The sequence below is a fragment of the Brachybacterium sp. Z12 genome (genome assembly GCF_014400405.1).
In the GTDB taxonomy this organism is placed as follows: domain Bacteria; phylum Actinomycetota; class Actinomycetes; order Actinomycetales; family Dermabacteraceae; genus Brachybacterium.
Genome location: NZ_CP060496.1, coordinates 2,780,438 through 3,005,079, shown reverse-complemented (window position 1 = coordinate 3,005,079; position 224,642 = coordinate 2,780,438). Strand labels below are relative to the sequence as shown.

Sequence of the window (224,642 nt, the reverse complement as noted above, 5' to 3'; positions counted from 1 at the left end):
CCGGCGAGGATCATCAGGAAGGGCAGGAGGAGTACGGCGACGATTCGTCGTCGCGTCGAGATGCTGGTCATGGGGCCCCCGTCGGGTCATTCGCTGAAACGCTGAACATGTGCGGCACCGGCGGCGCTGTGGCAGTGTCGGTGGCTCCCAGCGTACCCGGGCAGGGTGATCAGCGCGGTGGGGAGAACTCCCCATCGCGCAGCCCCTCAGAGGGTGGCTACTTCCAGAACATCAGCATTCCGCCGCCCACCATCAGCACTCCGAACCCCACTGCGAGGTTCCAGTCGCCGATCGGCAGCGGCAGCTGGCCAGCGGAGATGTAGTACGTGACCAGGTAGAGCAGGCCCAGGATCAGGAGCACGACCGCCGTCGGGGCCAGCCAGGCAGGGTTCTGCGTGGCCACGGCGACGCGGCGACCGGTGGTGCGGGAGCTCTCCGCGGCGGCCGCCTTCTTCACCGAGGTGGACCGGGTGGAGTCCTTGGCCTTCTCGGTGACCTCGCCACCCTTGGGCCGCACGGGGTCCTTGCCCGTCGAAGAGCCCTTCGGCTTCTTCGAGACAGGGTCCTTCGCCGCAGCGGAGGTCGACTTCTCGGCCGCAGCCGCCGTCGCCTCGTCGTCGGCATCCGTCCCCAGGCGCTCCGAGCTCTCCGTCGCGGCCTCGGCCTTCGCGCTCGACGCCGCCCGAGCGGACGGCTTCTTCCTGCTCCTGGCCATGAAACGGTGCTCCCTCGACGCGGCGGGCGGCGCGGGCGTGCCGCGCGGGTCCGCAGACGCGGACCTTGGCCTAGGGTAATGCTCGTCGGGCGAGGACGTGAAGTGAGGAGCCACGATGGAAGCTGAGGCCGCGGGCCACGGTGCCGAACGCCCTCCTGCGCGCCTCCGGGGCCGTCTCGGCGTCGCGCTCGTGATGATGCTGTGCGGCGTCCTGTTCGCCACCACGGGACGGCTCTCCGGGGGTGGATCCATCCGGGACGAGAGCAGCGACGTGGTGGGCGTGCTCCAGGAGCGCGGCCGCGATATCGAGCAGCTCACCGAGGACAACGTCGACAAGCGCGCCGAGGTCGAACGGCTGCGCGGGCAAGGAGCCGGCGCCGAGACCTCCGCGCGCACCGCGCAGGTCGGAGAGGCCGTGGGGCTCAGCGAGGTCAGCGGGCCCGCGCTCCGGATCACCCTCACCGACGCCCCCAGCAGCGCGCTGGGCGCGATCCCCGGCACCGAGCCCAACGACCTCGTGGTCCACCAGCAGGATCTCGAGTCCTACATCAACGCCCTGTGGCAGGGCGGAGCCGAGGCGATGATGCTGCAGGACCAGCGGGTCATCAACGGCAGCGCCTTCCGCTGCGCCGGCAACACCCTCCTGCTCGAGGGCCGGGTCTACTCCCCGCCGTTCGAGATCACCGTGATCGGCCCGGTCGAGGAGATGACTGCCTCGCTCGAGCAGGATCCGGGCGTCCAGGTGTACCGCGAATGGGTCGACCACGTGGGGCTGGGCGAGAAGGTCGAGACCCTCGAGGACACCACGCTGCCCGCCTTCGAAGGCTCGCTGACCGTCGATGCGACGGTGATCCGATGAGGCCCACCCACCGCAGGCGCCGCGGCAGCGGCCTGATCGGCATCCTCGGTGAGCTGCTGCTGACCCTCGGCGTGCTGCTGCTGCTCTTCCTGGTCTGGCAGCTGTGGTGGACCGACGTGCTCGCCGACCGCGAGCAGGCCGGCATCATCGACGGCCTCGAACAGGAATGGGGAGAGGTCGACGCCGAGCGGATCGCCCCCGCCAGGACGGGCCTCCGCCGGTGCCCGACACCCCGAACGACACCATGGTCTGGGGCAAGATGCACGTGCCCGCCTTCGACCGTCCGCAGTTCCCCCTCGCCGAAGGCGTGAGCCTCGAAGAGGTGCTCAACGTCAAGGGCGCCGGGCACTACCCGGAGACCGCCCTGCCCGGCGAGGTCGGCAACTTCTCGGTGGCCGGTCACCGCAACACCTACGGACGCGTCTTCGAGGACATCGCCCGGCTCGAGAGCGGAGAGGCGATCGTGGTCGAGACGGGGGAGGCCTTCTACGTGTACGAGGTGACCGAGTCGCTGATCGTGCAGCCGCAGGAGATCGAGGTGATCGCACCGACACCGGGGCAGCCGGGTGTCGAGCCCACGGAGCAGATGCTCACCCTGACCGCCTGCCATCCGATGTTCTCGGCCCGGGAGCGCTATATCGTCCACGCAGAGTTCGCGTACTGGACCGACCGGGCCGACGGAATCCCCGAGGCTCTCGCCACGGGTGCCGGCGCGTCCGGCGACGGGAAAGGGAGCTGATGTACGGCTGGCTGTTCCGCCATCTGCCCGGGCCGCTGTGGGTGAGGATCCTCCTCGCCGTGCTGCTGCTCGCGGCGATCATCGTGGCGCTCTTCGGCTGGGTGTTCCCGGCGATCGCGCCGTACATGCCCTTCAACGACGGTCTGGTGGGCGCGCCGGAGCCCGGTGATGGGCCGGGGCCCTCCCGCTCCTGACCTGGCTCAGACGGTGGTCATGAGGGGCTCGAGGCCCTCGGCGCGCTCGGCGGCGTCGAGGCCGTCGCACAGCTCGAGGAAGCGGGCGAGCATCAGGTGCCCGTTCTCGGTGAGCACCGACTCCGGATGGAACTGCACCCCGTGCAGAGGCAGCTCGCGATGTGCCAGGCCCATCACCATGGCGTCGGCGGTGCGGGCGGTGACCTCGAGCTCTGCGGGGATCGTCTCCGGTACCACCGTGAGCGAGTGGTAGCGGGTCGCGGTCATCGGGGAGGGGACGCCGGCGAAGACGCTGGCCCCCTCGTGGGTGAGCTCGCTGGTGCGGCCGTGCATGAGCTGCGGTGCGTGGTCCACGGTGGCACCGAAGTACTGGCCGAGGGCCTGGTGGCCCAGGCATACCCCGAGCATCGGCACCGACTGCTCGGCGCAGGCCCCGATCACCTCGAGAGAGCGCCCCGCGGTGCTCGGATTCCCGGGACCGGGGAGACCAGCACCCCATCCATCCCCCTCAGGTCCACAGCTCCGGCGGCGTCCTGCGGCACCTCGTCATTGCGCACCACGACCGTCTCAGCACCCATCTGCTGCAGGTAGCCCACGATCGTGTAGACGAAGCTGTCGTAGTTGTCGACCACCAGGATGCGTGCGGGGCGGCTGTCGCGATCAGCCGTTGCCATTGCCGCCGCCCCGTCCGTTGCCCTTGCCACGGCCGTTGTTGCCCTGGGCGTTGTCCTCGCCGTCCTCCGGGTCGTCGCTGGGGTCGTCGGTGGGGGTCTCGCTCGGCGACTCCGAGGGGCTCTGCGAGTCCGAGGGCGACGGGGTCTGCGTCGGTGTCGGCGTCGGCTCGGGGCCTGAGGAGACGACGATGATGATCGTGGAGCCGCGATCGGCCGATTCGTTCGCCGCGGGCTCGGTGCGGATCACCTGGCCCTTGGGCACGGAATCGGAATGCTCCTCGGTCGGATCGAGGCCGAACCCGGCCTCCCGCAGGGTCTGCTGCGCGTCATCGAGCGTGTGCCCGGTGACGTTCGGGACCTTCACCGGCCCGGGTGCCGCAGCGATCACGAGGTCCACGCTCGAGCCGTAGGGCACGAGCCCGCCATCCGCAGCGGGGGTCTGCGAGAGCACGGTGCCGGGATCCTCTTCCGGGTCCTCCCGCTCCGAGGGGGCGGGCACCGTGAAGCCGCGGGCCTCGAGCGTCTCGGTCGCCCGGTCGATGTGCGTTCCTTCGACGTTGGGCATCTCGACCTTGCCGGAGGCGAGCCGCACCTCCACCTCGGATCCCTTCTCCACGGTGGCGCCGCCCAGCGGGCTGGTGCTGGAGACGGTGCCCTGCTCCTGGGGGACGTCCTCGGCGTCGCCCTCGGTCATCGTCAGGCCGGCCTCCTCGAGCGCCTCAAGGGCCTCCTCGCGGGTCTTCCCCTCGAGCCCGTCGGGCACGGTGACCGATTCCGGGCCTGCGGAGACCACCACGGCGACGACCGAGCCGGTCTCGGCCTCCTCACCTTCGCCCGGGGTGGTCTCGATGACCCGCCCGGCCTCGACCTCCTCGGACTCCTGCTGGGTGAACTCCGGCTCGAATCCCTCTTCGCGCAGTATCGTGCCCGCGTCCTCCTCGGTCTCTCCCACGACTGCCGGGACCTGCACCATCTCCGGTCCACGGTCGCCGAACGGATCGAAGACCGCGATCGCGGCGCCGACCAGGGCGAGCACGGCCACGATCACCAGGATGATCAGCCACCAGGGCTTCTTGCGCTCTTCCTGCTCTTCTTCGACCTCGTCGGCCGTGTGCAGGGCGATCGGCCCGGTGGAGGGGGTCGGAGCGGATGCCCCGTTCCAGCTCTGGGCACGCAGCCCGGCGGCGCCGACCGCACCGGCGCCGGCCATCGCGGGCAGCGCCTCGGTGGCGTCGTCGACCGAGCTGAGCACCGTGGTCGCCTCGGGATCGTCCCCTGCGGAACCCGCGCTGGCGACCAGGCTGGGCGCACGCCCGCCCACCACAGCGGCGATGTCGCGGGAGAAGGCGACCGCGCTGGGGTAGCGCAGCTCGCGATCCTTGGCGAGGCCCGTGAGGATCACCGCATCCATGGCGGGGGTGATCGCGGTGTTGTAGGCGGACGGCGCGTGGGGCTCCTCGCGCACGTGCTGATACGCGATCGAGACCGGGGTGTCGCCCGTGAAGGGCGGGCGCCCGGTGAGCATCTCGAACATGACGCATGCGGCGGAGTAGATGTCCGAGCGGGCATCGACCAGCTGGCCGCGAGCCTGCTCGGGGAGAGGTACTGGGCGGTGCCCATCACGGCCTGGGTCGCGGTCATCGCGCTGGTCGCATCGGCGATCGCGCGGGCGATCCCGAAGTCCATGACCTTCACCGCGCCGGCCTCGTTGATCATGATGTTGCCGGGCTTGATGTCCCGGTGCACGATCCCGGCACGGTGCGAGTACTCCAGCGCGCTGAGCAGCGCGGCCATGATCTCCCCGGCCTGATGGGCATCCATCGGCTTCGCGGGATCGATGTGCTCGCGCAGGGTGCTCCCCTTGACGTGCTCCATCACGATGTACGGGATGGTGACGTCCGCGCCGGTGACGGTGGTCTGATGCTCCTCGCCGGTGTCGTACACCGCGACGATCGAGGGGTGGTTCAGGGAGGCGGCGCTGTGCGCCTCGCGCCGGAACCGCTCCTGGAAGTTCGCATCACGGGCGAGATCCGAGCGCAGCACCTTGACGGCCACCGTGCGGTGCAGGCGGGTGTCCTCCGCGAGGAACACCTCGGCCATGCCCCCGGTCCCGAGGATCTTTCCCAGACGGTACCGCCCGCCCAGGACCACGTTCTTCTCGCTCACTCCACACCTGTCCTCGTGCCGTGGCCGACACCGACCGATCCGACCATCGTAGTCGTTGACGTCCCCTCATCTCCCCAGAGCTGAGCGATGTCCGCTCCCGTGCCGGGCCCCGCCGCGCCGAAGGGCAGCATGCCCAGCCCGCCCAGCACCGCGGCGGCGATCGCGACGATCACCAGGAGCACCAGCACCAGCCCGGGCACCGACATCCCGGCCACCTTGCGACCGGTGACGGAGGTGCCGTGGACGGTCCGCGAGGAGGCGGCGGTGTCCACGTCGTCGAAGGCGCTCGCGCTGAAGGCGCGCTCCGGGGCGTCCTTCGCCCCGCGGCTCGTCGCAGCGGCCGACGTCCCGGGGCCTGCCCGGAGGAGGGTCTGCGTGCCGAGCGGGGCGGGGGCGCCGGGGACGCCGCCGAGCGGGCGGAGCTCGTCGTCCGCCGCGGGGCGGAACCGGCCGACGCCGCGGACAGCGCCGAGGGGCCGGAGGTGGCGGAGCGGTGACGGATGCCGCGTCCGCGACCGGACAGCGGCAGCGGCATCGCAGCGGTGCGGGTCCCGGTGGGCGAGGACCCGGGGGCCTGCCCCTTCGGCGACGGAGAACCGCTGGACGGGCCGCGGGAGCCGCCGGGACGGATCCGGTTCTCACCGGTCCAGTCGTGGTCCTCGACCCGGCTCACCGGGATCGCCCCGGTGGTGAAGCGCGGCTCGACCCCGCGCTGGATGGCTTCGAGGATCCGCGCCACCGCCGACGCCGAGCGGGGACGATTCGCGGGGGCCTTGGCGAGCATCATCATCACCAGGCGCCGCAGATCCTCGGTGATCGCCTCGGACAGCTCCGGCGGCTGCTGCTTCACCTGGGCCATGGCGATCTCCACCTGGCTGGAGCCGGTGAAGGGGCGGCGGCCGTTCAGCATCTCGTAGCCCACGATGCCCAGCGCGTAGATGTCCGAGAGCGAAGTGGCCTGCTTGCCCATCGCCTGCTCCGGAGAGAGGTACTGGGCGGTGCCCATCACCAGACCGGTCTTGGTCAGCCGCGCCTGATCCTTGCTGCGTGCGATCCCGAAGTCGGTGATCTTGGTGGACCAGTCGTTCTTCTCGTCCACCAGGACGTTCTCGGGCTTCACATCACGATGGACCACGCCCTTGGAGTGGGCGGCGTCCAGTGCGCGCGCGAGCTCGATGAGCAGCGCGACGACCCGCTTCTCGGGCAGCCCGCCGGGGTTCTGCTCGATGATCTCCGAGAGCGGCCGGCCCGGGCAGAGCTCCATCACGATGTACGCCCGGCCGTCGAGCTCGCCGTAGTCGTAGAGCGCGGCGATGCCGTCATGGGAGAGCGCGGCGGTGTGGCGGGCCTCGGCGCGGAAGCGCTTGAGGAAGCCCTCGTCCCCCGCATACTCCTCGCGCAGCACCTTGATCGCGACCTCGCGGTCGAGCTCCTGGTCACGACCCTTCCAGACCTGACCCATCCCGCCGGTGGCGATCAGCGACGTCAGTTCATAGCGCCCTTCGAGCACGAGTCCTGGCTGCGTCCTCATGGCTGGATCACCGCTTCCATCACGTCCTTGGCGATCGGCGCCGCAGTGCGCGAGCCGTATCCGCCCTGCTCGACCAGGACCGCCACAGCGATCTTCTGGTCTTCCTGCTGTCCGTACCCCACGTACCAGGAGTGCGCGGCGCGATCCTCGCCCCACTCCGCGGTACCCGTCTTGCCTCCCACCTCGACGCCGTCGATCGCTGCGGCGGTGCCGGTGCCGTCCTCGACCACGCCCACCATCATCTGGCGCATCTGGGCGGCGTTCGCCGCGGTCAGCGGCTGGCCGAGCTCCTTCGGGCTGAGCTCGGCGACCGTGGACAGATCGTTGGTGCGCACCGCCTGGACCAGCTGCGGCTCCATCACCACACCGTCGTTCGCGAAGGCACCGGCGACCATCGCCATCTGCAGCGGTGTCACCCGGGTCTCGTACTGCCCGATCGAGGTGGTCGCGATCTGGGCCGCGTCCAGCTCATCGCCGATGCTCGAGGGCGTCACCGACAGCGGGATCTCGAGCCGCTGGCCGAAACCGAACTCCTCCGAGGTCTCTCGCAGCGCGTCCTCGCCGACCTCGGTCCCGAGCAGGGCGAACGAGGTGTTGCAGGACTGACGCAGCGCGTCGGCGAGGGTGGAGGCGTCGTCCGGGCCGCAGGGCTCCGTGCCGCCGCTGGCGCGGTTGTTCATCACGGCCGAGGAGTTCGGCAGGTCGTAGGTGCCCGGGCCGGGGATCTCCGTCTCCGCGGTGTACTCCCCGGTCTCGAGCGCCGCGGAGGCGACCACGAGCTTGAACGCGGAGCCCGGCGGATAGAGGTCCCCGCCGATGGCGCGGTTGGTCAGGGGCCGGTCCGGATCGTCGTTGAGCTCCGTCCAGGCGCGGTTGACCGCACCGGTGTCGTGCGAAGCCAGACGGTTCGGATCGTAGCTGGGGGCGGAGACCATCGCGAGCACCGCGCCGGTCTCCGGGTCCAGGGCGACCACGGAGCCGCGGCGCCCGTCGAGCGCCTCCCATGCAGCCTCCTGCGCGGCAGAGTCGAGGGTGAGCTCGACGCTGGCACCCTGCCCCTGCTGCCCCGAGAGGATCGCGGAGAGGCGGTGGTAGAACAGCGCGTCCGCGTCCCCGAGAGCGTGTCGTTGAGCGAGCGCTCGATGCCGGTGAAGCCGAACACCACCGAGTAGTAGCCGGTCACCGGGGCGTAGATCCCCGCCGGGTCGTAGCTGCGCAGGTAGCCGTAGGTGTCCCCGGATTCCCGTGAGCTCGCGATGGCTTGGCCGTCCACCACGATCGGTCCGCGATGGCGGCCGTACTCGTTGTAGGTGGTGCGGTCGTTCTGGCCGTGGGCGTTCAGCCGGTTCTGGGCGATCACCTGGAAGTAGGTGGTGGAGGTGAACAGCAGGATGAACAGCACGCCGGTCACCAGCCAGACGTGGCGGAGGGGCTTGTTCATGCGGGCACCTCCGAATCTCTGCGCGCAGCGGTGGGGGCAGCGCCCGGGACCTGTCGGGCCGCGGGCCGACGGGCCGCATCGGACAGCCGCACCAGGATCCCGGCGATGATCCAGTTGCACACCAGCGAGCTGCCTCCCGCGGCGAGGAAGGGAAGGGTCAGGCCGGTCAGCGGGATCACGCGGGTCACGCCGCCGACCACCACGAAGACCTGCAGGGCCATCACGAAGCCGAGGCCGCCGGCGAGCAGGGTGCCGAAGCCGTCCGAGATGCCGACGGCGGCGCGGATCGCGCGCTGCACCAGCAGCAGGTAGAGCAGCAGCAGGGCGAAGGCGCCGACCATGCCGAGCTCCTCCGCGAAGGAGGCGAAGATGAAGTCGGACTCCGCATGGGGGACCACGTCGGGCCGGCCCTCGCCGAGGCCGGCACCGGTGAGCCCACCGTTGGACAGGCCGAACAGGCCCTGGCTGATCTGCATGCAGGAGGAGTAGTTCTCGCTCGACAGCGGGTCCAGCCAGCAGGTGATGCGGGTGCGCACGTGACCCATCTGGGTGGCGGCGAACACCGCCGGAGGCAGGAACATCACCGCTCCGATGATGAGCCAGCTGAGCCTGTCGGTCGCCACGTACAGCATCACCACGAACAGGCCGAAGAACATCAGAGAGGTGCCCAGATCCGTCTGGAACACCAGCACCGCCATCGCGAAGCCCCAGGCCACCAGGATCGGACCGAAGTCGGACCAGCGCGGCAGCTGGATGCCCAGCACCTTCGGGCCCGCAAGGGCGAGGGTGTCGCGGCGGGAGACCAGGTAGCCGGCGAAGAAGATCGCGAAGGCGATCTTCGCCAGCTCCGCCGGCTGGAAGCTGTACCCCGCGATCGAGATCCAGATCTGCGAACCGTTGCGCGCCGAACCGAGGCCCGGCACCAGCGGCAGCAGCAGCAGCACGCCGCCGGCCACGGCGCTGATCCAGGTATAGCGGCGCAGCCGGCGGTGGTCGCGCAGCAGCACCACCACGGCGATGCACAGACCCACGCCGACGACCGCCCACAGCATCTGACGGTCCGCGCTGGCCGAGCTGCGGATCTCGTAGATCGTGTTCGCGCCGTGGATGCTCTCGATCATCGCGATGCCCAGCAGGTTCAGCAGCACCACGATCGGCAGGATCACGGGATCGGCGTACGGGGTGCGCCACATGACCGCGACCTGCAGCGCGATCACGAGCACGAGGGCGCCGATCCCCACCGTCATGAGGTTCTCCGGCAGCTCGTCATGCCGACCGAGTCCCACCAGGGCGTAGGCGCCCACCCCGATGATCACCGCCGCCAGCAGCAGCAGCCCCTGCGTGAGGCGGCGCGGGCGCGCGGTGTAGGACACGACCGTGGCCATCAGGTCTCCTCGCCCTGGCCGGGATGCGGGATCCCACGGTCGGTGCTGGTGGGGAGGGGCTCCATCTCCCCGGAGCCTGCTGCTTCCTCCTCCTCGCGGCCCCCGGCATCCGAGGCGCCGCCGGCGTCGGAGGGAGCAGGGGAGACCACCGGAGGCGGCTGGTTCGCGGACGCGGCCAGCTCGAGCCGCTCGATGATCAGCTCGGCGGACTCACGATCGGAGGCGGAGATGGAGCTCTCGACCTGCTGACGGGTCACCTCGGGCAGGTCCTCGAGCTCGACGTCGGTGACCTCGACGGGTTCGGACATCGAGATCGGCCCCAGATCCTGCGCCAACCCCTGGTAGAGGACCACGTGGGTGCCGTCGGTGCCGACGTAATACTGCCGCTGCGACCAGGCGTAGCCCGCCCACAGCAGCCCGCCCAGCAGAGCGAGCAGGAGCGTCAGGGCCACCAGTGCCGGCCAGAGGCTGCGACGCGGCGGCTCCTCCTCGGAGAAGTCATCGTCCTCGTAGGGGGCCTCGGGCTCCTCGCGGGTGAGGGCCGCGGCCTTCGCCGCAGGGCCGGAGGCCGTCGTCGGCGCATGTCGGTTGCGTGCCGCGGAGCCCACGATCTGCGGTGCCGAGGACGGCGCCTCCTCGCCGCGCGGCAGCGCGTCGAGATCGACCACATCGGCGATGATGCAGGTGATGTTGTCGGGGCCGCCGCCCTTGAGGGCGAGCTGGATCAGGGCCTCCGCGCACTCCCCGGGGTCCTCGATCTCCTTCAGGGTGGCGTCGATGGTGTCCAGCGAGACCAGCCCCGACAGGCCGTCGGAGCAGAGCATCCAGCGGTCCCCGGGATGAGCCGGTCGCAGCGAGAGATCCAGTTCGGGATCGGCATCGACATCGCCGAGGACCCTCATCAGCACCGACCGCTGAGGATGGCGCTCCGCCTCGTCCTCGGTGAGCCGGCCCTCGTCCAGCAGCCGCTGCACGAAGGTGTGGTCCTTGGTGATCTGGGTGGTCTCCTCCGCGCGCAGCAGATAGGCGCGGGAGTCGCCGATGTGCGCGAGGGCGAACTTGCCCTCCGCGCGCAGCAGCGCGGTGATGGTGGTGCCCAGGCCCCGCAGCTGGGGCTCGTCCCGGGCGCGGCGCAGGATCTCCTGGTTCGCCTCGAGCACGCTCTCCTCGAGGGTGGCCACGATGTCGGAGGCCGGGGTCTCGGAGTCCAGCTGCGCGAGGCGGCCGATCGCCACCGAGGAGGCGACATCGCCGCCGGCGTGACCGCCCATGCCGTCGGCCACCACCAGCAGGTGGGAGCCGGCATAGCCGGAGTCCTGGTTGTTGGACCGCACGAGGCCGACGTCGGAGCGGGCGGCGTACCGCAGTGCAATGCTCATCGGGGACCTCGTCTCAGTTCGATCTCGGTGCGGCCGATCCGCACCTGTGCCCCGGGACGGAACGGCACGGCGCCCTCGATCCGGCGCCCGGACACCAGGGTGCCGTTGGTGGAGCCCAGATCCTCCACCATCCACTCGCCCTCGCGCTGGAAGACGCGGGCGTGGCGGTTGGAGGCGTAGTCGTCATCCAGCACCAGCGTGCACTCGGGAGCGCGGCCGATCAGGATCGGGGTGGAGCCCAGCGTCAGCGAGGTGCCGCGCAGAGGGCCCGCGGTGACGACCATCGCGGCCTGGGTGACCTCGGGGTCCGTGCGCAGCTGCGCCGGATCCGCGCCTGCCTCGGCCGCAGCACCACCGATGGGCCCCGAGGCGGGACGCTGCTCGCGGCGCGGATCGCGGCTCGAGCGGGTCACCACGGTGGTGCCGAACAGGTCGTTGCGCAGCACCAGCACCACGACGATCACGAAGAGCCACAGCGCGAGCACGAAGCCCAGGCGCAGCGCGACCAGGGTCAGTTCGCTCATCGGGCGCTCACCAGCTGCCCGAGCCGGCAGCGGGGAGCAGCACGGTCAGACGGGTGCGGCCGATCTTCAGCAACGAACGGTCATGGAGCGCGACGGGCGTGCGGATCCGCTCGCCGTCGACGAAGGTGCCGTTGGTCGAGCCGAGATCGGTGGCGATCAGGGTCGAGTCCTCCTCGGCGCGGAGCTCGAGGTGGTGCCGGGAGACTCCCGTGTCGTCGAGGATGATGTCGGCGTCGCCGCCGCGACCGATCACGGTCACCGGCCCGGTGAGGAGGTACTGCTGCCCGTCGATCTCGATGATCGGGCTGCCGCCGGCCCCTGCCGCCGCGGCGCCGGTAGCGGGCGCGACGCTGCCGCGCTCGGTGCGGGACTCGGTCTCGAAGCGGCCCACGCGCACCTCGTCATCGTTCTCGAGCATCACGGTCACCGCGCCGACGAACATGTAGCGCTGCTTGTCCGCGTGCTCGGTGAGGACCCGCTGCAGCTCGTCCAGCAGGGTGTCCTGCCAGGAGCTGAAGCGGTCGAAGTCCTGGGAGTGCAGGTAGACGGTGTAGACGTTGGGGGCGAGGGTCCGGGTGCGGTCGAGCACCTGGATCTGGTCATCGCACTCCCGCTTGAGGCCCTGCGCCAGGTCCAGGGGCTTGAGCTGCCCGCGACCGGGCGAGAAGACGCTCGTCACGCCGCGATCGAGGCCGCGCTCGATCCGATCCAAGATCCCCACGGTGGTCCTTCGCTCTCGCTGTGGCTGGCAGGTGCGCGAGCGGCATCGGACCGGGCCGTCGCAGGACGAGGGTCGACGAGGCTGCTCGCCCCCAGATCGTATCGCGAGAGCAGGTCGATGCCGGGCCCGCCGGGCGGGGAGGCGGCGAGGGATTCGTGCAGGGGTCGTGAAGACGGGGAGTGCGTCTGCTGGCCCGTGTGCCATATTTGGGAGCGTGGAGACCGAGACCCAGCCCGAGATCCCCGTCGACATCGACTTCGCGCACGCCCTGGGGGTGTCCGACGCCGAGCGTCCCTTGCACGTCCAGGGCGACGACACCCGGGTGTGGGACCTCGCGAGCGTCTCCAAGCCCCTTGCCGCACTCGGCGCACTGATCGCCGTGGACCGTGGCCTGGTCGACCTCGACGAGCCCGCCGGGCCGGAGGGCGCGACCGTGCGCCACCTGCTCGCCCACACCGCCGGCTACGCCTTCGACGGCGACGAGGTGGTGGGGGCGTCGGCACCCGCCGCATCTATTCCAACACCGGCTTCGAGGTGCTCGCAGCCCACCTCGAGGACGCCACCGGCTACGACTACGACGACTGGATGGAGCAGACCGTCGTGCAGGGCCTCGATCTCGTCGACCTCGAGGTCGCCGGCTCGCCGGCCGCCGGCTACCGCGGCTCGATCCGCGACCTGCTGGCCGTGGGCCGGGAGCTGCTGGCCCCCACCCTGATCCCCGAGGAGCTCTGGCGCGAGGCGACCGGCGTCCAGTTCCCGGGACTGGCCGGGATCCTGCCCGGCTACGGACGCCAGAAGCCCAACGACTGGGGGCTGGGGTTCGAGATCCGAGGACAGAAGGACCCCCACTGGACCGGAGCGAACTCCTCCCCGCAGACCTTCGGGCACTTCGGGCAGGCCGGCTCCTTCCTCTGGGTGGACCCGGCAGCAGGCCTCACCGCCGCCTTCCTCGGCGAGAAGCCCTTCGGGCCGGACCACGTGAAGATCTGGCCCGGGCTCACCGACGCCATCCTCGAGCGCTTCGCCGACAGGGGCGGAACCGTGCGATGAGCGCCCTGGACGTGCTCGACGATTTCGGCTTCGAAGCCGCCGCGATCGTGCTCGGCGCCGAGGGGGAGCGGGAACGGAGCGGCGACGTCGAGCTGATCCGTCCCTGGCGCTCGGTCACCAAAACGCTCACCGGATACGGCGCGGCCCTCGCCCTGCAGGAGGGGCGCGTGGACCTCGAGGACGAGGCCGGCCCGCCCGGTGCGACGCTGCGCCACCTGCTCACCCACAGCTCGGGGTGCTTCTACGACTCCGAGCGCACCCTCCAGGCCCCCGGCCTGCGACGCCACTACTCCAACTACGGCATCGACGAGGCCGCCCGGCACATCGAGCGCGCGATCGGCCGCGACTACGGCGACTGGATCCAGGAGCGGATCGCCGGACCGCTCGGCATGGATTCGCTGGAGTGGAGCGGCTCAGCGTCCGTCGGCGCCCACGGCCCCCTCACCGACCTCGCGCTCTTCGCGGCCGAGCTGCTGCAGCCCACCCTGCTGGAGCCGCGCTGGCACGCCGAGATCACCCGTGCCCAGTTCCCCGAGCTGGTGGGCATCATGCCCGGCTTCGGGAAGCAGGATCCGAACCCCTTCGGGCTCGGCATCGAGGTGCGCGGCACCAAGTCCCCGCACTGGACCGGCGCCCGCAACAGCGAGGGGACCGTGGGCCACTTCGGGATGCGCGGCACCGCCTTCTGGGTGGACCCCGCCGCCGGGCTCGCGCTGGTGGTCGGCACCTCCCACGACTTCTGCGATGCGCACCGCGAGGTCATGCCGCGCCTCGCCGATGCCGTGCTCGAGGCGCACGGGGGCTGAAGGGGTGGCGGTGCCCCGTGCCCCTTCGGTCAGCTGCCCGTCCGCCTGCGCCCTTGGCCCCCATCGGCCGTTCCCCGTCGGCCGCCCCGCACCCCGCCACCGGCCGCCCCGCACCGGCCGCGTTGCGAAAAGTTCCATGATCTGGCACTTTTCCCTGCGTCGCGAAGGGGTGCTGGGAGCCGCGTGACGAAAGGCTCCATGTCAACGGTACTTTTCGCGACGTGGCGGGGTCAGGGGCCCGACCGAGGCCCAGCGGGGCGGGCCCCAGGCCCGCACCGGCCCGCCGCCTCAGGTGTTGTGGACCAGCGGGCCGGTGGGGTCGCGCCAGCCGGCGAGCACCTCGAGCATGCGCACCAGGCGCACCGTGGCCTCCACGTCGTGCACGCGCAGGATCCGGGCTCCGTGGCGGATGGTCCATGCCGCCGCCGCGAGCGAGCCCTCCAGGCGCTCCTGCTTCGGCAGGCCCAGGGACTCGCCCACGAAGTCCTTGCGCGACAGCGCCGCCAGCAGCGGCAGCCCGAGCGAGGCGTACTCCTCGAAGCCGCGCAGCATCTCCAGGGTCTGCAGGGTGTTCTTGTTCAGGTCCGGTCCGGGATCCAGCACGATCCGTTCCCGCGGGATCCCCGCCGCAAGAGCCCGCTGCAGACGATCCGCGAGGAAGGCCCGCACCTCGGCCACCACATCGTCGTAGTGCGGCCGGGGCAGGGCGCAACGGGGCCGCGCCGCCGAGTGGGTGATCACCAGCGAGGCCCCGGTCTCGGCGACCGTGGCCGCCATCTGCGGATCCGAGAGCCCGGTGGTGTCGTTGATGAGGTCCGCCCCGGCCGCGATCGCGGCGCGGGCCACCGCGGCGTGGAACGTGTCGACCGAGAGCAGCACATGCTCGGGCAGCTCCCGGCGCAGAGCTGCGAGGACCGGCACCACCCGGTCGATCTCCTCCGCCACCGGCACGGGGTCGCCGGGCGCGAACTTCACCCCGCCCACATCGATCAGCTCGGCGCCCGCCCGGCCGGCCGCGAGCCCCGCGCCGACCGCGGCCTCCAGGCCCCAGGTGCGGCCCTCGTCGAAGAAGGAGTCGCGGGTGCGGTTGACGATGCCCATCACCAGCACCCGGCGGGCGGTGTCAGGCAGCGGTCGGGGAGCGTGCGGGGAGGCGGGTGGGCTGTCCAGCGTGGTCACGGAAGGGAGAGCTAGAGAGTGGAATCCGATCCGGGAGCCCGGCTTGCCGAGGCCCCGTCGTACGCGTTGTCCATGGTCCGTTCCTCCGCAGTTCAGGCCGGGTTGGCCCGTCTTTGAAGGGTGCCCGGCCTGCACTACGTTAAGAGCGGACACGGACTTGCACAATCCGGCTGCGGTGTCCTTCGCATGCCGGGACCTCGACCTGATGGAGGACTCACGAGATGAAGATCGTCGTCGCCGGCGGAGATGGATTCTGCGGCTGGCCCACTGCCCTGTACCTCTCGCAGAAGGGCCACGACGTCACCATCGTGGACAACCTGGTGCGTCGCGACATCGACGACGAGCTCGGCTCGAACTCGGTGACCCCGATCCTGCCGCTCGAGGAGCGCGTGGCGGTCTGGAAGGAGGTCTCCGGCAAGGACATCGCCGTCGAGATCGCCGACCTCACCGACTATGACGCTGTCGCGAAGGTGTTCCAGGAGATCCAGCCCGAGGCGTTCGTGCACTTCGCCGAGCACCGCTCCGCCCCGTACTCGATGATCGACCGCGAGCATGCGATCGAGAACCATCGCAACAACATCGAGGGCACCCTCAACGTGCTGTGGGCGATCAAGGACTTCGCCCCCGACTGCCACCTCGTCAAGCTCGGCACCATGGGCGAGTACGGCCAGCCGAACATCGACATCGAGGAGGGCTGGCTCGAGGTCGAGCACAAGGGCCGCAAGGACCGCCTGCCGTTCCCCAAGCAGCCCGGCTCGTTCTACCACCTCACCAAGGTCCACGACAGCGACAACATCATGTTCGCCTGCAAGATCTGGGGCATCCGCGCCACCGATCTGAACCAGGGCGTGGTCTACGGCCTGGAGACCGACGAGACGCGCCTGGACCCGCGCCTGGTCAACCGCTTCGACTACGACGCCGTGTTCGGCACCGCGCTGAACCGCTTCATCGTCCAGGCGGCCATCGGCCACGACCTCACCGTCTACGGCAACGGCTCCCAGACCCGCGGCTACCTCGATATCCAGGACACGGTGCGCTGCATCGAGATCGCCTGCGAGAACCCCGCGGACGTCGGCGAGTTCCGCGTCTACAACCAGTTCACCGAGCAGTTCTCGGTCAAGGAGCTGGCAGAGAAGGTGCAGAAGGTCGCCGCGGATCTCGGCAACGAGGTGGAGGTCTCCTCCATGGAGAACCCGCGCGTGGAGAAGTACGACCACTACTACAACGCGGTCAACACCAACCTGCTCTCGCTGGGCCTGGAGCCGCACCTGCTGACCGACGAGCATCTCACCGAGGTCATCAAGGTTGCGATGAACAACACCGACCGGGTCAAGCGCGAGCTGGTCATGCCCACCGTCACCTGGAAGTGACCGCCACCCCGTGAAGATCGCGATCGTCACGGAGACATTCCTGCCCTCCGTCGACGGCGTGGTGACGCGCCTGCGCCACGCCGTCGAACGGTTCAGGGACCTCGGCCACGAGGTCATGGTCATCGCCCCGGATCTCGGCGTCACCGAGCACCACGGGGCGCGGGTGGTGGGGGTCAAGCCCGTGACCCTGCCGTTCTACAAGCATCGGCGCTTCACGCTGCCGAACCCCACTGTGGACGGCATCATCCGCGGCTTCCATCCGGACGTGGTCCACGCCGCGCAGCCGCTGCTGCTGGCTTCCTCCGGGGCATTCGCCGCGCACCGGCAGCGGATCCCGCTGGTCGCGAGCTATCACACGCACATCCCGCGCTACCTGGACCTCTATCGGGCTTATCGCTGGGGCAAGCGCCCCGTGTGGTGGCAGATCAGGCGCAACCACGCGCTCGCCGATATCAACATCGCCACCTCCGAGACGATGCGTGCCGAGCTCGAGTCCCAGGGCATCGAGAACCTGCACGTGGTGCGCCGAGGGGTGGACACGCAGACCTTCCACCCCCGCTTCGCCTCCGCGCAGATGCGTGAGCGCCTCACCGAGGGACACCCGGGCAAGAAGCTGCTGGTGTTCGTGGGCCGCCTCGCGGCGGAGAAGGAGATCCACCGCCTGCGCACGATCATGGGCCGACGCGACGATGTGGCTCTCGCGATCGTGGGCGACGGCCCCTACCGGCGCGAGCTCGAGCAGCTGTTCGCCGGCACCTCGACGCTTTTCCCCGGATTCATGGAGGGGGGAGCTCGCGAGCGCCTTCGCGAGCGCCGACGGGTTCATCTTCCCCTCGGTCACCGAGACCCTGGGCCTGGTGATCCTCGAGGGCATGGCCTCCGGGCTGCCCGTGGTCGCGGCCCGCTCAGGGCCGACGATGGAGCAGGTCACCGACGGGGTGAACGGGCTGCTCTGGGACTCCGGGGACGACTCGACCCTCGACGCGGCGCTCGAACGGCTCGCGGACCCGCAGCTGCGCACCGCGATCCGCACCGAGGCCCGGGCCGAGGCGGAGAAGTTCTCCTGGGAGAACGCCTCGGACGACCTGCTGCGCTACTACGAGATGGCGATCGAGAAGCACCGATGAGCACGACCCCCACCACCCCCGCGCCCGCCGGCCACGTCGCCGCGCTCACGGCGACATCGTCGGTCCCGACCGCTGCGATGGACCGACCGCAGCCTGTCGTCCTGGAGAACCAGCGCGTGCGCCTCGAGCCCCTCGGCCCGCAGCACGTCGAGGGGCTCAGTGCCGTGGTGGCCGACGGGGAGATCTGGCGGATCCCCTACGCGCCCCATGTGCCGCCGCCGGAGCAGGTCGCCGATCGCGTCGCCGCCCAGTGCGCCTCCGACGAGGCTGGCAGCACGGTCTCGTGGGCCGTGCTCGAACGTGACAGCGGACGGGTCATCGGCCACACGACCTTCCTGAACATCTCGCTTAGAGATCGTCGCCTCGAGTTGGGCACCACCTACATGGCCGGCTCGACCCACGGCACAGGACTGAACGCCGCGACGAAGCTCGCCCTGCTCACCCATGCCTTCGAGGAGCTCGGCTGCCTCGGTGTCGAGTTCCGGGTGCACCACCTGAACATCACCTCGCGCCGAGCCGTCGAGCGCCTCGGCGCGCAGCAGGACGGCATCCTGCGTGCGCACCGGATCATGCCCGACGGCACGATCCGCCACACCGTCGTCTACTCGATCCTCGCGGACGAGTGGACCGGTGTGAAGGCGTCCCTGGAGCACCGCCTGCGCCGCTGACCGCTGACCGCTGTTCGCTTCTCGCAGAGCTCTGTCAGACGGGCAGGGCATGACCGAGGCCCGGCCCCGCGTGCTGCGGGACCGGGCCTCGGCGAGCCGGTGTGGAGCCGGATATTCGGCTCAGCGGTAGGTGACGAACCCGGTGGGGCTGCCCCAGATGCCGCGCTCGACGACCTGCTGCTGGGAGCCGGAGGCGTCGATGATCTGACCGTCGCCTGCGTAGATCGCGACGTGGCCGGGCCACACCACGAGATCGCCGGGCTGCGCCTCGGACTGGGAGATGCTGCGGCCCTGGGATGCGAGCTCGCTGCTGGTGCGCGGCGCGTCGATGCCGGCGGCACCGTAGGCGTAGGCCACCAGGCCGGAGCAGTCCATGCCGCTGAGCGAGGAGCCGCCCCAGCTGTACGGGCTGCCGATCGCGGAGCGGGCGGCGTCGACGATCGAGCTGCCGCTCGCGGAGGAGGCGCTCGCGGGAACTGCGGAGGCTCCGGCGGAGGGGATGTCGACGGGAGCGGGCCCGGAGGAGTCGCCGCCGAGCGCGCCGTGGGTCTCGGGACCCACCACACCGTCGACCTGGAGGCCGTTCTCGGACTGGAACGCCTGGACCGCATCATCGGTCATGGAGCCGAAGTAGCCCGTCTCGGGCAGGTCGGCGCCGTGTGCGTTCAGCGAGGCCTGCAGCGTCTCGACGCTCTGGCCGGAGTCGCCCTGGCGGAGCTTCCCCTGGGACGCCGAGGAGGAGCCCTGCGAGGTGGTCTCTGCGGGAGCGGACTGGCTGGTGCTGGGCGCCTCGTCGGCACCGGCGAGAGCCGTGTCATCGGCCATCGCGGAGGAGCCGCCGCCGAAGGCGGCGCCGAGCAGGACGGTGCCCAGGACAGCGCTGCCGCCGAAGGCGCGTGCTGCGCGGTGGGAGGTGGTGAGTGGAGTGATGGCTCGGCCGGCCGAGCGGTGCGTGTTCTGATGCGCCATGGAGGCTGGTCCTTCTCGCGTGCTGCTGGTGGTCTGGTGCATCCCGCGACGGGGCTCTCGGGGAGCGGCGAGGCTTCTGAGGGACCGGTGCCCTCAGTCGGGGCGTCCGGGGATGCGTCATCAACGCTAGGAGCAGCTCCCGCTTTCCAGAACCGACTTGAACGGGCCGAAGAGAGGGATTTGTCGACCATTGACCTGCGGGCGGCCGAGATGCCCGGGACCTGGTGTGACTTGACCTCCGCGGATGGCGTGGGGCACATGTGCTGAGCAGGTCGGGAGGAGGGTCGGGGCTCTGATCGCATTTCGAGGAGGTGGGGGCCCTCGCATGAGGAGGGGTCTGTTGACCGGGTCGTGTGACCTGGTTCGCACGCCGTCATCCCCTCGTCATCTACGGACGGTGACTATGACGGCTTATGACGCAATTCTGGCGTCGGCTCGTGCCGCGCCGTCATGATCGGCGACATGACCAGCACTGCCACTGCACCCGACCTGAGCCCGGCTCCCGGGACCGATGCCGACGCGACGCCCGCGCGCGGGCGTCCGAACGGCGTGCGCCTGGACCAGGTCGCACGCTCCTTCGACATCGCCCAGGGTCGCCATGACGTGCTGCGCGGCCTCGACGTCGAGCTCGGCTCGGGCGAGATCGTGGCCGTCGTCGGCCCCTCCGGCTGCGGGAAGTCCACCCTGCTGCGCCTGATCGCGGGCCTGGACCGGCCCAGCTCCGGCGTGATCCGCATCGGCGGCACGGCGCTCACCGGCACCGATCCGCGCACCGCCGTGGCCTTCCAAGAGCCGCGCCTGCTGCCCTGGCGCACCCTCGAGAAGAACGTGGCGCTCGGCCTGCCTCGCGGGACCGGAAGGACGGAGGGCCGCGAGCGGGTGCGGCACCTGCTGCAGCTCGTCGGCCTCGAGCACGCTGCCGAGCTGCGACCCCGCGAGGTCTCCGGCGGCATGGCCCAGCGCGCCTCCCTCGCCCGGGCACTGGCCCGCAGCCCCGAGGTGCTCCTGCTGGACGAGCCCTTCGGCGCACTGGACGCCCTGACCCGCCTGCGCATGCAGGACCTGCTGCTGGAGATCCACGCCGCCGAGCCCACCACGATCCTGGTCGTCACCCATGACGTGGAGGAGGCGCTGTATCTCGCCGACCGGGTGCTGCTGCTGCGCTCCCTGCGCGAGGAGGGGCCCGAGGCCCGCTCGCTCGCCCGCGTCGTCGATGTGCCCGGCACCCGTCCCCGCGACCGCGCCGATCACACCCTCGCCGAGCTGCGCGTCCACCTGCTCGAGGGCCTCGGCGTGACCACCCACCAGACCACCACCGCATCCACCACATCCACCACATCCACCACCACGGAGTTCCCCTCATGACCCACCGCATCAGCCGCCACCGCCACCGCCCTCGGACTCACCGCCGTGGCCGGGATGGGCCTGGCCGCCTGCGTGCCGGGCGAGGGCTCCGAGAACACCGCCTCCTCGGGTGGCGAGGGGAGTGGAGCACCAGCACGCTCACCCTCGACTGGGCCACCTACAACCCGCTCAGCCTCGTGGTGCGCGAGCAGAAGCTGATCGAGACCGCGCTCGGCGACTCGGTGACCGTGGAGTGGGTGCAGTCGGCCGGCTCCAACAAGGCCAACGAGTTCCTGCGCTCCGGCTCCGCGGACATCGCCTCGACCGCCGGCTCCGCCGCGCTGCTGGCGCGCGCGAACGACTCCCGATCAAGGTCATCGGCATCTACTCCCAGCCCGAGTGGGCCGCGCTCGTTGTCGGCGAGGGCAGCGACATCTCCTCGCCCGCGGACCTCGCGGGCCGGGCCGTCGCCGCCACCCCCGGCACCGACCCGTACTTCTTCCTGGTCCAGGCCCTCGCCGAGGCCGATCTGGGCATCGAGGACATCGAGCTGCAGCCGCTGCAGCACGCCGACGGCCGCTCCGCTCTCGAGGGCGGCAGCGTCGAGGCCTGGTCCGGGCTGGACCCGATCATGGGCGCCGCGGAGGTCGAGTCCGGCGCGCAGCTCGTCTACCGCAACGTCGACTTCAACACCTACGGCTTCCTCAACGCCACCGAGGACTTCATCGACCACCACGCCGACGTTGCCCAGGTGGTCGTGGACGCCTACGAGGAGGCCCGCACCTGGGCGCTTGCGAACCTCGAGGAGACGGCGCAGCTGCTCGCCGACGCCGCCGGCATCGACCTCGAGGTCGCCACCACAGTGATCACCGAGCGCTCCAACCTCGACGTCTCCGGCGTGCCGGGCGAGGACCAGCTCGCGGTGCTCGAGGCGATCTCCCCGATGCTCGCCGACTCCGGTGACGTCGCCGGTGGGGCCGACGCGGTCGAGCAGGCTCGCGCCGAGATCATCCACGACGCCTTCGCGCTCGCCGCCGGTGGAGGCGCAGTGAGCGCCCCGACCGACATCCCGCTGCCCACCTCGACGGGACCGGCGACCGCTACCGCCACGCCGGACTCCGGGGCGCCGCCCCCGCCGTCGGCCGCCGCTCCGCGTTCTGGGACCGCACCGGCGTGCGCCTGGCTGCCGGGGCGGTGCTGCCGCTGATCATCCTGGCCGCCTGGCAGATCGTGACCGCGACCGAGCTGGTGCCCGCCTACCGCCTGCCCGGCCCGCTGACCGTGCTGCAGGCCGCCGCCGAGCTGATCGAGCGGGGCGAGCTGGGCCTGCACATCGCGATCTCCGTGCAGCGGGTGCTGCTCGGTTTCGTGATCGGCTCCGTCATCGGCCTGGCCGTCGCCGCGATCGTGGGTCTCTCCCGCGCCGGGGACGCCCTGCTGAACCCGACCCTCGCAGCCCTGCGCGCGGTCCCGTCGCTCGCCTGGGTGCCGCTGCTGATCCTGTGGCTGCAGATCGGCGAGGAATCCAAGATCACGCTGATCGCGATCGGTGCGTTCTTCCCGGTCTTCACCACCGTCGCCGCGGCCCTGCGCCACATCGACCCCCACCTGGTGGAGGCCGGGCGCTGCTTCGGCCTGCGCGGCTGGTCGCTGTTCCGCACCATCCAGCTGCCGGCGGTGGTGCCGTCGGTCGTGTCCGGGCTGCGCCTCGCGCTCGCCCAGGCCTGGCTGTTCCTGGTCGCCGCCGAGCTGATCGCCTCCTCGATGGGCCTGGGATTCATCCTCAACGACTCCCAGCAGAACGGCCGCGTAGACCGGATCCTGCTCGCCATCGTGCTGCTCGCGCTGCTGGGAAGCCTGACCAATGCCGTGCTCGGCCTCGCCGAGAAGAAGCTGTTGAGGAGGTGGGCATGAGCATCACCGAGACACTGCCCCACGAGGAGGCGCGGCTCGTCGAGTCGCGCACCTACCCCGCGCCCGCGGGCACCTGGAACGTGGACGCGAATATCTACGACGCCGCGGAGGCGGACCCGATCGTCTTCTGGGAGGAGGCCGCGCGGCGCTTGACTGGGCCGAGCCCTGGCACACCGCCCTCGAATGGGAGCCGCCGGTCCCCGATCCCGCCACCGGCGAGCTGAGCGTCCCCGCGGCCCGCTGGTTCGTGGGCGGGCGGCTGAACGTCGCCGAGAACTGCGTGGACCGACACGTCCGGGCCGGCCGCGGCGCGAAGGTCGCCCTGCACTTCGAGGGCGAGCCGGGGGACCGTGAATCCGTCACCTATGCGGACCTCCAGCGGCGCGTGAATCAGGCCGCGAACGCCCTCACCGACCTCGGCATCGTCCCCGGCGATCGCGTGGTCGTGTACCTGCCGGTGCTGGTGGAGACCATCGTCATCGCGCTGGCCTGCGCCCGCATCGGGGCCGTGCATTCGCTCGTCTTCGGCGGCTTCAGCGCCGAGGCGGTGCGCTTCCGCCTCGAGGACACGGCGGCGAAGCTGCTGGTCACCTCCGATGGGCAGTTCCGTCGGGGAAGGCCGTCGAGGTGAAGTCCGCCGCGGACGAGGCCGCCCGCGACCTGCCGCACCTCGAGCACGTGCTGGTGGTGCGCCGCACCGGGCTGGAGATCGCCTGGACCGAGGGCCGGGACGTGTGGTGGCACGAGAGCGTGGGCGCCGCGAGCGAGGTGCACGAGGCGCAGAGCTTCGACGCGGAGCATCCGCTGTTCATCATCTACACCTCCGGCACCACCGGGAAGCCCAAGGGGCTCGTGCACACCTCCGGCGGCTACCTCACCCACACCTCGTGGTCGCACTGGGCGCACTTCGATGCCAAGCCCGACGACGTCCACTGGTGCACCGCCGATCTCGCCTGGGTCACCGCCCACACCTATGAGATCTACGGCCCGCTCTCCAACGGCCTCACCCAGGTCATCTACGAGGGCACCCCGGGCGAGCCCACCCGCGAGCGCCATCTCGAGATCATCGAGCGCCACGGCGTGACCGTCTACTACACCGCCCCCACCCTGATCCGCACTTTCATGTCCTGGTTCGGGGCGGAGCTGCCGACCGGGCACGATCTGTCCTCCCTGCGCCTGCTGGGCACTGTCGGCGAGGCGATCAACCCCGAGGCCTGGGTGTGGTTCCACCGCACCTTCGGCCGGGGCGAGCTGCCGATCATCGACACCTGGTGGCAGTCCGAGACCGGCGCCTCGATGCTGGTGCCGCTGCCCGGGGTGACCACGCTGAAGCCCGGCTCCGCCACCGTGCCGCTGCCCGGCATCGACATGGCCGTGGTCGACGAGCACGGCGAGGAGGTCCCCGCCGGGGTGGCGGGCACGCTGGTGGCCCGTCGGCCCTGGCCCGGCATGGCCCGCACCGTCTGGGGCGATCCGGAGCGGTACCGCGACTCCTACTGGCGGGACTACGCCGGCTGCGGCGAGCACGGCGGCTACTACGTCGCCGGGGACTCCGCCACGGTCGACGCCGACGGATGCTTCTGGATCCTCGGCCGCCTTGACGACGTCGTCAACGTCTCCGGGCACCGCCTGTCCACCATCGAGATCGAATCCGCGCTGGTCGCGGACCCGAGCGTGCAGGAGGCGGGCGCCGCAGGCGTGGATGACGCTCTCACCGGGCAGGCCGTGGCGGTGTTCGTGATCCCCTCGGCTCTGCCCGCTCTGCCCGCCCCGCCCGCTCTGCCCGCCCCGTCGGCTGCTCCCGCGATCGATCCGGCCGCCCTGCGCGCTCGGGTGGCCACCGAGATCGGACCGATCGCCAAGCCCCGCTTCGTGATCCCCGTCCCGGACCTGCCCCGCACCCGCTCCGGCAAGATCATGCGCCGCCTGCTCGCCCAGCTCCTGCACGCCGAGCGGGACCGCCGCGCCGGTCGGCCGCCGGCCCCGCTGGGAGACATCACCTCCCTGCAGAACCCGGAGGCCGTCGCGGCGGTCGCCGAGGTGCTCGCCGCCCTGCCGGCGGAGGACCCGGCCGTCGCACCGCCCGCCTGAACCGTCCCGCCCATCCTTTTCCGCACACCCCACACCCCGGAGGACCCATGACCACCACCGTTCCCCGCTCGACCATCGAGACCCCGCTGAAGTTCGCGTACTGGGTGCCGAACGTCTCCGGCGGCCTCGTCGTCTCCACCATCGAGCAGCGCACCGACTGGCAGCTGCCCTACAACAAGCGCCTCGCCCAGGTCGCCGAGAACTCCGGCTTCGAGTACGCGCTGACCCAGACCCGCTACGCCGCCAGCTACGGCGCGGACAAGCAGCACGAGGCCTCCGCCTTCTCCCTCGCCCTGCTCGGCGCCACCGAGCGGCTCAAGGTCATCGCCGCCTTCCACCCCGGCATGTGGCATCCGGGCGTGCTCGCCAAGTGGCTGATCACCGCCGACCACCTCTCCGAGGGCCGCGCCGCTGTCAACATCGTCTCCGGCTGGCTGAAGGACGAGTTCGTGAAGTTCGGCCTGCCCTGGCTCGAGCACGACGAGCGCTACGTGCGCACCGAGGAGTTCATCTCCGCGCTGCGCGGGCTGCTCACCGAGAACGGGTACTCCCAGGACGGGAAGTACTACTCGATCGATGACTTCAACCTCTCCCCGAAGCCCGTCGACGTGCCCGGCCGCCCCCACCCCGAGATCTTCTTCGGCGGCAACTCCACCGCCGCCCAGGCCACCGCGGGCCGCGTCGCCGACTGGTACTTCTCCAACGGCCGCACCCTCGAGGGCTACGAGGAGAACGTCGCCGGGGTGCTCGCCTCGGCCGAGCAGGCGGGCCGCCAGCCGAAGTTCGGGCTGAACGGCTTCGTCATCGCCCGTGAGTCCCGGAAGGAGGCGGAGGAGACCCTGCGCGAGATCGTCGCCAAGGCCCACCGCCCCGCCGTCGAGGGCTTCCGGAAGTCCGTGCAGGAGGCCGGTGCCTCCACCAAGGACGGCAAGGGCATGTGGGCCGGCTCCTCCTTCGAGGACCTCGTGCAGTACAACGACGGCTTCAAGACCCAGCTGATCGGCACCCCCGAGGAGATCGCGGACCGTCATCGAGTACAAGAAGGTGGGCGTGAACCTCATGCTCACCTGCTACCTCCACTTCACCGAGGAGGTCGCGGCCTTCGGCCGGGACGTGCTGCCGATCGTGCGCGAGAAGGAGGCCGAGCTCGCCCGTGCCCGCGGCACCGAGCTGAACACCGACCTGCTGCCCGTGGTCCCCGGCGTCAGCGCCGAGGAGGCCGCGCGCGCCGGTTTCGACACCCTCCCGGCTGATCACCCGGCCAAGGCAGGGGTGCCGGCATGAGCGAGACCACGAGCCCCACCCCGGAGCGCAGCTTCGGCTTCCGCACCCGCGCCCTGCACGCGGGCGGCACCCCGGATGCCCAGCACGGCGCCCGCGCGGTCCCGATCTACCAGACCACCTCGTTCGTCTTCGACGATGCGGCCGACGCCGCGAACCTCTTCGCGCTGCAGAAGTACGGCAACATCTACTCCCGCATCGGCAACCCCACCGTCGCCGCCTTCGAGGAGCGCATCGCCTCTCTCGAGGGCGGGATCGGTGCGGTCGCCACCGCCTCGGGGATGAGCGCCGAGTTCATCACCTTCGCGGCGCTGGTGGGCGCGGGCGACCACGTCGTCGCCTCCGCCCAGCTGTACGGCGGCACCGTCACCCAGCTCGACGTCACCCTGCGCCGCTTCGGCGTGGAGACCACCTTCGTGCCCTCCTCCGAGCCGGAGGACTACCGCGTCGCGTTCCGGCCCGAGACGAAGGCGCTGTACGTCGAGATCATCGGCAATCCCTCCGGCGAGATCGCGGACCTCGAGGGCCTGGCCGCCGTGGCGCACGAGCACGGGGTGCCGCTGGTGGTCGACGCGACCCTTGCCACCCCTATCTGGTGCGGCCCCTCGAGCACGGCGCGGACATCGTCATCCACTCCGCGACCAAGTTCCTCGGCGGGCACGGCACCACCCTCGGCGGCGTGGTCGTCGAATCCGGTCGCTTCGACTGGGGCAACGGCAAGTTCCCCACGATGACCGAGCCGGTGGAGTCCTACGGCGGCATCAAGTGGTGGGACAACTTCGGCGAGTACGGCTTCCTCACGAAGCTGCGCTCCGAGCAGCTGCGCGACATCGGCCCGTCCCTGCCGGCGCAGTCCGCTTTCCAGCTGCTGCAGGGCGTCGAGACGCTCCCGCAGCGCATCGACGCGCATCTCGCCGGGGCCCGGGCCGTCGCGCAGTGGCTCGAGGAGGACCCGCGGGTCTCCTTCGTGACCTGGGCGGGGCTTCAGTCCCATCCGCACCATGAGCGCGCGACGAAGTACCTGCCGCTCGGTCCCGGCTCCGTCTTCGCCTTCGGGGTGCGGCCCGCGGGCGAGTTCGGCTCCGACGAGGAGGAGGCCGCCGCGGCGCGTGCCACCGGCGAGCAGGTCATCGCGAACCTGCGGCTCGCCTCCCACCTGGCGAACATCGGCGATGCTCGCACCCTGGTGATCCACCCGGCCTCGACCACCCACCAGCAGCTCTCGGCGGAGCAGCTGGCCGCGGGCGGGGTGCGCGCGGATCTCATCCGCATCTCGGTGGGGCTCGAGGACATCGAGGACATCCTGTGGGACCTCGACCAGGCGATCACGGCAGCGACGGGAGTGCAGCGATGAACGAGCAGACCACCCAGCGAACCTGGCAGAGCCCTACGGCACCGGAGCGCCTGGCGATCCTGCGGCGCGCGAAGAGCATCGCGATCGTCGGCGCCTCCGCGAACCCCTCGCGGGCGAGCTACTTCGTGGGTTCCTACCTGCTCTCCAGCTCCCCGTACGAGGTGTACTTCGTCAACCCCCGGGCCGAGACCATCCTCGGGCGCCCGGCCTACGCCTCGCTCGCGGACCTGCCCGTCGTGCCCGATGTGGTGGACGTGTTCCGCAAGGACTCCGACCTGCCGGGTGTCGCCCGGGAGGCGGCCGAGGTGGGTGCGAAGACCCTCTGGCTGCAGCTGGGCTCCTGGAACGAGGAGGCCGCGGCGATCGCGGAGGCCGGAGGCCTGGACGTGGTATGGACCGCTGCGTGAAGATCGAGCACGCCCGCTTCCACGGCGGACTGCACCTGGCCGGCTTCAACACCGGGGAGATCAGCGCGAAGAAGCAGCGGCTCGCCTGAACCGCATGGCGCAGAGCCCGCGCGGCGGGACCGCCTGAGCATACGATCGCTGGACAGGCGCGGGTCGGAGCATCTCCGGCCCGCGTTCTGCTGCCCGGGGCGGGCAGGGACGGTGCTCAGCCCTCGACGCGGATCCCCAGATGGCTCGCGAAGGCCGGGGCGAGCACCGTGACCTGCTGCGCATCGAGAGTCGCCCCCGCCATCCCCTCGAGGTTGCCGATCGCCCCGATCTCCAGCCCGCGCAGGTCCACATCCTGCAGCCGGGCATGGGCGAGGGCGAGATGGCCGACCCGGCAGTTGGTGAACGCGAGCCGGGTGGCGGTGACGCCCGAGAGATCCAGCTCCTCGATCGTGCAGTCCTCGAAGAGCACGTCCTCGAGGGTGCTCGAGCGCAGGTTGATCCAGTCGAACTTGCTGCCGGTGATCCGGGTGGAGCGGATATCGGCGTCGTAGATGTCCAGCGCCCCGAGGCGGGAGCCGCTCAGCTCGACGTCGCGCCAGGCGGAGCGGGTGGCGTCCAGGACAGGGGCGTTCAGCCGCTCGATCCGGGTCTCGGTCAGGCGGGCGTGCTGCAGGGCCGTGGTGTGCGCGGTGACCCCGATCAGCTCGCATTCGCTGAAGGTCGCGCCGGCGAGATCGTGGCCGGAGAGGTCGTCCCCCGAGTCGGAGCCCCTCGTGATGGTCGTGGGCGGTGAGCTGCTCGCCGTCCGCGGGCTCGAGCGAGGGCAGGACGAGCGCGTCCAGGACGGGCTTCTTGGTGGTGGTGGACCGGCGTGCGATGGGGCACCTCGAGGATCGGGAGCGGCACCTTCCGCGGGGGCGGGGGCTGGTCCGAGGGTACGGGGAGCCGCCGACGGGCGGCGCCCGGCGTCAGAGACGCTCCGGCAGGATTCGAACCTGCGACCGGCTCCATATGAGGGAGCTGCTCTACCGGGCTGAGCTACGAAGCGGTGTGCCGGCGGGGCCGACGGGACCAGCTTGGGGCAGCGCGCAGAGCGCTGTCGAGCTTTTCGTCATCGGCCGACGCAGAGCGTCGTGGAGGGCCGTCCGGGGCCATATCGCCGCGGGGCGAGCCCGCACGCCCAGGAGCGGGTGGGACTCACGGGAGCTCGAACTCCCGCCAGCTCTCCCCGTCCCAGGCCGCGGCGCCGTTCTCGCTGTCCAGCGTGTACAGGGTGGACTCGTCCGGTGACCAGCACATCCGGTCCGTGTCGATGTCGTCGAGGAACACCTGCTCATCGGTGGTGCGGTCCCAGGTCAGCAGCTCGCCCTCACCGCTGTGGACCGCGACCATGCTCCCGGAGCCCACGGCGAGCTCAGCGAACTGGGTGGAGGCGGTCACCGGGCCCTCGCTCAAGGTGCCCTCAGGATCGATCACGGTCAGGGAGTCGGGCCCACTGGTCAGGGCCAGCAGTGAGCCGTCACCGCTGTGCCCGATGCCGAAGACGACGCCGTGCACGTCCATCAGCACCTCGCGATCGCCTCCTGAGGCCGGATCCCACAGCTCGGGCGGATTGTCGGCATCGCCCTCACCCCAGGTGGCGGTGGCACCGACAGCGAGGACGCCGCCGTCCGGGGAGTAGGACACCCGAGCCTCGGAGCGGCGGCCGGGGGCGAGGATGTGGCCGGCGCCGCACTGCTGCCCGCTCACGTCCCACAGACGTACCGTCCCGTCGGTGCTCGTGGAGGCCAGCTGGGTGCCGTCGGGGCTGAACGCGACGTCGAGGATGTTCGCGATCCTGCTCCGGGGACGCTCATGGCCGATGAGGTTCCACAGCGCCTCGCCCTCGACGTCGACGAGCGCGATGTGCCGTCCACCGGCGACCGCCAGTCGGGTCCCATCGGGATGCCAGGCGATCGCGCCCTGAGTGCTGGGGAGATCCGCCGGACGACCTCACCACTGGCGGTGTCCCACAGGATCACGCCGTAGGAGTCGGCGAGGTCCAGGGCCCACCGGTCGTAGCTCTCGCAGGCAGCGAGCAGGGTGCCGTCCGGGGAGACCGCGAGACCAGAGGTGAGGAACCGCCTGCCGGCAGCGGGCTCCCTGGGGCGCCCGCGAGCCCCTTCGGGCAGGGTCCTGCGGTCGTCCTCCGGGAGCTCCTCGGACGGAGGAAGGCACGAACCCGGTTCATGGCGCCCCCGAGGAACGGGAGGCTGCCGCACCCCGCGAGCATCAGCGCCGCAGGCAGCGCCGAGGCGCCGAGCAGCCAGCGGCGGCGAGGGAAGGCGGTCATCGACACGGGGTCTCCTCGTCGCTCAGCTCAGGAGACCGGCTGCGTGCCGCGCCAGAGCAGACGGAACCACACCTGGGACCCGTCCTCGAGCGTGTGGACGTCGAAGACGCCGGAGCCCCGGGTGACCTGGGCCTGCGCCTGGGACCGCTGGCGGGCGGCCTCCAGAACGGTGTACTCGTCCTCGATGCGCAGCACCGGGTAGGGCGACTCCTCCGAGCCGTCGGCACCCTCGTGGATGCTGCTCATCGCGAGCAGCGCGAACTTGCGCTCCCGTGCGGCGGCCTTCTCGCTGCCGAGCGCGGCATGGGCCTGGGAGAGGTGCATGTGCGCTGCGGGGCTCAGGAAGATGCCGGGCATCTGGGCCCAGAGCGCATCGATGATGCCCTGGTGATCTCCGGACCGCGCGAGCGGGGCCACGGCCGTGCCGATGGTCACGAGGGGGTCGTAGGTCGGGGCGCTCATGATGGCCCGGTGCAGGTCATCCAGGTGCTCCGGGGTGGGGTCGAGGGCGTAGGCCTCCATGATGTCCGGGAAGGTCACTGGGTCACGTCCTGTTCGCGATGGAGGGGTTCTTTCCGGGGCCGGCGTCACTGAGCCTACGAGGTGACGGGCACTCCGGCATCCTGCTGATACTGCTGGAGCTCCTCCAGGGTGATCTCCTCGGCGAACTCGTCCCCGGTGTCGAAGGCATCCGTCTCCAGCGGCTGTTCGCGGTACTTCTCGTACTCCTCGTTCCAGGCATCGTGCTCGGACTGAGGCGCGTTCTCCCCGGTTGCGGCCCCGGGGCCGGTTGGTAGTCCTTGTCGTTCTCACGCCAGGCGTCGATCTCCTCCGGTGTGACGTCGTGCTCCCGCTCGATGCGCTCATGCTCCGCCGCGCTGCCGTCCTCGGCCCAGAACTGCCACCAGGACGGTCCCTCGGTCTCCTCGATCCACTGATCCTGAGCAGCGTGCCGTGCCTCATGCGCGGCGACGTTCACGGCCCAGGGATCCTTCGCCGTCTCGAGGTCGATCACGATGTGCTCACCTCGCCACGGCCGGAAGATGTCGAACTCGATCCAGTACCCGCCCAATCCGTCCTCGCTGAGATCCTCGAAGTGGACCACGAGGGGCGGGAGGCCCTGGCGCTCGAGCTCCTGGTTCACGATCTCCTGGAGAACCTGCTGCTGCTCCGCCTCCGACATCCCCGCCCAGGCGCGGGCGACCTCCGGGCTGACCTGCCCGTCGCCACCACCATGGCGAGCTCCCGGGGCAGCAGGAGCGCCCCTGCCGCGTCCCCCTGAGCATCGGGGCCGCCGGTCGGCTCGCCGGCGGAGGCGGACTCCTGCTCCTCGACGTCCCCGTCCAGGACCGAGGCGGACTCCTCGAGCTCACCGACGAGCTGGTGCAGCAGGCGTCCTGCGCCGTCGGCCCAGGTGCTGCGGAAGGCCTCCGCATCCGGGCCCCTCCAGAAGGCCTCGCTGGCCTGCACGGTGCTGCTGAGCACCGCATGCTCGGACCCCAGCCGCTGCGCGGCGGTCCGGAGCCGCTCGGCATGCTCGCGGCCCTGGCCGGTGTCCATGCCGACGAATTCCATGCCGCTCCCTCTCGTCATCGTCTTGTTCCCACAGCGGCCTCGGTCGGCGCGCGGGCTGAGATGACTCTAGGAGCGTTCGGTCCCCGCGGCCATGGGGAGAACTCCCCGTCGCACGAAGGCCCAGCGGGACATCCGCGTGAGGGGCCACGAGCCGGAAACCCCACCGGGCGGCCTCGTCCCCCGCCCGGCACGGGCGGCCTGAGAGGTCATGCCCCGCGGCTCATGCCGCGGCGGCCGCCTTCGCCGCGGCGGGCAGCACTGCCGCGATCCGGTCGAGCACCTCGGGGTGTGCGCCGTCGAGACGAACCACGCCTCGAAGGCCGAGGGCGGCAGGTAGATCCCGCCCTCGAGCATCGCATGGAAGAAGCGGGTGAAGGCGGCGGTGTCCTGCGCCTTCGCGTCGTCGTAGCTGTGCACCGGGTGCTCGCGGAAGAACACCGAGAACAGGGTGCCCGCGGTCTGGATCACGTGGGGGACCCCGGCGGTGGTGAGCGCATCGGCGACCAGCTGCTGCAGGGTGGAGGAGGCGCTGCCGAGGGTGCCGTAGGCGGCCTCGTCCAGACCGTTCAGGGTGGCCAAGCCGGCCGCCGTCGCCAGCGGGTTCCCGGACAGGGTGCCCGCCTGGTAGACGGGCCCGGCGGGGGCCAGCAGGCTCATCAGATCCTTCCGCCCGCCGAAGGCGCCCACCGGCAGGCCGCCGCCGATCACCTTGCCGAAGGTCATCAGATCCGGGGCCCAGCTGCCGTCCGCGCCGTCGATGCCGTAGTGGCCGGTGCGGCTGGCGCGGAACCCGGTGAGCACCTCGTCGCTGATCAGGAGAACGCCGGCGGCGTGCGCGGTCTCGGACAGGAAGCGGTTGAAGCCGATCCCGTCCTCCTCGAGCGGGGGCACCACGCCCATGTTCGCGGGGGCGGCCTCGGTGATGATCGCAGCGATCGAGTCGCCGCGCTCGGCGAACAGCGCCCGCACCGCCTCACGATCCCCGTAGGGCAGCACCACGGTGTCCCGAGCGGTCGCGGCGGTGACGCCGGCCGAGCCCGGCATCGCGAAGGTCGCCACCCCGCTGCCGGCCTCTGCGAGCAGCGCGTCGACGTGCCCGTGGTAGCAGCCGGCGAACTTCACGATCACGTCCCGGCCGGTCGCGGCGCGGGCCACCCGCAGCGCGCTCATGGTCGCCTCGGTGCCGGAGTTGACCAGGCGCACCTGCTCGACGGGCCCGATGCGCCGGGTGACCTCCTCAGCGAGGGAGACCTCGCCCGGCTGCGGGGCACCGAAGGACAGCCCGCGGCCCGCCGCCTCACGCACCGCCTCGACCACCTGCTGGTTCGCGTGCCCGAGGATCATCGGCCCCCAGGAGCCGACCAGGTCGACGTACTCATTGCCGTCGACGTCGCGCAGCAGGGCCCCCTTCGCCTCGGTGAAGAACGGGGGCGTGCCGCCCACCGAGCCGAAGGCCCGCACCGGCGAGTTCACCCCCGAGGGGATCACCTGCTGGGCGCGGGAGAAGAGATCGGTGGACCGGGTCTGGGACTTCGGGGAGGTCAAAGGGTGCTCCTGGGAACGTCGGGCGGTGGCGGTGGCGGTGGCGGTGGCGGTGGCGGTGGGCAGGGGCTGTGGGATCAGAGGAACTCGCGCAGGTGAGCGGGCAGGCCGTCGCGGTACCAGCCGGCGACCTCGCTCGCGTAGTAGGTCAGCACGGTCGAGGCGCCCGCGCGGCGGAAGGCCAGCAGTGACTCCAGCACGGTGCGTTCACGGTCGATCCAGCCGTTGGCCGAGGCCGCCTCGATCATCGCGTACTCGCCGGAGACCTGGTAGGCGCCCACGGGGACGGGGAGGCCTCGGCCACGTCCCGCAGCACGTCGAGGTAGGGCAGGCCGGGCTTGACCATCACCATGTCCGCACCTTCGGCGACATCGAGCGCCAGCTCCCGCAGCGCCTCGCGGCCGTTGGCCGGATCCTGCTGGTAGCTGCGGCGATCGCCCTGCAGGGACGAGTCCACGGCCTCGCGGAAGGGGCCGTAGAACGCGGACGCATACTTCGCGGTGTAGGCGTAGAGCGCGGTGTCCAGGTGCCCGGCCTCGTCCAGGCGTCCCGGACCGCGGCGATCTGGCCGTCCATCATCCCCGAGGGGCCCAGCAGATGCGCGCCCGCCTCGGCCTGGGCGAGGGCCATCTCCCGGTACCGCACGAGGGTCGCGTCGTTGTCGACCCGGCCGGCCGCATCGAGCACCCCGCAGTGGCCGTGATCGGTGAACTCGTCCAGGCACAGATCGGCCATGATCACGGTGGAGTCGCCGAGCTCGGAGCGCAGGCGGGCCAGGGCCCGGTTGAGGATCCCCTCGGGATCGGTCGCGCCGGAGCCCACGGCGTCCTTGTGCTCGGGCACGCCGAACAGCATCACCCCGCCCACCCCGCGCTGGACCGCCTCGGTCGCGGCGTGCACCAGGGAGTCCATCGTGTGCTGGAGGACGCCGGGCATCGAGTCGATGGGGCGGCTCTCGCTCGCCCCCTCACGCACGAACATCGGCAGCACGAGATCGGCGGGCCGCAGGGTGTGCTCGCGCACCAGGGAGCGCATCGCGCCGCTCGTGCGCAGCCGGCGGGGCCGGTCGATCGGGCCCGGGAGGCTGGTGCCGGTCAGGGAGGGAGAGTCATCGGGGCTCCTTCGGAGACGGGACAGGAGAGGGGTCTGGGAGGGGTCTGGGAGGCGGGACATCGGGCGGTCAGGGCGCGGCGTCCGCGGCCTCGAGCACCTGCTGGACCGCCAGGGCGAGCGCAGAGTCCGTGGGCTCCGGTGCCTGCAGTCCGACGGCCAGACCGGCCTCGCGCACCGCAGCGGAGGTGGGGCCGCCGATGGTGACGATCGGAGTCGACTCGTGGATGCCGAGCGCGGCGGCGCGGCGCGCGATCATCGGGCTGGTGAGTGCGAGGGCGCCGTAGGCCCCGGTCGCCAGGCCCACCGCGACCGCGGCCGGCGGCTCGACGGGGAGGGGGCGGTAGGCGGTCACCTCATGCACGCGGTAGCCCTTGGACCGCAGCCCTTCCGGGACGGTGCGGGACGCGGCTGCGGAGGCGGGGAAGAGCACGATCGCGCCGTCCTCCGCGGGCGGCATCTCCTCGACCAGCGCGGCACCGGAGCCCGCGGCGACATGCGCCACCGGATGCCCTGCCGCGCGGAGCTCCTCAGCAGTGCCCTCGCCGACGGCGATGATCGCCGTCCGGGACGGCACGACCGCCCCGACCAGCGCCTCTGCCGCAGTGCGGGAGGTGACCACGAGAAGGCTGTAGGTGCCGTCGGCGAGATGGCGCAGGGCGGCGTCGAGCTCCGCTCCGAGCGCCGGCACCAGGCGGATCAGAGGCTGGTGCACGACCTCGATCCCGCGCTGCTCGAGTTGCGTGCGCAGCGTGCCGCCGCGCCCGGCCGGTCGGGTGACCAGCACGGGGCGCGGAGCAGCGACGGAGCTCATCAGGCGCGGGCCTGCTCGAGGATCTCGCCGGCCCCTCGCGAGAGGAGATCGGCGGCGAGCTCGGCGCCGAGCGCCCACGGCACCGACTCGGTGCCCGAGAGCTCATCAGCGTGCAGATCGAGCGCCACCCGGGCCTCGCCCTCGACGGCGTGGCTGCCGTCGGGCCGGATCGCGAGGGCGCGCAGGCGCAGCACACCGCCCTGCTCGTCCCCGTCGGCCTCCTCGAGCTCGCCGTACGCGGCGACCGGCGCCGAGCATCCGGCCTCAAGGGTGCGCAGCAGCGCCCGCTCCGCGGTGACGGCGGCACGGGTGGCCGGGTCATCGACCTCGGTCAGCCGCTGCGCGAACCAGGGCTGCTCGGCGAGCACCGCGGTGGTGGCCTCGACAGCCAGTGCGCCCTGCGCGGGAGCGGGCAGCATCACCTCGACCGCCAGCAGCTCGCTGATGGCCGCTTCGCGGCCCACCCGGCGCAGGCCCGAGGCCGCGAGCACCACCGCGTCGAGATCCGCCTCGGCGCCGAGGGCACGGTTCAGCCGGGTCTCGACGTTGCCGCGGATGCCCTGGACGTCCAGGTCCGGGCGGGCCCGCAGCAGCTGCGCGGCGCGGCGCGGCGAGCCGGTGCCCACCTTCGCGCCCCGCGGCAGCTCGGCCAGGGTGAGGCCGTCGCGGGCGCACAGCGCGTCCCGCGGATCCTCCCTCGGCGGGTAGCAGGCCAGGGTGATCTCCTGCAGCGGCTCGGTGGGCAGGTCCTTGCAGGAATGGACCACCAGATCGACCTCCGCGTCCAGCAGCGCCTGGCGCACAGCGGTGACGAACACACCGGTGCCGCCGATCTGGGCGAGCGGGCTGATGCGGTCGCGGTCCCCGCTGGTGCTCACGTGGACCAGCTCCACGGTGTGCTCGGTGCCGGCCACCAGCGCCTCTCCCACCTGCCCCGACTGGGTCAGGGCGAGATCGGAGGCACGGGTGCCGATCCGCAGCGGGGAGCCCACGAAGGCGGAGGTGCCGACGGCGACCTCGGTCCGCGGCGTCACGAGGTCTCTCCCGCGCCGGCCGCCTCTTCTCGTGCCCGCTCGACGTCCTGCGCCGAGTCCACGGCGCTCGTGGTGGGACGGCACAGGCGGCCCACGCAGCAGTTCGCCCCGCATACATCCGGCGTACCGCCGAAGTCTGTGACGACGCGACGGGGAACTGCAGGTCCAAACGCTCCTGGATCAGATCGGCCAGGGCGGCGACGAAGCGGGGGTCCTCGCCCGAGGTCGCGACGCGGCGGAAGGCGAGCCCCTTCTCCTCAGCGCTCTCCTTCGCCTCGGTGTCCAGGTCCCAGATGACCTCGACATGGTCGGTGACGAACCCGATCGGCACCACGATCACGGCATCGGCTCCGTCCTCAGCGGCGAGCTGCTCGATCACTTCATTGATGTCGGGCTCCAGCCAAGGGGTGTGCGGAGCCCCGGAGCGGGACTGGTACACCAGCTGCCACTGCGGGAGCTCGGGGACGTCGTCGTGCAGCTGGGCCATCACCCAGCGGCAGGCCGCGAGGTGCTGCTCGACGTACCAGCCGCCGGACCCCTCGACCCGGGTCTCCTCGGGACCGGAGGCCTCCGCCATCGCGTCCGGCACCGAATGGGTGGAGAACAGCACCGCGACCCGCTCGGCGTCGTGCCCCTCCGCGGCCAGGCTTGCCAGGGCGCTCGCTACACCGTCGACCACCGGTTCAAGGAATCCGGGATGGTTGAAGTACACGCGGACCTTGTCGATGCTGACGTCTTCGGACAGGCCAGTCTCCTCGAGCGCCATCCCGAAATCCTCGCGGTACTGACGGCACGAGGAATAGGAGGAATAGGCGCTGGTCACCAAGCCCAGCGCATGACGGCGACCGTCGGCGTGCAACGCGCGGACCGCGTCGGCGTTGTAGGGCTCCCAGTTGCGGTTGCCGAAGTAGACCGGCAGGTCGATGCTGCGACGAGCGAGCTCCCGCTCGAGCGCGGCGATCATCGTCTCGTTCTGCTCTGTGATCGGGCTGCGGCCGCCGAGGGCCCGATAGTGGCCCGCGACCTCCTCGAGCCTCTCGTCGGGGATCCCTCGCCCTCGGGTGACGTTGCGCAGGAAGGGGATCACGTCCTCCTGTCCGTCGGGACCGCCGAAGGACGAGAACAGGATTGCGTCGAAGGGCTTGGGCTCCCCGCGCCGTGTGTGGGTGGCGCAGGAGGGGTCGACGAGTCGCGGGCTCGGCTGTGACAGGGTGGAGTCAGTCATGGTGGGTCCTCGATGGTTGGGTGATCTCAGGCGAGCAGAGCGGCGACGTCCTCGAGGGAGTCGATGCGGCGACCGGTGTGGAAGGGGAGCTCATCGCGCACGTGCAGGCGCGCATCGGAGTAGCGCAGGTGACGCATCATGTCGACCAGGTCGTGGAGGTCATCCGCCTCGAAGGAGAGCAGCCACTCGTAGTCGCCCAGGGCGAAGGCGGCGACGGTGTTGGCGTTGCACTGCGGGTATTCGCGGCCCAGCAGGCCGTGCTCGCGCAGCATGCGGTTGCGCTCGTCGTCCGGCAGCAGGTACCACTCGTAGCTGCGCACGAAGGGGTAGACGGTGATCCACTGCTTGCGCTCGAAGCTCGGCACCATGAACGAGGGCACGTGGCCCTTGGAGAACTCGGCCATGCGGTGCACGCCCATCGCGGCCCACTCGCGGTGCAGCCAGGTGCCCGGCAGGGAGCGCTCGAACTCGCGCAGCCCGCGCTGCAGGGCCTCGGGCTCATCCGCGGCCAGCCACAGCATCAGGTCGTCCTCGGCGCGGAAGCCGGAGACGTCGTAGAAGCCCAGGATCTCCACACCCCCGTCGGACGCAGACTCGATCAGACCGATGACGTCCTCGAGCGCGGCGGTGATCTGCGCGGTGGTGAGCTCGCCGTCCTCGGTCAGGCCCGAGAGCCGACGGAACACGGTGTAGCTGGTGTAGCGGGTGGTCTTCGCGATGTCCTCGGGGGACTGTGCGGACACGCCTGCGGGGGAGTCGGTCATGAAGGGGATCCTTCCGTGAGGGAGTGGTCGGCGCGGACGATTGCGTCGATGCCGGTGCCGGCCCGCCAGGAGCCGACCAGTTCGAGGGACGGCTGCTCGGCGAGCAGCGCGGTGAGGGTGTCGAGCGCGGCGCGGTGGCCGGGCAGGGGCTGTCGCATGGCACGGTCCCAGTCGATCACCTCGGAGGCCAGCAGCTGCGGGCGGCCCAGGGGGACACCCAGGATGCGGGTGGCGTCGGCCAGGGCGAGGTCGATGAGCTCCTCGCGGCCCGGCAGCGTCTCGCCCGGGCGGCCGTAGGACAGCCGCACCAGGTGCGGGCTGCCGGCCTCGGGCAGTGCCTCACGGAGCGCCCGCTGCACGTGCTCCCACTTGGCGCTCGCATGGGTCAGGGCCTTCGCCCGGATCCCGGCGGTGCCCGGGGCGACCAGCGCACCGGTGCCGGAGGGGTGGGCGTTCAGGGCGGGAGCATCGAGCACCAGCGCCGCGAGGCGCACAGCGGCCGACGGTGCCTGCGGGATCGCCTCGGCGATCGCGGGAGCCGCTTCGCCCAGCAGCTCCCGGACGGTGTCGGGAGGGCAGGCGAGGACGAGGTGGTCCGCGGGTGAGCTCCTCCCGGCGGGAGGTGAGCACCTGCCAGAGGGGTCCGTCGTCCGCTTCTGCCCGTGCGAGGTCGACCACCTCGACGCCGGTGCGCAGGATCCCACCGGCAGCGAGGAACCGTGCCTGCAGCGTCTGCGGCAGCACGGCCATGGTGGGGGACAGGGCGTGCACCCGGGTGCCGGCGCTGCCCGCAGAGCGCCCCCGGATCCGCCGCACCGCGGTGGTGAGGGAGCCGTGCTCGGCCAGGCCCCGGCTCAGCTGCGGAGAGGCGGCGACGAACTCGAGAGTCGCCGGATCGGAGGAGTGCACCCCGCCGATCACCGGTGCGACCAGGCGCTCGAGCACCTTCCTGCCCAGGCGCCGGCGCACCACATGGGCGACGGTCGCCCCGGGCCGGGCCCCGTAGGAGGCGGGCAGGAACCGCTCGAGGGCCGCACGCAGCGACCCCGCGGTGCCCAGCACCGCCCGCACATCCGCTGCCAGCGGGCGCGAGGGGGGGATCCCAGCAGGCTCGCTCCGGGTGCGCGGTGCGCCCCGGCCCCGGAGACCACCCGGCTGCCCAGACCCTCGCGCGGGGCGACGATCTGCTCGGCGAGGCCCAGCTCGGCGACCAGGGCGTCGACAGCCCCGGACCCCGTCGAGTAGGCCTCCGCACCGGTGTTCAGCGCGAGGTCCCCGGCGTCCGGGAGGGTGGCCTGCGCGATCGCGCCGCCGACGGCGCCCGTGGCCTCGAGCAGCACCACCCGGTGTCCGGCGCGCAGATGCCGACGCGCGGCGAGCAGCCCGGCCAGGCCGCCGCCGACGACGAGGACGCGGCTGGTCATGCCCGCTGCGCGCCCTGTTCGTGCAGGTAGCTCACGAGATCCGTGAGGACCTGGGGATCAGCGTCCGGCGGGACGCCGTGCCCGAGGTTCACCACATGCCCTGCGGCGCGGGAACCGGCCGTGAGCACGGAGCGGGCCTCGGCGAAGCGGACCTCCTCCGAGGTGAACAGCGTGGCGGGGTCGATGTTGCCCTGCACCGGGAGCCCTGCGGGAAGCACGTCGAGCGCCTGGTCCAGCCGCAGCCGGTGGTCCACGCCCATCGCGGTGGCGCCGGCCTCGAGCATCGGGGTCAGCAGGTGCGCGGCGCCGACGCCGAAGTGGATGCGCGGCACCGGAAGGTCCGAGACATGCGCGAGGGTCGCGGCGGAGTGGGACTGCACGGAGGTGCGGTACATGTCCTCGGAGAGCGCACCCACCCAGGAGTCGAACAGCTGCACGGCGGAGGCGCCGGCCAGCACCTGCGCGCGCAGGAAGCGGCCGGAGAGCTCGGCGACCCAGCCGGCCAGGCGCGCCCACACCTCCGGTTGGCTGCGCATCAGCGCACGCGTGCGCAGGTGATCCCGGCTGGGACCGCCCTCGACCATGTAGCTGGCCACGGTGAACGGGGCGCCGGCGAAACCGATCAGGGGAGTGGTGCCCAGCTCGGCGACGGTGAGGCGCACCGCCTCACGGATCGGCTCGAGCGCGGCGTCGTAGACATCATCGAGCGGGGGCAGGGCGTCGACATCGGCTTCGGTGCGGATCGGATGGTCGAAGACGGGGCCCACGCCGGGCTTGATCTCCACGCCGAGGCCCGCCAAGCGGGCGGGGACCACGATGTCCGAGAAGAAGATCCCCGCGTCCACCTTGTGTCGTCGCACCGGCTGGACGGTGATCTCGGAGACCATCTCCGGGCGCTCGCAGGAGTCGAGCATCGTGGTGCCCTCGCGCAGGGCGCGGTACTCCGGCAGGGAGCGACCGGCCTGTCGCATGAACCACACGCTCGGGGTGGCGGCCCTCACGCCGCGCAGCTCGCCCAGCAGTGAGGCGTCGGCCACGCCGCCCTCGGCGATCGGACGCTGTGCGGGGTGCTCCGGAGGCAGCGCCGAGGAGCCTTCAGGAGGGATGGTGGACGCGATCGCGGGGGCGGTGGCATGCCCGGGGCCTGCGGCGTTCCCGGGTTCTGACAGGTGTCGCGATCGATCTGACGCACTGTCGCCAAAAAGGGGCTCTGACATGGGGTTCTGTGACATGACACCCCTATTGTGCACAGGTTCCCGGACAGCGTTCCCAGGCTCGGCGGCGGCGCGGAGGACATGCCTACACTGGCACCCATGCTCGCCGCTCTCCGTGCCTCCCACGAGCACCTCGACCTCGAGGTGCTCGATGCGCTGACCCGCGGAGCGGACACCCTCCCGGCGGTGATCGAGGAGCTCCAGGGCGAGCGCGTGGCCGCCGGCGCCGCACCGGTGATCGCCGGCGAAGTCGTGATCAGCACCTGCAACCGGCTCGAGGTCTATCTCGACACCGACCGCTTCCACGAGGGCGTGGACCTGGTGCTCGACGCCGTCGCCCGCACCAGCGGCCTGGACCGCGAGGTGGTCTCCCTCTGCTTCGACGCGGCGATGGACTCGCCCGTCCCCCAGCACCTCTACGAGGTCACCTCCGGACTGCGCTCCCTCGTCCTCGGCGAGGCGGAGATCGCCGGACAGGTGCGCCAGTCCTTTGAGGCCGCCCGCCGCGACGGCCGCACCACCTCGATGCTCCACGACCTCTTCCAGCACGGCTTCCGCTGCGCCAAATCCGTCGCCACGCAGGCGCCGGTGGGTGCTGCCGGGCGCAGCGGCGCCGCGGTCGCGGTGGACCGGGCCGAGGTCGCCCTGGGCGGCTTCGCGGGCCGCCGGGTGCTGATCGTCGGCACCGGCGCCTACGCCCGGCTGGGCCTCGCCGAGCTGATGCGCCGCGGTGCTCCGGACGTGCGCGTGTTCTCGCCCTCGGGCCGCGCTGCGGGCTTCGCCGAGCGCCACGGCGTGGACACCGTCGAGGAGGACGGCCTCGAGGCCGCGATCCGCGAGGCAGATCTGGTGCTCGCCTGCTCCGGGCGCGGCACCTCCCTGTTCCCCGAGCTGTTCCTGGGCGCCGGCAGCACCCTCGTGCTCGACCTCGCCCTGCACTCCGACCTGCACCCGCTGGTGCGTCACCTCAAGGGCATCACCGTGCTGGGCCTCGCGGACCTCAAGCTCGGCACCGACGCGCAGGACGATCCCGCCCTGGTCACAGCCCGAGGGATCGTCGCCGAGAACGTCGAGGCCTTCCGCGTCCAGCAGGAGGTGCGCCGGATCGACCCCGCGATGGCCGCCCTGCGTCGCGAGGTCTTCGAAGCGGCCGACGGGGAGATCGACCGGCTGCGTCGCGACGTCTCCGGCGAGACCGCGGACCAGCTCGAACGCGCCGTGCGGCGGATCCTCGCCAAGGCCATGCACCAGCCCGCCGAACGGGCACGGCACCTCGCCGAGACCGGTTACGCCGACGCCTACGTCGAGGCGTTCCACACCATCTTCGGAATCGACATCTCCGCCGGTCAGGGGCGCACCGACCCTGCCGAGGCGGGAGTCGAGGGCGAGCCTGCCCCCGTCGGCTGGATGCGCGCGGATCGCACCGTGCCGCCGCGCTCGCCGGATCTCGGGGCTCCCGCCGCGCCGGTCGAGGAGGTCGCTATGGCGAGCCTCTCCGCCTCCGACATCGCCCGCATGGCGCTGCGCGGCGGGCAGTGCCCCGCCGGGTTCGGTCCCTCCGGGTCGCTCAGCGACGAGCTGATCACCGCCGGCGTCGGAACAGCCGGCGCCAGGGGCGCGGCTCCGGAGCCGCACCGGAGTCCTCCGGCACCTCGTCGATGACACTCGCGGGGCGCTCGCCGAGCTCCTCCGGGTCGATCCGCAGCCCGTCTTCGTCGATCCACACATCGGTCCAGCCGACGTCGGACTCATCGCGCGGGCTGTACTCACGGCGCGGCCCGAGCACCTCCCGCACCTCCGCGAGCTCGATCTCCTCCGGAGCGCGGACCTCCTCACCCCGGTGCGGCACCGGACAGGTCCAGAAGTACGGACAGCCCGGGCATCCGGCGGTCTCCTCGTCGGGAGCCGCCTCGCGCTGCATCTGGACCCCGTCGATCTGCTGCAGCATGCGCAGACGCGACTCGTAGGGATTGATCTCCATGGCCTGCTCAGAGTACTGCGCGGACCGCTCCCGCGTAGGATCTGAGGGCACCGACCCGACCCCAGGAGGACCCCCGATGAGCACCCCGCAGCAGCGCATCCACGACGCCACCCGCCGCCTGCTCGACCTGCTCGAGCACGGCGAGTCCCTCACCCCGAGGCGATCGAGCTGCGCTCCGAGCTCGCCGAGGCCACCGCCGAGGCCGGGCACCTCGATGACGCGTACTACCAGGTCGAGGAGCTGCTCAAGGACGCCCAGCGCCACCACGGCCCCGACCACGAGTCCGTCGCCCGGGCGCGGGCCGCCGTCGAGGCAGTGCGCGCGATCGGGATGCGCGCCGCGGAGGGCGCTGCGGAGGGATGAGCCCCTCCGTTCACCAATCGAAGCCCGCCTCCGCGAGCTGACGCTCGACCTCGGGACCCGTGCTCTCCGCATAGGTGGCGGTCAGATGGTCCTCGTCGAACATGACATGGATGTTCCCGATGAGCGGCGGGCAGGAGTCCTCCGGGCAGATCACCGGCAGCAGGTCCACCGGGAAGATCTCGGCGCCGCCACGCCCGGCAAGCTCCGCGAGCACCTCAGCATCCGTGCGCGGCTCGGGCATCAGCTCGCGAGAGAGCTCCTGGGTACAGGCCTCCCCGCTGCCATCACCGGCTTCGAGACAGGCGACGGGGTCCTCGACGATCCGTGGGGTGTCGCGCAGGGCGATGACGTCGATGCCCTTGTCCATGATCTCCGGCATCGTCTGCTCGGTGACCCGCCCGATCCGTTCGGGACCTTCGCTGGGGAGCTGGCTGGTGGCGAGTGCCACCGCCTCCGGCTGCAGCTCGAGCAGGTAGTCCATGACCGCCAGATTGTGCGCATCGCACTCGGGACCCCTATAGCTCTCGATCCCGGGGTGAAGACGCAGCTCGGTGACCACAGGATCACCAGGCGCCAGCCGTTCTCTCGAGCCGGCCCGGCAAGCGACAGCGCTGACTGCCCGAGGCGGGAGTTCCCGACCGCGACGATCACCGGAGCATCCTGCGGTGCCTCGGTCATCCGGCACCTCTCCTGCACCTCCGCCTCCTGTGGCGCCAGCTCGCCCTCGCAGGCCAGCTCCAGCTGGGACCAGTCCTGCTGGAGGGTGGCGGCCGAGGGCAGGGGCGGGGCATCCGAATCTGCGTCCGGATGCGGGGCATACGCGGGGTCCAGGGCCCGCGCTCGGGATTGTCCGCGTAGGCGCGGAGTTCGGCCTCATCAGCCGCCCGCTGCAGCAGCGTCTGCGCACCGATGCTGGGCGTGAGCCCCACCACCAGCACCGTCAGCACGACCGCTCCGGCCCGCCACGGCCGCGAGTTCGCCCAGCGCCAGCGCCGGACGGGGAGTCCACCAGGAGTGTCAGCAGCCAGGCGAGCACCAGGCTGACAGCGATGATCGAGCTGCCGAGCAGCAGGCCGGCGCGCTCGCGGCCGGTGGACAGCACCACGATCGTGAGGACCGGCCAATGGACCAGATAGAGGCCATAGCTCACGTCGCCGAGGAAGGCGAACGGTCGCGAGGAGAGCAGGCGGTCGGCACCGAATCGCGAGCCGGAGGTGCCGGCGAGGAACACACCGGTCGCGCCGAGCAGCGGGATCAGTGCGATCCAGCCCGGGAACATCGACCGGCCGTCGATCAGCGCTCCGGTGGAGATCAGCGCCGCCAGCCCCACCCAGCCGAGCGATGCCCGCACCCGGCGGGAGCGGCCGTTCGCGGCGGTGCCCGGGTTCGCGGCTGGCCACAGCGCCAGCAGCGAACCGGCAGCGAACTCCCACATCCGGGTGCTGGTGTCGAAGTAGGCGATCGGCTGCTGGGCGGCGGTGGAGGCCACCGACCAGGCGAAGGACGCGACGGCGATCGCCCCGAACACCACCAGCACCACTCGGCGCGGCGCGAGAGCGAACCGTCGCGAGAGCAGAGCGCACACGGCGAACAGCAGCGGCCACAGCAGGAAGACCTGGCCCTGGATGGACAGCGACCAGAAGTGCTGGAGCGGGGAGGTGGCGGCGGTCGCCGCCGCCTCGTAGTCGGTGTCGCGGTGGATCAGCAGCCAGTTCTCCACCTGCAGCAGAGAAGCGATCGCATCGTCGATGGCCGGCTTCCAGGTGCTGGCGGGCAGGAACAGCCGCACCCCGGCGAGGGTCGTCAGGATCACCAGCGCCGCAGGCGGGAGCAGGCGTTTGAAGGTCCGGGCCCAGTACGCGATCGGGGCCATCGGGCGCCCATCCTCCATCCGGCGCACGAAGCTGCCGGTGAGGAAGAAGGCCGAGATGAACAGGAACACGTCCACTCCGCCGGAGACCCGGTCGAAGAACACGTGGTAGAGCACCACCAAGCCGATCGCGAGGCCGCGCAGGCCGTTCAGCTCCGGACGGAAGCGGCCCGCGCGGCTGCCGGCCGCGGGTGCGGTGGAGGGCAAGGGGGTAGTGGGTGACGTCGGCATGGACAGGATGCTCAGCCGCGCAGGAAGGAGGTGCAGGCCTGCTGGAGCAGCAGCGGATCGGCGGTCGCGCACATCTCGCGGGCTGAATGCATGGACAGCAGCGTGATGCCCACATCGATCGTGGTCATCCCCAGCCGGGTCGCGGTGATCGGACCGATCGTCGAACCGCAGGGCATCGCATTGTTCGAGACGAAGTGCTGATGCGGCACCCCGGCGCGCTCGCAGGCAGCGACGAAGGCGGCGATGCCCACGGCATCGGTCGCATACCGCTGCTGGGCGTTGATCTTCAGCATCGGTCCCTCGCCCAGGCGCGGCCGGGTCACCGGATCATGACGCTCGGGGTAGTTCGGATGGGCGGCGTGGCCGGCATCGGCGGAGAGCACCATCGAGGAGGCCAGCACCTGCCTGCGGCTCGACTCATCACCGCCGAGGGCGGAGTGCACCCGCACCAGCACGTCCTCGAGGAAGGGGCCGGCAGCACCGGAACGGGTCGCGGAGCCCACCTCCTCGTGGTCGTTCGCGACCATCACCGCGATCGGCGCGGGACCATCCGGCGTCTCGGCGCGGGCACCGCGAGCGACCGTGATCAGGGCCTCCACCTCGGCGTGCACGGAGCTGAGGTTGTCCAGCCGGGCCGAGGCGAGGAACTCCTCGTCGGCGCCGAACAGCGCGGGTGCCTGGGCATCGACGGTGACCACGTCCAGGCCCACGATGTCGCGGCGGGCCACGCCGGCGTGATGGGCGAGGATCTCCAGCACGTCGGAGGGGGCGAAGCCGAGGATCGGCTGCATGTGACGCTGCGGATCCAGCTGCACGCCGTCCTTGTTCACCGCTCGGTCCAGGTGCACCGCGAGCTGCGGGACGCGCAGCAGGCCGGGGTGTCCACCAGCACGGTGCTGCCGTCGGTCAGTGCGAGCCGGCCGGCCATCCGCAGCTCGCGGTCCAGCCAGGAGTTCAGCAGCGGTCCGCCGTAGATCTCGATACCGACCTGGGCGAGGCCCTCGGCGCCGAGCTGTGGGTTGGGCTTGAGCTTCAGGGCGGGGGAGTCGGTGTGGGAGCCGACGATCCGGAAGGGGCTGGCTGCGTCCGCGCCCTCGGGCGCCGACCAGGCGATGATCGAGCCATCACGCAGCACGTAGCGGTTCCCGGCGGCGTCGGCCGAGCCCCAGGAGGTGGTCTCGTGGAGCTCGGTGAAGCCGGCCGCCTCGAGTCGCCGGGCTGCCTCGCGGGCGGCGTGGAAGCTCGACGGGGCGGCGGTGACGAAGGCGCCGAGATCGAGCGCGGCGGCGCGGGCGCGGGGCGAGGGGGCGGAGGCGGAGAAGGGAGTCACCCGATCATTGAACCATCGGTGCCGCGGCAGAGGTTTGTGCGACAGTGGCGCATTGTGCAGTTGTGGAATCATCTGAACCCCCTTCGCCCTCGGAGTTCACGCGAAAGTCGAGCGCGTTTCAGGAGGCATGCCCGGGAAGATTCGCGCGGGTGCGGGTGCGGGTGCGGGTGCGGGTGCGGGTGACGGCGGGCACGGCATGCTCCGGCGGCGAGGGCAAGTAGTGTGCGGATCTGTACGGCGATAGCCTGCCGGTGGCTCCCTGGGGGCAGTGCGCGACAGCGCGTCGGATCACGAAGTGGAGCCTGGAAGACATGTACTGGATTGAGATCGTGCCGGCGCTCCTGGTCGGCCTCTTGGTCGTCACGATCCCGGGTATCGCCATGGGCGCTGGGCTCGGGTTGCGGGGTGTTGCGCTTATCTCTCGCGCCCCCGTGTTCTCCGTGGCGATGATCGGTGTCGCAGCAGTCGTCGGGCCGATGCTCTCCGTGCCTTTCACACCGCTGTCGATCAGTGCCGGCTGTGTGGTGTTCGTCGTGGCGGCGTGGGGACTTCTCCGCCTCGTCGGAGGACGCCGTGAGAGATCTGACAGGGGCGCGCAGTCACGCACGGGCGAGTACCTGCTGGCCGCAGGGGCCGTTGGTGTCGCGTTCCTCGGGATTTTCCTCCGAGTGAAACAGGGGATCATCGTTCCCGATGCCCTGGCACAGCTCAGCGACGTCATCTTCCACCTCAACACCGTCGAGTACATCCTCGATACCGGGAACGGGTCCACGCTGACAGTCGGTGCGTCAGTCAGCCCGGGGGCGCCCCATCCTTGTACCCCGCCGCGTGGCACGACGTGCACGCGATGGTCCATACGCTGTCGGATCTGCCGATCGTCGCGAGCGCGAACGCCACGGTGATCGTCGTCGCCGCGCTGGGATGGCCGCTGTCGCTGCTCGCGCTGGCCTGGTCCCAGCGGTCGAGTGGCGGGTCCCAGCGGTTGACCAAGGGGTCCTTCTACGTCGTCGGGGCGGGCGTCGCCGCGGCCGCGTCAGCTGTCGCGTTCCCCAGCACCATGCTGACCTGGGGCGTCCTCTACCCGATGATGCTCGCGCTCGCCCTGGTCCCCGCTGTCGTCGCCATCATCATCGAGCTGATCCGTGCGGTCGAGAGGCGGCAGCGTCGGGAGATCACGAGCCTCGTCGTCCAGGCGGTGATCGGTGCATCCGCATTGGCCCTCGCGCAGCCCAGCGCGCTCGTCTCCGCCGCAGCCATCCTGCTCCCGTTCCTCATCGGCTCTCTCCGGCCCTATCTCAGGAGGCCGTTGGGCCGGCCCCGCGCGGTGGTGATTCTGCTCGGGCTCTCGATGCCCGCCGTGGCTGGGTTGTGGATCTTTGCGCGCCCGCCCCGCGAGAGGTGGTGGGAGCGCGGCGTGCTCGGCTATGGAGAGACCTGGGGCCCCACCCTCCAGGAAGCCCACGCAGTCGGCGACTTCCTCACCTCCGCGCTCGGGAGCGGCTCGGTGCTATGGGGGTTCGCCCTCCTGACCTGGATCGGGGCATGGTCGGCGTGGCGCAGGCCGGGGAGCCGCTGGCTGGTCGTCGCCTGGCTCTTCTCCGGCATGCTGTGGGTGGTCGCCGTCTCCTGGGACTTCTCGTTGGTCCGGACGGTGCTCGTCGGGCCTTGGTACAACGATGCGTTCAGACTGGCGGCGATGACGGCCACGCCCGCTGCGCTCCTCGCCGGGCACGGTGCCGCCGCGATCGCCGATCGGATGGAGCAGCTGATCGGCCGCATCGTGCCGCGGGTCCCTCCGGGATGGGCGCGGGGGCGGTCGCCGTCGGGATGCTCGGTGCGTTGCTGCTGACCAGCGGCAGCCGCCCCGCACGGGACGCATGGGGCCCGGTGTCCCGGGACTACGAGGTCCACGAGCACTCCATACTCCTGACCGAGGACGAATATTCCGTCCTCGAGCAGGTGGCGCAACACGTCCCCGAAGACGACGTGATCCTGGCGAACCCTTGGGGCGGAGGAGCGCTCGCCTACTCGATGGTCGATCGGGAGGTCAGCTCTCGGCACGTCTCGACGATGGTCGACAGCCCGTATGCGCCGATCGTCGCAGGGATCGACGACCCGGCGCAGCGTGACGAGGTGTGCCGTGCGGTTGCCGAGACCGGCGCCTACTGGTACCTCGACTTCGTGGATTCCGCCGGCATGGGCGGAGCCCAGGACGATGTCTTCGCGCCCCTCGAGGAGGCTGTGCGGTCGGGCCTGATGGACCCTGTCGTCGTAGAGGGCGATGTAGGCCTGTACCGCATCGACTTCTGCTGAGCGGGCCTCGCCTCAGATCGAGGTGCTGTTCAGCTCCTCGGACATCGGTGCGGTGAGACTCTCCTCGACGAACACTCGGGTCAGATGGTCGTTGTCCATATAGACGAAGGTGTCGCCGAGCACGGGGAACACCGGCCATCCGGACAGATCCGATCGCTCAGGTCGATCACCGTCACGCTGCCTTCTCCGCCACCGGCTGACGGATCGAGCGCGGCGAGCGGGGCGGCCGGATTCGCGACGGCGTGCTTGTCCTCGATGTCCGCTCCGCAGCTCGCGTCGGCGTCCGCTGGGCTGCCCCGGTGTCGATCACCGCTTCGGCGCACAGGTACTGGTCGGTTTCCCAGCGAGGCGTGTCCCGGGTGGCGAGGATGTGGATGCCCCGATCCAAGAGCGCCTGGACGGCCTCCTCGGTGCCGTCGGGGATGACCTCCTCCGGGGAGTCGGGGGCGGTGCGCGTGGCCGTCGTGAGCACGATGTCGGCCTGCACCTGGTTCAGATAGCTGAGCACGTAGGCGTCGTAGCCATCGCAGTACGCCGTCTGCTCCTCACGGATCTGGAACTCGCAGCCATCCATCGAGAGGTTCACGATCTGCGCCCCACGCTGTTCGGCCCAGGGGATGAGCGCGGGGATGTACTGGCGCGAGTGCGAGCTGCCCACCACCACGAGGGTCTTCGCAGCGTCGGCGTCGTCGGGCAGCAGCTGCTGGCAGTTGACGTGGCGGAAGCCGCTCTCGGGCACCCATTCGCCGCCGCAGCGCTCGGGCAGGTCAGGCCACTGCGCACCGAGCTGCCAGCCGTAGGGGCGCACGTCCGGTGGGGCGATGGTGGCGACCTCGTCGGTCGCGATGCTCGGCCCGTCGGCCACCGGCGGCTGGGGCTGCTCACGGTGCAGGAAGGCCCACCACCCGCCCGCTGCACCGGCGACCAGCGCGAAGCTCAGCGCGATCGCGGTCAGCGCCCGCCAGGGCCGTGCCTCGAGCCAGCGGGAGCGGCGCACCGGGGCGTCCACCGCGCGGGTCACCAGCCAGGCCAGCAGCACGGAACCGCTCAGCACCACCAGCCCGTCCAGCAGCCCGGCACGCTCCTGGCCGCTGTGGTGGAGCCAGATCACCAGGATCGGCCAGTGCACGAGGTAGAGGGCGTAGGAGATGTCGCCGACGAAGGCCGCGGGCCGCGTGGACAGCAGCGCATCCACGCCCCAGCGTCGACCGGAATGCCCGGCGACCACCACGGCGCCGGCGGCCGCGAGCGGCCACAGCGCGATCCAGCCCGGGAACATCGACGAGACGTCCAGGACCACTCCACATGCCAGCAGAGCGGCGATGCCCGCCCACCCGGTCAGCGCCCTCAGGGTGCGATGGGAGGGCGCCTGCCCGTCCTCCGGCCGGCGAGCGCCGGTGAGACGGTCCAGCAGCGGCAGGGCGAGCGCGAGCAGGGACCCGGCGGCGAACTCCCATAGGCGGGCCGCGGTGTCGAAGTAGGCGATCTCCTGCTGGCTCTGGGTGGAGATGATCGACCAGGTCAGGGACGCCGCACCGATCAGCGCGATGATCGCGATCAGAGGGCGGCGCACGGGCTTGCCGGCCCGCGCTCGCCGTACCACCAGCAGGAACAGCAACGGCCAGACCACGAAAGCCTGCCCCTGCACGCTGAGGGACCAGAAATGCTGCAGCGGGGAGGCGGCGCCGGCATCACGTGCGTGGTAGTCGACCTGCAGCACGACCAGCAGCAGGTTCTGGACGTAGGCCGCCGAGGCCACTGCCTCCTGCATGACGGTCTGCCACATCGAGGCGGGGAGGAGGGCGGCGGTCGCGGCCAGGCTCAGCAGGATCGTGATGGCCGCGGGGGCAGGAGCCGCTTGAAGGTGTGCAGCCAGTAGCGGGGCACCCCGAGCGGTCGGCCGCTCTCCAACCGGCGCACGAAGGTGCCGGTGAGGAAGAACGCGGACAGGAACAGGAACACATCCACGCCGCCGGAGACCCGGCCGAGCCAGATGTGATAGATCGCGACCAGGCCCAGCGCGACCGCGCGCAGCCCGTGCAGCTCGCCACGGAACGCCGGGCGGGAGGCGGCGGGCTCGACGACTGCGGGTCCCTGCCCGGCGGCGGTGCCGTCGGTGGGGGAGGGCACGGTGCTGCGGGATCGGGTCGCCTCGCCGCGAGGTCGCCAGGTCCCGGAGACCGCGCCGCTCGTGGACCAGGCGTCCTCCGCCTCCCGCTCGGCGTGGAGCTCGATCGGTCCCTGCAGCCAGTCGCCGAGGGACGAGGTCTGGGAGGGCAGGGGGCCCGCCGTCCAGGCCGCGAGGTCGGAGCGGGGGAGGGAGGGCGACGGGGCAGGCTCCGGCTCCTGGGTCCAGTCCGCGAGCTCGTCCGCGAGGGGCTCGCCGGGCTGCTCCCAGGCGCTGATGTCAGCGGCGGCCTCGGGTGCCTGCCGGTCAGGCTCCGGCTCGCCGAGCGGGCGGGTGCGCTGCTCTTCGTCGCGCGGGCGGGCAGGATCACTGGGCGAGCTGATCGTGATCCCCTTCCGCTGCGCCGACGTCGACGGCATGTGCGGGCGGTCTGGTTCCGATGCCCCCGCGCTGCGGTGGATCCTAGTGGATCCCGTGGCTGCGGCGGCTGCGGGACCGCCATGGGATCATGAGGCGGTGACCGCTCAGAGTGCCGACCCCACCGCCGCCCCGTCCCCGGCCGACGGGGGCTTCGAGATCACCGCCCGCCATGGGGACAGGGCCCGTGCCGGGACGCTCACCACCCCGCACGGCGAGATCGCCACACCGGCCTTCATCCCCGTCGGGACCAAAGCGACCGTCAAAGCTGTGCTTCCGGAGTCGATGAGCGACCTGGGGGCGCAGGCGCTGCTGGCCAACGCCTACCATCTCTACCTCCAGCCCGGCCACGACCTGATCGACGAGGCCGGAGGGCTGGGTGCCTTCATGAACTGGCCCGGCCCCACCTACACCGACTCCGGCGGCTTCCAGGTGATGAGCCTGGGCGCGGGCTTCAAGAAGGTGCTCTCGAGCGAGTTCTCCGGCGGGGAGAAGGCCCGCACCGCGACCGGTGAGGACGATGCGGTCGCCGAGGGCAAGGACCGCCTCGCCCACGTCGACGACGACGGCGTCACCTTCCGCTCGTTCATCAACGGGGACGTGCACCGCTTCACGCCCGAGATCTCGATGCAGATCCAGCACGGGCTCGGCGCGGACATCATGTTCGCCTTCGACGAGCTGACCACCCTGATGAACTCCCGCGGCTACCAGGAGCAGGCGCTCGAGCGCACCCGGCTGTGGGCGATCCGCTGCCTGGCCGAGCATGCACGCCTCACCGAAGAGCGCACCCATCGCCCCTACCAGCAGCTGTGGGGCGTCATCCAGGGCGCCCAGTACGAGGACCTCCGCCGCCAGGCGGCCCGCGACCTGGGCACGATGGATGTCGAGGGGTGGTCCTTCGACGGCTTCGGCATCGGCGGGGCGCTCGAGAAGGAGAACCTCGGCACGATCGTCGGCTGGGTCACCGAGGAGCTGCCCGAGGAGAAGCCCCGGCATCTGCTGGGCATCAGCGAGGTCGATGACCTGTTCGTCGCGATCGCGGCGGGGGCGGACACCTTCGACTGCGTCTCCCCGTCCCGGGTGGCCCGCAACAGCGCCGTCTACACCCGCACCGGCCGGGTGAACCTCACCGGTGCGAAGTACCGCCGCCAGTTCGCTCCGATCGACGAGGGCTGCGACTGCTACACCTGCACGCACTACACCGCCGCGTACGTCCACCACCTGTTCCGCGCCAAGGAGATGCTCTCCTCGACCCTGTGCACGATCCACAACGAGCGCTTCGTGGTGCGCCTGGTGGATCAGATCCGCGAGTCCCTGCTCACCGGTGACTTCGACGCCCTGCGGGAGGAGACCACCGGCGCCTACTACGGCTCCCCCGGTGAGCGACCACTCTCCCTGGGCGCCGCGGCCCGAGACCGCCGACGTGCCGGAGGGGAGCACCGCCGACGTGCCGGAGGGGAGCACGCAGGCGCCGGACCTGCCCGGCCCGGACACCACCACCGCGCTCGGTGCGGCCGTGGCGATGCTGGCCCTCGCCGGGATCTGCGCGCTGCTCGCGGAACACTTCCTGCTCGGTGCGCTGCGCCTGGCCACCGGCCTGCTCGCAGGTGCGGGCCTCGGCACGGCACTGCTCGCCCTCCTCGGCTCCCGGCTGCGCCCGCGCCCACGCACCGTGATCGCCCTCGTCACCGCCGCAGCGCTCGCACTCGCACTCACCCTCCCCGCCCTGCTCGCCACCCGCATCGCGCCGCTCGCGGAGCAGGCTATGACGACCATCGACGCGCTCGGCGACGGCGATACCGTGCACTCACTGCCCGAACCCGAAGCCCCGGTGCTGGTGCGCCGGGAGGGCGGTGGTGCGGAGCTGCTCGATGAGCTCGGGGCCCGCCACCTCGAGGCCGCCCCCGAGGACGTGATCGCCCTCGCCGCCGACGGCACCCGAGCAGTGCACGCGAGGGCCACCACCACCGAGGTGCTCACACTGGACCGCACCGCCTCGGGCGGAGCCGACGGCGGCCTGCCCTCCCTCACCCTCGACGGCACCCCGCTCGCCCTCGACGGGGACCTCATCGTGCTGCGCCACTGCGAGGACGGCACCTGCCGGCTCTCCGGCCACGACCTCACCGCCCCCGCGGACCCGCTCTGGACGCTGCTGGACGCCGAGGAGACCCGCGGCACCGATCCGGCCGGGGCCGAGGTGCCCGCACGGCTCGGCCAGGCGCCCGGCCTGCTGGACGCCGTCCGCACCACCGGGGTGCTGCCCTCGATCCCGCTGCGCTTCGACCCCGCACAGGGATGGGTCCAGCTCGACATCGCGACCGGGTTCCCCGTCGGCCGCATCCTCGCCGCCCCCGAGGAGGAATGCCGCATCACCACCACCGCGCCGACGGCCACCGCACTGGACCCGCTCCATGCGACGCCGCTCGTGCTCACCGCCTGCTCCGCGGAGGACGGCGCCCTCACCGCCACCGCCTTCCGGGAGGGTGAGGTGCTGTGGGAGTCCGCGCCCTCCCCGCCCGGGGAATGGTCCGTGCGCCTGGACGGGGACACCGTGCTCGCCACCGGCACCGAGGCGGGCACCGACGTGCCCGGGGAGATCGTCGCCAGCGGGCAGCGCGGGGACTGGGCGGCACCCGGCGGGGAGGGCGTGCGACAGGCCTCGGCCTTCACCTCCCGGATCGGGATCGACGGCGCCGCGATGGTCGTCACCAACGACAGCGGACAGCTCGTCGCCTATGACACCGCCGACGGCACCAACCTGTGGACCCTCCCCTCACCTCCCCGGACGCCGCGGTGCGAGGCGCCCTAGGCAGCGGTGCCGCGGTGGTGCTGGACACGGTGGTGCGGGAGGAGCCGCTGGAACCGCGAGGGGCGCAGCGGCTGCGGGTGATAGACGCGATGACCGGTGAGGTCACCGTCGAGATGCTCATCTCCGAGGAGGTCGGTGCGGTGCATGCCGTCGGCGGCGGCAGAGCCCTGGTCACCGTGGGCGGCGAGACCCTGCTGCTGGGGCGCTGACCCCGCGAGGCTCAGGGACGCGAGACGCCCCGGGCCTCATCGAGGTCCGGGGCGTCAGCCGGGTGTGGAAGCCGGCTCAGGCGTTCTGCGCGGCCCAGCGGCGCGACATCATGGCGCCGACGATCAGGGCGGCGAACACGATCAGGGAGCGGATGATCTCGGCGACCAGGTACACCAGGGAGATCACGCCGACGGTGCTGTAGTCGACCGCGTTGTAGATGATCACCTGGTAGATCCCGTAGATGATCCAGTAGGCGATGACAGCGAGGACCATGGTGGCGATCACGACGATCGCACCGGTCCGGCCACGCCCGGAGGCCTGGAGGATCACCATCACCGCGAGGATCAGGACCGCGAGGGACACCAGGCCGTTGACGAGCAGGACCAGGATGCCGAAGAGGCTGCCCATGCCGAGCACGGCCGTGGACCCGGCGGCACCACCGGCGAAACCGATGCCGAAGGTGATCACATTGCCGATCAGGCGGACCGCGACCACCGCGAGCACGGCGAAGAACATCCACTTGATGAGGTTCGCGAGCCGGGACGGCGCCCCGGCACCGGGCGCGCCGAAGCTGTTCGAGGCCCCTGCGGCGCCCGGGTAGGACGCTCCGGGGTAGCCGCCCGGTGCCGGCGCCGGTGAGACATGGCCCCACTGCGGCTGGGACGGGGAGCCGGGCTGCGGGGCGGGGGGAGGGCTGGCCCCACTGCGGCTGCGGGGTGGGGGACGGCTGCCCCGGTTGCCCCCACTGGGGTGCCGGCGGCGGCGGATTCTGCCCGCCCTGCCCCCACTGCCCCTGCTGTCCGTGGTCCGGTCCGTACCCCTGAGTCATGCTTCTCCCTCGGTCCTGCCTCGTCGTGACGTCACGACGACGCCCGAGTCAGCGTATAGGGCGCCGTCGCGTTCGAGGTGACGGCGAGATTGCGATCTCAGGACCGCGCGGCGGTCAGCCGGAACCGGAAGCTCTCCTCACGGGCGCCCAGCACGTACTGCGGCAGCGGCTCCGGCCCGCAGGCCGCCGAGCCCACACCATGCAGAGCGGAGGACAGGGTCACCCAGGTGCGGCCATCGCCGCGCAGAGCACCGTCATGCGCGCGGGCATCGAGCTCCGCCGTGGACCACGGCCGGGCGGCGAAGCCCATCCCGTCCGGAGCCCACAGCTCGAGCGTCGGCCCTTCCCCGCCGCTGAGCGCAGCCCGCACCACTCCGGCACGGTTGCCGTTCTCCTGCGGGAACACGTACGGCACCTGGAACTCCTCGAGCGTCGAGGACCAGCGGCCGAAGGTGGTGCCGCCACCGGTGTCCGGGTAGGACTCGTGCGGGCCGAAGCCCTCGTAGTCCAGCTGGTCGGGGGCCGACGGCAGTGCGAAGGTCCAGCCGATCCGCGGCAGCGGGAGATCTCCGGGCCAGAAGGCCGAAGGCGTCACCGTCACGTCCACGTCAACGCCCGCGGCGTCGCCGCTCCAGCGTTCGGTGACGTCGGCGCCCAGCGCCGATCCGTCCAGCCCGATCCGGCTGCGGACGACGAGCACGGCCCGGTCGACAGGGTCCGTGGAGATCTCGACGAGGCGGCGCCGGGCATGATCCAGTCCGATCCGCTTCCAGCGGGCCTCGAGCGGGGCCCGGGTGCGGGCGCGCTCGTTGTCCACCGGGGCGCGGTACAGATCCACCCCGGCGCTCTCGAGCTCGAGCGTCCCCAGACCGATCAGCCGGCCCAGGTCGTCGAAGCGGGCGGGGCCGAGGCTCCAGGAGCCGTCCTCGCCCTGCACCGGGGTCGCCGGTGCGCCCGCGGGCGGGGTGAGCGCGGCGCGCAGGCGCTCTGCATCCACGTGATCCGCGGAGACGATCAGGTGACCCGCCGGGACCGGGCCCTGCGCCTCGCGGGTGGTGAGGCGCACCGTGGTGGTCGCGCCCTCATGCACCGGCAGCGCCGCCTCGACGCTCTCGCCCGGGGCGATCTGCGGCAGCGCGAGCTCCTGCCAGGAGGCCTGGGCGTCCACGGACACCTCGGCCCGCAGGTGGCTCAGGTCGCTGAATGCGTAGCGGTTGGTGATCCGCACACTGCCGGGGGTGACCTCGAGGCCGACGGGAGAGTAGTGATGCTTGGCGTCCAGCAGTGCGGGGGAGGGGGTGCGGTCGGGCAGCAGCAGCCCGTCGGCCACGAAGTTCCCGTCGTGCAGGCGTTCGCCGAAGTCGCCGCCGTAGCCGTAGATCTGGTTGCCCTCGGCGTCGGTGGTCTCCAGGCCGTGATCGATCCACTCCCAGATGAAGCCGCCGTGCAGCGCCGGGTACTGCTCGGTCAGCTCCATGTACTCCTTCAGGGAGCCGGCGCCGTTGCCCATCGCGTGGGCGTACTCGATCCACAGGAACGGCTTCGTCAGCGCCGGCGGGCTGGCGAAATGCCCCTCGGGCACGTCGAGAGCGAAGCCGCGCAGCATGGAGGTGAGCTTGTCCTGGTACTCGGGGGACAGCTCGCGCCTGCCGATCTGCGCGGACTCCTCGACCGTGGAGTACATCAGGGAGAACACGTCCACGTACTCCGCGGCGTAGTCCTGCTCATAGATCACGGGGCGGGAGGGGTCCGTCTCGCGCACGGCGGCGACCATCGCCTCGGTGACAGGACCGGAGGCGGCCTCGTTGCCGATCGACCACATCACGATCGAGGCATGGTTGCGGTCGCGGCGCACGAAGCGCTCCGAACGCTCGACCAGCGACTCCTCGAACAGCGGGTTCTGCGCCGGGCCCTCGGCCGCGCCGGTGCCGTCCTCGCCCCAGGTGGAATCGGCGTGGAAGCCGTGGGTCTCGAAGTCGCCCTCGCAGATCACATACAGCCCGACCTCATCGCACACCTCGAGGAAGCGCTGGTGGGGCGGGTAGTGGGAGGTGCGCACGGCGTTGAGGTTGTGCTGCTTCATCAGCGCCACGTCGAGGTCCTGGTTCTCCAGCTGCTGGGCACGGCCCACCACCGGATCTGCCTCATGACGGTTCACGCCCCGGAACACGATCCGCTCGCCGTTGACGCGGAAGATCTGGCCGTCCACCTCGACACGGCGGAACCCCAGACGCAGCGAGACGGTCTCCGTCCCGGTGCGCACGGTCGCGTCGTACAGGTGCGGGTCCTCCGCGGACCACGGCCGCACCTCGCCGACGGCGAGGGGGTCCACCCCGGTCGCAGCGCGATGGCCGAGCGTGGGGATCTCGAGATGCGCCACGATCTCGGCGCCGTCCGCGTCGAAGGCGGTCGCGCTCAAGGTGCCCTGGCCGGTCTCCGGGTCGAAATCCGCGACGGTGACCAGGTCATGGAGCCCGCCGACAGGGCGCAGCAGCAGATCCACGCTGCGGAAGATGCCCGAGGCCCACCACATGTCCTGGTCCTCGACGTAGGTGTTCACCGACCACTGCACCACGCGCACTTCAAGGAGATGCTCGCGGTGCTCCCCGGGAGAGGCCAGCGCCTCGGTGACGTCGAACTCCTGGGTGAGGCGGGAGCCGGCGGTCACGCCGATCTCGGCCCCGTCGATCCACACCTTCGCCGCCGAGTCCACGCCCTGGAAGCGCAGCAGCACACGCGCACCTGCGGCGAGCTGCCCGGCCCAGTCGGCGGGGACCGCCACGGTGCGCGAGTAGTGCCCGGTGGGGTTCTCGTCCGGCACATGCGGCAGGTCTCGTGGGATCGGGTAGATCACGTTGGTGTATTGCGGGGTGCCGTGGCCCTGCAGCTGCCACAGCCCGGGCACTGCGATCTCGGTGGGCTCGCCCAGATCGCTGCCGTCGGCGCGGGTGCCGTAGCGGAAATCCCAGGTCCCATCGAGGTTCAGCGCGGGAGCGTCGGTGCGCAGATGAGCGCGGCCGCGCAGGCGGTTCCGCCCGGCAGGGAGCTCCTTCCACCAGCGGTCGGTGCGGTCGACGGGCGGCAGTGGGGTCGGTGTGCTCATCGGTGAGGCTCTCCTGGTCTCGAGGCCGGTCCGCGACCGGGTTCGTGAACGTTCACGGACCAGCCTACCCGGTCGCGCTAGACTCTCCCCTCGTGACCACGCCCGAGCCGAACCGGTGGACCGACCGCCACAGCGACGCCGTGTCCGCGCGCAAGGAGACGTACGAGCAGCTGCGCCGGGCCAGCACCTGGCGCCTGCTCGCCGCGACGAAAGCTCCGGCGGTCCTCGCCATCCTGCAGGCGACCTTCCCCTCCGGCGACCGTCGGCTGCCCCGCAGCGAGCTGATCGCCCGCGTCGGCGCGCACCTGGAGCTGCTTCACGACGACCACGACGATGAGGCGCCCGAGGACCTCGACCCCGCTGGGGAGGCTCGCAGCGGCCGCACCGCGGCGGAATATGTGGACGGCTGGGTGCGCGAGGGTTACCTCACCCGCCGGGATGACCCGCAGCGCACCGAGACCACTTTCGAGCCGTCCCCGGCGACGATCGACGCGATCCAGTTCATCGCCTCCCTCGAGGACCACCGGCCCACCACCACCGAGTCCCGCCTGCAGCTGGTGGTCCAGCAGTTCGAGCGCCTCGCCCAGGAGACCGAGACCGACCGGGACGTGCGCCTGGCGGACCTCCAGCGCCGGCGCGAACGGATCGAGGCCGAGATCCGCGACCTCGCCGAGGGCGAGCTGATGCTGCCCAGCCCCGAGGTGTCGGTGGACAGGCTGCGGGACATCCTGCAGATCGCCGCCGAGCTCTCCGGCGACTTCCTCCAGTATCGGGAGGATCTGCGGGCCGTGGACCTGCGCCTGCGCGAGCAGATCCTCTCCCCGGATGGCTCCCGCGGCGAGATCCTCGAGCAGCTGCTGGCCGGCGACGACCTGCTGGGCCAGTCGACGGTGGGCCGCACCTTCACCGCCTTCTTCCGGATGCTCAACGACCCGGCGCAGACCCGCACCACGCAGGAGCTCGTGGATCGGCTGCTCGAGCGGGACTTCTCCCGCACCCTGGACCGGGATGAGCGCGAGAAGCTCGCCAACGTCTTCAGCGACCTCTACGAACCGGCGCAGGAGGTGCTGGACGTCAAGACCGAGCTGTACCGCTCCCTGGCCCGCTTCGTTCGCTCCCAGGACTTCCGCCAGCATCGTGTGATGCTCGAGGTGCTGCAGGAAGCGCAGGGGCTCGCCCTTGCACAGAAGGACGAGATCCCCACCCGTGCCCCGTTCCCGCTCGAGCTGGACCTCTCCCGCGTGCTGATGGGCTCGGTCGCCCAGCACCGTCTGAAGGACCCCACCGATCCGGGCGCGCCCGCCGAGGCCGAGGTGCACGACGCCACCGCGCTCAGCGTCGAGGTGCTCGCGGACCTGGTGCGCACCAACGACATCGACATCGTGGGCCTGACCGGTGATGTCAATGAGGTGCGCGGCCGCAGCGGCCAGGCCTCGATCGGGGACGTCCTGCGCCAGAAGCCCGCCGAGCAGGGGCTGGCCAGCGTGATCGGTCTGATGTTCCTGGCCACCGGCCACGCGCAGGCCCGTGAGGGCTCCACAGAGATCGTTGGCTGGCGCGAGCTGGACGGCAACGACTACGCCGCGAAGGTGCCTGCGTTCTACTTCCTGGAGGACATCCCCGTCGAGTGACGGCGGCGGCGCCGACGCCGCCGCCTGAGCTGCTGTCAGGCCTCGTCGAGCTCCGTGAGGGCGGGCTGTGCGTGCTCTCTGAGCGCCTCGAGATCGGTGCCGAACTCCGCCATCCGGCAGCCTCGGCCGTGCGGTGCCACCACGATGCCCTCCGCCTGCCAGTGGGGAGCGCCCGCGCCAGCAGCGGGTGATCGCCCGAGGCACTGGTGACCCGCCACCACGGCACGCCGGACCCCCAGGTGCGCAGGATGCGACCCACGAGGCGGGGGCCGACGCCGACGATCGCTCCGATCTCGCCGTACGCCGCGACCTTCCCCGGCGGGATCGCCTCGACCACGCGCAGCACCCGCTCGACGGTGAGGTCGTCCATGCGGGTGCGGGAGGGGCCGGTGGGCATGGCCGCCAGTGTGGCACGGTCGGCACGAGAGGGGGCGGCGCGGGGGCCTCGTCCTGAGGTCCCCGCGCCGCCCTCACCGCGGAGCGTCCCCGCCAGGGGAGCTCTCGGTGTCGTGCCGCTCAGTCAGGCGCGGTGCGAACCGCCCTGCGGGTCGCGGAACTCCGGCGTCTCCGGCGGCAGCTCGCCCTCGTGCTCGCCGATCTGCTCGTCGCGGATCTGGTCGTCCCCGATCTGCTCATCGCCGATCTGGTCGTGCCCGGTCCGCCCGTGGCGGGGCTGCTCATGCCCGGTCTGTTCCGGCCGGCCGAACTGCTGCTCGGCCGGAGGGGTCTGGCGGCCTTCGTGCACCGGCGGGTTCCCGAACTGCTGCTCAGCGGGCGGTGTCTGCTGCTCGAGCGACGGGTCGGCCTGCTGCGGGGCGCCCTGCTGTCCGGCGGGCCCGCCCGTGGCCTCCGTCGAGGCGCCCGGGGTGCGGTCCGGGCCGTCACCGATCAGCGGCTCTCCGTCCACGGGCCGCGCGGCCCGACGGCCGCGACCCGTGCCGAGATCGTCGCCGCCCTCGGCGCCGGGGCCGTGGTGATCGGCACGGCCATCCAGGCCGGTGTGGCTCTCCTCGCCGGTGCGGCCCGTGCGGTCGCGACCGAGGTCGTCACCACCGGCGCCATCGCGACCGAGACCGTCATGACCGGTGCCGTCGCGATCGGTGCGGTCGTTGTCGGCGCGGTTCCCGTGGTCGCCCGCGCGGTCACGGGATCCCTCGGAGCCGTGGTCGCCGTGGTCGCTGTGACGTCCGTCGTGCCGAGCCTCGCGAGCGCCGGCATCATCGCGCCGGCGGCCACCCGCGTCGGGCGTGTGATCACCCGAACGGCCGGGGGCGCCGTGTGCGGAGGCATCCGGATCGAGGCGGTCCGCCTCGGCGAGCCGCTCGTCCACGCTGCTGCGCTCCTCGTCCACGACAGCGCGCTGCTCCTGGGCTTCGGCGCGGCGACGCTCGGCCACGATCTGATCCTGCTCGGCCTGCTTGACCTTCCGTTCGGCGTCCAGGCGGGCACGGTCGGCCTCGAGCTCGGTCTCGCGTGCCTTCAAGTCGCGCTCCTGCACGGCCTGCTCCTGCTGCTTCGCCTCGTCGCGGAGCTCGGCGGCCCGCTGACGGTCCGCTTCCTGCTGCCGGGCCTTCTTGCGCTTCGAGGCCATCACTCCCAGGACGATCAGGACGATGAGGACGATGAGCACCAGCAGGGCGATCCCGATGAGGACGGGTGTGGACAGTTCCATGGTCGGCTCCTAGCGGTCGATTCCTCCACACGGTACGCATGAAGGTCTTCCTCCGTATACGGCGATTGCATCAGACTCGTGGCCTCCGTGGGGTCATTTCGAGGCATCTGTTCACTCCGCAGCGGGCTCGTTCGCGCTTCTGACCGCCGGTAAGGTAAGGGCTCGTGAGCACTTCCGCGTCCCGCACCGACCCTGCCGGCACCGATCTCGTCGAGGGCGATGCCCCGTCCGTCCCCGGCACGGCCCTCGTCGACGAGTCCCGGCGGGTGCTCGTGCATCTGCTGCAGGGCCCCTTCCTCGACGGGCGCCGCGACGGCGCCCGGTACGCGCAGCTGCTGCGTGACCGCGCCGCGCTCGAAGCCCGACTCGCGGATCTCTTCCTCGAGCTGATCGTCGATGACGACGCCCAGGTCGCCTTCGTGCGCCAGAGCGAGGAGGACCCCGACGCCCCCAAGCTGCTGCGCCGCCTGACCGGCATGAACCGCCTGGACTCAGTGCTGATGCTGGTCCTGCGGCAGATGCTGCTGACCCAGTCCTCGCGGGGGCAGCGCACCGTGGTCTCCGAGGCGGAGCTGGCAGGCGCTGGCCGCCTATCGGCGCACCACCTCGACCGACGAGGCCGGCTTCGCCAAGGAGGTCCGCGCCTCGATCGCGAAGATCCAGCGCGCCGGACTGCTGGACGAGCAGGGCGACGACTTCGAGGTCTCCCCGGTGCTGCGACTGATGATCGGCCCCGACACCGCACGGGAATTCATCGCGCTCTACCGCGAGGCCGGGGTGAGCGGTCTCGAGGACCCGCAGGACGACCCTGCGCAGGACTCTGCGAATGGCGACGCCGACACCGAGGGCTGACCCGTCGGTCGGTCGGGCGTGTCGCAGCGGTCCTGCTGATCCGCTGCGCTGACCTGCTTCCCGGTGTCGATACGGCCGTCGAGCCTGCGATCGACGCCCGTTCCGTCGTGCCCGGAGCAGGGCCCCGGCGTTCCCGCGAGCCGGGTCGACGATGAACATCGGGTGTATATGAAAGGCCATTTCATAAAACCCTCTTGTCGTGCCGACCGTGCCGTGGAATAACTGTTGCAGCAGGTCAAAGAGACGCGCCTGCCCCGAACGCGGGGCAGTGCGTGCTCTCCACGCACGCCCCCGGGGTCATCACGTGAGAACACTTCGCGCCTCATGCCGTCGCACCGTGGGAGCGCTCACATCACCTGCTGTCAGCCACAGAAGCGTGCGCTCGCAGACCGAGCGCCGAGCAGGAGGTAGCACCGTGACAGGCCCCGCCCGATGACCGCGCCACCGGCGGTCTCCGCCCCCGGCGCCGCGCCCGAATCGCCGCCCATCGGAGATCGGACGCCCGTGCGCGCCGCGTCGCGACGCCGCCGGGCCAAGCGCGCGCTGCGCGGCAGCTGGCAGCTTTACGTGCTCGTCGCGCCCGCCGTGCTCTTCTTCCTGATCTTCAACTACGTCCCGATGTACGGCGCGCAGATCGCGTTCCGCGACTTCATCGCCTCCGACGGCATCTGGGGCAGCAGCTGGGTCGGCTTCGAGCACTTCGAGCGCTTCTTCGACTCCTACTACTTCTGGCGCCTGCTGCGGAACACGCTGGTCCTGAGCCTCTACCAGCTGCTCCTCTTCCCGCTGCCGATCATCCTGGCCCTCGCGCTGAACGAGGTGAAGAACCACGTCTTCAAGCGCTTCGCCCAGACCCTGACCTACGCGCCCCACTTCGTGTCGCTCGTGGTCGTCGTGGGCATGCTGTTCGCCTTCATGGACCCGCGCACCGGACTGATCAACCACGTCATCGAGCTGATCGGCCTCGAGCCCATCCAGTTCATGCAGGATCCGGGCTGGTTCCGACACCTGTACGTGTGGTCCGGCGTCTGGCAGTCGCTGGGCTGGAGCACGATCATCTACCTCGCGGCGCTGGCCGGGGTTAACCCCGAGCTCCACCAGGCCGCCCAGGTCGACGGTGCGAACCGCCTGCAGAGGATCCGGCACGTCAACATCCCGGCGATCATGCCCACCGTCGTGATCCTGCTGATCCTCGACTTCGGCAGCTTCATGGCGGTCGGCTTCGAGAAGGCGCTGCTGATGAACAACTCGCTCAACGCCGAAGCCTCGGACATCATCCAGACCTTCGTCTACGAGACCGGGCTGCTCGAGGGCCAGTACAGCTACGCAGCAGCGGTCGGTCTCTTCGACTCCGTCATCAACATCATCCTGCTGGTCGGCGTCAATCAGCTCGCCCGCCGGTACTCAGAGAACAGCCTGTGGTGAGCTCATGACCTCCTCCACCTCCGCCTCCTCCGCCTCCGACACCGTGCGCCGCAGCCGCCGTCACAGCCGTCTCACCTCGCACGATGACCGCTGGTTCGACCGGCTCAACACAGCCTTCCTGATCGTGGTCGTCCTCGTGATCGGATACCCGCTCTGGTTCGTCCTCATCGCCTCCGTCAGCGACCCGCACGCGGTCGAGACCGGCCGGGTGTGGCTCTGGCCCGTCGACCTGAACCTGGACGGCTACGCGAGGGTGTTCGCCCAGGGATCCATCTGGGTCGGGTACCGCAACACCGTCGTCTACACGCTGGTGGGAGTCGCCCTGCACCTGCTGCTCGTGCTGCCATGCGCCTACGCGCTCTCGCGGCGGAATATGGCCGGCCGCACCGCCGTGACCTGGTACATCCTGTTCACGATGCTGTTCTCCGGCGGCCTCATCCCCACCTACCTGGTGGTCAAGGATCTGGGGATGCTCGACACGATCTGGGCCGTGGTGGTCCCCGGCGCCGCCGGCGCCTGGTCGGTGCTCGTCGGCCGCGCGTTCTTCACCCAGAGCGTCCCCGAGGAGCTGGCCGAGGCGGCGACCGTCGACGGGGCCGGCGACATCCAGATCTTCCTGCGCATCGCGATCCCGCTGTCCGCACCGATCATCGCGACCCTCGCCCTGTTCCACGGCGTCGGCCTGTGGAACGAATACTTCAGAGCCCTCATCTACCTCTCGGACCGGGACAAGTACACCCTCCAGCTGGTGCTGCGTGAACTGCTGGTGGTCTCCCAGGAGACCTCGCAGAGCGGAGCCGGGGAGGCTGGCTCGCTCATCGAGCAGCAGCGCCTGGCCTCGCTGATCAAGTACGCCACGATGATCGTCGCCTCGCTCCCGCTGCTGATCGTCTACCCCTTCCTGCAGCGCTTCTTCACCCAGGGCGTGCTCATCGGATCGGTCAAGGGGTGAGCCCCCGATGATCACGCGTCTGGACGGCGTCCTGCAGTGGGTGGTGCGACTGGTGTGGTTGAACGCCTGCTGGCTCGCGCTCACCGCGGCCGGCGGCATCGTCCTCGGGATCGGCCCCGCCACCCTCGCCGCGCACGACGTGTCCCGGCGCTGGATGCAGGGCGAGACGGACCTGCCCGTCGGCCGCACCATGTGGCGACGTTGGAAGCGCGGATGGATGATCGCCAACGCCACCACGCTGCTGGCCCTCGCCCTGTGCGGGGCGCTGCTGTCCAGCTGGTGGCTCTCCCGCACGCTGCCGCCCATCCCGGCCGCCCTCACGCAGGGCCCGGCGCTGCTCGGACTGCTCCTGATGATCGTGCTGATGCCGCACCTGCTCTGGATCGCCGGGCAGGACGACGACGGCCCCGCACCGCGCCTGGCCACGGTCTTCACCGCCGCGCTCGCGGTCGGCGTCATGCGACCGCTGCTGACGCTCGCCCTGCTCGTCGCGGTGATCGCCTGGCCGCTCCTGCTGATCGCCGCCGGCGTGCCCGGGCTGCTGCCCGTGTGCGGTGTCAGCGTCCCCCTCGCCGCCTCGGCCTGGTGCCTGCACCGGACCGTCCCCCAGATCTGTCCCAGTCCCACCCCTGAAAGGAACCCCTCAGCATGACCCTCCGACCCTTCACCCGTCGCACCGCCCTGGCCACCGGGGCCGCCCTCGCCACAACCGCCGCTCTCACCTCGTGCGGTGCCGGCGGGGAGGACTCCGAAACCCTCGACAAGATCGAGAACCTCGACGACAACATCAACGCCGAGGGCATGCCGATCGCCGACGAGAAGATCACGATCGACTTCCTCAGCGCACGCCCCTCCACCACCGCCGAGGACTGGAACGAGGTCACCTCGATCAAGGCGACCGAGGAGCTCACGAACGTCCACATCGATTTCGGCCTGGTCCCGCAGGATGGGACGGCCGAGCGACGGAATCTCGCCCTGACCAGCGGTGACTATCCCAGCGCCTTCTACCGCAACGGCGTCGGCACCGGCGACATCGCGACCTACGGCGAGCGCGGCACCTTCATCGCGCTGAACGACCTGCTGGCGGACTACATGCCGAACCTCACCGCCCTCATGGAGGAGAGCCCCCAGATCAGGGAGGGCCTGACCTTCCCCGACGGCAACATCTACTCCACCCCCAGGTCTACGACCCGAACTCGCTGGGCCTGCGCTACATGTTCAAGCTCTGGGCCCGCCAGGACTGGCTGGACCGCTTCGGGATGGCGGTGCCGCAGACCACCGAGGAGTTCGAGGCCTACCTGGAGGAGGCCGTCAACACGGTGGACGGCGCCATCGGGCTCACCGATCCCGTGAACCTCGGGGAGACCTACCCGACTCTCTACGGAGCGTTCGGCGTGGCCAACCAGGGCACGGCGGCGGGGCAGATCGACCTCGACCCGGACACCGGGGCGATCCGCTACTTCCCGGTCTCCGACGGCTACCGCGACATGATGGAGTACCTGAGCCGCCTGTACAGCAAGGGCCTGATCCCGGCGGAGATCTTCTCCTCGGACCGTGCCACCTTCACCGCCCAGGGCAGCCAGGGCATCATCTCCGCCTGCTCCACCGCGGCACCTGCCGGCTACTTCGGGGAGGAGGGCGAGAACTACGTGGTCGTCCCGCCGCTGACCCGGGAAGCGGGGAGACGCCGGTCTGGCACGCGGTGCGCTCTGAGCTCGCCTCGATCGGCCACTTCGTGATGACCGACCGCTGCGAGCACCCGGTCGCCCTGGCCCGCTGGATGGACTACTGGTACAGCGAGGAGGGAGCACGCCAGTTCTTCCTGGGCAACGAGGGGGACAGCTGGGAGGAGGTCGACGGCGAGTACCGCCTGCTGCCGGAGATCACCGAGGGCCAGTCCGTCGACGACGGGCTCAAGCCCCACTCGATCTTCATGGGAGGCAGCTACCCGGGATGGGTGACCGAGCGGTGGTTCGGCGGGGTCGAGAGCTCGCCGCAGGCGGTCGAGAGCTCGAAGGCGATGGAGCCCTACGCGCTCAAGGAGGTCTGGTCCGCGTTCACCTTCACGCCCGAGGAATCCGACGTGCTCGGCACCGTCGGCGCGGAGATCGGCAAGTACCTCGACGAGTCCCGCAGCGGCTTCATCACCGGCCAGCTGCCGCTGTCGGAGTGGGACAGCTTCGTCGAGACGCTCGAGAACATCGGACTCACGGAATTCCTCGAGATCCAGCAGGCGGCCTACGACCGCCGGAAGTGAGCTGCTCCCGGACCGGCCGCGAGGGCCGGTCCGGGGCCTCTGGGGTGATTCCGGGTGATTCTGGGCGATCCGAGGGTGATCTGGGTCGCTTTCCTGCCCTTCTGTCGTGCCTGAGCGCGGTGCTGGGGAGGATCTCGTCCTGGACGACAATTGCGCACCACCGGCGTCGCGGAATAAGGTCAGGCTCGCCTAACCACCGATCCTCGGTGGCCTCGATCCTGGAGGACCCGCTGTGAACCTCTCCCGCCGCACGCTCGTCGCGCTGTCCGTGCTCGCCGCCCCGGCCCTGGCCTCCTGCTCCGGGAGCGCCGGCGACGGCGGTGCCGACGGGGGCGGCGCGGCCGGGGATCACTACGCCGCCGTCACCCACTTCTACGGCGAGACCGTGATCGAGGCGGAGCCCGTCCGCATCGCGACCGTCTCCTGGGTCAATGCCGACACGATGCTCGCCCTCGGCCTGGTGCCGATCGGGATGCCGACGGTGACCTGGGGCGGCAACGGCAACGGCTCGACCGACTGGATCGACACGAAGCTCGAGGAGCTCGGCGCCGGCTGGGACACCGACGGCGCGCCCACCCAGTACGACGAGTCCGACGGCATCAACTACGACGAGATCGCGGCGCTGACCCCGGATCTCATCATCGCCGCCTACTCCGGCGTCACCCAGGAGGAGTACGACCAGCTGACCCGGATCGCCCCGACGATCGGCCCGCTGGCCCCGAACTACACCGCCTCCTGGGAGGACACCCTGGCCGCCGTCGGTGCCGCCACCGGACGCTCCGAGGAGGCGGCGACCCTCGCCGAGCAGATCAGCGCGGACCTCGCCGCCGTCGGCGAGGAGAACCCCGCCGTCGCCGGCGCCACGTTCATCGCCGGCACCCTCGGCCTGGCGGACAGCTCCATCGCCCTGTACGTCGGCGAGGACACCCGCCCCCGGTTCTTCACCGCGCTCGGCATGACCCAGGCCGAGGTGGTCACGGAGAACACCGAGGACGCCGAGAACTTCTACCTCGAGTGGTCCTCGGAGCGGGCCGACGAGCTGGACTCCGACCTCTTCTACACCTGGGCCGCGCCCGGCAGCTCCATCGACGACTTCCAGGCGGACCCGCTGTTCGCCCAGATCCCCGCCGTCGACGCCGGTGGCGTCGTGCTCACCGACGACGATCACCTCACACTGTCGATCTCCGCCGCCAACGCGCTCAGCCTGCCCTGGGCCCTGGAGCACTTCGTGCCCACGGTCGTCGAGGTCGCGCAGAGCGTGCGCGGCTGACCGCCCACGGTGCGTCGCTCCACCGCGCTCGCGCTCGCCGGCGGCCTCCTCGCCTTGGCGATCGCGTGCCTGCTCTCCCTCATGGTCGGGGCCCGCACGGTCTCCCCGACCACTGTGGTGGAGGCGCTGCGCTCCCCTGACGGCACCCTCGCGGACCACGCGGTGATCCACGCACGCCTGCTGCGCACCGTCGCGGGGGTCGCCGTCGGTGCGGCACTGGCCGTGGCGGGCGCCGCGATGCAGGGCATGAGCCGCAACCCGCTCGCCGACCCCGGGATCCTCGGGATCAACGCCGGGGCGACCACCGCGGTGGTGATCGGGTGTATCTGGCCGATGCTTCCCGCGTGGCCGAGTTCATGGTCCTCGCCCTGCTCGGGGCGGCGCTGGGGACCGTCGCCGTCTACACGGTCGCCTCGCTGGGGCGCGAGGGGGCCACCCCGTCAAGCTCGCCCTGGCCGGCGCCGCGCTGACCGCCGGGCTCGGCTCCGTGGTCAACGCCCTGGTGATGGTCGACGACTCCTCTCTGGACCGGCTGCGCTTCTGGCAGGTGGGCACCCTCGGCGCCCGCAGCCTCACCGATATCGCGGGGGTCGGGGTGCTGATGGCGATCGGAGCGGTCGTGATCGTGCTCGCCACCGGCGTGCTCAACGCCCTCGCCCTCGGCGACGACGCCGCAGTGGGCCTCGGCGTGAAGGTCGGCCGGGCCCGGGTGCTGCTGGGGGTCGCGATCATCCTGCTGTGCGGCGCGGCCGTGGCGCTGGCCGGCCCCATCGGCTTCCTGGGCCTGGTGGTCCCACACGCGGCCCGGCTGCTCGTCGGCGGGGACTACCGCCGCATCGTGCCGCTGTGCCTGCTGGGCGGGCCGGTGCTGATCCTGCTGGCCGACACCGCCGGGCGGGTGATCGCCCCACCCGCCGAGGTGCAGGTGGGCGTGATGACCGCGCTGATCGGCGTGCCCGTCTTCGTGCTCCTCATCCGCAGCCGACGGCAGGTGGGACTGTGAACACCCTGGCACTGCGCCCACGCACCCGCCGCACCGCCCTCACCGCAGCGGGCACCGGACTGATCCTGCTCGGGCTGATCGCCGTGCGGGTGCTCGTGGGCACCCCGATGGTCCCGCTCGACCTCGCCCTGCGGGTGATCGGCGGCGAGCAGATCCCCGGCATCTCCTTCATCGTGATGGACCACCGGCTGCCCACCGCGGTGGTCGCACTGCTGGCGGGCGTCGCCTTCGGGCTCTCCGGCACCGTGTTCCAGACGATGCTCCGCAATCCGCTGGCCAGCCCCGACGTCATCGGCGTGACGCTCGGCGCCTCCGCCGGGGCGGTGATCGCGATGGCGTTCTTCCAGGCCGACGGCCGCGCCCTGTTCTGGTTCGCGCTGCTGGGAGGGCTGGGCACGGCAGTGCTCCTGCTGCTCGTGGCCGGCATGGGAAGCGTGGGAGGCGTGGGCAGGCCGGGAGGCGCTGGCGCCGTGGACAACCGCTTCGTGCTGGTGGGCATCGGATTCGCCGCCGCCCTCGGCGCGCTCATCTCCTACCTGCTGACCCGCCTCTCGCTGCAGTCCGCGGGCGATGCGATGCACTGGATGATCGGTTCGCTGTCCACCTCCACCTGGGATCGGGCGGCGGTGCTGGCGATCACCCTGGCGGTGCTGATCCCCGCCCTCGCCCTGCTGGTGGTGCGGCTGCGGATCCTGCAGCTGGGCGACGACACCGCCACCAGCCTCGGCCTGCCGGTGCCCCGCACCCGCGTGGCCCTGATCCTGGTCGCCGTGACCCTCAGCGCTCTCACCGTCGCGGTCACCGGCCCGCTCTCCTTCGTCGCCTTCCTCGCCGGACCGATCGCGCGGATGCTCGCGGGACGTCCCAGCTTCCCGCTGGCCGCCGTGGTCGGCGCCGTGATCGTGCTGCTCGCCGACATCGCCGGCCAGAACCTCTTCGGGAGCACCGAGCTTCCCGCCGGGGTGGTCACCGGCGCGCTCGGCGCCCCCGTCCTGCTGTGGATGCTCACCCGCACCCCGACCTCCGGAACCGGAAGGTGACCTAACCCCGATGGCACTGATCGAAGCCCAGCACCTGCACCTGGCGTACGACCGCCGGGAGGTCGTGCACGACCTCAGCCTCGCGCTGCCCGAAGAGCGGATCACGATCATCGTCGGCGCCAACGGCAGCGGGAAGTCGACCCTGCTGCGAGGCATGTCGCGGCTGCTCACCCCCGCAGCGGCAGCGTGCTGCTGGACGGCCGGGACCTGCACTCCCTGCGCGGGAAGGAGCTCGCTCGCCGCCTCGGCCTGCTCCCGCAGACCCCGGTCGCCCCGACGGCGTCACCGTGCGCGAGCTGGTGACCCGCGGCCGCTTCCCCATCAGGGGCTGTTCCCGCAGTGGAGCGAGCAGGATGAGCGGGCCGTGGCCGAGGCGCTCACCGCCACCCGCACCGATGAGCTCCAGGGGAGGCTGCTCGAGGAGCTCTCCGGCGGGCAGCGCCAGCGGGTGTGGATCGCCATGGCTCTCGCCCAGCAGACGGAGGTGCTGCTGCTGGACGAGCCCACCACCTATCTCGACGTCACCCATCAGCTCGAGGTCCTCGACGTGGTCCGCGACCTCAACCGCGAGCGCGGCACCACCGTCGGCATCGTGCTGCACGACCTCAACCTCGCCGCCCGCTACGCCGATCACCTGGTCGCCGTCCGCGCCGGCGAGATCCACTCCCAGGGCTCCCCGGCCGAGGTCATCACCGAGCAGATGGCCCACGAGGTCTTCGCCCTGGACGCCCATATCGCCCCCGACCCCGTCACCGGCACCCCGATGGTCCTGCCCCTGGGCAGGGACCGCACCGACGCCCCCACCGACATGAGGAGGACCCCGTGTCCACCACGACCCAGACCGCGCCCGCGACCGAGCTGGTGCCAGCCCTCGAGCACTCGAGCATGCTCGCCTTCGAGCTCACCGTCGCCGCGCGCCGCCCCTGGGCCCGTCCCTGGTGCGGTTCACCTTCACCAGCCCCGACCTCGAGCACTTCGGCACGTGCTCCCACCCGCTGGACCTGCGGGTGAAGCTGATCGTCCCCGGGCCCGAGGCCAGCGCCGACCATTTCGTGGCGGTGCGTCCGGACGGAATGCTCGACCCTGCCGCGCACGCCGAGTGGTACCGCAGCTGGTTGCAGATCGACCCGGCGGACCGCGGCTGGATGCGCACCTACACCGTGCGCGAGCAGCGTGCCGCCGGCCATCCGGGCAACCTCTCCGCACACCCCGAGATCGACATCGACGTCGTGCTGCATCTGGATCCCGTCGAGGTGCCCGGCCAGGGCGTCGCCGCGCGCTGGGCACGGGACGCGGAGCTGGGGGACACCATCTCGATGCTCGGACCGAACCGTCACCTGGTGGGCCCCGAGTACGGCGGCATCGAGTTCCGCCCCGGCACCGCCCGCACCGTGCTGCTGGTGGGGGACGAGACCGCAGTGCCCGCCGTCGGCTCGATCCTCGAGGCCCTGCCCGCCTCGATCAGCGGGCACGCCCTGCTCGAGGTGCCCGAGGCCGGTGACGCGCAGGAGCTGCTGACCCGTTCCGGGGTGCAGGTCACCTGGCTGCCCCGCGAGGGACGCCCCCATGGGGAGCTGCTCGACGCCGCTGTGCGGAGCCTGATGAGCGAGAACGCCCAGGCGTTCCGGGACGCCGCGGCCGACGGGCCCGAGGCGGCCGACGGTACTGACGCGGCGCTGCGCGAGGAGCTCGAGGACGTGGACGTCGACGAGACCATCCTGTGGGAGACCACCACCGGGCACGGTGCCTTCTACGCCTGGCTCGCGGGGGGAGGCCGGCCTGATCAAGACCCTGCGCCGGCACCTGGTCAGCGAGCTGGGGCTGGACCGCAAGCAGGTCTCCTTCATGGGGTACTGGCGGCAGGGGCGGCCGGAGAACTGAGGGGCAGGCTCTCAAACACCAGCGGGCCGCTACACTCCGTGACTCGTCATATCTCAGGAGCTGCGTGACTGCTGTCGCCGAATCGAAGAGCGGGCCCCGGGCCGGGCGGAAGGCGAGCTTCCGCCCGGATATCCAGGGCCTCCGCGCCATCGCCGTGCTGCTCGTGGTCCTCTACCACGCGGGGGTGGGGACGCTGTCCGGCGGGTTCGTCGGAGTGGACGTCTTCTTCGTGGTCTCGGGATTCCTGATCACCACCCATCTGCTGGAATCGCTCGAGGCGGAGGGCCGGATCTCCTTCGGCAGGTTCTATGCCAAGCGGGCACGCCGCATCCTCCCGGCCTCGCTGCTGGTCGCCGCGCTGACCGCCGTGGCGGCATGGCTGTGGATGCCGCCGCTACTCATGTCCGAGGTGGTCAAGGGGCTGTCGCCACCGCGCTCTACCTTCCCAATGTCCTGTTCGCGATCGACGGCACGGACTATCTCGCCGAGACCAGCCCGTCGGTGTTCCAGCACTACTGGTCGCTCGGGATCGAGGAGCAGTTCTACCTGTTCTGGCCCGCGCTGCTCGCGCTCGGATTCTGGCTGTGCCGCCGCAGCGAGCGGCGCCTGCTGTGGGTGACCGCAGCGCTGACGCTCGCCTCCTTCCTCGCCTGCGTGCTCTGGATGGGCGTCTCCCCGTCGTGGACGTTCTTCTCGCTGCCCACACGGGCGTGGGAGCTGGGTGCCGGCGCGCTGACGGCGTTCCTGCTGCGCACCGGGGCCGCATGGCTGCGCCGGCCGGCGACGGGGCTGCTGTCGTGGGTCGGTATGGCCGCCCTGGTCGTCACCGCGCTGCTGTACGACGCATCGACGCCGTTCCCTGGCTACACGGCGGCGCTGCCGGTGGCCGCGACCGTGCTGCTGCTCGTGGGCGGGACCGCGCCCGGAAACCTGCACCTCAACCGCCTGCTGAGCCTGCAGCCCTGCCAGTTCATCGGAGCGATCTCGTACTCGCTCTATCTCGTCCACTGGCCGCTGCAGGTGATCCCGCAGGTCGCGGTGGGGCAGGACGAGCCGCTCTCGCTCGGGGTGCGGCTCCTGCTCGGCGCGGTCGCCATCCCGCTCGCCTGGCTGCTGTACCGCGTCGTCGAACGCCCCGTGATCGGCTGGCACGTGCTCCGGGAACGGACCCCGCTGCTGACCGGTGCCGCCGCCGCGGCCGCCTCGCTGAGCCTGATCGCCACGGCGGGCGCCGTGCATCTGGGAACGGCCCAGCAGGACACCGCGACAGACCGCACCGCGGAGGAGACGGACGGGCTCACCGCAGAACCGGCGGGCACCGGCTTCGTCCCCGCGAACCTCCAGCCCTCCCTCGAGGAAGCGGACTCCGACAACCCCACGATCTACGACGACGGGTGCCATCGCTCGCAGGCCAGCACGGACTCCAGCGGATGCCAGATCGGCGACGACCCCGATGCGCCGCTGGTGTTCCTGTTCGGCGACTCCCACGCGGCCTCCTGGTATCCGGCGCTCGCGCAGCTGGCGCAGGAGGGGAAGATCCGGCTGGACACGAACACGAAGAGCTCCTGCCCGTCGGCGGATCTGCCGCTGCTGCTGGACGGGCTCGCGTATACGCAATGCGATCAGTGGCGCGAAGGTGTGCTGGAGCGGATCGGCGACGAGGACCCCGATCTCGTGCTGCTGGCCAACTACGGGGCCGCCGAACCCGAGCTGGAGGGCGGTGCCGATGACTTCGCCGCGCAGTGGCAGTCCGGCATGGAGTCGACCGTCGAGGCGGTCGACGGGCCCGAGGTGGCCGTGCTCGCCGACGTCCCCCATCGAGCCGAGACCCCGGCAGTGTGCCTCTCGGATGATCTCGAGGACGCTGGGAGATGCGCGGCACCGGTCTCCTCGGCGTTCAGCCCGGACATCATCCGGGCCGAGCGGGCGGCGGCCGACGCGACCGGGGCCCGCTATCTCGACCTGACGCCCTATCTCTGCAATGACGAGACCTGCCCGATGATCATCGGGAACACCCTCGTCTATCGCGATGGGCACCACCTCACCGCGACCTTCAGCGCGAAGCTCGCCCCGCCGCTGTGGGAGCAGATCAGCCCCGCTCTCGGCTGAGCTCCAGGCCTGCCGCACCGGATCGGTGCGATACCCCGTGGTTAGACTGCCGCGAACGGCCCCCGTCGACCTCAGCCGATGCGACCTCCAGGAAGAAGCATGCAGCAGACCACCTCCGGGACACCGCTCGTCTCCCTCGTGATCCCCGTGTACAACGCGATGCCCTATCTCCGGGAGACGCTCGACGCCCTCCCGGCGCAGGGGCTGGACGAGTCGCAGCTCGAGGTCGTCCTCGTCAACGACGGCTCCGATGACGGCTCCGAGAAGCTGCTCGCCGAGTACGCGGCCCGCCACCCCAACTACCGTCTCATCGACCAGCCCAACTCCGGCGGCCCCGCGGATCCGTGCAACAAGGGCATCGCCGCGGTGAGAGGGAAGTACTTCTTCGTCGTGGGTGCGGACGATGTCCTCACGGAGGGCGCGCTCGGCGATCTCGCCGCCTACGCCGAGAAGGAGGGATCGGACATCGTCCTGGCGAAGATGGCCGGGCTCAACGGCCGCCATGCGCCGAGCTCGATGTTCCATCGCACCGTCGCGGATGCCGACATCGTCGCCGACAAGCTGTACAACTCGCTCACCGCGATCAAGCTCTTCCGCACCGATCTGGTGGCGAAGACCGGTGCTCACAACCCCACGCACCTGCGCGTCGGCTCCGACCAGCCGTTCACGCTCGCCTGCTACCTGGCGGCGGACAAGATCAGCGTGCGAGCGGACCGCGATTTCGTGCTGATCCGCAAGCGGGACGACGGCAAGAACGTCACCTCCTCCGCGCGCAGCGCCTGGGACTACGCGCAGCTGCTCGCTGCGTGCATCGAGGTCATCGTCCAGTTCTCGGAACCCGGCACGCTCCGGGACGGGATCCTGCGGCGCCCGATCCGAGGGGCGCTGCGCAAATCGCTGCATCCGCGCTTCCTGGACCTCGAGGAGGAGAAGCAGGAGGCGGTGGTCGCAGAGATCGCACAAGCGCTCACTCCCGTCTATACGCCGGCCGCCGCCGCTCACCTCGGTCCGCTCGAGAAGGTCAAGGTCCGCCTCGCCCTCGACGGCCGCACCGCCGTGCTGCGCCGCCTCATCACGTGGGAGAAGGGCGGGGGAAGGAGAGGCTCACGCATGACGAGACCGGATTCCATCTCGACCTGCCCCCGAGCTGGCCCAGGAGATCGGCGCGGAGCTGCTCCGCGATGTCACCGTCACCGGGATGGTGCGGCTCGAGAGCCTGGCCGTGGAGGGCTCCCGGGCCCGCCTCGTCGCGAGCGCGAGGGTCAAGGGGTGCATGGCGCCGCCCGATGCCGTGGCGCTCCGCGTGCAGAGACGAGGGACGGAGGACTGGTCCGACCAGTGGGCGGGCGAGGCGCGCGAGATCCTGCGGGATGGCAGCCGTGCCCTCGAGCTCCGGGCCGAGATCGATGCGGACCGGCTCGAGAAGGGGGTCTGGGACATCTCCGTCGTCCACCGCTACGGCTCCGAGGAGCTCGTGAACCGGCTCGGAAGGCTCCGCTCCGAGGAGATCATCGAGCGACGCCACCGCCTGACCGACGGGACCGGCCAGCGGGAGATCGGCACCGTCTACTACACCCAGGGCTTCGGGAACGTGTCCCTCGACATCGGGTACACGCTGCTCGAGCGGTCAGGCCCCGATGCCCGAGTGCTCACCACCCTGAGCACCGGAACCGGTCACCGCGTGGTGCTGCTCGCTGCTGACAGCACGCACTCGCTGCGGGCCTCCGTGCACGCGGACGAGGCCGCCGGAGGCGACGGCGAACCGGTCCCCCTCATCCCGGCGGGGGAGGGGTTGTTCGCACTGTCCCTGCAGGACGGAAGCGGCCGCGAGACGCGCTGGCTGAAGGTGGAGGACGACATCGGGCACGTGGTGCTGACGATCCCCGAGGCCGTCTCCATTCCCCGCACGCAGGTCGGCGGCTCAGTGCTGTCCGCCGCGGCAGATGGAGGCAAGCGCACGGTGCGTGCCATCGCCCGGCGGCTGGGCGTGCGCCGCCCGAGGCGCTGATGCAGCTCGCGCGCCCGGACCGGATCATGTCAGGATCCTTCAACAGTCGGGCGCGGACCTGCACCGGTCGGAGTCCGCTGGTCCCGAAGATAAGAGGCGAGGTGTCATGACCGCGATCGGTATGCGGAAGATGGCTGAGGTGCTCTCCCTGTGGCCGCTGGTCGTGAACGTCCTCGCAGCGCTGTCACCTGTGGTGATGCTGGCGTCCGGCGGGGACCGTCGAGCACTGCTCCTGCCGCTGGTGACGCTGCTGCTCATCGGATGGCGCCAGCGTCACACACTGCTGACGATCCCTCGGGACATCGGTGGCGCCGGCCGGTACATCACCGCCCGCTATCTCTTGCTCGCCACGGCCGTTGCCCACCTGTACGTCCGCGCGGAGCTCGACGGCGCCGTGATGATCGTCCTCGTGCTCGCCGTCCTGGCGCTCGCGCAGGAGCCTCTCCTGCGGTCGCTCTCCTCTCTCGCCGTCCCCTACGCCGCGAACCTCCCTGATCGAAAGGTCCGCAACAGCGCCGCCTTCCCCTACGGGTGGGTCTTCCCCGTGAACGTGCTGGGAGTGGCCGTCCTGGTCGCCGCCGCCGTCGCGCCGAGCCTCCTGATCCCTGCCGCCGCGCTGCTCGTGATCATCTCGCTCGGCATCGGCCTGGCCGCCCTCATCGACGTCATGCGCAGGATCCAGGACCGTCGCAGATTCCAGGCGGGGCTCCCGCAGCTCCTGGAGCAGATGCAGCCCGTCTTCTACGTCTACTGGCACGCGCCGCCTCGCTCCGCCTTCCAGGTGACGATGTGGCTGCCCTACCTGGAGCGGCTCGGAGTCCCCTTCGCACTGGTGGTGCGCACGGTGCCGACCTTCCACCAGCTGGCCGCGGCGACCGAGCATCCGGTGCTGCTGCGGCGCTCGCTCACAGACCTCGACGACCTCATCGTGCCCACCCTGCGCGGCGTGTTCTACGTGAACAACGCGATGCGCAACAACCACATGGTGCGCTACTCGCAGCTCACCCACATCCAGCTGCTGCACGGGGAGTCCGACAAGGCCTCGAGCGCCACCCCGGTGATCCGCATGTACGACCTCGACTTCGTTGCGGGGCAGGCGGCGATCGATCGCTTCGAGAAGTTCGGGGTGTCGATGCCGGAGGACATGTTCCGCATCGTGGGCCGTCCTCAGGTCGAACACGTCGAGGCGGAGCGGGGGCCGATCGGGCAGCTCCGGGACCACGCGGTGCTGTATGCGCCCACGTGGGCCGGGTACCAGGCCGAGACCAACTACTCCTCGCTGCTGGCGGGGCCCGCGATCGTCCGCGGCCTGCTCGATCGTGGGTGTCGCGTGGTGTTCCGCCCGCACCCCTACAGCTCGCGCTCGCCGGAGCTGCAGGCAGCGTGCGAGGAGATCCGGGAGATGCTCGCGGCAGACGCGGCGTCAACCGGTCGCGAGCATCTCTTCGGGGCGCTCGCGGAGGAGGAGATGAGCGTGACCGACTGCTTCAATGCGGCGGATGCGATGATCTCCGACGTCTCAGCCGTGGTGGGAGATTTCCTCCACTCGGGCAAGCCGCTCGCCATGGTCTCGCCTCGTACCGGCGCCGCGGAGTTCGTCGAGCAGTTCCCGATGGCGCGCGCCGCCTATGTGCTCGTGGTCGAAGGGCAGGCATTGCCCCATCTCGAGGAGACGCTCGACAGCTTGCTCACTGCCGACCCCGGTCGCGATGAGCGGCTGCGATGGGCCACGTATTACCTCGGGGACATCCCGCGGGACTCCTACGCTGATCGGCGTGTGCACGTCGCACAGGCGGAACTCGGCCTGATCGCGCCGGGCGAGGTGAAGGATCTGGAGCCTACGGCGGAGCCCACCGGCACAGTCTGAGCCCCTCTTCACCCACCGGGGTTGTGCGGTGCGCCGGTGCTACCCTCCGAAAGGCGCGAGAAAGCTCCGATCGCTCAGCAACGGACGCTGAACCGCAGAAGCATCCCGCGCGCCGCCGCCCCAGATAGATGAGGTCCGTGTTCATGGCTCTGTACGTCTCGGTGATCATCCCCGTGTATAACTCCGAGCACTACGTGCGGGATGCAATACGGTCCGTGCAGGAGCAGTCGCTCGATCCTGACCTCCTGGAGATCCTCGTGGTCGATGACGGCTCCACGGACGGGAGCGGGGCACTTCTCCACGAGATCGCCGCCTCGGATCCACGGGTCACCGTCATCTCTCAGGAGAATTCCGGGACTCCGGGTGGTGGACGTAATCCCGCGATCGGGCGTGCGCGTGTGGTGAGTTCATCTTCTTCCTCGATTCCGATGACAAGCTCACCCCCGATGCGTTGCAGAAGATGGTGCAGGCTGCGCACGAGGGCGAAGCAGATGTCGTTCTCGGCAAGCTCGCGAGCATGGACGCGCGTCACGCACCCGCCAGCATGTTCAAGCACAGCGTGGAGGACGCCGACCTCATCGAGGACAACGTCTTCAACACCTTGGGCCCGACCAAGCTGATCCGTCGCTCCCTCATCGAGAGTCTCGGGCTGAGGTTCCCTGAGGACCAGATCACCGGCGAGGATCAGCCGTTCATGGCGGCCGTCTACCTCAATGCCCGGAAGATCTCGGTCCTCGCGGACCAGGACTACTACCTCATCCGTCATCGTGCCGATGGCACCAATATGACGCTCGGGGCTCGCGGCCCCGGCGAGCATCTGCGCACGGCAGTGCGGCTTTCGAAGACCATCGAGCAGTACACGGAGCCGGGAGAGCGTCGCGACGCGCTGCTCCGCCGGCCGTTCGCCTGGACGATGAAGCGAGTGCTCGACGGGCGCTGGCTCCGTCTGCCGCGCGAGGAGCAGGAGTCGCTGGGAGAGATCTTCCGGTCCGAGATCGGCCATCTCTACACAGAGGAGCTTCGCCGTCGCGTCCCCGAAGAGACTCGCTGGAAGCTCGATCTTCTCGCTGCGGACAACCTTGAAGGGCTCGCTGCGACCATCGAGTACTTCGTGGAGAACCCTGACCGTCAGCTGATGTGGAGAGAGGGCGCATTCCAGCGCAAGGTGCCCCCGAGCTGGAGATCCTCGTGCCGGCGGCGAGCCGCGAGACGGCGCCGCCCAAGATGTCCACGAAGCTCGAGGACGTCAGGGTGAAGGGTCGGACGGTCCAGGTTTCCGCCTCCGTGAGGATCGCGGATCTCGAGGGCGCTCCCGAGAGGCTCGGGATCCGCGGCCACCATCGCCATTCCGGCGCCGTCGAGGATTTCAGCGTCGCTGCGTCGGAGCTCTCGCCGGATGGTCCGTCCTTCCTGGTCAGTGCCGAGCACAGCAGTCTGGACCGCGGCGTATGGGACCTCTTCACCGTCGTCGCATTCGGCGAGTTCGAGAAGGAGCTGCGGCTCGGGGCCGAGCGTGCACGCTCTGTCGAACCCGAGGGGATCAGCAACCTTGCGGATGATCCGATGCCGCAGGATCGGTTGATCGCCTACTTCACGGAAGGCCCCGGGAATCTCTCGATCGACCGCGGAGGCCTGCTGCTGCGCAACACCGCGAGAGCTCGGAGCGTGGGACTCACGGTCGATGAGAATCGGCGAGCGATGATGCTGGTGCAGACGGCCGGCGTGCCCAAAGAGAGCGACGAGTACTTCTGCTACCTCGAAGGGATCCCGCAGCACGGAGGCAGGCAGCTGCTGCCGACAGTCCAGCTCGGCGACCGTCTGCTCGGGCTGCGTCTCCCGCTCACTGCGGAGATGATCGGAGCGACGGTGACGGTGTCGGCTGCTCTGAACAAGGTCCGCACCCCTCTGCAGTTCGTGGGCACAGAGTTCTGGCCGGCCCGGGCTGCAGGCTTCGGACTCGCCGAGGGCGAGGACGGCAGCGTGGTGGTCGTGAAGCCGGGGACGCGCACACGGGAGCGCTCCGCGGCGAAGCCGTTCACGCCCCGTCGCGTGAAGCAGAGGAGCACTCCGCGCGCACGCGCCGCTGCAGCAGCGAAGTCGTTGCCTGTGGTGGGTCCGGCGCTCACTCGAGCGGTGCGGACCGTCCGGGGTGGCGCGCGTGAACGCGCCGATCTCGACCTTCTGGTGGCGATGGAAGTTCCCCCACCGGTTGAATTTCGGCGATGAGCTCACGCCGCCGCTCGTGGAACGGCTGACGGGGCGGCGGGTCGTCTGGGGTGCGCCGAACCGCTGTGACCTCGTGGGAGCCGGGTCGGTGATCCAGATGATCCTCAGGAAGCAGGGGACCAATCAGCCCCGGGTCTGGGGGAGCGGATTCATCCGTGCGGAGGTGCCGGGGAGGAACCGGCGCCTCTGGATGCGCTCGCGGTGCGTGGGCGCTCCACGCTCGCACGGGTCGACAACCTCTCGCCACGCACGATCGCGCTCGGCGATCCCGGGATCCTGGCACCGGTGCTCCTGGACGGTCCGGTGAAGAAGAGGTACTCGCTGGGAGTGATCCCGCACTACCACGACGTCACGTCTCCGGTCGTCCAGAGGATGCGGGACCTGGGCCCCGAGGTGCGCGTGATCAACGTGGCGTGGACCCCTGAGGAGGTCGCGCGCGAGATCGCCTCTTGCGACGCGGTGATCTCCTCCAGCCTGCACGGACTGATCTTCTCCGACGCGCTCGGCGTCCCCAATGCGCATATCAGGCTGGGCAACAAGCTCAAGGGCGGGCTGTACAAGTTTCACGACTACTACTCGGCCTACCCCGGCGAGCACCGCTATCGCGAGTACGTGGAGCCGACGGGCGGCGCGGCGTCCGTCAGCTCGGTCCTGGAGGCCGTCACCGAGAGCTACGCAGAGCCGACCGGGCTGCACGATCTGCAGGAGGGGCTCGTCCAAGCGCTGCGTGACCTCTGAGACACAATCGGCCCGAGTCGATCACGGCTGCAGGGTGAGGCGATCAGGTCGCCGTACAGTGGTGGCTCGCGCGAACTCGATGAACTGTGAGTGAAATGCGGGTGTCGCTATCATGAACCTATCTCCGGGGCTCTTGAGTTCGCCTCGTCTCGGCGAGATTGGAGCAGTGTCTTGACCGCTGGTGAGGCAGGACGAGTCGCGGTGCCTTCGGCGCCGGAACCGCTCGAGCGCACTTTCGCCCAGGCCGACGTGGAGAGCGTCGCCAGGGAGAACGGGCTCGAGCCGATCGGAGTGCGGCCGCGCCTGCTCGGGTACGTGAAGGAGCTGTGGGCCCGGCGCTCCTTCGTCAAGGTGCTGGCGGTCTCCAAAGCCCACGCCGAGAACCAGAACACTTACCTCGGACAGCTGTGGACCGTGCTCTCACCGCTGATGAACGCCGCGGTCTAGTGGTCATCTTCGGGTTCATCCTGCAGGTGGGTCGAGAAGGCATCGAGAACACCATCGCCTTCATCGTGTGCGGCGTGTTCATGTTCCGCTTCTTCGAACGCTCCGTCATGGCCGGTGCCCATTCGATCAACAAGAACCTCAACCTCGTGCGGTCCGTGCAGTTCCCGCGCGCCGTGCTGCCGACCGCCGGTGTCCTCGCGGAGCTCGCCGTCCTCGGGCCGACGGTCGTGGTGATGTGCGTGGTCTCGTACGTCTCAGGGTTCCTGCCCTTCGCGGGGGAGGTGACCATCGACTGGTACTGGCTGCTGACGATCCCGGCCATCGGCCTGCTCTGGCTCTTCTCGACCGGTTGCGCCTTCCTCGTGGCCCGCTGGGTTGCGATGACGCCGGACCTGGACAACCTGCTCCCGCACGTCATGCGCGTGCTGATGTACGGCTCAGGAGTCATCTTCTCGATCGATCGGTTCCTGGGAGGCTTCAGCTGGGGATGGATCGTCGAGTATCAGCCCGTCGCCGTCTATCTCTATCTGGTGCGCTCCTGCCTGCTGAACGAGCCCGCCTACGAGCCGAGCCTCACGATGTGGCTGTTCGGCATCGGCTGGGCGGTGGCGTTCGCGATCATCGGATTCCTCGTGTTCTGGCGTGGAGAGGAGAGGTACGGACGTGACTGATGTCGAAGAAGAGGTCGACTTCGAGGTGGATCCCGAGGACCTCGACGGACCACCTGTCCTCCCCGTCCCCTCGGATCGTCTCTCGCTCCTCGTCAACGACCTGCACATCACTTACAGAGTCTTCGGCGCGAAGAAGGTCGGGCACGGGCCCGGGCGGGATTGGGGGATCCTCGGAAGGCTCGTGCGTCGTGGGGCGAAGCAGCCTGCGGTCCGTGAGGTCAAGGCGATCAAGGGGGTCACTTTTGCGGCGCGCCATGGTGAGGCCATCGGCATCATCGGCGAGAACGGCTCGGGCAAGTCGACCCTGCTGCGCGCCATCGCGGGCCTCATCCCCCGGCGGCGGGGACGGTCCATGTGGCGAGCAGCCCTTCGCTCCTCGGCGTGAACGCCGTGCTCATGAAGGACCTGACCGGCGAACGAAATATCATGATCGGCGCCCTGGCTCTGGGTCTCAGCACCAAGCAGGTCAAGGAGCGGTACCAGGAGATCGTCGACTTCGCGGAGATCGGTGAGTTCGTCAACCTGCCGATGAAGGCTTACTCCTCGGGGATGGGTGCGCGGCTGCGCTTCGCCATCTCCGCCTCGGCGGTCCCGGACATCCTGATGATCGATGAGGCACTGGCCACCGGCGATGCTCACTTCCGAGCCAAGAGCAAGGCGCGGATGGACGAGATCCGCCAGTCGGCCGGCACCGTGTTCCTCGTCAGCCATTCCCTGGCGACGATCAAGAGCATGTGCACGCGTGTGCTCTGGGTCCACGAGGGCAAGCTGGTGATGGACGGAGATCCGACCGAAGTGTGCCGGTCCTACAAGGCGTTCGTCGATGCCAAGAATCCGAAGAAGAGGGGCAGGCCCCAGCCCAAGAAGTGAGCGCTCGCGCAGACGGCGGCGGAGGGAGCTTGCTCCCGCGGAGGTCGGCCGTGGCCGGCCGCAGTGGGCCTGATGAAAGAGAGGGCGTGCCCCGATCCAGGATCGGGACACGCCCTTCTCGACGCGTCGGCCCCGGCGCGCGGGGCCGACGCACGGCCTCACGTCATTGCCGCACGACGATGTTCTCCGAGTCGATGAAGCGACCCACGGGGAGCACAGCGTGTAGATCACCTGAGCGACGTGCTCGGGCTGCATGATCGTGCTGGGATCCTCCTCCGGCGCGAGCGTGCGGCGCAGTGCGGTCGCGGTGCGGCCGGGGAGAGGCACACCACGCGGGTGCCGTAGATCGACAGCTCCTCGCGCATCACCTGGCTCATGTTGATCACCGCGGCCTTGGAGGCCGAGTAGGTGAGCCAGCCGGACCGGCCGTTGATGCCGGCGGTCGAGGCGATGTTCACGATGAGATCGAAGCGGTTGCCCCGGTTCAGGAGCGTCTTGACGATCGTGAAGGGACCGTAGAGGTTCACGTTCATCGTCTTCTCGAAGTCGGCCATCTTGACCTGCTGCAGCGGCACCGGGTTCGTGTACCCGGCGTTGTTGATCAGGATGTCGATGTTGCCAACCTCGTCGTAGGCCTGCTTGACGGCCTTCTTCAGAGCCGAGCGGTCGCCCACGTCCACCCGGTACGGCACGATCTTGCGGCCGATCGGCAGCTCGGATTCGAGCGCGGCGACGTTGTCGTCGAAGTCCTCCGAATCACGGGCGAACATCACCACGGTGGTGATGTCGTCGTGGTTCAGGATGAATCGGCGGGTGGTCTCGAGGCCGATGCCTCGCGACGCGCCGGTCACGAGTGCGGTCTTACTCATCGTCGTCCTCCTCGGGTCGCAGGAGGAACCCTGCCATCTTCAGATCGGTGCTGGTGGTGACCTTGAAGTTCTCGTCGGAACCGTCGATGAAGTGGACGGGATATCCGCTGTCGGCCACCAGGGTGGCGTCCTCAGTGAACTCGACGCCCTGCTCGACAGCGCGGTCGTGCGCCGCCTGCAGGTCGCTCTTCGAGAACTTCTGCGGGAGCTGGACGTTGCGCAGTCGTGCGCGGTCGAGCGAACCGGTCACCTCCGCGGTCTCCGGGTCCACCGGCGCCACCGTGAAGGAGATCTCCGACATCAGCGAGACGTTCTTGTGGTCCGATTCGATGAGGTTGCGGAAGTCGCGCTCGCGCACCAGGGGGCGAGCGGACTCGTGGATGATCACGTCGTCATTGGTGCAGTGGGGGAGCATCGCGGCCACAGAGGAATGCCGGGAGTGGCCGGCCTCCACCAGCGTGACCGGGGTGGAGATCGCGTAGGCCTCGAGCACCTCTTCGATCTGCTCGCGCCAGTCGGGCGGGTAGTTCACGACGATCTGGGAGATCTGCTCGACCCGATCTGCGGTCACGAGCGCGTAGACCAGGATCGGGATGCCGCGGAGCTTCAGCAGCTGCTTGGGCTGGTTCGCACCCGTGCGGCTGCCTATCCCGCCGTTGAGGAGGATGAGTGAGTACATAGAGAGGTTTCCTTCGTGCGGGTCGGCGGCTCTGCCGTGACGTGAGCAGTCACTGACGAGACCGCATCCGTCGAATTCATCTGACCGCCACCAGGGCGACATGTGCATTTCACTGTACAAGGCGGACGCGTCGAACTCGGGCGGCACGCGGGAGCCGCAGTCCCTGCGGGGCGGGGCGGGTCGCTCTCAGGTGAGGTTCCCGGGTGGCTGCGCATCATTCGACTGCAGGCGCTCCCATAGCTCGTCGCGCTTGGAGGACAGCCTGCGGCACGCCGCGAGGAAGCGTTCCAGGGAGCGCCCCGGCGCGATGTCGCCGAGGTAGTACTCGACGAGTTCGAGCCTCTGCTCGCGCAGCGCGTCGTGCTCGATCTCCTCGCGAGCGATGGCTCCGGTCCGCCCGCTGTCGGATTCGGCGAGGCGCGGCACCGTGTCGAGCAGCGCCGTGGCCGCGTCCCGGGTGTGAGGATCCGAAGGGTTCGTGATGATCAGCGGCTTCCCGGTGGGCAGCCACTCGTTCGCGATCGCCGAGATGTCGCAGAGGATCAGATCCGCCTCTGCGAAGTCCTGCGGGATGGAGCGATCCGCGCTGACGAGGCCGCCGGCGGCCTCCACGAGCTGACGCAGCTCCGCATCGGCCTCTCCGAACTCCGGGACCCTCACCCCGGTGAGCGGATGAGGGCGGTAGATGACGTCGAGACCGGCGTCGAGCAGGGAGCGCACCATGCGCGCGCCGTGGGTGCACAGCGAGCTGTAGGCGGCCGAAGCCTGCCCGCCCTCCCACGTCGGCGCGTAGAGCACCGTCAGCCGGAGATGGGCGCGGGGCGCGACCTCGGTCCGGTCGGTGTCCAGGGAGGGACGACCCACCGGGATGCAGCGCGCCGCCGCGTCGAACAGCGTGGTGTACCGATCGAGCCGGTCGATCGCCGCCTGGCCGGCGACGAAGGAGTAGTCGTAGGCCTTGATCTGGTTGGAGACCGAGACGAGCTTGTCGGAATCGCCGTGCAGCAGCGAGACGTGGATCGCGGAGCGGGAGCGCAGCGCTGCCGTGTTCAGGGGTTGTAGTTCACGTAGAGCACCAGCTTGGTGTCGCTGCGCAGGATGATCGCGTCGAGCGTGGCGTCCAGGGCGATCGTGACCACGGGGACGGGGAGTTCGTCGCGGATCGCCTGGGCGGTGCGGGAGTCCATGCACACGATCGTCACGCCCTGGGCACGGTGCAGTTCGAGCAGGGGCCCGTACCAGCTGCGCAGCTGGTAGAGGCTGTCCCCGGTGTCCGGGAAGTACACGACGATGTCGCCCTCGAGGGCTGCGTCCTGCAGAGCGGCGTCGTCCCCGATGCCGTCCGGCATGCCGCCGGGCAGCAGCCGCAGTCGGCGCAGCAGCTTGCCGCCCGTGCTGCGCACGCGCCGCTTGGAGCGCGTTCCCGCGTGCCGGCATGATCATGTCCTCTCGATCGTGTCGTCGGTGGCCGTCTCGAAGAGCTCGGCCCAGGACGCGGCGGTCGTGTGCCGGGGAGCGCGTCGCGGTAGCGTCCCTGCAGAGCGCTCCAGTGCCGGGCGAGACGCGCGTGGGAACGCACGGTGCGGGACAGCGCGCGCCTCATCGCCGAGCCGCGCACCACGAAGGCGCTCTCGGGGGTGCCCTCGTCGTCGGTGATGAGCAGCGTGTCTCCGCCGAGAGTGGTGCGCCAGTGCACTTCGTCGGCCTTCACCGCGAGCACGACGCGCGAGGGCCTGTCGGGCAGGACCATCCGTGCCGCCGCACGCGCCAATCCCCACAGCAGAGCCAGCGGTGCCTCATGGGTCGCGGCGACCAGGAGTGAGGCATCGTGCTCCCTGTGCCACTGGTCGAAGACCTGCGTGCTCTCCCGACGGGCGCGGGGCAGGTCGTGGCCCAGCCACGCCTCCGGCCCGGCGCTCACCGCGGCGATGCCCGACTCCCACAGCTCTGCGGTCAGCAGATGCCCGGAGAGGATGTGCTTGAGCTGGTGCACCAGCGAGGAGACGATCACCCCGCGGCCTGCACCGTAGGCGGCGGCGATCGCGAGGCGATTGCGGTGCAGCACCCGCGCGGTCCATGACATCTGCGTGCGGTACGCGGTCCACGGCGGATGATGCACGGCGGTCCCCGGGAGCACGGCATGGTCATATCCGTGCGACGTGGCGCGCAGGCCGTACTCGGCGTCGTCCCACTTGAGGAAGAGCGGGGCGGGCAGGCCGAGCTCGGAGGCGGTCCCCGGCGGGAACAGGGTGCCCCACCAGCCGGTGTAATTCGCCTGACCGTGCGGAGAGAGGAAGTCCCAGTCCGCCGGCGTGGTGCCGTCCAGATCGATCGTGCCGCGGATCCTGTCGACCGCGACCCATTGGAAGACCTCGGCCCGGACCGTCTCGGTGTGGGTGATCAGCTGGGAGGGGCGGCGCGAGGAGAACAACGGGGTGCCGATGATGGTGGCGCGGGCGGCGAGCGCCTGATAGGTCACCATCCGGCGCAGCGACTCCGCCGAGAGGACGGCGTCATCGTCGGAGAACAGGACCGCCGCCCCGGGATCGCCGGCTGCCTCGAGCATGCCGCGCGCGTAACCTCCCGAGCCGCCGAGGTTCGGCTGGGAGACGAGCCGGAGCTGCTCGTGCTGGGCGAGCATCGCGCTGAACTCCGCGAGTGAGTCGAGCGTGCCGCCCTGGTCCACGACCACGATCCTCGTGACGGTGTCCATCTCCAGGAAGCGGTGGATCTGGGCGATCGCATCCCCTTCGCGGCGGTAGGTCGGCATCACCACCGTGACCGGGGAAGCTCGGTCCCGCCTCGCACGCTCCACGTCACCGCTCCGGCGGCACCCTCGGCCCAGAGCCACTCTTGAGCGAGCTCGGAGGGGGCGAGGGGCCGGCCGCCAGCGGGGATCGGGTCGAACCGGGTCTCATGCCCGTCAAGGGCGCCTCGCAGCGCGGCGCCGCCGCCCTCGACGGCCACCATCGGCGTGCGATCTCCCAGCACCTTCCGCCAGACCAGCACCGGGAAGGCTTGGCCCCACAGCGCGGGGGAGGAGGTGGGATCGGAGGATTGGAGGACCGTCATCGGTGCAGTCATCGGTGCAGCTGCCGATGAGTCGCCCGCTGGCGCCACCTCGCCCGGCGTGCGGCCGCGTGACGCGTCCTGCATCCATCCTCCTGATGATGTCGGCGGGACCAGGCACGGTCTCCGGAGTCGTCGGACGGGAGGTGAGCGGGTGCGTGCCAGCCGTCGCAGTGCTCGGGAGGGGCCTGTGGTTTCGCGACTATACCAACGTGAACCGCAGATGAACCCAGGGCGACACGAGGGTGGCGCAGGGGCCGGGAAGCGTTGCGCACCGACCTGCGAGCCCATCGGCCCGCTCCTTAGTACTCTCTACGGGTGACTTCCATGACCGACATCGCCCAGGACGGACTCGACCTCCCCGGCATGGCCGAGGCCGATGCGCACGCCCCGCAGGGCGAGCGCGACCCCGACCATCCCCACCCCGGGCAGTGGCGCCTCGTCGCCGTGCAGGTCTCCAACTGGGGCACCTTCCACGGCACCCACGATCTGAAGATCTCCTCCAAGGGCTTCTTCCTCACCGGGGGCCCCGGCACCGGCAAGTCGACCCTGCTCGATGCGATCAGCGCGCTGCTGACCCCGCCGCGCACCCTGCAGTTCAATGCCGCCGCCTCCGATGCCGGTCCGAACCGCTCGAAGTACCGCCGCACCGTGGCGAGCTACGTGCGCGGCGCCTGGGCGATGCACTACGACCAGGCCACCGGCGAGTTCAGCCAGGAGGTGCTGCGCGAGAAGACCACCCTGTCGGTGCTCACGCTGCGCTACAGCGACGGGCAGGGAGGCACCGTCCAGCTCTCGCGGCTGCTCCTGCTGCACGCCGGCCACTCCGCGGACTCCGACGTCAAGAGCCTGTACGTCATCGCGCGGACCCCGCTGGACGTCACCGACCTGCGCAAGTTCGTCTCCACCCAGATCGAGGGCAAGGCCCTCGAGGCCGCGCACCCCGGCACGCAGACCTTCCGCCAGTTCCGGGAGTACCGGGCCGCGTTCTGCCAGCTGCTGGGGATCCCGGACGAGAAGGCGCTGGGCCTGCTGCACAAGATCCAGTCCGCCAAGGAGCTCGGCGACGTCAACGGGCTGCTGCGCGACTACATGCTCGATGCGCCGCGCACCTTCGAGCTCGCCGATCAGGCGCTCGCGAACTTCCACAACCTCTCAGAGGTGTACGAGGCGCTGGTGACGGCGCGCGAGCAGCGGGATCTGCTGCGCGGGCTGCGCGGGAACCACGAGGACTGGTCCGCGATGCGAGCGCGGGGCGGTGAGCTGGTGGACCGCCGCGCCGATATCGACGTCTTCGCCGCACAGCACCTGGTGCGCCTGCTGGGGAGGAGACCGGCAACCTCCAGCTCGAGCGCGACCGCCTCGCGGCGCAGCAGCGACGCCTCACCCAGGACGTCGCCGAGGCCCGCTCCGACCTCGCCCAGCTCAAGGAGCAGCGTCGCCGCGCGGGTGGTGGCGAGATCGATGACTGGAAGCAGCAGATCGCCGGCCTCGAGGTCGAGCGGGAGCGCCGCCGCGAGCGCGGCACCGAGTTCGCCGCCCAGCTGGCCACGGTCGAGCTGCGCACCCCGGCGGGGGAGGACATGTTCCTGGCCCTGCAGCGCGAGGTCACGGCGCTGAAGGAGGACCTCGAGGCGGAGGAGAAGGGCACCGACGCCGCCCGCTGGGAGGCTGAGGCGGCAGTCCGTGAACTGGGGCAGACCCTCGCCCGCACCCGCGAGGAGCTCACCTCCCTGACCTCGCGGGCCTCGAACCTCCATTCCGAGGACGTCGCCCTGCGCGACCACATCGCCGCCGAGGTGGGCATCGCCCCCACCGAGCTGCCCTTCGCGGCCGAGCTGCTGCAGGTGCGCACCGGCGAGGAGGAGTGGACAGCCGCCGCCGAGCAGGCGCTGCGCGGCCTGGCCCGTTCGATCCTGGTCCCGGACCGGGTGTACCGGGAGGTCGCCGCTGTCATCGACCGCACCAGGCTGCGCCGCCGGATCTCCTACAACCGGGTCAACACCGATCTGCGTCGGCCGGCGAAGAACATCGATGACCGTTCGCTGGCGGCGAAGCTCGATGTCAAGGACGGGGAGTTCCATGTGTGGCTCTCCCACGAGATCGCCTCCCGCATGGACTACACGTGCGCGGAGAACCTCGAGGAGTTCACGCGGCTGAACCGGGCGGTGCTGCGCTCGGGGCAGATCAAGCATTCCGCCACCCGCCACGAGAAGAACGCGGATCGCCAGATCAACGATCGTTCCCAGTGGGTGCTCGGCTTCGACAACCGTGCCAAGCGGGCGGTGTTCGAGACCGAGCGCACCCGTGCCGAGCAGGCGCTGTTCGAAGCGCAGGCGCGGCGCAAGGATGTCGAGAGCGAGCGGGAGCGGCGCCAGGAGCGGCTCTACGCCCTCCAGCTGATCAGCGCCGTCACCTGGGACGACATCGACGCCGCCTCGGTCGCGCGGCGTGTGGCGAACCTGCGGGACATGGTCCGCGCCGCGGAGGACGGCTCCGCCGCACTGGCCGAGCTGGCCCGCCAGATCGATGACATCGAGCAGTCCATCGCCGGCAGCGACGAGGAGCTGCTGGAGGTGGTGCGCACCGCCGGCAAGCTCGCCGAGCAGGCGGAGCGGGCCGAGGATCGCCTCGCCGAGGCCCGGGAGCGGATCGCGGAGTCCACCCTCGACCCCGAGGTCGAACAGGAGCTGGCCGAGCGCTTCGCCGCTATCGCACCCACCCTGGTGCTCTCCACGATCGATCAGGTCACCAAGGACGCCTCGGCCACGCTGGATGCGGAGCTGATGGACCTCACCCGCCGCACCTCCCGCGCCGAGGAGGACATGCGCACCGCGATGCGCGAGTTCTCGCGACGCTGGCCGGCCCGCGCCGGCGACACCGCGCCGACGCTCGAGGCCGTCGACGACTACCTCGCGATCCTGCAGCGGATCGAGGAGGAGAAGCTGCCCGAGGTCGAGGATCGCTTCTTCGAGTTCTTCACCGGCAACACGCTCGGCGACGTGCAGGCTCTGGCCACTGCGATCGCCCGTGAGCCGGCCGAGATCCGCAAGCGCCTGCAGCGGATCAACGCCCTGCTCGCGCAGGTGGAGTTCCATTCCGGTCGGTATCTGCAGCTGTCGATGCGCCCGGTGCACTTGGCGGCGCTCGACGAGTTCAAGCGGGCGCTCGAGGATGCTGTGGCCGGTTCCGCGCTGCACGACATCTCGCGCGACCGTGAGCTCGCGGAGGAACGCTTCCTCTCGCTGCGTCACCTGATGGACATGATCGGTGCGGCACGCACCCGCGATGATCAGGTCTCCCGGGTCATCCTCGATGTGCGCCGCCACGTCCACTTCCACGCCGAGGAGGTCGATGCGGCCGGCACGGTGGTCCACGCCCACGAATCCGGCGGCCCCCTCTCGGGCGGCCAGAACGAGCGCCTGGCGACCTTCTGCCTCGCCGCAGCTCTGCGGTACCAGCTGGCGGGCACCGGGCAGGACGTCCCGCGCTATGCGCCGATCATCATCGACGAGGCCTTCTCCAAGGGGGCGGGCAAGTTCATCACCGCCGCCATGGAGTCCTTCCGCCACTTCGGCTTCCAGGTGATCCTCGCCAACCCCGGCAAGAACCCGCAGGCCCTCGCGCCGTTCATCGGTGGTGTGGGCGTGGTGTCCATCCGGCAGGACCGCTACTCCTCGGTGGCCCCGGTGGAGTTCGTCCCCGTGCAGGAGTGAGCCGGGACCGTCGGGCCGAGAGCATCACCACCCGGTGATTCCGGGGGTGCATGGGGAGTTCTCCCCATCGGCAGGGGGCCGAGGATCGATAGCCTGGTCGTCACCGTTGTGATGGGACGGTGCAACGGGCGCGCATCGCTGTGACGACGCGGAGAAGGGGAGGTGGACGCGTGATGTCAGCGCCTGCCCCGCACCACTCCGACTCCATCCCTGGCCAGGACGAGACCCATTCTCGGATCCACGATCTGCTCAGCGCCGTCACCACCGCAGTGCTCGAGGCGCAGCCGGGGCTGGTCTCCTTCGAGGATCACCGCCCGCAGCGCGACCGCTCCTCCGGAGGCTCCTGGCGCGGCCTGCAGACCCTCTGTCACGTCAGCGCGCTGCTGACGAGCTCGGGCCTGCCCGCCCCGTCGGCGAGCGCGACCGCGGGGCTGCTCGAGACGGTGCACGGGATCGCCGGATCGCGGGGGATGCATCTTCGCTCGGAACAGGACGGTCACGGCATCCGGGGGACCACCTGGACCGACGCCGGCGGGGACCTGCTCGAGGTGCTCGTCGGCGTACGGGTCGCAGTGCGGGCGATCAGCGCGCCGTTCCTGCCCGGCTCCCTCGCCCTCGCTCGCCACCACCAGCCCCGCCTCGCCGCTCAGCCCGCTGACCCCGCCTCCGCGGCTGGTGCGCTGATCCGTTCGAGCGCCGCCAGGGGACCGGCAGCCAGTCCGGGCGGTTCCGCGCCTCGTACAGCGCCTCGTAGACGGCCTTGTCGGCCTCGAACGCGGCCAGCAGGATCGGCAGCGCGTCATCGCCCTCGGACCATCCTGCGCCCTGTGCATAGCCGTCGAGGAAGGCGGTGCGGGTCGCGGTCGCCCACTCTGTGGCGTCCCTCCCGTGCTCGAGCAGCACCGCACCCGCGGCGTAGTCGAGGCTGCGCAGCATCCCGGCCACGTCCCGCAGCGGGGAGTCCGGGAGGTTCCGCTGCGCCAGAGGACGCAGCGGCTCGCCCTCGAAATCCAGCAGCACCCAGCCCCGCTCGGGCACCAGCAGCGCCTGGCCCAGATGGAGGTCTCCGTGGATGCGCTGCATCGCAGGCCACCTCACCTCGGCGGCGGAGTCCAGCAAGGCACCGATCCGCTCCTGGTGGCGGGAGACCTGCGGCACCTCGGCGGAGATCTCGCTCAGGCGCCGACGCATCCGCGACACCATCTCCTGCACCAGCGAGGGATCGGCGATCGTGGTGCCGAGCGAATCGGCCAGGTCGCGGTGGACCTCCGCCACGGCGATCCCCAGCCGGTGCGCCGCCTCCCAGAAGTCCTCACCGGCGGCCGCCAGCCGCAGCGCCACCCGCCAGGCGTCCTCGACCCCCGGCAGGAACTCCTGGGCCAGCAGCGAATGGGTGCGGATCCCGCCGACCGCGATCGTGGCGGAGCCCACCAGCGCCGGCACCTGACGGCTGCCGACCGCGGTCAGCGCACCCTGCAGCACCACGTCCGGGTTCTCGCCGTCCTGGAGCACTCGGAACAGCTTCACGATCAGCGGCGAGGCGCCCTCGGTCTCGACGATCAGCGAGGTGTTGGACTGCTCCCCGGCGAGCAGCCGGCTGCGCATGGCCCGCCCCAGGGGCAGCGGTGCGCCGGGGGTCGGACGATGCGAGGCGAGGCTCAGCGAGTGCCCCAGCGCCCCCTCCCCGGAGACCAGGGCGGCGATGATCGCCGCCCGACCATCGGCGTCGCGCGCGGCATCGTCCGCGCGCAGCGGACCACCGGGCACAGCGACGACCCCCACCTCGGAACCCTCCTCGCGCGAACCCGCAGGCGCCTGCGGATGACGCAGCACCAACGGCACCTGGTAGAGAGCTTCACCACCGTGCTCGAGCACCACCGCCACCGCGACCAGCACCACCACGTGGTCGGGGGCCACGCGCAGCGGCGCCCACCCGTGGATCGACACCCGGGGCGTGCCCGCACCCTTGTGGGCGTACCAGCGCTGGTCCGGCATCCAGGCCGCCAGCTGCTCGGTGAGCTGGGCGAGCACCTCGCCCCAGGGCGGCAGCGCGGAGACGTCGAGGGCAGCCCCCGCCCCGGCCCGCGCGGTCGAACCCGGGCCCGGGACAGCAGCGGCATCCGGAACAGAGGAGGCGGAGGGGCGCGTCTCGTCCATGCGTTCACTGTACGGACGCCGTGCTGCCCCCGGGCCGGATCCGCAGGTTCCCGGCGGGCGTTGCTACCCTGGGCCGGTGCCCGAGCCGTCGTCGCGTCGCCCCTCGCGCGCACGTCCGGGATCCCTGGCCGTGCGTGTTGCAGCGCTGTGCGCCGCCGGCGGGCTCGCGCTGTCGACCGCCCTGCCCGCTTCTGCGCTCGGCGAGGACGGCCCGTTCAGCTTCCCCGCCGAGACCACCACGCTGGAGATGGTCCCCAGCTCGGTGACGCGGACCCCGCTGGTGGCGCTGATCGAGGACGACGTCGAGGCCGAGCTCGACATCAGCTCCGCACGCCTGGGCCTGCCGGAGGAAATCGATGCTCCCCTGCGGGCACAGATGGCCCTGGGGAGGACTCCCGCAGCATCGCTGTCGCAGGGGAGGGGAGCTGGTCCCTGCTCGGCGAGGATCTGGTGTTCACCCCGGAACCCGGAGCGGAGGGCCCGACCACACCGGTCGCGCTGACCATCGGAAGCATCCACGGCAGCCGCTCCCTGCCCGTCGTGCTCACCCCGGAGCTGCTCGAGCTCGAGGAGATCACCGTCCACGGCTCCGCCGGTGAGGCGGTCCGCATCGATGTCACGGGGATGTCCCGGCCGGTGGAGCCCTCCGACTGGACCTGGTCGGTCTGCCCGCCGGCTCCACGGCGCTGTCCGACGGGAGCCGGGTCACCGTGCCCGATCAGGGGACCTGGCAGCTCGCGGCCGACGGCAGTGCGCTCACCCTCACCCCGTCCAGCCTCGGCATGGGGCGTCAGATCGACCCGGTCCGCTTCGTGGTCGAGGACGAGGAGGGTGCGACAGAACGTGCCGGACGCGTGACGCTCACCGTCCCGATCATCTCGGACCTCGACTGGTCCGCCCCCTACGGGCAGGACATCGTGTTCGTGGTGGGCGAGGGGCAGCAGCACGTCGATCCGGAGACCCTGCGGCTCCAGCCGCTCGGCGATCCGGAGTCCTTCGAGGCCTCGGCAGATGACACCCAGGTCGTGGTGCCGGGAGAGGGGACCTGGGAGCTGGACCGCGCTGCGGCCACCGTCCGGTTCTCGCCGGAGAGCGCGGAGGTGCGCGAGACCGCCCCGATGGGCATCACCGGTGGCGACGGCGACGGCGCCCAGGCCGCGACCGCGCTGCTCAGCACCGCCTACCCGATCCTGCTGCCCCGGTCGCAGGCAGGCCCGCCGGGGAGGAGATCAGCTTCGACCTCGGCAGCGGGATCCGGGACATCCGCTCGGACTCGTTGAGCTTCGACCCCGGATCGCTGCCGGAGGGGGCCGAGCTCTCGGAGGACGGCACCACGCTGACGGTCCCCGGCGAGGGGACCTGGGAGATCGACTTCGCGACCGGCGTGGTGCGGATGACCCCGGAGGCCGGGTTCACGGAGTCGGTGGCATCAGTGGAGGTGACCGCCCGCGGCGTCTACGCCGACAACCCCATCGACGCCACCCTCGAGGCTGTCTTCTCGCCGGTGGTCGCCACGCTGCGAGACGACGAGGGCCGCACCGCGCCCGAGACAGCGCTCACCGTGGACGTGCTGGGCAACGACACCGCCGGCAGCGGATCGCAGCCTCTGGTGCCCGAATCGGTCGAGATCAGCTCGCTCTCCGCCACGAACCTCTCCCAGCTCGAGAACGGACGCGGCAAGCGCCTCCTGATCCCCGGCGAGGGCGTGTACACCGTGGCGGGCAACGGTGCGGTGACCTTCACCCCCGAGGAGGGGTTCACGGGGCGCACCGCCGTGATCACGTATCACGTGCTCGACAGCGGGGAATCCCGGTCAGCGCGAACTTCGTCGTCGACGTGGACCCGGACCTCGCCGCGGGCGCGGACGCCGGGCCGGAGGTCACCGGGATCAACAGCCTGCTGGTCGGCCTGCTGCCCTCCACCCCGAGCACCGCAGCGGTGTTCGGCACGATCGTCGCCCTGCTGCTCTTCGGCGGGAGCGTCAGCCTGTGGATCGGCACGCGCATGGAGGCCGACCGCCGCGCCTGGGAGGACTGACCCGCACGAAGGGGCCTCAGCAGTCCTCCGGCATCGTCACGGGCTGCTCGAGAGCCGCAGTGGCCGTGGCCTCGTCCTCCAGGCCCGTGAAGCCGTCCCCGAGCAGCAGGTCCACCCCCGTGCCCTCACGAGCCGTATCCAGACTCAGCTGGGCGCCCTGCACCTGCACCCGCACCGACTCCGCCGCCAGGTAGCCGTCGGGCCCGTGCACGATCGTGGCGGGCCCCGAGGCCTTCCCAGTGTTCCCGGGGGTCTCGAGCACGAAGCCGCGTCCGGCGAGATCCTCAGAGACGTCCCCGGCGAGACCGCCGCGGGAGGTCCCGTTCATCACCGTCACCGTGACGTCCCCGGGCGGCAGCGGCACAGCGTCCGGCTCGGGGCAGGTCAGCTCGACAGGGTCGCGCCCGAAGGACTTCGGCGAGATGACCCCGGGCTCGGCCGACGGCTCCCGCAGCTCCCCGACGGCGTACACCCCGATCGCGACCAGGACCACGGCCAGGAGCGAGAAGATCGTCAGCTGGATCGCCCGCATCCGCCGGGTGCGACGCAGGCGCTGATCACGACGCCGGACGTCGTCAGCCGAGCGCCCGTACGGGTGCGCATCGTGGTGGGAGGAGCTCATCTCAGTCCAGGGGCGGTAACGGATGCCGAATGCGTCCAGGCGGGGCAGGTGGGCGCGCAGACGCTCCTCGAACTCCTCCCAGCTCTGCTCCGGGGAGCCCCAGGCACGCTCGGCGAGGGCGCACAGGCGGGGAAGGCCATGTACTGGAAGCTCGCGGCATCGGGCAGGTACTCGGACCACAGCTGGGCCTGCACCCCGAGCAGCAGTCCGCGCTTGTCCTCGGACAGCTTCGCGGGCTCGAGCTGTGCGGTGTAGACGTCCTTGAGCGAGGTGGGCTTCCCGAGCGCGACGGGCTCGCCCTTCGGATCCGCCTGGTAGTAGTTCAGGTAGGTCTGATCGTGCGTGGAGATGATCGTCTGGAACCCGCGATCGACCGCGGTCCCCACACCGGCGGCGTCACGCCAGTTCATGATGATGGTGTCGTCGGGCAGATGGGTCTCGAGCACCTCATCCCAGGCGATGACCCGCTTGCCGTGCTCACGCAGGACATCGGAGGCGAACTGCGTGAAGCGGCCCTGGAGCTCGGAGATCCGGGTCAGCCCCCATTCGTTCAGCCGTGCACGTGCGGCGGGCGAGCGCTCCCACTCCCCGCGCGGGCACTCGTCGCCGCCGATGTGCACGTAGGGGGCGGGGAAGATGCCGGCGATCTGGGTCAGCACATCGCGTAGGAAGTCGAACACCTCGTCGGAGACTCCGAGGACGTGGTCGGAGATGCCCCATACCTCGCGCACCCCCACCTGCTGCTCGGGGAAGTTGCCGAGCTCGGGATAGGCGGCGATCGCGGCCTGCATGTGCCCGGGCAGGTCCACACCTCGGGCACGATCATGATGCCGCGGCGCCGTGCGTACTCGACCAGGCCCTTGAGGTCCTCCTGGGTGTAGAAACCGCCGTGGGGCGTGCCGTCGAAGGCCCAGGTCTCCTCAGGAGTGTTCATGGACCCGATCAGGGTCTGCTCACGCCAGGCACCGACCTCGGTCAGTCGCGGGTAGCCCTTGATCTCGACGCGCCAGCCCTGATCGTCGGTGAGGTGGAGGTGCAGCACGTTGAGCCGGTGCAGGGCCATCGCATCGATGAACGTCTCGATCTCCTCGACCGGGAGGAAATGACGGGCGACGTCGATGTGGAGACCGCGCCAGGCGTACTTCGGGCGGTCCGAGATCGTCACGCAGGGGATCGCTCCCTCCGCCCCGGTGACGATCTGGGCGAAGGTGTTGCGGCCGTCCGCGAGCGCGGCCTCGCTGCCGGCGCTGAGAGCCGCTCCCGCGGGGGAGATGGACAGCGCGTACTCCGTGGGCGGCAGGGAGTCGTTCAGGCCGACGGAGAGCCCCTCCCAGGGATCGCTCGTCGTCCAGACGCCCTCCGACCACACGACGGACTGGGGCAGCGGGACGAGGGCGATGGGATCGGACATGGAATCTCCTGGAACGACGACAGCGATCGTGATCCACACCAGTTTGCCACGGAGGCGTGGGTCACGTCGCCATCAGGCAGATGCACGGGAGCCCGGTCGGCGATGCCGACCGGGCTCCCTCACGCCGCCCTGCTCCTTCCCGGTGACGCTCTCGCGTCGAGCAGGCCGTCGTGGCCTTATATCCGTCTCCTGCGTGCTGGTCGGATGATCAGCGGTAGGTGACGAACACGTGCGGTGCGTTCCAGATGGAGCGCTCGACGACCTGCTGGCGCGAGCCGGAGGCGTCGATGATGCGACCGTTGCCGGTGTAGATCCCCATGTGTCCGTAGTTGTTGCCGGTGAAGGCGACGAGGTCGCCCGGCTTCGCCTCGGACTGGGAGATGATCCGACCGCCGAAGGTGTAGCCCTTCGCGGTCTTGCGCGGCAGGTTCACCCCGGCCTGGTTGTACGCGTAGTACACCAGCCCGGAGCAGTCCATGCCGGTGGACGGCGAGGAGCCGCCCCAGGTGTAGCGGAGGCCGGTCTGGGCACGGGCCGCGTTGACGATGGCCTGCCCGTTGACCGAGGTGCCGGTGCTGGGGCCGCGGTTGTCGTCGCGGCTCGCCCCGCCGCCGGAGATGCGGACGTTGCTGTTGGCCGCGTTCCAGGTCTGGGGGCCGACGACGCCGTCCACGCCGATCTTGGCGGCGGACTGGAGGGAGCGCACCGCGTTCGCCGTGCCACGGCCGAAGGAGCCGTCCACGGCGATCGAGGCACCGCGCTCGTTGAGCTTCGTCTGCAGGGTCTTCACGGCGTTGCCGCGATCGCCCTGACGGAGCTTGGGCTGCGACGTGGGCTTCGACGGAGCGGAGGTCGAGCCGCCGCCACCGCCGATCGAGGTGCCGTTGCCGAGCACCGCCCAGGTCTTGGGGCCGACCACGCCGTCCACGCCGATCCCGGCGGACGACTGCAGGCTGCGCACAGCCGAGGCGGTCGCGGGGCCGAACTTGCCGTCCTGCGCGATCGAGGCTCCGGCAGAGTTGAGCTGCTTCTGCAGGGTGGTCACGGCCGCTCCGCGGCTGCCCGTGCGGAGCTTGGGCTGCGAGCTGCCGGACGAGGGGTTCGCCGGTGCGGACGAGGAGCCGGTCAGGGCGCTCCAGGTCTTGGGACCGACCACGCCGTCGACGCCGATGCCGGCGCGGGACTGCTGACTCTTGACGGCACGCAGCGTGGCCGCGCCGAAGACGCCATCCGTGTTCAGGGATGCGCCATGGGCGTTGAGCTGCTGCTGGAGGTAGGTCACGGAAGCTCCGCGAGCGCCGAGACGGAGCTTGACGGAGGTGTGCTGGGACGGGGACGCGGGGGCGACGCTGGGGGCGGCGCCGCGCACGGTCCCGAAGGTCGAGGCGGCGGGCGCCTGGGCGGTGGCCGTGGCGCCGCCGGCGAGGGCGGCGGTGGCGGAGACTGCGCCGATGACGGCGGCACCTCCGACACCCCGACCCACCGGGGCGGCGAGCCCTCGGTAATCGATCACGGCACGGCCGGTGGCCCGGTGCGTGCCTCGTGGAGCTGTGCGGAACATCGGTAGCGATCACTTTCTCTGTCGCCACGCAGAGGGCTGTGCGGCGACGGGGATGTCGCGCGCGAGGCCTGCGCCCGTCACCAGGGAAGGGGAGGAAGCGACCGGGCCGGTGACGGGAAGGCGGCAACCCGGTGAGCGCCGTCCGAGCAGGGCGGCACCATCCGCCACTGTATGTGCAGGTCGTGGGCACCCCACAGGGGAGTTTGCCTGCCGCCATCTACGTCTTTACTAAGATTTTACAAAAAACAACGAAGCTGCCCCGTGTTCCCCTCGAAATCGCTCATACCGCTGTGGTAATTACGCGACTGTAATTCAACGGTGAATGAGTATCGGAAATTCGATATCGAGCATTCCGGGAGATATTCGAGGTGAGGACGCCGCTCCGGCACCTGCGATGCCCTCCGCGCCCGGGGGCATATCGGGGTGCGGGTCGGGGGTGATCCCGCGGGGCGGACGCCCGGAATGACGCGCCGGGAATGACGAGAAGGGCCGTGAGATCTCTCGATCCCACGGCCCTTCTCTCCGGTCGGGGTGACAGGATTTGAACCTGCGACCTCCTCGTCCCGAACGAGGCGCGCTACCAAGCTGCGCCACACCCCGGAGGTGCCTCGCCGAAGCGGTTCACCGAGGAGCAACATTAGCAGGCGTCGGCCGCGCTCACTCGCCCGAGGAGCGCTTCGGGGCGCGCAACGTGAGCAACGTCGCCTCCGGCGGAGTCAGGAAGCGGTAGTTCGAGTACGGGCTCGCACCCATCCCGGCGCTGACGTGCAGGGGCACCCGGCTCCAGTCGGACAGGCCTCGCGCCTGCTGGCGGGGAGGTCGCAGTTGGTCACCAGCGCGCCGATCCCCGGCAGTCGCAGCTGGCCGCCATGGGTGTGGCCGGCCAGGATCAGGTCCGCGCCGTCGGCGACGAAGGAGTCCAGGACCCGCTGGTAGGGCGCGTGCGCGACCCCAGGCGGAGCACGTTGCCGTGCTCCGGGAGGGGAGCGGCCGGGGAGGTCGCGGCAGGCATCTCATCACGCTCGAGGTGGGGATCGTCGACCCCGACCAGGCGCACCTCCAGGCCGCCCAGCTCGATGCTCGCGCGGGTGTTGGTGAGGTCCTTCCAGCCGTGCTCGGAGAGCCTCCCGACGAGCTCCTCGGTGGGCAGCGTCAGCTCCCTCGGCTCGGTCATGCCCTCCGGGCGCGGATCCGGCAGCAGGTACCGCGCGGGGTTCTTCGGGCCAGGCGCGAACATGTCGTTCGAACCCAGCACGAAGGCGCCGGGCCGCCGCAGCAGCGGCGCCAGCACCTCGGCCAGGACCGGCACGGAGGCGGCGGAGGAGATGTTGTCCCCGGTGTTGATCACCAGGTGGGGCTGCAGCATCCCCAGATGCTCGAGGAACGCCAGCTTGCGATCCTGATCCGGCATCAGGTGGATGTCGCTGATGTGGAGCACTCTGATCGTGCGAGCGCCCGGCGGGAGGATCCGCAGCTCCAGCTCACGCAGCGTGTACTGATGGATCTCGATATGGCGCGCCCAGATGTGCGCCGCTGCGCCGGCCCCCAGTCCCAGGGCGCCCAGGGCGCCCGCAGTCTTGGCGGCGGTCGAGGTCAGCGGCATCTCAGCCCTCTCCGGAGGACTGGCGGATGACCACGGTCTCGTGCTCGGGCAGCCGGGTCCCGGGCGCCGGATCGGTGCCGATCACGTACCACTGATCGACATCGGAGCTGGATTCGTTGCGCACGTCGACCCGGTACCCGGCGGCCTCGACGGTGGCCTGCGCCTTGCTGAGCACCATGCCGGAGACATCGGGCACGACACCCTGCTGGATGTTCTCGCCGGCGGGCTTGCTCGAGGGGTTGGGAGCCCCCGGGAACGGCTTGCTGGGCAGGCCCTCATGCGCACGGTTCATGTACTCCTGCCAGGTGGGCAGGGAGATCGTGTTGCCCCAGACGCTGCCGCTCCGGAGCATCTGGCCGTCGACGTCGAAACCGCCCGGGCGCACGTCCCCCTGCGGGTGTCCGAACCACACCGCCGTGGACATCTGGCGGGTGAAGCCGACGTACCAGGTGTGGAACTGGCGACCCGAGGTGCCGGTCTTGCCGCCCGCGGGGTGGCCGTCGATGATCTTGCCGCGACCGGTCGCCTTCGGATCCTCGAGGTCCTGCTGGAGCACCCAGGCCATGGTGTCCGCGATCTCCTTCTCCACCGCCTGGTGGCACTCGGCTCCCGAGATCTCCATCGCGTCGCCGTTGCGATCGATGACCTCGGTGATGGCCTGCGGCTTGCAGTAGGTGCCGCCTGCGGCCCAGGTCGCGTAGGCGCCAGCCATGTCGAGGGCCGAGATGTTCAGCTCGCCGAGGACCAGTGCCGCCGGTGCCAGGCCGGTGCCGTACATGTCCTCGATCGGCATCTCCCAGGTGGTCGGGTCGTATGGGTTGTACGTCGCGGGGACGACACCGATGTTGCGCGCGGAGTCCGCGATCTCGCACAGGTCCAGCTGGCTGGACATGTCCGTGAAGCTGGTGTTGATCGAGAACTTGGTCGAGTTCAGGACCGTCTCCATCGGGGCGATGCGCACGGAGACCGCGTTGTCCGGGTTCCAGCCCGGGGTCTCCCGCCAGGCCCCGCCGCCGAGGCACTTCGCCGGGGCGTAGGTGATCGGTTCGCGCGCCGTGCTGACCCGGTCGTAGATGGACCGGTCGCGCTCGAGCCATTGCTGGAGCACGAAGGGCTTGAACGTCGAGCCGACCGGGAAGCCGCTTCCGCCGCCGAGCGCCTGCGGAACGTTGTAGTTGATCGCGGTCTCGCCCGGCTGAACCTCCTGGTGGGGGTTGAACGACCGGTTCTCGGCCATCGTGAGGATATTTCCGGTGCCCGGCTCGACCGTCACGATCGAGTGGCCGAAGCCGTGCTGGGCATCGCCGGGGACCTTGCGCTGCAGGACCTCGGTGGCCGCGGCCTGCGTCTGCGGATCCAGCGTGGTGCGGATCGTGAGCCCGCCGCCGTAGAGCAGCTTGCGGCGCTCCTCGTAGGTGGGCGCGAAGGTCGGATCGTTCAGCAGGGAACGGGTGACGTAGTCGCAGAAGAAGCCGCTGGTGCCGGCATCCGCGCAGCCCGCGCGCACGTTCTGGATCTTGAGCATCTCCCCGACCGGCTGCGAGGAGTACTCCTCGTGCTCCTCGTCGGTGATGTACCCGTCGCGGCGCATGTCGGTCAGCACCTCGTTGCGGCGCTTCTCGCCAGCTTCGGGATGGGAGACCGGATCGTACTGGTTGGGCCCGTTGGTGACGCCTGCCAGCAGCGCGGCCTCGCCCGGATTGAGGTCCACGGCGCTCTTGGAGAAGTAATGGCGCGAGCCGTCTCCACTCCATACTGCGAGGGGCCGAACTGCGCCACGTTCAGGTACGCGTTGAGGATCTCGTCCTTCGACCACTGCTTCTCGAGCGACAGCGCGAGCTTCGCCTCGCGCAGCTTGCGGCCGTAGGACTGCTCGGTCGCAGAGTTGATGTCCTCCTGATCGCCTCGCTGGACGGCATCCATCAGGAGCGCGTTCTTCACGTACTGCTGGGTGAGCGTCGAACCGCCCTGGGTGGCGCCGCCAGCGGTGTTCGAGGCGAAGGCGCGGATCATGCCCTTGGGGTCGATGCCGCCGTGTTCGCGGAAGCGCCTGTCCTCGACCGCGATCACCGCGTGCTGCATGTGCGGAGAGATCTCCTCGAGCGGCACCATGATGCGGTTCTCGGTGTAGAAGGTCGCCAGCAACGAGCCGTCGGCCGCTTCGATGCGGCTGGCCTCATTCAGCGGTTCGACCTCGAGCTCGCTCGGGTACGAGTCGAACAGGTCCACCCCGTCCTTGGCTACCGCCGAGCTCGCGGAGACCAGCGGCAGGAAGAACGCCGCCAGCAGTACCCCGGCGAGGGCGGAGACGGCGAGCAGCCCCAGCAGCAGATAGACGGTCTGGAGCAGGGCGACGGGGAGGGAGCGACCGGAGGTGGGCGCGGACGTGGTGCGGGCCATGGTCACACAGTACGGGGAGCCAGATGGTGGCGACCATGAGGCATGCCACGAGCGCGGAATCTTCACGAACCTGATGCGCGAACGAGACCGACGAGCAGCGCGCTGCCGCGGCACGCCCTATTAGCATGCTTAGTGGCCCTGTGTCAGCAGCACGGCAGGTTTTGCACTGTGGCGGCCGTCTCCATACAGTGAGACACATGTACGGATCAACGTGGATCCGGGACCTGGGAAGGGGACGAGGATGACAATCGGGGCAATTCCGATCACCACAGACTCGAGCTGGGCCACACGAGGCGCCTGCGTGAGCATGGATCCGGACGGTTTTTTCGTGCAGGGCGCGAGCAGCATGCGGTCAAGACCGCCTGCGGCGCGTGCCCGGTGAGGACCGAGTGCCTGGCCGACGCGCTGGACAACCGCGTCGATTTCGGGGTGTGGGGTGGGATGACCGAGCGCGAGCGACGCCGGCTGCTGCGCCGCCACCCCGATGTGCGCGACTGGTCGGCCGCGCTGCGCCGCGCCGCGCAGCAGGCAGTCGGCAGCTGACGGCGGCGCGACGTCCCCAGGGTCGGGCGGTCTCGCGGGGCTGCTGCGTCTCGGCGTCCCGGCGCACCTGCGCCAGCACCGGTAGGCTCGCGATATGAGCACCTACACCCGCTGGGAATACCTGACCGTTCCGCTGCTGATCCACGCCACCAAGCAGATCCTCGACAACTACGGCGAGGAGGGGTGGGAGCTGGTCCAGGTCGTGCCGGGACCGAACCCGGAGAACCTGGTCGCGTACCTCAAGCGCCCCCTCGGCGAGGGCTGAGTCGATGACGGCCGCCCCGGGTCGCAGCGCCCGCATCCGCGCCCGGCTCGATGAGCTCGGGCTGACGCTGCCCAGCGTCGCCGCCCCCGTCGCCGCGTACGTGCCGGCCGTGGCGAGCGGGAACCACGTGCACACCTCCGGACAGCTGCCCTTCGTCGACGGCGCACTGCCGCTGACAGGCAAGGTCGGTGCGGCTGTCACCCAGGAGCAGGCCTCCGAGCTCGCCGCAGTGTGCTGCCTCAACGCGCTGGCGGCCATCGAGGCGCTCGTGGGGGACCTGGATCGGATCGTGCGCGTGGTGAAGCTGACCGGCTACGTCGCCTCCGACCCGTCCTTCACCGCCCAGCCGGCGGTGATCAACGGAGCGAGCACGCTCCTCGGAGAGATCTTCGGCGAGGCCGGTGCGCACGCCCGCGCCGCCGTCGGCGTCGCCGTGCTCCCGATGGATGCGCCGGTGGAGCTCGACCTGCTGGTGGAGCTCGACGGCGCGGCCGCCCCGTCGGCCTGAGCGGCACGCCATGAACGAGCACGCCCCGCAGCGCGACTCCGAGGCCGCCGCGGTCGAGCTGATCGCCGTCCGCGCGGAGAACCCTGGCCCGATGACCCTGGCCGGCACCAACTCCTACGTGCTGCGCGACGGGGACCAGGTCTGGGTGGTCGATCCCGGACCCAAGGACCCCGAGCATCTCGCCGAGCTGCTGATGACCTGCGGAACCGATGCGCGGCCGCAGGGCGTACTGGTCACCCACCGGCACCTGGACCACACCGCCGGTGCCGCGACCCTGGCTCGGCAGCTCTCCGCACGCAGCGGGCTCGAGGTCCCGCTGCGGGCTGCGGACCAGTCGGCGGTGCCCGGCTCCAGGCCCCTGCCCGCCACCCTCGAGGGAGACCACGGGACCGTCGGGCACGTGATCCATCTGCCCGGCCACACCTCCGACTCGGTGGGGGTGCTGGTCGCCGGCGGGCGCATGCTCAGCGGTGACACGCTGCTGGGAGGCTCCTCGACCGTGATCGTCCCCGACGACGGCGGCTCCCTCACCGAGTATCTCCAGTCGCTCGCGATCCTGCGTGCGATGGCGGTGGACGGCCGGATCGGCTCGGTGCATCCCGGCCACGGCCCCGTCTACGACTCGCCGCTGGACGTGCTCGAAGCCCTCGAGCAGGCCATCGCCCACCGCCGCGATCGCATCGAGCAGGTGCGCAGGGCGAGGACCGCCGGGGTGCTCACCATGGAGCGTCTGCTGCGGGTGGTCTACGGCGCCGAGCTTCCCGAACAGCTGCGGGACGCCGCCCGCTGGAACCTCCGCGCCACCCTCGACCACCTCGCCGAAGGGCACTGAGCCGGGCATTCCTGCCCGGTGTGCGGGCGCGTCCAGAACGCGTCCCGACACGCGCGTGGGGTGTCGAGCACGCCTGCCGACACGCGGTTTGCGGGCGTCGAGAACGCCGATATCTCCCGTTCCTGCAAGGGATCAGTGTTCTCGACGGACGCGAGACGGCATGTCGTGGCTGGGGTGGGTCGGGGTGCTGGGCCTGGTCAGACGGGGCGCCGGAGCCTGGTGACGGCATGTCGGGGCTTGGCGGGTCGAGGTGCCGGGCCTGGTGAGACGGCATCCCGGGCCCGGTCAGATGGGCCGGGCCTGGTGAAGCGGGGCGCGGTCAGTAGCGGGTGTGCACGGGGCGTCACCCCAACACGCGGGCCTCAAACGCCGAGACCACCGATTCCTTCCATAACCGGAAGGAATCGGTGGTCTCGGTGTGCGTGTCCCGGCGGCGCTACGGGTGCGCGTGTCCGGGGTGCCCCAAATCAGCGGGCGCGGCGGCGCAGTCGCTCGACGTCCGCGATCAGGACGGCGCGGGCCTCGAGCCGGATCCAGCCACGGGAGGCGAAGTCCGCCAGGGCCTTGTTGACGGTCTCGCGGGAGGCGCCGACCAGCTGGGCCAGCTCCTCCTGGGTGAGGCCGTGGGCGACCATCACGCCGTCGTCGGTCTGCCGACCGAAGCGCTGTGCGAGGTCGAGGACGTTCTTGGCGACACGGCCGGGCACGTCGGCGAAGACCAGGTCGGCGAGGGACTCGTTGGTCTTGCGCAGGCGGCGGGCGAGCGAGGCGAGCAGATGGCGGCCCACCTCGGGGCGCTGGGCGAGGACCCGGTAGAGGTCCTGCTGCGAGAGCGAGTAGAGGGTCGACTCGGCGACCACGGTCGCGGTCGCGTTGCGCGGCGCGGGATCGAACAGCGACAGCTCGCCGAGCGTCTCGCCCGGGCCGAGCACGGCCAGCAGGTTCTCGCGGCCGTCGCCCGAGGCGTGGCCCACCTTCACCTTGCCGGAGCTGATGATGAAGAGCCTGTCGCCCGGATCTCCCTCGCGGAAGATGGTGGCGCTGCGGTGGTAGTCCTCCTGCTTCATCGACGCCAGCACGGCCTGCTTGCCGTCCTCGTCGAGCGCAGCGAACAGCGGCGATGACCGTACGATGTTCTCGTCCACGGAACCTCCTGAGTGTGGGGTCCCGACTGACGGGACCGTGCTGTAAGTCGTCTGTGGCGGGCGCCACGACCTCCGGTGGCGACTGTCACATGATGGTCAAACACTATCGTGCCCGCGCCGTGCAAGTCCGCCACCCGTGAGATGAGGAGCCGTTCAGATGCCGAGGTCCATCTCCCGAGGCGGTGATGAGCGCCTGGTCGGCGCCCCTGCCCCGGCCGCGATCATCGCCGCCGAACTGCGGGAACTCTACCCCGATGCGCGCACGGAGCTGGACCACCGCGACGCCATGGAACTGCTGGTCGCGACGGTGCTGTCAGCCCAGACCACCGACGTGCGCGTCAACCAGATCACCCCTGAGCTGTTCACCCGCTGGCCTGATGCGGAAGCGCTCGCCGCGGCCGAGGAGGCTGCGGTCACCGATGTGGTGCGGCCACTGGGAATGGGGGCCACTCGGGCGCGTCGCATCATCGGCCTGGCCAGAGGTCTGATCGAGCGGCACGGGGAGAGGTTCCCGACGATCAAGCCCAGCTCGAGGCGCTGCCCGGAGTGGGTCGCAAGACGGCCCACGTCGTGCGGGGCACCTGGTTCGGACACCCGCTGCTCGCCGTGGACACCCACGTCGGCCGCCTCGCCCGCCGGCTGGGCTGGACCCTACGCTCCGAGCCGCGAGCCGTCGAGGAGGACGTGGTGGCGCAGCTGGAGGCCGACGGCGCGGGATCCGACGCCGAGAACCTCACCGTCCTCGGCCTGCGCCTGATCCTCCACGGCCGCCGCGTCTGCACCGCCCGAGCACCCCGCTGCGGGGACTGCGTGCTCCGGGAGCACTGCCCGCAGGTCGGTGTGGCATGAACAGCTCTCCCCACTCTCGTCTGCCCCGCGTGGCAGAGTTCCTCGCACCCCTCGCCGAGCGGGCGGAGCAGGGTGACGTGCTGGTCTCCCGGGATCCGGATCCGCGGGACCCGGACCCTGCAGGCCGTGCGGTGCGCCGCAGCGCCGTGCTGATCCACGTCGCCGGCACCGGGCTGGACGACGCCCGGGTGGTCCTCGAAGAGCGTGGGCACGCTCTGCGCTCCCAGCCCGGGCAGTTCTCCCTGCCCGGCGGGGGACGGGACCCCGGTGACCGCGACGACGTGCACACAGCCCTCCGCGAGGCGCAGGAGGAGACCGGCCTCGATCCCGCCGACGTGCAGGTGCTCGGAGCCTTCGCCCCGATCTCCATGCCCTGGCGCATCCAGCGGGTCACCCCGGTGCTGAGCTGGTCCCCGTCCGTGCCGCCGCTCGGGGTGCAGGATCCGATCGAGGTCGAGCGCCTGGTCTGGGCCCCGCTGACCGGTGCCGGCTCCCTCACGGATCCCGCCCACCGCCTGCGCGGCACGCTCGGCGGGATGGGGGTCGGTCCCGTCTTCGCCCTGCCTGATGACGCCTTCGTCTGGGGATTCACCGCGATGATCCTGGAGAAGGTGCTCACCGGGCTCGGCCTGGACCCGGTGCCGAGCACCGCCCCGGTCCGTGAGATCCCGCCCGAACGGCGCCGCTGATCCCAGCCGCGGTGGCCGTGGTCACCCCGCAGGGATCGGCTCGCCATCGAAGGCCCTGGGCACGATAGACTTGAGTGTTGCCGGACGGTCTCCGGCAGCCCCACGGGGTGCACACGGAGCGGCCGGCACGGACGCTCCGCACGCGCCCCGGACTCCAGTACCAGCAGACCGATGAGCAGCAGACAAGGAATGGGATCCAGGTGCCACGCGGCAAGGTGAAGTTCTACGACGCCGAGAAGGGCTTCGGCTTCATCCTCGATGACGAGGACGGTCAGAGTGTCTACGTGCACGCCACGAACCTGCCGGACGGGGTCGACACCCTCCGCCCCGGAGCCCGCGTCGAGTTCGACATGGTCGACGGACGCCGCGGCCCGCAGGTGCTCGCGCTGCAGCTCATGGAGCCCGCCCCGTCGGTCAGCCGCGCCCGCCGCCCCAAGGCCGACGAGATGGCCGGGATGGTCGAGGACCTGATCCGTCTGCTCGACGATGCGTCCAACGGGCTGCGCCAGGGGCGCTACCCCGACCGCGGCCACTCCCAGAAGATCGCCACCGTCCTCCGTGCCGTCGCCGACAACTTCGAGGCCTGAGACATGACGTCACCGACCACCGCCCCCGCCGCACCCGCACCGCCCGGCCGAGGCTGGACGCGATCGCGGCCGCCGCCGTCGAGCTCGCCCATGAGGCGCTGCTCGATGTCACCGAGCCCGGACAGGTCGGGGAGCACCTGCGCGTCGAGGCCAGCGGGGAACGGCTGGTCACGCACGTCTTCGAATGCACCATGCCCGGGTACCGGGGCTGGTCCTGGGTGGTCGTGCTGACCCGCGCCTCGCGCGCCAAAGCCGCCACGGTCGCCGAGACCGCGTTGCTCCCCGGGGAGGACGCGATCCTCGCCCCCGACTGGGAGCCGTGGTCCGAACGGCTCAAGCCCTCGGACATCGGCACCGACGATCTGCTTCCCTACCGTGACGAGGACGAGCGCCTCGAGCAGGGCTACGAGTCCACCGGGGACGAGGACGCCGATCGCGTCGCACTGTGGGAGCTCGGCCTGGGTCGCGCCCGAGTGCTCTCCACGGAGGGCCGCACCGACGCCGCGGAGCGCTGGCATGGTGGCGAGTTCGGTCCGCGCCAGACCTCCGCACGCGGCCGTCGCGGCACCGTCGCGGCCGGCTGCAACAGCTGCGGTTTCCTGACGAAGCTCTCCGGCTCGCTGCGCCACGAGTTCGGTGTCTGCACCAACGAGTGGTCCCCGGCAGACGGTCGCGTGGTGCACCTGAACTTCGGCTGCGGCGCGCACTCCGAGACCGGTCAGCAGGAAGAGGATCGGGAGATCCCCCGCAACAGCGGCGTGATCGTCGATGAGCTCGACGTGGAATTCCAGAAGGACGCCAACTCCGCCGGCGACCCCGCCGCGGACCCGGCCGCCGCGGAGACAGCCGAGGATCCGGCTCCCGCTGAGCCGTCGGAGCCCTCCGAGGCGACGACCGACGAGGCGGCCCCGGCCGAGGAGCCGAGCGGGGAGCCCGCCCCGATCCTGGTGGAGCCCGCGGGCTCCGCGACGACCGAGACGCTGCCCGTGCAGACCGTGCTGCTCGACGAGATCCCCGAAGCCGATTCCCCTGAGGATGACGCTCCGGCCACCGACGCCTGAGCACCACCGCAGACACCGAACGCCCTGCTTCCCATATGGGAAGCAGGGCGTTCGTCGCTCCGCGGCTCTGTGCGGAGCATGGTCAGCGCAGGGAGATCGCGATGCGGGCCAGCAGCGCCTCGATCGCGAGCAGCGGCGGCACGTTCCCGCTGATCCGCTCCCGCGCCTCCTGCACCGCCTCGAGCAGCCCCAGCGTGATCCGCCCCGAGCCCTCCGCGGCGGTCTGCTCGATCTCGGGGGCCACCTCGACGTTGACCAGCTCGGAGCCGGTGCCCAGCTGGCGGCTCAGCACATCGCGCAGCACCGAGTGCGCATCCAGCAGGTAGCGGTCCAGCACGTCGCGGACCAGTCGCGTCTGGCGACGCTTGGCATCCTCCTCGAGCTGACGCACCTGTGAGCGCAGCGAGGGCGGGACCTGCCATCCTCGATGCCGGCCGAGTGCAGGAATCGTTCCTTCTCCTCGGCGGCGACGAGATCCGCGTGCTCCTTCGCCTCCGCCGTGGCACGGTCCACCAGGGCCTGCGCCGCGAGCACCGCCTGCCCGGCACCGCGCAGGCTCAGCAGGGTGCGGGCCGACTCCTCCCGGGCGGCCAGCGCACCCTCCTGGGTGGCGTAGCGCAGGGCCAGACCGATGTGCCCCTGGGCAGCGCGGGCGGCGCGGACGGCGAGCGACTGGTCGATCCCGTCGCGGCGTCGCAGCAGCTCGGCGACCACCTCCGAGGACGGCACCGACAGCGTCACCAGGCGGCAGCGGGACCGGATGGTGGGTGCGAGATCCTCCGCGGAGGGGGCGCACAGCATCCACACCGTCGACGGCGGTGGCTCCTCGATCGACTTCAGCAGCACGTTGAAGGTTCCCGCGGTCATGCGGTCCGCGTCCTCCACGATCACCACCCGGTGACGGCCCGTGGCCGGTGAGCGCTGGGCGGTCATCACCAGCGCGCGCACCTCCTCCTTCGCGATCGAGAGCTTGTCCGTCGCGACGACGGTGACATCGGGGTGGGTCCCCGCGAGCGTGGTGCGGCAGGCGCGGCAGTGCCCGCAGCCGGTGCCCTCCTCGCACTGCAGGGTCGCGGCGAAGGCGCGGGCGGCGGTCGAGCGGCCGGAGCCGGGCGGGCCCGTGACCAGCCAGGCCTGGGCGAGGGACCCCTGCGGGGAGGCGGCTCGGCGGAACTGGGCGACCGCGGCATCCTGCCCCACCACATCGGCCCACACCCCGTGCGACGGCGCGGTGGTGCTGCCGAGCTCGGTGGCGGTCACTGCTCGTCCCGGTGCCGGGTGGGTGGGGCCGGCTCGAAGGTGGGGTCGAACAGGCTCAGCACCTCGGCGATGGCGGCGAGCACCTGGGCGTGGACCTCCTCGCGGGGAGCGTCCCGTCGATCACCGCGAACCGCTGCGGATCCGCGGCGGCGAGATCGAGGAACTCTCGGCGCACCGCTTCGTGGAATTCGAGCCCCGCACCCTCCAAGCGGTCTCGGCTGGCCGGATCACGGCGCTCGTCCAGGGCCTGCGTCGGGATGTCCAGCAGGATCGTGCGCTGGGGGAGCAGGCCGTCCACCGCCCAGAGGGAGAGGGAGGCGATCTCGTCGGCGTGCAGCTCCCGCCCAGCACCCTGGTAGGCGACCGAGGAGTCGAGGTAGCGGTCGCCGAGCACGAGGCCGCCGCGGGCCAGGTGCGGGCGCACCACCGTGGAGATGTGGTGCGCACGGTCCGCCGCGTACAGCAGGGCCTCCGCGCGCGGCTCGACGTCCTCGCCATGCAGCAGCAGATCGCGGATGCTCTCGCCGAGCGGGGTGCCTCCTGGCTCGCGGGTGGTGAGGATCAGGTCCTCGGCGACGGAGCGCTCCGTGACCAGATGGTCCCGCAGCATCTGCATCTGGGTGGACTTCCCCGCCCCGTCACCGCCCTCGAAGGAGATGAACACTCCGCGCCGTGGGGGATGCGGAGAGGGGATGCGCAGGCCGCGGGCCGATTCGAGGATGCTCATGCGGACTCCTCCCCGGGGTAGACCACACCGAGCTCTGCGCGCACCGCATCCATCGTGCCCATCACGCTGAGGGTGTCCTGCCAGCTCATCAGCGGGGACTCGAGCTCCCCGGCGGTGATCCGACGGGCGGATTCGGCGATCTCGTACGCCATCCCGTCGCCGGAGGCTCCGGGATGCGTGAAGACGGCGCTGCGGCCGTCGTGGACGGAGACGGTCAGGGTGCCGGGCGCGAAGAACGGGCCGGACAGGCGTGCGGAGCCGGCGGTGCCGCTGACCTCGGCCTGCGTGGGGGTTCGGGCGAGCAGGGTCGAGGATAGCCGGGCACGGCCGCCGCCGGCCCCGCGGGCGAGGAGCGCGATGTACGCGTCGACCCCCCGGTCTCGGCGAGGTCACCGCGCACCGCGAGGTCGGAGAGGTCCCCGAGCACCATCTGCGCGAAGGAGAGGGGGTACACACCCAGGTCGAGCAGCGCACCGCCGCCGAGCTCGGGGGCGTACATGCGATGGCTCGGATCGGCGGGGAAGGTCTGGCCGTGGTCCGCGGTCACCTCGATGATCTCGCCGAGCAGACCGGAGCTGATCACCTGCTGCAGCACGTCGTACTGCGGCAGGAAGCGCGCCCACATCGCCTCCATCGCGAACACGCCGCGCTCCCGCGCGAGGTCCAGCAGCTCACGGGCCTGGGGGACGTTGAGGGTGAAGGCCTTCTCCACCAGCACGGGGATGCCCGCCTCGAGCACGGGCAGGGTGAGGGCATGGTGCTGGGCGTGGGGGAGGCGATGTACACCGCGTCCAGGCCGCCAGCGGCGAGCATCTCCTCGACGGAGTCGAAGGCGCGCTCGATGCCGTGCTTCTGCGCGAACACCTCGGCACGGCCCAGCGAGCGGGAGACGACGGAGACCACGCGGGAGGCGGTCGCACGGTGCGCGGTGGCCGTGAACTGGTCAGCGATATGGCCCGGAGAGATCACGCCCCAGCGCAGCCCCGGCGCGGCGGCCGGATCGGGGACGGTGGTGGCCGGCAGTGTCAGCGACGGTGCTGCCGCAGGCTCTTCGGGGGCATCGGTCTCGGTCATGGGGTCCAATCTACCCAGCGACCCCGACACCGAGGCGGTGCCGGGGTCGCTGTGGACGCAGTTATGCCAAGGGTGAACCGCTTCCCGTGCCGCGGGGCGGCGGGCTGCCGCCGCTATCCCTTGACCGCTCCGGAGGTCATGCCGCGCACCAGGAACCGCTGCAGCGAGAAGAACACGATCATCGGGATGACCATCGACAGGAACGCGCCGGCGGTGAGCAGCTCCGCGCCGAGCCCCTGCGTGCCGAGCATCTGCTGCAGGTCCACGATGATCGTGGTGTTCGCGCCGCCGCCGAGGAACAGCTTCGCGATGAGCAGGTCGTTCCACACCCACAGGAACTGCAGGGTCGCGAACGCGGCGATCGCCGGCATGGACATCGGTGCCGCGAGCCTCCAGAAGGTCTGGAAGTGCGAGGCGCCATCGATCTTCGCGCTCTCGATCACCGAGTTCGGCAGCGTTGCCATGTAGTTGCGCAGCGTGAAGATCGCCAGCGGCATGCCGAATCCGGTGTGCAGCAGCCACACGGCGACGAACTGCCCGTTGATCCCCAGGCCGCGCGGGCCCAGCAGGTCCAGCATCGGCTGGAACGCCACCTGGATCGGGACCACCATCACCGCGACGATCGCGATGAACAGCAGCTCCTTGCCGGGGAACTTCATGAACGTGAACGCGTACGCGGCGAACGCCGCGAACATGATCGGCAGCACCGTCGCCGGGACCGCGACCACCACGGAGTTCAGCAGCGAGCTGCCCAGCGAGGTGTTGGCGATGGCGCCCTCGTAGTTGGCGAGGGTCCACGTGGTGTCGAACGGGTTCAGCAGAGCGTCCCACCAGCCGGAGGCGGCGACGTCCTCGCGGGAGCGGAACGAGGTGACCAGCAGCCCGATCGTCGGCACCGTCCACAGCAGGGCGAGCACCACCATCGTGATGATCGCGGTGAGCGAACGGGGACGGCCATCTTTCATCGTGCCCATCATCGGTTCGCCTCCTGTGCCTTGTAGGACCGCACCTGGAAGATCAGGATCGGCACCACCATCAGCAGCAGGACCACCACGATCGCCGAGGCCTGGCCGGCCTGCTGCTCCACGAACAGCTTGCGGAAGAACAGGTTCGCGATCACATCGGAGTTGTCGCGACCGTTGGTCATCACGTAGATGATGTCGAAGACCTTCAGCACGAGGATCAGCACCGTGATGAACACGGCCAGCAGGGTGGGGCGCACCTGGGGAAGACGACCTGCCAGAAGATGCGGATCTCGCTGGCCCCGTCCATCCGCCCGGCCTCGATGGTGTCCTCGGGGACGCCCTTGATGGCCGAGCTGATGAGCACCATCGCGAAACCGGTCTGCAGCCAGATCAGGATCACCATCAGCAGCAGGGAGTTCAGCCGGGCGGAGTCGATCTGCAGCCATGGCTGCGGGTCGCCGCCGAGGCCGACCAGGATCGCGTTGAGCAGCCCGGTCTGGTTGGTGTCGGGTGCTCGGAAGGTGTAGATCAGGCCCCAGATGGTCGAGGCGCCCACGAAGCTGATCGACATCGGCAGGAAGATCAGGGACTTCGAGATCTTCTCCCCCTGCGGGGAGAGCTTGTCCGCCAGCACCGCGACGGCCAGACCGAAGGCGACGGTGATGATCGGGACGATCAGGATCCACAGGACGTTGTTCAGCAGCGCCTGCCAGAACTCGCCCGTGGAGAAGATCGTCGTGTAGTTCTCGAGCCCCACCCAGCCGGTGGAGTCGGCGTTGGCGAAGGAGTACACCACCGTCTGCACCGTCGGGTACAGCAGCATCAGCCCCAGCAGCGACAGCGCCGGGAGCAGGAAGGCGTACGGGATCAGCCCTTCGCTCAGGCGGGAGGGCATCCCCTCGATCACCATGTTCAAGAAGCGGAAGAAGACGACCGCCCCGCCGATGCCGAACACCAGGCCGAGCAGGCCGATGAGGATCTTGCTGTTGAGGAACCATCCCGGGTGGTAGGCGAAGGCGAGGAAGGCGTTGCACACCAGCCACGCGGTCACGACCAGACCGATGGCTCCCACGATCAGCAGCGCGGGCCGCGCGGGGGAGCCCGCGCGCCGTCGGGGCTCAGTCTCCGGCGCGGGTTCCTGGCTCCGGACAGCCGTGGTGGTCATTGCGGCCACCCGGCCTCGATCTCGTCGCAGACCTCCTGAGCGGTCTTCGACCCGTTCAGCCAGTCGATCATCCCGGTCCAGAAGGTGCCGCCGCCGACGGCGTTGGGCATGACGTCGGAGCCGTCGTACCGGAACACCTCTGCGTTCGAGGCGATCTCGGCGACGCGCCGGGTGGTCTCGTCGGCGTAATGGGAGACGTCGAAGGTCTTGTGCGGACTGAGCCAGCCGCCTGCCTGCGCCCATTCGGCGCCGAACTCCGGGGCGGTCATGAACTTCATCAGCGCGACCGCGTCGTCGTTGAGGGTGAACAGCGCGGCCAGGTCGCCGCCGCCCAGGATGGGCTGGCCCTCGAAGCCGCCCTCCCAGGTGGGCATCGCGAACACGCCCAGCTCCTCGTCCATGTTCGCCAAGATGTCCTCGGGGAGGAATCCCGTGACGAAGTTGCCCTGCCGCACGAACATCGCGCGTGCCGGATCCTCGAACAGCGGCAGCGGAGCCTCGGAGAACGGGGTGTTGAGGATGGTGGAGGTGCCGCCGAGGACATTCCCCTCGGTCAGGAGCAGCTCGCCGAGGAGGTCGAAGACCTCGACCACCTCGGGGGCGTTGAAGGGGATCCGGTGGTAGATCCAGTCGTCGTAGATCTCGGGGCCGTGGACGCGGAGCATGAACTCCTCTCGAGCCAGTCGGTCCCCACCCAGCCGGTGGCCTGGTCGGCGTTCCAGCCGTCGGACCAGGGGGCGATGCCGCTGGCCTTGATCTCGTCGGTGATGCCGTAGAGCTCCTGCATGGTGGCGGGCTGGTCCGACCAACCGCCCTCCTCGTACGCCTTCTTCGGGTACCAGATCAGCGACTTGCAGGCCAGGCGCATCGGGGCGCCGTAGACCCGGCCCTGGTGGCGGGCGGAGTCCAGGAAGCCCGGGATCAGCGTCGAGTCCAGCGCGTCGTAGTCCAGGAAGGCGTCGATCGCGGTGACGTACCCCTTGGCGGCGAGGTCGAACAGGCCGCCGGGCTGGGGGAACAGTGCCACGTCCGGGGCGTCCCCGGAGTTGACGCGCTGCTGGATGGTGGTGGTGAAGTCCTGGTCCGGGGTGTAGTTGACCGTGATGCCGGTCTCCTCCTCGAACGGGGCGAGAGAGGCTCTGAAGGCTTCCTCCTCCTGCCCGCCGAAGGCACCGAGGACGGTCACCGAGCCCGGCCCGGGGACGTCCCCTTCGACATAGGCGTCGGATCCACCACCTCCCCCGCGGTTCGGATCGGGGTTCTGCAGGCACCCGGTCATGCCGACGGCCGCGGTGGCTGCGGCTCCCGACAGAACCCCCGCCTGCTCAGGCGTCGATTCATGAGTCACTCCTTCGTGAGTCTGCAACGTGCTGGTGGTCACACTGTAGACCGGTCGTGATGACGCTGGTGACCGAGCAGCGACGCGGCGCGTCAGGGAGGACGGCCCAGCGGTCCGGGGCGCGGCCCGGACCGGATGGTCGCCGCGCCTGTCGGAGCGGCGCAGGCACGACGAAGGAGGGGCACGGGCCGCTGTGCGGTCCGTGCCCCTCCTGCCGGGCGGTGCTGCGTCAGGCAGCCGTGCCCGTCACTTCTTCTTCGCGGCCGGGGCCTTCTTCGTGGTCGTGCTCTTCTTCGCCGGAGCGCGCTTGGCGGCAGGCTTCTTGGCCGGCCCCTTCGCACGCTTCTCGGCGAGCTTCTCGATGGCGACCTTCTCCGTGATCTCCTCGACCTTCTCGGTCGCGCGGAGGGAGACGTTGGTGGTGCCGTCGGTGATGTACGGACCGAAGCGCCCGTCCTGATCACGATCGGCTTCTCACTGGTCGGATCGGTGCCCAGCTCTTTCAGCGGGGGCTTGGCCGCGGCCCGGCCCCGAGTCTTGGGCTGGGCGTAGATCTTCTCGGCCTCCTCCATGGTGATCGAGAAGATCTGGTCCTCGGTCTCCAGGGAGCGGGAGTCGGTGCCCTTCTTCATGTACGGCCCGTAGCGGCCGTTCTGGGCGGTGATCTCGGTGCCGTCCTCGGTGGTGCCGACCACGCGGGGCAGGCTCAGCAGCTTCAGCGCATCCTCGAGGGAGACCGTGGACAGGTCCATCGACTTCAGCAGCGAGCCGGTGCGGGGCTTGGGCTGCTTCGACTTCGGGACCTTCTTGCCACCGGTCTCCTCGGGGTCGGGGAGGATCTCGGTGACGTAGGGGCCATAGCGGCCGTCCTTGGCGACGATCTCGTGACCCGTCTCCGGGTCGGTGCCCAGCACGCGGCCGTCGTCCTTGGCCCGCTCGAGCATCTCCTTCGCCTTCTCGACGGTGAGCTCGTCGGGGGCGACCTCGTCCGAGACGTTCGCGCGCCGCGGGTCAGCACCCTCGATCGGGGTACCCTCCTCGTCCCGGGCGATCTGCTCGACATATGCGCCATAGCGGCCCACCCGCAGGGTGATGCCCTCACCGATCTCGATGCTGTTGATCGCACGGGCGTCGATCTCGCCGAGGTTGTCGACCATCGGCTTGAGACCGATCGGGCCGTCGGTGCCGTCGGAGAGGTAGAAGTTCTTCAGGTACTCCGAGCGCGCGAGGTCGCCCTGGGCCATGCGGTCCAGCTGCTGCTCCATCTGCGCGGTGAAGTCGTAGTCGATGAACGGCCCGAAGTGCTCCTCCAGCAGCCGCACCACCGCGAAGGCGGTCCAGCTGGGCACCAGCGCGGTGCCGCGGCGCAGCACGTAGCCGCGGTCCTGGACCGTCGCGACGGTCGAGGCGTAGGTCGAGGGTCGGCCGATGCCGCGCTCCTCGAGGGCGCGGACCAGCGAGGCCTCGGTGTAGCGCGGGGGAGGGGTGGTGGAGTGGCCATCCGGGGTGAGCTCGCGGGTTTCGAGCTTCTGCCCCTCCTCCATCTGCGGCAGGCGCTTGTCGGAGCCCTTGTCGGACTCGTCGTCCTTGTAGCGGCTGGCGTCGCGACCCTCCTCATAGGCCGCGAGGAAGCCGCGGAAGGTGATCACGGTGCCGGCGGCGCGGAAGGTCGCGGTCCGGGAGTTCTGCTCGAGCAGCAGCTCCACGGTGGAGGTGGTGCCCTTGGCGTCGGCCATCTGAGAGGCGATGGTGCGCTTCCAGATCAGCTCGTACAGGCGGAACTCATCCCCGAGAGGGAGCCGGAGACGTCCGCGGGGGTGCGGAAGCGGTCCCCGGCGGGGCGGATCGCCTCGTGCGCCTCCTGGGCGCCCTGCGACTTCGACTGGTAGATGCGCGGCTTGTCCGGCACGTACTGCGAGCCGTACAGCTCCGCGGCCTGCGCACGGGAGGCCTTGATCGCCTCACCCGAGAGCGTCACCGAGTCGGTACGCATGTAGGTGATGTAGCCGTTCTCGTACAGCGACTGCGCGACCCGCATCGCCTGGCGGGCGCCCAGGCGCAGCTTGCGGGAGGCTTCCTGCTGGAGCGAGGACGTGGTGAACGGGGCCGCCGGGCGCCGGGTGTACGGCTTGGACTCGAGCGCGGCCACGGTGGCCGGTGCATCGGTGAGCGCCTCCACCAGGACCTGCGTGGACTCCTCGGTGAGGACCGTGGCGTTCTTGGCCTTCGGCTTCAGCGTGCCGTCGTCGGCGAAATCCGAGCCGCTGGCGACGCGTGCCCCGTCGACGGTCTGGATCTTGGCGCTGAACTTCTCCGCCTCAGCACCGAACGTGCCGGTGATGTCCCAGTAGTCGGCGGCGACGAACGCCATCCGCTCGCGCTCGCGCTCGACCACCAGGCGGGTGGCGACGGACTGCACACGGCCGGCCGAGAGGGACGGCTTGATCTTGCGCCACAGCACCGGCGAGAGCTCGAAGCCCACCAGACGGTCCAGGATGCGCCGGGTCTCCTGCGCATCGACCAGGTGGGAGTCGATCTCGCGGGTGTTCTCGAGCGCTGCGAGGATCGCGTCCTTGGTGATCTCGTGGAACACCATGCGCTTGACCGGCAGGGACTTCTTGGGCTTGAGAGTCTCCAGCAGGTGCCAGGCGATCGCCTCGCCCTCGCGGTCCTCATCCGTGGCGAGGTAGAGGGTGTCGGCGTCCTTGAGGGCCTTCTTGAGCTCAGCGACGGTCTTCTTCTTGTCGGGGCTGACGATGTAGTACGGATCGAAGTCACCCTCGACGTCGACCCCGAACTTCCCGTACGGGCCCTTCTTCATCTCGGCAGGCAGGTCACGCGGCACCGGGATGTCGCGGATGTGCCCCACCGAGGCCTGGACGATGTAGTCGTCTCCGAGATAGCGCGCGATGGTGCGTGCCTTCGCCGGGGACTCGACGATCACCAGATGTCGTCCGCCTGTCACGTTGATGTGTCCTTCCTCGCCGCGTCATGTCGCGGCCCGTCCGCCCTGGCCGAATGCCGTGGTCCGAGATGAACCGGACGCATCCACAGCGCTCGGCGAGTGTTCACGGTACACGCTCCTTCGTGCGGGTCCGGTGTGAGATCGGCGTGCGCAGCACCAGCACCAGCGCCATCCAGGCGCTGGTGCCCCCGGCGATCAGCTCCGCGGTGGCGCGGAAGGCGTCCAGCTGCTGGGAGGCGTCGTGGAGGTCCAACGGGAGCGGGACGGAGAGCAGGCCGATCACCCCGAGGGCGAGCCCGGCGACGCCGCCGAGGCCGAGTAGAGCCGCCACCGTCATGGTCGGCGCGCCGAGGCGCGGGGCGGCGGCGGGATCAGCGCCGTCGACTCCTCGGCGCCGGCGTCGGCGCCCGCGTCCCGGGTGGGCGGTGGCCCGAGCGCGTCGGCTCCGGGTGTGGAGCCCGTCGACGGCGAGGACCAGGAACGTCCAGGCCGCGACGACCGCGATCGCCCCGATCACGTCGCTGGGCCGGTGCCAGCCGACCACCAGCGTGCCGAGCCCGGCGGCGATGGTCCACAGGGCTCCGGCGGGCGCGAGCACCACCCGGGCCCGGCCGCCCGCCAGCACCAGCGCGATCATCGCGCTGGCAGCGAGCGTGGTGTGCCCGGAGGGGAAGGAGTTGGGGGTGATGTCGATGCCCGGGCCCAGCGCCTGCCGGGTCACCAGGACATGCTTGATCACCTGGGTGGTGAGGTTCGCGCCGAGCACCAGGGCGGTGAGCGGGATCAGCAGGGAAAAGCGCCGACGCAGCAGCACCAGCACCGCCGCCAGCGCGAGCAGGACACCGACCACCGGCAGGCTCACCGAGTGGACCGCCAGCTCGGCGTACTGCGACAGCGGGCCCTCGTGGGCCTTCGCGCCGGAGAGGATCAGCTGGTCCAGCCGCTGCCCGCTCGCAGTGCCGACCGCCGTGCGAGCCAGCGCCACGATCGCGGCCGCGCAGACCGCGGCGGCCAGCAGGGAGAGCAGAGGCCGGGCGAGGCCGCCGACGCGCGCTCCGGGCCCGACGCGCCCGCTCACAGGGTCACCATCCGAGTGATCAGCAGCTCGCGCACCGCCGGGAGCACGCGCTGCCGCGCCTCGTCCGGATCGACGTCGGTCAGGGCGCAGACGGCCGCGAGCACCTGCCCGAGGGTGAGCGTCCCGTCCAGGGCGCCGACGGTCGCGGCGAGCTGCTGGTCAGCGGGTACCGCACGGGCGAAGCCGGCGCCCTGGACCAGCTCGATGAGCATCGGGTCCCACTGCCCGGGCGTGAGGTGGCGGCGCTCGACCACATCCTCCGCACGCACCGGGCGGGAGGCGGCGAGCGCCTCGTCGTCGAGCCCCTCGAGCACGTCGAGGGTGCGCAGGGAAGCGGCGAGATGGTCGGCCAGAGTGCCGCTGCCGGTGCCGGGCACCTGCTCGGTGCGCAGCACCCCGGGTCGGTCGATGGCGCTGCCGGGGCGGCGCAGCAGCAGATAGCCGAAGCCGATCGCCTCCACCTCGCGGGCCGCGAGATCATCCAGCCACGCGCCCATCAGCACGGGCCAGCGGGCATCGCGGGCGGTGATGCCGCCATCGCGGATCCAGGTCTCCGCGTACTGCGCGGGGTCCTCCTGCTCACGCTGCAGCACCCAGGCGTCCACGCCGTCGACGGTCGCCGGCTCCATCCAGCGTCGCGGATGGGTGTCCCAGTCCTCACCTTCGCGGATCTCCCAGTTGCCGAGCATCACGGCGCTGCCACCGGGCGCGAGGTGCCCGGGCAGCTCCTGCAGCAGCTCCGCGAGCAGCGCGTCCCCGGCGCGGCCGCCGTCGCGGTAGGTCCAGGTGGCGTCCTCATCGGCGAGGGTGCGCGGGGTGATCACGAACGGCGGGTTGGAGACGATCAGGTCGAAGGTCTCCCCGGCGACCGGTTCCAGCAGAGAGCCCTGCCGCAGCTCGAGATCGATGCCGTTCAGCGCCGCGTTGAAGGCCGCGAAGGCGAGCGCCCGCTCGGACAGGTCCGTGCCCACCACGTGCTCGGCATGACGCGAGGCGTGCAGGGCCTGAATACCTCCGCCGCAGCCCAGGTCCAGCACCTTCCCGGTGCGTTCGCGCGGCGTGATCCGTGCCAGGGTCAGGGAGGCGCCGCCCACCCCGAGCACGTGCTCCGCTCCGAGCGGTGCGCCGGTGGCGAGCTCGGACAGGTCCGAGGCGATCCACCAGTCGATATCGCCGGCGTCGTCCTGCGCCGAGTACGGGGCGAGGTCCAGCAGCGCCCGCAGCGGGGCGCCGGGCTCCTCGCCGACCGGGGCCACCAGGCCCAGGCGCAGCGCGCCGTCGATGCCGAGGGTGGGCAGCGCTGCCTCCAGCTGTGTGCGGGCGATGACAGCGCCGAGGGTGAAGAGGCGCAGCAGGATCGCTGCTGGATCCTCGAGCGGCTCGAGCACGCGACGGGCCGGGACCGGGTTCTCGCGGCGCAGCGCCGCGGAGGCGACCGGCCCCAGCAGCTCCTCGATCCGGGTGCTCAGGTACCGGCCGGCGGTGAGATCTGCACGCAGGGCCTCGACCTCCGCGGTCAGCACGCGAGGGGTCGGGGTCGGGGAGTCGGTCGACATGGCTACGATTGTGCATCAGGCACCTGGGGCCGGACCGGAGATCAGGTGTGCGATATGCGCAGGCCCTGTGGGGATGCGCGGGGAGCGAGGAGCGGATGCGGGCTGGTGCAGCCGAGGACCTCCTCGCCGATCTCACCGCGCCGCTGACCCGCCGCACCTGCCTCACCCATGTCGAGCGCAGGCCCGCCCGCGCCGGCCGTCGCGGCAGCTTCCCCGAATGGACCGATCCGCGCCTGGTCCAGCACCTCGGGGAACGCGGCATCACCGCCCCGTGGATCCACCAGGAGCAGGCCGCGCAGCTCGCCCACGACGGCCAGGACGTGGTGCTCGCCACCGCCACCGCCTCCGGCAAGTCGCTGGCCTATCTGCTGCCGGTGCTCACCGCCGTCGGTGCCCGCGAGCACGACTACGAGGCTCCACGTGCCACCGCCCTGTATCTTTCGCCCACCAAGGCGCTCGCCGCGGATCAGCTCACCAACATCACCGCGATGGCCGACGGCGCCGGGATCCGCGACGCCCGGGTCGCGGTCTACGACGGGGACACCCCCACCGAGCAACGTCGCTGGGTGCGTCGCCACGGCACGGTGGTGCTGACCAACCCCGACATGCTGCATTTCGGGATCCTTCCCGGGCACGAGCAGTGGGCGCACTTCTTCCGGGCCCTGCGCTACGTGGTGATCGATGAGTGTCACAGCTACCGCGGGGTGTTCGGCAGCCACGTCTCGATGGTGATGCGGCGCCTGCGCCGGATCGCCGCGCACTACCGCGCCGACCCCACCTTCATCCTCGCCTCCGCCACCACCGCTAGCCCGGAGCTGTCCGCCTCGCGACTGATCGGCCGGGACGTCGAGGCGGTCACCGAGGACGGCTCCCCGCGGGCAGGGCTGACGATCGGGCTGTGGGAGCCGGGCACCCGCACCCGGGTCGACGGCCGCGGGGATCCGGCACGATGGGCCGACGGCGGCGAGCAGGTCGACGAGGCCGAGCAGGAGGAGAGCGGCCCCGCAGCGGGTGGCGGCGCGAAGCGTGCCGAGGATCCGCTGCGCCGCTCCGCGACGAGCGAGGCCGCCACGATCCTGGCCGATCTGGTCGAGCGGGAGGTGCAGACCCTCGTCTTCGCCCGCTCCCGGCGCGGGGCGGAGCTCGTCTCCAGCGGCGCCCGACGGCTGCTCACGCAGAAGGCCGAGCAGACGGGGGCTCCCGGCCTGCTGGACCGTGCCTCGCGGGTGGCCGCCTATCGCGGCGGCTACCTCGCCCGGGAACGACGCGCCCTGGAGGACGATCTGCGCTCGGGCGAGCTGAAGGCGCTGGCCTCCACCAACGCCCTCGAGCTGGGGATCGACATCGCGGGCCTGGATGCGGTGGTGGTCGCGGGCTGGCCCGGCACCCGGGCGTCCCTGTGGCAGCAGTTCGGGCGCGCGGGCAGGCGCCAGGACGCCGACGGCGGTGCGCTGGCGCTGTTCGTCGCACGGGAGGATCCGCTGGACACCTATGTGGTCCACCATCCCGAGACGATCTTCGGTGCGGAGGTCGAGGCGTCCGTCTTCGACCCCGGCAACCCCTACGTGATGACCCCGCATCTGTGCGCCGCCGCCTCGGAGCTCGCGATCCGCGACGGCGAGGAGGGGATCTTCGGACCCACCGCCCGTGACCTGCTGACCACCCTCGCCGCCCGCGGGTGCTGCGTTCCCGCTCCAGCGGCTGGTACTGGACGATGAGCGAGTCCGCGCGCACGCTCTCACCGACCTGCGAGGCAGCGGCGGGGAGCCGGTGCGGATCGTGGAGCAGTCCAGCGGGGTCCTGCTGGGCACGGTGGACGCCGCGAGCGCGCACACCCAGGTGCATGATGGCGCCGTCTACCTCCACCAGGGACGCAGCTATGTGGTGAACCATCTGGACGTCGAGCAGGCGGCGGCGTTCGTGCGCCGCGAGGATCCGCTGCACACCACCCATCCGCAGTCGGCGTCCACCCTGCGGATCCGCCAGATCGATCGTGAGGTGCAGTGGTCGGGCGGGGTGCAGCTGTGCTTCGGCACGGTGGACGTCACCGATCAGGTCACCGGTTATCAGATGCGTGATGTGTTCACCCAGGCCGTGCTCGCGCAGCATCCGCTGGACCTGCCGCCGCGCACCCTGACCACGAAGGCGGTGTGGTGGGTGATCCCGCGGGAGCGGACCGACGCCGCCGAGATCCCCGGCGAGGAGCTGCCCGGGGCGCTGCACGCGGCCGAGCATGCCGCGATCTCGATGCTGCCGCTGCTGGCGACCTGCGACCGCTGGGACATCGGCGGCCTCTCCGCGGCGCTCCACGAGGACACCGGCGAGCCCACGATCTTCGTCTACGACGGGGCTCCGGGCGGGGCCGGCTTCGCCGAGCGCGGGGCTGACGACGCAGATGCCTGGCTCCGAGCCACCGCCGACATGATCGGCGAGTGCGGCTGCGAGTCGGGCTGCCCCGCCTGCGTGGTGTCTCCGAAGTGCGGCAACGGCAACGAGCCGCTCTCGAAGCCGCAGGCCGTCCGGCTGCTGGAGCTGCTGAAGCCCTGAGCGGGGCATGTGCGACGAGGAGTCGTCGCTGAGGGCCGGCCCGGGGTGGTGATCGTGCAGGCGGTGATCTCATGGCAGGTCTGTCGGTCCAGGGCCAGCCCGGGAGCGGGCGCTCGCCGCCGGGAGCGGGCCGGCATCGACCTGGACCTCGATCAGCACATCCCAGTCCCGCAGCTCGCAGCGGAGCAGCTCGGCCCCATTGCGTGAGGCGGCCTCACCGGCCACCGCACAGGGCTGGGCGTGCGCGGCGGCGAGGGCATCGGCGCCGGCGAGGGAGGCGAGGTCCGCGGCGGTGGCGGCCCGGGACTGGGCGAGAGCCCCGGTCCCGAGCAGGGACAGGCCGCCGATGACTGCGGTGGCGGCACCGGACCAGGCCAGGACCGAGGCGGCGCCGGTGCTCATGGCGCACCTCCGGTGAGGAGGTGCGGTTCCAGACGGGCTTCGGCATCGGCCGAGAGCTCCCAGCTCGCCCCGGACAGCGCCCCCGCAGGGGCCTGCAGGGTGCGGGCGACCTCCACCCGCGCCCAGTCGCCTCCGGTGGAGATCTCGACCGTGGTGCCGTCACCCCCGATCTGCTGCGCGACGGCGATCGCGGCGGAGGGTTCCTCCCCGCGGGCCAGCTCCCGGGCTGCGCCGCGGGCCGCTGATTCGAGTCGGAGCTGTGTGCCGAGCCCGGCACCGGTCAGCAGCACGACCATCACCATGACCACCACCACGGGCAGCACGATCGCGGTCTCGGCGGTGGCGGACCCCGGTCGTCCCGCAGACGGGACGACCGGGCGGACCGCAGCATCACGAACCCATCGACAGCGCCGAGGTGATGATGCCCATCAGCAGCTCGCGCACCTCCCCGGACGCCAGCAGGGCGACCAGGACAGCGGCGAACCCGCAGGCGGCGAGCACCGTGATCGCGTACTCAGCGGTTGAGGCGCCATGCTCGTCCCGCATCGCGCGGTCGAGGGTGCGGCGCAGCCGCTCCTTGGTGAGGGACATGCCCATCTCCTTCTGTTCGGGGACGGCGCTCGCCGTCCCGGGCGGCCGGAGCCGCCAGGACCAGGACGAGGGATCTCGTCCCGGCAGGGCAGCCGCGGCCGCCCCTCACCGACCCGGGAAGGGGCCGGTGCACCGGGTGCACCCCGGTGGTCATGGAGTCACACCCCACCGGGGGTGAGGGTGAAGGTGCCACCGAGCAGCGACATCACCGTGGGGATGATGCCGAGGGCCACGAAAGCGGGCAGCAGGGTCAGGCCCGTGGGGAGCACCAGACGGACCGCGAGCCGGGCGGCCAGCACCTCGGCATCACGGGCACGCCCGCGACGGGCGTCCCGAGCGGCGGAGCGCAGCACTCGGGCCAGATCCGCGCCGGTGCTCTCCGCGAGGACGGCGGAGTGCCGGAGCGCCTCCCACGTCGACGGCAGGGAGCGGGCGGCCTTCGCGGCCGGGACGCCGGCGGTGAGGGCGGTGGCGAACCGGGCCAGGGCGGTCGCATCGGCGCCCGGGACGAGCGACTCGGCGACCGCGGCGATGGAACGGGCCAGGGGCAGGCCGGATTCGAGCGCCCCGGCGATCAGCTCCAGCACCACCGAGGGGTCCACCCGATGCTCCCGGGGTGGGTCCGCCTGCTGGATCAGCCGGTGCATCCACCACCAGCCGAGGAGTGTCAGCGTGGTCCCGCTCAGGGCCAGCAGCAGGTTCCCGGCCGGTGAGGCCAGCAGCAGCCGCAGCGGCTCCCCGCCCAGCAGCATCCCGAGGCCGAGGCCGGCGAGTGGGAGGACCAGCAGGATCCGGGCGGTGGAGCGCGGGCCGGCGAAGGCGCTGCGGCGGGCCTGGGCGGCGTCGTGCAGATCGCGCAGCGCCTCCGCCAGGCTCTGCAGCATCCCCGCCGTCGGGGCGCCGGTCCGGGTGCAGACCGTCAGCGCGGCGCCGAGGGAGCTGACCATCTCCGAATGTGCCAGGCGTGCACCGGCGGCGCGGCGCGGGTCCGCGCCCGAGGCTGCGGCGCGGGACAGGTCGCGGAGGTCCCCGGCGGGCAGTGACCGGGCCAGCGCGGACCAGGCCTGACGAATGCTGGAGCCGGAGCTGATGACCGTGGCCAGCTGCTCCACCAGCCGCGCCATCTCGAGCGGGCCCGCGGCGGTACGACGGGCAGTGCGAGGGGGTCGGGATGCGGCGCTGAGGAGCGCCGGGGGCGTGAGCACCCACAGCAGGGCCAGGGCGAGGGCCAGGGCCAGGGTGACGGCGAGGATCGTGGTTCTCATGCCGGCCTCCTGCGCAGTGCCCGGGGTCGTGGCGAGGCGGGCTCGGGGTTCGAGGCCTCGGCAGTGCCGGGCGGGATCGGTGCGCCGGCGACCCGGTCCGAGAGGGCCTGCGCCGCAGGCCCCTCCTCGAGCCGCCCGCCACGCACGCGCAGCGCCGTGGAGGTCCGCAGCATGCCGTTCTCGTCACGGCGCAGCAGCGCGATCTCCTCGAGCACCCGCACCCCGTCGCGGCGGGCGAGATGGATCACCACCTCCAGGGCGCTGGCGACCTGAGCGGCGAGAGCTCCGCGGCTGAGCCCGCCGAGCGCCCCGAGCGCCTCGAGCCGGGCAGGGACGTCGGCGGCGGTGTTCGCATGGACCGTGCCGCACCCGCCCTCATGCCCGGTGTTCAGCGCCTGGAGCAGCTCACGGATCTCGCCCCCGCGGCACTCCCCGAGGACGACTCGGTCCGGCCGCATCCGCAGGCTCTGCCGCACCAGCGCGGTGAGATCCACGGTTCCGGCACCCTCGCTGTTGGCGTGACGGGACTGCAGATGCACCACATGGGGATGGTCGACGGAGAGCTCGAGCACGTCTTCGACGATGACGATCCGCTCGTCATGCGGCGCCTCGCGCAGCATCGCGGCCAGCAGCGTCGACTTCCCCGTCCCGGTGCCACCGGTGACCAGGAACGGGGCACGCGCCGCGATGATGGCCTGCAGCAGGTGACGTGAGGAGGAGTCGATCGTGCCGAGACGCTCGAGATCGTCGAGGTGGAGCTGCTCGGTGGAGGGCAGCCGCAGCGACAGGATCGCTCCGCCCGGGGACAGCGGCGGGAGCACGGCATGGAACCGGATGCCGGAGGGGAGGTGGGCATCGGCCCAGGGCACGGCATCATCGAGGCGCCGCCCGCCGGAGGTCGCGAGCCGCACCGCGAGATCCCTGGCCTCGGCCGGTCCCAGCCTCACGTCCGTGCGGTGGAGTCCCGTCGCAGCATCGACCCAGACCGTCCCGTCATCGTTGACCAGCAGGTCCGTCACCCCGGGCTCGACCAGGGCCTGCAGCGGCCCGAGTCCGTCCACGTGATCGCGGATCCGGGAGGTGAGCTCGAGGGTCGCTGCGGCCCCGAGCACGCGGCCCTGGCGACGCAGCACCCGCACGATGCGGGGCACGTCCACCGCACCGGGAGAGCGCACCAGGTCCTCCCGCACGAGGTCCAGCAGCGGGGCGAGATCGGTCTCGACGACGACGGCCGAGGTGCTCATGAGCCGGCCTCGCCGGAGAGGGCGGCCATCAGTGATCGCGCGGCTCGGTCGGCGCCTCGCCTGCGCACGTCCAGCAGGGGCACGGTGCCCCGGGAGCTGTCACGGAAGGTGGCGGCCAGCGGGACCGAGAGATCCTCGCAGACCTCCCGGACGCTGAGCTCGCCGCTGCGGCGCACCACCAGCTGCACCAGATCCTCGGGCAGGTGCCAGGAGCGCAGCCGTCGTGCCGTGGAGCGCACCGCATGATCGGTGGTGGGCACCACCACCAGCAGATGGTCCAGGTGCTCGGCCGCCACGTGGACCATCTCCGTGCTGAGATCCACGATCACGGTTCCGCCCAGCGGTGACAGGGCGGCCAGCGCGCGGGAGAGCGTCGCCGGCTCGGGGCCAGGGTCCTCCTGGGCCACCAGCAGGCGCACCTCGTCCACCGGGGGCAGGCCCTCGCGCAGCGCCTTTCCGTCATCAGGTCCCAGTCCGGCGGCCTCGGACCAGCCGATCCCTTCCGCTGTCGGCGCCTCGACCAGCAGGTCGAGCCCTCCGCCGAGCGGGTCTGCGTCGATCAGCGTGACCGGGCCGTGCGGACGTGCTGCGGCCGCCAGTCGCGCGGCGAAGCTGGAGGATCCGGCGCCGCCGCTGCCGCCGGTCACCCCGATCAGGAGCGTGGCGGTGTGCGGGCGGGCGAGGTCCGCGAGCCGCGAGAGCAGCTCTTCGGATCTCTCGGGAAGGGGGAGCACGGCACGTGCGCCGGCCTCGAGGGCGAGAGGCCAGAGCGCGGCGGGCAGCTCACCGCTCGGGGTCACCACCAGGAGCGGCCTCCGGTCGCCGCCGAGTGCGCGGGCTCCCTGCTCGAGGGCTGCGGCGTCGGCCACCACGCAGTGGGCGGCCCCGTGGGCGGCTCCGTCGCAGAGCTCGGCGCCGACTGCCGTCGCATGGTCTCGCACCAGCTCCCGCAGTGGACCGGGAGCGCCGACCCAGGCCACCTGCGGGCGGCTCTCCGGAGGGTCCGACGCAGGGTGTGGCTCGGGCCCGGGGAAGCGTGAGCGGCGGCGGCGTGGACGCGGCTCGGAGAGCTTCTCCGGCTCGGTGGGGATCACCGCATCCGGGAGCCCTGGAACGGGGGCCTCGAGAGCAGTGGGGGCGGTGCTCGTGCTGATCATGCGGCCATGCTGGCCGGGTTCCGGGATGAGGGACAGCGAGCCCCTCAGGGCGGTGGACAACCCTTCGATGTGGAGGAGAGGTCAGCGCCGTCGGGGCCCTTGCGCGCCCACGATCGGACGCGTAGTGTGATCTGCACAACGACGAATACCGGCATCGGAACCCACGTACGACTGGTCCCCGCAACGGACCGGCTGTGAGGCGTCGAAAGCGCCACCGCAGCTATATCGCGTGTACGCCTGATCCCGATGCAGATGGCTCGTCTGGAGCGGCGCCGCGAGAGATCGCGTCGCCGCTCCTCCTTTCTGTCTGCCTGCGCTCCCCGAGCTCGGATGTCCCCGGGGAGCGGCCCCGGGCGCAGAGGCCCGGATCCCGGCTCAGAGCTCGATGTCGACGACCACGGGCGCGTGATCAGAGGCGCCCTTGCCCTTGCGCTCCTCGCGGTCGATGAACGAGCCGGTCACCGCGGACTGCACGGCGGGGGAACCGAGCACGAAGTCGATGCGCATCCCCTCCTTCTTCGGGAAGCGCAGAGCCTGGTAGTCCCAGTAGGTGTAGACGCCCGGGCCGGGATGGTCGGCACGCACCACATCGGCGTAGCCGGCATCGACCACCGACTGGAACGCCGCACGCTCCGGAGCGGTGACGTGGGTCTTGTCCTCGAAGAACTCCATGTCCCACACGTCCTCGTCGAAGGGCGCCACGTTGAAGTCGCCCACCAGCACGGCGCGGGCCGAAGGGTCCGCGGCGAGCTCCCTGGCACCCTCGTCCCGCAGCGCCTCGTACCAGCGGAGCTTGTACTCGTAGTGCGGGTCCGCGAGCTCGCGGCCGTTGGGCACGTACAGCGACCAGATCCGCAGGCCGTCGCCGACCACGGCGCCCAGCGCCCGCGCCTCGACCACCCCGGTCTCGTCCTGCGGCCAGAGGGGCGCTGCCGGCAGCTCGGTGCGCACATCGGCCAGGCCGACACGAGAGATCAGCGCCACGCCGTTCCACTGGTTCAGACCGTGTGCGGCGACCTCATAGCCCGCCTCTTCGAAAGCGGTGAGATCCAGCTGCTCCGGCCTGGCCTTGGTCTCCTGCAGGGCGAGCACGTCCACGTCGTGACGCTCGAGGAAGGCGAGCACCCGATCCATCCGGGCTCGCAGTGAATTGATGTTCCAGGTCGCGATGCGCATGCATCCGATCCTACGGGGAGCGAAGGTCCGCGCCGATCCAGCCGGAGAGTCGTAAGCTCAGTCCATGGCGCGCGCACTCGTCACCGGATCGACCTCTGGACTGGGCCTCGAATTCGCCTGGCAGCTGGCCGGGACCGGGCATGACCTCGTACTGGTCTCCCGCGACCAGGACCGGCTCGGCGCAGTGGCCGAGCAGATCCGCGACGTCCACTCCGTGACCGTCGACGTGCTTCCCGCAGATCTCTCCGACCGCGAGCAGCTCGAACGGGTCGCGCTGCGACTGACAGACCCGGTCGATCGTGTCGAGCTGCTGGTCAACAACGCCGGTTACGGACTGCGCGGCGGCTTCCTCGAGGTCGGCGTCGAGGACCACGAGAAGCAGATGGACACGCTGATGCGGGCCGTCCTGGTGCTCTCCCACGCTGCTGCCCGCACGATGGTCCAGCGCCGCAAGGGCGCCATCCTGAACGTCAGCTCGCTGGCCGGCTACACGACCGCAGGCCCCTACGCCGCCTCCAAGAGCTGGGTCACCGTGTTCACGGAGTCGCTCGCCATGGAGCTCAAGGGCACCGGCGTCTCCGCGACCGCACTCCTGCCCGGGTTCGTGCAGACCGAGTTCCATGAGCGAGCCTCGATGAGCATGGACGGGCTGCCGAGGATCACCTGGCTGAAGGCCCCGTTCGTGGTCGAGCAGGCGCTCAAGGACGCCGCCAAGGGGAACGTGCTGTCGATCCCCTCGGTGAAGTACCGCACCGCGGGCGAGGTCTCCCGCATCGCTCCGCGGCCCCTGGTGCGGGCGATCACCTCGCCTGACTGGTACCGACGCCTCCAGGCCCGCTCGGTGCAGCGCTCCCCCGCAAGGCGTCACGTCGGAACCTCCACGCCCCCTGGCAGCGGGAGGACGAGGCGTGAGCGCGGGATCGGGAGACAGGCAGGCGGCCGACATGGGCGCCCAGGCGCCGTCGCGGCCCGGTCCATTACCCTGAGCGCATGCCCGGCACCAGCACAGACTCCGTCCAGCCCCTCTCGATCCAGGACGCCCGCGAGCGCCTGAGAGTCCTGATCCGCGACCTCGCCGTGGTGCGCGGTCACGTGGTCCTCTCCTCGGGCGCCGAGGCCGATCACTATGTCGACCTGCGTCGCATCACCCTGCATCACGAGGCCTCGCCGCTGGTAGGACGCGTGATGCTGGACCTGCTGCGTCGTGAAGGGCTGCTGCCCGGCGTCGAGGCCGTCGGCGGCCTGACCCTGGGCGCGGATCCGGTGGCGACCTCGATCCTGCACGCCTCCGCGGCGGACACTGCGCTCGAGGCTCTGGACGCCTTCGTGGTGCGAAAGGCCAACAAGGCCCACGGCCTGCAGCGCCGCATCGAGGGACCGGACGTCACCGGCCGGCGCGTGGTCGCAGTCGAGGACACCTCCACCACCGGCGGCAGCGTGCTGACCGCGTGCGAGGCGCTCGCCGAGGCCGGCGCCCAGATCGATGCGGTCGCCGTGATCGTGCACCGCTCCGACGCCTCCCGCGAGGCCGTCGAGGCCGCCGGCTACCGCTACCTCGCGGCGTACGACATCTCCGAGCTCGAGATCTGAGCGGACTGGACGCTCCTCACACCTCAGTCGCGGAGAAGGTGTCGCACGCCCCGATGGTGCCCTCCTCGTAACCCGTGGTGAACCAGCTGCGGCGCTGCTCAGAGGAGCCATGGGTCCAGGTCTCCGGCTGGACCTGGCCGCCGGCCACGTCCGCCTGGATGTGGTCGTCGCCCACGGCACTGGCCGCGGAGAGCGCGGACTCGATGTCCTCGGCGGTCAACGGCAGCAGCATGGTGTTGCCGTCTTCGTCGGTGGTGTTCGCGGCGTGGTGCGCCCACACCCCCGCGTAGCAATCGGCCTGCAGCTCCAGGCGCACCCCGTCGGACTGCGGCCCGGTCTGGCTGCGGTCTGCGGACTCCATCGTCCCGTCCAGGTGCTGGATGTGATGGCCGTACTCGTGGGCGACGACGTACATCTTGGCCAGCTGCCCGTCGTCGGCCCCGTACTGCGAGGACAGCGAGTCGAAGAAGGACACGTCCACGTAGAGCGTCATATCCGCCGGGCAGTAGAAGGGGCCGACCTCCGCCGTGGCCGCGCCGCAGCCGGTCTGCACGGTGTCGCTGAACACCCGGCCCTGCGCCTCGACGAAATCGATGCCCGCCTCCGGGCCCAGCCGTTCCCAGAGCGAGTCGCCGGACTCGACGGTCGCCTGCACCAGGCAGTCGTCCTGCTCGTTCGCATCGGCGCCGGTCAGGCAGTGATCCAGCGAGCTCCCCTCGGCGACCGGCCCCTGCCCGGAGGAGCCGCCCAAGAGGTCCAATGGATTGTTCCCCATCAGCGTGTAGATGATCACGACCACCAGCAGCACGGCGCCGCCGGCCCCGCCCAGCTTCAGTCCGCCGCCGCCCCGTCGGCCACCGCCGCCGCCACCGCGGCGCGGCCGGAAGCCGCCTCCACCGCCGGCAGAGACGTTGTCGGAGCGGATCTCCGCATTCGGGTTGAACGTCATGCGCACAGAGTAGACCTGAACGCCCGGTGTGAGCAGGTGGAACAGCGTCGGTGAAGGTCCTGCGCAAGTGACCGGCCGGTCGCTCGTGGCGACCGGGAGAGCCCTAGCATGGGGCGCGGACCGGAGCCCGTTCCCGCGCGGGCCCCCGGGCCCGCCCGTCACTGAAGTCCTCATGAGGGGAAGCCGCATGAACATCGTCGACTGGGCGGTCGAGACCATGGACAGCCTCGGCGCACTCGGCGTCTTCCTGCTGATCTTCGGCGAGAACCTGTTCCCGCCGATCCCGTCCGAGGTGATCCTGCCGCTGGCCGGTGTGGCCGCCGCAGGCCCGAACAACTCCTACTGGGTGATGCTGCTGGCCTCCGTGGCAGGTTCCGTGGTCGGAGCCTGGGTGCTCTACGGCCTCGGCAGGCTGCTCGGGCCCGAACGGCTGCGACGGCTCGTGATCCGGTTGCCGCTGGTGCACGTCGAGGACTACGACAAGTCCGTCGCCTTCATGGACCAGCACGGCCACAAGGCGATCTTCTTCGGCCGGATGGTGCCCGGGGTCCGTTCCCTGATCTCGATCCCGGCGGGCCTGTATGCGATGCCGATCGGGATGTTCACCCTGCTCACGACGGCCGGCAGCGCGATCTGGAACACGATCTTCCTGACCATCGGCTACTTCATGGGCAACAACTGGACGGTCATCGAGCCGTACACCGACATCTTCTCCAACGTCGCCTACGCGATCGTGGCGCTGGTGATCCTGTGGTTCCTGGTCAAGCTGATCATGAGGGAGAAGAAGCGCCGCGAGCTCGGCCTGCCCGACCCTGATCAGGAGCACCTCGACGAGCTCGAGCACGGTGACGCGCAGGGCGATGCACAGGGGGACGAGCGCGCACGGACCGAAGACCGGTGACGCCGGCCGAGACGGAGAACGGCCCCGGAGCGGGCGAGCCCCGCGAGGTGGGGGTCGGCCCGCACCCGCAGCCGTGGCCCGCGGATCCCCGTCTGGATCCTGAGCTGCTCGCGCACGGCGACCGCCGCAACGTCGAGGATCGCTTCCGCTACTGGCACCGCGAAGCGATCGTCGCCGAACTCGACACCGCCCGGCACGGCCTGCACGTCGCGATCGAGAACCTCGAGCACGACGCGAACATCGGCTCCGTGGTGCGCACCGCGAACGCCTTCGCCGTCGGCGCCTTCCACATCGTCGGCAGGCGCCGCTGGAACCGCCGCGGCGCCATGGTCACCGACCGCTACCAGCACGAGTTCCACCACCCCGACGCGGAGCACATGATCGCGTGGGCCCGCGAGCATGAGCGCCCGATCGTCGCGATCGACCTGGTCGAGGGGTCCCTTCCGATCGAGCGCACCCCGTTGCCCGCCGATGCACTGCTGGTGGTGGGACAGGAAGGGCCGGGCGTGAGCGCCGAGATCCTCGCCGCCGCAGACCTCGTCGTCGGCATCACCCAGTTCGGCTCGACCCGCTCCATCAACGTCGCCGCAGCGGCCGCGATCGCGATGCACAGCTGGATCCTGCAGCACGCCGAGATCCCCGCGGGGCCCCTGCGCTGAGCACGGGCCCCCTCAGCCCTCAGCGCACTCCGAGTCCGCGAGCGGGACCTGCACCATCATCTCCAGCCCGAAGGTGGGGCCGTCCACCTCTTGCACCCGGTGCTCGTTCCACGTCCTCACCGTCAGCTGCGCCTGGTTGTGTGGATTCTGCCCGCGCAGCCCGGCGCCGGAGGAGCGGTGCTTGTCGTCGAGCGCGCCGGTGTCCATCTCCCAGGCCTCCATCTGCGGCTCCACGGCGCGGGCCAGGTCGCCCCATCCCTCGGAGTCGACCTTCCTGGTGCTGCGGTAGACGGTCGAGACATACAGGCACTGGCCGTCCATCTCCTGCGTCCCGGCAGCGTCGGCCGCCGAGAATTCCGCGTACTCGTCGGCGCGCTCGGAGACCGTCGCGGCGAGATCGGCGAGCGGCTCCTCGATCAGCAGCTCCGCCTGCTGGCGGGTGAGCGGCCCGGCAGTGTCCGCCGGGAGGCCGGGGTCGGTGGCTCCGGGGGCGCAGGCGGTCATCGCACCGATCATCGCGACCAGCGCCGTCCAGCATCGTGCGCGTCTCATGCCGAAAGGCTCCTTCGTCATTTCCTGAGTGTCAGTGCCATTGCCAGGTGTTGAGGAGCCGGCGGGACGGAAGGGGAGTTCTCCCCATCGTACGGATCGCCGTGCTGCCGTAACGTCGACGAGAGGTCGCGAGAACTATGCGGCGGTCAGCAGCGGGCACAGCACCGCCACGATGGACGGGAGGGTCGCTGGTGTTCCTGGGGGCTGATACGGAGAGCATGCGACGGCACGCCGCACGCCTGACGACAGGTGGGCAGGAGTTGGAGGGGATCCTCGCCGACCTGCGCGGACACCTCGCCACCATGGCGTGGACCGGCCCGGATGCCGAGCAGTTCCGCACCCGCGCCCATCACGAGGCCGTAGAACGACTCGCCCACGTCAGCGCGGAGGTGTCCACCCGGGCCCGCGACCTCGACGCGCAGGCCGAGGAGCAGGACCTGGTCTCCCGACCGGAGGGCTCCGGCGGCGTCGGCGGAGGACAGGCCGATGGGGACGAGAACAAGTTCTGGGTCTGGCAGGACGGCTTCGCGCCGCTGTGGGGAGCACCGCCGATCTGCAGAACGACATCCCTCTGGACGAAGGGCAGTTCACGATCGACTCGATCAGCCAGGAGGGCAAGGGCAACTGCGTGACTCTGTCGATCCTGGCGAGCGTCGCCCATGCCGACCCGGCGTTCCTCGCCGAGCACATCCGCCGCGTGGGCCGGGAGCGCTATGAGGTGGACCTCTTCATCGACGGCGAGTGGACCACGGTCGAGGTGAGCGGGAAGGTGGACAGGGACGGGGTGCGCGGCCCCGACGGCGATCAGAACTGGGCCACCATCTACGAGCAGGCGCTCATCGAGGCGGACGTGCTCAGTGACGAGGGCGGCTACGGCTCCAACGCTGCTGCTGCCCGCGCATTCGAGGCTGTGACCGGCACCGGATCGGAGTACAGGGACGACCTCTGGAACGTCCACAAGGAAATGCCCAGCTACGAGGGCGTGGTGAACTCTGTGGAGCGAGGAGAGCCGGTGGTGCTGTGCACGATCGACAACTCCGCGGGCGGCGACGGCACGCAGATCGCCGAGAAGCATGCCTACGCCGTAGAAAGCGTGAACCCGGATGGCACGATGACCCTGGTCAACCCGTGGGGTTCCGACGAAAACTACGACAACAGCGACGGCTCGCACCGGATCACCATCACCGAGGAGGACTACCGCAGGCTGTTCGACGGAGTGGTGACGGGAAGCTCCCCGGACGAATGGGACAGGTGAGGTGAGGATGGACAACGTGACGGCGACCCAGCCCGACGGTGCGGTGCGCGCCCGGATCACCCAGGGCACACAGCAGGTGGTCGGCCCTCTCCTGATCGGTGTGATGAGCGCGCACGTGGATCCCACCGCCCCCGACGGTTCGCGGCCGCCCCAGGTGCGGTTGGAGGTGCTCACCCACCGGGAGATCGGCATCCCCTCGCCGGGGATGGTCGGACTCGATACCGGGGAGAGCCTGCTCCTCGAAGGGCTCGGCGTGCTGGAGCTCGTGCATGTCGCAGACCCTCCCGGGCGGGCCGACGCCGCGCCGTCCGGATCGGGAGAGCGGGCGGTGGTGTTCCTCGAACTGCGGCCGTCCTGACAGGCCTCGGGGGTCGCGTCCGGCGGCACTGTCCACGGGGACCTCCGGCGAAGGACGATCAGGGCCGCTATGGAACAATGGGGGCGATCGGACGGCCCTGCGCGGTGTTACCCACCGCCGGCCGTCGCCCACAGCTTCAGCGAAGGAGAATGCCCCATGGCAGTCGTCACCCCGGATCAGTACGTCGAGATGATCGACCGGGCCAAGGCCGGAAAGTTCGCCTACCCCGCCGTCAACGTCTCCAGCTCGCAGACCGCCATCGCGGCGCTGCAGGGCTTCACCGAGGCGAACTCGGACGGCATCATCCAGGTGTCCTTCGGCGGCGCCGAGTACCTCTCGGGCTCCACCATCAAGGACCGCGTCGCCGGGTCGATCGCGCTGGCCGAGTTCGTCCACGCCGTGTCCAAGAACTACCCGATCAACGTCGCGCTGCACACCGACCACTGCGCCAAGGAGGTTCTGCCCACCTGGGTCGAGCCCCTGATCGAGTGGGACCTCGAGAACCGCGTGAAGAAGGGCCTGAACCCCCTCTTCCAGTCGCACATGTGGGACGGCTCCGCCGTGCCGGTCGACGAGAACCTCGAGATCGCCGAGCGCCTGCTCGAGAAGTCCGTCGAGGCCAAGAAGATCCTCGAGATCGAGGTCGGCGTCGTCGGCGGCGAAGAGGATGGCGTGGTCGCCAACGTCTCCAACGACAAGCTCTTCTCCACCCCCGAGGACGGCCTGAAGACCGCCGCCAAGCTCGGCCTGGGCGAGCGCGGCCGCTACCTGACCGCCCTCACCTTCGGCAACGTGCACGGCGTGTACAAGCCGGGCAACGTCAAGCTGCGCCCCAAGGTCCTGGACGATATCCAGAAGGTCGTCGGCGAGAAGTACGGCAAGGACCAGCCCTTCGACCTGGTCATGCACGGCGGCTCCGGCTCCACCGAGGCGGAGATCGCGGAGGCGCTGGACTACGGCACGATCAAGATGAACATCGACACCGACACCCAGTACGCCTTCAGCCGCCCCGTCGTCTCACACATGTTCGAGAACTACGACGGCGTGCTCAAGGTCGACGGCGACGTCGGCAACAAGAAGGCCTACGACCCCCGCCTGGGGCAAGAAGGCCGAGGCCGGCATGGCCGCCCGCATCGTCGAGGCCTGCGAGAACCTGCGTTCCGCCGGCACGCATGCCTGAGTGATCGTGAGCTGATCCGCCGTGAGGCAGATCCCGCACGACGACGGAACCCCGGAGCCTCGGCTCCGGGGTTCCTTCATGTCCGGGGCCGTGATGGGCCCCCACGCCAGAGGGCGGTGTCACGGCCGGGCCGATGGTGACGAGCCCTGGCAGTATCACCACCTGAACTCACCAGCGGCCCGCAGCCGCACTGCCGCACCACGAAACCGCCGCGCCGTGGCACCGCCGCGCTGTGGCGCCGAGGTGGCAGGCAGGGCCCGGGCGCCGAGGTGACGGGCAGGGGGCGGTGCTGCGGCGGGTGGTGCTGCGGGCATCAGGTGCGGCGGGGTGTCACCAGCGGTTGCCCTGGGCGCGCCCCATGACCCGCTTCAGCGAGGGCAGGACGTCGGCGAGGAAGATGCCCGCGATGATCACGCCGGCGAGCATGAACAGCATCGAGCTGCCCCCGCCGATCGGGTAGGGGAGTGAGAGGAAGCCCAGCAGCACAGCGACACCGGTCAGCACGCACCAGAACACCTTGGTGCGCTTGCCCGCGGCGACGTAGGCGTCGGGGCGGAAGCGCAGGGCGTTGACGAGGGCCCAGATCTCGATGGCCAGCAGGGCCACGGCGAGCACGAGGAAGATCCACATCTGGATGAGGGCGATCATCCTGTCAGGATACGGCGATCGCCTGGGCAGTTCCCGGACCCGAGCCGGTACACGCCCGCGAAGGCCATGCCGCGGCGTCCGGAGGGTCGGGAGCGTCGGGAGCGTCCGGAGCGGCCGCAGCCTCCGCAGCGTTCATTCCGACGGACCTGGCCCAGCCGTACCACCGGGACCGGTCAGCGCAGCCGGTCGGGGTCCGAGCGGTCGGTGATCAGCAGTTCGAGCGCCTCGGTGGTGGCTGGCGGCTCCAGGGCCCGCATCTCCATCGTGATCGGGCGCGGGCCGATCGCGTCGCCGTCCGCCGCGACGACCAGGCTCGGGAGGAACTGCTTGGCCTCGGCAGCGCTGAGCCCCGTGGCCTGCAGCAGGTCGATCGCGAGGGAGCGCAGCTGGATCGTGAGGGTCACGCCCTCGAAGTGGCCCGCCCGGCCGGGGCGCATCCCCTCGTCGTTGCGCAGCAGCATCTCCGGCGAGAGGTAGGAGCAGAACAGGCGGAGCTTGCGCCGGGCTTCGGTGAAGTCGACGTCCTCATGGGAGACGGCCGTGCCCAGCTCCTGCACGGCATCCCGCGCCGCGAGCAGGGCATCGGCCAGGCGGGAGTGCGCGTCCCCGCGGACGGCTTCGAGGAACTCCACCTCGCGGCGCGCGATCACCCGCATGTTCCGCATCGCCCGGTCAGAGCCCACCAGCAGGTGCTCGAGGCGGTTCACATCATCTGCGTGGCGCAGGCCGGTGGGGGAGAAGGTCGCCATCTCATTGGCGACGTCATTGGCCAGTCCCCACTCATCGGTGAACTTCTGGGAGACCTCGCGCAGGTTCTTCAGCGCCGCCTGTGCGACGCGGCGGTCCCCGCTGCGAGCGGACAGGGCGAGGCTCACCAGCGTGTCCTCCAGCTCCCGGTAGAAGGAGGTGGCCGCGCGGGACTGGAGGCGGCGCGGATCCCCGGACAGCAGCAGGTGGATGATGATGGCGACCACGACTCCGGTGACGGCGTCCAGCGCGCGACCGCCCGGGGTCATGCCGGGGTGATCGGCATGATCATCACCAGCAGCGACTGGATCGCGACCTGGAATCCGAAGAGGTTGCTGGAGTCGATGAAGCGGGCGAACATCCCGGCGCAGAACACCACCACCAGGATCTGCCAGGTCCCGGAGCCGATCGTGGCTCGTGCGAGCTCGCCCAGCAGCACCCCGAGCATCACCCCGCAGGACATCTCCACGATCTTGCGCATCTTCTTCTCGATGCCGAAGCCGATGATGATGAAGGCGACGATCGAGGAGAAGAACGGGTGCTCGTGGTCCCAGATGAAGCCGCTGACCAGGTAGGCGAGGGCCGCGGCGATCGAGGCGCGGCCCACGGTCAGCACGTCCCCGCGGCCGCGGGAGACGCCCTGGAGGAACCAGTTCTGCACGGTGAGGCGGGCCCGTTCGAGCATAGGGACGGCGGCGGAGCCTGTCCCTGAGGCTCGGGGGCGCTCATGCCCGCACCGGGTCGTGCAGCCGCATCTCGAGCAGCTCCTCAAGTCGGAAGGTGTCGCCGTCGCGGGCGCCGCGTCCCACGACCAAAGGGGCCCAGCCGGGTTCCGGTGCGGCACCGCGCAGCCGAGCGCGCAGACCGCCGTCGACCCGCATCACGTAGTAGTGGCCCTCCGCGTCGACCGCGAGGCTGCGGTCCTGTTTGAGGTACCAGCCTTCGAGCCCGGTGCGGAGGGTTCCGCCGCCCTGGAACGGGCGGGCACGCAGCGCCACCGGTGCGACGCCGGCGGCGCGGAAGCGCTCCACGGCCTCGCGGATCATCGCGGTGGCCTTCCCGTGCTCCTCCAGCCGGGCGGCGTGGAGCGCCTGCTCCTTGACCTCGACCGCCTCCCGACGATGTCGGCTCCATTCCTGCTGGTCGCCCTCAGCTCTCATGCCCACCATTGTTCCAGTTCAGCGGCCACGGCACAGGGGATGCACGTAGGAGGGCAGTGGCGGATCCGTGACGGGGTCGTGGAGAGGCGGCCCTCAGAGCTTGGCCGTGACCGGCCGTTCGCCGTGATCCCGCGGCAGCACGACCGGTTCCTGGGTGGCGTCGAGCCACACGGAGGCTGGCTCGCCGTCGGCATCGCCCACGGCGACCTGCACCGCGAGGTCCGCATCGAGCGGCACGGCCCGACGCACCACTGCCAGGGCGATGGGGCCCTGGTCTGCGTGCAGCGCGGCGGAGGAGACGGTCCCGACGACCTTCCCGTCGGACCCGCCGAGCCGGATCTCGCCACCGGGGGTTGCAGGCAGGTCCTGTGACCCGTCGAGGTGGAGCATCACCAGGCGGCGGGGCGGCTGGCCGAGGTTCAGGACCTTCGCGACCGTCTCCTGGCCGCGGTAGCAGCCCTTCGTGGTGTGCACGGTGGTGCGCAGGAGGTCCAGCTCGTGGGGGATCGAGCGGTCGTCGACCTCACGGGCCCAGCGGGCGCGGTGATCCGCGATCCGCAGCGCCTCCCAGGAGCTCATCCCGGCGAGGTGCTTCGGCTGCCAGGGCAGCTGCTCCAGCAGGGCGCCGTCGAGGATCGTGAGCACGGCGCCCACCGGGTCCTCGGGGTCGGGGCCGTAGGCCACGCCGCCGGGGGCGAGCTGCGGCCACGGCTCGGACCAGACGGCGACGGGCTCGGGCAGACCGAGCCCGGGGAGCACCTCGGCGGCGGGGGAGAGGGCGCCAAGGACCCGTAGGTCGTCACGGTCGGTCAGCTCCACCCGGGCCGCGAAGCGCATCATCTCGAGGTACTTGCGCAGCCCGGCGCGGGCACCCGGATCGAGCACCAGCAGCAGTGCGTCCTCCTCGAGCACCACGGCGGAGGCCATGTGCTCGACCCGCCCCTGCGGGGTGAGCACCGCGAGCGAGGAGGAGTGGCCGACGGGGGTGCCCGTCAGCTGCTGGGTGGTGACGGTGGTCATCCAGCTGCGAGCATCCGCGCCGCGGACCTCGAGCAGCTCGAGGTGACCGAGGTCGACCACCGCGGTGCCGTCGAGGAGGTGGCGCTGTTCGCGCAGCGGTGCGCCGTAGTGGGCGGGGACCGCCGCGTCAGGGCCGTCTCCGAGCACGGCGCCGGTGCCGAGGAGGAGGCGGATGGTGCGGGCGGGGTCAGACACGGTGCAGCTCCAGGGAGAGGTAGGGGGTCAGTGCGGTTTCACCGGGGCGCCATCGGGCACCGGGAGGCGGTGCTCCCACAGCCACATCAGCCGGCCGGTGACATAACCGAACATGCGGGTCTGCGAGATCTCGCCGGCCGGGGTGCCGAGGGCCAGCTGGACGCGGGGCCCGCGCACCTCCCCGGCCCAGTGCTCCGGACTCTCGCCGCGCCGTTCGAGACGGGCGTCGAGCTGGCGGGAGAGGAAGCTCCCGGGTGTGCCGGGGCGTGCTGACTCGGCGGCGGCTGGGTCCTGGCCGGGCAGGAGCTCACCGACGGTCCACGTCCCGTCCTCGCGGTGCAGGAGAGTGCGCTCCCCGGAGGTCACGACTGCCGGGGCGGCGGCCTCCTCGCGGGCGAAGGCGCTGGTGGGCGGCAGCGGGGCGGGGGCGTCGACGCGATGGATGGTCGAGCGCCAGCTCAGAGTGCCGTCCTCGTTCGCGGCGCAGACCAGCTGCTGCTCGATGCGCACATCGGTGCTGTCCTCAGCAGGCAGCTGGAGAGCACCGCTGCCCTCCCAGCTGCCGATCAACCAGGCCAGGGGGTACAGCGACGGAGGGAGAGAGGTGTCGAGCGTGATGGGCATCGGTGCCGCAGGCCGCTCAGCGGTTGAAGAGCCGCGAGAGCACCAGGGCGGCGAAGGCGAGCGTGCCGACGCCCACCAGGACGACGAGAGCGATGAAGAACACAGAGAGCGCGGACATGGGTCAGAGTCTATCGCTCCGCCCGGACGTCCGGAGGCAGGGAGAGCGGTGTCATCACCGCGCGCGGATCATTCAGGACAGCAGCAGCACCATCAGGTGCGCGACCACCCCGACCGTCGCCACCGGCACGGCAGCGACCGCGAGCGAGGGGACTGGTTCCTTCGCGACCAGCGGGGAGCCCGCCAGCAGGTGAGCGCAGCCCGCACCGATCGCGGTGACCAGCCCGGCCACGGCGGCGAACAGCGGCGCGACCCCCGCCAGCGAGACGGCGAGCACGGCGGTCACCGCGGCGCCCGCGAGGATCGACAGCACCAGCCGCGGGGCCACCGGGAGCGGTGCGGTGTTCAGCAGCAGAGTGGTGGCAAGCCCGACGGCCATCGCGGTGACCAGGACGCCCGAGCCGTCGGCGATCGCTCCGGACTGGGCGATCACCCAGCTGGCGGCGATGCCGGACACGAACGCCCCGGCGACGGTCCCGGTGAGCGATTCGGTCAGCTCCGCCGCTCGCGGCGGAGCATCTGGTGCACGAACGAGGCGAACACGCCGGTCGCGCAGACCATGACCACTCCGGAGAGCGGGGTGAACCGCTCGGGGCTGAGCACGGCGACCAGGGCGCCGAGGATGCCTGTCCCGGCCACCACCGCACGGGTTCCCGTGGGGGAGGGGAGCTCGAGCAGGGTCGGCCAGGCGATCCCGATCAGGAGCGAGAGCAGCCCGACCGAGACGGCCATGAGCACCGGGGAGACCGATCCGGTGAGCGAGACCACTGCCATCAGCAGCGCGAGTGCAGCGCCGAGAGGGGCGCGCTCGGGAGCGGTCACGGGTCCTCCCTCGCTGTCGATTCCGGTCTCGGGCCGCGCCGACGAGGCGTCGGCGCCGGGCGCTACAGTGGCAGTCTACGAGTGCCCGCAGGTGGCGGCATACTCGTGCACCTCAGGTGGCCATGCGTCACAGGAGGCCCGCACTGCCCAGAGCCCGGAAGGACCCCATGATCACGACGGCCGCTCTGTCGCCGACCCGCGGTGAGGACATCCGCGACCTGCTCGCGACGGCCACCGCGCACGACGGCGTCTCCCCGCTGGACGAGGCCGCACTCCTCGCGCTCGACGGGGAGGACGCCCAGCACCTGCTGCTCGAGCAACAGGACGCAGGCGATGCCCGGGGCCTGCTGATCGGGTACGCGAGCGTGCTGGCCGACGGCACCGTCCAGGGCATGGTCCACCCCGACCACCGCCGCCGCGGCCACGGCGCCGCCATGCTCCACGAGGCGCTCACGCTGCACGCCGATGCAGCGGTCTGGGCGCATGGCGCACTCGAGGGGTCGCTCGCCTTCCTTGCCGCCGCAGGTCTCGAGGAGACCCGGCGCCTGCTCACCCTGCGCCGGGACCTGGGGCCCGGGCAGACGCTGCCCGAGGTGCCGACCTCGACCCTCGAGGGCCTGCGCCTGGACACCTTCGACGCCGGGCGCGACGCCGAGAGCTGGGTGGCGGTGAATGGGCGAGCCTTCGCCGAGCACCCCGAGCAGGGTGCGCTCACCCGCGCCGATCTCGACCAGCGCCTCACGCAGCCATGGTTCGACGCCGAGGACATGCTGGTCGCACTGCGCGACGAGGAGCTGGTCGGGTTCGTGTGGGTCAAGCGTGAACGTCCCGGCGCAGTCGAGGACGATGCGGAGATCTACGTCGTCGCCACCGATCCCTCCGTGCAGGGGCACGGGGTCGCCGGCCTGCTGATGGCCACGTCGCTGGCACGGCTGCAGGAGAACGGGGTGCCGGGTGTGGAGCTCTACGTCGAGGCCGACAACGCTGCGGCGCTGAAGCTCTACGAGAACTGGGGATTCACCGTCTCGGGCCGTGATGTGCAGATGCGCATGGCCGGGAAGGGCTGATCGGTGCACGTCGCTCCCGGGAGGCCGCAGCCCGTCCTCGCCGCCGGTGCCCTCGCCTGGCGTGAGAAGGGTGATCGGGTCCAGGTTCTCCTGATCCACCGCCCGCGCTACGACGACTGGTCGATCCCCAAGGGCAAGCTGGACAAGGGCGAGACCTTCCCCGCGGCGGCGGTGCGCGAGGTCGCGGAGGAGACCGGGTACCGGGTGCGTCTGCATCGGCCGCTGCCGGCCTCCGTCTACCTGCTGCCGGACGGGCGCACCAAGATCGTGCAGTACTGGACGGCCACCGTCCGCGCGAAGATCGGGCCCGGCCCGCTGGACCGCGGTGAGGTCGATGAGGTCCGATGGGTGCCGCTCGACGAGGCCGAAGCCCTGGTCACCCGGCAGAGCGACCAGGTCCCGCTGGTGGCGCTGCGCCGCTTCCTGGAGGCCGACGAGCTCCGGACCGTCCCGATCGTGATCCAACGTCACGGCGCGGCGGTCTCGCGGTCCAAGTGGCGCAAGGACGAGGGCTCCCGACCCCTGAACAGCAAAGGGAAGAAGCAGGCACAGACACTCCCTCCGCTGCTGGACGCTTTCGACCCGGCCAGCGTGGTGAGCAGCCCCTGGCGGCGCTGCCTGGACACCGTCGCGCCGCTCGCGAAGATCGAGGGGCTGAAGGTCAGGACCAAGGACGAGCTCACGGAGGCGGCGCACACCGAGCACCCCTCCCGCACTGCTGCGGTGATCGACCGGGTGCTGCGTGAGGCGCGGCCGACCGTGGTGTGCACCCACCGCCCGGTGCTGCCGACGGTGATCGAGTCGGTGCGCGCAGTGGCCCAGCAAGGGGCGGCGCTCGAGCTGCCGCGGGAGGATCCTTTCCTCGCCGCGGGAGAGGCGCTGCTGCTGCACACCACGCCAGAGGGCACGGTGGTCGCGATCGAGCGGCACCTGCCCAACATCGGCTGAGAACATCGATCCACAGGTCCAGGGGAAGGACACCGGAACATATGAGCACAGGTCACGGAAGCGGTCTGCCGGACTACTCCGGGGGATACGGCGGCGACGCCGGCGACCCGTACGGTGCAGATCGGTCCTACGGCGGCGCGCACGATCCGTACGGGCAGACGCCGTCCGCGCCCGAGGATCCCTATGCGGTCGGCTCCGAGGGCACTGATCCCTACGCGCGTGACCCGCTGGACGCCGACGGGTTCGGGCCGGTCTTCGGGACCGAGGCCGAGGCCCCCGCGTCCGGCTACGCCGCCGCAGCGTCCGCGCCGGGGCAGCCCTACCCGACCCAGTACCCCGGACCCTACGGGTACGGGCCCTACGCGCCTCCGCCGCCGAGCTCCGGAGCGGCGATCACCTCCCTCGTGCTGGGCCTGCTGGCGCTGACGATGTGCGCCGGACTCACCGCCCCCGTCGGCGTCATCTTCGCCGCCAAGGGCATGAAGGAGACCGGCCCCCAGGCCCACACCGCGAAGAGCGGCCGCGGACTCGCCATCGCGGGCCTGGTGACCAGCCTGATCGGTCTGATCCCCCTCCTGTTCTTCCTGCTCTACATCGGCATGATGATCCTTGTGATCGTCGCCGAGACGTCCGCGGCCTGACCCGCCCGGGCTGCGGCCCGCTGCGGTTCCGAGGGTGGCGCAGGCCACCCGGGGCGCAGCCGCGAGTCACTGTGACCTGTTCGTATCCTGCTTCTGACCTGTGAGTTCATACTGCCCGGCGGGGTGTTCACCTGCTGTTCATGCAAGGGCGGGTGGCACGTCATCTGACCTCCTTAGCGTCCCCGCTGTCAGACCTCCTCGCAGTACAGGATTCCGGGCCGACGGCCCCGAAAGGACTCGTAGTGAACGTTCGTAAGAACAAGCTCGTCTCGCTGGCCGCGCTCGGACTGGTGGGCGGCCTCGCCCTGGCCGGCTGTGGTGGCGCCGACGCCGGCAACGGCGACAGCAACGGCTCCGACAACGGCGGTGCCTCGGCCGGCGGCTACGCCGAGCTGAGCGGCAACCTGGCCGGCTCCGGCGCGTCCTCCATGCAGAACGCCCAGAACGCGTGGACCGAGTCCTTCATGGGCCTCGTGCAGGCCGAGGGTGGCGACATCCAGGTCACCTACGACCCCACCGGCTCCGGCACCGGCCGCGAGCAGTTCCTCTCCGGCCAGGTCAAGTTCGCCGGCACCGATGCCGCCCTCGACGAGGAGGAGCTCGCAACCTCCGCCGAGGTGTGCAACGGCGAGCAGGCCTTCAACCTCCCCGTGTACATCTCCCCGATCGCGGTCGTCTTCAAACTCGAGGGCGTCGACTCGCTCGATCTCTCGGCCGAGGTCATCGGCGGCATCTTCGCCGGCGACATCACCAGCTGGAACGACCCGGCGATCGCCGAGCTGAACCCCGATGCCGATCTGCCCGACCTGGACATCGTCCCCGTCCACCGCTCGGACGACTCCGGTACCACCGAGAACTTCACCGAGTACCTCTCGGAGAACGCTCCCGATGCCTGGACCCACGGCCCCATCGAGACCTGGCCGATCGAAGGTGGCCAGTCCGGTGACGGCACCTCCGGCATGATCTCCACCGTCGAGGGCGGCAACGGCACCATCGGCTATGCCGACGCGTCGCAGGCCGGCAACCTCGGCACGGTCAACGTCCAGGTCGGCGAGGAGTTCGTCGAGTTCACCGGCGAGGCCGCAGCCAAGGCTGTCGACGTCTCGCCCCGTGAAGAGGGTCGCGCCGAGAACGACATCGTCGTGGAGCTCGATCGCACCACCACCGAGTCCGGTGTGTACCCGATCGTCCTGATCTCCTACCTCGCGCTGTGCGGCTCCTACGCCGACTCCGCCGAGGGCGAGGCGGTCAAGGCCTACGCGTCCTACATCATCTCCGAGGAGGGCCAGGCGGCCGGCGAGGAGAACGCCGGTTCCGCACCGATCTCCGATGAGCTGCGCACCGAGGCACAGGCTGCGATCGACGGCATCACCGTCGGCTGATCCTGCCACGTGCACGAAGCTGTGCCGCCGGGCCAGTCTTGGCCCGGCGGCACAGCCGCGACTCGGCACTCCGCACTACCCAGCATCACCCCACAGCCCCGTGAGCTCTGAGGAAGGCGCCAATGAGCACCACTGATCTCGAGTCGGAATCGCCGACCGCGCAACCCGCGTCCATGAGGACCAGCGGCCGGCGCGTCGGTGACTCGATCTTCTCCTACCTGAGCATCGGCTCGGGGGTCCTCATCTTCTTGACCCTCGCGGCGGTGGCGGTCTTCCTGACCACCGAGTCGATGCCGGCGATCATCGCGAGCCAGGAGTTCTCGGGAACGGCGGAGTTCTCGCTCATCGAGACCGCTCTTCCGCTGATCTACGGCACGGTGCTCGCCTCGGCGATCGCCCTGGTGATCGCGATTCCGATCTCCATCGGCATCGCGCTGTTCATCTCGCACTTCGCCCCGCGCCGCCTGGCTTCCGGTCTGGGCTACATGATCGACCTGCTGGCTGCGGTGCCGTCGGTGGTCTACGGGCTCTGGGGCGGTATCTGGCTGGTCCCCAAATTGGAGCCGCTGTACGTCTTCCTCAACACCTACCTCGGCTGGATCCCGCTGTTCGCAGGCGATCCCTCCGCTCCGATGCGGAACCTGGCCTCCGCCTCCGTGGTGCTCGCGGTGATGGTGCTGCCGATCATCACGGCAGTGTCCCGGGAGGTGTTCCTGCAGACGCCGCTCCTCCAGGAGGAGGCCGCGCTCGCTCTCGGTGCGACCCGCTGGGAGACCATCAAGACCGTCGTGCTCCCCTTCGGGCGCGGCGGCGTGGTCGCCGCGTCGATGCTCGGTCTCGGCCGCGCCCTCGGCGAGACCATGGCCGTGCTGATGATCCTCGCCCCCGGGGCGACCTTCTCCCTCCACATCCTCGAGGTGGGGCGGCACAACTCGATCGCCGCGAACATCGCCTCGAAGCAGGCGGAGGCCTCCGGCGTCGACATGTCCCTGCTCGTCTTCACCGGCCTGGTGCTGTTCGTGCTGACGTTCATCATCAACGCCATCGCCCGGTGGATCGTCGCCCGCAGCGGCCCCAAGAGCTGAGAGGTCACCATGAGCTCCTCGACTTCCGTCCAGGCCCCGATCTCGGTCCGCTCGACCGATGAGCGCCGGCTGCCCTGGTACCACCTGATCTTCACCGGTATCGCCGGTCTGCTGGTGGCGATCGCCGTGCTGTCCATCACGGACTCACTCTCGATCTTCAGCGCGATCTTGCTCGGCTTCGTGCTGCATCTGCTGTTCGGCTGGGTGTACTCGCTGGTCCGCGAGGGACCCCGCTGGGCCACGGATCGCCTGGTCACCCTGCTGGTGATCGGCGCCTTCGCGATCGCGATGTTCCCGCTGCTCTCCCTGCTCTGGGAGGTCGTCAGCCGCGGGATGACGCGCGTGCTCGCCGCCAAGCCCAACATCTTGTCCTTCTGGACCACCGATATGTCCGGGATCATCGGCGGCGCCGACGCGGGAGGCGTGTTCCACGCGACCGTCGGCACCCTGCTGATCACCCTGTGGGCCTCGATCATCTCGATCCCCGTCGGCCTGTTCACCGCGATCTTCCTGGTGGAGTACGCGGATCAGGGCTGGAAGCGGACCCTCGGCAAGGGCGTCACCTTCCTGGTGGACGTCATGACCGGCATCCCCTCGATCGTGGCGGGCCTGTTCGGGCTGGCCCTGTTCATCGCCTTCATGCCGGACCAGAGCGTGCGCATGGGCATCATGGGCGCGGTCGCACTGTCGCTGCTGATGATCCCCACCGTGGTGCGCAACAGCGAGGAGATGCTCCGCCTGGTCCCGATGGACCTGCGCGAGGCCTCCTACGCGCTGGGCGTGCCGAAGTGGCTCACCATCGTCAAGGTCGTGCTGCGCACCGCGATCGCAGGCCTGACCACCGGTATCACCCTGGCGATCGCCCGGGTCATCGGCGAGACCGCACCGCTGCTGCTCACCGTCGGCATGGTCACCTCGGTCAACTGGGACATGTTCGACGGGCGCATGGCGACCCTGCCGACGTTCATCAACCAGCAGTACCGCAACGGCAACGCGAACTGCATGAGTGAGACTGTCACCAACCCGGTCAACCAGGAGGTGTACGCCTGCTCGATCACCACCAACATCGATCGTGCCTGGGCCGCCGCCTTCACCCTGATCGTCATCGTGATGTTGCTGAACATCGTCGCCCGTCTCATCAGCCACTACTTCTCCCCGAAGCTCAGCCGCTGAGCTGTCGCCCCACGCGAAAGGACACCTGATGGCAGCGCCCCAGCCCATCAACGTCGAGGACCTGAACATCTACTACAGCGATTTCCTCGCTGTGGAGGGTGTCGACGTCCAGATCCGGCCACGTTCGGTGACCGCCCTGATCGGCCCCTCCGGCTGCGGGAAGTCGACCTTCCTGCGCACCTTGAACCGCATGCACGAGGTGATCCCCGGTGCGTACGCGACCGGCAAGGTCGAGATCAACGGCGAGAACATCTACGACCCGCGCGTGGACCCGGTCAACGTGCGCCGCCGCGTGGGCATGGTGTTCCAGAAGGCGAACCCCTTCCCGACCATGTCGATCCGGGACAACGTCCTGGCAGGGGTGAAGCTCAACAACCGCCGGATCTCCCGCTCCGCGGCGGATGATCTTGCCGAGCGTGCGCTCAAGGGCGCGAACCTCTGGAACGAGGTCAAGGATCGTCTGGACAAGCCCGGTATGGGCCTCTCCGGTGGTCAGCAGCAGCGCCTGTGCATCGCGCGCACGATCGCGGTCGAGCCCGAGGTCGTGCTGATGGACGAGCCCTGCTCGGCACTGGACCCGATCTCCACCCTCGCGATCGAGGACCTGATCCATGAGCTGAAGCAGGAGTACACGATCGTGATCGTGACTCACAACATGCAGCAGGCCTCCCGCGTCTCCGACCGCACCGGCTTCTTCAACATCGCCGGCACGGGCAAGCCCGGCCACCTCATCGAGATCGACGACACCGACACCATCTTCACCAACCCCACGAACAAGCAGACCGAGGACTACATCTCGGGTCGCTTCGGCTGATCGACGTACTGCGACGGAGGAGCGGTAGGAGATCAGCGGGTCGGGCGGAGCCTGATCCACCCCCGTCGGGACACGCCGACGGCAGCAGACCGAGAACACCGATATCGCCCGTTTGTGGCAGGTATCGGTGTTCTCGTTCGGTGTGCCGTGTGTCGGGGCGGGGAGCGCAGCAGCGTGGGGGCTGGAGTGCAGCGTGGCGCCGCCCGGGTCGGTGTGGCCGGGCGTGATCACCGGGGCATTGGAGACACTCCGACGGCAGCCCCTCGAGAACACCGATATCGCCCGTTTGCGGCAGGTATCGGTGTTCTCGGCGGGCGTGCCGTGTGTGGGGGCGGGGGTGCAGCAGCATGGGGCGGGGCGTGCCGCGTGGCTGGCTGGACAGTGACCGCGCCGTGACGCCGGTATCCCGTGCGGGTCAGACCAGGGTCTGACCCGCGAGGGGTGGAACGGACCCCGGGACGGACGCGCCCGAAGGGGTGCGCGCGGGAGTCTGAGGATATGAACACCAGCCCGCTCGCACACACGGCCCTTTCCTCACCGACTTCCGCCACGACATCCGACCAGGTCCCGCAGCCCGCGGCGACCCCACCGCCGATGCCCGGCTCACACCAGGTCGCGCAGCCCGGGATGGTGCACCCGTCCCCGGCGCTGTCGGCCCGGGGCCTGCTGATGACCTACGGGACCGGTGGCACCACCACTCGCGCCCTGGACGGCGTGGACCTCGACATCGCCCGCGCTGACTCGATCGCCGTGATGGGCCCGTCCGGATGCGGCAAGACGACCCTGCTGCACATCCTCGCCGGCATCCTCGAACCCACCTCAGGGACCGTGCACCATGACGGCACCGACATCGCGACCCTCGGAGACCGGCGCCGCACCCGGCTGCGTCGCAGCGACTTCGGGTTCGTCTTCCAGGACGGGCAACTGCTGCCGGAGCTGACCGCGATCGAGAACGTGATCCTGCCCAGGATGCTCGGCGGGACCTCCCGCCGCTCCGCGACAGCCGAGGCGGCCTCGTGGCTGGACCGGCTGGGCCTGGCAGGCATGCACGACCGCCGCCCCACCCAGCTCTCAGGCGGGCAGGCACAGAGGGTGGCGATCGCCCGCGCGCTGGCCGGTCGGCCCTCGGTGGTCTTCGCCGATGAACCCACGGGTGCGCTCGACCAGGTCACCGGCCGGTCGGTGCTGCAGGTGCTGGTGGACTCATGCCAGGACTCCGGCGCCAGCCTGGTCATGGTCACGCATGACGCGAAGGTGGCCGCGGTCTGCCGCCGCACCGTCGCGATGCGTGATGGCCGCATCGATCAGGAGTTCGTGCGCCCGGCGGCCGCCGACGAGACCACCGCGGCGGGCCGGCGCCCGGCAGCCGCCGACGAGACCAGCGTGGTGGGCCGATGAACGCCCTGCTCGCCTCCGCCCCGCTGCTGCTGCGCCGGCGCGGCGCCCTCGCCGACGTCCTGCCGGTGATCGCCTTCGCCGCGGCGACCGCGATCACCGCGACGGTGCTCGGCGGCGCCGCAGCCTTCGTCGGCCGGATCCCGGCGGGCGAGGCTCCGATGACCGGCGAGGCGTCGATCATGCCGTTCCTCGCGATCTGCGCGCTCATCGCCTCCGTGCTGCTGGTGCCCAGCGCCGTCGGCCTCGGCGGCTCCGCCGCACGGCTGTCCCTGGCGCGCCGCGAGCAGGACCTGGCTGCGATGCGCCTGGTCGGCGGCACCAGCGGTCAGGTCGGTTCGGTGGCGGTGCTCGACGTGGCCGCCCAGTCGCTGCTGGGGGCGATCCTCGGCCTCGGAGCGCACGTGGCGGTGACCCCGGCCCTGACCCGGCTCGACTTCGGGATCGCCCCGTTCACCGTCGCCGATCTGCTGCTGCCGGTGTGGGCGTATCCCGTGCTGGTGGTCGCCCTCGTGCTGACCGCGGTCGGCTCGGCGGCCGTGTCCCTCGCCGGGGTCGTGCTCAGCCCGCTGGGTGGCCCGAGATTCGCGGGTGGTGCGCATGTCCGTCATGCGTGTGGTGCTCTGGGGTGCGCTGATCCTCGGCTTCATCGTGTTCATGAACATCGGCGCCGCCCTCATGGGCGGGGCCGGGGGCGGGATGGCCGCGATCGTGATCATGGTGCTGTTCGTCGCCGCCATCGTGGCGGGGATCAACGTCGTGGGGCCCTTCATCGTGTGGATCACCGCGCTGGCGCTCGCGAAGATCGCGCCCATCCCCTCGTTGATGGTGGGGGCACGGCGCCTGGCCGGCGACCCGCGAGCGGGCTGGAGGGCTGTCTCCGGCATCACCTTCGCCCTGGTCATCGCCGGCTTCCTCACGATGATCGCCACTCTCGGCGAGGCCACCAACCCGGAGGAGGCGATGATGTTCACCGCCATGACCACCGGCGGGCTCCTCACCCTGGGGATCGCTGCGGTGCTCGCCGCGGTCAGCACCGGGGTCTCCCAGACCGCCCGCGTGATCGACCAGGCTCCGCGCCTGCGCGCCCAGCACATCGCGGGCGCCGAGGTGGGCCAGCTGCACCGTGCCCGCCTCGCCGAGATCGCGGTCCCCGTGGGACTCAGCTCGCTGATCGCGACCGGCACCGCGTTTCTGGTGCTGACGACCTTCCTCGGAGGCGCCCCGAGCGACCCCATGATGGCGGTGCAGTATCTGCTCTGCGTGCTCGGCGCCTACGCCCTGGTGATCGCCGCGGTGCTGGTGGGCTCACCGCTGGTGAGGCGCTACGCGGTGCGGGCCGCCTGAGCGGGTTCCGCGGCCGAGCTCCAGCGTCGCCGACGGACGACCGATCGCTTCCCGGATCGGTCGTCCGTCGTCCTGCGTCCACCGGTGCCGGGGCGGCCGCTAGGCTGGAATCATGAATCCCGAGAACGTCGCCCCGAACGCCATCCCCGAGGGCGCGCACCTCATCGACGTGCGCGAGCAGAACGAGTGGGATGCGGGCCATGCCGCCGCCGCCCAGCATCTTCCGGCCAGCTCGCTGATGGAGAACCTCGAGCAGCTGCCCGAGACCGATGATCCGCTGTACATCGTGTGCCGCGGCGGTGGCCGCAGCTTCCAGGTCGCCCAGTGGCTGAACGCCAACGGCTACGAGGCGATCAACGTCGCCGGCGGCATGGACATGTGGTTCGAGTCCGGCCTGCCGATCGAGTCCGACGGGGACGGCGAGGCGTACATCCTCTGAACGGCTGAGGGTGCTGCCGCTGCGGCCCCTGGCGGGGCTCAGGTGGAGATGACGTCCCGCAGCAGGGCGTAGCCCACGAAGGCGAACACATCCAGCACGGTGTGCGCGATGACCAGGGGCAGCGTGCGCCTGGTTCGGCGGTACCACTCACCGAACACCAGCCCCATCACCAGGTTCGCGAGCCCCGGGCCCACCCCTGGTACGTGTGATACGCCCCGCGCAGCACAGCGGAGACGATGATGATCCGTCGGGCGGACCAGCCCAGCCGCTCCAGCCGCTGGAACAGGTAGCCGACCACGATCACCTCCTCCAGCACGGCGTTCTTCACCGCGTGGAGCACCAGCACCGGCAGCGTCCACCAGTGGGTGTCCAGCGCCGCCGGGATCACCTCGACGGTGGCTCCCAGCAGCCTGCCCAGGTAGTAGATGGCGAGGCCCGGCACCCCGATCCCGGCCGTCAGCAGCACGCCGTGGGCGAGGTCTCGCAGCGGGCGGCCGAGGTCCATCCCCAGATCCTGCAGCGCCTGCCGGAGCGATCCGGCGGTGAGGGTCAGCAGCAGCACCACCAGCGCGACCGGCACCAGGGCGAAGGTGACCGTCAGCAGCTGGTGGAGCAGATCCAGCCAGGGGTCCTCGCGCAGAGAGCTGTTCAGCGCGGTCGACTGCTCCGACAGCGGGCCAGCCGCGAGCGCCTGCGCCAGGGCGAGCAGGGAGTACACGGCACTGCGCCCCAGCGACAGGCCGAGCACGATCAGCACCTCGGCATGCAGCCAGGCTCGGCTCGGGGTCATCGATTCCACCCGGTCATGCTCTCACCTGCAGGGCCCGGCAGGTCGGCCTCGTGTCAGACTCGGAGCATGACGACAGAGCACCCCTCTCCCCGTTCCTCCCGCCCTGCAGTCCTGATCACCGGTGCGAACCGGGGATCGGCCGCGCCGTCGCCCAGGAGCTCGCGGCGGACCATCACCTGATCCTCGGCGGGCGCGATGAAGAGGGCCTGGCGGCGCTCGCCGCCGAGCTGCCCTCGGCCGAGGTGTTCGTGGCCGAGCTGACGGACTATGCCGCGACGGCCTCCGCTGTGGCCGCGCTGGACCTGCCCGGCGGGCTCGCGGGTGTGGTGCACTCCGCCGGCATCCTGGTCAACGGCAGCGTCGAAGAGCTGAGCGCCGCGGACTGGGAGCAGAACTTCGCAGTCAACGTCACCGCCGTCTCGGAGCTGACCCGGCTGCTGCTGCCTGCGCTGCGGGAGGCACGGGGCACGGTCGTCGCCGTGAACTCGGGCTCCGGATACAACGCCAAGGGCGAGCGCGGCGCCTATTCCGCCTCGAAGTTCGCGCTGCGCGCCTGGACCGATGCGCTGCGGCAGGAGGAGCTCGGCCACGGGGTGCGGGTCAGCTCGGTGCATCCGGGCCGGGTCGACACCGATATGCAGCATGAGCTGCGTGCGGCGGAGGACGGGGCCTACGAGACGGAGCGGTACCTGCGCCCCGCCACGGTCGCCGCGGCGATCGGCTTCGCGCTGCGCGTCCCGCAGGACGCCGTCATCGCGACCATCGACCTGCGGCCCCGCGAGATCGGCTGAGGGGCGGTCCGAACCTCGTCGACCGTTGCGCAGTGGGCGTTCCGACAGCTCAGAGCGCCCACTGCGCAACGGTCGGCAGGTGACCGGACCGGTCTGCGCCCTGGTCAGGCCTGCTTGTCGTCCAGGCGGGAGACCAGGCCCGCGGCATAGCCGACGTAGGTGTGCGGGCTCAGCGCCAGCAGCCGCTCCTGCTGCTCCGCCTCCGGCAGGCCCAGCGAGCCGATGAACTCGCGCATGCCCTCGCCGTCGACGCGGTGGCCGCGGGTGAGGTCCTTGAGCCGCTCGTAGGGATTGTCCAGGCCGGGGACGCCCTGGACGCCGAGGGTGCGCATCACCGACTGCACGGCCTCGCCGAGCACCTCCCAGTTCCCGTCGAGATCGGCGGCCATCGCGTCGGCGTCGACGTCGAGCCCTGCGAGGCCCTTGCGGATGTTCGCGATCGCGAGCAGCGAGTGCCCGATCGCGGGGCCGATGTTGCGCTGGGTGGTGGAGTCGGTGAGGTCCCGCTGCAGGCGCGAGGTGACCAGCGTCGAGGACAGCGAGTCCAGCAGCGCCCCGGAGATCTCGAGGTTCGCCTCGGCGTTCTCGAAGCGGATCGGGTTGACCTTGTGCGGCATGGTCGAGGAGCCGGTGCCGCCCTGGGCGGAGAGGCGCTGACGGAAGTAGCCCATCGAGATGTAGGTCCACACGTCGGTGGCCAGGTTGTGCAGGATCCGGCCGGCGCGGGCGATGTCCGCGTACACCTCGGCCTGCCAGTCATGCGACTCGATCTGCGTGGTCAGCGGGTTCCAGGTCAGCCCCAGATGCTCGACGAAGCTGCGGGAGACCTGCTCCCAGTCCGCCGAGGGCACCGAGACCGCGTGGGCGGCGTAGGTGCCAGTCGCGCCGTTGATCTTGCCGAGGTACTCGTCGGCCGCGATCCGGCGCTCCTGCCGGCCCAGGCGGTACGCGAACACGGCGATCTCTTTGCCGAGCGTGGTCGGGGTGGCGGGCTGGCCGTGGGTGCGCGAGAGCATCGGCGCCTCTGCCGCGTCCTTCGCGAGGGCGGTGAGATCCGCGATCACCTCGCGCAGCGCCGGCAGCCACACCTGCTCCACCGCGCCCTTGACCATCAGGGCGTAGGAGAGGTTGTTGACGTCCTCGCTGGTGCAGTAGATGTGCACCACCTCGGCGAGCGGCTCGAGCGAGGAGCCTGCCAGGCGACGCTTGATGTAGTACTCGATCGCCTTGACGTCGTGGACGGTCTCGCGCTCGATCTCGGCGTGCTCGGCGATGCCCTCGGCGCCGAAGTCCTCGGGGATGGCGCGCAGCAGGGCACGCTCGTCGTCCGTGAGGGTGCGCAGCCCGGGGATGACCTGCTGATCGAGCAGGTGGATCATCCACTCGGTCTCCACCACCAGGCGGGAGCGGTTCAGTGCCGCCTCGGAGAGATGGTCGACCAGCGGCGCGATCTGCGCGCGGTAGCGGCCGTCGAGCGGGGTCAGGGCGATCTGCGGGGTGATGTCCGCGAAGGAATGAGCCATGGGCCCATCCTCCCAGAATTGGCACCCTCCGCGCCGTCGATGTCCCGCTCGCGGACCGGGCAGCTCACTCGCCGGTCGAACGGGCGAGGTCACCCCTGTCGTTGCGCAGACCGGTGACCCCTTCGACGATCGCCGAGAGGATCCCGATGATCACGCCGGCCCCGAGCGCCCACCAGAAGCTGTCGAACGCCAGCGTCAGATCGAACAGGCCCGACACCCAGCTCGCGAGCAGCAGCATCAGTGTGTTGATGACCAGCTGGAACAGTCCCAGCGTGAGGCAGGTGATGGGGAGGGTGAGGAAGGACAGTATCGGCCTCACGATCACGTTGATCAGCGCAAGGATCAGCGCGATCGCCGCGATGGTGAGGACCTGGGTGAGCGTGGTGGCGCTGTCGTCGCCCAGGTGCATACCGGGCAGGATCAGAGCGGTGACCCACAGCGCGAGGCCGGTGACGATGATGTGACCGAGGAATCTCATGGCCCCATTGTCCGCCCAGAGGCTGGACAGCGCATCAGGGTTATCCCCCTCATGCGGGGTGAGGGCGTTGCAGCCCGCACCAGGACTCCCGTCGGACCGCTCCGTCACCGGGCTGCGCAGCGGCATACCCTGGCATCATGTCCGATCAGCCCGCCGAGAACATCCGCCTGCGCCCTGCCCTGGAGAACCTGCCCGCCTACGTCGCCGGCAAGCCCGCCGCCGATGACGGCGTCGTGCGCTACAAGGCCTCCTCGAACGAATCGCCCTTCCCACCGGTCGAAGCGGTGCGGGACGCCGTGGTCGCCTCGCTCGAGGGAGCGAACCGTTACCCGGATGCGGCCGCGCAGGAGCTGCGCACCGCGCTCGGGACGGAACACGGCGTGAATCCCTCCCAGGTCTCGCTGTCCACGGGCTCCGTGGCGGTCTCCGGAGACCTGGTACGGGCACTGGTCGGTGACGGCGACGAGGTGGTCTTCGCCTGGCGGTCCTTCGAGGCGTACCCGATCCTGGTCGGCTCCCACGGCGGGGTGCCCGTGCCGGTGGCGCTCACGGCGAGCGGCGAGCACGACCTCGAGGCGATGGCGGCGGCGGTCACCGACCGCACCCGGCTGATCCTGCTGTGCACACCGAACAACCCCACCGGGCCGTCGCTGTCCACCGAGCAGGTCGAGGGCTTCCTGGCCCGCGTGCCCGACCACGTGGTGGTCGCGATCGACGAGGCCTACCGGGAGTTCCACGACCCCGCCACCGTGCTCGGCACCGCCGGGCTCTTCCGCCGCCACGGCAACGTGGTGCTGCTGCGCACCTTCTCCAAGCTGCAGGGCCTGGCAGGGCTGCGGATCGGCTACGCGGTGGCGCACCCGCGCCTTGCCCGTGCGCTCGGCCAGGTCACGGTGCCCTTCGGGGCGAGCCTCCCCGCCCAGGCGGGAGCGCTGGTGAGCCTGCGCCCTGAGGTGCAGGACGAGCTCGACCACCGCGCCGGGTGGATCCGCGACGAACGCTCCCGGGTGATGCGCGCGCTCGCCACCCAGGGCTGGGAGCTTCCCGCCAGCCAAGGCAACTTCGTCTACTTCCCGCTGGGGGAGCGCAGCGCCGAGTTCGCCGAGTTCTCCGACGCGCGCGGGCTGGTGCTGCGCGCCTACGGCACCGACGGGGTGCGCGCCACGATCGCCGAGCAGGAGGCGAACGACCGCCTGATCGAGATCGCCGGGGCCTGGCGCGAGCGCTGAGGCCCGGCAGGATCGTCAGACCGCCGCCGGCGCGGCGCGCCTCAGCGCACCACCTCGTCGGCCTCCCCGCTCATCCCGAGCTTCTCGGCCACGTAGTCGATGTCCTTGTCGCCGCGGCCGGAGAGGTTCACCAGCAGGTTCGTCTCCGCGGGCAGCGTGGGGGCGAGGCGGATCGCGCGGGCCAGGGCGTGGGCAGATTCCAGCGCCGGGATGATGCCCTCGGTGCGGCTGAGCCGCTGGAAGGCATCCAGCACCGCGTCGTCGCCCTCCTTGACGTACTCCACCCGGCCCGCGTCGCGCAGGTGCACGTGCTGCGGGCCCACGCCGGGGTAGTCCAGGCCCGAGGCGATCGAATGGACCTCGCCAGGATCGCCCGCCTCGTCCTGGAGGACGAGGGTCTCCATCCCGTGCAGCATCCCGGGGCGGCCGAAGGTCATCGTGGCCGCGTGCTGGCCGGGCTCATCGCCCTGACCACCCGGCTCCACACCGATCAGGCGGACGCCCGGGTCCTCGAGGTAGGCGGTGAAGGCGCCCATCGCGTTCGAGCCCCCGCCCACCGAGGCGATCACCGCATCGGGCAGGCGGCCATGCGCGGCCAGGAACTGGGCGCGGGTCTCGCGGCCCACGACGGACTGGAAGTCGCGCACCAGATCCGGGAACGGGGCCGGGCCCACCACGGAACCGATCGCGAAGAGGTACCGCTCCGGATCCGCGGCGTAGACGCCGAAGGCAGAGTCCACGGCCTCCTTGAGGGTCTGCTGACCAGCCTCGACGGAGACCACCTTCGCGCCCAGCAGGCGCATCCGCACCACATTTGGGTGCTGCTTGGCGACGTCCACCGCACCCATGTGGATCTCGCACTCGAGCCCCACCAGCGCAGCGGCCGTCGCGAGCGCCACCCCGTGCTGACCAGCGCCGGTCTCCGCGATCAGGGTGCGCTTGCCCATCCGCTTCGCCAGCAGCGCCTCGCCGACGGTGTGGTTGATCTTGTGCGCGCCGGTGTGGTTCAGATCCTCGCGCTTGAGATGGATGCGGGCCCCGCCGAGGCTGTCGGAGAGACGATCCGCGGGGAGATCGGGGAGGGACGGCCCACGTAGTCGCGCAGCAGGCGCGTGTACTCGGCATAGAACTCCGGGTCGTGACGGGCCTCCTCGTAGGCCGAGGCGACCTCTGCCATCGGGCCCACCAGCGGCGGCGGCAGGATCGCGCCGCCGTACTGCCCGAAGCGGCCGCCGGAGTTGCCGACGAACTGCGGGGAGCGGGTGAGGTCGGTGGCCTCGGCGAGGGTGCGGGGGCGGCCGACGAAGGGTCTGCCGAGGGTGCCGTGTGCGGGGCGATGGCGGTCATGAGGATCCTCAGGGGTACGGGCCCGTCCCGGGCTGCTCCGTTGCAGGAAGAAGCCGCCCGGCAGCGGGCGGCTTCTGTGTCAGCGCATGCGACAGGGGACCGCCCTCAGGCGGTCCACCAGCTGATCGTCGCGAGGCGCATGGCAGGAACGATAGCCCGCGGTGGAGCCGTCGTGAGGCACGGTCCGGCCTGTGGATCGTGAGGGCCTGCGCCGGGGAGGGGATCGTGAGCCAGGGGGGACGACGGTTCTCACCGGCGGCAAGGGGCGGACACCACTACCACTCCGGCCGCTGGCGTCGATAGCCTCGGGAGCGGTCGGGTCCCTGCCGCTGCGGGAAGGGCGCCCGAGGTGCCCGGTCCGACTGCCCCAGACCCCTCCCCACCTCCACGAAGGACCACCATGAGCACCCCCGCCGCGCCCGCCCCCGTCCTCGGCGGGGCCCGCGCCTACGTGGTGTGGGTCGCTGCGGTGACCGCCTACTCGATCGCGGTCCTGCAGCGCACCACGATGGGGGTCGCCGGGCTCGAGGCCACCGAACGCTTCGGCGCTTCCGCCACCATCGTCTCCACCTTCGTGGTGCTGCAGCTGGCCGTCTACGCGATCTGTCAGATCCCCGCCGGGCTGCTGCTGGACCGTTACGGTTCCCGCGTCACCCTCGTCGCTGGGGCGCTCCTGATGGGCGGCGGGCAGCTGCTGATGGCCCAGACGGAGACCATCGGCGTCGCGATGGGGGCCCGCATCATCCTCGGCGCGGGCGATGCGCTGACCTTCTCCAGCGCGATCCGACTGGTCCCGGCCTGGTTCCCCGCGGCGCGGGTCCCGGTCCTCACCCAGCTGACCGGCATCCTCGGGCAGGTCGGGCAGATCGCCTCGGCAGTGCCCTTCGTGGCCGTGCTGACCATTGCCGGCTGGAGCACAGCCTTCACCTCGGCCGCCTCCGTGAGCGCGGTCGCCGCGATGCTGGCCCTGCTGGTGGTGCGGGCGACCCCGCCCGGTATTCCTCGCCCGCGGGTGAAGCAGGACCTCACCAAGATCCCGCTGGTGCTTGCGCGGATCATCCGTCACCCCTCCACCCAGCTGGGCTTCTTCACCCACTTCACCGCCGGCTTCACGGGCATCTCCTTCTCCATGATGTGGGGATACCCGTATCTCACCGCAGGGGAGGGGCTCAGCCGGCCCGCGGCCTCGGCGGTGATGACCGTGCTGGTGGTGGTCGCCATCATCGGCGGCCCGCTGATCGGCGCCCTCACCCAGCGCCACCCGCTGCGCCGCTCCACCCTGGTGCTGCTGATCGTCGCCACCATCGTGGTGCCCCTGCTCGCGCTGGTGCTGTGGCCGGGACCGGCCCCGATCTGGCTGCTCATCGTGCTGGTCTCCGGCTTCTCGATCGGCGGGCCGGCCAGCAGCGTCGGCTTCGACTTCCCGCGCACAGACCTGGCCCGCCACCGGCTGGGAACCGCGACCGGCGTGGTGATCATGGGCGGCTTCATCGGCGGCCTGCTCGCGATCCTGCTCATCGGCGTGGTGCTGGACCTGCTGCGGCCCGACGGGAACTACGACCTCCAAGCGTTCCGGCTCGCGTTCGCGGTGCAGCTGCCGATGCTTGCGGTCGGGGTGATCGGGATGCTGCTCACCCGCCGCACGCTGCGGCGCAGAATGTCGGCGCAGGGTCGCGAGGTCCCGCTGTGGCGCGACGTCTGGCGCTCGGGGCGCTGGCGCCGGCTGTAAGGGACCAGGACACAGGGACCAGGACGCAGCCCAGGGTCGGGTTCACAGTCGGGACCACGAGTGAATTCGCGATCGAGGTCGGGGTCGATTTCACGGTCGGGACCATGCCGGGTCCCGGCCGCACAGGCCGACGAGTCGTTCCAGCGGCGCAGCCCCGGGGCCGACGGGGACCGGCGGGGCGAAGGCGTCCTCCTGGGCCATGAGCGCCGTGTGCGGCGCGAACGCCGCGTGGAGTGCTCGGTGCAGGTTCTCGTCCGTGGCGGGCTCGAGCCCCTGGGAGCGTGAGAGGTCCCAGGTGTGGACTGCGAGATCGAGTGTCAGCATCTGCAGCTGGACGAGGTGATCGACCATCTCCCCGTCGGCCGCGTCATGCCCCTCGCTCACGTGGGCGAGCACCTCGGCGGCGGTCCAGGTGCCGGAGGGGGTCGGCGCGTCGGCGTCCGTCACGCTCCGAGCGACCGCGTCGTAGTGTGCGCGGGCCGCAGCGTGGTGGCGACGCCAGGAAGGGATGTCGGAGATGCCTGGTTCCGGTTCAGCCATGCCGACAGTGTGCGACCGCCGTCACCGCAGGGCAAGGGGAACGGACGTCGTGCGGGTGCTGCCGGTGAGGGCTTGCCGCGCCGTCGCGATCTGGCGTAACGTTCCCCCATAGTTTAATTTCAAGGAGGAAGTATGTCGTTCACGCTGGGGATCGTCGGGATCGGACAGTTCGGCTCCCACTTTGCGGAGCTCTTCGCCGCCCACCCCGAGATCGATGCGCTCTACGCCGTCGACTCCGTCCCCGAGCGGATCGACGCGGTCGAAGCTCGGGGCGTGGCATTCGCCAAGCGCTTCGAGACCCTCGAGGACCTGCTCGCCTCGGACGTCGACGCCGTCGCGATCTTCACCCAGCGCTGGACCCACGGCGAGCACGCGCTCGCCGCACTGCGCGCCGGGAAGCACGTCTACTCCGCGGTGCCGATGGCGATCCACGAGGACGAGATCCGCCAGATCACCGAAGAGGTCCAGCGCACAGGCCTGGTCTACATGATGGGCGAGACCAGCCAGTACAACGCCGCCGTGGTGCTGGCCCGCCGCATCCACCGCTCCGGCCTTCGGCGAGGTGTTCTACGCCGAAGGCGACTACGTCCACGACATGGATCTTGGCTTCTACGACGCCTACAAGTACTCCGGCGGCGAGAACTGGAAGGCCACCGCCTCCTACCCGCCGCTGCTGTACCCCACCCACTCCATCGGCGGGATCCTCGGCGTGCTGGGGGAGCGGCACGCCGTGTCCGTCTCGGCGCTGGGGCGTCCCGACACCCGCGGCGACGGCGTGTTCGACAAGGACGTCTCGATGTTCGGCAACGACGTCTCCAACGCCTTCGCCCTGTTCGGGATGGACAACGGCGGCGCCTTCCGCACCAACGAGCTGCGCCGCGTGGGCTACCCCAGCCACAAGCGCGAGTCCCGCTTCCGCTTCTTCGGCGAGGAGTCGAGCTTCGAGGAGACCATCGACGTCACCTACTGGCACGACAAGCGGCGCGTGCTCGAGGTGACCGATCTGATCAGCACCCAGGCCACTATGAGCCTGGATGATCCGCGCCTGGCGGACGTCTCCCCGACGCTGCGTGACGCCTTCGTGGCCGGCGCCGCGGCCGCCCACAACCAGCCCCGCCTGCCCAAGGAGTTCCAGGGCATGCCGAACGGGCATGAGGGCGCCCACCACTTCCTGGTCGACGACTTCGCCCGCGCGGTGGTCGACGGCATGCAGCCCATGGTCAACGCCTGGCAGGCCGCCCGCTACACCCTGCCCGGCGTCATCGCGCACCAGTCGATGAACCAGGCCGGCGAGCGGCTCGAGATCCGCGACCTCGGCGACTGCCCGCTGCCGGTCCAGGACCTCGATGCGGACCAGGAGCCGATCGACCTCGAGGCGCTGTACGCCGCGCAGGAGGCGGCGAAGGGCACCGTCATCGAGTGACCCGATGTGATCCGATCTGACCCGACTGCGGGCCCGGCACCTCATGGTGTCGGGCCCGCAGTCTTCGGGGAGGACGTTCCTGGCCGTCCTCGCGGGCGGCAGCCCGTCCCGTGCGCAGCATGTGGTTGCCCGGACTGCGGCCCCGCCCATTAGGCAAGGGGGTTGTATAACAGTCGGAGCTCGGCAGCGCCCGGGGGATGGCAAGACGCCCCAGAAGTGGTAACTTCACTCCCGTCACGCATTGGAATGAAGTTTTCTCATCGGCCGGTCTCCTGGGTGGAGCCGAGTCGGAGAACCGACGAAGGAGTCATCCATGATCGCTCGACGACACGTCCTGGCCGCTGGTGCGGCAGGCTCGGCCGCCCTCGCCCTCGCCGCCTGCGGAGGCGACTCCGGCGGCTCCGGCGGAGAGGTGGACGGTGACGGCAAGACCATCACCATGTGGCTGATGGAGGGCACCAACGCCAGCGCCGACACCTACATCGAGGAGCTCAAGGCCGCGTTCGCCGAGGCCACCGGCGCCACGCTCGATGTGCAGGTGCAGCCCTGGGACGGCGCCCACGACAAGTTCGTCACCGCCATGGCCGGCGGCACCGGCCCCGATGTCGCCGAGGTCGGCACCACCTGGGTGCCCGAGTTCGCCGACGCCGGAGGCCTGGACGAGCTCACCGAGGACATCGAGGCGGCAGGCCTCGCCGACGGCCTGGTCGAGGGTCTGGTCGAGGCGGGCACGCTCGAGGGTGCGATGTACGGGATGCCCTGGTACGCCGGTGTGCGCTCGATCCTCGGCAACCGGGACATGCTCGAGGAGGCGGGAGTGAACTCGCAGCCGCAGAACTGGGACGAGCTGCTCACGATGATCACCACTCTCGAGGAGCACAACCCGGACTGGATCTCCTTCCCCGTCCCCGGGTCCAGCATCTTCTCCGCCACGCCGCCTTCATCTGGGCGCCGGCGGCGAGATCGCCGAAGAGGCCGATGGCACCTGGACCGCCACCGTGAACTCCCCGGAGGCCGTCGAGGGGCTGACCTGGTACACGGACCTCGCGCTGAAGCACAACTCCTCGACCGCGGCAGCCACCACCTGGGTGGAGACCGAGGCGCTCGCCGAGTTCCTCCAGGAGAAGGTGCCGATGTTCATCACCGGCTCCTGGGTCCCCGCCACGATCCGTGCGGACAACCCCGAGCTAGCGGAGAAGCTCGTCGCCTTCACCATCCCGGCCAAGGACAGTCCCGTCGCGCCGTCCTTCCTCGGCGGCTCCCTGATGTGCCGCTTCACCGAGACCCAGGAGCCCGAGCTCGCCTTCGAGCTCATCAAGCTGGTCACCACCGGCGACTTCGCCACCCGCTGGGCCGAGGAGACCAACTACTTCCCCGGCACCATCGAGGCGATGGACGAGGTCGTCGCGGGCGGCGACGAGCTCACCGCGGTCTTCGCGCAGCAGATGACCGAGGGCGGCAAGACCGTCCCGGTCACCCCGTCCTGGGGCAAGATCGAGGGCGCCAAGACCATGAGCACCCTGGTGGGCACCATCCTCGAGGGCACCCCGGTCCAGGACGCGGCTGACACCGCCGCCGCCGAGATGGACGGCTTCTTCTCCGAATGAGCCCGACCTCGACCGCCGGCGCGAAGACCCGGCAGGACGGTGCGGAGGGGTTCACCCGCCGCACCGTCCCGCTGGGGCGCCGCCTCCGCCGTGCCGCCGCCCCCTGGCTCCTGCTGGCCCCCGGCCTGATCGTGCTCGGGGTGCTGCTCCTGTGGCCGATGCTGCGGGTGCTGAATCTGTCGCTGCAGGACTACGAGCTGCGCAACCTCCTGCGTGGCGACACCGACTACGTGGGGCTGGACAACTACATCCAGGTCCTCACGGATCCTTTCCTGTGGAAGATCGTGCTGCCGAACACCGTCGGCTTCGCGGTCGTGTGCGTGGTGCTGACGATGATCGTCGGCACCGTCGTCGCACTGTTCCTGAACTCCCTGGGCACCGTGTGGCGCTCGATCTCCACCACTGCGGTCATGGTCGCCTGGGCAGTCCCGGCGCTGACCGGCACCTACATCTTCGTCTGGCTCTTCGACCCGCAGTCGGGGCTGGTGATCTCGACGCTCGACGGGCTCGGGATCATGGAGGCGGGCAGCTACAACTGGTTCACCAACCGGTGGACCTTCTACGCGATCGCCACGATCAACGTCGTCTATCACGGCTTCCCGTTCATCGCCGTGACGATGCTGGCGGGCCTGATGACCGTCCCGCAGGAGCACTACGAGGCCGCCGCGCTGGACGGCGCGAGCGCATGGGGACGCTTCTGGAACGTCACCGTCCCCACGCTGCGTCCCATCATCGCGGTCTGCGTGATCCTCTCCACGATCTGGGACTTCAAGGTGTTCGTGCAGATCTTCCTGATGCCCGGTGGTGACGGCACCACCCGCTCGGTGATGAACCTCGGCGTGTGGTCGTACACCCAGTCCTTCGCCCAGGGCGAGTACGGCATGGGCTCCACGATCGCGGTGCTGCTGACGGCGCTGCTCGTGGTGATCTCGGTGGTCTACATCCGCACGCTGATGAAGGAGGAGGAGCTGTGAACCGTCGGACCCCCGCCTCCACGGCCGGCAAGGCGATCGGCGTGGTCGTGCTCATGTCGCTGAGCCTGTTCCCCTTCTACTGGATGGTCTCCACCGCAGTGGACACCAGCCCCCTCTCGCGCGGAGCGAGCCTGCTGCCCAGCGGCTTCACCCTCGACCACTTCCGCTACGTGCTGGTCGACGCCGGCTTCCTGCGCTACGTGCGGGTCTCGGTGATCGTGGCCGTGGGCACCGTGGTGCTGTCCGCGATCGTGGCGCTGCTGGCCGCGGTGGCGGTGGCGCGGTTCCGCTTCCGCCTGCGCACCCAGGTTCTGATCATGGTGCTGATGGTGCAGATGGTCCCGCTCGAGGCGCTGGTCATCCCGTTGTTCCTCCAGGCGCGGACGCTGAACATGCTCAACTCCCTGCTGGGCCTGATCATCGTGTACCTGGGCTTCTCGCTCGCGTTCGCGATCTGGAACCTGCGCGGCTTCGTCGCGGCGGTCCCGCGCGAGCTGGAGGAGGCCGCGTACATCGACGGCGCCTCCTGGTTCCGCATGTTCCGCTCCGTGCTGCTGCCGCTGGTCGCCCCCGGGCTGGTCGCGACCTCGGTGTTCTCCTTCATCACCGCCTGGAACGAGTTCATCTTCGCGCTGACCTTCATGCAGGACAGCTCGAAGTACACCGTCGGCGTGGGTCTGCGCACCTTCTTCACCCAGAACACCGCGGACTGGGGCTCGGTGATGGCCGCCTCGACGATCATCACGCTCCCCGTGGTGATCTTCTTCGTGCTGGTCCAGCGCAACCTCGCCAAGGGCATGACCGCCGGCGCCGTGAAAGGCTGAGGCATGGAAACTGTCTCCTGGGACACCGACGCGCTCGGCGTGCTGATGGCCCCCTTCACCGGGACCGAGCTGCCCGACTGGGTGGGGGAGGTGCTCGATGAGGGGCTCGCCTCCGTGATCCTGTTCGGGCACAACACCCCCGACCCGCAGACCACCGGGCGTCTTGCACGGGCGGTGCATGCGCGCGCCGACGACTGCGTGGTCGCGATCGATGAGGAGGGCGGGGATGTCACCCGCATCCAGTCCACCACCGGCTCGTCCCTGCCCACCGCCTGGGCGCTGGGGAGGTCGATGACACCGAGCTGACCCGCAAGGTCGGCAACGTGCTGGGTGACCTGCTGGCCGCCTGCGACCTGGACCTCGACCTCGCCCCGGTGCTCGACGTCTCCACCGACCCGGCGAATCCGGTCATCGGCACCAGGGCGTTCGGCGACGATCCCGATCGGGTCGCCGCCCATGCCCGGGCCTTCGCCGCCGGGCTGGTCGAAGCGGGGCTGGCCACCTGCGCCAAGCATTTCCCCGGTCACGGCGCGACGGCGGCCGATTCCCACACCGCGCTGCCGCTGATCGATCTGGATGCCCAGCAGTTCGAGCGGGAGCACCTCGCTCCTTGGCGGATCGTGCCCTGGCTCGACAGCGTGATGACCGCCCATGTGCTGGTCCCCGCCTACGGCGAGGGCCCCGCCTCGATCTCCCCCTGTCGCGGCCGCTGCTGGACCGCGTCGCCGGGGGCATCTTCCACGGGCTGGTGATCACCGACGCCTTGGACATGGGCGCCGTCGCGGAGGATCCCGGCTACGGCGAGGCGGTGGTGCGGGCGATCGAGGCCGGCGCCGATCTGCTGTGCCTGGGCTCCTCCTTGCGCCGAGATGACCAGCAGATGCTGCGGGATGCGCATGACGCCCTGATCGAAGCGGTGGACTCCGGGCGGATCGCACGGGAAGCGCTGCAGGAGCGCGCGCAGCGCACCCGCGGCATCCTGCGCACCCTGCGCACGCGCCGCCGCTTCGTCCCCCGATGCCGCTCGCGGACGCCATCCGCCAGGCCGAGCAGCTCGGCGCCGAAGCGGCCTCCCTCGCGGTCCGCGGCCGCCATGCGGCGCTCGAGCTCGGCCCCGCCGCGGTGGTCGACGTGAGGTTCCGCGCCCAGCACGCCTCCGGAGCCCGCTCCCAGCAGCTGGTCCATGCTCTGCGCGAATGCGGGGTGCAGGCCCAGGAGCCTGACTACCCCGATCAGATCGGCGGGGCCGCGCAGCTGCTCATCCTGACCCGGCTGCCGCGCAGCGATGCGGAGGAGGGCCGGCACCTGGCCGAGCTGCTCGAGCGCAGGCCCGAGGCGATCGTGGTCCACACCGGCGTCCCCGACGCCGCGCCCGACCATCGCCGCCTGGTCCTCGCCCACGGCGGCGGCCGCACCATGATGCGCGCCGCCGCGCAGCTCATGCTCGAGGGGGCACGCTGATGCGGATGCGAGTGCTGGGAATGATGTCCGGGACCAGCCTCGACGGAATCGACGTAGCGCTGGTCGACTTCACCCGCGACAGCGAGCACCCCTCGACCCTGCGCGGGCATGTGGTCCACACGGGTGAGGAGCCCTGGCCCGCGGCGACCCAGGAGGCGCTGCGCGCAGTGCTCCCGCCCGCACCCGCTGATGTCGCCACCTGGAACCGCCTGCACGCCGAGGTCGGGGAGGCCTTCGCCGACGCCGCTGCTCGCGTGCTCGCGCGCCACGGCGGAGCCGATCTGGTCGCCACCCACGGCCAGACCCTGCACCACGATGTGCGCGCCGACGGCACCGTGCACGCCACGCTGCAGATCGGGGACGCCTCCCGGATCGCGGCCGCGACCTCGCTGCCCGTCCTGGCGGATCTGCGGACCGCCGATGTGGCCGCGGGAGGACAGGGCGCCCCGCTCGCCCCCCCGATCCTCGACCAGCTCCTGCTGGGCGCTGACGGCATCCCCACGGCGGTGCTGAACATCGGCGGCATCTCCAACCTCACCCTGGTCGGCACGGGCGAGGTGATCGCGGGGGACCTCGGCCCCGGCAACGCCCTGCTCGACGCCGCCGTGCATGCCGCGACCGGGCGCAGCGCCGACGTCGACGCCGCGCTCGCCCGCACCGGCACGGTGAGCGCCGCCGCGCTCCGCACCCTCCTCGAGGAACCGTTCTACGCCCGTCCGCTGCCGCGCTCGACGGGAAGGGAGCACTTCGACGGCGACTACGTGCGCCGACTGCTGGGGAGGAGACGTTCACAGCGCTGACGCTCCCCGATCTCCTGGCCACCCTGGTCGAGCTCACCGCGGTCACCATCGCGCGCGGGATCGAGCAGCTGGGGGCCCACCGGGTCGTCGCCTCCGGGGAGGGATCCGCAACCCGCTGCTGCGTGAACGGCTCGCCGCCCACCTGGCGCCGCTGCCGCTGCTGAGCGCCGACGAGCTCGACATCCCCGCCGACGGCAAGGAAGCGCTGCTGATCGCGCTGCTCGGCTACCTCGGCGCCCAGGGGCTGCCCGGCACGCTCGAGCGGCCTGACGGCACCGCCCACACCGGAGCCCGCCGGCCCGTGGTGCTCGGCGCCCTCACCCCGCCGCACGGCCTGCTCGCACTCGAGAGCACGGCCGCGGATCGCCTCCCCGTCGGCCGACTCCTGCTCACGCAGCCCGAGGCAGCGTCGTGAGGCTCCCGGTCCTGCCGCGGCTGCGCGGCCGGCGCGACGACCTCCAACCCGTGCTGCGCCGCATCGCCGACGTGGTCCTGGCCGATCCCGTCGCCGCAGCCGGCCTGACGATCGATCAGCTCGCCGCGGCGGCGACCTGCGCCCAGTCCTCGGTGGTCAACTTCGCGCGGGAGCTCGGCTTCTCCGGCTACCGCGACTTCCGCCGCGCGCTGGTCGAGGAGACCGCACGTGCCGTGGCCCAGGATGCGGAGCTGCTCTTCCCGATCGCGATCGACGCGGCCGACCCGCTGGCCGTCTCCGTCTCCCGCATCGCCGCCGCCGATGCCCGGGCGGTGCGGGACACGGTGCGGCTGCTGGACCTCGCCGTCCTCGAGGAGGTCGCCGCGATCCTCACCGGCTCCCGGCGGATCGTGCTGGTCGGCGCGGGCGCCTCGGGACTGGCGGCGATGGACCTGCAGTACAAGCTCACCCGGCTCGGCTTCTCCGCCCACGCCCTGACCAGCGCCCACGATGCGCTTCCGGCCGTCGCCGGGCTCGGGGCACAGGACTGCCTGGTCGGGATCTCGGATTCGGGTCGCACCACGGATGTGCTGGATGCGCTCGCGCTCGCGACCGAGGGCGGTGCCCGCACGCTCGCCATCACCGGCGCCCCGGCCAGCCCGCTGGCCCGGGGCGCCGATCACACCCTGCTCACCGCCTCGCGGGAGCCGTCCTTCCGGGCTGGTGCGACGTCTTCCCGGATCGCCCAGCTGGCGATCGCGGACTGCCTGCTGATCGCGGTCGCCGCGCAGCTCCCGGATGCCGGCCAGGAGGCGCTGCACCGCACCCGGGCGGCCCTCGAGGCCCGGCGGACCTGAGACGGCGGACCGCCTCCGCGCGGCGTGCTCGCGGCGGCGGTCCGCCTTGGAACTTACGGCACCGTAGGTTACGCTCGCGACCGTGAGTGTCTTCCGTTCCACGATCCCCGACGTCGCAGCCGACGAGCCGATGGTCCAGCTCCTCGCGGCCGACGGCACCCGCACCCCGCACGACGAGCTCGACGCGGTGCTCGAGCAGAGCGGCCTGGCCACGCCCGAGAGGCTGCGCGGCTACTACCGCGACATGGTCATGATCCGCGCCGCGGACCTCGAGGCCACCACCCTGCAGCGCCAGGGGCAGCTCGGCCTGTGGGCCAGCGCGCTCGGTCAGGAAGCCGCGCAGATCGGCGCCGGCCACGCCGCCCGCGAGCAGGACTATCTGGTGCCCACCTACCGCGAGCACGGGGTCGCCTGGGCCCGCGGCATCGAGCCATGGCGGCTGCTGGAGCTGTTCCGCGGCATCAGCCACGGCGGCTGGGATCCCAACCAGCTGCGCACCCACCCGTACATGATCGTGCTCGGCTCCCAGGCCCCGCACGCCGTGGGATACGCGATGGGCCTGCAGCGCGACGGGGTGGTCGGCACCGGCGACGTCTCCACCGACACCTCGGTGCTGGCACTGTTCGGCGACGGCGCCTCGAGCGAGGGCGAGGTCGCGGAGTCCTTCACCTTCGCCGCCTCCTTCCAGGCGCCGGTCGTGTTCTACACCCAGAACAACCAGTGGGCCATCTCGGTGCCCACCCAGGTGCAGTCCCGCGTCCCGCTCGCCCAGCGCTCCCGCGGCTGGGGCATCCCCTCGGTGCGGGTCGACGGCAACGACGTGCTCGCCGTCCTCGGAGCGGTCCGCTCGGCGCTGGACTCGGCACGCTCCGGCGACGGCCCCGTCTTCGTCGAGGCCCTCACCTATCGGATGGCCGCTCACACCACCAGCGACGACGCCTCCCGCTACCGCCCTGCGGCCGAGGAGGAGGAGTGGGCCGCCAAGGATCCGATCTGCGCCTGCGCGGCCACCTCGACCAGATCGATGAGATCGACGAGTCGTTCGTGACCCGCTGCGACGAGGAGGCCCACGACCTCGCGATGCAGCTGCACCACCACATCCACGGCATGGAGGATCCCGACCCGGTGCGCATGTTCGGCCACCCCTACGCCGAACCCCATCCGATCGTCGACGCCGAGCGTGCGGAGTACCTCGAGTACATCGCCCAGTTCGAGGACGATGACGCAGGCGAGGATCAGGAGAGGAACGCATGAGCACCGCGACCACGCTCCCGATCGCCAAGGCCATCACCGCCGGCCTGCGCGACGCCATGGCGGCGGACGACAGAGTGATGATGATGGGTGAGGACATCGGCGTGCTCGGCGGTGTCTTCCGCGTCACCGACGGGCTCCACGCCGAGTTCGGCGCCCAGCGCGTGGTGGACACGCCCCTGGCCGAGGCCGGCATCGTCGGCACCGCCGTCGGCCTCGCCGTGCGCGGATACCGCCCGGTGGTCGAGATCCAGTTCGACGGCTTCGTCTACCCGGCGTACAACCAGATCACCACCCAGGTCGCGAAGATGCACAACCGCACCTCCGGGGCGGTGAACATGCCGATCGTCATCCGCATCCCGCACGGCGGCGGGATCGGCGCGGTCGAGCACCACTCCGAGAGCCCCGAGGCGCTGTTCGCGCACACCGCGGGGCTGCGGATCCTCGCACCCTCCAACGCTCAGGACGCGTACTGGATGACCCGCCAGGCCATCGAGTGCGAGGACCCGGTGATCATGCTCGAGCCCAAGCGCCGCTACTGGGTCAAGGGCGATGTGGACCCCGATCACCGTCCCGAGCTCTCCCCGTGGCAGGCCGAGGTGGTGCGCCCCGGCACCGACGCGACCGTCCTGGCCTGGGGGCCGAGCATCCCGCTGGTGCTCGAGAGCGCCGAGGCGGCCGCCGAGCAGGGCATCGACCTCGAGGTCATCGACGCCCGTTCCCTGGCCCCGGTGGACTTCCGACGATCGCCGAGTCGGTGCGCCGCACCGGCCGGCTCATGATCGTCCACGAGGCCCCCGTGCTCGGCGGCCTCGGCGGTGAGATCGCGGCGCGCATCTCCGAGCAGTGCTTCTACCACCTGGAGGCGCCGGTGCTCCGCGTGGGCGGCTACCACCTGCCCTACCCGCCGGCGCGCATGGAGCACGCCTACCTCCCCGACCTCGACCGCGTGCTCGACGGCGTGGACCGCCTGCTCGAACACTGACGGACGCGCACCCCGCGTGAAAGGATCACGACCATGAATGCCGCCGACCCCGCAGGTTCCTCCCCCTCGATCGTGACGATCCCCCTCACCGATCCCGGTGAGGGTCTCACCGAGGCGGAGATCCTCGAGATCAAGGTCGCCGTCGGCGATCGCATCGAGATCAACGCCCCGGTGGTCGAGGTGGAGACTGCCAAGAGCGCCGTCGAGCTGTCCAGCCACGTCGCCGGCACCGTCGTCGCGATCCTGGTGAAGGTGGGTGACGAGGTGCCGGTGGGCGAGGGACTGCTGCAGGTCGACACCTCGGGCGGCCCCGCGCCGTCCGCCGCCCCGGCACCTGCGGGCACCGCCTCCACCGAGCCCGAGCCGGACCCGTCGGCCGAGGAGCTGGCCGAGCAGGTCACCGCTCGCGCAGAGGCATCGGTGACGGAGGAGCCGAAGAACCTGGTCGGCTACGGCACCAGCTCCGCTCCGCAGCGCCGCCGCCGGCGCCGCGCCGAACCCGCGCAGTCCGACGACGACCAGCAGGTGCCCATCGGCCGCATCCTGGCCAAGCCCCCGGTGCGCAAGCTTGCCCGGGACCTCGGCATCGCCCTGCACGACGTGCTGGCCACCGGCCCTGAGGGGACCGTCACCCGGCAGGACGTGATCGCCGCACAGCAGCGTGCCATCGGCGGCGACACCGACGGCGCCTACTTCCCCGAGGAGTCCCCGCAGGCCCCGGAGGGTCTCGGGGGCGCGATGAAGAGCCTGCGCGACCAGCCCTTCTCCGGAGTCACCAGCGATGAGCGCACCACCCGGGTGCCGATCCGCTCGGTGCGCAAGCGCACCGCCGAGGCGATGGTGGCCTCGGCCTTCACCGCCCCGCATGTGACGGTGTTCAACGAGATCGACATGACGCAGGCGATGCAGATCGTCGCGCAGCTGCGCGCCTCCCGCGAATGGACCGACGTCAAGGTGAGCCCGCTCGCCGTGATCGCGAAGGCGCTGCTGGTGGCGATCCGCCGCAACCCCGAGGTCAACGCCTCCTGGGACGAGCCCGCACAGGAGATCGTCTACAAGCACTACGTGAACCTCGGCATCGCCGCGGCCACGCCGCGCGGCCTGATCGTGCCGAACCTCAAGGACGCGCACCTGATGACGCTACGGGAGCTCGCCGAGGGGATCAGCGATCTGGCCCGCACCGCCCGCGCCGGCCGCACCTCCCTGCGCGACACCCGCGACGGCACCATCACCGTCACCAACTACGGGGTCTTCGACATCGATTCCGGCACCCCGATCCTCAACCCGGGCGAGTCCGCGATCCTCGGCGTCGGCGCGATCAAGGAGAAGGCCTGGGTGGTCGACGGGCAGATCGTGCCGCGTCAGGTCGCCACCCTCTCCCTGAGCTTCGACCACCGCCTGATCGACGGCGCGCTGGGTGCGGAACTGCTCCGCGACATCTCCGCCGTGCTGGAGGACCCCTCCCTGGGGCTCGTGTGGGGCTGATCCCCGCAGATGTGGGGTTGAGCGCCTCCGCGCACCGGCTGAGCATGGCCGGTGCGGTCGTCGGTACGCTGTGGCGGTGACCTCCAGCCCCTCTCCTGCGCCGTACAGCCCGCGCCGTGACGACCCGCGGATGCACACGGTCGAGATGGCGGCCCTGCGCTTCGAGGACGTCGCCGATTCCAAGACCCTGGGTTCCGGGCCCGTGCGCCCCCGATAGCGGTGTGGCACATCGCGCTGCTGGTCGCGGCCGGCGGCGCGCTCGGCGCGATCCTGCGCTTCTCCCTGACGGTGCTGGTGCCCACCGTCACCACCCCCACCTTGGTCGAGCTGCCCTGGGCGACCTTCTGGGTCAACCTCCTGGGCTGCCTGGCGCTCGGCGCGCTCAACGGCGTGCTCGAGGTGCGCCCCGGCCGGCCATGGATGCGCCCGCTGCTGGGCACCGGCCTGTGCGGCGGGTTCACGACCTTCTCCGCCGTGGTCCTGGAGGGCTCGGCGATGATCGGCGCGGGCTTCCCGATCCTGGCACTGATCTACGGGGCAGAGACCGTGCTGCTCTGCCTCGGCGCGTTGGTGGTGGGGCTGCTGGTGGGCCGGCGCCTCGCCGAGCGGCCTCGGGCACGCCGTGTCGCGGGCGAGGAGGGCGCGGCATGAGCGTGGGGACTTTTCTGCTGGCCGCACTGCTGGTAGGCCTCGGCGGCGGCCTCGGGTCCGTGGCGCGCTGGGGCCTGGGCGAGCTGGGCGTCCGCCTGATGGCGGCGCGCGAAGCGGAGACCCCGAACGGTTCCGCCCCTGGACCACATTCGTTGCCAACGTGATCGCCTGCTTCCTGCTGGGCCTGGTGGTCGCCCGATTCGGCGCTGCCACCGGGGCCAGGGAGCTCGTCAACCTGATGCTGGCGGTCGGGTTCTGCGGAGGCCTGTCCACGCTGTCCACCGCGGCGTTCGACATCGTCGAGCTGGTGCGTCGCACCACCTTCTCCCTCTCCTTGGCCTATCTGATGCTGAGCGCCGGCGGAGGGATGGCCGCGCTGTGGCTGGGACTGGTGATCGCCTCATGAGCACCCGAATTTCACGCATCCCGCGCCCGCGGATCATCCTGGCCCTGGTGGGCTCACTCGCCCTGCTGACGGCGCTGTCGGTGCTCGCCGCCGACGCCGCGGGTGGGGACAACCTCGTGCTCATGGACGCCGGGCCGATCGCCCGGCGCGGTGCACCGGTCGCGGCGACGATCGCCGATCTCGCCGCCGCCCTGACCCTCGGCGGCGCGCGGTGATCCCGGCTGGCTGCTGCGGGACGCCGCGGACCGCACCCGAGTGTTGCTCGTGGTGGGGATCGCCGCCGGTGTCACCACGCTCGCCCGCGGCGCCTCGCTCGCCTTCTCCTACGCGGTGGCGACCGGTCAGCCGGTGGGATCGCCGCGCTTCGGCTCCGACCTCAGCGTCTTCCTCGAGACCGATCTGGGCATCTGGCTGCTCACCGGACTGGTGATCGCCGCAGCCACCACCACCGTCGCGGTGCTCGGCACCTCGGTGGCCATCGCCCGTGCGGTCGCTGTGCTTGCCGGGCTGGTCACCTTCGCCGCCGGGATGACGGGCCATGCCGCCGGGGACGAGACCCACGAGGTGGGGACCTCGACCATGTTCATCCACCTGCTCGCCGTGGGGATCTGGCTGGGCGGCCTGGCCGTTCTGCAGCTCCTCCCGGATCGCGGGCGCGACGACGCCGCCGTGGTGCGCGGCTACTCGCATCTGGCGCTGATCTGCTGGGTGGCGCTCGGTCTGAGCGGGGTGTGGGCGCTCGCCGTGCGGATGAATCATCCCGGGAGATCCTCACCAGCGCCTATGTGCAGCTGGGCGTCGCCAAGGCAGTGCTGCTGTTCCTGCTGGCCGGCCTCGGCGCCCTCCAGCGGCGACAGATCGCGATCGGCTTCGGCACCGTGCCTGTCGCCGGGGAGCGTCATGCCCGGGCCACCTATCGGCGCCTGGCGATCCTCGAGCTCGCCCTGATGGGTCTCGCGGTCGCGCTCGCCGCCGCGATGAGCTCCTCACCCCCGCCGGCGGAGGCGGGGGTCCCGCCCGCCGGCACCGCAGGGGTGCTCACCGGTTATCCGCTGCCGGCGGCGCCGGAGCTGCTGAACGTGCTCACCGCCTGGCGTCCCGACCCCTTCGGCATGGCCCTGGCCTGCGTGATGGTGCTGGTCTGGTGGCGACCCACAGCGCCGCGCCGCCCCCGTGCCCAGAGCCGCAGCCTGCTGGTGGCCGCGGTAGCGCTGGTGCTGCTGACCAGCGGCCCGCTCAACGTGTACAGCAAGGTGCTGGTCTCCGCCCACGTGCTGCAGCATCTGCTGCTGATGATTGCGGTGGGGGCGCTGCTGGGCAGCATCGGCGCCGTGCCGCAGCGGCTGCGCAGCCTGATCGGGGGCCGCTGGTGGCTGGCCGTGCTGCTCACCCTGCTCGGCCCCGTGGTGCTGATCGCCGGGTACGTCAGCCCCTTCCTGCGGGTCGCGCTCGACGGCCACGCCGCGCACCTGGCGCTGCAGATGCTGGCCCTGGCCGGGGAGCGCTCACCGCGCTCGCCGCCCGCGCGCTGCCCCCGAAGGCCCCGTCCTGGCAGCAGCTGCTGGCGCTCGCCGCTCCGCTGCTGCTGGGGCTCGGCGCGGGCACCATGCTGCTGCTGACCGATCGGCTGCTCGCGGCGAGCTGGTTCGGCGCCACCGGCCGCACCTGGTGGGCCGATGCGCTCGCGGACCAGCACGGAGCCGGCATCGCGGTGGTCGTGGTCGTGGCCGTCACGGCGGTGGTCGCGCTGCTGCCGCGCACGGGCCGCGCGAACGAGCGCGACTGAGACGAGACTCGGCCCGCCGCCCCGAGGGGATCGACGGGCCGAGCGACGGTCAGGCGGTCGGGTGGATCAGGCGAACAGGCCGCGCACCGAGCGGAGCCGGGCCAGGAGGGTGTCGCGGTCCGCGGCGGGCACCAGCTGCTCCGCACCGGAGCGGTCCGAGGGAGCGGCGGAGCGCGGGGTGACCCGGTGCGCACCGAACACGCCGCCGAGGCGCCCCAGCACGCCCCCGCCGCGGGAGGTGGGCGTCACCGGCACTGCCGAGTCGGCCCCGGCGCGGAGGCGGCGGAACCTCTCGAGCGCGCCGGAGGAGCCGGCCCGGGTGGCGGCCAGCATGTAGGCGGCGATGTCCGCCTGCTCGACGAGGATCGGCAGGGCCCCGCCGGAGACGCGCTGCTGGCCGAGGATCACCAGGTCGTCGCGGCCCCGGGCGAAGGCGCCCAGGAACAGGTCGAGGTCACCGGAGGCGGTGCGGGGCACGACGTCCTGGGGCAGATGATCGGCCCCTGACTCATACCCGGTGGCGAGCACGATCAGATCGGCGGCGAAGCTCTGGTGCCCGGCGCGGGAGCCGGTGGCCAGATGGGTGACGATGCCGTCCGCACCGATCCCGGTGACCTCGCCGGCCGGGGTGATGCGGCCCTCGCGCACCCGGTCCAGCACATCGTCCGAGACGATCACGGCATCCTCGAGCAGACCGGCCTCCGGTGCCGGCAGACCCGCTGCTGAGGGATCGCCGACGGTGCGGCGGATGACGGTCTCGGCGATCTTCGCGTTGAGCCCGCCGAGCGTGGCGGGTTCGCGGGAGGCGGCGACGTCACCGGGGATCCCTGCGATGCGGCGAGGCACCACCCAGTGGCCGGTGCGCATCGACCAGCGCACCTCGAGCGCACGCCGGGCGGCATCGACCGCGATGTCGGCGGCGGACTGGCCCGAGCCGACCACGAGCACCCGCTTGCCCTCGAGCCCGTCGGCCCCGTTCCAGTCCTTGGAGTGGATCACCTGCACCGAGGCCGGGACGTCCTGCGCCCAGTCGGGGCGGTGGGGGCGCTCGGAGATGCCGTGCGCAGAGATGACCGCGCGGTAGATCCCGATCTCGCCGGTGGACAGCTCGACCTGCCACACCCCCTCCTCGAAGGGGCGTGCGGAGCGCACGGCGGTGTTCGGGCGGAAATGCTCGGTCAGGGCGTGGCGGGCCGCGTAGGCACGCAGGTACTTCGCCATCTGGGTGGGCGAGAGGAAGCCCGGGTAGGAGACCGGCTGCAGCATGTCCTCGAACTGGGTGTGCTCGCGGGAGGAGATCATCTCCATCGTGGGCCACACCGGGGAATCCTCCCGCTCGGGGTCCCAGATCCCGCCGACGTGCTTGGCGCGGTCGACCAGGTCGAAGGGGACCTCCAGAGCCTTGAGCGCCGCAGCGGCGGCGAGGCCGGCGGGCCCGGCGCCGATGATCAGCACCTTCTCGCGGGTGGGGATCTGGGCGTGGAGATCGGGCATCGAGGGAAGCCTTCTTCCGAGTCGGACGGCACGCGGTGCCCGGGGCGGAGCCGGGCACCCGGCTCAGCAGCGGGCGGACGCTGGCCATCCTATCGCCGCGCCGGTCGCAGGGCGCCGCTTCGGTGCGAGCGTGACCGACGGGACGTCGGCGAGCCGCCGCGGGATCAGGCCACGGCGGTGACCACCGCGGAGACCCCGAGGGTGACGATGATGGTGCTGGTGACATGGGCGAGGATGACGTGGTGGCGCACCAGGCGCCGCGCGGGAGCGGTCAGCGGGGTGAGATCGCCGGTCCCGGAGGAGGCCTGGATCAGCACGGCGCCGTAGACGTAGTCCCCGATCGTCCTCTCCGGACCGGTGGTCCCCGGCAGGGTGAACGCCGTGCCGCGGGAGTCCTCGGCGGCGTACTCGGCGGCGAAGGTGACGACCGTGCCGATCCACGCCGTCACCACCGCGACCGCGGTCAGCGCGAGGAGCGCGGCGATCGGCACCTCGGGCGGCGGGACGATGAGCAGCAGCGCGGCGATCACCGCCATCATCAGCATCTGCATCACCTCGCTGAAGGAGCTCGAGCGGCCCATGTACCAGCGGTAGAAGCGCACGTGCCGGCGGGCCCGGGGCAGTCTGGCGGCGGCGAGCATGCGGTGGCGGGGCTGATCGGTCAGCGCCCACAGGGTCAGTCCCGCGAAGGCCAGCGAGTACACGGACATCACCACGATGAGCAGGATCAGCAGCAGCGGCAGCTCCATCTCGGTGGAGCCGATCCCGGTGAGGTTCGCGGCGAGGGCCAGCACGATGCCGAGCCCGATCACGACGGAGAGCAGCAGCGCCGTGAGCAGGCGCAGGTTCTCCGAGAGCAGGCGGCGTCGCAGAGACCTGCGGTGGCGGGGGAGACGTCGCCGTCGGCGGGCCGGCGGCGCGACGGGGGCCGCCGCGGAGTCGCTCATAGCAGAAGGGTAGCGGCCCGCTCGCTGGCCAGGAGCAACGCCCCGGGCATCCCGGTGGGGGCGGCGCGGAAGCAGCGCCCCTCGGAGCGCAGCGCCGCGGCGACCGCCTCGTGGAGCGGCCCCGGCCCGGTCAGCACGGAGCCGGCGAGCACCACCGGGAGAGCGGAGCCGGGATCCAGGGCCTGCACGGTCTCGAGCACATGGCGGATCGCGAGGTCGAGGATCTCTCGGGCCACCGGGTCCTCGGCGACGTTCCCGGGCAGTCGGGCGAAACGGCCCAGCGCCGCCGGAGCGCCGGCCGGAAGCTGCTCGTCCAGGGCCCGGATCAGGTCCTGACGCGGGTCACCGGTGGGGGAGGGCGGATCGTCCCCGGCCCGCAGATCCAGTCCCAGCATCTGCCCCACCTCCTCGGTGAGCCGGGTGCGCGGGCCGCGGCCGTCGATGTCCGCGGCGACCGCCTCGAGCGTGCGGCGCCCGAGCCAGACGGCCGAACCGATGTCGCCCAGCAACCAGCCCATCCCGTCCCGGCGATCCACGGCCTCCCGCCCTCGGAAGCGGACCGAGACCGCGCCGGTCCCCGCGAGCACCAGCAGCCCGTCGTCCCCGACGCCGCCGGAGAGGAAGGCCGTGTGCAGGTCATCGGTGATCAGGATCCGCTCCGGGCCGATGCCGAGCCCGGCGAGGCGCTCGCCGACAGCGCGGCGCACCTCCGCCGCCCGCGCCGGTCCCGCACCGGAGATCCCGAGCGCCACCGCGGCGACCTCCCCGTCGTGCCCCTCCCGGCGGCCGCGGGCCAGGACCTCCTCGGCCGTCCGGGCGATGTTGTCGAGCGCATCGGTCCCCGAGGAGCGCAGGTTCGCTCCCGGCCCCTCCGCCTCGGCGACGATCGCGCCGTCCAGCTGTGCGAGAGCGAGGCGGGAGCTGGTCCCGCCGATGTCCCCCGCGATCAGCAGCGGAGCCGGCGCGGACGCTCCCGGCTCCGCGATGGTGCGGTCGGTGCGGTCGGTGCGGTCGGCGCGGACGGTGCTGTCAGGCTGCCGGCCTGGCGGTGGTGCATCGGATGCGCTCATCTGTTCCCCTCGTCTGGACCCCACATGCTAGGCGTGCCCACGCGGCGTGTCGCCCGGTTCCCGGCCGCAGCGATGCGGCGCAGCGATGAGATCTCGCTACGCTGGGTCCGAGCACGGCATGTCCCGCCCGGAGGACCGACGACGGTCCGGAGGCGGGGCGCTGACTCCCCACCCCGACCCCCAGGAGCCCGACGTGACCAACCCCCAGCGGGACGCGACGCCCCTCGACGTGAGCCTCGTCGACCTCGCCTCTCCGACCGAAGAGCGCAACCCCGCCAGCGCGGAGCTCGACGCGCTCGACGCCCGCGGGATGGTCGAGGTGATCCTCGGCGAAGAGGCGACCGTCGCCGCGGCCGTCCAGGCTCAGGCGGAGCAGATCGCCGCCCTGGTCGAGGTGTGCGTGCAGGCGATCTCCGCAGGCGGCACGGTCCACTACCTGGGCGCCGGCACCTCCGGGCGCCTCGCGGTGCTGGACGCCGTCGAGCTCGCCCCCACCTTCAACGCCGACTCCTCGATGGTCACCGCGCACCTGGCCGGCGGTGACGGCGCCTTCCTCACCGCGGTCGAGGGCGCCGAGGACTCGACCGAGGCCGGGGCCGAGCTGGTGCGCGCCCGCTGCCGCGCCGGGGACGTGGTGATCGGCCTGGCCGCGAGCGGGCGCACCCCCTTCGTCGGCGGCGCACTGGAGGCGGCACGAGCGGCCGGGATGCCCACCGCGCTGATCTCCGCGAACCCGCAGGCCCCGCTCGCCGGCCTCGCCGATCACCCGATCCTGCTGGACGTCGGCCCGGAGGTCGTCACCGGATCCACCCGGATGAAGGCGGGCACCGCGCAGAAGCTCACCCTGAACGCCCTGTCCACCGCGACGATGGTGCGGCTCGGCACAACGTTCGGGAACCTGATGATCGACGTGCGGCCCACCAACGCGAAGCTCGTGGCCCGCACCGTGCGGATGCTGGTGCAGGCCAGCGGCGCGAGCCCGCAGCACGCGGCACAGGTGCTCGAGGCCGCGGAGGGCAGCGTGCGCGCGGCCCTGGTCGCCCTGCTGGCCGGTGCCGAGGTGGCCGCCGCACGAGAAACGCTCGAGCGCTTCCCGCGTGATGCCCGGAGGGTCGGCGACCCGGCCGGGATCCGCTCCGCCGTGGCCGCTCTCGCCTCAGCTGGCTGAGCCCCGGACACTCCTGGACTGTAGCGGCGCAGCCGCTGGCAGGGTGAGATGCTCGAGCTGCCGGCCTGAGCGCCTGCGCCGACGGCGCGTGTTCATCCGCGTTCATGTTCCTCGGCGTGCCGCCCTCGGGCGGGCCAGGCTGGGCACATCACCCGTCCCAGGAGGAGCACGCCATGACCGAGCAGACCCACAAGTTCGAGACCCTCACCATCCATGCCGGCCAGACCCCCGACTCCGATGCCGGGTCGCGGGCACTGCCGATCCACCAGACCACCAGCTTCGTGTTCCCGACGGCCGAGTCCGCTGCGGACCGCTTCGCGCTGACCGAGCCCGGCCATATCTACTCCCGCATCAACAACCCCACCCAGGGAGCGGTCGAGGACCGGGTCGCCGCGCTCGAGGGCGGCGCGGCCGGTCTGCTGCTCGCCTCCGGGCAGAGCGCGATCACCCTGTCGATCCTCAACCTCGCCGGCGCGGGCGACTCCATCGCCGTCTCGCCGAGCCTCTACGGCGGCTCCTTCAACCTCTTCAAGTACACCCTCAGCCGCCTGGGGATCACCGCGCAGTGGGTCGCCGACCCCACCGATCCCGAGTCCTGGCGCGCCGCGGCGGATGAGACCACCCGCGCGTTCTTCGTCGAGTCGATCCCCAACCCCAAGCAGGACATCCCCGACCTGCGCGCGATCGCTGATGTCGCCCATGAGGTCGGGGTGCCGCTGATCGTCGACAACACCGTCGCGACCCCCTTCCTGCTGCGTCCGCTCGAGCACGGCGCCGATGTGGTCGTCCACTCCGCCACCAAGTTCCTCGGCGGCCACGGCACCTCGATCGCCGGCGTGATCGTGGACGGCGACAGCTTCGACTTCGCCGCCCACGCCGAGAAGTTCCCGCAGTTCAACGAGCCGGACGAGTCCTACAACGGCCTCGTCTTCGCGGGTCTGCCCGCCGCGTTCGCGACCCGCGCCCGCACCAACCTGCTGCGCGACCTGGGCCCGGCGGTGTCCCCGTTCAACGCCTTCCTCATCGGGCAGGGCCTGGAGACGCTGCCGCTGCGCATGGAGCGCCACCTGGAGAACACCCGCAAGGTGGCCGACTTCCTCGAGGCCGACGAGCGCGTGGCCTCGGTGACCTGGGCGTCGCTGGACTCCTCCCCGTACAAGGCGACCGCGGACAAGTACCTCCCGCGCGGCGCGGGCAGCGTGCTCGGCTTCGTCCTGCCCGGCGGTCTCGAGGCCGGCCGGCGCTTCGTCGACGCCCTCACCCTCCACTCGCACGTGGCGAACATCGGCGATGTGCGCAGCCTCGTGATCCACCCCGCCTCGACCACCCACTCCCAGCTGAGCGAGGAGGAGCAGCGCGCCGCGGGCATCGAGCCGGGCTTCGTGCGCCTCAGCGTCGGTATCGAGCACATCGACGACATCCTCGCCGACATCGAGCAGGGCCTGGCCGCAGCCGGCGCCTGATAGCCGCGGGACAGCAGGGGAGTGCGGCGGCGGACCGTGGAGCGCTCGTGCAGGCGAGAGTGGATACCCTGGTCAGCATGACCTCCGAGCCTGCCGCACTTCCCTCCTCCCCGCTGGACCAGTGGCCGCCGCACTGGACGCCCAGCGCCGTGATCTTCGACTGCGACGGGCTGTTGGTGGACACCGAGGGGCAGTGGGTCGCACTGCAGGACTCGTACCTATCCCAGCACGGGGTGTCCCTGGACCCCCAGACCCGACGGGCGATCACCGGGCGCGCCGTCGAGGTGGTCGTCATGACGATCGCCGAGGCTGTGGGCAAGGACCCGCACCGGGTGGGCGAGGAGCTGGTGGCCGCGCATCGCGAGCACATCGATGAGCGGCTCACCCCGCTGCCGGGCGCGATCGAGGTGCTCCGCGCCATGGCCGCGCTGCGCCCGGTCGCGGTCGCCTCGAACTCCCCGCGCGACATGCTGGACCTCAAGCTCGCCGAGCTCGGGATCGCCGAGGTGATCGACGCCTCGATCGCGATCGAGGACGTCCCGGCACCCAAGCCCGCCCCCGACATGTATCTCGCCGCGGCCCGTGCGCTCGGCGCAGAGCCCGCCGACTGCCTCGGCTTCGAGGACTCCGAGACCGGGGCCGAGGCCGCGCTGGCGGCCGGTCTGCAGCTGATCGCCGTCCCCTCGATCCCCGGCCAGGAGCCGCGCTCGCCGCGCCGCCTGGTCTCCCTCTCCGACCCGGTGCTGAACCAGTGGATCGCCGGCTGGGAGCCGCGTCGATGACGGGGGCCGCGATCCCGGCCCGCTTCGCTGAAGCCTTCGGCGACTGGACCCCGCGCGCCATCGTCTTCGACTGCGACGGGCTGCTGCTGGACACCGAGTCCGTGTGGCAGCGCACCGAGGACCGTGTCGTCGCCGCGCACGGCGCCCAGCTGCGTGAGGGCGACGGGGACGTGCTGCACGGCGCGACCATCGAGGTCGCCGCGGAGCTGATCGCCCGCCGCTCCGGGCACGACGAGCAGGAGATCCTCGCGGACCTGCACCGCGTGTTCGATGCCGAGCTCGGCTCCGGCATCCGCACGATGCCCGGCGCCGCACAGATCCTCCGCCTGACGGGAGCGAAGGTGCCGCTGGGCTGCGCCTCGAACTCCTGGCTGGAATCCCTCGAGGACAAGCTGACCCTCGGAGGCATGCGCGAGCACTTCACGGTGCTCGAGGCCTCGGACACGGTCGAGCGCCCCAAACCCGCCCCGGACATGTACGCCGCCGCGGCCCGTGCGCTCGGCGCCGAGCCCTCCGAGGTGCTCGCCTTCGAGGACTCCGGCACCGGGGCGCAGTCCGCCCGCGACGCGGGCCTGCGCCTGATCGCCGTCCCGACCGCCGGATTCACCGCCCCGTCGGCCGATCTCGCCCTGTCCTCCCTGACCGACCCGGACCTCGAAGCCTGGATCGCCAGCTGGTGATCCACCGGCCCGGATGTCCACGCATGTCACGCGAGTTGGCCCCGCGGCGCCGATTCGGTGTTCACTGGACCCCATGAGCACATCGTCCGATCCTTCCGCGCCCCTGACCGCCCGCGCCCACGGCTCCGCCCTGCGCGGGCGCGGCTGGCTGAACACCGGAGGCGCAGAGCTCGACCTCGAGTCGCTGCGAGGGAAGATCGTCCTGCTCGACTTCTGGACCTTCTGCTGCGTGAACTGCCTCCATGTCCTCGACGAGCTGCGGCCGCTCGAGGAGAAGTGGGAGCAGGAGCTGGTGGTCATCGGTGTCCACTCGCCGAAGTTCGAGTTCGAGAAGGACCCGGAGGCGCTGGCCGCCAATATCGAGCGCTATGAGGTCAGCCATCCGGTGATCGACGACCCGGAGCTCGAGACATGGACCGCGTACGGCGCCCGCGCCTGGCCCACCCTGATGGTGCTGGACACCCACGGCCGCATCGCCGGCAACCTCTCCGGGGAAGGGCACGCCGCCAATATCGACCGGCTCGTCGAACAGCTCGTGGCCGAGGGCGAGGCCGATGGCTCCCTGCGCCGCGGCCCCGCACCCACCGTGCTCACCGAGCGCACCCCGCAGACCCTCCGCTTCCCCTCGAAGCTCACGGTCCTCCCCGACGGCCGCCTGGTGATCTCCGACGCCGGCCAGCACCGCCTGGTGGTCTTCCAGAACGACGGCGTGACGGTCGACGCGATCATCGGCACCGGTGCGCGCGGCCACGCCGACGGCGATGAGGAGACCGCACAGTTCGCCGAGCCCAACGGCGTCCTCGCGCTGCCTGACCAGGTCGCGGCCGAGGTCGGTTACGACCTGCTGGTCGCCGACACCGCCAACCATCGCCTGCGCGGTGTGAAGATCGGCCAGGACCGTCTGCTGCGCTCCCGCACCGCGACCGAGGCGATCACGGTCGCGGGCACCGGTGCGCAGTGGATGCAGGGCGAGCCGCTGCCCCGCGGCGAGGGCGATGCGCGCGACTATTCGCTGTCCACCCCTGGGACCTGACCTGGTCCCAGGTGCTGAACCGTGCCGTGATCGCGATGGCGGGCGTCCACCAGCTGTGGACCTTCGACCCGGTGAGCGGGGCGCTGATGGTGCTCGCGGGCACCACCCAGGAGGGCCTGGTAGACGGCCCTGCGGTCACCTCCTGGTGGGCCCAGCCCTCCGGCCTCGACGAGCTGCCCGACGGCCGCATCGTCATCGCCGACTCCGAGACCTCCGCGATCCGCGTGCTCGACCCGCACACCATGCGCGTGAGCACCCTGGTGGGGCAGGGCCTGTTCGACTTCGGGCACGTGGACGGCCCCGCCGACACCGCCCGCCTCCAGCACCCGCTCGGCGTGACAGCGCTGCCCGACGGCCGCATCGCCGTGTCGGACACCTACAACGGCGCGATCCGGATCGTCGAGGCGCCCGCGACCGACGGGGAACGCGTCACCACCGGCGGCATCACCGCCCTCAGCGGGGTGATCGGTCTCGCGGACCAGCCGAGCACCTCGGGCACCGAGGGAGCCGACGGGGCCGCTCCCGGCCAGGCACACGTGGTCACCGTCGCGACCGACCTCAAGGAGCCCTCGGACGCGATCGTCGGCCCACCCATCGACGGCATCGGGCAGCTGATCGTCGTCGAGTCCGGCACCCACCGCATCACCTGGGTGCCGGTCGCCAAGGCCGCCGAACGCATGATCGACCACGGCGCCCAGCGCTCCGAGCGGCCCGTCACCGAGGTGGGCCCCGGCCCGCTGACCGTGCGCGTGCTGTTCACCCCGCCGCCCGGGCACAAGCTCGACGACTCCCTCGGCCCCTCGACCCAGGTCACCATCTCGACCACGCCGACCTCGATGCTGACCTCCGGGAGCGGTGTGGACACCGCCCTGGAGCGCACGCTCGAGCTGGACCCGGCCTACACCGAGGGCGTCCTGCACGTCAGCGCCCGCGCCGCCTCCTGCGACGCTGATCCCTCGATCGAATTCCCCGCCTGCCACATGCACCAGCAGGACTGGGGGTCCCGATCCAGGTCGTCGAGGGCGGCCCGGATCACCTCGACCTCTCGCTGCTGGCCTGAGCCGGTGACCGCCGCGGTCATCCGCCTCCGTTATCCTCGGCCGCCGGAGCCCTGCTCCGGTGCGTCTCCCTGCTCGGTCCGCCGAGCCCCGTCGTCGGAAGCTCTCTCGTGGATCTGATCACGCAATTCCCCCTCGGCGACGACCTCGCCGTCACCCTGCTGGTGCTCGGCGCGCTCGCGATCACGGCGCTCGTCGTCGGGGCCGTCGTCCCCAGCCGCCTGCAGCGCGACGAGGACAGCGCGGAGGTCGAGGAGGGCCTCGGCCGCCGACTCGGCGCGCAGCTGCTCTCCTCCGGATCGCTCATGCTGTGGGTGGGCCTGCCGGTCGCGGTGCTGCTGTACCTCGCACCCGGCACCACCGATGACAGGATCCTGCGCTCGGCGCTGCTGCTGGTCGGCATCGCGCTGGGCCCGCTCGCGGCCTGGCGCGGCCTCGCCGTGCAGCTGGCGGTCCTCGGACTGGACCCGGAGCGGCGTGCGAACCTGATCCCGCGGGTCGGCGCACTCGCCGTCACTGGCTCGCTCGCGCTGGCGATCCTCCCCGTCGTCATCATCGTGTGGTTCCTGCAGGCCTCCGCCGGTCCGGCGCTGATGGCCCTGGCCGCGGGCGCCGCGATCTCCGCGCTGGCGATCCGGGTCTCCGCCGCGCCGTTCGAGGCCTCGGCCTCGGCCTCCGCGTTCCTGGTCGGCTCCGACGAGCACGATCTCGACGCCGACGATCCCGCGAACCTCGGCGGGCCGCATCTGCGCAGCGCACGCATGTTCCGGCGCGGCGGCGCGCTCAGCGCCGATCTGGTGGCCCTGGCCACCGCCGCGACCGGCGTCGGGGTGCTGCTGGGTGTGCCCGTGTTCGCTGCAGAGGGCTTCATCGTGGTGCTCCTGGGGCTGGGCACGGCGATGCTGGCCGCTGCCGTGACCGCAGTGGTGCCGCATCGGGGCCGGGCCGGCCACGAGCGCGGCGCGCTGCGGCTGGGGGACTGATCCCCTCGGTGCTGGGAGGCGCCGGGGCGGTCGCCGCCTCCGCGCTGTGGATCCCCTCGCTCTACAAGAACCTCCGCTTCGAGGACGTGGGGCAGGAGAACTTCACCGACCCCGCGATCACGGGCGGCACACCCACCCCGCGCGAGCAGCTCGAGCCGCAGATCGAGCAGGCGCTGACCGATATGGGGCAGTGGGTCTCGCAGTCCGACGAGTCCCAGTACGCCAGCGCCTTCCTGGACATGCTGACCCTCTACTCGCTCACCCCGAACGTGGTGGTCGCGGGCACCCTCGGCCTCGGTGTCCTCGCCGCGCTCGGCGCGGTGCTGCTGCTCGGAGGCACCGGCCACCGCTTCGGCGGCACGGTCCTGCGGGCCGCCCGCACCAGCCGCACCGGCGGCGCTCTCGGCCTCACCGCAGGTCTGGGCTCGACCGCGCTGACTGCCGCGGGCGTCGTGTCCCTGCTGGTGCTGATCTCCACGGTCATCGCGGTGCTCTCCGCCGGGGTGCCGTCCCTCGCGCTCGCGCTGCTGACCTATGCCGGGCTCGGGGCGCTGATCGTGGTGGCGGCGCATGCCGGCTCGCTGATGGCCTCGACGCTCGCCGACGGCCCCGAGGCCGAGACCGGGATGCGCAATGCCGCGGCGGGCGCGGCGCACGGCCCCCGCGCCGCGCTCCTGCTGGCCGGCGCCCTCACCGCCCTCGGCACGCTCGGACCGATCGGCACCGCCCTCCAGCTGGCCCCCGTGCGGGGACCGTCTGGGAGGACCGTGCCCTGCACGCGGTGACCCCCACCTCCCTCACGCTGCTGGGCGGCGTCGGCCTGGGAGTGATCACGGTGCTGCTGGTGACCTCCTCGCTGCTGGACGGTGCCCGCCAGCTCGGTGCGAGCGCCGTGGTGGAGACCCGCGCCTCGCTGCTCGAGGGACGGCCGCACACCGACCTGGTCGAGCTCCCCGAGATGGTGCGGCGCGCCTCCGTGCCCTCCGTGGTGCTCGCCGTGCTGATGCCGGTGGTGGCCGGTTTCGGCCTCGGTCCCGGTGCGCTGCCGGGCCTGGTGGTGGGCGTGGTGCTCACCGCAGCGGGCCTGGGCCTGTGGATGCTCGGCTCAGCCTCGACCCTCGAGAACGCCGCCGCCGTGATCGGCTCGGGCCGTTACGGCGGCCGCAGCTCCTGGGGTCACTCCGGTGCCCTCGGCGGCGCCGTGCTGACCGCCATCCTGCGAGCCGCGATCGGTTCCGTCGCGCTCCCCCTGCTTGCTGACGAGCTCGCTGCTCAGCGCCTTGGCCGTCAGCGCCGTGGTGGGGATGAACACCGACGGCACCAGCGCCTTCCTGCGCTGGGGCATCGCCGTGCTCGCCCTGATCATCGCGCTGACCTGCTGGGTGGTCGCCGCGACCGCGCCCGAGGTGGACCTGGAGGACGGTGAGGGCGAGATCGCTCGGCCCCTGTTCGCCCGGGCCGAGGAGAGCACTGACGAGGGCCTGGATGCGATGGACTGGGAGGTCGACGACGAGAACGTCGAGCAGGTCTCCGTCCCCGTCCAGGCGCCGAAGGGCGATCGGCGCAGGAAGCGCCGCGCTGAGAAGTCAGAGAAGAAAACCTCGGAGCAGGACGACTGATCACCGCCTCCCCGCCGGGAGGTGCATGACGACGCCCCGGTCGCTCCGCTGCGGCGGAACGACCGGGGCGCTCGTCGTCGTGGCTCGTCGTCCTGGGGAGCGGGGCCGGGGGTCAGGCGCGGGCGCCCAGTCCTCTGAGCACGAAGCCTTCCAGGGCCTCGCGGGAGTAGCGCTTCGCGGAGGATCCCACCAGCAGGCCGTTGATGATGCGCACGGTGGCATCCACGTCGAGGTCGGCGGCGAAGTCGCCGCTGGTGACTCCGTCGGCGACGATCGTGCGCAGCACGTCCTCGATGAGCACTACGTGGTCGCGCATGCGTGCAGCCGTCTCGGGGAGAGCGTCGCGCCGCCGGAGGTCTGCGGGACGTGGAAGGAGACGTTGAGGTCCAGCTGCGTGTGGATGTAGGCGATCACGGCGTCGCGCGGGGTGGCGGAATCGCTGACCCCGGCGCGCAGCTGGGAGATGTAGTCCGTCGTCTCGTGGATCGCATACTCGACCAGGAGGGTCTCGCGGTCGGGGAAGTGGTTGTACATCGCGGTGCGGCCCACGCCGGCCGCCGAGGCGATCCGTGAGAACGTGACCGACTCGAACGGCTGGGTCTCGAGCAGTTCGGCGAGGGCGGCGAAGATTTTCTCGCGCGTGCGCTCGCGATGCTCCTCGAGGGAACCTCCGATGATCTTGGGCATGCCGCATTCTTACACTTCCGCGAAGATCGACATAACCCGTCGGTGTCGCGCCTCTGACGTGCACGTCTCGACGCGGCTGGGAAGCAGGCGAGGAACCTCGCGGCGGCCGACGGGCCAGGAGCGGGCCCGGAGCGGGGGAGGAGCGTCCAGGGGCGGCTGTGCTGGGCGGGAGACGAAAGACGCCGACCCGGAAGGGGTCGGCGTCTGTGAGAGCGGGTGACGGGAATCGAACCCGCGCTATCAGCTTGGGAAGCTGAAGTTCTACCATTGAACTACACCCGCGAAGTGCCGCCCGACCTGGCCCTCAGTCCCTCAGGACCGTGCCGCTCGAGCGAACGCAGATCAGCATACCCCTTCTGCCGGGTGCTCCGCGAACCGGGTCCATGACGGGCCGGGGAGGGCCTCCCGTGCCGCGTCGCCGCTCGACTGTTCGCCACGCGGGTCGTGGGACGGACTGCCGATGGCCAGGTGGTGAGGCTAGTCTTGGCGCCGTGCTGCTGAGCGATCGTGACATCCGGGCCGAGATCGATGCCGGGCGAGTGCGCCTGGACCCCTTCGACGAGGAGATGATCCAGCCCGCCTCCGTGGACGTGCGCATCGACCGGTTCTTCCGGCTCTTCGACAACCACAAGCACGCGATGATCGACCCCTCCCGCGAACAGGCCGACCTCACCCGCGAGATCGCCGTCGACCCGGACGAGGCGTACATGCTGCATCCGGGGAGTTCGTGCTCGCCTCGACCTATGAGCAGATCACCCTGCCGGATGACGTCGCCGCCCGCCTCGAGGGCAAGAGTTCGCTCGGTCGCCTGGGCCTGCTGACCCACTCGACGGCCGGCTTCATCGACCCCGGCTTCCAGGGACACATCACCCTCGAGCTCTCCAACATGGCCACCTTGCCGGTGGCGCTGTGGCCCGGCATGAAGATCGGGCAGCTGTGCTTCTTCCGGCTCTCGAGCGCCTCCGAACGCCCGTACGGCAGCGCCGGGAACCTCAACCGCTACCTCGGGCAGCGCGGACCGACCCCGTCCCGCTCCTCGCAGAACTTCCATCGCACCCGCATCCCCGTGGAGGAGAAGCAGTGACCGTCACGGTCCCGTCGTCGGCCGGCGAAGAGCCCCGCACCCGTCACCGCCTGCAGCTGCCCCGCGACACCGACCCGCAGGACGTACTGTCGATGGTGCGCAACGTGCGCCCCGAGGCGACCGTCGGCGAGGACGGCACGATCGAGCTCAGCGATCAGGTGCGCCTGGAGCCGGATCATTCGCCGCGCGGCGCAGGACGCTGGACCATGGACACCCCGCGGGAGCGGGAGGTGCCCCTGCCCGAGGGGATGGGCGACTCCCACGGCTACGGTCGGGCATTCCCCGAGGGGATCCCCTTCGGCGTCGAACGCGAGGCCCTGGATCTTGCGTGGTCGCTGGGCCGACGGCTCTACGGGGCGGTCGTCACCGATGCGGGCGTCCGTCTGGAGCCGCACCCCTTCCAGGTGCGCGACCTGACGGTCGTCAGCCCGCATGCGCTGGCCCCCGAGTCGCTCGCCCAGCTGCTCGCCCCGCTCGAGCCCGACGCTGAGCTCGACCAGGTGCCGGAGGAGGCCACCCGCACCGGATACAGCGCCACCATCCCGCTGCCGGAGGGGAGGAGATCTCCCTGCGGGTGGGGCTCAGCTCCCGCCCCGCTGCGCTGTCCGCGCTGGACTGGGTCGAGGGCGCCGTCGACTATCAGTTGGTGCACCTGACGGCCGACCCGGAGGAAGACGCGATCGAAGTCCCCTCGACGGAGACCGCCGAGCGCTGGCAGCTCGCCTACCAGCGGATCGGTCTGATCGCCGGCTTGCTCACCGAGAGCGTCGGCGGCTACATCGTGGACCTCGAGGGCTTCCTCGTCGATCCCGCCGACCTCACCTGAGCGCGGCCTCGGAGCCCCGCCCCGCCCGCGGGATCAGGAGGCGACCGGGGCGCGGCCGGCGGCGCCGAGACGGATCGGCACGAAGGCGATCAGGCCCACGGCCATCACCAGCACGATGCCGAGGATCCCGGTGCGGGTCTCTCCCGAGATGGCGACCGTCGCGGCGAAGGCGGCGGTGCCCAGGAAGCCCAGTGCCCGCCCGGTGGTCGCGTAGAGGCCGAAGTTCTCCGTCTCGCGGCCGGGCTGCGAGAGACGGGTGAGCAGGTTCCGCGAGGCGGACTGCACCGGACCCACGAAGAGGCAGATCGCCAGACCAGCGATCCAGAACACCAGGGTCGAGCCGAAGAACAGCACCACCAGGCCCAGCACGATCACTCCGAGGCTGCCGACGATGATCACGGGGCGGGGGCCCACGAGGTCATCGAACTTGCCGCCGACGTAGACCCCGATCCCGGCGACCAGGTTCGCGGCGATGCCGAAGATGATGATCTCCTCGAACGAGAAGCCGTAGGCGTTCGCCGCCAGCACGCCGGCGATCGAGAACACGGCTCCCAGGCCGTCGCGGTAGATCGCGGAGGCGACCAGGTACTGCAGCATGATCGGCTCCTCGCGGAAGGCGCGGATCACGCGGCGCACGATGTGCGCGTAGCCCTGCCAGGGGTTCCACTTCTCGCCCGGGGCGGAGGCGGGGTGCTTCGGGGCCCGCAGCATCAGCGGCATCGTGCCCACCAGGATCCACAGGGCGACGAACAGCGGGATCGCCCGGTAGTTCCAGCCGTTCTCCCCGGTGATCCCGAGCAGCCCCGTCCCGGGCATGACGAACAGCACCAGCACCAGACCCAGGCACACGATCGAGCCCCAGTAGCCCACCGCCCAGGCCGTGCCGGAGATACGCCCGCGGTTGGCGGGGGTGGAGATCTCCGGCAGCACGGAGTTCACGAACACCCCGGCGAGCTCGCTGAACACCACGGCCAGCGCGATCAGCGCCGCGCCGAGCACCAGGTAGTCGGAGTCCAGCGCCACCAGAGGCATCAGAGCGATCACCACGACGGTGGCGAGCGTGGTGACCCGCAGCAGGGTGTTGCGAGCACCGCCGCGGTCGGCGAGGTTGCCCAGCAGCGGGGCGAGCAGCGCGACCGCGACCGCGCCGATCGACTGCCACGTGGTCAGCACCTGCGAGCCATGGGCCTGGGCGGCCGTGATCGCCTCATCGCCGACAGCGCCTTCGGCGGCCACCGCGCTGGCGACATAGGTCGCGAACACGAACGTGAGGATCACCGAGCTGAAGGCCGACATCCCTCCGTCCCACAGGGTGAAGGGGACAACGGGTGGGCGCGTGGGACGGGGCGCGGACACGCTCGCCCCCGGGTCCGAGATGGTGGCCATGCGCTCACTCTACGGAGCAGCCGGGAACGAGGGGCGGAGGTCCGGGGTGCGTGCGAGGCCTTGAGGGGCGAGAGTGACAAATGATTCAGGGAACGGGGAGAGGGCCTCCCGTAAGATGAGTCCGGCCCTCCCCTCATCCCCATGCCCGGACGGAGATCTGCGTGTTCACGATGCTGCTCGCCCATTTGGTGGCGGCGCTCGTGGGACCCCTGCTGGTGCGCTGGGTCGGCCGTAACGGCTTCTATCCCCTCGCATTGGTGCCGGGGGCGTCAGCCATCTGGCTCGCCACGATCGATCCCCGCACCCTTGCGGACGCTCCGCGGGAAGAGTCCATCCCCTGGATCCCGGCCTTCGGGATCGACATCGCCTTCCGGCTGGATGCACTGAGCTGGGTGCTCGCACTGATCGCCACCGGCATCGGAGCGATCGTGCTGCTGTACTGCGCGCGCTACTTCCAGGACACCGAGCCCGGGCTGGGCCGCTTCGCCGGAGTGCTGACCGCCTTCGCCGGCGCGATGGTGGGCCTGGTGCTGGCCGACGACGTGATGGTGATCTACACCTTCTGGGAGCTCACCACCGTCTTCTCCTACCTGCTGATCGGGCACTACCAGGACAAACAGGCGTCGCGCCGTGCCGCCCTGAACGCGCTGATCTCCACCACTGCGGGGGCCTGGCGATGCTGGTGGGCCTGCTGATGGTCGCCTCGCAGGCCGGGACGATGCGGCTCTCGGCGATCGTGGTCGACCCGATGTGGGAGCAGGCCGGCCCGTACCTGATCACCGCCATGCTGCTGCTCCTGGCCGGCGCCACCAGCAAGTCCGCGCTGCTGCCCACCCACTTCTGGCTCCCCGGCGCGATGGCCGCCCCCACCCCGGTCTCGGCCTACCTCCACGCCGCCGCGATGGTGAAGGCCGGCGTCTACCTGATCCTCCGCGTGGCCCCCGCGCTCACCCACCTCGAGGTGGTCACCATGGTGCTCGCGGCCTTCGGCGCCGCCACCATGCTGGTGGGCGGATGGCGCGCCCTGCGCCAGACGGACATCAAGCTGCTGCTCGCCTACGGCACGGTCTCCCAGCTGGGCTTCCTGGCCGCGGTCACGGGCCTGGCCACGCACGACGCCGTGCTCGCTGGCCTCGCGATGCTGATCGCCCACGCGGTGTTCAAGGCCCCGCTGTTCATGGTCGTGGGCATCATCGACAAGAAGTTCGGCACCCGTGACCTGCGCGTCCTGTCCGGTGTGGGCCGGGTGGCGCCGGTGGTCGCGGTGATCGGCACCGTCTCGGCTGCCTCGATGGCCGCAGTACCCCCGCTCTACGGCTTCGTGGCCAAGGAGTCGATTTACTCCGCGCTCTGGTACGCCGGCGGGTGGCAGCGCCTGCTGCTGTTCGCGCTGGTCGCCGGGTCCATCCTCACCGTCGCCTACTCCTGGCGGTTCGTGGTCGGCGCCTTCGGTTCCGCACCGGGCGCCCCGCGGGTCGAGAAGCCGCAGATCTCGGTGCTGTACTGGCTGCCGCCCGCCGTCGTGGCCGCGCTCTCGGTGGCGCTCGCCTTCCTCGCCGCGCCGCTCGAGGACGTGCTGCGCACCTACTCCTCGATGCTCCCGGAAGCCGGCGAGGCCGTGCACCTGGTGATCGTCCCCCATCTCGGGATCCCGCTGCTCGCCTCCGTGGTCACGCTCGGACTGGGCATCGGGCTGTCCCTGCTCGCCCGGCCCTTCGCCAAGCTCCAGAAGAAGGTCTCGCCGCAGCGCTGGGCGGACGGCGGCCTGCTCGACGCCTTCGATGCCGAGCGCGGATTCCGCCGCATCCTCCGTGGCACCGATGCCATCTCCATCGCGGCCACCGCACTGTTCCAGCGAGGCTCGCTGCCTTACACGCTGGGCACGATGCTGGTGGTGCTGATCGCTCTGGTGGCGCCGGTGGCGCTGAGCCAGGCCCCGCTGCCGGACAACCTGGTGCTGTTCCAGCACCCGCTCGAGCTGATCCTGCTGCCGGTGGTGGCGCTCGCCGCGATCGGCGCCGCTCGCTCCCGCCGTCGCCTGCGTGCGGTGTTCCTGATCACCGTCACCGGATACGGCGTGGCCATGCTGTTCCTGGTCGCCGGAGCCCCGGACGTCGCCACCACCCAGGTGCTGGTCGAGACCGCGATGACCGTGGTGCTGGTCCTGGTGCTCCGTCGCCTGCCGATCCACTTCTCCCGTCGGCCCCTGCGGATCGGCGCCTGGGGGCGCTGGGTGATCGCGATCTCGACCGCTGTGGTGCTGTGCGGCGGGACCCTCTACGCAGCCGACGCCCGCTACCGCGAGGCCCTCGGCCGCGGGCTCATCGAGCCGGCCTACACCGTCGGCGGCGGCCACAACGTGGTCAACGTGACCCTGGTCGATGCGCGTGTGTGGGACACGATGGGCGAGATCTCGGTGCTGCTGGTGGTGGCCACGGGCGTGGCCTCGCTGATCTTCGTCACCCGCCGTGAACGCCCCATAGCGAGGGTGCGCGATCTGGACTCCAAGGCCTCCATCTGGCCCCGTCGGATGGATTCCGAGCTGCCGCAGAACGTTCTGGACTTCGATGCCCGGCCCGATGAGGTCGCCGGCGGCAACCGCTGGCGGACCTGGCTCTCCGCCGGGCTGACCCTCGCCCCGGAGCGTCGTGGTGATGCTCGAGGTGATCACCCGCATCGCGTTCCCGATGATCATGATGTTCTCGGTGTACCTGCTGATGGCGGGGCACAACCTGCCCGGCGGCGGTTTCGCCGGCGGGCTGGTGGCCGGGCTCGCCCTCGCGCTGCGCTACCTCGCGGGTGGCCGCTACGAGCTGAGCGAGGCCGCACCGGTGCAGGCGGGCCTCGTGCTCGGCGCCGGGATGGCGATCGCGGTCCTGGCCGGTGTGCTCCCGCTGCTGTTCGGCGGGACGGTCTTCGCCAGCGCCACCCCGGTGGTGCAGGTGCCGCTGCTGGGCGAGCTGCACTTCCCCAGCGCCCTGATCTTCGACATCGGCGTCTACCTCGTGGTCGTCGGCGTGATCCTCGACTTCCTGCGCTCGCTGGGCGCCCAGATCGATCAGCAGCAGGAGGCGGAGATCGATGCCCGTTAGTCTCTCGCTGCTCCTGATCTCCGGGGTGCTCATCGCCTGCGGCGTCTACCTCATGCTCGAACGCACTCTGTCCCGGATCATCCTGGGCTTCGTGATGCTGGGCAACGGCGTGAACGTGCTGTTCATCATCGCGGCAGGCGCCCCCGGGCTGCCGCCCTTCGAGGGCAGCGCAGACCCCGAGGACATGACCGACCCGCTGCCCTTCGCGATGGTGCTCACCGCGATCGTGATCTCCCTGGGCATCACCGCCTTCGGTGTCGCACTGGCCTACCGCGCCTGGCAGCTGTTCGGCCACGACGAGGTCCCTGATGACGTCGAGGACCGGCGCGTGCTGCGCCGTCGTCGCCGCCGCACCGAGGACTCCGAGCACCTTCCTTGGTCACAGGCCCTCACCGAGGAGTCCCGGCGAGGAGCACTGGCACAGTCCCAGGGGCTGTTCGCGCCGGAGGACGACGACCCGCTGGGCTCGGACCTCACCAGCGCCGAGGACGTCCCGCAGGACGCGACGGAGGCCGATGCCGGTGGGGAGCCGCTGCCCCCGAAGCCTGGCCGCCGACGCGCGGAGAAGCACGGGAAGAGCACGGACCGTCCCGCTGGAGAACGCCCCGCGGGGGAGTCGGCGCGGGACACCCGCCATATGGGTGGGGTGCCCGGCGCAGGACCCTCCACCGAGACCGACCGTGAGCACACCGATGGACAGGGGGAGCGATGAGCATCGAACTGCTCCTGGCCCTGCCGGTGATGCTGCCCCTCGCCGGAGCCGCCTTCACCCTGCTGCTGCGCCACTACACCAAGCTCCAGCTCTGGGTCGCGATCCTCACCCTCTCGGCGATCTTCCTGGTCGCCATGGTGCTCGGCTACTACGTCACGCTCGAGGGCGTGCTGGTGCTGCAGATCGGCAACTGGACCCCGCAGCTGGGCATCGTGCTGGTCGCGGACCGCCTGACCGCGCTGATGCTGCTCGTCTCCAGCTTCGTCACCCTCGCGGTGCTGGTCTACTCGAGCGCGCAGACGGTCAGCGAGAACATCGAACGCACCCCGGTGGCGATCTACCACCCCACCTACCTCGCCCTCATGGCGGGGGTGTCCATGGCATTCCTCGCCGGCGACCTGTTCAACCTCTACGTCGGCTTCGAGGTGCTGCTCGCCGCGAGCTACGTGCTGCTCACCCTCGGCGGCTCCGCCAGCCGTGTGCGCGCGGCGACCACCTATGTGATCGTCTCCCTGCTGAGCTCGATCATCTTCCTGGCCGCCGTCGCCGCGGTGTACGCCGCGACCGGCACGGTCAACCTGGCCGAGATGGCGGTCAGGCTGGACGGCCTCGAGCCCGGCGTGCGCATGATCCTCGAGCTGATGCTGCTGGTGGCCTTCGGGATCAAGGCGGCGATCTTCCCGCTGAGCGCCTGGCTGCCGGACTCCTACCCGACCGCGCCCGCTCCCGTGACCGCCGTGTTCGCGGGCCTGCTGACGAAGGTGGGCATCTACGCGATCCTCCGCCTGGAGACTCTGCTCTTCCCGGCCTCCCAGATCCAGAACCTGCTGCTCGCGGCCGCCGCGCTGAGCCTGATCATCGGGATCTTCGGCGCGGTGGCACAGACCGACCTCAAGCGCGTGCTGTCCTTCACCCTCGTCTCCCACATGGGCTACATGCTGTTCGGCATCGGGATGAGCACCCAGCTGGGCATGGGCGCGACGATCTACTACGTCGCGCACCACATCACCGTGCAGTCCACGCTGTTCCTCGCCGCCGGGCTGATCGAGCACCGCGGCGGGACCACCAACCTGATCAAGCTCGGCGGCCTGCAGAAGCTCGCCCCGGTGATCGCGGTGCTGTTCTTCATCCCCGCCATGAACCTCGCCGGGATCCCGCCGTTCTCCGGTTTCATCGGCAAGGTCGGCCTGATCGAGGCCGGCATCCAGTACGACCGGACCTCGGGCTGGATCCTGATCGCCATCAGCGTCATCACCAGCCTGCTCACCCTGTACGCGATCGCCAAGATCTGGAACCGCGCCTTCTGGCAGGAGCCCAGCGAGGAGATCATCTCCCGTGACGTGCCGCTGCCGAAGGTGATGGGCGGAGCCACCGCCGCGATGATCGCCTTCTCCCTGGCCCTCACGGTCCTGGCCGGCCCGATCATGGAGTACGCGGATGACGCGGCGAGCTCGATCCTCGAGCGCACCCCCTACGTCAGCGCGGTCCTCGGGGATGAGGCCGCCGAAGAGCTGCAGTACCGGATCGATGACGCCGGGCACCGCCTCGACGGCAACGGGCAGGAGGTGGACGAATGACCCTGCGACGATTCACCGATCTGCGGCGCTCCTGGGCATGGGTCCTGGTCGCGGTGGCGCTGTGGTGCCTGCTGTGGGGCGGCGTGGACCTGAAGAACGTGCTGGGCGGCATCGTCGTGGCCGTGCTCGTCTTCGTGCTGTTCCCGATGCCGCCGACGGGCCATGAGCTGACGCTGCGACCGGTGCGCTTCGTGCTGTTCGCGGCACGCTTCCTGCTCGACGTGGTGATCTCCGCCGTCCAGGTGGGCTACTACTCGGTCCGTCCGGGGGCCGCAGCCGCCCAGCTCCGTGATCGCCGTGCGGATGGCCTCCCGCTCGGACTTCTTCCTCACCTTCACCGGTGTGCTGTGCACCCTGATCCCGGGATCCGTGGTGGTCGAGGCGCAGCGCGCCACCGGCATGCTGTTCCTGCACACCTTCAATGCGGGCACCGCCGAAGAGGTCGAGAAGGCGCGGGCGTCCGTCCTCGCCCAAGAAGAGCGGCTGCTGTGGGCGATCGGGCGCCGTGAGGTGCTCGAGGAGGCGGGTCTGCGATGAGCGCCTTCGAGCTCCTCCTGGTCATCTACGGTGCCGTGCTCGCGGTGGCGGCGCTGGGCGTCGTCTACCGCATGATCGTCGGTCCCACCATCCTCGACCGCGCCATCTCCAGCGACTCGCTGGTCACGCTGGTGATCATGGGCATGGCCCTCTACGTCGCCGATTCCCAGGCCGCGTGGGCGGGGCCCGCGATGCTGAGCCTGACGGGCATGGCATTCATCGGCACGGTGACCTTCGCGCGCTTCGTGGCCCGGGAGGAGCCGCTCCAGACCCGTCGGAGCTCCCACCCTGTCGAGCCGCGCACGGATACCGGCCCCCACGAGGCGATCCACCCCGATCCCTCCGACGGCGACAGCTGGGACGACGAACCGCGCAACAGCGTCCTGTTCGAGGAGGAGCACGACCTCCTGGACGAGGAAGACCCCCTCTCGGACCCGGCCCACCCCGGGGAACCGATGGAGAACGAGGACGAGGACAGCTTCGGAGCGCAGCCCGGCTGGCGAGGCTTCGAGGATGAGCCCCGGCCCCCGCAGGACGACGGATGGACGGAGGAGGAGCGATGACGGTCATCGAGATCATCGCCGCCGTCCTGATCGGCGGCGGACTGCTGCTGGGACTGGTCTCCGCGATCGGCCTCAACCGCTTCGACGGCGTGCTGATGCGCATCCACGCGGCATCCAGCCGCAGGTGCTGGGCCTGATCCTGGTCTTCGCCGGAGCTTCCCTGGTCTCGCGCTCGTGGTCCCTCGCTGCGTTCCTGCTCGTGGTCCTGCTCGCGCAGATGCTGACCGTGCCGGTCTCCAGCGTGATGGTGGGCCGCGCCGCTTTCCGCCGCGGCTTCGTGCGCGGCGGCGACTACGCCTTCGACGAGCTCAGCCCTCGCCTGGCGGATGCCGGTGACGACGACGATGACGAGGACGGCTTCATCGACGAGGAGGGCGACGACCACCGCGGGATGGCCGACGGCTCCCATGATCGCTTCCCCGAGAACGTGGTCACCGAGACCGTCGAGCCGCTCACGGACACCAACTGGGTGGAGCCTGAGGAACGCGCCGACGACGTCGAGGACGAGGAGGTCATCGACATCGACCTCGACGACGAGACCGAGCTCGAGGCCGAGAAGGTCGCCGAGCGCGACTCGCGGCAGTGACCCGCGCCGCCGCGCCCCGGCCCCGGCTCAGAACAGGCCGATCGACTCCCCGGTCTCGGTGACGCCCATGCGCAGGGCCGCCGGTTCCTTCGGCAGGCCCGGCATCGTCATGATCGCGCCGGTCAGCGCGACCACGAAGCCCGCACCGATCTTCGGCACCAGGTCACGCACGTGCAGCAGGTGCCCGGTCGGGGCGCCCAGTGCCTTGGGATCGTCGGAGAAGGAGTACTGCGTCTTGGCCACGCACACCGGCAGGGTGTCCCAGCCGTTGCGCTTCAGCATCCGCAGCTGCGCGGGGGCGCGGTCCTCGAAGACCACGTCGTCGGCTCCGTAGATCTCCTGCGCCAGGGTGCGCAGTGATGCCTCGATCCCGTCAGCCGGATCGTAGAGGTGGTGGAAATCGGGTGCGTCCTCCTCGATCGCAGCGAGCACCTGCTCGGCCACCGCCCGGCCTCCCTCGCCGCCCTTCGCCCAGACCTCCGAGAGCGCGGCGCGGAAGCCCTGCTCCTTCGCCCAGCCCAGCACAGCCTCGAGCTCCGCCTCGGTGTCGGTGGGGAAGCGGTTCAGCGCGATCACCGGCTCGATCCCGAACTTCCGCATGTTCTGCACGTGGCGGGCGAGGTTCGCCGTGCCGGCGAGGGCGGAGTCGACGTCCTCCTCTGCGAGAACGTCCTTGGCCACCCCGCCGTGCATCTTCAGCGCACGCACCGTCGCGACCACCACGCCGGCATCAGGGGAGAGCCCGCCGAGCCGCGCCTTGATGTCCAGGAACTTCTCCGCTCCGAGGTCCGAGCCGAAGCCGGCCTCGGTGACGGTGATGTCCGCGAGCGAGAGCGCGAGCTGGGTCGCGGCGAGCGAGTTGCAGCCGTGGGCGATGTTCGCGAAGGGACCGCCATGGACCAGCGCCGGAGTGCCGCCGAGGGTCTGGACCAGGTTCGGCAGCAGGGCGTCCTTGAGCAGCATGGTGATCGCGCCGCCCACCTGCAGATCGGCGACGCTCACGGGTTCGCGGTCGTAGGTGAACCCCACGACGATGCGGCCGATGCGCTCCTCGAGGTCGTGCAGGTCGGTGGCCAGGCACAGCACGGCCATGATCTCGGAGGCGACGACGATGTCGAAGCCGTCCTCGCGGGGCACGCCCTGAGTGGGGCCACCGAGACCGATGGTGATCTTGCGCAGGGCGCGGTCGTTGACGTCCACCACCCGCTTCCACTGGATGCGGCGGGGGTCGATGCCCAGGGCGTTGCCCTGATGGATGTGGTTGTCCACGAGGGCGGCGAGGGTGTTGTTGGCGATCTGGATGGCGTGGAAGTCGCCGGTGAAGTGGAGGTTGATGTCCTCCATCGGCACCACCTGCGCGTGACCGCCGCCGGTCGCACCGCCCTTGATGCCCATGATCGGACCCAGCGCCGGCTCGCGCAGCGCGACCATCGTGCGGTGGCCCTGGAGGAGAACGCATCGGCGAGGCCCACCGTGGTGGTCGACTTCCCCTCGCCGGCAGGGGTGGGGGACATGGCCGAGACCAGCACGAGCTTCCCGGTCCGCCCCGTCGGCGTCATCCTGCGCACGTCGACCTTGGCCTTGTAGGAGCCGTAGGGGACCAGAGCCTCGGCAGGCACCCCGGCCTTCTCTGCGATCTCCGTGATGGGGCGCAGGGTCGCCGCCTGGGCGATCTGAAGATCCGGGTTCTCGGCAGACATCGTCGTCCTCCACAGGGTCGGGTCCCGGAACATGCCGGGTGCGTGATCCCCCTCACCCTACGGCGCGCGGTCGTGCGGGCAGGGGCGGAACGCCGAACAAGGAGCGTCCGCGTCACTCCTCGGCTGCGAGGCGCGCGGCGGCCCTCCAGTCGCGGGCATGCATCCAGGCGCTCCACAGGCAGAGCACGACGAGCACCGCGAACAGCCCCAGGCGCCAACCCGGCTCCCAGCCGTCCTCCGCGCCGACGAGACAGCCCGTCGCCGCCCAGCCCACGGCGACGGCGCCGTAGAGCAGAGTCATCCGGCGGGGCTTCACCCGCGGGTCACGGGGAGGGAGCCGGCGTACTCCTCGGGGAGGAGAACTCCTCGAGCAGGCGCGCGTCACGATCGGCGGCATGATCCTGCGCCTCCCGCAGCACGGCCGAGATCCGCTTCTCGGGCAGATCGCCCCGCTCCCGCAGCACCGCACGCGCCCGCTCGAGCCACTCCTGGTCGCCGACGTCTCCGCCGGCGAGCACCTCCGGGACTGTCAGCGGCCGCGGCGCGGCGGGACGGGGGGGCCACACCGTCGCGACGAGGTACGCGGCCAGCCCGTACACACCGACGAGCGCGATCATCCACCAGCGGCTGCCCAGGAGCTCCGTCTGCCCTAGCGGCACGATCACCGCGGCCGTCCCGCCGGAGCAGACCGCGAGGAGCAGCGCGCACCACAGGACCATGACGGGGAAGGCGAAGCGGCGTGAGGACCAGCTGTAGACGCGGATCAAGGCGACGAGCACGGCCGACAGCAGCAGTGGCGCCAGGGCGAGCCCGGCGGTGAGCCCCTTCGCCGATCCGGAGCCGAGCAGCAGCCAGAGCAGGTCGCTGGCGACGAACAGCGCGCTGAGGCCGGCGGCGAGGCCGAGCACGGTCAGCACGCTCTCGCGCAGGTCGAACCGCAGCGGGTCCTCGAACACCTCCTGACCGTCACCGCGCAGGGACTCCACCTGCTCGGCCGCCCACTCCCGGGCCGGCCCGTACAGCTGCTCGGGACTCTCCTGGGACTGCTGGACCAGGCCCGCCGCTTCGATGAGGCATGCCTCTGCCGCGTCGATCCGCACATCGGCGAACACCAGGGCCACGAGCGCGGTCTCCGCCCAGCGCGGGTCGTCCTGGTCTCCGCGGGCGGTGAGGAAAGCGTGCCGCACCTGGTCCAGCTCGGGGCCGGCGGGGCCGTCTGCTGCGGTGGGGGAGAGGTCGTCAGAGGTCACCGGTCGCTCCTTCCGCCATGATCGCTGCATCGTGGGTGGGGGTCACGTGGCTGAGGGCTGCGCGGATCTCCGGGGCCGCGGCGGCGCGAGGGCTGCGGTCGCCCGGAGGCTCGGCGCCGAGTGCGGCGGTGAGCGCTCCCAGCGCAGTCCGGTCCCGTGCCAGATGTTCCCGGCCCGCGGGTGTGATCGTGTACTGCCGCCGCGCCGGGCCCGACGGGCCGGGCACCCACTCGGCCACGATCGAGCCTGACTCCTCCAGGCGAGCGAGCGCCGGGTACAGCGAGCCGCCCCGGGGACCCCGAAGCCGCGGGCGCCGAGAGCCTGACCGATCGCATAGCCGTGCAGCGGCGCGTCCTCCACGCAGTCGAGGATCGCGCTGGGCAGCAGGGCGCGGGCCCAGGTCGCCGGCCAGAGAGGCTCGCTTTCGGCAGCGGTATCTAGGTTCGTCATGGAGCTAAGTATAGGGCGTATCTACTCGAGGTTGCTCGAGGTCGTGGGGGCAGGACGAAGCCCATGGGCAATCCAGGGGCGCGGGTGGGGTGACGAAGCGCCCTGGGCGATCCAGGGGAACACGACGAAGCCCCCTGGGTGATCCAGGGGGCTTCGTGGTGGTGGCTCCGACCGGCGTCGATCCGGTGACCTTTCGATTTTCAGTCGAACGCTCTACCAACTGAGCTACAGAGCCGTGGTCGCCGAAGCGACCGGGGTTCAGAGTACCAGGGAGGGCAGGTGCTCGACCAACCGGATCTGCGCGGTGTAAGGCACGCCACGCGGAGGGCTGAGGTGGGGGCCCCGGTCAGGAGACCTGGATGATCGCCTTGCCGAAGTTCTCGCCGCGCAGCATCCCCGCGAAGGCCTCCGGGGCGCGCTCGAGACCCTTGGTGATGTCCTCGGTGTGCTGGACCTGACCGGAGGCGACCCATCCGGTCATGTCCTGCAGGAAGTCCTCGAACATCGTGGGCGCGAACTCGAGCTGGATGAAGCCGCGCAGGGTGAGGCTCTTGGCCAGCACGGAGCCCATGAGCTGCCCGCTGCGATCGGGGCCCTCGGGCAGCGAGGTCGCGTTGTAGTTGGCGGCCAGTCCGCACACCGGTACCCGCGCGAACTTGTTGAGCTGGGGCAGTACGGCGTCCCCCAGACCGGGCCGCCCACGTTCTCGAAGTACACGTCGATGCCGTCGGGCGCGGCCTCGGCGAGCCGGCCGGCCAGGTCCGGGGCCCGGCGGTCGAGCGCCGCATCGAAGCCGAGCGCGCGCAGGCGGGAGACCTTCTGCTCGCCGCCGGCGATGCCGATCGCGCGGGCGCCGTGGATCTTCGCGATCTGGCCCACGGCGGAGCCGACGGGGCCGGTGGCCGCAGCGACCGCGACGGTCTCGCCCGGCTGCGGCTTCCCGATCGCGAGCAGACCCGCGTAGGCGGTGAAGCCGGGCATGCCCAGCACACCCAGGGCGGTGGTCACCGGCGCTGCGGCCGGGTCCAGCAGTCGCAGGTGCCCGGCTGATTCGAGGCTGTACTCCTGCCAGCCGCCGTAGGACAGCACGGTGTCGCCGGGCGCGAAGCCGTCGGCCGCGGATTCGACCACCTCGGAGACGGTGCCGCCGACGATCACGTCCCCGATCTCCATCGGAGCGGCGTAGGACTTCGCATCGCTCATGCGGCCGCGCACATACGGGTCCAGCGAGAGGTAGCGGGTGCGCAGCAGCACCTGACCGGGCTCGGGGAGGGGACATCGACCACGTCGTGCGTGAAGTCCTCGGCGACGGGCTCGCCCTGGGGGCGGGCGGCCAGGCGGATGCGGTGGTTGCGAAGTGTGGTGCTCATCCCTCGAGGGTAGGGGGCGAGCCGCGGCAACGGAAAAGGCCCCGGAACCATGCTCCGAGGCCTTCTCTCAAGGGCGACCCTGACCGGGCTTGAACCGGCGACCTCCGCCGTGACAGGGCGGCACTCTAACCAACTGAGCTACAGGGCCTTACGTTGTCTCCGCGCTACTCCCGCTCGCTTCAACGTGGATAACTCTACCGGAACTTCAGGTGGCTCTCGACCAAACAGGCTGTGAGCCGCCTCGCACTCCGTGGCCTCCGATGCAGGCGTCTCCGCCGCACCGTGATGCGTACCCCCAACGGGATTCGAACCCGTGTCGCCGGCGTGAAAGGCCGGTGTCCTGGGCCTCTAGACGATGGGGGCCCTGGGCAGCAGAACTGCCCGAGGCAGAGCATACCCATCTGACGCGGCCGACGCCTCCCTCAACGCCACCGATGCGTCGCATCCGACATACGACTGCCCCCTCGCCGCGGTGCTGTGCCCGCTCGGGCACCCACAGGGCCGGGCGCCCCGCCGCCCGCTCGGACGCCGCGGGGCCGGGTGCCCCGTTCCTGTGGTGGGCGTGGTTCTATGGCTGCATGATCCGGATCAGTCGTGAGGAGTTCGAGGAGGCGGTCGATGACGCGCTGGACTCGCTGCCCGACGAGGTCGCCCGTGCGATCGCGCAGGCGAACGTCGCGATCCTGATCGAGGAGGAGCCGCTGCCGGAGCAGGCCGACGGCGCCGAGCTGCTGGGCCTGTACGAGGGGATCCCGCTGGATCAGCGCAGCGTGTTCGACGGCTACGCGCAGCCCGACCGGATCTTCGTGTTCCGCGGCCCACTGCAGCGCCATGCCGTCTCGCGTGAGCACCTGGTGGAGGAGATCGCGGTGACGGTGCTGCACGAGATCGGTCACCTGTTCGGCATCAGCGACGAGCGGCTCCACGAGCTCGGCTGGGGCTGATCGACATGCCGCGAGGTTAAAGGTGCCATCCCCTGGCACCTCTTGCCATGTGGGCCGGGAGGGGGCGCGAGCTTCGTCGGGCGCGGGGAGATCGACTTGCCGCGAGGCGAAAGGTGCCATCCCTCTGGCACCTTCTGCCACGTGGCCGGGAGCGGTCGCGAGATTCGGGCGCCAGCTGGTCGACGTGCCGCGAGGCACGAGCGGGAGAGATCAGCTAAGAGTGCGGGGCTGAGCCCGGTCGATCGGGATGCCGCGAGGGGAAAGGTGCCATCTCCTGGCACCTTTCGCCACGTGACCGGGAGTGGTCGCGAGCTTCGGGCGGCCGCGACCAGAAAGGTTCCAGGAAGCTGGAACCTTTTGGGTCGCGGCGAGGTTCGGTGACGTCCAGCGCCCGCCCGCCCGCGCGGCCGCCCTCCAGCGCCCGCGCGCCCGACCGCCCAGCGCCCCGCCCGTCCAGCGCCCGCCGCCCAGGCGCCAGCCGTCTCAGACCTGGTCGACGTCGAGGTCCGTGAGGCCGGCCTCGTGGGCGATGATCGCGATCTGCACGCGATTGGTGCAGTCGAGCTTGGCGAAAATCTTCGACACATGCGCCTTCACGGTCGCCTCGCTCATGAACAGTCGCATGCCGATCTGCGCATTGGAGAGGCCCGCGCCCACTGCGCCGAGCACCTCGGTCTCGCGCTCGGTGAGCTGCTCGAGACCCGGGTGACGGTCCTGGCGCGAGCCGGGATTGGCCTCCGAGAAGTGGGAGAGCATCCGCCGGGTGATGGTGGGGGAGAGCATCGCGTCACCGCCGGCGACCACGTGCACCGCGCGGGCCAGGTCCTGGGGAGGGGTGTCCTTGAGCAGGAAGCCGCTGGCCCCGGCCTCGAGGGGCCTGGAACACGTACTCGTCCATGTCGAAGGTGGTGAGCATGATGATCTTGGGCGGATTCGGCAGGGCGCTGACCGCCTCGGTGGCAGCGATGCCGTCGAGCCGCGGCATGCGCACGTCCATCAGCAGCACGTCGGGGCGATGCTTCTGCACCAGCGTCACCGCCTCGGCGCCGTCATCCCCCTGCGCGACCACCTCGATCTGGGGGTCGGCCCCGAGGATCATCGCCAGCCCGGCGCGCACCAGGGAGTCGTCATCGATCAGTCCCACACGCGTCACGTCGCCGTCGGCCACGGGACCACCGCCCTCACTTCGAAACGTCCGTCATCGGTGGGGCCCGACGCGATGGTGCCGCCGGCATGTGTCACGCGGGTCTCGATGCCCGACAGGCCCATCCGGGCCCCGGGAAGATCCGTCGTGAACCCCTTGGGGAGAACATTACTGACCTCGATCACCAGCTCGGTGCCGGGCTCGCCGATCAGTGCCACCCGAGCCTTGGTGTGCAGGGCGTGCTTGTGGATGTTGGTCAGCCCCTCCTGCACCACCCGGTAGGCGGTGCGCGCGAGCGGATCGGGGACGGGGTCGTCGATGAAGTCGAACAGGTCCACGGCGATCCCCGCGTGCTGGGAGGTGATCACCAGTCGCCGCACGTCCTCCCAGGTGGGCTGCGGGGCCAGCGGGGCTTCCTCGCCGTCGCCGCGCAGCACGCCCAGCACCTCCCGCAGCTCCGAGAGCGCCGTCGTGGCGGTCTGCCGGATCAGCGCGGCGGACTGCTGCACCTGCCCACGCTCGAGCTTGGGGTTGACCTCCAGGGCGCCGGCCTGCAGGGCGACCAGGGAGATCTTGTGGGCGACGATGTCGTGCATCTCCCGCGCGATGCGGGTGCGCTCCGCACGGCGGGCCTGCTCCTCGGCGACGGTGCGGCCGGATTCCGCCTGCTCGGCCCGCTGCTGCAGCTGGCTCAGCAGCGCGCGCCGGGTCGAGGTGTACATGCCGGACGCGGCGGAGGCGGTGACCACCAGGGTGACGACGACTAATCCCGTGATCCCGAACCACGGGCCGACGCTCATCCACAGCAGCGAGGGCAGCGCACCGGTGGTCACGGCTAGTACGACGAAGGCCAGGATGAGCAGCCGGTTGTGGCTGCGGGTCGCGTAGGCGTAGGTGACGATGATCAGCACGGTGACCGCCATCGCCGCCGTGTTGAGCAGCAGCAGCAGCGGGAGCAGCCAGCGCCAGTGGCGGTGGCGCAGCAGCAGCGCGGCCCCCAGGGCGATCACCAGCGCCGGGCGCCACAGCTCGGTCGTGGAGGTCGCGAGCACTCCCTGCAGGATCCCTTCGGCCGTGACCACGGCGGGGACCAGCACCTCCTGCCAGCGATATCGCTTCGGCGCTCCCAGTTCGTCCACGTGGTCACTGTAATGGCGCTGCACTGATGGCACCGCCCCTGGCCCCGCCGATCGTGGGGCAGTGGCCGCAGGTCGCCCCGGGATCGACGGAGGTCGAGCCCGTCGGCCCGGCGGAGGCTCCGGCCCCCGACCTTCGTCACCGCGCGCCTGACCGCCGGGCGGTGGCACTGCTCCGGCGCGGAGGAGGAGTCTCGTCTCATGACCTCCACGACCCCCTCCGCATCCGCCGGACCCACCCTCGAGGTGCGCGGCGTGACCAAGCGCTACGGCGCACGAGCCGCCGTCGACGATCTCAGCTTCGTGTGCCGGCCCGGCACCGTCACCGGCTTCCTCGGCCCCAACGGCGCCGGGAAGTCCACCACCCTGCGCATCCTCACGGGGCTCGCGCGGGCCGATGAGGGCGAGGCCCTCGTGGGCGGCGCGCCTTACCGCAGCCTTTCCCACCCCGCCCGCACCGTCGGCGTGATGCTCGATGCCCGAGCCCTGCACGGCGGGCGCACCGGGCTGGAGACCCTCCGGCTGACTGCCCGCACCGTCGGCATGCCGGCCTCCAGGGCCGACGAGGTGCTCGAGATGGTGGGCCTCCAGGGCGCCGGGGGCAAGCGTGTGGGCGGCTACTCCTACGGCATGCGCCAGCGGCTCGGGATCGGCGTGGCCCTGGTCGGGGACCCCGCCGTGCTGATCCTGGACGAGCCCGCCAACGGCCTGGACCCGGAAGGGATCCGCTGGATGCGCCGGCTGCTGCGCTCCTTCGCCGATGCCGGCGGCACGGTGCTGCTGTCCAGCCACCAGCTGCGGGAGGTCGAGGCGACGGTGGATCGACTGGTCGTCATCTCCCAGGGACGGCTGGTGCGCGAGGGCACCCTCGAGGAACTCACCAGCGAATCGGGCACCCGCGTCACCGCGCTCGATCCGACGGCGCTGCGCACCGCCCTGGACAAGCACGGCATCGCCTACGAGCCCCGCTCCGAGACCGAGCTCGAGGTGAGCCTCGTCCCCGAGGACATGGGACGCCTGGCGCTCAGGGAGCAGCTGGTGCTGACCTCCCTGGGTGCGAGCAAGGGCAACGGCCTCGAAGAGGTCTTCTTCGCTCTCACCGGCCAGCTCGAGGCGCCGCCTGCGGCCGCCGAGGCTGAGAACCAGCCCGCCCCGGCCCCGATCCGCTGACCGGCCCGCACCCACCAGGAGATCCCATGCGACCCGATATCGACCTGCGCAGCTTCCTCGACACCCGCGGAGCCGCCATCCTGCTGATCCTGTCTCTGATCGCCGTGGTCGGCTTCGCCGCCCTCGGCGGCCTCATCCAGCCCGCGCTGATGCCCGAGGGCACCTCCGACGTGAGCTTCACCGTCTTCTTCCTCACTCTTCCGCTGAGCCTGATCATCCCGGTGATCACTGTGCTGATGACGGCGGGGGAGTGGTCCGATCAGTCGATCCAGAACACCCTGCTCCAGCGCCCCGGCCGACTCTCGGTGCTCACCTCGAAGGTGCTCGCCACCACCGTGGTCTTCCTCGTGCTGGTGGCCTTCTCCTTCGGTCTCGCGGCCGCGACCACCTGGATCGGTGGGGAGCTCATGGGGGAGGGTGCGGTCTTCTCCACCTTCGACGAGGTGCTGACCAGCCACCTGCCCCTCCTCGTCGCCACGCTGCTGTTCTCCCTGGCGATGGGGATCGTGCTGCAGTCCACCGTGCTCGGGCTGGTCGCCGCGATCGGGGCGCCGTTCGTCATCACCACTGCTGGGGTCATCGCGATGGCGCTCGGCTCCGATCTGGTCTCCGACATCGTCCGGGCCCTGGACCTGCAGACCGCCGCCATGACCCTGGCCGCAGGGGACGGCACCGCCTTCGATCTGCTGCCGCTGCTGCTCCTGGTGATCGTGCCGACTGTGGTCGGCATCCGCCGCTGGGCGGTGCGCGAGGTGGGGTGAACGCTCAGGAGAGCGGGAGCGGGCGGGGCCTAGGATGGCCGGGCTCGCGCCCGCTCTGCCCGCTCCTGCTTCCCCCGCACGGACATAGGAACTTCGCATGACACCTGCCGTTCTTCCCTCACGGCCCCTTTCCCGAATCGCCGCCGCGGCCGCCGCTGCGGTGCTCCTCCTGGGCGGCTGCACGTCCTCCGGTACGGAGCCCGACGGGGAGGGCGCGACGGACGGCGCCCCGACCGCATCGGCCCCCGAGGAGCAGGGACCGCAGCTCGAGGAGCTAGGCACCTCCGCGGCCGTGGACCTGCACTCGGACCCCGTGGAGGATCCCGCCTATGCCTCGTACTACGAGCAGGACATCGAGTGGGGTCCCTGCGAGGGCGTCGACGGCCCGGAGCTCGAATGCGGCACCGTCACCGTCCCTCTGGCCTGGAACGATCCGGGTGCAGGGGACATCGAGATCGCGGTGGCGCAGCTCCCGGCCTCCGGGGACCGGACCGGCTCTCTGGTCACCAACCCCGGCGGTCCCGGCGGCTCCGGGGTGAACTTCCTCGAGAGCCTGCCCTACCTGGTCTCTCCCGAGATCCGCGGCGCCTACGACCTGGTCGGATTCGATCCGCGCGGGATCCAGCGCTCCGCCGGCGTGGAATGCCTCAGCGATGAGGAGACCGACGAGTACCTCGCCGCCACCGGGGAACCGGGCTCCGCGGAGACCGACGAGTGGAGCGCCCGCATCGCCGAGGCCTGCGAAGCCCACTCCGGAGACGTCCTGCCCTACCTCGACACCTACTCCGCCGCCCGCGACATGGACGTGCTGCGCGCGGCGCTCGGCTCCGAGCAGCTCGACTACCTCGGCTACTCCTATGGCACCTACCTCGGGGCCAGCTATGCCGAGCTCCATCCCGACCGGGTGGGCCGCTTCGTGCTCGACGGGGCAGTGGATCCCTCGCTGCCGATGAACGAGTTCGTGGCCGGGCAGGCGGGAGGCTTCGAGCAGGCGACCGAGGCGTTCCTCGCGAACTGCCTCGAGGTGGGCACGGGCTGCCCCTTCAAGGGCAGCGAGGACGAGGCGAAGCAGCAGCTGCATGCCCTCTTCGCCACGATCGACGCCGGACCGTTGGGCACCGGCGACCCGGAGCGGCCCCTCACCGGGGCGCTGGCACGCTCTGCCGTGCTGATGCTGATGTACGAGGACGGCCTGTGGGAGATGGGACGCACGTCGATCTCCGCTGCGATGAACGGGGACGGCGCCCCGCTGCTCCGCATCGCCGATCTCTCGGCCGAGCGCTCAGGTGACGGCACCTACCGCACCAATTCGACATTCGCGATCACCGCGGTGAACTGCCTGGACCACCCCGGGATCGCCGACGAGGAATGGGTGGCGCAGGAGGCCGAACGACTGAGTGAGGAGTTCCCGACCTTCGGGCCGATGCTCGGCGGGGACAGCTGCGCCCACTGGCCGGTGCCGCCGCTGCGGGAGCCAGTACCGATCACGGCGGAGGGCGCCGGTCCGATCGTGGTCATCGGCACCACCGGGGACCCGGCGACCCCTACGCCTGGTCGGAGAGTCTCGCGGAGCAGCTCGACGACTCCGTGCTGCTGACCTTCGAGGGGAACGGTCACACCGCCTACGGCCGCTCCGGCGGATGCATCGAGGAGCAGGTCGACGCCTACCTCCTCGACGGCACCACCCCGGAGGACGGGCTGAGGTGCTGACGAGGCGGGCACTGAGGGCTCGGCGGGGCCGACGAGGGTGACGGGTATCGCTGTGACTGGCTTTGCGCCGACCGGCGCAGGTCACGTACAGTGAACCGGTCCGCCGCACACCGGCGAAGACGCCGCCTTAGCTCAGTCGGTAGAGCGATTCACTCGTAATGAATAGGTCATCGGTTCGATTCCGATAGGCGGCTCCGCATGTATGAGGGCCCCGCACCTGTGACTCCACAGGAGCGGGGCCCTCATCGTTCTCCGGGAAGCTCCCGGCGCAGGCTCGGTCCGACCGGGCTCAGTCCGTCACGGTCGGTGGCTGCGGGGGCACCACCAGCCCGCGCTCGAAGGCGCTCAGGGCGATCTGCAGCCGTGAGGTGCAGCCGAGCTTCGTCATCAGCGAGGAGACGTGGGACTTCACCGTCGACTCGGACAGGGACAGGGCGCGGGCGATCCCGGCGTTGGACTCCGCAGAGCACAGCAGGGCGAGCACCTCGCTCTCACGCTCGGTGAGGCCGAGGTCCTCGAGCTGCTCCTGGGTGGGCCCGCCGCCGACGATGGTGGGAGCGGGAGCGTGACCGGCGTGGGCCGTGATCTGCGCGGCCAGCTGCGGGGTCAGCACGGTGCCGGCGTGATCATGGGCGGCGCGCACGGCCGCAGCGAGCGCCGCGGGACTGGCCGATTTGAGCAGGAAACCGCTCGCGCCGGCGGAGAGCGCCTCCCGCACCTGCTCGTCGGTGCCGAACGTGGTCATCAGCAGCACCGAGGTGCCGCGATGACGAGCCCGCACCAGGCGTGTCGCATCGATGCCGTTCATGCCGGGCAGGGTGTGGTCCATCAGGACGACGTCCGCCGGATCCAGGTCGAGCACCCTCAGGGCCTCGTCGGCGGTGCCCACCTGGGCGACGACCTCCAGATCCTCCTCGCGCGCCAGGTAGCTGCCCAGCGCCTCACGCACGATCGGGTCGTCATCGCAGATCATCACCGTCGTCATGTCCCTGCCTTCTGTCGTCCTGGCATCCGCTGTCATGGCCGATCCTCCGTCACGCTCACGCATCCGTCACGTCCTGGTCCTGGTCCTGCTCACCCTCGCCCAGTGTGCAGGCGGCGGTGAGATGGGTGAGGAAGAGGGCGCCCTCCCGCCGGGTCTCCAGCTGGCCTCCGATCTGTGCGAGGCGCTCGCGCATCCCCTCCAGGCCGGCGCCGCCGCGCGGTGCGCTCGTCAGGCGCGGAGCCACGCCGTTGCGTACCAGGAGATCGAGCCTGGGGCGGCCGCCGTCGTGGTCGGGCTCGGGGTGCTCAGCTCGCCCAGGATCGCGACCGGGACACAGCGGTCGCCGTGGCGGATCACGTTCGCCTCGATCTCGCGGAGGCACCTGTCCAGCACTCCGTGGCGGGGGACGGGGAGGTTCCCGTCCCCGTCGAGGGAGACCTGTGCATGGAATCCTTCAGCGATCAGGCGCAGTCGCAGGCCCTCGACGAGGCTCCGCAGCCGGACGGGGCCGCTCTGCTCACCGGCCGTGGGCAGGCGGATGCCCGCAGAGTCCTCGGTGCGCAGGGTGTCCAGCAGGACGCGCAGCTCCTCGGCGGCCTCCCGCGCCGTTGCGGCGATATGGGAGAACTGTGCGGCGTCGGCGGCTTCGATGCCGGGGCGCACGGTGGCGTTCTCGGAGAGCATCACCACGCGGGTCATCGCCCTCACGCCCGTGTCGTGCAGCTCGCGGGCGATGGCCCGTCGCTGCTCGGCGAGATCCGAGATACGTCGTGATCTCTCCGCGCGGGCGCGCCAGGCGAGGGAGCGCCCCCAGGTGCCGGCGAGGACCGCAGTGGTCTGGAGCACCAGCCACAGCATCACCTGGGAGATCAGGAACTCGGGGTCATCCCCCGCAGCACGGCAGAGACGGCCAGGGGGATCACGTGCCAGGCGGCCATCCCGATCGCGGTGAGGAGGTGGCCGCGGGCCGCACAGGCGGCGACGGTGACGGGGAGGCAAGGATCCCCGAGCCGATGTGTGCCGGTCCGTTGCCGAGCCCCAGAGTCAGCACGGTGCCGGCGGCCACGGCGCCGACCACGGGGTGGCGGACGGACAGGCCGCCGGCCAGGCTCAGCAGCACCGCGATCACGGTCGAGGCGCGGTCCACCCCGAGGAGATCGGGACCGACACCACCAGCAGCAGGATCGTGACCAGGGCGGCGGCGACCCAGCCGCCCAGGGCGCGCTGGGCGAGCGCACGAGTGCCTGCGGGGGCTCGTCCTGCTCCCGTCGCAGTGCCCGGTCGTCCTGCGTCACCCGCTGAATACGGGCCGGTAACTGGCTGGGTCACCGGGCCAGGCTAGCCGTCCCCGCGACGTCTCCGCGCGGGGACCCGAGAACTCGTCACCTTCGGGACGTCGCGCTTCAGGGGCCGGGCTTCGCCGGGCTGATGACGAGCTCGTCGATGACCACGTGCGGCGGGCTGGTCAGCACGAACGAGACGGCGCGGCCGACGTCCTGCGGGGTCAGCATGGCCGCCCGTTCCTGTGCCCCCGGCACCTGGGGCCGGCGGTCGAGGAAGTCGCTGTCGACGTCCCCGGGGCACAGGTGGCAGGCGCGGATTCCGTGACGGTTCTCCTGGGCGTTGAGCGTCGCGACCAGCGGGCCGAGCGCCGTCTTGGTCGCGCTGTAGGCGGCGCCGGCATCCGGGGAGAAGCGCCACGCCGAGTAGGAGGAGATCACCACGATCGTGCCCTCGCCCCGTGCACGCATCCCCGGCAGCACGGCATCGATCACCGACACCGGGCCCAGCAGGTTCGTCTCGGTGATGGCGGCGAACTCGTCCAGGTCCTGGTCGCGCCAGTAGCGACGAGGGGCGTTGAGCCCTGCGGAGAGCACCAGGGCCTCCACGCCCCCGAGCTCCTCCTCGATCTGCGCGGCGGCAGAGCGCACTGCGAGCCGGTCGGTGACATCCAGGGGGACTGCGAGCGCGGTCCCACCGAGGGCACGGACCTCCTCGGCGACCTCCTCGAGCACCTCGGGCCGGCGCCCGGACAGCGCGAGGGGACGGCCGTCGCGGGCGGCGGCCAGCGCGGCGGCCCTGCCCATCCCTGTCCCCGCGCCGGTGATCCACACAGTGCGAGCATCCATCGTCGTCTCCTCCTGGTGCTTGACCCCGCTTCGAGCAGGGCCGACAGTGGACCCGGTGTCAGCAGGCCCGGGCCCGGGCCTGTTCAGCGTAGAGCGTGGCCGCACAGCAGCGGTCACTTCCCAGGGGGAAGAATGCAGATCGATCTGACCGGGCGCGTCGTGCTCATCACCGGCGCGGGGAGGGGCATCGGCCGCACGATCGCTGAGGCCTTCGCCCGTGAGGGCGCAGAAGTGGTCGCCATGGACCTGGACTCGGTCGCGCTCGCGGAGCTGCGCGGGGAGTCGATCGCTGATCTGGCCCTGACCTGCGACATCACTGATCCCGGCCAGGTGCGGGACGCAGTGGCGACCATCGAGGAGCGGTACGGGCGCCTCGACGTGCTGATCAACAACGCCGGCATCAACGCGGAGGGGCCGCTGGAGAGCTTCGATCCGGAGCTGTGGGACCAGGTCTTCGCGGTCAACGTGCGCGGCGTGCTGAACACCTGTCAGGCCGCTATCCCGCTGATGAAGCGGCAGCGCGCCGGCCGGATCATCAACGCGGCGTCCTTCGCGGCGACCATCCCCAGCGTCGACGCCGCCGCCTACGGAGCCTCCAAAGCGGCCGTGGTGCAGATGACCCGGGTGCTCGCCAGCGAGCTCGGTCCGTGGGGCATCACCGCCAACGCCTACGCGCCCGGCATGATCCCGACCGCGATGAACGGCTTCGCGGCGCTGGACGAAGAGGCAGCCTCGGCCAAGCTCGATCAGCTCAGCATCCGGCGCTGGGGTGCTCCCGGCGACGTCGCGAACCTCTGCCTCTTCCTCGCCAGCGATCTCTCCGACTACATCACCGGGGCGCTGCTGGATGTCAGCGGCGGGAAGTTCTCCACCCAGGATCCCGGCGTGGCCTGGCATCGCGGCTGAGACCGTGCGCGGGGGTCGCCGGCACGGCCACCGAACTGGGCAACGACGCTTTCTTGAGATAGTCCAGAAAGGGCGATACACTGGGGACATGTCGACCATCGAGCACACCTCCGCCCTGCGGAGTGCTGGCCTGCGCGTGACCGCTCCGCGGCTCGCCGCGCTGGCCGCGGTCGAGGCGCATCCGCATTCCGACGCGGAGGCGATCGCCCGGATGGTCCGCGACAACCTGGGGACGGTGTCCCGCCAGGCCGTCTACGACGTCCTCAATGCACTGTCCGATGCCGAGCTGCTGCGGCGGGTCGCCGTCGGCGGCCGCAGCATGCAGTACGAGATCCACCGGCACGACAACCACCATCACCTGGTCTGCCGGGAGTGCGGCCGGCTGGAGGATGTCCCCTGTGCGATCGGGGCGGCGCCCTGCCTGGTGCCGCACGACGACCACGGCTTCTCCATCGAGATCGCGGACGTCGTCTACCGGGGCGTCTGCTCTGAATGCCGTGCGAAGTCCGCCGCGACCGCCCCCTCCCTCCCCGCGCACCGCGCCCCACATACCCCCTGAGGTCGTCGGCCCCGGCCGTCGCCCGCAGGGTCGCAGGATCCCTGTCTCGATGTTTCGTCACAACCTGTCAGAAACCATTCCCACCATCCGAGGAGAAGTACATGACCCAGTTCGACCCCACGGTCCCCAGCACCACCGAGTCCGGCGCTCCCCGTGAGTCCGATGCGCACTCGCTGAGCATCGGTGCCGACGGCCCCCTGATGCTCCACGACGTCGCCCTGGTCGAGAAGCTCGCCCGCTTCGACCGCGAGCGCGTCCCGGAGCGCAGCCCCCACGCCAAGGGCTCCGGCGCCTTCGGCGAGCTCGAGATCACCGAGGACGTCTCGAAGTACACCAAGGCCGATCTGTTCCAGCCCGGTCGCAAGACCCCGATGCTGGCCCGCTTCTCCACCGTCGCCGGTGAGCTCGGCTCGCCCGACACCTGGCGCGACGTGCGCGGCTTCGCGCTGAAGTTCTACACCCAGCAGGGAAACCTCGACATCGTCGGCAACAACACGCCGATCTTCTTCCTGCGCGACCCGATGAAGTTCCCCGACTTCATCCACTCCCAGAAGCGCCTGCCGGACTCCGGCCTGCGCTCCAACCAGATGCAGTGGGACTTCTGGTCCAACTCGCCGGAGTCCGCGCACCAGGTGACCTACCTGATGGGTGAGCGCGGTCTGCCCAAGTCCTGGCGCCACATGAACGGCTACGGCTCGCACACCTACATGTGGGTCAACGAGTCCGGTGAGAAGTTCTGGATCAAGTACCACTTCCACACCGACCAGGGCATGGAGTTCCTCAGCAACGAAGAGGCCGAGAAGCTCGCAGGCTCCGACGGTGACTACCACCGCCGGGACCTCTTCGACGCCATCGCGCGCGGCGAGAACCCCAGCTGGACCATGTCCGTGCAGGTGATCCCCTACGAGGATGCGAAGAACTACCGCTTCAACATCTTCGACCTCACCAAGACGGTCCCGCACGCGGATTACCCGCTGATCAAGGTCGGCCGCTTCACGCTGAACAAGAACCCCGTGAACCACTACGCGCAGATCGAGCAGGCCGCTTTCAGCCCCTCGAACACTGTGCCGGGCACGGGCGTCTCCCCGGACAAGATGCTGCTGGGCCGCGTCTTCTCCTACCCGGATGCGCAGCGTCACCGCATCGGCACCAACTTCAACCAGCTGCCGGTGAACCAGCCGATCGTCCCCACGAACTCCTACGACAAGGAGGGGCACATGCAGTTCCTGCACAGCGGCGACGCGCCGGTGTACGCCCCGAACTCCTACGGTCGTGCCTACCAGGACGAGCAGGGGCCGGTCGACAACGGCTGGGAGGCCGACGGCGAGATGGTGCGCGCCGCATACACCCTCCACGCCGATGACAGCGACTTCATCCAGCCCGGCATCCTGGTGCGCGAGGTGTACAACGACGCCCAGCGCGACCAGTTCGTCGAGACCGTCTCCGGCGCGCTGAGCACGGTCGAGGAGCCGGTGCTGAGCAAGGCGCTGCAGTACTGGAAGAACGTCGACACCAACATCGGTGAGCGCATCGAGCTGGCGGTGGGCACCTCCAAGGGTGACGAGCAGCCCGGCGGCGATCCGCTGAACGCTTGATCTGAGCAAGAGGCCGGGCCGGGGCAGACAGCCCCGGCCCGGCCTTTGTCATGTCTTTCCCCGCTCGCGATCTCGCGGCTTCGCAGTACGTCGCTCAGACGGTCCTCTTTGTCTGGCTCCTACCGCTCGTAAGCTCGCAGTACGTCGCTCAGACTACGAGCACGTCGCTGTCGGCGGAGAGCAGGAGCTTCTGGACGGTCAGGCCCAGCAGGTGGCGGGCGAGGTCCTGGTGGCGGCGCACGCCGAGCACGAGCAGCTCGGCCGACTCCTCCTCGACCACCCGCAGCAGCACGTCGGCGATGTCGTCATCGGTGTTCTCCTGCCGGAACGACACCCGCACGCTCGAATGGCGCAGCTGATCCCGCGCGATCTCGATCTGCTGATCGTCGGCGTGACGGGGGTCGTCACCGACCCCGTCGCGCAGCACGTTGACGACGATCAGCGGTCCTCCGCGCTGCTCCGCTTCGTCGCGTGCGGCTGCCAGCGCCTTGAAACCCACTTCGGTGGGGATGAATCCCACGACGACGGCCATCTGCTCTCCTCGGGTGCGGTGCGGCGGCGGCCGTTGCACGGTCAGCGCGCGGCCTGGCCAGATCCTACTGGCACTGCTGCGGTGTGCGGGAGGACCGGTGCCGGGCGAGCTCAGGCGATCGGGCGGGAGGGCACTGCGCGACGCTGACCGGACAGCGCCTGGATCTCCTCCATGATGCGTGCGTTCAGCAGTCGGCGCCGCACACCCTTGGAGGCTGTGGGGTCGATGTCGTCGAGCTCGATGGGGGTGCCGACGCGCACGGTGATCGCACCACGGTGGGGGAGCAGCCGGGAGAACATATGCTGGGTCCCCTTGAGGCCGACGGGGATCACCGGGCAGCCAGATTCGACGGCGAGCCACGCCGCGCCCTGCTTGCCGGGATGCAGCAGCCCGTCCTTGGAACGGGTGCCCTCGGGATAGATCGCGAAGCCGTCGCCCTCACGGAGGATGCTCAGACCAGCCTGGAGAGCGCCCTTGCCCGAGGACAGCGCCTCGCGGTCCACTGGCACCGCCTCCACGGCCTCGAAGAACCAGTGCAGGATCCGCCCGCGGATCCCCTTCTGGGTCCACAGGGTGTCCTTGGCGACGAAGCGGATCTGCCGGGGCAGCGCGACGGGCAGCACGAAGCTGTCGATATTGGCCAGATGGTTGGAGGCGATCACGAAGCCGCCCTCGCGCGGGATGTTCTCGAGCCCGGTGATGCGCGGATTCCACAGGAGCTTGAAGAACGGACGCGAGATGTTGCGGGCGCCGAAATAGAAGCGTTTGGCCACGGGTTCCTCCTGAGACGTGCTGATCCGCGCCCCACGATAATCGTGATCGACCGGCTTCCGGCGCGCTGGCCGCGTGACCTCCGTCCCTGCGGTGCAGGTCGCACCGGGGAACGACTCGGCCCGGCCACGGGCGGGTGTGGTAGAACAGGCGTGCGTCTCGCGCCGTGCTGCGGCGCGATAACGGAGCGGCCCGGCGCCCGCCGAACGTCCCGCGGAGCTGCCGCCGATCCCCTTCCCAGCCCGAGGAGCCTGCCGATGCCCAAGACCCTGAACATCGCCGTGATCGGCGCCGGAACCATGGCCCAGGCCGTGCACCTGCCGGTGCTGCGCAGGCGGTGGGACCGATTCTCGATCACCGCGCTGGTGGACCATTCACCGCGCCGGCGTCGCGAGTCCTCCGAGGTCTGGGGCATCGCGGAGGAGAAACGCTACGAGACCGTCGCTGATCTGATCGCGGCGGTGCGCGCCAAGACCCTCTCGATCGACGCCGCGCTGCTGTCCACCGACGGACTCCACGTCGAGGACCTGCTGGCCCTGATGCGTCGCGGCATCCCGGTGCTCGTCGAGCCGCCGGTGGGCTTCTCCGCCGAGGAGGTCGAGCAGGTCGCTTCCTTCGAGCGCATGACCGGACGGCGCCTGCTGATGCTGGCCTACCCGCAGCAGTACGACGACTCCGTGACCCGCATGTCCGAGCAGATCGCCACCAAGGATCTGCGGATGGTGGACCACGAAGTGCTGATGCCGGCCAGTCAGCCCCTCTACGGCAGCGCCCATGTCACCACCGCCTCCTATGACCTGCCCACCGAGGTCCGTTCGCAGCGCCGCAAGGCCCTCCAGGCCGCGGTCGTGGCGGGGGCCGGGCCGGGCGCCACTCAGCGCGATCGCGACCTCTACGTCAAGGGGCTGCTGACCGGGGTCGCTCATCAGATGTCCGTGATCGAGGCGGCCTACGGCCCGATCGCCCGCCTGGTCGCGGCGGCACTGGCCGAAGGGCGTGATCCCGGGCTCCATCGAGCTGCTCGGCGAACTGGAGGGCGGGGCGCAGGTGCGCCTGGTGTGGCACTACCTGCCGTTCGCCCCGGAGTACTCCGAGACCTTGCAGGTGCTCTCGGCCCGCCGCCGGATGCGCGTGGAGCTGCCCGCGCCCTCGCACGCCGATGTCCGCTCGACGGTCTCTCTGCGGGAGAAGAAGGCCGGTGTGGTGCAGGAGCTGTCGACCACCGCACCCAAGGGCGCCGTGGAGCTGATGTGGGAGGCCTTCCACGCCTTCGTGGAGAAGGGCAAGCAGCCGGTCTCGGGCGCTGCGGAGGCGCACGCCCAGGTGGAGCTGCTGCGCGAGGTGCTTGCGAGCATCGTCGAGGCCGACGGACGCAGCCTCGAGGCCGACGAGACTGACGAGACTGACAAGACCGACGAGACCGTTGAAACTGATGAGACCGCGAAGACCGGTGAGACCGGCGCGGCTGCGGTGACTGCGGAGACGGAGAGTTCTGCGGGCCCGGGGCAGGCCGCGCAGTCGGAACCGGAGATGGTGGTCGAGATCGCCGGGCCGCAGAGCACGGCGACGCCTGCGGAGGAGCTGGCGGAATCGCCCGAGCCTGCGGGCGGTGAACCCGCCGTCCCCGAGGCGGACGCTGCCGTGGCGGAGCCGGGCGAGGAGATCGTTGATGCCTGGGAGCTCCCGTCGCACGAGGCGACGGAGCTCGCTGTGCCGGAGGCTCCCGCATCGACCGATGCCGCAGCAGCTGAGTCCGCCCCGGAGGCTCCTGCCACTGAGGGCCCGGCCTCAGAGGACTCCGCCTCGGAGGGCCCCCGCCCCTGACGTCCGCGGCTGCGCCCGCGACCCCGCTCCGACCCTCGCCGCCCCCTCGGGCAGCGGGGGTCGTCGCATGCGAGCAACTGCGCCGGGACGGTCCGCGAGGACACGCCGAGGACACGCTGGCGACACGCCGAGCCGATCGTCGGGACACGCCGGGGACGCACCTCACTCCGCCGCGTGTCGGCGGCTCGGCAGTGGCGCGTCATCCACCGCCGGGACGGTCTGTCGGACCCTTCATCCACACTCGACTGTGCATGCATCCTCGCGTTTCGTGCGTGGGCGCCTCCTCCGTCCCCATTCGTGCTGATCTATCCACAAGCCATCAACAATCCGCTGTGGATGACAGAGATGTAGTTCAGTACATCTTGTGGTCGTCGCGCCGGGTCACCACTAGGTGTAGTGTTGACGTAGTCGCTCCGCACCGGGTCTCCCGGGAACCGGGCGGCGCACCGGAACCCACCGCTGCGCCCATGGTCCGAGGCTCCGGAGCGCGGCGGACGGTCCATCGGACCCCCTCTGACAACTCGTGACAGCTCAGTCCTCGCGCCTCGGCGCGGCGCTCGTGAAAGGCCTCCCCTTGGACATCACCGTGTACTCGAAGCCCCTCTGCGTGCAGTGCGATGCGACCAAGCGCGCCCTGAACAAGGCGGGCGTCGCCTACGACGTCGTCGACATCACCGAGGACGCCGACGCCCTCGCGAAGGTGAAGTCGCTGGGCTACGTCCAGGCGCCGGTCGTGATCACCTCGCAGGACCACTGGTCCGGCTTCCGTCCGGACAAGATCAAGGCGATCGCGGGCGTCGCCGCGCAGCGCCAGGCCACTGCCATCTGATCGGCCCCGGGGGCGTTGGCGTGGCGAACCTCGTCTACTTCTCCTCGGTGTCCGGCAATACCAAGCGCTTCGTCGAGAAGCTCGGGATGCCGGCTCGCCGAATCCCTCTCTACCCGAAGGATGAGCCCCTCGTCGTCGATGAGGATTTCGTCCTGCTGACTCCGACCTATGGCGGGGGCAACGGCCGCGGTGCCGTCCCCAAGCAGGTCATCAAGTTCCTCAACGACGAACGCAATCGGAAGCACATCCGTGGCGTGATCGGTGCGGGGAACACCAATTTCGGGGAGGCCTACTGCTTGGCCGGCGACATCATCGCCCGCAAGTGCGAGGTCCCCCATATGTACAAGTTCGAACTGTTCGGCACTCCGCGCGATGTGACGCGGGTCCACGACGGATTGGAAGAGTTTTGGCGACACTGACCGAGATGCCCCCGGTCGAGCACAACAAGCGGCTCGACTACCACGCGCTGAACGCGATGCTGAACCTGTACGGACCGGACGGGAAGATCCAGTTCGAGAAGGACCGTGAGGCGGCGCGGGAGTACTTCCTGCAGCACGTGAACCCCAACACCGTCTTCTTCCACTCGCTGCGCGAGAAGATGGACTACCTGGTCGAGAACAAGTACTACGAGCCCGAGGTCCTCGAGCAGTACGACTTCTCCTTCATCGAGTCCCTGTCGGAGCAGGCCTTCGCCAAGAAGTTCCGCTTCCCCACCTTCCTGGGCGCCTTCAAGTACTACACCTCGTACACCCTGAAGACGTTCGACGGCGAGCGGTACCTCGAGCGCTTCGAGGACCGCGTGGTGATGGTGGCCCTGGGCCCTGCCCGCGGTGACGAGCAGCTGGCCCGGAACCTGGTCGACGAGATCCTCGACGGCCGCTTCCAGCCCGCGACCCCCACCTTCCTCAACGCCGGCAAGGCGCAGCGGGGCGAGCTCGTCTCCTGCTTCCTGCTGCGCATCGAGGACAACATGGAGTCCATCGGTCGCTCGATCAACTCCGCGCTGCAGCTGTCCAAGCGCGGCGGCGGCGTGGCACTGCTGCTGAGCAACCTGCGCGAGTACGGTGCGCCGATCAAGCACATCGAGAACCAGTCCAGCGGTGTCATCCCCGTGATGAAGCTGCTCGAGGACTCCTTCTCCTACGCCAACCAGCTCGGGGCCCGGCAGGGCGCCGGTGCGGTGTACCTCAACGCTCACCACCCCGACATCCTGCGGTTCCTCGACACCAAGCGTGAGAACGCCGACGAGAAGATCCGTATCAAGACCCTCTCCCTCGGCGTGGTGATCCCCGACATCACCTTCGAACTCGCCAAGAAGAACGAGCCGATGTACCTGTTCTCCCCGTACGACGTGGAGCGCGAGTACGGCAAGCCCTTCGCCGACGTGAACGTCTCCGAGGTCTACCGGGACATGGTCGACAACCCGAAGATCTCCAAGAAGAAGATCCAGGCGCGCGACTTCTTCCAGATCCTCGCGGAGATCCAGTTCGAATCCGGCTACCCGTACATCATGTTCGAGGACACCGTGAACCGGGCGAACCCCATCGCCGGCAAGGTCACGCACTCGAACCTGTGCTCGGAGATCCTGCAGGTCTCGACCCCGTCGACCATGAACGTGGACCTGACCTACGACGAGATGGGCCGGGACATCTCCTGCAACCTGGGCTCGCTGAACATCGCCAAGGCGATGGACTCGCCGGACTTCGCGCAGAGCATCGAGACGGCCATCCGTGGCCTGACCGCGGTCTCGGACACCTCGGACATCGACTCCGTGCCGACAATCGCCGAGGGCAACCGCAAGTCCCACGCGATCGGACTGGGGCAGATGAACCTGCACGGCTACCTGGCGCGCGAGCGGATCTTCTACGGCTCCGAAGAGGGCCTGGACTTCACCAACATGTACTTCTACTCGGTCACGTATCACGCCATCAAGGCGTCGATGCGGCTGGCGAAGGAGCGCGGGGAGAGGTTCTACGACTTCGAGAACTCCAAGTACGCCACGGGCGAGTACTTCGACAAGTACATCGACCGGGCGTGGGAGCCGAAGACGGAGAAGGTGCGTGGGCTGTTCGCCGAGTCCAGCGCCCACCTGCCCACGCAGGAGGACTGGAAGCAGCTGCGTGACGAGGTGGCGGAGCACGGCATGTACAACGCCTACCTGCAGGCCGTCCCGCCGACGGGTTCGATCTCGTACATCAACAACTCGACGAGCTCGATCCACCCCATCGCCTCGCAGATCGAGATTCGCAAGGAGGGGAAGATCGGCCGGGTGTACTACCCCGCCCCCTACCTCAACAACGACAATCGCGAGTACTTCCAGGATGCGTACGAGATCGGCTACGAGAAGATCGTCGACACCTACGCCGAGGCCACGCAGCACGTGGACCAGGGCCTGTCGCTGACGCTGTTCTTCAAGGACACCGCCACGACGCGCGATATCAACAAGGCGCAGATCTACGCCTGGCGCAAGGGCATCAAGACCCTCTACTACATCCGCCTGCGGCAGATGGCGCTCGAGGGCACCGAGGTCGAGGGCTGCGTCAGCTGCATGCTCTGATCTCGTGAACGGCACCTTTGCGG

Annotated in this window: 216 protein-coding genes, 7 tRNA genes and 46 pseudogenes (1 of these 269 cut by a window edge); 148 read left to right on the top strand and 121 right to left on the bottom strand. The window is 70.7% G+C overall.

Annotated features, from left to right (window positions below; genetic code table 11):
• Positions 1-71, bottom strand: partial view of an LppM family (lipo)protein gene (locus H3H54_RS15955; RefSeq protein ID WP_262424629.1) — the 5' end (the start) only. It extends 967 nt beyond the left edge of the window; the window shows 71 of its 1,038 coding nt (coding positions 1-71); the start codon lies at positions 69-71; the stop codon falls past the left edge of the window.
• Between the two features lie 146 nt (positions 72-217).
• Complete coding sequence (locus tag H3H54_RS15950) at positions 218-715, bottom strand: cell division protein CrgA (RefSeq protein ID WP_262424628.1); 498 nt, start codon at positions 713-715, stop codon at positions 218-220.
• Between the two features lie 115 nt (positions 716-830).
• Here H3H54_RS15950 and H3H54_RS15945 point away from each other — a divergent pair, with 115 nt between their 5' ends.
• The 4 genes from H3H54_RS15945 to H3H54_RS15930 are packed head-to-tail and all read left to right on the top strand — an operon-like array spanning position 831 to position 2,507.
• On the top strand, positions 831-1,574 hold the full coding sequence (locus H3H54_RS15945) for a DUF881 domain-containing protein (protein WP_262424627.1): 744 nt from the start codon (positions 831-833) through the stop codon (positions 1,572-1,574).
• Positions 1,571-1,885, top strand: coding sequence for a hypothetical protein (locus tag H3H54_RS15940; protein ID WP_262424626.1), 315 nt, complete (start codon positions 1,571-1,573; stop codon positions 1,883-1,885). The genes H3H54_RS15945 and H3H54_RS15940 overlap by 4 nt, the downstream gene beginning before the upstream one ends.
• Positions 1,795-2,313, top strand: a complete 519-nt coding sequence (locus tag H3H54_RS15935; RefSeq protein WP_262424625.1) for a class E sortase — start codon at positions 1,795-1,797, stop codon at positions 2,311-2,313. Before H3H54_RS15940 ends, H3H54_RS15935 begins: the two co-directional genes overlap by 91 nt.
• Positions 2,313-2,507 (top strand): hypothetical protein, encoded by a 195-nt coding sequence (locus H3H54_RS15930; protein WP_262424624.1) that lies wholly within the window; start codon positions 2,313-2,315, stop codon positions 2,505-2,507. The genes H3H54_RS15935 and H3H54_RS15930 overlap by 1 nt, the downstream gene beginning before the upstream one ends.
• 6 nt (positions 2,508-2,513) lie before the next feature.
• Here the strand turns inward: H3H54_RS15930 and H3H54_RS15925 are convergent.
• The 11 genes and pseudogenes from H3H54_RS15925 to H3H54_RS15880 all read right to left on the bottom strand — a co-directional run bounded on the left by H3H54_RS15925 (position 2,514) and on the right by H3H54_RS15880 (position 12,328).
• Positions 2,514-3,181: pseudogene (locus H3H54_RS15925) on the bottom strand (anthranilate synthase component II).
• Entirely contained in the window at positions 3,168-4,154 is a 987-nt protein-coding gene (locus H3H54_RS15920; RefSeq protein WP_262426511.1) for a PASTA domain-containing protein, read from the bottom strand. The pseudogene H3H54_RS15925 and the gene H3H54_RS15920 overlap by 14 nt, the downstream one beginning before the upstream one ends.
• A gap of 425 nt (positions 4,155-4,579) precedes the next feature.
• Positions 4,580-5,347, bottom strand: coding sequence for a protein kinase domain-containing protein (locus H3H54_RS15915; protein ID WP_262424623.1), 768 nt, complete (start codon positions 5,345-5,347; stop codon positions 4,580-4,582).
• On the bottom strand, positions 5,344-5,553 hold the full coding sequence (locus tag H3H54_RS15910; protein ID WP_262424622.1) for a hypothetical protein: 210 nt from the start codon (positions 5,551-5,553) through the stop codon (positions 5,344-5,346). Before H3H54_RS15910 ends, H3H54_RS15915 begins: the two co-directional genes overlap by 4 nt.
• The gene (locus H3H54_RS15905) at positions 5,517-6,878 is read right to left on the bottom strand and encodes a serine/threonine-protein kinase (protein ID WP_262424621.1); all 1,362 of its coding nucleotides are present in this window, start codon (positions 6,876-6,878) and stop codon (positions 5,517-5,519) included. Before H3H54_RS15905 ends, H3H54_RS15910 begins: the two co-directional genes overlap by 37 nt.
• The gene (locus H3H54_RS19180; protein ID WP_316249232.1) at positions 6,875-7,813 is read right to left on the bottom strand and encodes a penicillin-binding transpeptidase domain-containing protein; all 939 of its coding nucleotides are present in this window, start codon (positions 7,811-7,813) and stop codon (positions 6,875-6,877) included. The genes H3H54_RS15905 and H3H54_RS19180 overlap by 4 nt, the downstream gene beginning before the upstream one ends.
• Positions 7,708-8,319: a hypothetical protein gene (locus H3H54_RS19175; protein ID WP_316249062.1), complete on the bottom strand. Its 612-nt coding sequence runs from the start codon at positions 8,317-8,319 to the stop codon at positions 7,708-7,710. The genes H3H54_RS19180 and H3H54_RS19175 overlap by 106 nt, the downstream gene beginning before the upstream one ends.
• Positions 8,316-9,704, bottom strand: coding sequence for an FtsW/RodA/SpoVE family cell cycle protein (locus tag H3H54_RS15895; protein WP_262424620.1), 1,389 nt, complete (start codon positions 9,702-9,704; stop codon positions 8,316-8,318). The genes H3H54_RS19175 and H3H54_RS15895 overlap by 4 nt, the downstream gene beginning before the upstream one ends.
• A complete protein-coding gene (locus H3H54_RS15890; protein ID WP_262424619.1) occupies positions 9,704-11,083 on the bottom strand; it encodes a PP2C family serine/threonine-protein phosphatase in 1,380 nt (459 codons plus the stop codon). Before H3H54_RS15890 ends, H3H54_RS15895 begins: the two co-directional genes overlap by 1 nt.
• Positions 11,080-11,607 carry an FHA domain-containing protein gene (locus H3H54_RS15885; RefSeq protein ID WP_262424618.1) on the bottom strand — a complete coding sequence of 176 codons (528 nt, stop codon included), beginning with the start codon at positions 11,605-11,607 and terminating at the stop codon, positions 11,080-11,082. Before H3H54_RS15885 ends, H3H54_RS15890 begins: the two co-directional genes overlap by 4 nt.
• Positions 11,608-11,614: 7 nt before the next feature.
• Complete coding sequence (locus tag H3H54_RS15880; RefSeq protein ID WP_262424617.1) at positions 11,615-12,328, bottom strand: DUF3662 and FHA domain-containing protein; 714 nt, start codon at positions 12,326-12,328, stop codon at positions 11,615-11,617.
• Between the two features lies 1 nt (position 12,329).
• On the opposite strand from H3H54_RS15880, the pseudogene H3H54_RS19170 reads away from it, so the two are divergent.
• The 3 genes and pseudogenes from H3H54_RS19170 to H3H54_RS15865 form a co-directional block, all read left to right on the top strand.
• Positions 12,330-12,752: pseudogene (locus tag H3H54_RS19170) on the top strand (serine hydrolase); the annotation flags it as partial.
• Positions 12,653-13,378, top strand: a complete 726-nt coding sequence (locus H3H54_RS15870) for a serine hydrolase domain-containing protein (RefSeq protein ID WP_316249061.1) — start codon at positions 12,653-12,655, stop codon at positions 13,376-13,378. The pseudogene H3H54_RS19170 and the gene H3H54_RS15870, both read left to right, overlap by 100 nt.
• Positions 13,375-14,184: a serine hydrolase gene (locus tag H3H54_RS15865; protein WP_262424615.1), complete on the top strand. Its 810-nt coding sequence runs from the start codon at positions 13,375-13,377 to the stop codon at positions 14,182-14,184. The genes H3H54_RS15870 and H3H54_RS15865 overlap by 4 nt, the downstream gene beginning before the upstream one ends.
• A 288-nt stretch (positions 14,185-14,472) precedes the next feature.
• On the opposite strand, the gene folP is transcribed toward H3H54_RS15865, so the two are convergent.
• The gene (folP, locus tag H3H54_RS15860; RefSeq protein ID WP_262424614.1) at positions 14,473-15,363 is read right to left on the bottom strand and encodes a dihydropteroate synthase; all 891 of its coding nucleotides are present in this window, start codon (positions 15,361-15,363) and stop codon (positions 14,473-14,475) included.
• A 221-nt stretch (positions 15,364-15,584) separates the two neighbouring features.
• Between folP and H3H54_RS15855 the strand changes: the two genes are divergently transcribed.
• The 4 genes and pseudogenes from H3H54_RS15855 (at position 15,585) to H3H54_RS15840 (ending at position 18,528) form a co-directional block, all read left to right on the top strand.
• Positions 15,585-16,733, top strand: a complete 1,149-nt coding sequence (locus H3H54_RS15855; RefSeq protein WP_262424613.1) for an NAD-dependent epimerase/dehydratase family protein — start codon at positions 15,585-15,587, stop codon at positions 16,731-16,733.
• A gap of 10 nt (positions 16,734-16,743) precedes the next feature.
• Positions 16,744-17,217, top strand: a pseudogene (locus tag H3H54_RS15850) (glycosyltransferase); the annotation flags it as partial.
• A gap of 205 nt (positions 17,218-17,422) precedes the next feature.
• On the top strand, positions 17,423-17,860 hold the full coding sequence (locus H3H54_RS15845; RefSeq protein WP_262426510.1) for a glycosyltransferase: 438 nt from the start codon (positions 17,423-17,425) through the stop codon (positions 17,858-17,860).
• Positions 17,857-18,528, top strand: coding sequence for a GNAT family N-acetyltransferase (locus H3H54_RS15840; RefSeq protein WP_262426509.1), 672 nt, complete (start codon positions 17,857-17,859; stop codon positions 18,526-18,528). Before H3H54_RS15845 ends, H3H54_RS15840 begins: the two co-directional genes overlap by 4 nt.
• Before the next feature lie 120 nt (positions 18,529-18,648).
• On the opposite strand, the gene H3H54_RS15835 is transcribed toward H3H54_RS15840, so the two are convergent.
• A complete protein-coding gene (locus tag H3H54_RS15835) occupies positions 18,649-19,497 on the bottom strand; it encodes a C40 family peptidase (protein ID WP_262424612.1) in 849 nt (282 codons plus the stop codon).
• Positions 19,498-19,959: 462 nt separating this feature from the next.
• Here H3H54_RS15835 and H3H54_RS15830 point away from each other — a divergent pair, with 462 nt between their 5' ends.
• The 7 genes and pseudogenes from H3H54_RS15830 (at position 19,960) to H3H54_RS15800 (ending at position 27,977) form a co-directional block, all read left to right on the top strand.
• A complete protein-coding gene (locus tag H3H54_RS15830) occupies positions 19,960-20,862 on the top strand; it encodes an ABC transporter ATP-binding protein (protein WP_262424611.1) in 903 nt (300 codons plus the stop codon).
• A gap of 54 nt (positions 20,863-20,916) precedes the next feature.
• Positions 20,917-21,883 (top strand): annotated as a pseudogene (locus tag H3H54_RS15825) (aliphatic sulfonate ABC transporter substrate-binding protein); the annotation flags it as partial.
• A gap of 131 nt (positions 21,884-22,014) precedes the next feature.
• Positions 22,015-22,755, top strand: coding sequence for an ABC transporter permease (locus tag H3H54_RS15820; protein ID WP_395962948.1), 741 nt, complete (start codon positions 22,015-22,017; stop codon positions 22,753-22,755).
• Positions 22,752-24,846 (top strand): annotated as a pseudogene (gene acs, locus H3H54_RS15815) (acetate--CoA ligase). Before H3H54_RS15820 ends, acs begins: the two are co-directional and overlap by 4 nt.
• 47 nt (positions 24,847-24,893) lie before the next feature.
• Positions 24,894-26,130 (top strand): annotated as a pseudogene (gene sfnG / locus H3H54_RS15810) (dimethylsulfone monooxygenase SfnG).
• A pseudogene (locus H3H54_RS15805) lies at positions 26,127-27,481 on the top strand (O-acetylhomoserine aminocarboxypropyltransferase/cysteine synthase family protein). Before sfnG ends, H3H54_RS15805 begins: the two co-directional pseudogenes overlap by 4 nt.
• Positions 27,478-27,977: pseudogene (locus H3H54_RS15800) on the top strand (CoA-binding protein). Before H3H54_RS15805 ends, H3H54_RS15800 begins: the two co-directional pseudogenes overlap by 4 nt.
• Positions 27,978-28,093: 116 nt before the next feature.
• Here the strand turns inward: H3H54_RS15800 and H3H54_RS15795 are convergent.
• The 16 genes and pseudogenes from H3H54_RS15795 to hemE form a co-directional block, all read right to left on the bottom strand.
• Positions 28,094-28,348, bottom strand: a complete 255-nt coding sequence (locus H3H54_RS15795) for a pentapeptide repeat-containing protein (RefSeq protein WP_262424610.1) — start codon at positions 28,346-28,348, stop codon at positions 28,094-28,096.
• A 505-nt stretch (positions 28,349-28,853) separates the two neighbouring features.
• A tRNA-Met gene (locus H3H54_RS15790) sits at positions 28,854-28,927 on the bottom strand.
• A gap of 149 nt (positions 28,928-29,076) precedes the next feature.
• A complete protein-coding gene (locus tag H3H54_RS15785; RefSeq protein ID WP_262424609.1) occupies positions 29,077-29,628 on the bottom strand; it encodes a WD40 repeat domain-containing protein in 552 nt (183 codons plus the stop codon).
• 12 nt (positions 29,629-29,640) lie between these two features.
• Positions 29,641-29,742, bottom strand: a pseudogene (locus tag H3H54_RS19760) (WD40 repeat domain-containing protein); the annotation flags it as partial.
• Positions 29,743-30,238: 496 nt separating this feature from the next.
• A complete protein-coding gene (locus H3H54_RS15780) occupies positions 30,239-30,751 on the bottom strand; it encodes a hypothetical protein (protein ID WP_262424608.1) in 513 nt (170 codons plus the stop codon).
• Between the two features lie 4 nt (positions 30,752-30,755).
• Positions 30,756-31,355, bottom strand: coding sequence for a hypothetical protein (locus tag H3H54_RS15775; RefSeq protein ID WP_262424607.1), 600 nt, complete (start codon positions 31,353-31,355; stop codon positions 30,756-30,758).
• Positions 31,352-31,786 carry a WXG100 family type VII secretion target gene (locus H3H54_RS15770; protein WP_262424606.1) on the bottom strand — a complete coding sequence of 145 codons (435 nt, stop codon included), beginning with the start codon at positions 31,784-31,786 and terminating at the stop codon, positions 31,352-31,354. The genes H3H54_RS15775 and H3H54_RS15770 overlap by 4 nt, the downstream gene beginning before the upstream one ends.
• Positions 31,787-32,006: 220 nt before the next feature.
• A pseudogene (gene hemL, locus H3H54_RS15765) lies at positions 32,007-33,331 on the bottom strand (glutamate-1-semialdehyde 2,1-aminomutase).
• Between the two features lie 74 nt (positions 33,332-33,405).
• A pseudogene (hemB, locus tag H3H54_RS15760) lies at positions 33,406-34,363 on the bottom strand (porphobilinogen synthase).
• Positions 34,364-34,508: 145 nt separating this feature from the next.
• Positions 34,509-35,252 carry a uroporphyrinogen-III synthase gene (locus H3H54_RS15755; RefSeq protein ID WP_262424605.1) on the bottom strand — a complete coding sequence of 248 codons (744 nt, stop codon included), beginning with the start codon at positions 35,250-35,252 and terminating at the stop codon, positions 34,509-34,511.
• Positions 35,252-36,286, bottom strand: a complete 1,035-nt coding sequence (gene hemC, locus H3H54_RS15750) for a hydroxymethylbilane synthase (protein WP_262424604.1) — start codon at positions 36,284-36,286, stop codon at positions 35,252-35,254. The genes H3H54_RS15755 and hemC overlap by 1 nt, the downstream gene beginning before the upstream one ends.
• Positions 36,283-37,511: pseudogene (locus H3H54_RS15745) on the bottom strand (ferrochelatase). The gene hemC and the pseudogene H3H54_RS15745 overlap by 4 nt, the downstream one beginning before the upstream one ends.
• A gap of 26 nt (positions 37,512-37,537) precedes the next feature.
• The gene (gene hemQ / locus H3H54_RS15740) at positions 37,538-38,275 is read right to left on the bottom strand and encodes a hydrogen peroxide-dependent heme synthase (RefSeq protein WP_262424603.1); all 738 of its coding nucleotides are present in this window, start codon (positions 38,273-38,275) and stop codon (positions 37,538-37,540) included.
• Complete coding sequence (locus H3H54_RS15735) at positions 38,272-38,979, bottom strand: NAD(P)/FAD-dependent oxidoreductase (protein WP_262424602.1); 708 nt, start codon at positions 38,977-38,979, stop codon at positions 38,272-38,274. The genes hemQ and H3H54_RS15735 overlap by 4 nt, the downstream gene beginning before the upstream one ends.
• A 213-nt stretch (positions 38,980-39,192) precedes the next feature.
• Positions 39,193-39,699, bottom strand: coding sequence for an FAD-dependent oxidoreductase (locus H3H54_RS15730; protein WP_262424601.1), 507 nt, complete (start codon positions 39,697-39,699; stop codon positions 39,193-39,195).
• Positions 39,696-40,736, bottom strand: coding sequence for a uroporphyrinogen decarboxylase (gene hemE / locus H3H54_RS15725; RefSeq protein ID WP_316249060.1), 1,041 nt, complete (start codon positions 40,734-40,736; stop codon positions 39,696-39,698). The genes H3H54_RS15730 and hemE overlap by 4 nt, the downstream gene beginning before the upstream one ends.
• Positions 40,737-41,012: 276 nt before the next feature.
• Between hemE and H3H54_RS15720 the strand changes: the two genes are divergently transcribed.
• Positions 41,013-42,575, top strand: a complete 1,563-nt coding sequence (locus H3H54_RS15720; RefSeq protein WP_262424600.1) for a glutamyl-tRNA reductase — start codon at positions 41,013-41,015, stop codon at positions 42,573-42,575.
• Here H3H54_RS15720 and H3H54_RS15715 read toward each other — a convergent pair.
• The 5 genes and pseudogenes from H3H54_RS15715 to H3H54_RS15695 all read right to left on the bottom strand — a co-directional run bounded on the left by H3H54_RS15715 (position 42,496) and on the right by H3H54_RS15695 (position 47,001).
• Positions 42,496-42,894: a hypothetical protein gene (locus H3H54_RS15715; RefSeq protein ID WP_262424599.1), complete on the bottom strand. Its 399-nt coding sequence runs from the start codon at positions 42,892-42,894 to the stop codon at positions 42,496-42,498. The genes H3H54_RS15720 and H3H54_RS15715 overlap by 80 nt on opposite strands.
• 373 nt (positions 42,895-43,267) lie before the next feature.
• Positions 43,268-44,134, bottom strand: coding sequence for an SGNH hydrolase domain-containing protein (locus H3H54_RS15710; RefSeq protein WP_262424598.1), 867 nt, complete (start codon positions 44,132-44,134; stop codon positions 43,268-43,270).
• A gap of 63 nt (positions 44,135-44,197) precedes the next feature.
• A complete protein-coding gene (locus H3H54_RS15705; protein ID WP_262424597.1) occupies positions 44,198-45,334 on the bottom strand; it encodes an acyltransferase in 1,137 nt (378 codons plus the stop codon).
• Positions 45,335-45,369: 35 nt separating this feature from the next.
• Positions 45,370-46,688: pseudogene (locus H3H54_RS15700) on the bottom strand (M18 family aminopeptidase).
• A gap of 118 nt (positions 46,689-46,806) precedes the next feature.
• Positions 46,807-47,001, bottom strand: coding sequence for a hypothetical protein (locus H3H54_RS15695; RefSeq protein WP_262424596.1), 195 nt, complete (start codon positions 46,999-47,001; stop codon positions 46,807-46,809).
• Here H3H54_RS15695 and H3H54_RS15690 point away from each other — a divergent pair.
• The 3 genes from H3H54_RS15690 to H3H54_RS15680 are packed head-to-tail and all read left to right on the top strand — an operon-like array spanning position 47,000 to position 49,001.
• Positions 47,000-47,590 (top strand): DUF6541 family protein, encoded by a 591-nt coding sequence (locus H3H54_RS15690; RefSeq protein WP_262424595.1) that lies wholly within the window; start codon positions 47,000-47,002, stop codon positions 47,588-47,590. The two genes, H3H54_RS15695 and H3H54_RS15690, sit on opposite strands and share 2 nt — an antisense overlap.
• Positions 47,536-48,537: a DUF6541 family protein gene (locus H3H54_RS15685; protein WP_262424594.1), complete on the top strand. Its 1,002-nt coding sequence runs from the start codon at positions 47,536-47,538 to the stop codon at positions 48,535-48,537. The genes H3H54_RS15690 and H3H54_RS15685 overlap by 55 nt, the downstream gene beginning before the upstream one ends.
• Complete coding sequence (locus H3H54_RS15680; RefSeq protein ID WP_262424593.1) at positions 48,516-49,001, top strand: DUF6541 family protein; 486 nt, start codon at positions 48,516-48,518, stop codon at positions 48,999-49,001. Before H3H54_RS15685 ends, H3H54_RS15680 begins: the two co-directional genes overlap by 22 nt.
• 172 nt (positions 49,002-49,173) lie before the next feature.
• Here the strand turns inward: H3H54_RS15680 and H3H54_RS15675 are convergent, their stop codons facing one another.
• A complete protein-coding gene (locus H3H54_RS15675; protein WP_262424592.1) occupies positions 49,174-50,787 on the bottom strand; it encodes an acyltransferase family protein in 1,614 nt (537 codons plus the stop codon).
• Positions 50,788-50,822: 35 nt separating this feature from the next.
• Positions 50,823-51,548, bottom strand: coding sequence for an acyltransferase (locus tag H3H54_RS15670; RefSeq protein ID WP_262424591.1), 726 nt, complete (start codon positions 51,546-51,548; stop codon positions 50,823-50,825).
• Here H3H54_RS15670 and tgt point away from each other — a divergent pair.
• The 3 genes and pseudogenes from tgt to H3H54_RS15655 form a co-directional block, all read left to right on the top strand.
• A pseudogene (tgt, locus tag H3H54_RS15665) lies at positions 51,547-52,917 on the top strand (tRNA guanosine(34) transglycosylase Tgt); the annotation flags it as partial. The gene H3H54_RS15670 and the pseudogene tgt overlap by 2 nt on opposite strands.
• A 394-nt stretch (positions 52,918-53,311) precedes the next feature.
• Entirely contained in the window at positions 53,312-54,355 is a 1,044-nt protein-coding gene (locus H3H54_RS15660; protein ID WP_262424590.1) for a PQQ-like beta-propeller repeat protein, read from the top strand.
• A gap of 14 nt (positions 54,356-54,369) precedes the next feature.
• Positions 54,370-54,564, top strand: a complete 195-nt coding sequence (locus H3H54_RS15655; RefSeq protein ID WP_262424589.1) for a hypothetical protein — start codon at positions 54,370-54,372, stop codon at positions 54,562-54,564.
• Positions 54,565-54,640: 76 nt separating this feature from the next.
• Here H3H54_RS15655 and H3H54_RS15650 read toward each other — a convergent pair whose 3' ends face one another.
• Complete coding sequence (locus H3H54_RS15650) at positions 54,641-55,081, bottom strand: hypothetical protein (protein ID WP_262424588.1); 441 nt, start codon at positions 55,079-55,081, stop codon at positions 54,641-54,643.
• A gap of 410 nt (positions 55,082-55,491) precedes the next feature.
• Positions 55,492-58,497 carry a glycoside hydrolase family 2 TIM barrel-domain containing protein gene (locus H3H54_RS15645; RefSeq protein ID WP_262424587.1) on the bottom strand — a complete coding sequence of 1,002 codons (3,006 nt, stop codon included), beginning with the start codon at positions 58,495-58,497 and terminating at the stop codon, positions 55,492-55,494.
• Positions 58,498-58,589: 92 nt separating this feature from the next.
• On the opposite strand from H3H54_RS15645, the gene H3H54_RS15640 reads away from it, so the two are divergent.
• Positions 58,590-60,128, top strand: coding sequence for a DUF3375 domain-containing protein (locus tag H3H54_RS15640; RefSeq protein WP_262424586.1), 1,539 nt, complete (start codon positions 58,590-58,592; stop codon positions 60,126-60,128).
• Positions 60,129-60,378: 250 nt separating this feature from the next.
• On the opposite strand, the pseudogene H3H54_RS19165 reads toward H3H54_RS15640, so the two are convergent.
• Positions 60,379-60,498 (bottom strand): annotated as a pseudogene (locus H3H54_RS19165) (cysteine methyltransferase); the annotation flags it as partial.
• Positions 60,499-60,648: 150 nt separating this feature from the next.
• Positions 60,649-61,800, bottom strand: a complete 1,152-nt coding sequence (locus tag H3H54_RS15630; protein WP_262424585.1) for a hypothetical protein — start codon at positions 61,798-61,800, stop codon at positions 60,649-60,651.
• A 164-nt stretch (positions 61,801-61,964) separates the two neighbouring features.
• On the opposite strand from H3H54_RS15630, the pseudogene H3H54_RS15625 reads away from it, so the two are divergent.
• The 29 genes and pseudogenes from H3H54_RS15625 (at position 61,965) to H3H54_RS15495 (ending at position 83,416) form a co-directional block, all read left to right on the top strand.
• Positions 61,965-62,652, top strand: a pseudogene (locus H3H54_RS15625) (DUF4194 domain-containing protein).
• 432 nt (positions 62,653-63,084) lie between these two features.
• On the top strand, positions 63,085-64,077 hold the full coding sequence (locus H3H54_RS15620) for a sugar ABC transporter permease (RefSeq protein ID WP_262424583.1): 993 nt from the start codon (positions 63,085-63,087) through the stop codon (positions 64,075-64,077).
• Positions 64,078-64,081: 4 nt separating this feature from the next.
• Positions 64,082-65,029, top strand: a complete 948-nt coding sequence (locus H3H54_RS15615; RefSeq protein ID WP_262424582.1) for a carbohydrate ABC transporter permease — start codon at positions 64,082-64,084, stop codon at positions 65,027-65,029.
• A 7-nt stretch (positions 65,030-65,036) separates the two neighbouring features.
• Entirely contained in the window at positions 65,037-65,681 is a 645-nt protein-coding gene (locus tag H3H54_RS15610; protein WP_262424581.1) for a YesL family protein, read from the top strand.
• On the top strand, positions 65,678-66,382 hold the full coding sequence (locus H3H54_RS15605; protein ID WP_262424580.1) for a hypothetical protein: 705 nt from the start codon (positions 65,678-65,680) through the stop codon (positions 66,380-66,382). The genes H3H54_RS15610 and H3H54_RS15605 overlap by 4 nt, the downstream gene beginning before the upstream one ends.
• The gene (locus tag H3H54_RS15600) at positions 66,349-66,768 is read left to right on the top strand and encodes a hypothetical protein (protein WP_262424579.1); all 420 of its coding nucleotides are present in this window, start codon (positions 66,349-66,351) and stop codon (positions 66,766-66,768) included. Before H3H54_RS15605 ends, H3H54_RS15600 begins: the two co-directional genes overlap by 34 nt.
• The gene (locus H3H54_RS15595; protein ID WP_262424578.1) at positions 66,732-67,286 is read left to right on the top strand and encodes a hypothetical protein; all 555 of its coding nucleotides are present in this window, start codon (positions 66,732-66,734) and stop codon (positions 67,284-67,286) included. Before H3H54_RS15600 ends, H3H54_RS15595 begins: the two co-directional genes overlap by 37 nt.
• Before the next feature lie 232 nt (positions 67,287-67,518).
• A complete protein-coding gene (locus tag H3H54_RS15590; protein ID WP_262424577.1) occupies positions 67,519-68,556 on the top strand; it encodes an ABC transporter substrate-binding protein in 1,038 nt (345 codons plus the stop codon).
• Positions 68,557-68,637: 81 nt separating this feature from the next.
• Positions 68,638-68,856 (top strand): annotated as a pseudogene (locus H3H54_RS15585) (iron chelate uptake ABC transporter family permease subunit); the annotation flags it as partial.
• Between the two features lie 20 nt (positions 68,857-68,876).
• Entirely contained in the window at positions 68,877-69,026 is a 150-nt protein-coding gene (locus H3H54_RS15580; protein WP_262426549.1) for a hypothetical protein, read from the top strand.
• Positions 69,008-69,559, top strand: a complete 552-nt coding sequence (locus H3H54_RS15575) for an iron ABC transporter permease (protein WP_316249231.1) — start codon at positions 69,008-69,010, stop codon at positions 69,557-69,559. Before H3H54_RS15580 ends, H3H54_RS15575 begins: the two co-directional genes overlap by 19 nt.
• On the top strand, positions 69,556-70,599 hold the full coding sequence (locus H3H54_RS15570) for an iron chelate uptake ABC transporter family permease subunit (RefSeq protein ID WP_316249230.1): 1,044 nt from the start codon (positions 69,556-69,558) through the stop codon (positions 70,597-70,599). The genes H3H54_RS15575 and H3H54_RS15570 overlap by 4 nt, the downstream gene beginning before the upstream one ends.
• Positions 70,600-70,609: 10 nt before the next feature.
• Positions 70,610-71,050: pseudogene (locus H3H54_RS19755) on the top strand (ATP-binding cassette domain-containing protein); the annotation flags it as partial.
• Positions 71,051-71,421: 371 nt separating this feature from the next.
• Positions 71,422-71,610, top strand: a complete 189-nt coding sequence (locus tag H3H54_RS15560) for a hypothetical protein (protein WP_262424576.1) — start codon at positions 71,422-71,424, stop codon at positions 71,608-71,610.
• Positions 71,538-72,185, top strand: a pseudogene (locus tag H3H54_RS19750) (siderophore-interacting protein); the annotation flags it as partial. The gene H3H54_RS15560 and the pseudogene H3H54_RS19750, both read left to right, overlap by 73 nt.
• Before the next feature lie 157 nt (positions 72,186-72,342).
• Positions 72,343-72,480 (top strand): SIP domain-containing protein, encoded by a 138-nt coding sequence (locus H3H54_RS19745; RefSeq protein ID WP_395962935.1) that lies wholly within the window; start codon positions 72,343-72,345, stop codon positions 72,478-72,480.
• 64 nt (positions 72,481-72,544) lie between these two features.
• Positions 72,545-73,099, top strand: coding sequence for an acyltransferase (locus tag H3H54_RS15550; protein WP_262424574.1), 555 nt, complete (start codon positions 72,545-72,547; stop codon positions 73,097-73,099).
• On the top strand, positions 72,982-74,589 hold the full coding sequence (locus H3H54_RS15545; RefSeq protein ID WP_262424573.1) for an acyltransferase family protein: 1,608 nt from the start codon (positions 72,982-72,984) through the stop codon (positions 74,587-74,589). The genes H3H54_RS15550 and H3H54_RS15545 overlap by 118 nt, the downstream gene beginning before the upstream one ends.
• A gap of 99 nt (positions 74,590-74,688) precedes the next feature.
• Entirely contained in the window at positions 74,689-76,290 is a 1,602-nt protein-coding gene (locus H3H54_RS15540) for a glycosyltransferase family 2 protein (RefSeq protein WP_262424572.1), read from the top strand.
• Positions 76,235-76,597: a hypothetical protein gene (locus H3H54_RS15535; RefSeq protein WP_262424571.1), complete on the top strand. Its 363-nt coding sequence runs from the start codon at positions 76,235-76,237 to the stop codon at positions 76,595-76,597. The genes H3H54_RS15540 and H3H54_RS15535 overlap by 56 nt, the downstream gene beginning before the upstream one ends.
• 106 nt (positions 76,598-76,703) lie before the next feature.
• On the top strand, positions 76,704-78,464 hold the full coding sequence (locus H3H54_RS15530) for a CDP-glycerol glycerophosphotransferase family protein (RefSeq protein ID WP_262424570.1): 1,761 nt from the start codon (positions 76,704-76,706) through the stop codon (positions 78,462-78,464).
• Between the two features lie 128 nt (positions 78,465-78,592).
• Positions 78,593-78,850, top strand: a pseudogene (locus H3H54_RS19740) (glycosyltransferase family 2 protein); the annotation flags it as partial.
• A 23-nt stretch (positions 78,851-78,873) separates the two neighbouring features.
• Entirely contained in the window at positions 78,874-79,719 is an 846-nt protein-coding gene (locus H3H54_RS15525; protein WP_395963790.1) for a glycosyltransferase, read from the top strand.
• On the top strand, positions 79,653-80,690 hold the full coding sequence (locus H3H54_RS15520; protein ID WP_262424569.1) for a hypothetical protein: 1,038 nt from the start codon (positions 79,653-79,655) through the stop codon (positions 80,688-80,690). The genes H3H54_RS15525 and H3H54_RS15520 overlap by 67 nt, the downstream gene beginning before the upstream one ends.
• A gap of 201 nt (positions 80,691-80,891) precedes the next feature.
• On the top strand, positions 80,892-81,428 hold the full coding sequence (locus tag H3H54_RS15515) for a polysaccharide pyruvyl transferase family protein (RefSeq protein ID WP_262424568.1): 537 nt from the start codon (positions 80,892-80,894) through the stop codon (positions 81,426-81,428).
• Positions 81,429-81,629: 201 nt separating this feature from the next.
• Complete coding sequence (locus H3H54_RS15510; protein WP_262424567.1) at positions 81,630-81,875, top strand: hypothetical protein; 246 nt, start codon at positions 81,630-81,632, stop codon at positions 81,873-81,875.
• Entirely contained in the window at positions 81,875-82,546 is a 672-nt protein-coding gene (locus tag H3H54_RS15505) for an ABC transporter permease (protein ID WP_262424566.1), read from the top strand. The genes H3H54_RS15510 and H3H54_RS15505 overlap by 1 nt, the downstream gene beginning before the upstream one ends.
• Entirely contained in the window at positions 82,539-82,931 is a 393-nt protein-coding gene (locus H3H54_RS19160) for an ATP-binding cassette domain-containing protein (protein WP_316249058.1), read from the top strand. Before H3H54_RS15505 ends, H3H54_RS19160 begins: the two co-directional genes overlap by 8 nt.
• A complete protein-coding gene (locus H3H54_RS15495; RefSeq protein WP_262426548.1) occupies positions 82,928-83,416 on the top strand; it encodes an ABC transporter ATP-binding protein in 489 nt (162 codons plus the stop codon). Before H3H54_RS19160 ends, H3H54_RS15495 begins: the two co-directional genes overlap by 4 nt.
• Positions 83,417-83,643: 227 nt before the next feature.
• Here H3H54_RS15495 and H3H54_RS15490 read toward each other — a convergent pair whose 3' ends face one another.
• The 6 genes from H3H54_RS15490 to H3H54_RS15465 form a co-directional block, all read right to left on the bottom strand.
• Positions 83,644-84,285: an SDR family NAD(P)-dependent oxidoreductase gene (locus H3H54_RS15490; RefSeq protein ID WP_262424565.1), complete on the bottom strand. Its 642-nt coding sequence runs from the start codon at positions 84,283-84,285 to the stop codon at positions 83,644-83,646.
• Positions 84,278-84,964, bottom strand: a complete 687-nt coding sequence (locus tag H3H54_RS15485; protein WP_262424564.1) for a 2-C-methyl-D-erythritol 4-phosphate cytidylyltransferase — start codon at positions 84,962-84,964, stop codon at positions 84,278-84,280. Before H3H54_RS15485 ends, H3H54_RS15490 begins: the two co-directional genes overlap by 8 nt.
• Before the next feature lie 186 nt (positions 84,965-85,150).
• The gene (locus H3H54_RS15480) at positions 85,151-85,828 is read right to left on the bottom strand and encodes a CDP-glycerol glycerophosphotransferase family protein (protein WP_262424563.1); all 678 of its coding nucleotides are present in this window, start codon (positions 85,826-85,828) and stop codon (positions 85,151-85,153) included.
• Between the two features lie 185 nt (positions 85,829-86,013).
• The gene (locus tag H3H54_RS15475) at positions 86,014-86,151 is read right to left on the bottom strand and encodes a hypothetical protein (protein WP_262424562.1); all 138 of its coding nucleotides are present in this window, start codon (positions 86,149-86,151) and stop codon (positions 86,014-86,016) included.
• An 11-nt stretch (positions 86,152-86,162) separates the two neighbouring features.
• Positions 86,163-87,734 (bottom strand): glycosyltransferase, encoded by a 1,572-nt coding sequence (locus tag H3H54_RS15470; protein ID WP_262424561.1) that lies wholly within the window; start codon positions 87,732-87,734, stop codon positions 86,163-86,165.
• Entirely contained in the window at positions 87,734-88,048 is a 315-nt protein-coding gene (locus tag H3H54_RS15465) for a hypothetical protein (RefSeq protein ID WP_262424560.1), read from the bottom strand. Before H3H54_RS15465 ends, H3H54_RS15470 begins: the two co-directional genes overlap by 1 nt.
• Positions 88,049-88,360: 312 nt before the next feature.
• Here H3H54_RS15465 and H3H54_RS15460 point away from each other — a divergent pair, with 312 nt between their 5' ends.
• Both H3H54_RS15460 and H3H54_RS15455 read left to right on the top strand, forming a co-directional pair.
• On the top strand, positions 88,361-89,653 hold the full coding sequence (locus tag H3H54_RS15460) for an ATP-binding protein (RefSeq protein WP_262426505.1): 1,293 nt from the start codon (positions 88,361-88,363) through the stop codon (positions 89,651-89,653).
• The gene (locus H3H54_RS15455; RefSeq protein WP_262424559.1) at positions 89,617-91,749 is read left to right on the top strand and encodes an ATP-binding protein; all 2,133 of its coding nucleotides are present in this window, start codon (positions 89,617-89,619) and stop codon (positions 91,747-91,749) included. The genes H3H54_RS15460 and H3H54_RS15455 overlap by 37 nt, the downstream gene beginning before the upstream one ends.
• Before the next feature lie 176 nt (positions 91,750-91,925).
• Here H3H54_RS15455 and H3H54_RS15450 read toward each other — a convergent pair whose 3' ends face one another.
• Together H3H54_RS15450 and H3H54_RS15445 are read right to left on the bottom strand one after the other, a co-directional pair.
• On the bottom strand, positions 91,926-92,378 hold the full coding sequence (locus tag H3H54_RS15450) for a hypothetical protein (RefSeq protein ID WP_262424558.1): 453 nt from the start codon (positions 92,376-92,378) through the stop codon (positions 91,926-91,928).
• Positions 92,332-93,906 carry a maltokinase N-terminal cap-like domain-containing protein gene (locus tag H3H54_RS15445; RefSeq protein WP_262424557.1) on the bottom strand — a complete coding sequence of 525 codons (1,575 nt, stop codon included), beginning with the start codon at positions 93,904-93,906 and terminating at the stop codon, positions 92,332-92,334. The genes H3H54_RS15450 and H3H54_RS15445 overlap by 47 nt, the downstream gene beginning before the upstream one ends.
• A 76-nt stretch (positions 93,907-93,982) precedes the next feature.
• Between H3H54_RS15445 and H3H54_RS15440 the strand changes: the two genes are divergently transcribed.
• From H3H54_RS15440 to H3H54_RS15425, 4 genes and pseudogenes are all read left to right on the top strand, one after another.
• Positions 93,983-94,408, top strand: a complete 426-nt coding sequence (locus H3H54_RS15440; protein WP_262424556.1) for a hypothetical protein — start codon at positions 93,983-93,985, stop codon at positions 94,406-94,408.
• A 208-nt stretch (positions 94,409-94,616) separates the two neighbouring features.
• Entirely contained in the window at positions 94,617-95,186 is a 570-nt protein-coding gene (locus H3H54_RS15435) for a hypothetical protein (protein WP_262424555.1), read from the top strand.
• Between the two features lie 113 nt (positions 95,187-95,299).
• Positions 95,300-95,665 (top strand): annotated as a pseudogene (locus tag H3H54_RS15430) (hypothetical protein); the annotation flags it as partial.
• A 77-nt stretch (positions 95,666-95,742) separates the two neighbouring features.
• Entirely contained in the window at positions 95,743-95,943 is a 201-nt protein-coding gene (locus tag H3H54_RS15425) for a hypothetical protein (protein WP_262424554.1), read from the top strand.
• 16 nt (positions 95,944-95,959) lie between these two features.
• On the opposite strand, the gene H3H54_RS15420 is transcribed toward H3H54_RS15425, so the two are convergent.
• From H3H54_RS15420 to H3H54_RS15385, 7 genes and pseudogenes are all read right to left on the bottom strand, one after another.
• Positions 95,960-96,565, bottom strand: coding sequence for a LytR C-terminal domain-containing protein (locus H3H54_RS15420; protein WP_262424553.1), 606 nt, complete (start codon positions 96,563-96,565; stop codon positions 95,960-95,962).
• Positions 96,562-97,976: pseudogene (locus H3H54_RS19735) on the bottom strand (beta-N-acetylhexosaminidase). Before H3H54_RS19735 ends, H3H54_RS15420 begins: the two are co-directional and overlap by 4 nt.
• A 208-nt stretch (positions 97,977-98,184) precedes the next feature.
• On the bottom strand, positions 98,185-99,489 hold the full coding sequence (locus tag H3H54_RS15405; RefSeq protein WP_262424551.1) for a peptidoglycan-binding protein: 1,305 nt from the start codon (positions 99,487-99,489) through the stop codon (positions 98,185-98,187).
• Between the two features lie 574 nt (positions 99,490-100,063).
• Positions 100,064-100,137: transfer RNA gene (locus H3H54_RS15400), tRNA-Pro, on the bottom strand.
• 289 nt (positions 100,138-100,426) lie between these two features.
• Positions 100,427-101,140, bottom strand: a complete 714-nt coding sequence (locus H3H54_RS15395; RefSeq protein WP_262424550.1) for a metallophosphoesterase — start codon at positions 101,138-101,140, stop codon at positions 100,427-100,429.
• A gap of 1 nt (position 101,141) precedes the next feature.
• On the bottom strand, positions 101,142-101,318 hold the full coding sequence (locus tag H3H54_RS15390) for a PASTA domain-containing protein (RefSeq protein WP_262426504.1): 177 nt from the start codon (positions 101,316-101,318) through the stop codon (positions 101,142-101,144).
• Positions 101,319-101,618: 300 nt separating this feature from the next.
• Positions 101,619-103,252: pseudogene (locus H3H54_RS15385) on the bottom strand (transglycosylase domain-containing protein); the annotation flags it as partial.
• A gap of 529 nt (positions 103,253-103,781) precedes the next feature.
• Here H3H54_RS15385 and H3H54_RS19155 point away from each other — a divergent pair.
• The 4 genes and pseudogenes from H3H54_RS19155 (at position 103,782) to H3H54_RS15365 (ending at position 105,688) form a co-directional block, all read left to right on the top strand.
• Positions 103,782-104,083, top strand: a pseudogene (locus tag H3H54_RS19155) (WhiB family transcriptional regulator).
• 94 nt (positions 104,084-104,177) lie between these two features.
• Positions 104,178-104,348, top strand: coding sequence for a DUF4177 domain-containing protein (locus tag H3H54_RS15375; RefSeq protein ID WP_262424549.1), 171 nt, complete (start codon positions 104,178-104,180; stop codon positions 104,346-104,348).
• Between the two features lie 4 nt (positions 104,349-104,352).
• Positions 104,353-104,856 carry a RidA family protein gene (locus H3H54_RS15370; protein ID WP_262424548.1) on the top strand — a complete coding sequence of 168 codons (504 nt, stop codon included), beginning with the start codon at positions 104,353-104,355 and terminating at the stop codon, positions 104,854-104,856.
• A 10-nt stretch (positions 104,857-104,866) separates the two neighbouring features.
• Entirely contained in the window at positions 104,867-105,688 is an 822-nt protein-coding gene (locus tag H3H54_RS15365) for an MBL fold metallo-hydrolase (protein ID WP_262424547.1), read from the top strand.
• Positions 105,689-106,155: 467 nt separating this feature from the next.
• Here the strand turns inward: H3H54_RS15365 and H3H54_RS15360 are convergent, their stop codons facing one another.
• Positions 106,156-106,833, bottom strand: a complete 678-nt coding sequence (locus tag H3H54_RS15360) for a Crp/Fnr family transcriptional regulator (protein ID WP_316249057.1) — start codon at positions 106,831-106,833, stop codon at positions 106,156-106,158.
• A gap of 157 nt (positions 106,834-106,990) precedes the next feature.
• Here H3H54_RS15360 and nth (H3H54_RS19150) point away from each other — a divergent pair.
• The 5 genes and pseudogenes from nth (H3H54_RS19150) to H3H54_RS15335 all read left to right on the top strand — a co-directional run.
• Positions 106,991-107,305 (top strand): annotated as a pseudogene (gene nth, locus H3H54_RS19150) (endonuclease III domain-containing protein); the annotation flags it as partial.
• A 74-nt stretch (positions 107,306-107,379) separates the two neighbouring features.
• Positions 107,380-107,682 (top strand): endonuclease III, encoded by a 303-nt coding sequence (gene nth, locus H3H54_RS15350; RefSeq protein WP_262426547.1) that lies wholly within the window; start codon positions 107,380-107,382, stop codon positions 107,680-107,682.
• Positions 107,679-108,371 (top strand): CoA pyrophosphatase, encoded by a 693-nt coding sequence (locus H3H54_RS15345; RefSeq protein ID WP_262424546.1) that lies wholly within the window; start codon positions 107,679-107,681, stop codon positions 108,369-108,371. Before nth (H3H54_RS15350) ends, H3H54_RS15345 begins: the two co-directional genes overlap by 4 nt.
• Before the next feature lie 200 nt (positions 108,372-108,571).
• A complete protein-coding gene (locus H3H54_RS15340; protein WP_262424545.1) occupies positions 108,572-108,958 on the top strand; it encodes a cold-shock protein in 387 nt (128 codons plus the stop codon).
• Positions 108,955-110,019, top strand: a complete 1,065-nt coding sequence (locus H3H54_RS15335; protein ID WP_262426502.1) for a DUF3027 domain-containing protein — start codon at positions 108,955-108,957, stop codon at positions 110,017-110,019. Before H3H54_RS15340 ends, H3H54_RS15335 begins: the two co-directional genes overlap by 4 nt.
• Positions 110,020-110,101: 82 nt before the next feature.
• Here H3H54_RS15335 and H3H54_RS15330 read toward each other — a convergent pair.
• From H3H54_RS15330 to H3H54_RS15275, 13 genes and pseudogenes are all read right to left on the bottom strand, one after another.
• Positions 110,102-111,279 (bottom strand): annotated as a pseudogene (locus H3H54_RS15330) (DNA polymerase III subunit delta').
• Positions 111,280-111,334: 55 nt separating this feature from the next.
• Positions 111,335-112,006 (bottom strand): dTMP kinase, encoded by a 672-nt coding sequence (gene tmk / locus H3H54_RS15325; RefSeq protein ID WP_262424544.1) that lies wholly within the window; start codon positions 112,004-112,006, stop codon positions 111,335-111,337.
• Positions 112,003-112,158 (bottom strand): hypothetical protein, encoded by a 156-nt coding sequence (locus H3H54_RS15320; protein WP_262424543.1) that lies wholly within the window; start codon positions 112,156-112,158, stop codon positions 112,003-112,005. The genes tmk and H3H54_RS15320 overlap by 4 nt, the downstream gene beginning before the upstream one ends.
• Before the next feature lie 62 nt (positions 112,159-112,220).
• A complete protein-coding gene (locus tag H3H54_RS19730; protein ID WP_395963787.1) occupies positions 112,221-112,631 on the bottom strand; it encodes a hypothetical protein in 411 nt (136 codons plus the stop codon).
• Positions 112,632-112,697: 66 nt separating this feature from the next.
• Positions 112,698-113,080 (bottom strand): annotated as a pseudogene (locus tag H3H54_RS15315) (Gfo/Idh/MocA family oxidoreductase); the annotation flags it as partial.
• 113 nt (positions 113,081-113,193) lie between these two features.
• A complete protein-coding gene (locus H3H54_RS15310; protein WP_262424541.1) occupies positions 113,194-114,057 on the bottom strand; it encodes a carbohydrate ABC transporter permease in 864 nt (287 codons plus the stop codon).
• Positions 114,054-114,302, bottom strand: coding sequence for a hypothetical protein (locus H3H54_RS15305; RefSeq protein ID WP_262424540.1), 249 nt, complete (start codon positions 114,300-114,302; stop codon positions 114,054-114,056). The genes H3H54_RS15310 and H3H54_RS15305 overlap by 4 nt, the downstream gene beginning before the upstream one ends.
• A complete protein-coding gene (locus H3H54_RS15300; protein ID WP_262424539.1) occupies positions 114,263-115,210 on the bottom strand; it encodes a carbohydrate ABC transporter permease in 948 nt (315 codons plus the stop codon). The genes H3H54_RS15305 and H3H54_RS15300 overlap by 40 nt, the downstream gene beginning before the upstream one ends.
• A complete protein-coding gene (locus H3H54_RS15295) occupies positions 115,207-115,875 on the bottom strand; it encodes a hypothetical protein (protein WP_262424538.1) in 669 nt (222 codons plus the stop codon). The genes H3H54_RS15300 and H3H54_RS15295 overlap by 4 nt, the downstream gene beginning before the upstream one ends.
• The gene (locus H3H54_RS15290) at positions 115,764-116,489 is read right to left on the bottom strand and encodes an ABC transporter substrate-binding protein (RefSeq protein WP_262424537.1); all 726 of its coding nucleotides are present in this window, start codon (positions 116,487-116,489) and stop codon (positions 115,764-115,766) included. The genes H3H54_RS15295 and H3H54_RS15290 overlap by 112 nt, the downstream gene beginning before the upstream one ends.
• A gap of 306 nt (positions 116,490-116,795) precedes the next feature.
• A pseudogene (gene topA / locus H3H54_RS15285) lies at positions 116,796-119,514 on the bottom strand (type I DNA topoisomerase).
• A 103-nt stretch (positions 119,515-119,617) separates the two neighbouring features.
• Complete coding sequence (locus H3H54_RS15280) at positions 119,618-120,592, bottom strand: phosphatase PAP2 family protein (protein WP_262424536.1); 975 nt, start codon at positions 120,590-120,592, stop codon at positions 119,618-119,620.
• Entirely contained in the window at positions 120,589-122,148 is a 1,560-nt protein-coding gene (locus H3H54_RS15275) for a methyltransferase (RefSeq protein WP_262424535.1), read from the bottom strand. The genes H3H54_RS15280 and H3H54_RS15275 overlap by 4 nt, the downstream gene beginning before the upstream one ends.
• A 95-nt stretch (positions 122,149-122,243) precedes the next feature.
• Here H3H54_RS15275 and H3H54_RS15270 point away from each other — a divergent pair.
• Positions 122,244-124,695, top strand: a pseudogene (locus tag H3H54_RS15270) (DEAD/DEAH box helicase).
• Positions 124,696-124,764: 69 nt separating this feature from the next.
• Here H3H54_RS15270 and H3H54_RS15265 read toward each other — a convergent pair.
• The 7 genes from H3H54_RS15265 to H3H54_RS15235 form a co-directional block, all read right to left on the bottom strand.
• Positions 124,765-125,097 (bottom strand): Rv3654c family TadE-like protein, encoded by a 333-nt coding sequence (locus H3H54_RS15265; RefSeq protein ID WP_262424534.1) that lies wholly within the window; start codon positions 125,095-125,097, stop codon positions 124,765-124,767.
• A complete protein-coding gene (locus H3H54_RS15260; protein WP_262424533.1) occupies positions 125,094-125,420 on the bottom strand; it encodes a TadE family type IV pilus minor pilin in 327 nt (108 codons plus the stop codon). Before H3H54_RS15260 ends, H3H54_RS15265 begins: the two co-directional genes overlap by 4 nt.
• A gap of 67 nt (positions 125,421-125,487) precedes the next feature.
• Positions 125,488-125,688, bottom strand: a complete 201-nt coding sequence (locus H3H54_RS15255) for a DUF4244 domain-containing protein (protein ID WP_262424532.1) — start codon at positions 125,686-125,688, stop codon at positions 125,488-125,490.
• A 158-nt stretch (positions 125,689-125,846) separates the two neighbouring features.
• The gene (locus H3H54_RS15250; RefSeq protein WP_262424531.1) at positions 125,847-126,953 is read right to left on the bottom strand and encodes a type II secretion system F family protein; all 1,107 of its coding nucleotides are present in this window, start codon (positions 126,951-126,953) and stop codon (positions 125,847-125,849) included.
• The gene (locus tag H3H54_RS15245; RefSeq protein WP_262424530.1) at positions 126,950-128,197 is read right to left on the bottom strand and encodes a TadA family conjugal transfer-associated ATPase; all 1,248 of its coding nucleotides are present in this window, start codon (positions 128,195-128,197) and stop codon (positions 126,950-126,952) included. Before H3H54_RS15245 ends, H3H54_RS15250 begins: the two co-directional genes overlap by 4 nt.
• Positions 128,194-129,354 (bottom strand): hypothetical protein, encoded by a 1,161-nt coding sequence (locus H3H54_RS15240; RefSeq protein ID WP_262424529.1) that lies wholly within the window; start codon positions 129,352-129,354, stop codon positions 128,194-128,196. Before H3H54_RS15240 ends, H3H54_RS15245 begins: the two co-directional genes overlap by 4 nt.
• 375 nt (positions 129,355-129,729) lie before the next feature.
• Positions 129,730-130,530 carry an exodeoxyribonuclease III gene (locus H3H54_RS15235; protein WP_262424528.1) on the bottom strand — a complete coding sequence of 267 codons (801 nt, stop codon included), beginning with the start codon at positions 130,528-130,530 and terminating at the stop codon, positions 129,730-129,732.
• A 64-nt stretch (positions 130,531-130,594) separates the two neighbouring features.
• On the opposite strand from H3H54_RS15235, the pseudogene H3H54_RS15230 reads away from it, so the two are divergent.
• Positions 130,595-131,442, top strand: a pseudogene (locus H3H54_RS15230) (SDR family NAD(P)-dependent oxidoreductase).
• Positions 131,443-131,520: 78 nt separating this feature from the next.
• Positions 131,521-132,120, top strand: coding sequence for an orotate phosphoribosyltransferase (locus tag H3H54_RS15225; protein ID WP_262424527.1), 600 nt, complete (start codon positions 131,521-131,523; stop codon positions 132,118-132,120).
• Between the two features lie 16 nt (positions 132,121-132,136).
• On the opposite strand, the gene H3H54_RS15220 is transcribed toward H3H54_RS15225, so the two are convergent.
• Positions 132,137-133,069, bottom strand: coding sequence for a neutral zinc metallopeptidase (locus H3H54_RS15220; RefSeq protein ID WP_262424526.1), 933 nt, complete (start codon positions 133,067-133,069; stop codon positions 132,137-132,139).
• A gap of 187 nt (positions 133,070-133,256) precedes the next feature.
• On the opposite strand from H3H54_RS15220, the gene H3H54_RS15215 reads away from it, so the two are divergent.
• Both H3H54_RS15215 and H3H54_RS15210 read left to right on the top strand, forming a co-directional pair.
• Positions 133,257-133,970: a DedA family protein gene (locus tag H3H54_RS15215; protein WP_262424525.1), complete on the top strand. Its 714-nt coding sequence runs from the start codon at positions 133,257-133,259 to the stop codon at positions 133,968-133,970.
• Positions 133,967-134,629, top strand: coding sequence for a TrmH family RNA methyltransferase (locus H3H54_RS15210; RefSeq protein ID WP_262424524.1), 663 nt, complete (start codon positions 133,967-133,969; stop codon positions 134,627-134,629). Before H3H54_RS15215 ends, H3H54_RS15210 begins: the two co-directional genes overlap by 4 nt.
• Positions 134,630-134,641: 12 nt before the next feature.
• Here the strand turns inward: H3H54_RS15210 and H3H54_RS15205 are convergent, their stop codons facing one another.
• Positions 134,642-135,181: a hypothetical protein gene (locus H3H54_RS15205; protein WP_262424523.1), complete on the bottom strand. Its 540-nt coding sequence runs from the start codon at positions 135,179-135,181 to the stop codon at positions 134,642-134,644.
• Between the two features lie 218 nt (positions 135,182-135,399).
• On the opposite strand from H3H54_RS15205, the gene H3H54_RS15200 reads away from it, so the two are divergent.
• The 4 genes and pseudogenes from H3H54_RS15200 to fbaA all read left to right on the top strand — a co-directional run bounded on the left by H3H54_RS15200 (position 135,400) and on the right by fbaA (position 137,974).
• Positions 135,400-135,813: a WXG100 family type VII secretion target gene (locus tag H3H54_RS15200; RefSeq protein WP_262424522.1), complete on the top strand. Its 414-nt coding sequence runs from the start codon at positions 135,400-135,402 to the stop codon at positions 135,811-135,813.
• Positions 135,717-136,436, top strand: a complete 720-nt coding sequence (locus H3H54_RS15195) for a C2 family cysteine protease (protein WP_262424521.1) — start codon at positions 135,717-135,719, stop codon at positions 136,434-136,436. Before H3H54_RS15200 ends, H3H54_RS15195 begins: the two co-directional genes overlap by 97 nt.
• 7 nt (positions 136,437-136,443) lie before the next feature.
• Complete coding sequence (locus H3H54_RS15190; RefSeq protein ID WP_262424520.1) at positions 136,444-136,794, top strand: hypothetical protein; 351 nt, start codon at positions 136,444-136,446, stop codon at positions 136,792-136,794.
• A 156-nt stretch (positions 136,795-136,950) separates the two neighbouring features.
• Positions 136,951-137,974, top strand: a pseudogene (gene fbaA, locus H3H54_RS15185) (class II fructose-bisphosphate aldolase).
• Between the two features lie 330 nt (positions 137,975-138,304).
• Here fbaA and H3H54_RS15180 read toward each other — a convergent pair.
• The 8 genes from H3H54_RS15180 to H3H54_RS15145 all read right to left on the bottom strand — a co-directional run bounded on the left by H3H54_RS15180 (position 138,305) and on the right by H3H54_RS15145 (position 143,307).
• A complete protein-coding gene (locus H3H54_RS15180) occupies positions 138,305-138,622 on the bottom strand; it encodes a DUF2516 family protein (RefSeq protein ID WP_262424519.1) in 318 nt (105 codons plus the stop codon).
• Between the two features lie 173 nt (positions 138,623-138,795).
• Entirely contained in the window at positions 138,796-139,638 is an 843-nt protein-coding gene (locus H3H54_RS15175; RefSeq protein ID WP_262424518.1) for a hypothetical protein, read from the bottom strand.
• A complete protein-coding gene (locus tag H3H54_RS15170) occupies positions 139,635-140,054 on the bottom strand; it encodes an FUSC family protein (protein ID WP_262424517.1) in 420 nt (139 codons plus the stop codon). Before H3H54_RS15170 ends, H3H54_RS15175 begins: the two co-directional genes overlap by 4 nt.
• 40 nt (positions 140,055-140,094) lie before the next feature.
• A complete protein-coding gene (locus H3H54_RS15165; protein WP_262424516.1) occupies positions 140,095-140,529 on the bottom strand; it encodes a hypothetical protein in 435 nt (144 codons plus the stop codon).
• A gap of 93 nt (positions 140,530-140,622) precedes the next feature.
• Positions 140,623-141,744, bottom strand: coding sequence for a folate-binding protein YgfZ (locus H3H54_RS15160; RefSeq protein WP_262424515.1), 1,122 nt, complete (start codon positions 141,742-141,744; stop codon positions 140,623-140,625).
• A gap of 27 nt (positions 141,745-141,771) precedes the next feature.
• Positions 141,772-142,368, bottom strand: coding sequence for an FABP family protein (locus H3H54_RS15155; protein ID WP_262424514.1), 597 nt, complete (start codon positions 142,366-142,368; stop codon positions 141,772-141,774).
• A gap of 190 nt (positions 142,369-142,558) precedes the next feature.
• Complete coding sequence (locus H3H54_RS15150) at positions 142,559-142,942, bottom strand: hypothetical protein (RefSeq protein WP_262424513.1); 384 nt, start codon at positions 142,940-142,942, stop codon at positions 142,559-142,561.
• A 35-nt stretch (positions 142,943-142,977) separates the two neighbouring features.
• Positions 142,978-143,307: a hypothetical protein gene (locus H3H54_RS15145; RefSeq protein WP_262424512.1), complete on the bottom strand. Its 330-nt coding sequence runs from the start codon at positions 143,305-143,307 to the stop codon at positions 142,978-142,980.
• A 167-nt stretch (positions 143,308-143,474) separates the two neighbouring features.
• Between H3H54_RS15145 and mshD the strand changes: the two genes are divergently transcribed.
• The 11 genes and pseudogenes from mshD (at position 143,475) to H3H54_RS15090 (ending at position 153,598) form a co-directional block, all read left to right on the top strand.
• A complete protein-coding gene (mshD, locus tag H3H54_RS15140) occupies positions 143,475-144,374 on the top strand; it encodes a mycothiol synthase (RefSeq protein ID WP_262424511.1) in 900 nt (299 codons plus the stop codon).
• A 3-nt stretch (positions 144,375-144,377) separates the two neighbouring features.
• Entirely contained in the window at positions 144,378-145,322 is a 945-nt protein-coding gene (locus H3H54_RS15135) for an NUDIX hydrolase (protein WP_262424510.1), read from the top strand.
• Positions 145,323-145,363: 41 nt separating this feature from the next.
• Positions 145,364-145,963, top strand: a complete 600-nt coding sequence (locus H3H54_RS15130) for a DUF4190 domain-containing protein (protein ID WP_262424509.1) — start codon at positions 145,364-145,366, stop codon at positions 145,961-145,963.
• A gap of 242 nt (positions 145,964-146,205) precedes the next feature.
• Positions 146,206-147,345 (top strand): phosphate ABC transporter substrate-binding protein PstS, encoded by a 1,140-nt coding sequence (locus H3H54_RS15125; RefSeq protein ID WP_262424508.1) that lies wholly within the window; start codon positions 146,206-146,208, stop codon positions 147,343-147,345.
• A 122-nt stretch (positions 147,346-147,467) separates the two neighbouring features.
• Positions 147,468-148,430 carry a phosphate ABC transporter permease subunit PstC gene (gene pstC / locus H3H54_RS15120; protein WP_262424507.1) on the top strand — a complete coding sequence of 321 codons (963 nt, stop codon included), beginning with the start codon at positions 147,468-147,470 and terminating at the stop codon, positions 148,428-148,430.
• A gap of 9 nt (positions 148,431-148,439) precedes the next feature.
• Positions 148,440-149,603 (top strand): phosphate ABC transporter permease PstA, encoded by a 1,164-nt coding sequence (gene pstA, locus H3H54_RS15115; RefSeq protein WP_262424506.1) that lies wholly within the window; start codon positions 148,440-148,442, stop codon positions 149,601-149,603.
• A gap of 28 nt (positions 149,604-149,631) precedes the next feature.
• Positions 149,632-150,417, top strand: a complete 786-nt coding sequence (gene pstB, locus H3H54_RS15110; protein WP_262424505.1) for a phosphate ABC transporter ATP-binding protein PstB — start codon at positions 149,632-149,634, stop codon at positions 150,415-150,417.
• Positions 150,418-151,011: 594 nt separating this feature from the next.
• On the top strand, positions 151,012-151,815 hold the full coding sequence (locus H3H54_RS15105; RefSeq protein ID WP_395963785.1) for an ABC transporter ATP-binding protein: 804 nt from the start codon (positions 151,012-151,014) through the stop codon (positions 151,813-151,815).
• Positions 151,812-152,297, top strand: a pseudogene (locus H3H54_RS19725) (FtsX-like permease family protein); the annotation flags it as partial. The gene H3H54_RS15105 and the pseudogene H3H54_RS19725, both read left to right, overlap by 4 nt.
• A 115-nt stretch (positions 152,298-152,412) precedes the next feature.
• Positions 152,413-153,159 (top strand): hypothetical protein, encoded by a 747-nt coding sequence (locus tag H3H54_RS15095; protein WP_262424503.1) that lies wholly within the window; start codon positions 152,413-152,415, stop codon positions 153,157-153,159.
• 112 nt (positions 153,160-153,271) lie between these two features.
• Positions 153,272-153,598, top strand: coding sequence for a rhodanese-like domain-containing protein (locus tag H3H54_RS15090; protein ID WP_262424502.1), 327 nt, complete (start codon positions 153,272-153,274; stop codon positions 153,596-153,598).
• Between the two features lie 38 nt (positions 153,599-153,636).
• Here the strand turns inward: H3H54_RS15090 and H3H54_RS19140 are convergent, their stop codons facing one another.
• On the bottom strand, positions 153,637-153,765 hold the full coding sequence (locus tag H3H54_RS19140; RefSeq protein ID WP_316249054.1) for a hypothetical protein: 129 nt from the start codon (positions 153,763-153,765) through the stop codon (positions 153,637-153,639).
• Complete coding sequence (locus H3H54_RS15085; protein ID WP_316249053.1) at positions 153,765-154,388, bottom strand: CPBP family intramembrane glutamic endopeptidase; 624 nt, start codon at positions 154,386-154,388, stop codon at positions 153,765-153,767. The genes H3H54_RS19140 and H3H54_RS15085 overlap by 1 nt, the downstream gene beginning before the upstream one ends.
• 66 nt (positions 154,389-154,454) lie before the next feature.
• On the opposite strand from H3H54_RS15085, the pseudogene H3H54_RS15080 reads away from it, so the two are divergent.
• Positions 154,455-155,179: pseudogene (locus tag H3H54_RS15080) on the top strand (SDR family oxidoreductase).
• A gap of 104 nt (positions 155,180-155,283) precedes the next feature.
• Here the strand turns inward: H3H54_RS15080 and purB are convergent.
• On the bottom strand, positions 155,284-156,702 hold the full coding sequence (purB, locus tag H3H54_RS15075) for an adenylosuccinate lyase (RefSeq protein WP_262424500.1): 1,419 nt from the start codon (positions 156,700-156,702) through the stop codon (positions 155,284-155,286).
• Positions 156,703-156,766: 64 nt separating this feature from the next.
• The gene (locus H3H54_RS15070) at positions 156,767-157,180 is read right to left on the bottom strand and encodes a phage holin family protein (RefSeq protein ID WP_262424499.1); all 414 of its coding nucleotides are present in this window, start codon (positions 157,178-157,180) and stop codon (positions 156,767-156,769) included.
• Positions 157,181-157,317: 137 nt separating this feature from the next.
• On the opposite strand from H3H54_RS15070, the gene H3H54_RS15065 reads away from it, so the two are divergent.
• The gene (locus H3H54_RS15065; protein WP_262424498.1) at positions 157,318-158,409 is read left to right on the top strand and encodes a histidinol-phosphate transaminase; all 1,092 of its coding nucleotides are present in this window, start codon (positions 157,318-157,320) and stop codon (positions 158,407-158,409) included.
• 41 nt (positions 158,410-158,450) lie between these two features.
• On the opposite strand, the pseudogene trpB reads toward H3H54_RS15065, so the two are convergent.
• Positions 158,451-159,613 (bottom strand): annotated as a pseudogene (trpB, locus tag H3H54_RS15060) (tryptophan synthase subunit beta).
• 543 nt (positions 159,614-160,156) lie between these two features.
• Here trpB and H3H54_RS15055 point away from each other — a divergent pair.
• Complete coding sequence (locus H3H54_RS15055; protein ID WP_262424497.1) at positions 160,157-161,485, top strand: nitrate/nitrite transporter; 1,329 nt, start codon at positions 160,157-160,159, stop codon at positions 161,483-161,485.
• A gap of 90 nt (positions 161,486-161,575) precedes the next feature.
• Here H3H54_RS15055 and H3H54_RS15050 read toward each other — a convergent pair whose 3' ends face one another.
• Positions 161,576-162,025 (bottom strand): hypothetical protein, encoded by a 450-nt coding sequence (locus tag H3H54_RS15050; protein WP_262424496.1) that lies wholly within the window; start codon positions 162,023-162,025, stop codon positions 161,576-161,578.
• 132 nt (positions 162,026-162,157) lie between these two features.
• Between H3H54_RS15050 and H3H54_RS15045 the strand changes: the two are divergent.
• The 22 genes and pseudogenes from H3H54_RS15045 (at position 162,158) to H3H54_RS14940 (ending at position 176,950) form a co-directional block, all read left to right on the top strand.
• Positions 162,158-163,448: pseudogene (locus tag H3H54_RS15045) on the top strand (Gfo/Idh/MocA family protein).
• Positions 163,449-163,761: 313 nt separating this feature from the next.
• Positions 163,762-164,274, top strand: a pseudogene (locus H3H54_RS15040) (extracellular solute-binding protein); the annotation flags it as partial.
• Between the two features lie 118 nt (positions 164,275-164,392).
• On the top strand, positions 164,393-165,055 hold the full coding sequence (locus H3H54_RS15035) for an extracellular solute-binding protein (RefSeq protein WP_316249228.1): 663 nt from the start codon (positions 164,393-164,395) through the stop codon (positions 165,053-165,055).
• Complete coding sequence (locus H3H54_RS15030; RefSeq protein WP_262424495.1) at positions 165,052-166,029, top strand: carbohydrate ABC transporter permease; 978 nt, start codon at positions 165,052-165,054, stop codon at positions 166,027-166,029. The genes H3H54_RS15035 and H3H54_RS15030 overlap by 4 nt, the downstream gene beginning before the upstream one ends.
• Positions 166,026-166,853, top strand: coding sequence for a carbohydrate ABC transporter permease (locus H3H54_RS15025; RefSeq protein WP_262424494.1), 828 nt, complete (start codon positions 166,026-166,028; stop codon positions 166,851-166,853). The genes H3H54_RS15030 and H3H54_RS15025 overlap by 4 nt, the downstream gene beginning before the upstream one ends.
• Positions 166,854-166,856: 3 nt before the next feature.
• The gene (locus H3H54_RS15020) at positions 166,857-167,159 is read left to right on the top strand and encodes a hypothetical protein (protein ID WP_262424493.1); all 303 of its coding nucleotides are present in this window, start codon (positions 166,857-166,859) and stop codon (positions 167,157-167,159) included.
• 17 nt (positions 167,160-167,176) lie between these two features.
• Complete coding sequence (locus tag H3H54_RS15015) at positions 167,177-167,605, top strand: glycoside hydrolase family 3 N-terminal domain-containing protein (protein WP_262424492.1); 429 nt, start codon at positions 167,177-167,179, stop codon at positions 167,603-167,605.
• A complete protein-coding gene (locus H3H54_RS15010) occupies positions 167,602-167,988 on the top strand; it encodes a glycoside hydrolase family 3 N-terminal domain-containing protein (RefSeq protein WP_262424491.1) in 387 nt (128 codons plus the stop codon). Before H3H54_RS15015 ends, H3H54_RS15010 begins: the two co-directional genes overlap by 4 nt.
• Complete coding sequence (locus H3H54_RS15005) at positions 167,985-168,314, top strand: hypothetical protein (protein ID WP_262424490.1); 330 nt, start codon at positions 167,985-167,987, stop codon at positions 168,312-168,314. Before H3H54_RS15010 ends, H3H54_RS15005 begins: the two co-directional genes overlap by 4 nt.
• Before the next feature lie 5 nt (positions 168,315-168,319).
• Positions 168,320-169,114, top strand: a complete 795-nt coding sequence (locus tag H3H54_RS15000; RefSeq protein WP_262424489.1) for an anhydro-N-acetylmuramic acid kinase — start codon at positions 168,320-168,322, stop codon at positions 169,112-169,114.
• 103 nt (positions 169,115-169,217) lie between these two features.
• A complete protein-coding gene (locus tag H3H54_RS14995; RefSeq protein ID WP_316249227.1) occupies positions 169,218-169,529 on the top strand; it encodes an anhydro-N-acetylmuramic acid kinase in 312 nt (103 codons plus the stop codon).
• A complete protein-coding gene (locus H3H54_RS14990; RefSeq protein WP_262424488.1) occupies positions 169,526-170,386 on the top strand; it encodes a MurR/RpiR family transcriptional regulator in 861 nt (286 codons plus the stop codon). The genes H3H54_RS14995 and H3H54_RS14990 overlap by 4 nt, the downstream gene beginning before the upstream one ends.
• A 130-nt stretch (positions 170,387-170,516) precedes the next feature.
• A pseudogene (locus tag H3H54_RS14985) lies at positions 170,517-171,640 on the top strand (thiamine pyrophosphate-dependent enzyme).
• Positions 171,637-172,622: pseudogene (locus H3H54_RS14980) on the top strand (alpha-ketoacid dehydrogenase subunit beta). Before H3H54_RS14985 ends, H3H54_RS14980 begins: the two co-directional pseudogenes overlap by 4 nt.
• 33 nt (positions 172,623-172,655) lie before the next feature.
• A complete protein-coding gene (locus tag H3H54_RS14975) occupies positions 172,656-174,107 on the top strand; it encodes a dihydrolipoamide acetyltransferase family protein (RefSeq protein WP_262424487.1) in 1,452 nt (483 codons plus the stop codon).
• 76 nt (positions 174,108-174,183) lie between these two features.
• Complete coding sequence (locus H3H54_RS14970; protein ID WP_262424486.1) at positions 174,184-174,324, top strand: hypothetical protein; 141 nt, start codon at positions 174,184-174,186, stop codon at positions 174,322-174,324.
• A 2-nt stretch (positions 174,325-174,326) separates the two neighbouring features.
• Positions 174,327-174,758, top strand: coding sequence for a CrcB family protein (locus H3H54_RS14965; RefSeq protein WP_262424485.1), 432 nt, complete (start codon positions 174,327-174,329; stop codon positions 174,756-174,758).
• A complete protein-coding gene (locus H3H54_RS14960; protein ID WP_262424484.1) occupies positions 174,755-174,922 on the top strand; it encodes a hypothetical protein in 168 nt (55 codons plus the stop codon). Before H3H54_RS14965 ends, H3H54_RS14960 begins: the two co-directional genes overlap by 4 nt.
• A complete protein-coding gene (locus H3H54_RS14955) occupies positions 174,919-175,164 on the top strand; it encodes a CrcB family protein (RefSeq protein WP_262424483.1) in 246 nt (81 codons plus the stop codon). The genes H3H54_RS14960 and H3H54_RS14955 overlap by 4 nt, the downstream gene beginning before the upstream one ends.
• The gene (locus tag H3H54_RS14950) at positions 175,161-175,379 is read left to right on the top strand and encodes a hypothetical protein (RefSeq protein ID WP_262424482.1); all 219 of its coding nucleotides are present in this window, start codon (positions 175,161-175,163) and stop codon (positions 175,377-175,379) included. Before H3H54_RS14955 ends, H3H54_RS14950 begins: the two co-directional genes overlap by 4 nt.
• Positions 175,380-175,949: 570 nt before the next feature.
• Positions 175,950-176,783 carry a cytochrome c oxidase assembly protein gene (locus H3H54_RS14945; protein ID WP_262424481.1) on the top strand — a complete coding sequence of 278 codons (834 nt, stop codon included), beginning with the start codon at positions 175,950-175,952 and terminating at the stop codon, positions 176,781-176,783.
• A complete protein-coding gene (locus H3H54_RS14940) occupies positions 176,771-176,950 on the top strand; it encodes a hypothetical protein (protein ID WP_262424480.1) in 180 nt (59 codons plus the stop codon). Before H3H54_RS14945 ends, H3H54_RS14940 begins: the two co-directional genes overlap by 13 nt.
• A 66-nt stretch (positions 176,951-177,016) precedes the next feature.
• On the opposite strand, the gene H3H54_RS14935 is transcribed toward H3H54_RS14940, so the two are convergent.
• From H3H54_RS14935 to H3H54_RS14925, 3 genes are all read right to left on the bottom strand, one after another.
• Positions 177,017-178,444 (bottom strand): NAD(P)/FAD-dependent oxidoreductase, encoded by a 1,428-nt coding sequence (locus H3H54_RS14935; RefSeq protein ID WP_262424479.1) that lies wholly within the window; start codon positions 178,442-178,444, stop codon positions 177,017-177,019.
• A gap of 164 nt (positions 178,445-178,608) precedes the next feature.
• Positions 178,609-179,391, bottom strand: coding sequence for a DUF1345 domain-containing protein (locus H3H54_RS14930; protein WP_262424478.1), 783 nt, complete (start codon positions 179,389-179,391; stop codon positions 178,609-178,611).
• Positions 179,388-180,461 (bottom strand): N-acetylglucosamine kinase, encoded by a 1,074-nt coding sequence (locus H3H54_RS14925; protein WP_262424477.1) that lies wholly within the window; start codon positions 180,459-180,461, stop codon positions 179,388-179,390. Before H3H54_RS14925 ends, H3H54_RS14930 begins: the two co-directional genes overlap by 4 nt.
• Positions 180,462-180,654: 193 nt before the next feature.
• On the opposite strand from H3H54_RS14925, the gene H3H54_RS14920 reads away from it, so the two are divergent.
• From H3H54_RS14920 to H3H54_RS14885, 8 genes and pseudogenes are all read left to right on the top strand, one after another.
• Positions 180,655-181,629, top strand: a complete 975-nt coding sequence (locus tag H3H54_RS14920; RefSeq protein ID WP_262424476.1) for an N-acetylmuramic acid 6-phosphate etherase — start codon at positions 180,655-180,657, stop codon at positions 181,627-181,629.
• Between the two features lie 173 nt (positions 181,630-181,802).
• Complete coding sequence (locus H3H54_RS14915; protein WP_262424475.1) at positions 181,803-183,092, top strand: O-acetylhomoserine aminocarboxypropyltransferase/cysteine synthase family protein; 1,290 nt, start codon at positions 181,803-181,805, stop codon at positions 183,090-183,092.
• Positions 183,093-183,169: 77 nt separating this feature from the next.
• Complete coding sequence (locus H3H54_RS14910; RefSeq protein WP_262424474.1) at positions 183,170-183,874, top strand: HAD family phosphatase; 705 nt, start codon at positions 183,170-183,172, stop codon at positions 183,872-183,874.
• Entirely contained in the window at positions 183,871-184,554 is a 684-nt protein-coding gene (locus H3H54_RS14905) for an HAD family phosphatase (protein ID WP_262424473.1), read from the top strand. Before H3H54_RS14910 ends, H3H54_RS14905 begins: the two co-directional genes overlap by 4 nt.
• A 73-nt stretch (positions 184,555-184,627) precedes the next feature.
• Positions 184,628-186,647, top strand: a pseudogene (locus H3H54_RS14900) (thioredoxin-like domain-containing protein).
• Positions 186,648-186,755: 108 nt separating this feature from the next.
• Positions 186,756-187,628 (top strand): hypothetical protein, encoded by an 873-nt coding sequence (locus H3H54_RS14895; protein WP_262424472.1) that lies wholly within the window; start codon positions 186,756-186,758, stop codon positions 187,626-187,628.
• Positions 187,629-187,636: 8 nt separating this feature from the next.
• Positions 187,637-188,413: a hypothetical protein gene (locus H3H54_RS14890; RefSeq protein ID WP_262424471.1), complete on the top strand. Its 777-nt coding sequence runs from the start codon at positions 187,637-187,639 to the stop codon at positions 188,411-188,413.
• A complete protein-coding gene (locus tag H3H54_RS14885) occupies positions 188,410-189,054 on the top strand; it encodes a hypothetical protein (RefSeq protein WP_262424470.1) in 645 nt (214 codons plus the stop codon). Before H3H54_RS14890 ends, H3H54_RS14885 begins: the two co-directional genes overlap by 4 nt.
• A gap of 305 nt (positions 189,055-189,359) precedes the next feature.
• Here H3H54_RS14885 and H3H54_RS14880 read toward each other — a convergent pair whose 3' ends face one another.
• From H3H54_RS14880 to H3H54_RS14870, 3 genes are all read right to left on the bottom strand, one after another.
• Complete coding sequence (locus H3H54_RS14880; RefSeq protein ID WP_262424469.1) at positions 189,360-189,563, bottom strand: hypothetical protein; 204 nt, start codon at positions 189,561-189,563, stop codon at positions 189,360-189,362.
• On the bottom strand, positions 189,548-189,934 hold the full coding sequence (locus H3H54_RS14875) for a TetR/AcrR family transcriptional regulator (protein WP_262424468.1): 387 nt from the start codon (positions 189,932-189,934) through the stop codon (positions 189,548-189,550). The genes H3H54_RS14880 and H3H54_RS14875 overlap by 16 nt, the downstream gene beginning before the upstream one ends.
• Before the next feature lie 211 nt (positions 189,935-190,145).
• Positions 190,146-190,216, bottom strand: a tRNA-Gly gene (locus H3H54_RS14870).
• Positions 190,217-190,425: 209 nt separating this feature from the next.
• Between H3H54_RS14870 and dcd the strand changes: the two are divergent.
• From dcd to H3H54_RS14855, 3 genes and pseudogenes are all read left to right on the top strand, one after another.
• A pseudogene (dcd, locus tag H3H54_RS14865) lies at positions 190,426-191,018 on the top strand (dCTP deaminase).
• Complete coding sequence (locus H3H54_RS14860; RefSeq protein ID WP_262424467.1) at positions 191,015-191,674, top strand: hypothetical protein; 660 nt, start codon at positions 191,015-191,017, stop codon at positions 191,672-191,674. The pseudogene dcd and the gene H3H54_RS14860 overlap by 4 nt, the downstream one beginning before the upstream one ends.
• Positions 191,665-191,844 (top strand): hypothetical protein, encoded by a 180-nt coding sequence (locus H3H54_RS14855; RefSeq protein WP_262424466.1) that lies wholly within the window; start codon positions 191,665-191,667, stop codon positions 191,842-191,844. The genes H3H54_RS14860 and H3H54_RS14855 overlap by 10 nt, the downstream gene beginning before the upstream one ends.
• 33 nt (positions 191,845-191,877) lie before the next feature.
• Here the strand turns inward: H3H54_RS14855 and H3H54_RS14850 are convergent, their stop codons facing one another.
• Entirely contained in the window at positions 191,878-193,230 is a 1,353-nt protein-coding gene (locus H3H54_RS14850) for an MFS transporter (RefSeq protein ID WP_262424465.1), read from the bottom strand.
• Positions 193,231-193,400: 170 nt separating this feature from the next.
• Between H3H54_RS14850 and H3H54_RS19125 the strand changes: the two are divergent.
• From H3H54_RS19125 to H3H54_RS14810, 9 genes and pseudogenes are all read left to right on the top strand, one after another.
• Positions 193,401-195,683: pseudogene (locus tag H3H54_RS19125) on the top strand (proton-conducting transporter membrane subunit).
• A 201-nt stretch (positions 195,684-195,884) separates the two neighbouring features.
• Positions 195,885-196,322, top strand: coding sequence for an MnhB domain-containing protein (locus H3H54_RS19120; RefSeq protein ID WP_316249225.1), 438 nt, complete (start codon positions 195,885-195,887; stop codon positions 196,320-196,322).
• The gene (locus H3H54_RS14840; protein WP_262424464.1) at positions 196,312-197,034 is read left to right on the top strand and encodes a Na(+)/H(+) antiporter subunit C; all 723 of its coding nucleotides are present in this window, start codon (positions 196,312-196,314) and stop codon (positions 197,032-197,034) included. The genes H3H54_RS19120 and H3H54_RS14840 overlap by 11 nt, the downstream gene beginning before the upstream one ends.
• Positions 197,031-198,611, top strand: coding sequence for a Na+/H+ antiporter subunit D (locus H3H54_RS14835; protein ID WP_262424463.1), 1,581 nt, complete (start codon positions 197,031-197,033; stop codon positions 198,609-198,611). The genes H3H54_RS14840 and H3H54_RS14835 overlap by 4 nt, the downstream gene beginning before the upstream one ends.
• A pseudogene (locus tag H3H54_RS14830) lies at positions 198,608-198,823 on the top strand (Na+/H+ antiporter subunit E); the annotation flags it as partial. The gene H3H54_RS14835 and the pseudogene H3H54_RS14830, both read left to right, overlap by 4 nt.
• A 76-nt stretch (positions 198,824-198,899) precedes the next feature.
• Positions 198,900-199,148, top strand: a complete 249-nt coding sequence (locus H3H54_RS14825) for a Na+/H+ antiporter subunit E (RefSeq protein ID WP_262424462.1) — start codon at positions 198,900-198,902, stop codon at positions 199,146-199,148.
• The gene (locus H3H54_RS14820) at positions 199,145-199,711 is read left to right on the top strand and encodes a monovalent cation/H+ antiporter complex subunit F (protein WP_262424461.1); all 567 of its coding nucleotides are present in this window, start codon (positions 199,145-199,147) and stop codon (positions 199,709-199,711) included. The genes H3H54_RS14825 and H3H54_RS14820 overlap by 4 nt, the downstream gene beginning before the upstream one ends.
• On the top strand, positions 199,708-199,848 hold the full coding sequence (locus H3H54_RS14815) for a monovalent cation/H(+) antiporter subunit G (RefSeq protein ID WP_262424460.1): 141 nt from the start codon (positions 199,708-199,710) through the stop codon (positions 199,846-199,848). Before H3H54_RS14820 ends, H3H54_RS14815 begins: the two co-directional genes overlap by 4 nt.
• Positions 199,836-200,297 carry a monovalent cation/H(+) antiporter subunit G gene (locus H3H54_RS14810; protein WP_262424459.1) on the top strand — a complete coding sequence of 154 codons (462 nt, stop codon included), beginning with the start codon at positions 199,836-199,838 and terminating at the stop codon, positions 200,295-200,297. The genes H3H54_RS14815 and H3H54_RS14810 overlap by 13 nt, the downstream gene beginning before the upstream one ends.
• Before the next feature lie 27 nt (positions 200,298-200,324).
• Here H3H54_RS14810 and H3H54_RS14805 read toward each other — a convergent pair.
• The 10 genes and pseudogenes from H3H54_RS14805 to H3H54_RS14770 form a co-directional block, all read right to left on the bottom strand.
• Positions 200,325-201,997, bottom strand: a pseudogene (locus tag H3H54_RS14805) (formate--tetrahydrofolate ligase).
• A 112-nt stretch (positions 201,998-202,109) separates the two neighbouring features.
• A complete protein-coding gene (locus H3H54_RS14800; RefSeq protein WP_262424458.1) occupies positions 202,110-202,298 on the bottom strand; it encodes a hypothetical protein in 189 nt (62 codons plus the stop codon).
• 22 nt (positions 202,299-202,320) lie between these two features.
• Entirely contained in the window at positions 202,321-203,247 is a 927-nt protein-coding gene (locus H3H54_RS14795) for a hypothetical protein (RefSeq protein ID WP_262424457.1), read from the bottom strand.
• Complete coding sequence (locus H3H54_RS14790; protein ID WP_262424456.1) at positions 203,237-203,485, bottom strand: PadR family transcriptional regulator; 249 nt, start codon at positions 203,483-203,485, stop codon at positions 203,237-203,239. The genes H3H54_RS14795 and H3H54_RS14790 overlap by 11 nt, the downstream gene beginning before the upstream one ends.
• A 371-nt stretch (positions 203,486-203,856) precedes the next feature.
• Positions 203,857-203,932 (bottom strand) — tRNA-Phe (locus H3H54_RS14785).
• 111 nt (positions 203,933-204,043) lie between these two features.
• Positions 204,044-204,178 carry a hypothetical protein gene (locus H3H54_RS19115; protein ID WP_316249050.1) on the bottom strand — a complete coding sequence of 45 codons (135 nt, stop codon included), beginning with the start codon at positions 204,176-204,178 and terminating at the stop codon, positions 204,044-204,046.
• Entirely contained in the window at positions 204,175-204,951 is a 777-nt protein-coding gene (locus H3H54_RS14780; RefSeq protein ID WP_316249049.1) for a zinc-binding dehydrogenase, read from the bottom strand. The genes H3H54_RS19115 and H3H54_RS14780 overlap by 4 nt, the downstream gene beginning before the upstream one ends.
• Positions 204,897-205,067 carry a hypothetical protein gene (locus H3H54_RS19110; protein ID WP_316249048.1) on the bottom strand — a complete coding sequence of 57 codons (171 nt, stop codon included), beginning with the start codon at positions 205,065-205,067 and terminating at the stop codon, positions 204,897-204,899. Before H3H54_RS19110 ends, H3H54_RS14780 begins: the two co-directional genes overlap by 55 nt.
• Positions 205,068-205,141: 74 nt before the next feature.
• A tRNA-Asp gene (locus H3H54_RS14775) sits at positions 205,142-205,215 on the bottom strand.
• Positions 205,216-205,357: 142 nt separating this feature from the next.
• Positions 205,358-205,430, bottom strand: a tRNA-Glu gene (locus H3H54_RS14770).
• A gap of 215 nt (positions 205,431-205,645) precedes the next feature.
• Here H3H54_RS14770 and H3H54_RS14765 point away from each other — a divergent pair.
• Positions 205,646-206,011 (top strand): metallopeptidase family protein, encoded by a 366-nt coding sequence (locus H3H54_RS14765; RefSeq protein WP_262424455.1) that lies wholly within the window; start codon positions 205,646-205,648, stop codon positions 206,009-206,011.
• Between the two features lie 483 nt (positions 206,012-206,494).
• Here the strand turns inward: H3H54_RS14765 and H3H54_RS14760 are convergent.
• Both H3H54_RS14760 and H3H54_RS14755 read right to left on the bottom strand, forming a co-directional pair.
• A pseudogene (locus H3H54_RS14760) lies at positions 206,495-207,179 on the bottom strand (response regulator).
• Positions 207,161-208,294: a sensor histidine kinase gene (locus H3H54_RS14755; protein ID WP_262424454.1), complete on the bottom strand. Its 1,134-nt coding sequence runs from the start codon at positions 208,292-208,294 to the stop codon at positions 207,161-207,163. Before H3H54_RS14755 ends, H3H54_RS14760 begins: the two are co-directional and overlap by 19 nt.
• A 198-nt stretch (positions 208,295-208,492) precedes the next feature.
• On the opposite strand from H3H54_RS14755, the gene H3H54_RS14750 reads away from it, so the two are divergent.
• The 4 genes and pseudogenes from H3H54_RS14750 to H3H54_RS14730 all read left to right on the top strand — a co-directional run bounded on the left by H3H54_RS14750 (position 208,493) and on the right by H3H54_RS14730 (position 212,126).
• Positions 208,493-209,461: an ABC transporter ATP-binding protein gene (locus H3H54_RS14750; protein WP_262424453.1), complete on the top strand. Its 969-nt coding sequence runs from the start codon at positions 208,493-208,495 to the stop codon at positions 209,459-209,461.
• Between the two features lie 26 nt (positions 209,462-209,487).
• A complete protein-coding gene (locus tag H3H54_RS14745) occupies positions 209,488-210,222 on the top strand; it encodes an ABC transporter permease (protein ID WP_262424452.1) in 735 nt (244 codons plus the stop codon).
• Positions 210,223-210,319: 97 nt separating this feature from the next.
• Positions 210,320-211,932, top strand: a pseudogene (locus tag H3H54_RS14740) (alpha/beta hydrolase).
• Between the two features lie 121 nt (positions 211,933-212,053).
• Positions 212,054-212,126: transfer RNA gene (locus H3H54_RS14730), tRNA-Thr, on the top strand.
• Positions 212,127-212,221: 95 nt separating this feature from the next.
• Here H3H54_RS14730 and H3H54_RS14725 read toward each other — a convergent pair.
• From H3H54_RS14725 to H3H54_RS14700, 6 genes are all read right to left on the bottom strand, one after another.
• Positions 212,222-212,953 (bottom strand): response regulator transcription factor, encoded by a 732-nt coding sequence (locus tag H3H54_RS14725; protein ID WP_262424449.1) that lies wholly within the window; start codon positions 212,951-212,953, stop codon positions 212,222-212,224.
• Positions 212,954-212,972: 19 nt separating this feature from the next.
• The gene (locus H3H54_RS14720) at positions 212,973-213,110 is read right to left on the bottom strand and encodes a hypothetical protein (protein WP_262424448.1); all 138 of its coding nucleotides are present in this window, start codon (positions 213,108-213,110) and stop codon (positions 212,973-212,975) included.
• Positions 213,111-213,145: 35 nt separating this feature from the next.
• Positions 213,146-213,775, bottom strand: coding sequence for a histidine kinase (locus H3H54_RS14715; RefSeq protein ID WP_262424447.1), 630 nt, complete (start codon positions 213,773-213,775; stop codon positions 213,146-213,148).
• 61 nt (positions 213,776-213,836) lie between these two features.
• Positions 213,837-214,064: a hypothetical protein gene (locus tag H3H54_RS14710; protein ID WP_262424446.1), complete on the bottom strand. Its 228-nt coding sequence runs from the start codon at positions 214,062-214,064 to the stop codon at positions 213,837-213,839.
• Positions 214,043-214,246: a hypothetical protein gene (locus tag H3H54_RS14705; RefSeq protein ID WP_262424445.1), complete on the bottom strand. Its 204-nt coding sequence runs from the start codon at positions 214,244-214,246 to the stop codon at positions 214,043-214,045. The genes H3H54_RS14710 and H3H54_RS14705 overlap by 22 nt, the downstream gene beginning before the upstream one ends.
• 74 nt (positions 214,247-214,320) lie before the next feature.
• On the bottom strand, positions 214,321-215,046 hold the full coding sequence (locus tag H3H54_RS14700) for an SDR family oxidoreductase (RefSeq protein WP_262424444.1): 726 nt from the start codon (positions 215,044-215,046) through the stop codon (positions 214,321-214,323).
• A 132-nt stretch (positions 215,047-215,178) separates the two neighbouring features.
• On the opposite strand from H3H54_RS14700, the gene H3H54_RS14695 reads away from it, so the two are divergent.
• The 3 genes from H3H54_RS14695 (at position 215,179) to H3H54_RS14685 (ending at position 218,106) form a co-directional block, all read left to right on the top strand.
• Positions 215,179-215,952, top strand: coding sequence for an SDR family NAD(P)-dependent oxidoreductase (locus tag H3H54_RS14695; RefSeq protein WP_262424443.1), 774 nt, complete (start codon positions 215,179-215,181; stop codon positions 215,950-215,952).
• An 88-nt stretch (positions 215,953-216,040) separates the two neighbouring features.
• Positions 216,041-216,511 carry a Fur family transcriptional regulator gene (locus H3H54_RS14690; protein ID WP_262424442.1) on the top strand — a complete coding sequence of 157 codons (471 nt, stop codon included), beginning with the start codon at positions 216,041-216,043 and terminating at the stop codon, positions 216,509-216,511.
• A 101-nt stretch (positions 216,512-216,612) separates the two neighbouring features.
• A complete protein-coding gene (locus tag H3H54_RS14685; protein ID WP_262424441.1) occupies positions 216,613-218,106 on the top strand; it encodes a catalase in 1,494 nt (497 codons plus the stop codon).
• A gap of 148 nt (positions 218,107-218,254) precedes the next feature.
• Here H3H54_RS14685 and H3H54_RS14680 read toward each other — a convergent pair whose 3' ends face one another.
• Positions 218,255-218,638 carry a universal stress protein gene (locus H3H54_RS14680; RefSeq protein WP_262424440.1) on the bottom strand — a complete coding sequence of 128 codons (384 nt, stop codon included), beginning with the start codon at positions 218,636-218,638 and terminating at the stop codon, positions 218,255-218,257.
• Positions 218,639-218,748: 110 nt separating this feature from the next.
• Complete coding sequence (locus H3H54_RS14675; RefSeq protein ID WP_262424439.1) at positions 218,749-219,411, bottom strand: 1-acyl-sn-glycerol-3-phosphate acyltransferase; 663 nt, start codon at positions 219,409-219,411, stop codon at positions 218,749-218,751.
• A 255-nt stretch (positions 219,412-219,666) separates the two neighbouring features.
• On the opposite strand from H3H54_RS14675, the pseudogene H3H54_RS14670 reads away from it, so the two are divergent.
• The 5 genes and pseudogenes from H3H54_RS14670 to nrdE form a co-directional block, all read left to right on the top strand.
• Positions 219,667-219,993, top strand: a pseudogene (locus H3H54_RS14670) (Gfo/Idh/MocA family oxidoreductase); the annotation flags it as partial.
• A 412-nt stretch (positions 219,994-220,405) separates the two neighbouring features.
• Positions 220,406-221,233: a hypothetical protein gene (locus H3H54_RS14665; protein WP_262426546.1), complete on the top strand. Its 828-nt coding sequence runs from the start codon at positions 220,406-220,408 to the stop codon at positions 221,231-221,233.
• A gap of 574 nt (positions 221,234-221,807) precedes the next feature.
• A complete protein-coding gene (gene nrdH / locus H3H54_RS14660) occupies positions 221,808-222,062 on the top strand; it encodes a glutaredoxin-like protein NrdH (protein WP_262424438.1) in 255 nt (84 codons plus the stop codon).
• Positions 222,063-222,082: 20 nt separating this feature from the next.
• A complete protein-coding gene (nrdI, locus tag H3H54_RS14655; RefSeq protein ID WP_262424437.1) occupies positions 222,083-222,481 on the top strand; it encodes a class Ib ribonucleoside-diphosphate reductase assembly flavoprotein NrdI in 399 nt (132 codons plus the stop codon).
• Positions 222,482-222,486: 5 nt separating this feature from the next.
• Entirely contained in the window at positions 222,487-224,619 is a 2,133-nt protein-coding gene (gene nrdE / locus H3H54_RS14650) for a class 1b ribonucleoside-diphosphate reductase subunit alpha (protein WP_262424436.1), read from the top strand.
• The last annotated feature ends 23 nt before the right edge of the window (positions 224,620-224,642 follow it).

Coding starts and splice junctions, on each gene's coding strand:
- H3H54_RS15950 (WP_262424628.1), bottom strand. CDS start 715: ATGGCCAGGAGCAGGAAGAAGCCGTCCGCTCGGGCGGCGTCGAGCGCG.
- H3H54_RS15945 (WP_262424627.1), top strand. CDS start 831: ATGGAAGCTGAGGCCGCGGGCCACGGTGCCGAACGCCCTCCTGCGCGC.
- H3H54_RS15940 (WP_262424626.1), top strand. CDS start 1,571: ATGAGGCCCACCCACCGCAGGCGCCGCGGCAGCGGCCTGATCGGCATC.
- H3H54_RS15930 (WP_262424624.1), top strand. CDS start 2,313: ATGTACGGCTGGCTGTTCCGCCATCTGCCCGGGCCGCTGTGGGTGAGG.
- H3H54_RS15920 (WP_262426511.1), bottom strand. CDS start 4,154: ATGGTGCAGGTCCCGGCAGTCGTGGGAGAGACCGAGGAGGACGCGGGC.
- H3H54_RS15910 (WP_262424622.1), bottom strand. CDS start 5,553: ATGTCGGTGCCCGGGCTGGTGCTGGTGCTCCTGGTGATCGTCGCGATC.
- H3H54_RS15905 (WP_262424621.1), bottom strand. CDS start 6,878: ATGAGGACGCAGCCAGGACTCGTGCTCGAAGGGCGCTATGAACTGACG.
- H3H54_RS19180 (WP_316249232.1), bottom strand. CDS start 7,813: ATGGTCTCCGCCCCCAGCTACGATCCGAACCGTCTGGCTTCGCACGAC.
- H3H54_RS19175 (WP_316249062.1), bottom strand. CDS start 8,319: ATGAACAAGCCCCTCCGCCACGTCTGGCTGGTGACCGGCGTGCTGTTC.
- H3H54_RS15895 (WP_262424620.1), bottom strand. CDS start 9,704: ATGGCCACGGTCGTGTCCTACACCGCGCGCCCGCGCCGCCTCACGCAG.
- H3H54_RS15890 (WP_262424619.1), bottom strand. CDS start 11,083: ATGAGCATTGCACTGCGGTACGCCGCCCGCTCCGACGTCGGCCTCGTG.
- H3H54_RS15885 (WP_262424618.1), bottom strand. CDS start 11,607: ATGAGCGAACTGACCCTGGTCGCGCTGCGCCTGGGCTTCGTGCTCGCG.
- H3H54_RS15865 (WP_262424615.1), top strand. CDS start 13,375: ATGAGCGCCCTGGACGTGCTCGACGATTTCGGCTTCGAAGCCGCCGCG.
- H3H54_RS15855 (WP_262424613.1), top strand. CDS start 15,585: ATGAAGATCGTCGTCGCCGGCGGAGATGGATTCTGCGGCTGGCCCACT.
- H3H54_RS15845 (WP_262426510.1), top strand. CDS start 17,423: ATGTGGCTCTCGCGATCGTGGGCGACGGCCCCTACCGGCGCGAGCTCG.
- H3H54_RS15840 (WP_262426509.1), top strand. CDS start 17,857: ATGAGCACGACCCCCACCACCCCCGCGCCCGCCGGCCACGTCGCCGCG.
- H3H54_RS15835 (WP_262424612.1), bottom strand. CDS start 19,497: ATGGCGCATCAGAACACGCACCGCTCGGCCGGCCGAGCCATCACTCCA.
- H3H54_RS15830 (WP_262424611.1), top strand. CDS start 19,960: ATGACCAGCACTGCCACTGCACCCGACCTGAGCCCGGCTCCCGGGACC.
- H3H54_RS15770 (WP_262424606.1), bottom strand. CDS start 31,786: ATGGAATTCGTCGGCATGGACACCGGCCAGGGCCGCGAGCATGCCGAG.
- H3H54_RS15755 (WP_262424605.1), bottom strand. CDS start 35,252: ATGAGCTCCGTCGCTGCTCCGCGCCCCGTGCTGGTCACCCGACCGGCC.
- hemQ (WP_262424603.1), bottom strand. CDS start 38,275: ATGACCGACTCCCCCGCAGGCGTGTCCGCACAGTCCCCCGAGGACATC.
- H3H54_RS15730 (WP_262424601.1), bottom strand. CDS start 39,699: ATGACCAGCCGCGTCCTCGTCGTCGGCGGCGGCCTGGCCGGGCTGCTC.
- H3H54_RS15720 (WP_262424600.1), top strand. CDS start 41,013: ATGCTCGCCGCTCTCCGTGCCTCCCACGAGCACCTCGACCTCGAGGTG.
- H3H54_RS15715 (WP_262424599.1), bottom strand. CDS start 42,894: ATGGAGATCAATCCCTACGAGTCGCGTCTGCGCATGCTGCAGCAGATC.
- H3H54_RS15710 (WP_262424598.1), bottom strand. CDS start 44,134: ATGAGGCCGAACTCCGCGCCTACGCGGACAATCCCGAGCGCGGGCCCT.
- H3H54_RS15690 (WP_262424595.1), top strand. CDS start 47,000: ATGTACTGGATTGAGATCGTGCCGGCGCTCCTGGTCGGCCTCTTGGTC.
- H3H54_RS15695 (WP_262424596.1), bottom strand. CDS start 47,001: ATGTCTTCCAGGCTCCACTTCGTGATCCGACGCGCTGTCGCGCACTGC.
- H3H54_RS15685 (WP_262424594.1), top strand. CDS start 47,536: ATGGTCCATACGCTGTCGGATCTGCCGATCGTCGCGAGCGCGAACGCC.
- H3H54_RS15680 (WP_262424593.1), top strand. CDS start 48,516: ATGCTCGGTGCGTTGCTGCTGACCAGCGGCAGCCGCCCCGCACGGGAC.
- H3H54_RS15675 (WP_262424592.1), bottom strand. CDS start 50,787: ATGTGGCAGACCGTCATGCAGGAGGCAGTGGCCTCGGCGGCCTACGTC.
- H3H54_RS15670 (WP_262424591.1), bottom strand. CDS start 51,548: ATGCCGTCGACGTCGGCGCAGCGGAAGGGGATCACGATCAGCTCGCCC.
- H3H54_RS15660 (WP_262424590.1), top strand. CDS start 53,312: ATGACGACCATCGACGCGCTCGGCGACGGCGATACCGTGCACTCACTG.
- H3H54_RS15650 (WP_262424588.1), bottom strand. CDS start 55,081: ATGTTCTTCGCCGTGCTCGCGGTGGTCGCGGTCCGCCTGATCGGCAAT.
- H3H54_RS15645 (WP_262424587.1), bottom strand. CDS start 58,497: ATGAGCACACCGACCCCACTGCCGCCCGTCGACCGCACCGACCGCTGG.
- H3H54_RS15630 (WP_262424585.1), bottom strand. CDS start 61,800: ATGGAACTGTCCACACCCGTCCTCATCGGGATCGCCCTGCTGGTGCTC.
- H3H54_RS15620 (WP_262424583.1), top strand. CDS start 63,085: ATGACCGCGCCACCGGCGGTCTCCGCCCCCGGCGCCGCGCCCGAATCG.
- H3H54_RS15615 (WP_262424582.1), top strand. CDS start 64,082: ATGACCTCCTCCACCTCCGCCTCCTCCGCCTCCGACACCGTGCGCCGC.
- H3H54_RS15610 (WP_262424581.1), top strand. CDS start 65,037: ATGATCACGCGTCTGGACGGCGTCCTGCAGTGGGTGGTGCGACTGGTG.
- H3H54_RS15605 (WP_262424580.1), top strand. CDS start 65,678: ATGACCCTCCGACCCTTCACCCGTCGCACCGCCCTGGCCACCGGGGCC.
- H3H54_RS15540 (WP_262424572.1), top strand. CDS start 74,689: ATGCAGCAGACCACCTCCGGGACACCGCTCGTCTCCCTCGTGATCCCC.
- H3H54_RS15530 (WP_262424570.1), top strand. CDS start 76,704: ATGACCGCGATCGGTATGCGGAAGATGGCTGAGGTGCTCTCCCTGTGG.
- H3H54_RS15490 (WP_262424565.1), bottom strand. CDS start 84,285: ATGAGTAAGACCGCACTCGTGACCGGCGCGTCGCGAGGCATCGGCCTC.
- H3H54_RS15485 (WP_262424564.1), bottom strand. CDS start 84,964: ATGTACTCACTCATCCTCCTCAACGGCGGGATAGGCAGCCGCACGGGT.
- H3H54_RS15475 (WP_262424562.1), bottom strand. CDS start 86,151: ATGGACTCCCGCACCGCCCAGGCGATCCGCGACGAACTCCCCGTCCCC.
- H3H54_RS15470 (WP_262424561.1), bottom strand. CDS start 87,734: ATGCCGACCTACCGCCGCGAAGGGGATGCGATCGCCCAGATCCACCGC.
- H3H54_RS15465 (WP_262424560.1), bottom strand. CDS start 88,048: ATGACTGCACCGATGACGGTCCTCCAATCCTCCGATCCCACCTCCTCC.
- H3H54_RS15460 (WP_262426505.1), top strand. CDS start 88,361: ATGACCGACATCGCCCAGGACGGACTCGACCTCCCCGGCATGGCCGAG.
- H3H54_RS15455 (WP_262424559.1), top strand. CDS start 89,617: ATGTTCCTGGCCCTGCAGCGCGAGGTCACGGCGCTGAAGGAGGACCTC.
- H3H54_RS15445 (WP_262424557.1), bottom strand. CDS start 93,906: ATGGACGAGACGCGCCCCTCCGCCTCCTCTGTTCCGGATGCCGCTGCT.
- H3H54_RS15420 (WP_262424553.1), bottom strand. CDS start 96,565: ATGAGCTCCTCCCACCACGATGCGCACCCGTACGGGCGCTCGGCTGAC.
- H3H54_RS15395 (WP_262424550.1), bottom strand. CDS start 101,140: ATGCCGCTGACCTCGACCGCCGCCAAGACTGCGGGCGCCCTGGGCGCC.
- H3H54_RS15390 (WP_262426504.1), bottom strand. CDS start 101,318: ATGGTGCTCAGCAAGGCGCAGGCCACCGTCGAGGCCGCCGGGTACCGG.
- H3H54_RS15375 (WP_262424549.1), top strand. CDS start 104,178: ATGAGCACCTACACCCGCTGGGAATACCTGACCGTTCCGCTGCTGATC.
- H3H54_RS15370 (WP_262424548.1), top strand. CDS start 104,353: ATGACGGCCGCCCCGGGTCGCAGCGCCCGCATCCGCGCCCGGCTCGAT.
- H3H54_RS15365 (WP_262424547.1), top strand. CDS start 104,867: ATGAACGAGCACGCCCCGCAGCGCGACTCCGAGGCCGCCGCGGTCGAG.
- H3H54_RS15345 (WP_262424546.1), top strand. CDS start 107,679: ATGAACAGCTCTCCCCACTCTCGTCTGCCCCGCGTGGCAGAGTTCCTC.
- tmk (WP_262424544.1), bottom strand. CDS start 112,006: ATGAGCATCCTCGAATCGGCCCGCGGCCTGCGCATCCCCTCTCCGCAT.
- H3H54_RS15320 (WP_262424543.1), bottom strand. CDS start 112,158: ATGGCGTACGAGATCGCCGAATCCGCCCGTCGGATCACCGCCGGGGAG.
- H3H54_RS19730 (WP_395963787.1), bottom strand. CDS start 112,631: ATGTGGGCGCGCTTCCTGCCGCAGTACGACGTGCTGCAGCAGGTGATC.
- H3H54_RS15310 (WP_262424541.1), bottom strand. CDS start 114,057: ATGATGGGCACGATGAAAGATGGCCGTCCCCGTTCGCTCACCGCGATC.
- H3H54_RS15300 (WP_262424539.1), bottom strand. CDS start 115,210: ATGACCACCACGGCTGTCCGGAGCCAGGAACCCGCGCCGGAGACTGAG.
- H3H54_RS15295 (WP_262424538.1), bottom strand. CDS start 115,875: ATGCTCCGCGTCCACGGCCCCGAGATCTACGACGACTGGATCTACCAC.
- H3H54_RS15290 (WP_262424537.1), bottom strand. CDS start 116,489: ATGACCGGGTGCCTGCAGAACCCCGATCCGAACCGCGGGGGAGGTGGT.
- H3H54_RS15275 (WP_262424535.1), bottom strand. CDS start 122,148: ATGTCGACCGACTCCCCGACCCCGACCCCTCGCGTGCTGACCGCGGAG.
- H3H54_RS15265 (WP_262424534.1), bottom strand. CDS start 125,097: ATGAGCACCGGCGCCGCCTCGGTCCTGGCCTGGTCCGGTGCCGCCACC.
- H3H54_RS15255 (WP_262424532.1), bottom strand. CDS start 125,688: ATGTCCCTCACCAAGGAGCGGCTGCGCCGCACCCTCGACCGCGCGATG.
- H3H54_RS15250 (WP_262424531.1), bottom strand. CDS start 126,953: ATGAGAACCACGATCCTCGCCGTCACCCTGGCCCTGGCCCTCGCCCTG.
- H3H54_RS15245 (WP_262424530.1), bottom strand. CDS start 128,197: ATGAGCACCTCGGCCGTCGTCGTCGAGACCGATCTCGCCCCGCTGCTG.
- H3H54_RS15240 (WP_262424529.1), bottom strand. CDS start 129,354: ATGATCAGCACGAGCACCGCCCCCACTGCTCTCGAGGCCCCCGTTCCA.
- H3H54_RS15235 (WP_262424528.1), bottom strand. CDS start 130,530: ATGCGCATCGCGACCTGGAACATCAATTCACTGCGAGCCCGGATGGAT.
- H3H54_RS15225 (WP_262424527.1), top strand. CDS start 131,521: ATGCCCGGCACCAGCACAGACTCCGTCCAGCCCCTCTCGATCCAGGAC.
- H3H54_RS15220 (WP_262424526.1), bottom strand. CDS start 133,069: ATGACGTTCAACCCGAATGCGGAGATCCGCTCCGACAACGTCTCTGCC.
- H3H54_RS15215 (WP_262424525.1), top strand. CDS start 133,257: ATGAACATCGTCGACTGGGCGGTCGAGACCATGGACAGCCTCGGCGCA.
- H3H54_RS15205 (WP_262424523.1), bottom strand. CDS start 135,181: ATGAGACGCGCACGATGCTGGACGGCGCTGGTCGCGATGATCGGTGCG.
- H3H54_RS15200 (WP_262424522.1), top strand. CDS start 135,400: ATGCGACGGCACGCCGCACGCCTGACGACAGGTGGGCAGGAGTTGGAG.
- H3H54_RS15190 (WP_262424520.1), top strand. CDS start 136,444: ATGGACAACGTGACGGCGACCCAGCCCGACGGTGCGGTGCGCGCCCGG.
- H3H54_RS15180 (WP_262424519.1), bottom strand. CDS start 138,622: ATGATCGCCCTCATCCAGATGTGGATCTTCCTCGTGCTCGCCGTGGCC.
- H3H54_RS15175 (WP_262424518.1), bottom strand. CDS start 139,638: ATGACCCCGGGCGGTCGCGCGCTGGACGCCGTCACCGGAGTCGTGGTC.
- H3H54_RS15170 (WP_262424517.1), bottom strand. CDS start 140,054: ATGCTCGAACGGGCCCGCCTCACCGTGCAGAACTGGTTCCTCCAGGGC.
- H3H54_RS15165 (WP_262424516.1), bottom strand. CDS start 140,529: ATGAGAGCTGAGGGCGACCAGCAGGAATGGAGCCGACATCGTCGGGAG.
- H3H54_RS15155 (WP_262424514.1), bottom strand. CDS start 142,368: ATGCCCATCACGCTCGACACCTCTCTCCCTCCGTCGCTGTACCCCCTG.
- mshD (WP_262424511.1), top strand. CDS start 143,475: ATGATCACGACGGCCGCTCTGTCGCCGACCCGCGGTGAGGACATCCGC.
- H3H54_RS15130 (WP_262424509.1), top strand. CDS start 145,364: ATGAGCACAGGTCACGGAAGCGGTCTGCCGGACTACTCCGGGGGATAC.
- pstC (WP_262424507.1), top strand. CDS start 147,468: ATGAGCACCACTGATCTCGAGTCGGAATCGCCGACCGCGCAACCCGCG.
- pstA (WP_262424506.1), top strand. CDS start 148,440: ATGAGCTCCTCGACTTCCGTCCAGGCCCCGATCTCGGTCCGCTCGACC.
- pstB (WP_262424505.1), top strand. CDS start 149,632: ATGGCAGCGCCCCAGCCCATCAACGTCGAGGACCTGAACATCTACTAC.
- H3H54_RS15105 (WP_395963785.1), top strand. CDS start 151,012: ATGCCCGGCTCACACCAGGTCGCGCAGCCCGGGATGGTGCACCCGTCC.
- H3H54_RS15095 (WP_262424503.1), top strand. CDS start 152,413: ATGTCCGTCATGCGTGTGGTGCTCTGGGGTGCGCTGATCCTCGGCTTC.
- H3H54_RS15090 (WP_262424502.1), top strand. CDS start 153,272: ATGAATCCCGAGAACGTCGCCCCGAACGCCATCCCCGAGGGCGCGCAC.
- H3H54_RS19140 (WP_316249054.1), bottom strand. CDS start 153,765: ATGGGGCTGGTGTTCGGTGAGTGGTACCGCCGAACCAGGCGCACGCTG.
- H3H54_RS15085 (WP_316249053.1), bottom strand. CDS start 154,388: ATGACCCCGAGCCGAGCCTGGCTGCATGCCGAGGTGCTGATCGTGCTC.
- purB (WP_262424500.1), bottom strand. CDS start 156,702: ATGGCTCATTCCTTCGCGGACATCACCCCGCAGATCGCCCTGACCCCG.
- H3H54_RS15070 (WP_262424499.1), bottom strand. CDS start 157,180: ATGAGATTCCTCGGTCACATCATCGTCACCGGCCTCGCGCTGTGGGTC.
- H3H54_RS15065 (WP_262424498.1), top strand. CDS start 157,318: ATGTCCGATCAGCCCGCCGAGAACATCCGCCTGCGCCCTGCCCTGGAG.
- H3H54_RS15055 (WP_262424497.1), top strand. CDS start 160,157: ATGAGCACCCCCGCCGCGCCCGCCCCCGTCCTCGGCGGGGCCCGCGCC.
- H3H54_RS15050 (WP_262424496.1), bottom strand. CDS start 162,025: ATGGCTGAACCGGAACCAGGCATCTCCGACATCCCTTCCTGGCGTCGC.
- H3H54_RS15030 (WP_262424495.1), top strand. CDS start 165,052: ATGAGCCCGACCTCGACCGCCGGCGCGAAGACCCGGCAGGACGGTGCG.
- H3H54_RS15020 (WP_262424493.1), top strand. CDS start 166,857: ATGGAAACTGTCTCCTGGGACACCGACGCGCTCGGCGTGCTGATGGCC.
- H3H54_RS15000 (WP_262424489.1), top strand. CDS start 168,320: ATGCGAGTGCTGGGAATGATGTCCGGGACCAGCCTCGACGGAATCGAC.
- H3H54_RS14975 (WP_262424487.1), top strand. CDS start 172,656: ATGAATGCCGCCGACCCCGCAGGTTCCTCCCCCTCGATCGTGACGATC.
- H3H54_RS14960 (WP_262424484.1), top strand. CDS start 174,755: ATGAGCGTGGGGACTTTTCTGCTGGCCGCACTGCTGGTAGGCCTCGGC.
- H3H54_RS14950 (WP_262424482.1), top strand. CDS start 175,161: ATGAGCACCCGAATTTCACGCATCCCGCGCCCGCGGATCATCCTGGCC.
- H3H54_RS14940 (WP_262424480.1), top strand. CDS start 176,771: ATGCTGCTGCTGACCGATCGGCTGCTCGCGGCGAGCTGGTTCGGCGCC.
- H3H54_RS14935 (WP_262424479.1), bottom strand. CDS start 178,444: ATGCCCGATCTCCACGCCCAGATCCCCACCCGCGAGAAGGTGCTGATC.
- H3H54_RS14930 (WP_262424478.1), bottom strand. CDS start 179,391: ATGAGCGACTCCGCGGCGGCCCCCGTCGCGCCGCCGGCCCGCCGACGG.
- H3H54_RS14925 (WP_262424477.1), bottom strand. CDS start 180,461: ATGAGCGCATCCGATGCACCACCGCCAGGCCGGCAGCCTGACAGCACC.
- H3H54_RS14915 (WP_262424475.1), top strand. CDS start 181,803: ATGACCGAGCAGACCCACAAGTTCGAGACCCTCACCATCCATGCCGGC.
- H3H54_RS14910 (WP_262424474.1), top strand. CDS start 183,170: ATGACCTCCGAGCCTGCCGCACTTCCCTCCTCCCCGCTGGACCAGTGG.
- H3H54_RS14905 (WP_262424473.1), top strand. CDS start 183,871: ATGACGGGGGCCGCGATCCCGGCCCGCTTCGCTGAAGCCTTCGGCGAC.
- H3H54_RS14880 (WP_262424469.1), bottom strand. CDS start 189,563: ATGCGCGACCACGTAGTGCTCATCGAGGACGTGCTGCGCACGATCGTC.
- H3H54_RS14875 (WP_262424468.1), bottom strand. CDS start 189,934: ATGCCCAAGATCATCGGAGGTTCCCTCGAGGAGCATCGCGAGCGCACG.
- H3H54_RS14850 (WP_262424465.1), bottom strand. CDS start 193,230: ATGGCCACCATCTCGGACCCGGGGGCGAGCGTGTCCGCGCCCCGTCCC.
- H3H54_RS19120 (WP_316249225.1), top strand. CDS start 195,885: ATGCTCGAGGTGATCACCCGCATCGCGTTCCCGATGATCATGATGTTC.
- H3H54_RS14840 (WP_262424464.1), top strand. CDS start 196,312: ATGCCCGTTAGTCTCTCGCTGCTCCTGATCTCCGGGGTGCTCATCGCC.
- H3H54_RS14835 (WP_262424463.1), top strand. CDS start 197,031: ATGAGCATCGAACTGCTCCTGGCCCTGCCGGTGATGCTGCCCCTCGCC.
- H3H54_RS14820 (WP_262424461.1), top strand. CDS start 199,145: ATGAGCGCCTTCGAGCTCCTCCTGGTCATCTACGGTGCCGTGCTCGCG.
- H3H54_RS14815 (WP_262424460.1), top strand. CDS start 199,708: ATGACGGTCATCGAGATCATCGCCGCCGTCCTGATCGGCGGCGGACTG.
- H3H54_RS14800 (WP_262424458.1), bottom strand. CDS start 202,298: ATGACTCTGCTCTACGGCGCCGTCGCCGTGGGCTGGGCGGCGACGGGC.
- H3H54_RS19115 (WP_316249050.1), bottom strand. CDS start 204,178: ATGACCGGATGGGTCGCCTCCGGTCAGGTCCAGCACACCGAGGACATC.
- H3H54_RS19110 (WP_316249048.1), bottom strand. CDS start 205,067: ATGAGCACCACACTTCGCAACCACCGCATCCGCCTGGCCGCCCGCCCC.
- H3H54_RS14765 (WP_262424455.1), top strand. CDS start 205,646: ATGATCCGGATCAGTCGTGAGGAGTTCGAGGAGGCGGTCGATGACGCG.
- H3H54_RS14750 (WP_262424453.1), top strand. CDS start 208,493: ATGACCTCCACGACCCCCTCCGCATCCGCCGGACCCACCCTCGAGGTG.
- H3H54_RS14745 (WP_262424452.1), top strand. CDS start 209,488: ATGCGACCCGATATCGACCTGCGCAGCTTCCTCGACACCCGCGGAGCC.
- H3H54_RS14725 (WP_262424449.1), bottom strand. CDS start 212,953: ATGACAGCGGATGCCAGGACGACAGAAGGCAGGGACATGACGACGGTG.
- H3H54_RS14720 (WP_262424448.1), bottom strand. CDS start 213,110: ATGCGCGAGCGCCTCGCACAGATCGGAGGCCAGCTGGAGACCCGGCGG.
- H3H54_RS14715 (WP_262424447.1), bottom strand. CDS start 213,775: ATGCTGTGGCTGGTGCTCCAGACCACTGCGGTCCTCGCCGGCACCTGG.
- H3H54_RS14700 (WP_262424444.1), bottom strand. CDS start 215,046: ATGGATGCTCGCACTGTGTGGATCACCGGCGCGGGGACAGGGATGGGC.
- H3H54_RS14695 (WP_262424443.1), top strand. CDS start 215,179: ATGCAGATCGATCTGACCGGGCGCGTCGTGCTCATCACCGGCGCGGGG.
- H3H54_RS14690 (WP_262424442.1), top strand. CDS start 216,041: ATGTCGACCATCGAGCACACCTCCGCCCTGCGGAGTGCTGGCCTGCGC.
- H3H54_RS14685 (WP_262424441.1), top strand. CDS start 216,613: ATGACCCAGTTCGACCCCACGGTCCCCAGCACCACCGAGTCCGGCGCT.
- H3H54_RS14680 (WP_262424440.1), bottom strand. CDS start 218,638: ATGGCCGTCGTCGTGGGATTCATCCCCACCGAAGTGGGTTTCAAGGCG.
- nrdE (WP_262424436.1), top strand. CDS start 222,487: ATGCCCCCGGTCGAGCACAACAAGCGGCTCGACTACCACGCGCTGAAC.